The sequence below is a fragment of the Nonomuraea sp. NPDC050556 genome, assembly GCF_044457355.1.
Taxonomy (GTDB): Bacteria; Actinomycetota; Actinomycetes; order Streptosporangiales; family Streptosporangiaceae; genus Nonomuraea.
The window spans coordinates 3,493,119-3,720,245 of sequence record NZ_JBITGU010000001.1 but is presented as its reverse complement, the minus strand read 5'-3'; the positions used below and the strand labels follow the sequence as shown (position 1 = coordinate 3,720,245).

211 protein-coding genes, 1 pseudogene and 2 riboswitches (2 of these 214 running past the window's edge) are annotated in these 227,127 nt (G+C 70.4%); of the genes and pseudogenes, 136 read left to right on the top strand and 76 right to left on the bottom strand.

Annotation, left to right across the window (positions count from 1 at the left end; genetic code table 11):
- Positions 1–62, top strand: partial view of a lactonase family protein gene (locus ACIBG8_RS17615; RefSeq protein ID WP_397343778.1) — the end only. It extends 850 nt beyond the left edge of the window; the window shows 62 of its 912 coding nt (coding positions 851–912); its start codon lies beyond the left edge, outside the window; it ends in the stop codon at positions 60–62.
- Between the two features lie 54 nt (positions 63–116).
- On the top strand, positions 117–1,433 hold the full coding sequence (locus ACIBG8_RS17610; protein ID WP_397343777.1) for a N,N-dimethylformamidase beta subunit family domain-containing protein: 1,317 nt from the start codon (positions 117–119) through the stop codon (positions 1,431–1,433).
- On the opposite strand, the gene ACIBG8_RS17605 is transcribed toward ACIBG8_RS17610, so the two are convergent.
- Positions 1,430–2,164, bottom strand: a complete 735-nt coding sequence (locus tag ACIBG8_RS17605) for a Clp protease N-terminal domain-containing protein (protein WP_397343776.1) — start codon at positions 2,162–2,164, stop codon at positions 1,430–1,432. The two genes, ACIBG8_RS17610 and ACIBG8_RS17605, sit on opposite strands and share 4 nt — an antisense overlap.
- Positions 2,165–2,195: 31 nt before the next feature.
- Complete coding sequence (locus ACIBG8_RS17600) at positions 2,196–3,638, bottom strand: FGGY family carbohydrate kinase (RefSeq protein WP_397343775.1); 1,443 nt, start codon at positions 3,636–3,638, stop codon at positions 2,196–2,198.
- Between the two features lie 106 nt (positions 3,639–3,744).
- On the opposite strand from ACIBG8_RS17600, the gene ACIBG8_RS17595 reads away from it, so the two are divergent.
- A complete protein-coding gene (locus tag ACIBG8_RS17595; RefSeq protein WP_397343774.1) occupies positions 3,745–4,770 on the top strand; it encodes a 6-phosphofructokinase in 1,026 nt (341 codons plus the stop codon).
- Between the two features lie 136 nt (positions 4,771–4,906).
- Here ACIBG8_RS17595 and ACIBG8_RS17590 read toward each other — a convergent pair whose 3' ends face one another.
- Both ACIBG8_RS17590 and ACIBG8_RS17585 read right to left on the bottom strand, forming a co-directional pair.
- Positions 4,907–5,728 carry an MHYT domain-containing protein gene (locus ACIBG8_RS17590; protein WP_397343773.1) on the bottom strand — a complete coding sequence of 274 codons (822 nt, stop codon included), beginning with the start codon at positions 5,726–5,728 and terminating at the stop codon, positions 4,907–4,909.
- Between the two features lie 64 nt (positions 5,729–5,792).
- On the bottom strand, positions 5,793–6,605 hold the full coding sequence (locus tag ACIBG8_RS17585; protein ID WP_397343772.1) for an MHYT domain-containing protein: 813 nt from the start codon (positions 6,603–6,605) through the stop codon (positions 5,793–5,795).
- Between the two features lie 115 nt (positions 6,606–6,720).
- Here ACIBG8_RS17585 and macS point away from each other — a divergent pair, with 115 nt between their 5' ends.
- Genes macS through thiI form a run of 3 tightly spaced genes read left to right on the top strand, consistent with a single transcriptional unit; the run spans position 6,721 to position 9,710 of the window.
- A complete protein-coding gene (gene macS, locus ACIBG8_RS17580) occupies positions 6,721–7,815 on the top strand; it encodes a MacS family sensor histidine kinase (protein WP_397343771.1) in 1,095 nt (364 codons plus the stop codon).
- The gene (locus ACIBG8_RS17575; protein ID WP_397343770.1) at positions 7,812–8,468 is read left to right on the top strand and encodes a response regulator; all 657 of its coding nucleotides are present in this window, start codon (positions 7,812–7,814) and stop codon (positions 8,466–8,468) included. The genes macS and ACIBG8_RS17575 overlap by 4 nt, the downstream gene beginning before the upstream one ends.
- A gap of 45 nt (positions 8,469–8,513) precedes the next feature.
- Positions 8,514–9,710 carry a tRNA uracil 4-sulfurtransferase ThiI gene (gene thiI / locus ACIBG8_RS17570; RefSeq protein WP_397343769.1) on the top strand — a complete coding sequence of 399 codons (1,197 nt, stop codon included), beginning with the start codon at positions 8,514–8,516 and terminating at the stop codon, positions 9,708–9,710.
- On the opposite strand, the gene ACIBG8_RS17565 is transcribed toward thiI, so the two are convergent.
- Genes ACIBG8_RS17565 through ACIBG8_RS17555 form a run of 3 tightly spaced genes read right to left on the bottom strand, consistent with a single transcriptional unit; the run spans position 9,707 to position 11,643 of the window.
- Positions 9,707–10,285 carry a TetR/AcrR family transcriptional regulator gene (locus tag ACIBG8_RS17565; RefSeq protein WP_397343768.1) on the bottom strand — a complete coding sequence of 193 codons (579 nt, stop codon included), beginning with the start codon at positions 10,283–10,285 and terminating at the stop codon, positions 9,707–9,709. The genes thiI and ACIBG8_RS17565 overlap by 4 nt on opposite strands.
- A gap of 13 nt (positions 10,286–10,298) precedes the next feature.
- Positions 10,299–11,141 (bottom strand): SDR family NAD(P)-dependent oxidoreductase, encoded by an 843-nt coding sequence (locus tag ACIBG8_RS17560; protein ID WP_397343767.1) that lies wholly within the window; start codon positions 11,139–11,141, stop codon positions 10,299–10,301.
- A gap of 31 nt (positions 11,142–11,172) precedes the next feature.
- Complete coding sequence (locus ACIBG8_RS17555; protein WP_397343766.1) at positions 11,173–11,643, bottom strand: DUF1203 domain-containing protein; 471 nt, start codon at positions 11,641–11,643, stop codon at positions 11,173–11,175.
- A 152-nt stretch (positions 11,644–11,795) separates the two neighbouring features.
- On the opposite strand from ACIBG8_RS17555, the gene ACIBG8_RS17550 reads away from it, so the two are divergent.
- Positions 11,796–12,545 (top strand): lytic polysaccharide monooxygenase, encoded by a 750-nt coding sequence (locus ACIBG8_RS17550; protein WP_397343765.1) that lies wholly within the window; start codon positions 11,796–11,798, stop codon positions 12,543–12,545.
- Here the strand turns inward: ACIBG8_RS17550 and ACIBG8_RS17545 are convergent.
- The gene (locus ACIBG8_RS17545; protein WP_397343764.1) at positions 12,542–12,829 is read right to left on the bottom strand and encodes a YiaA/YiaB family inner membrane protein; all 288 of its coding nucleotides are present in this window, start codon (positions 12,827–12,829) and stop codon (positions 12,542–12,544) included. The two genes, ACIBG8_RS17550 and ACIBG8_RS17545, sit on opposite strands and share 4 nt — an antisense overlap.
- Positions 12,830–12,877: 48 nt before the next feature.
- A complete protein-coding gene (gene aroF / locus ACIBG8_RS17540) occupies positions 12,878–13,909 on the bottom strand; it encodes a 3-deoxy-7-phosphoheptulonate synthase (protein ID WP_397343763.1) in 1,032 nt (343 codons plus the stop codon).
- A 218-nt stretch (positions 13,910–14,127) separates the two neighbouring features.
- Between aroF and ACIBG8_RS17535 the strand changes: the two genes are divergently transcribed.
- The 5 genes from ACIBG8_RS17535 to ACIBG8_RS17515 all read left to right on the top strand — a co-directional run bounded on the left by ACIBG8_RS17535 (position 14,128) and on the right by ACIBG8_RS17515 (position 18,530).
- Entirely contained in the window at positions 14,128–14,760 is a 633-nt protein-coding gene (locus ACIBG8_RS17535; RefSeq protein ID WP_397343762.1) for a molybdopterin-dependent oxidoreductase, read from the top strand.
- Positions 14,761–14,804: 44 nt separating this feature from the next.
- The gene (locus ACIBG8_RS17530) at positions 14,805–15,941 is read left to right on the top strand and encodes a sensor histidine kinase (protein WP_397343761.1); all 1,137 of its coding nucleotides are present in this window, start codon (positions 14,805–14,807) and stop codon (positions 15,939–15,941) included.
- Between the two features lie 65 nt (positions 15,942–16,006).
- The gene (locus ACIBG8_RS17525) at positions 16,007–16,747 is read left to right on the top strand and encodes a LytR/AlgR family response regulator transcription factor (protein ID WP_397343760.1); all 741 of its coding nucleotides are present in this window, start codon (positions 16,007–16,009) and stop codon (positions 16,745–16,747) included.
- Positions 16,744–17,037, top strand: a complete 294-nt coding sequence (locus ACIBG8_RS17520; RefSeq protein WP_397343759.1) for a hypothetical protein — start codon at positions 16,744–16,746, stop codon at positions 17,035–17,037. Before ACIBG8_RS17525 ends, ACIBG8_RS17520 begins: the two co-directional genes overlap by 4 nt.
- Positions 17,034–18,530 carry a cation acetate symporter gene (locus ACIBG8_RS17515; RefSeq protein ID WP_397343758.1) on the top strand — a complete coding sequence of 499 codons (1,497 nt, stop codon included), beginning with the start codon at positions 17,034–17,036 and terminating at the stop codon, positions 18,528–18,530. Before ACIBG8_RS17520 ends, ACIBG8_RS17515 begins: the two co-directional genes overlap by 4 nt.
- Positions 18,531–19,149: 619 nt before the next feature.
- Here ACIBG8_RS17515 and ACIBG8_RS17510 read toward each other — a convergent pair.
- The 3 genes from ACIBG8_RS17510 to ACIBG8_RS17500 form a co-directional block, all read right to left on the bottom strand.
- Complete coding sequence (locus ACIBG8_RS17510) at positions 19,150–19,992, bottom strand: deoxyribonuclease IV (RefSeq protein ID WP_397343757.1); 843 nt, start codon at positions 19,990–19,992, stop codon at positions 19,150–19,152.
- A 13-nt stretch (positions 19,993–20,005) separates the two neighbouring features.
- The gene (locus ACIBG8_RS17505; protein ID WP_397343756.1) at positions 20,006–21,556 is read right to left on the bottom strand and encodes a beta-N-acetylhexosaminidase; all 1,551 of its coding nucleotides are present in this window, start codon (positions 21,554–21,556) and stop codon (positions 20,006–20,008) included.
- Between the two features lie 174 nt (positions 21,557–21,730).
- Positions 21,731–23,173: a catalase gene (locus tag ACIBG8_RS17500; protein WP_397343755.1), complete on the bottom strand. Its 1,443-nt coding sequence runs from the start codon at positions 23,171–23,173 to the stop codon at positions 21,731–21,733.
- Positions 23,174–23,332: 159 nt separating this feature from the next.
- Between ACIBG8_RS17500 and ACIBG8_RS17495 the strand changes: the two genes are divergently transcribed.
- The gene (locus ACIBG8_RS17495; protein ID WP_397343754.1) at positions 23,333–24,538 is read left to right on the top strand and encodes an FAD-dependent oxidoreductase; all 1,206 of its coding nucleotides are present in this window, start codon (positions 23,333–23,335) and stop codon (positions 24,536–24,538) included.
- Here the strand turns inward: ACIBG8_RS17495 and ACIBG8_RS17490 are convergent.
- On the bottom strand, positions 24,535–26,040 hold the full coding sequence (locus ACIBG8_RS17490) for a PucR family transcriptional regulator (RefSeq protein ID WP_397343753.1): 1,506 nt from the start codon (positions 26,038–26,040) through the stop codon (positions 24,535–24,537). The two genes, ACIBG8_RS17495 and ACIBG8_RS17490, sit on opposite strands and share 4 nt — an antisense overlap.
- 133 nt (positions 26,041–26,173) lie before the next feature.
- Here ACIBG8_RS17490 and uraD point away from each other — a divergent pair, with 133 nt between their 5' ends.
- From uraD to ACIBG8_RS17440, 10 genes are all read left to right on the top strand, one after another.
- Complete coding sequence (gene uraD, locus ACIBG8_RS17485) at positions 26,174–26,674, top strand: 2-oxo-4-hydroxy-4-carboxy-5-ureidoimidazoline decarboxylase (protein ID WP_397343752.1); 501 nt, start codon at positions 26,174–26,176, stop codon at positions 26,672–26,674.
- On the top strand, positions 26,671–26,964 hold the full coding sequence (uraH, locus tag ACIBG8_RS17480; protein ID WP_397343751.1) for a hydroxyisourate hydrolase: 294 nt from the start codon (positions 26,671–26,673) through the stop codon (positions 26,962–26,964). The genes uraD and uraH overlap by 4 nt, the downstream gene beginning before the upstream one ends.
- Positions 26,965–27,861, top strand: a complete 897-nt coding sequence (gene pucL / locus ACIBG8_RS17475; protein ID WP_397343750.1) for a factor-independent urate hydroxylase — start codon at positions 26,965–26,967, stop codon at positions 27,859–27,861.
- A 5-nt stretch (positions 27,862–27,866) separates the two neighbouring features.
- The gene (locus ACIBG8_RS17470) at positions 27,867–28,724 is read left to right on the top strand and encodes an FAD binding domain-containing protein (protein ID WP_397343749.1); all 858 of its coding nucleotides are present in this window, start codon (positions 27,867–27,869) and stop codon (positions 28,722–28,724) included.
- On the top strand, positions 28,721–29,191 hold the full coding sequence (locus ACIBG8_RS17465; protein WP_397343748.1) for a (2Fe-2S)-binding protein: 471 nt from the start codon (positions 28,721–28,723) through the stop codon (positions 29,189–29,191). Before ACIBG8_RS17470 ends, ACIBG8_RS17465 begins: the two co-directional genes overlap by 4 nt.
- Before the next feature lie 41 nt (positions 29,192–29,232).
- Positions 29,233–30,603 carry an 8-oxoguanine deaminase gene (locus ACIBG8_RS17460; protein WP_397343952.1) on the top strand — a complete coding sequence of 457 codons (1,371 nt, stop codon included), beginning with the start codon at positions 29,233–29,235 and terminating at the stop codon, positions 30,601–30,603.
- 71 nt (positions 30,604–30,674) lie between these two features.
- On the top strand, positions 30,675–32,972 hold the full coding sequence (locus tag ACIBG8_RS17455) for a xanthine dehydrogenase family protein molybdopterin-binding subunit (RefSeq protein ID WP_397343951.1): 2,298 nt from the start codon (positions 30,675–30,677) through the stop codon (positions 32,970–32,972).
- Positions 32,973–33,080: 108 nt separating this feature from the next.
- Positions 33,081–34,490 (top strand): NCS2 family permease, encoded by a 1,410-nt coding sequence (locus ACIBG8_RS17450; protein ID WP_397343747.1) that lies wholly within the window; start codon positions 33,081–33,083, stop codon positions 34,488–34,490.
- A 211-nt stretch (positions 34,491–34,701) separates the two neighbouring features.
- Entirely contained in the window at positions 34,702–35,778 is a 1,077-nt protein-coding gene (locus ACIBG8_RS17445) for an XdhC family protein (RefSeq protein WP_397343950.1), read from the top strand.
- Positions 35,779–35,788: 10 nt separating this feature from the next.
- Positions 35,789–36,214 (top strand): GNAT family N-acetyltransferase, encoded by a 426-nt coding sequence (locus ACIBG8_RS17440; protein WP_397343746.1) that lies wholly within the window; start codon positions 35,789–35,791, stop codon positions 36,212–36,214.
- 16 nt (positions 36,215–36,230) lie between these two features.
- On the opposite strand, the gene ACIBG8_RS17435 is transcribed toward ACIBG8_RS17440, so the two are convergent.
- Entirely contained in the window at positions 36,231–37,382 is a 1,152-nt protein-coding gene (locus tag ACIBG8_RS17435; protein WP_397343745.1) for a winged helix DNA-binding domain-containing protein, read from the bottom strand.
- A 181-nt stretch (positions 37,383–37,563) separates the two neighbouring features.
- On the opposite strand from ACIBG8_RS17435, the gene ACIBG8_RS17430 reads away from it, so the two are divergent.
- The 7 genes from ACIBG8_RS17430 (at position 37,564) to alc (ending at position 44,740) form a co-directional block, all read left to right on the top strand.
- Complete coding sequence (locus ACIBG8_RS17430; RefSeq protein WP_397343744.1) at positions 37,564–37,944, top strand: gamma-glutamylcyclotransferase; 381 nt, start codon at positions 37,564–37,566, stop codon at positions 37,942–37,944.
- On the top strand, positions 37,941–38,693 hold the full coding sequence (locus ACIBG8_RS17425; RefSeq protein ID WP_397343743.1) for a hydroxypyruvate isomerase family protein: 753 nt from the start codon (positions 37,941–37,943) through the stop codon (positions 38,691–38,693). Before ACIBG8_RS17430 ends, ACIBG8_RS17425 begins: the two co-directional genes overlap by 4 nt.
- Positions 38,669–39,520, top strand: coding sequence for an NAD(P)-dependent oxidoreductase (locus ACIBG8_RS17420; RefSeq protein WP_397343742.1), 852 nt, complete (start codon positions 38,669–38,671; stop codon positions 39,518–39,520). Before ACIBG8_RS17425 ends, ACIBG8_RS17420 begins: the two co-directional genes overlap by 25 nt.
- 2 nt (positions 39,521–39,522) lie before the next feature.
- Entirely contained in the window at positions 39,523–41,214 is a 1,692-nt protein-coding gene (gene gcl / locus ACIBG8_RS17415; RefSeq protein WP_397343949.1) for a glyoxylate carboligase, read from the top strand.
- A gap of 113 nt (positions 41,215–41,327) precedes the next feature.
- Positions 41,328–42,479: a glycerate kinase gene (locus ACIBG8_RS17410; protein ID WP_397343741.1), complete on the top strand. Its 1,152-nt coding sequence runs from the start codon at positions 41,328–41,330 to the stop codon at positions 42,477–42,479.
- A gap of 2 nt (positions 42,480–42,481) precedes the next feature.
- Positions 42,482–43,792, top strand: a complete 1,311-nt coding sequence (gene allB / locus ACIBG8_RS17405; RefSeq protein ID WP_397343740.1) for an allantoinase AllB — start codon at positions 42,482–42,484, stop codon at positions 43,790–43,792.
- Positions 43,793–44,740: an allantoicase gene (gene alc / locus ACIBG8_RS17400; RefSeq protein ID WP_397343739.1), complete on the top strand. Its 948-nt coding sequence runs from the start codon at positions 43,793–43,795 to the stop codon at positions 44,738–44,740.
- On the opposite strand, the gene ACIBG8_RS17395 is transcribed toward alc, so the two are convergent.
- From ACIBG8_RS17395 to thiO, 5 genes are all read right to left on the bottom strand, one after another.
- On the bottom strand, positions 44,705–45,103 hold the full coding sequence (locus ACIBG8_RS17395; RefSeq protein ID WP_397343738.1) for a DUF6461 domain-containing protein: 399 nt from the start codon (positions 45,101–45,103) through the stop codon (positions 44,705–44,707). The genes alc and ACIBG8_RS17395 overlap by 36 nt on opposite strands.
- An 89-nt stretch (positions 45,104–45,192) precedes the next feature.
- Entirely contained in the window at positions 45,193–47,082 is a 1,890-nt protein-coding gene (gene pknB / locus ACIBG8_RS17390; protein ID WP_397343737.1) for a Stk1 family PASTA domain-containing Ser/Thr kinase, read from the bottom strand.
- A gap of 80 nt (positions 47,083–47,162) precedes the next feature.
- A complete protein-coding gene (locus ACIBG8_RS17385) occupies positions 47,163–47,918 on the bottom strand; it encodes a thiazole synthase (protein ID WP_397343736.1) in 756 nt (251 codons plus the stop codon).
- A complete protein-coding gene (thiS, locus tag ACIBG8_RS17380; protein ID WP_397343735.1) occupies positions 47,911–48,111 on the bottom strand; it encodes a sulfur carrier protein ThiS in 201 nt (66 codons plus the stop codon). The genes ACIBG8_RS17385 and thiS overlap by 8 nt, the downstream gene beginning before the upstream one ends.
- Positions 48,108–49,196 carry a glycine oxidase ThiO gene (gene thiO, locus ACIBG8_RS17375; RefSeq protein ID WP_397343734.1) on the bottom strand — a complete coding sequence of 363 codons (1,089 nt, stop codon included), beginning with the start codon at positions 49,194–49,196 and terminating at the stop codon, positions 48,108–48,110. The genes thiS and thiO overlap by 4 nt, the downstream gene beginning before the upstream one ends.
- Positions 49,186–49,301, bottom strand: a riboswitch (TPP riboswitch). It overlaps the preceding gene by 11 nt.
- A 45-nt stretch (positions 49,302–49,346) precedes the next feature.
- Between thiO and ACIBG8_RS17370 the strand changes: the two genes are divergently transcribed.
- From ACIBG8_RS17370 to thiE, 3 genes are read left to right on the top strand one after another with little or no spacing between them, the layout of a single operon-like run.
- The gene (locus tag ACIBG8_RS17370) at positions 49,347–50,507 is read left to right on the top strand and encodes an NAD(P)/FAD-dependent oxidoreductase (RefSeq protein WP_397343733.1); all 1,161 of its coding nucleotides are present in this window, start codon (positions 49,347–49,349) and stop codon (positions 50,505–50,507) included.
- Positions 50,508–50,537: 30 nt separating this feature from the next.
- Positions 50,538–50,912 (top strand): Rv2175c family DNA-binding protein, encoded by a 375-nt coding sequence (locus ACIBG8_RS17365; RefSeq protein ID WP_397343732.1) that lies wholly within the window; start codon positions 50,538–50,540, stop codon positions 50,910–50,912.
- Positions 50,890–51,522 (top strand): thiamine phosphate synthase, encoded by a 633-nt coding sequence (thiE, locus tag ACIBG8_RS17360; RefSeq protein ID WP_397343731.1) that lies wholly within the window; start codon positions 50,890–50,892, stop codon positions 51,520–51,522. Before ACIBG8_RS17365 ends, thiE begins: the two co-directional genes overlap by 23 nt.
- A 299-nt stretch (positions 51,523–51,821) precedes the next feature.
- Here the strand turns inward: thiE and ACIBG8_RS17355 are convergent, their stop codons facing one another.
- Positions 51,822–52,880 carry a polyprenyl synthetase family protein gene (locus ACIBG8_RS17355; RefSeq protein ID WP_397343730.1) on the bottom strand — a complete coding sequence of 353 codons (1,059 nt, stop codon included), beginning with the start codon at positions 52,878–52,880 and terminating at the stop codon, positions 51,822–51,824.
- Between the two features lie 80 nt (positions 52,881–52,960).
- Between ACIBG8_RS17355 and metF the strand changes: the two genes are divergently transcribed.
- Entirely contained in the window at positions 52,961–53,890 is a 930-nt protein-coding gene (metF, locus tag ACIBG8_RS17350) for a methylenetetrahydrofolate reductase [NAD(P)H] (protein WP_397343729.1), read from the top strand.
- 349 nt (positions 53,891–54,239) lie between these two features.
- On the opposite strand, the gene ACIBG8_RS17345 is transcribed toward metF, so the two are convergent.
- On the bottom strand, positions 54,240–54,722 hold the full coding sequence (locus ACIBG8_RS17345; RefSeq protein WP_397343728.1) for a MarR family transcriptional regulator: 483 nt from the start codon (positions 54,720–54,722) through the stop codon (positions 54,240–54,242).
- Positions 54,723–54,781: 59 nt separating this feature from the next.
- Here ACIBG8_RS17345 and ACIBG8_RS17340 point away from each other — a divergent pair, with 59 nt between their 5' ends.
- Both ACIBG8_RS17340 and ACIBG8_RS17335 read left to right on the top strand, forming a co-directional pair.
- Positions 54,782–55,603 (top strand): NAD(P)H-binding protein, encoded by an 822-nt coding sequence (locus tag ACIBG8_RS17340; RefSeq protein ID WP_397343727.1) that lies wholly within the window; start codon positions 54,782–54,784, stop codon positions 55,601–55,603.
- Positions 55,600–56,265, top strand: a complete 666-nt coding sequence (locus ACIBG8_RS17335; protein WP_397343726.1) for an NAD(P)-dependent oxidoreductase — start codon at positions 55,600–55,602, stop codon at positions 56,263–56,265. The genes ACIBG8_RS17340 and ACIBG8_RS17335 overlap by 4 nt, the downstream gene beginning before the upstream one ends.
- Here the strand turns inward: ACIBG8_RS17335 and ACIBG8_RS17330 are convergent.
- The 4 genes from ACIBG8_RS17330 to ACIBG8_RS17315 are packed head-to-tail and all read right to left on the bottom strand — an operon-like array spanning position 56,262 to position 60,114.
- On the bottom strand, positions 56,262–57,059 hold the full coding sequence (locus ACIBG8_RS17330) for an ABC transporter permease (protein WP_397343725.1): 798 nt from the start codon (positions 57,057–57,059) through the stop codon (positions 56,262–56,264). The two genes, ACIBG8_RS17335 and ACIBG8_RS17330, sit on opposite strands and share 4 nt — an antisense overlap.
- Entirely contained in the window at positions 57,059–57,916 is an 858-nt protein-coding gene (locus ACIBG8_RS17325; RefSeq protein WP_397343724.1) for an ABC transporter permease, read from the bottom strand. Before ACIBG8_RS17325 ends, ACIBG8_RS17330 begins: the two co-directional genes overlap by 1 nt.
- Positions 57,895–59,082: an ABC transporter substrate-binding protein gene (locus ACIBG8_RS17320; protein ID WP_397343723.1), complete on the bottom strand. Its 1,188-nt coding sequence runs from the start codon at positions 59,080–59,082 to the stop codon at positions 57,895–57,897. Before ACIBG8_RS17320 ends, ACIBG8_RS17325 begins: the two co-directional genes overlap by 22 nt.
- Positions 59,083–59,094: 12 nt before the next feature.
- Positions 59,095–60,114: an ABC transporter ATP-binding protein gene (locus ACIBG8_RS17315; RefSeq protein ID WP_397343722.1), complete on the bottom strand. Its 1,020-nt coding sequence runs from the start codon at positions 60,112–60,114 to the stop codon at positions 59,095–59,097.
- Between the two features lie 30 nt (positions 60,115–60,144).
- Here ACIBG8_RS17315 and ACIBG8_RS17310 point away from each other — a divergent pair, with 30 nt between their 5' ends.
- Positions 60,145–60,861 carry a FadR/GntR family transcriptional regulator gene (locus ACIBG8_RS17310; protein ID WP_397343721.1) on the top strand — a complete coding sequence of 239 codons (717 nt, stop codon included), beginning with the start codon at positions 60,145–60,147 and terminating at the stop codon, positions 60,859–60,861.
- A complete protein-coding gene (locus ACIBG8_RS17305) occupies positions 60,858–61,550 on the top strand; it encodes a cache domain-containing protein (RefSeq protein ID WP_397343720.1) in 693 nt (230 codons plus the stop codon). Before ACIBG8_RS17310 ends, ACIBG8_RS17305 begins: the two co-directional genes overlap by 4 nt.
- Here the strand turns inward: ACIBG8_RS17305 and ACIBG8_RS17300 are convergent.
- On the bottom strand, positions 61,481–62,056 hold the full coding sequence (locus ACIBG8_RS17300) for a GNAT family N-acetyltransferase (protein WP_397343719.1): 576 nt from the start codon (positions 62,054–62,056) through the stop codon (positions 61,481–61,483). The two genes, ACIBG8_RS17305 and ACIBG8_RS17300, sit on opposite strands and share 70 nt — an antisense overlap.
- Before the next feature lie 10 nt (positions 62,057–62,066).
- Entirely contained in the window at positions 62,067–62,543 is a 477-nt protein-coding gene (locus tag ACIBG8_RS17295; RefSeq protein WP_397343718.1) for a YbaK/EbsC family protein, read from the bottom strand.
- An 89-nt stretch (positions 62,544–62,632) separates the two neighbouring features.
- Here ACIBG8_RS17295 and ACIBG8_RS17290 point away from each other — a divergent pair, with 89 nt between their 5' ends.
- Positions 62,633–63,433, top strand: coding sequence for a L,D-transpeptidase family protein (locus ACIBG8_RS17290; RefSeq protein WP_397343717.1), 801 nt, complete (start codon positions 62,633–62,635; stop codon positions 63,431–63,433).
- Here ACIBG8_RS17290 and ACIBG8_RS17285 read toward each other — a convergent pair.
- Genes ACIBG8_RS17285 through ACIBG8_RS17265 form a run of 5 tightly spaced genes read right to left on the bottom strand, consistent with a single transcriptional unit; the run spans position 63,423 to position 67,678 of the window.
- Positions 63,423–64,292, bottom strand: a complete 870-nt coding sequence (locus tag ACIBG8_RS17285) for an aldo/keto reductase (protein WP_397343716.1) — start codon at positions 64,290–64,292, stop codon at positions 63,423–63,425. The two genes, ACIBG8_RS17290 and ACIBG8_RS17285, sit on opposite strands and share 11 nt — an antisense overlap.
- Positions 64,289–64,519, bottom strand: coding sequence for a cupin domain-containing protein (locus ACIBG8_RS17280; protein ID WP_397343715.1), 231 nt, complete (start codon positions 64,517–64,519; stop codon positions 64,289–64,291). The genes ACIBG8_RS17285 and ACIBG8_RS17280 overlap by 4 nt, the downstream gene beginning before the upstream one ends.
- A gap of 3 nt (positions 64,520–64,522) precedes the next feature.
- Positions 64,523–65,389, bottom strand: coding sequence for a carbohydrate ABC transporter permease (locus ACIBG8_RS17275; RefSeq protein WP_397343714.1), 867 nt, complete (start codon positions 65,387–65,389; stop codon positions 64,523–64,525).
- Complete coding sequence (locus ACIBG8_RS17270; protein WP_397343713.1) at positions 65,376–66,260, bottom strand: carbohydrate ABC transporter permease; 885 nt, start codon at positions 66,258–66,260, stop codon at positions 65,376–65,378. Before ACIBG8_RS17270 ends, ACIBG8_RS17275 begins: the two co-directional genes overlap by 14 nt.
- A complete protein-coding gene (locus tag ACIBG8_RS17265) occupies positions 66,257–67,678 on the bottom strand; it encodes an ABC transporter substrate-binding protein (protein WP_397343712.1) in 1,422 nt (473 codons plus the stop codon). Before ACIBG8_RS17265 ends, ACIBG8_RS17270 begins: the two co-directional genes overlap by 4 nt.
- A 159-nt stretch (positions 67,679–67,837) precedes the next feature.
- On the opposite strand from ACIBG8_RS17265, the gene ACIBG8_RS17260 reads away from it, so the two are divergent.
- Both ACIBG8_RS17260 and ACIBG8_RS17255 read left to right on the top strand, forming a co-directional pair.
- Complete coding sequence (locus tag ACIBG8_RS17260; protein ID WP_397343711.1) at positions 67,838–69,541, top strand: glycoside hydrolase family 97 catalytic domain-containing protein; 1,704 nt, start codon at positions 67,838–67,840, stop codon at positions 69,539–69,541.
- Entirely contained in the window at positions 69,538–70,704 is a 1,167-nt protein-coding gene (locus tag ACIBG8_RS17255) for a hypothetical protein (protein ID WP_397343710.1), read from the top strand. Before ACIBG8_RS17260 ends, ACIBG8_RS17255 begins: the two co-directional genes overlap by 4 nt.
- Here the strand turns inward: ACIBG8_RS17255 and ACIBG8_RS17250 are convergent.
- The gene (locus ACIBG8_RS17250) at positions 70,701–71,858 is read right to left on the bottom strand and encodes an ROK family protein (RefSeq protein WP_397343709.1); all 1,158 of its coding nucleotides are present in this window, start codon (positions 71,856–71,858) and stop codon (positions 70,701–70,703) included. The two genes, ACIBG8_RS17255 and ACIBG8_RS17250, sit on opposite strands and share 4 nt — an antisense overlap.
- Before the next feature lie 72 nt (positions 71,859–71,930).
- Between ACIBG8_RS17250 and ACIBG8_RS17245 the strand changes: the two genes are divergently transcribed.
- Entirely contained in the window at positions 71,931–73,988 is a 2,058-nt protein-coding gene (locus tag ACIBG8_RS17245) for an alpha-galactosidase (protein ID WP_397343708.1), read from the top strand.
- Here the strand turns inward: ACIBG8_RS17245 and ACIBG8_RS17240 are convergent.
- Positions 73,954–74,550 (bottom strand): TetR/AcrR family transcriptional regulator, encoded by a 597-nt coding sequence (locus tag ACIBG8_RS17240; protein WP_397343707.1) that lies wholly within the window; start codon positions 74,548–74,550, stop codon positions 73,954–73,956. The two genes, ACIBG8_RS17245 and ACIBG8_RS17240, sit on opposite strands and share 35 nt — an antisense overlap.
- Before the next feature lie 56 nt (positions 74,551–74,606).
- Between ACIBG8_RS17240 and ACIBG8_RS17235 the strand changes: the two genes are divergently transcribed.
- The 3 genes from ACIBG8_RS17235 to ACIBG8_RS17225 all read left to right on the top strand — a co-directional run bounded on the left by ACIBG8_RS17235 (position 74,607) and on the right by ACIBG8_RS17225 (position 77,277).
- Positions 74,607–75,785, top strand: coding sequence for a cytochrome P450 (locus ACIBG8_RS17235; RefSeq protein ID WP_397343706.1), 1,179 nt, complete (start codon positions 74,607–74,609; stop codon positions 75,783–75,785).
- Complete coding sequence (locus ACIBG8_RS17230; protein ID WP_397343705.1) at positions 75,779–75,973, top strand: ferredoxin; 195 nt, start codon at positions 75,779–75,781, stop codon at positions 75,971–75,973. The genes ACIBG8_RS17235 and ACIBG8_RS17230 overlap by 7 nt, the downstream gene beginning before the upstream one ends.
- An 863-nt stretch (positions 75,974–76,836) precedes the next feature.
- Positions 76,837–77,277: an SAV_6107 family HEPN domain-containing protein gene (locus ACIBG8_RS17225; protein WP_397343704.1), complete on the top strand. Its 441-nt coding sequence runs from the start codon at positions 76,837–76,839 to the stop codon at positions 77,275–77,277.
- A gap of 154 nt (positions 77,278–77,431) precedes the next feature.
- Here the strand turns inward: ACIBG8_RS17225 and ACIBG8_RS17220 are convergent, their stop codons facing one another.
- From ACIBG8_RS17220 to ACIBG8_RS17170, 11 genes are all read right to left on the bottom strand, one after another.
- Positions 77,432–77,578, bottom strand: a complete 147-nt coding sequence (locus ACIBG8_RS17220; protein ID WP_397343703.1) for a hypothetical protein — start codon at positions 77,576–77,578, stop codon at positions 77,432–77,434.
- A 235-nt stretch (positions 77,579–77,813) separates the two neighbouring features.
- Positions 77,814–78,419 carry a histidine phosphatase family protein gene (locus ACIBG8_RS17215; protein ID WP_397343702.1) on the bottom strand — a complete coding sequence of 202 codons (606 nt, stop codon included), beginning with the start codon at positions 78,417–78,419 and terminating at the stop codon, positions 77,814–77,816.
- Positions 78,420–78,880: 461 nt separating this feature from the next.
- The gene (locus tag ACIBG8_RS17210) at positions 78,881–79,375 is read right to left on the bottom strand and encodes a transcriptional regulator (RefSeq protein ID WP_026214021.1); all 495 of its coding nucleotides are present in this window, start codon (positions 79,373–79,375) and stop codon (positions 78,881–78,883) included.
- A gap of 272 nt (positions 79,376–79,647) precedes the next feature.
- Positions 79,648–80,526, bottom strand: a complete 879-nt coding sequence (locus ACIBG8_RS17205) for a universal stress protein (RefSeq protein WP_397343701.1) — start codon at positions 80,524–80,526, stop codon at positions 79,648–79,650.
- Positions 80,523–81,935, bottom strand: a complete 1,413-nt coding sequence (locus tag ACIBG8_RS17200; protein WP_397343700.1) for an amino acid permease — start codon at positions 81,933–81,935, stop codon at positions 80,523–80,525. Before ACIBG8_RS17200 ends, ACIBG8_RS17205 begins: the two co-directional genes overlap by 4 nt.
- The gene (gene arcC / locus ACIBG8_RS17195) at positions 81,932–82,867 is read right to left on the bottom strand and encodes a carbamate kinase (protein WP_397343699.1); all 936 of its coding nucleotides are present in this window, start codon (positions 82,865–82,867) and stop codon (positions 81,932–81,934) included. Before arcC ends, ACIBG8_RS17200 begins: the two co-directional genes overlap by 4 nt.
- A 78-nt stretch (positions 82,868–82,945) precedes the next feature.
- Positions 82,946–83,950, bottom strand: coding sequence for an ornithine carbamoyltransferase (argF, locus tag ACIBG8_RS17190; protein ID WP_397343698.1), 1,005 nt, complete (start codon positions 83,948–83,950; stop codon positions 82,946–82,948).
- A gap of 2 nt (positions 83,951–83,952) precedes the next feature.
- The gene (locus ACIBG8_RS17185; protein ID WP_397343697.1) at positions 83,953–85,185 is read right to left on the bottom strand and encodes an arginine deiminase; all 1,233 of its coding nucleotides are present in this window, start codon (positions 85,183–85,185) and stop codon (positions 83,953–83,955) included.
- Positions 85,182–86,597, bottom strand: a complete 1,416-nt coding sequence (locus ACIBG8_RS17180; protein ID WP_397343696.1) for an amino acid permease — start codon at positions 86,595–86,597, stop codon at positions 85,182–85,184. Before ACIBG8_RS17180 ends, ACIBG8_RS17185 begins: the two co-directional genes overlap by 4 nt.
- A 57-nt stretch (positions 86,598–86,654) precedes the next feature.
- Positions 86,655–86,876, bottom strand: a complete 222-nt coding sequence (locus ACIBG8_RS17175) for a DUF3040 domain-containing protein (protein WP_397343695.1) — start codon at positions 86,874–86,876, stop codon at positions 86,655–86,657.
- 356 nt (positions 86,877–87,232) lie between these two features.
- Positions 87,233–88,141 carry a F0F1 ATP synthase subunit gamma gene (locus ACIBG8_RS17170; RefSeq protein ID WP_397343694.1) on the bottom strand — a complete coding sequence of 303 codons (909 nt, stop codon included), beginning with the start codon at positions 88,139–88,141 and terminating at the stop codon, positions 87,233–87,235.
- Between the two features lie 138 nt (positions 88,142–88,279).
- On the opposite strand from ACIBG8_RS17170, the gene pyrR reads away from it, so the two are divergent.
- The 25 genes from pyrR (at position 88,280) to ACIBG8_RS17045 (ending at position 119,281) form a co-directional block, all read left to right on the top strand.
- Positions 88,280–88,813 carry a bifunctional pyr operon transcriptional regulator/uracil phosphoribosyltransferase PyrR gene (gene pyrR / locus ACIBG8_RS17165; RefSeq protein ID WP_397343693.1) on the top strand — a complete coding sequence of 178 codons (534 nt, stop codon included), beginning with the start codon at positions 88,280–88,282 and terminating at the stop codon, positions 88,811–88,813.
- Positions 88,810–89,727 carry an aspartate carbamoyltransferase catalytic subunit gene (locus ACIBG8_RS17160; protein ID WP_397343692.1) on the top strand — a complete coding sequence of 306 codons (918 nt, stop codon included), beginning with the start codon at positions 88,810–88,812 and terminating at the stop codon, positions 89,725–89,727. The genes pyrR and ACIBG8_RS17160 overlap by 4 nt, the downstream gene beginning before the upstream one ends.
- Positions 89,724–91,004, top strand: coding sequence for a dihydroorotase (locus ACIBG8_RS17155; RefSeq protein WP_397343691.1), 1,281 nt, complete (start codon positions 89,724–89,726; stop codon positions 91,002–91,004). Before ACIBG8_RS17160 ends, ACIBG8_RS17155 begins: the two co-directional genes overlap by 4 nt.
- On the top strand, positions 91,001–92,101 hold the full coding sequence (carA, locus tag ACIBG8_RS17150) for a glutamine-hydrolyzing carbamoyl-phosphate synthase small subunit (protein ID WP_397343690.1): 1,101 nt from the start codon (positions 91,001–91,003) through the stop codon (positions 92,099–92,101). The genes ACIBG8_RS17155 and carA overlap by 4 nt, the downstream gene beginning before the upstream one ends.
- Positions 92,088–95,375 carry a carbamoyl-phosphate synthase large subunit gene (gene carB, locus ACIBG8_RS17145; RefSeq protein WP_397343689.1) on the top strand — a complete coding sequence of 1,096 codons (3,288 nt, stop codon included), beginning with the start codon at positions 92,088–92,090 and terminating at the stop codon, positions 95,373–95,375. Before carA ends, carB begins: the two co-directional genes overlap by 14 nt.
- Before the next feature lie 15 nt (positions 95,376–95,390).
- On the top strand, positions 95,391–96,263 hold the full coding sequence (locus ACIBG8_RS17140) for a dihydroorotate dehydrogenase electron transfer subunit (RefSeq protein ID WP_397343688.1): 873 nt from the start codon (positions 95,391–95,393) through the stop codon (positions 96,261–96,263).
- Between the two features lie 53 nt (positions 96,264–96,316).
- Complete coding sequence (locus tag ACIBG8_RS17135) at positions 96,317–97,282, top strand: dihydroorotate dehydrogenase (RefSeq protein ID WP_397343687.1); 966 nt, start codon at positions 96,317–96,319, stop codon at positions 97,280–97,282.
- Between the two features lie 19 nt (positions 97,283–97,301).
- Positions 97,302–97,997 (top strand): orotidine-5'-phosphate decarboxylase, encoded by a 696-nt coding sequence (gene pyrF / locus ACIBG8_RS17130; protein WP_397343686.1) that lies wholly within the window; start codon positions 97,302–97,304, stop codon positions 97,995–97,997.
- An 857-nt stretch (positions 97,998–98,854) separates the two neighbouring features.
- A complete protein-coding gene (gene mihF, locus ACIBG8_RS17125; protein WP_397343685.1) occupies positions 98,855–99,178 on the top strand; it encodes an integration host factor, actinobacterial type in 324 nt (107 codons plus the stop codon).
- Between the two features lie 59 nt (positions 99,179–99,237).
- Positions 99,238–99,858, top strand: a complete 621-nt coding sequence (gene gmk / locus ACIBG8_RS17120; protein ID WP_397343684.1) for a guanylate kinase — start codon at positions 99,238–99,240, stop codon at positions 99,856–99,858.
- Position 99,859: 1 nt separating this feature from the next.
- Positions 99,860–100,129 carry a DNA-directed RNA polymerase subunit omega gene (rpoZ, locus tag ACIBG8_RS17115; protein WP_397343683.1) on the top strand — a complete coding sequence of 90 codons (270 nt, stop codon included), beginning with the start codon at positions 99,860–99,862 and terminating at the stop codon, positions 100,127–100,129.
- Between the two features lie 7 nt (positions 100,130–100,136).
- Positions 100,137–101,330, top strand: coding sequence for a bifunctional phosphopantothenoylcysteine decarboxylase/phosphopantothenate--cysteine ligase CoaBC (gene coaBC / locus ACIBG8_RS17110; RefSeq protein WP_397343682.1), 1,194 nt, complete (start codon positions 100,137–100,139; stop codon positions 101,328–101,330).
- A 104-nt stretch (positions 101,331–101,434) separates the two neighbouring features.
- Positions 101,435–103,357, top strand: a complete 1,923-nt coding sequence (locus tag ACIBG8_RS17105) for a TPM domain-containing protein (protein ID WP_397343681.1) — start codon at positions 101,435–101,437, stop codon at positions 103,355–103,357.
- An 11-nt stretch (positions 103,358–103,368) separates the two neighbouring features.
- A complete protein-coding gene (locus ACIBG8_RS17100; protein WP_397343680.1) occupies positions 103,369–104,136 on the top strand; it encodes a PspA/IM30 family protein in 768 nt (255 codons plus the stop codon).
- 170 nt (positions 104,137–104,306) lie between these two features.
- On the top strand, positions 104,307–104,606 hold the full coding sequence (locus tag ACIBG8_RS17095) for a hypothetical protein (RefSeq protein WP_397343679.1): 300 nt from the start codon (positions 104,307–104,309) through the stop codon (positions 104,604–104,606).
- Between the two features lie 102 nt (positions 104,607–104,708).
- Entirely contained in the window at positions 104,709–105,896 is a 1,188-nt protein-coding gene (gene metK, locus ACIBG8_RS17090) for a methionine adenosyltransferase (protein ID WP_397343678.1), read from the top strand.
- A 520-nt stretch (positions 105,897–106,416) separates the two neighbouring features.
- Positions 106,417–108,573, top strand: a complete 2,157-nt coding sequence (locus tag ACIBG8_RS17085; RefSeq protein WP_397343677.1) for an ATP-binding protein — start codon at positions 106,417–106,419, stop codon at positions 108,571–108,573.
- 175 nt (positions 108,574–108,748) lie between these two features.
- Positions 108,749–109,996 carry a LuxR C-terminal-related transcriptional regulator gene (locus ACIBG8_RS17080; RefSeq protein WP_397343676.1) on the top strand — a complete coding sequence of 416 codons (1,248 nt, stop codon included), beginning with the start codon at positions 108,749–108,751 and terminating at the stop codon, positions 109,994–109,996.
- A gap of 102 nt (positions 109,997–110,098) precedes the next feature.
- Positions 110,099–111,175, top strand: coding sequence for an FAD-binding oxidoreductase (locus ACIBG8_RS17075; protein WP_397343675.1), 1,077 nt, complete (start codon positions 110,099–110,101; stop codon positions 111,173–111,175).
- On the top strand, positions 111,172–113,214 hold the full coding sequence (locus ACIBG8_RS17070) for a primosomal protein N' (RefSeq protein ID WP_397343674.1): 2,043 nt from the start codon (positions 111,172–111,174) through the stop codon (positions 113,212–113,214). The genes ACIBG8_RS17075 and ACIBG8_RS17070 overlap by 4 nt, the downstream gene beginning before the upstream one ends.
- Positions 113,215–113,263: 49 nt before the next feature.
- Positions 113,264–114,919: a hypothetical protein gene (locus ACIBG8_RS17065; protein WP_397343673.1), complete on the top strand. Its 1,656-nt coding sequence runs from the start codon at positions 113,264–113,266 to the stop codon at positions 114,917–114,919.
- A 37-nt stretch (positions 114,920–114,956) separates the two neighbouring features.
- Positions 114,957–116,279, top strand: a complete 1,323-nt coding sequence (locus ACIBG8_RS17060) for a hypothetical protein (protein WP_397343672.1) — start codon at positions 114,957–114,959, stop codon at positions 116,277–116,279.
- A gap of 25 nt (positions 116,280–116,304) precedes the next feature.
- A complete protein-coding gene (def, locus tag ACIBG8_RS17055) occupies positions 116,305–116,853 on the top strand; it encodes a peptide deformylase (RefSeq protein ID WP_397343948.1) in 549 nt (182 codons plus the stop codon).
- A gap of 2 nt (positions 116,854–116,855) precedes the next feature.
- On the top strand, positions 116,856–117,785 hold the full coding sequence (gene fmt / locus ACIBG8_RS17050; RefSeq protein ID WP_397343671.1) for a methionyl-tRNA formyltransferase: 930 nt from the start codon (positions 116,856–116,858) through the stop codon (positions 117,783–117,785).
- Positions 117,785–119,281 carry an RsmB/NOP family class I SAM-dependent RNA methyltransferase gene (locus tag ACIBG8_RS17045; RefSeq protein WP_397343670.1) on the top strand — a complete coding sequence of 499 codons (1,497 nt, stop codon included), beginning with the start codon at positions 117,785–117,787 and terminating at the stop codon, positions 119,279–119,281. The genes fmt and ACIBG8_RS17045 overlap by 1 nt, the downstream gene beginning before the upstream one ends.
- A gap of 31 nt (positions 119,282–119,312) precedes the next feature.
- On the opposite strand, the gene ACIBG8_RS17040 is transcribed toward ACIBG8_RS17045, so the two are convergent.
- Positions 119,313–120,659 (bottom strand): dienelactone hydrolase family protein, encoded by a 1,347-nt coding sequence (locus tag ACIBG8_RS17040; RefSeq protein WP_397343669.1) that lies wholly within the window; start codon positions 120,657–120,659, stop codon positions 119,313–119,315.
- Between the two features lie 71 nt (positions 120,660–120,730).
- On the opposite strand from ACIBG8_RS17040, the gene ACIBG8_RS17035 reads away from it, so the two are divergent.
- Complete coding sequence (locus ACIBG8_RS17035; protein WP_397343668.1) at positions 120,731–121,600, top strand: LysR family transcriptional regulator; 870 nt, start codon at positions 120,731–120,733, stop codon at positions 121,598–121,600.
- Positions 121,601–121,653: 53 nt separating this feature from the next.
- On the opposite strand, the gene ACIBG8_RS17030 is transcribed toward ACIBG8_RS17035, so the two are convergent.
- A complete protein-coding gene (locus tag ACIBG8_RS17030; RefSeq protein WP_397343667.1) occupies positions 121,654–122,370 on the bottom strand; it encodes a hypothetical protein in 717 nt (238 codons plus the stop codon).
- A gap of 157 nt (positions 122,371–122,527) precedes the next feature.
- Between ACIBG8_RS17030 and ACIBG8_RS17025 the strand changes: the two genes are divergently transcribed.
- Together ACIBG8_RS17025 and rpe are read left to right on the top strand one after the other, a co-directional pair.
- Positions 122,528–123,487, top strand: a complete 960-nt coding sequence (locus tag ACIBG8_RS17025) for a phosphatase PAP2 family protein (protein ID WP_397343666.1) — start codon at positions 122,528–122,530, stop codon at positions 123,485–123,487.
- A gap of 13 nt (positions 123,488–123,500) precedes the next feature.
- On the top strand, positions 123,501–124,157 hold the full coding sequence (gene rpe / locus ACIBG8_RS17020; RefSeq protein ID WP_397343665.1) for a ribulose-phosphate 3-epimerase: 657 nt from the start codon (positions 123,501–123,503) through the stop codon (positions 124,155–124,157).
- Here rpe and ACIBG8_RS17015 read toward each other — a convergent pair.
- The 5 genes from ACIBG8_RS17015 to ACIBG8_RS16995 are packed head-to-tail and all read right to left on the bottom strand — an operon-like array spanning position 124,146 to position 129,812.
- Positions 124,146–125,147 (bottom strand): ABC transporter ATP-binding protein, encoded by a 1,002-nt coding sequence (locus tag ACIBG8_RS17015; RefSeq protein ID WP_397343664.1) that lies wholly within the window; start codon positions 125,145–125,147, stop codon positions 124,146–124,148. The genes rpe and ACIBG8_RS17015 overlap by 12 nt on opposite strands.
- On the bottom strand, positions 125,147–126,127 hold the full coding sequence (locus ACIBG8_RS17010; RefSeq protein ID WP_397343663.1) for an ABC transporter ATP-binding protein: 981 nt from the start codon (positions 126,125–126,127) through the stop codon (positions 125,147–125,149). The genes ACIBG8_RS17015 and ACIBG8_RS17010 overlap by 1 nt, the downstream gene beginning before the upstream one ends.
- Positions 126,124–127,107 carry an ABC transporter permease gene (locus tag ACIBG8_RS17005; RefSeq protein ID WP_397343662.1) on the bottom strand — a complete coding sequence of 328 codons (984 nt, stop codon included), beginning with the start codon at positions 127,105–127,107 and terminating at the stop codon, positions 126,124–126,126. Before ACIBG8_RS17005 ends, ACIBG8_RS17010 begins: the two co-directional genes overlap by 4 nt.
- Before the next feature lie 3 nt (positions 127,108–127,110).
- A complete protein-coding gene (locus ACIBG8_RS17000) occupies positions 127,111–128,871 on the bottom strand; it encodes an ABC transporter substrate-binding protein (protein ID WP_397343661.1) in 1,761 nt (586 codons plus the stop codon).
- Positions 128,868–129,812 carry an ABC transporter permease gene (locus ACIBG8_RS16995; RefSeq protein ID WP_397343660.1) on the bottom strand — a complete coding sequence of 315 codons (945 nt, stop codon included), beginning with the start codon at positions 129,810–129,812 and terminating at the stop codon, positions 128,868–128,870. The genes ACIBG8_RS17000 and ACIBG8_RS16995 overlap by 4 nt, the downstream gene beginning before the upstream one ends.
- Before the next feature lie 282 nt (positions 129,813–130,094).
- On the opposite strand from ACIBG8_RS16995, the gene ACIBG8_RS16990 reads away from it, so the two are divergent.
- From ACIBG8_RS16990 to ACIBG8_RS16930, 13 genes are all read left to right on the top strand, one after another.
- Positions 130,095–130,856 carry an oxygenase MpaB family protein gene (locus tag ACIBG8_RS16990; RefSeq protein ID WP_397343659.1) on the top strand — a complete coding sequence of 254 codons (762 nt, stop codon included), beginning with the start codon at positions 130,095–130,097 and terminating at the stop codon, positions 130,854–130,856.
- 90 nt (positions 130,857–130,946) lie between these two features.
- Positions 130,947–131,077, top strand: a riboswitch (FMN riboswitch).
- Positions 131,078–131,184: 107 nt separating this feature from the next.
- Positions 131,185–132,336 carry a bifunctional diaminohydroxyphosphoribosylaminopyrimidine deaminase/5-amino-6-(5-phosphoribosylamino)uracil reductase RibD gene (gene ribD, locus ACIBG8_RS16985; RefSeq protein WP_397343658.1) on the top strand — a complete coding sequence of 384 codons (1,152 nt, stop codon included), beginning with the start codon at positions 131,185–131,187 and terminating at the stop codon, positions 132,334–132,336.
- A complete protein-coding gene (locus ACIBG8_RS16980; RefSeq protein ID WP_397343657.1) occupies positions 132,336–132,923 on the top strand; it encodes a riboflavin synthase in 588 nt (195 codons plus the stop codon). Before ribD ends, ACIBG8_RS16980 begins: the two co-directional genes overlap by 1 nt.
- Complete coding sequence (pnuC, locus tag ACIBG8_RS16975) at positions 132,920–133,570, top strand: nicotinamide riboside transporter PnuC (RefSeq protein WP_397343656.1); 651 nt, start codon at positions 132,920–132,922, stop codon at positions 133,568–133,570. Before ACIBG8_RS16980 ends, pnuC begins: the two co-directional genes overlap by 4 nt.
- Entirely contained in the window at positions 133,563–134,771 is a 1,209-nt protein-coding gene (locus ACIBG8_RS16970; protein ID WP_397343655.1) for a bifunctional 3,4-dihydroxy-2-butanone-4-phosphate synthase/GTP cyclohydrolase II, read from the top strand. Before pnuC ends, ACIBG8_RS16970 begins: the two co-directional genes overlap by 8 nt.
- Positions 134,768–135,232, top strand: coding sequence for a 6,7-dimethyl-8-ribityllumazine synthase (gene ribH, locus ACIBG8_RS16965; protein ID WP_397343654.1), 465 nt, complete (start codon positions 134,768–134,770; stop codon positions 135,230–135,232). Before ACIBG8_RS16970 ends, ribH begins: the two co-directional genes overlap by 4 nt.
- A 9-nt stretch (positions 135,233–135,241) precedes the next feature.
- On the top strand, positions 135,242–135,697 hold the full coding sequence (locus tag ACIBG8_RS16960) for a PH domain-containing protein (protein ID WP_397343653.1): 456 nt from the start codon (positions 135,242–135,244) through the stop codon (positions 135,695–135,697).
- Between the two features lie 128 nt (positions 135,698–135,825).
- The gene (locus ACIBG8_RS16955) at positions 135,826–137,952 is read left to right on the top strand and encodes a transglycosylase domain-containing protein (protein ID WP_397343652.1); all 2,127 of its coding nucleotides are present in this window, start codon (positions 135,826–135,828) and stop codon (positions 137,950–137,952) included.
- Positions 137,953–138,018: 66 nt separating this feature from the next.
- The gene (locus ACIBG8_RS16950; RefSeq protein ID WP_397343651.1) at positions 138,019–138,675 is read left to right on the top strand and encodes an NPCBM/NEW2 domain-containing protein; all 657 of its coding nucleotides are present in this window, start codon (positions 138,019–138,021) and stop codon (positions 138,673–138,675) included.
- Positions 138,676–138,731: 56 nt separating this feature from the next.
- On the top strand, positions 138,732–139,595 hold the full coding sequence (locus tag ACIBG8_RS16945) for an AAA family ATPase (RefSeq protein ID WP_397343947.1): 864 nt from the start codon (positions 138,732–138,734) through the stop codon (positions 139,593–139,595).
- Positions 139,592–140,662 (top strand): VWA domain-containing protein, encoded by a 1,071-nt coding sequence (locus ACIBG8_RS16940; protein WP_397343650.1) that lies wholly within the window; start codon positions 139,592–139,594, stop codon positions 140,660–140,662. Before ACIBG8_RS16945 ends, ACIBG8_RS16940 begins: the two co-directional genes overlap by 4 nt.
- Complete coding sequence (locus ACIBG8_RS16935) at positions 140,655–141,740, top strand: XdhC family protein (RefSeq protein WP_397343649.1); 1,086 nt, start codon at positions 140,655–140,657, stop codon at positions 141,738–141,740. The genes ACIBG8_RS16940 and ACIBG8_RS16935 overlap by 8 nt, the downstream gene beginning before the upstream one ends.
- Before the next feature lie 19 nt (positions 141,741–141,759).
- Positions 141,760–142,320: an NTP transferase domain-containing protein gene (locus tag ACIBG8_RS16930; protein WP_397343648.1), complete on the top strand. Its 561-nt coding sequence runs from the start codon at positions 141,760–141,762 to the stop codon at positions 142,318–142,320.
- Here ACIBG8_RS16930 and ACIBG8_RS16925 read toward each other — a convergent pair.
- Positions 142,306–143,193 (bottom strand): endonuclease/exonuclease/phosphatase family protein, encoded by an 888-nt coding sequence (locus ACIBG8_RS16925; RefSeq protein ID WP_397343647.1) that lies wholly within the window; start codon positions 143,191–143,193, stop codon positions 142,306–142,308. The two genes, ACIBG8_RS16930 and ACIBG8_RS16925, sit on opposite strands and share 15 nt — an antisense overlap.
- 86 nt (positions 143,194–143,279) lie before the next feature.
- Between ACIBG8_RS16925 and ACIBG8_RS16920 the strand changes: the two genes are divergently transcribed.
- From ACIBG8_RS16920 to ACIBG8_RS16905, 4 genes are all read left to right on the top strand, one after another.
- Entirely contained in the window at positions 143,280–144,320 is a 1,041-nt protein-coding gene (locus tag ACIBG8_RS16920) for an LLM class F420-dependent oxidoreductase (protein ID WP_397343646.1), read from the top strand.
- A 51-nt stretch (positions 144,321–144,371) separates the two neighbouring features.
- Complete coding sequence (locus tag ACIBG8_RS16915) at positions 144,372–144,473, top strand: putative leader peptide (RefSeq protein ID WP_397343645.1); 102 nt, start codon at positions 144,372–144,374, stop codon at positions 144,471–144,473.
- A gap of 66 nt (positions 144,474–144,539) precedes the next feature.
- Positions 144,540–145,823, top strand: coding sequence for a dicarboxylate/amino acid:cation symporter (locus ACIBG8_RS16910; protein WP_397343644.1), 1,284 nt, complete (start codon positions 144,540–144,542; stop codon positions 145,821–145,823).
- Positions 145,824–146,063: 240 nt separating this feature from the next.
- A complete protein-coding gene (locus ACIBG8_RS16905; RefSeq protein WP_397343643.1) occupies positions 146,064–146,294 on the top strand; it encodes a hypothetical protein in 231 nt (76 codons plus the stop codon).
- On the opposite strand, the gene ACIBG8_RS16900 is transcribed toward ACIBG8_RS16905, so the two are convergent.
- Entirely contained in the window at positions 146,275–146,670 is a 396-nt protein-coding gene (locus tag ACIBG8_RS16900; RefSeq protein ID WP_397343642.1) for a hypothetical protein, read from the bottom strand. The two genes, ACIBG8_RS16905 and ACIBG8_RS16900, sit on opposite strands and share 20 nt — an antisense overlap.
- Positions 146,671–146,784: 114 nt before the next feature.
- On the opposite strand from ACIBG8_RS16900, the pseudogene ACIBG8_RS16895 reads away from it, so the two are divergent.
- Positions 146,785–146,883 (top strand): annotated as a pseudogene (locus ACIBG8_RS16895) (LuxR C-terminal-related transcriptional regulator); the annotation flags it as partial.
- 1 nt (position 146,884) lies between these two features.
- Here the strand turns inward: ACIBG8_RS16895 and ACIBG8_RS16890 are convergent.
- A complete protein-coding gene (locus ACIBG8_RS16890) occupies positions 146,885–147,742 on the bottom strand; it encodes an NAD(+)/NADH kinase (RefSeq protein ID WP_397343641.1) in 858 nt (285 codons plus the stop codon).
- 333 nt (positions 147,743–148,075) lie between these two features.
- On the opposite strand from ACIBG8_RS16890, the gene ACIBG8_RS16885 reads away from it, so the two are divergent.
- Positions 148,076–149,476, top strand: a complete 1,401-nt coding sequence (locus tag ACIBG8_RS16885) for a protein kinase (protein ID WP_397343640.1) — start codon at positions 148,076–148,078, stop codon at positions 149,474–149,476.
- A 151-nt stretch (positions 149,477–149,627) separates the two neighbouring features.
- On the opposite strand, the gene ACIBG8_RS16880 is transcribed toward ACIBG8_RS16885, so the two are convergent.
- Positions 149,628–151,448, bottom strand: coding sequence for a glycoside hydrolase family 9 protein (locus ACIBG8_RS16880; RefSeq protein ID WP_397343639.1), 1,821 nt, complete (start codon positions 151,446–151,448; stop codon positions 149,628–149,630).
- An 83-nt stretch (positions 151,449–151,531) separates the two neighbouring features.
- Between ACIBG8_RS16880 and ACIBG8_RS16875 the strand changes: the two genes are divergently transcribed.
- From ACIBG8_RS16875 to ACIBG8_RS16860, 4 genes are read left to right on the top strand one after another with little or no spacing between them, the layout of a single operon-like run.
- On the top strand, positions 151,532–152,560 hold the full coding sequence (locus ACIBG8_RS16875; protein ID WP_397343638.1) for a M24 family metallopeptidase: 1,029 nt from the start codon (positions 151,532–151,534) through the stop codon (positions 152,558–152,560).
- A 24-nt stretch (positions 152,561–152,584) separates the two neighbouring features.
- Positions 152,585–153,145, top strand: a complete 561-nt coding sequence (gene efp / locus ACIBG8_RS16870) for an elongation factor P (protein ID WP_397343637.1) — start codon at positions 152,585–152,587, stop codon at positions 153,143–153,145.
- Positions 153,146–153,556 (top strand): transcription antitermination factor NusB, encoded by a 411-nt coding sequence (gene nusB, locus ACIBG8_RS16865; RefSeq protein WP_397343636.1) that lies wholly within the window; start codon positions 153,146–153,148, stop codon positions 153,554–153,556.
- Positions 153,557–153,577: 21 nt separating this feature from the next.
- Positions 153,578–153,904 (top strand): MmcQ/YjbR family DNA-binding protein, encoded by a 327-nt coding sequence (locus tag ACIBG8_RS16860; RefSeq protein WP_397343635.1) that lies wholly within the window; start codon positions 153,578–153,580, stop codon positions 153,902–153,904.
- 143 nt (positions 153,905–154,047) lie between these two features.
- Here the strand turns inward: ACIBG8_RS16860 and ACIBG8_RS16855 are convergent, their stop codons facing one another.
- On the bottom strand, positions 154,048–154,959 hold the full coding sequence (locus ACIBG8_RS16855; RefSeq protein ID WP_397343634.1) for a cation diffusion facilitator family transporter: 912 nt from the start codon (positions 154,957–154,959) through the stop codon (positions 154,048–154,050).
- A 220-nt stretch (positions 154,960–155,179) separates the two neighbouring features.
- On the opposite strand from ACIBG8_RS16855, the gene ACIBG8_RS16850 reads away from it, so the two are divergent.
- From ACIBG8_RS16850 to ACIBG8_RS16840, 3 genes are all read left to right on the top strand, one after another.
- Positions 155,180–155,932, top strand: a complete 753-nt coding sequence (locus tag ACIBG8_RS16850) for a methyltransferase domain-containing protein (RefSeq protein WP_397343633.1) — start codon at positions 155,180–155,182, stop codon at positions 155,930–155,932.
- A 228-nt stretch (positions 155,933–156,160) separates the two neighbouring features.
- Complete coding sequence (dinB, locus tag ACIBG8_RS16845) at positions 156,161–157,399, top strand: DNA polymerase IV (protein WP_397343632.1); 1,239 nt, start codon at positions 156,161–156,163, stop codon at positions 157,397–157,399.
- 196 nt (positions 157,400–157,595) lie between these two features.
- Positions 157,596–157,991: a DUF3040 domain-containing protein gene (locus ACIBG8_RS16840; protein ID WP_397343631.1), complete on the top strand. Its 396-nt coding sequence runs from the start codon at positions 157,596–157,598 to the stop codon at positions 157,989–157,991.
- Between the two features lie 48 nt (positions 157,992–158,039).
- On the opposite strand, the gene ACIBG8_RS16835 is transcribed toward ACIBG8_RS16840, so the two are convergent.
- The 3 genes from ACIBG8_RS16835 to ACIBG8_RS16825 are packed head-to-tail and all read right to left on the bottom strand — an operon-like array spanning position 158,040 to position 162,774.
- Positions 158,040–160,475: a transglutaminaseTgpA domain-containing protein gene (locus tag ACIBG8_RS16835; RefSeq protein WP_397343630.1), complete on the bottom strand. Its 2,436-nt coding sequence runs from the start codon at positions 160,473–160,475 to the stop codon at positions 158,040–158,042.
- On the bottom strand, positions 160,472–161,725 hold the full coding sequence (locus tag ACIBG8_RS16830) for a DUF58 domain-containing protein (RefSeq protein ID WP_397343629.1): 1,254 nt from the start codon (positions 161,723–161,725) through the stop codon (positions 160,472–160,474). Before ACIBG8_RS16830 ends, ACIBG8_RS16835 begins: the two co-directional genes overlap by 4 nt.
- Complete coding sequence (locus ACIBG8_RS16825; RefSeq protein ID WP_397343628.1) at positions 161,722–162,774, bottom strand: AAA family ATPase; 1,053 nt, start codon at positions 162,772–162,774, stop codon at positions 161,722–161,724. Before ACIBG8_RS16825 ends, ACIBG8_RS16830 begins: the two co-directional genes overlap by 4 nt.
- A gap of 386 nt (positions 162,775–163,160) precedes the next feature.
- Here ACIBG8_RS16825 and mraZ point away from each other — a divergent pair, with 386 nt between their 5' ends.
- From mraZ to ACIBG8_RS16730, 19 genes are all read left to right on the top strand, one after another.
- Positions 163,161–163,592, top strand: coding sequence for a division/cell wall cluster transcriptional repressor MraZ (mraZ, locus tag ACIBG8_RS16820; protein WP_397343627.1), 432 nt, complete (start codon positions 163,161–163,163; stop codon positions 163,590–163,592).
- Positions 163,593–163,850: 258 nt separating this feature from the next.
- Positions 163,851–164,783: a 16S rRNA (cytosine(1402)-N(4))-methyltransferase RsmH gene (gene rsmH / locus ACIBG8_RS16815; RefSeq protein ID WP_397343626.1), complete on the top strand. Its 933-nt coding sequence runs from the start codon at positions 163,851–163,853 to the stop codon at positions 164,781–164,783.
- The gene (locus tag ACIBG8_RS16810; RefSeq protein ID WP_397343625.1) at positions 164,767–165,303 is read left to right on the top strand and encodes a hypothetical protein; all 537 of its coding nucleotides are present in this window, start codon (positions 164,767–164,769) and stop codon (positions 165,301–165,303) included. The genes rsmH and ACIBG8_RS16810 overlap by 17 nt, the downstream gene beginning before the upstream one ends.
- A 287-nt stretch (positions 165,304–165,590) precedes the next feature.
- Complete coding sequence (locus tag ACIBG8_RS16805) at positions 165,591–166,064, top strand: hypothetical protein (RefSeq protein ID WP_397343624.1); 474 nt, start codon at positions 165,591–165,593, stop codon at positions 166,062–166,064.
- Positions 165,992–167,794, top strand: coding sequence for a peptidoglycan D,D-transpeptidase FtsI family protein (locus ACIBG8_RS16800; protein ID WP_397343623.1), 1,803 nt, complete (start codon positions 165,992–165,994; stop codon positions 167,792–167,794). The genes ACIBG8_RS16805 and ACIBG8_RS16800 overlap by 73 nt, the downstream gene beginning before the upstream one ends.
- 67 nt (positions 167,795–167,861) lie before the next feature.
- On the top strand, positions 167,862–169,382 hold the full coding sequence (locus ACIBG8_RS16795) for a UDP-N-acetylmuramoyl-L-alanyl-D-glutamate--2,6-diaminopimelate ligase (protein ID WP_397343946.1): 1,521 nt from the start codon (positions 167,862–167,864) through the stop codon (positions 169,380–169,382).
- Complete coding sequence (gene murF, locus ACIBG8_RS16790) at positions 169,379–170,770, top strand: UDP-N-acetylmuramoyl-tripeptide--D-alanyl-D-alanine ligase (protein WP_397343622.1); 1,392 nt, start codon at positions 169,379–169,381, stop codon at positions 170,768–170,770. The genes ACIBG8_RS16795 and murF overlap by 4 nt, the downstream gene beginning before the upstream one ends.
- Positions 170,767–171,822 carry a phospho-N-acetylmuramoyl-pentapeptide-transferase gene (gene mraY / locus ACIBG8_RS16785; protein WP_397343621.1) on the top strand — a complete coding sequence of 352 codons (1,056 nt, stop codon included), beginning with the start codon at positions 170,767–170,769 and terminating at the stop codon, positions 171,820–171,822. The genes murF and mraY overlap by 4 nt, the downstream gene beginning before the upstream one ends.
- A complete protein-coding gene (murD, locus tag ACIBG8_RS16780) occupies positions 171,807–173,192 on the top strand; it encodes a UDP-N-acetylmuramoyl-L-alanine--D-glutamate ligase (RefSeq protein WP_397343620.1) in 1,386 nt (461 codons plus the stop codon). Before mraY ends, murD begins: the two co-directional genes overlap by 16 nt.
- A gap of 301 nt (positions 173,193–173,493) precedes the next feature.
- The gene (ftsW, locus tag ACIBG8_RS16775) at positions 173,494–174,738 is read left to right on the top strand and encodes a putative lipid II flippase FtsW (RefSeq protein WP_397343945.1); all 1,245 of its coding nucleotides are present in this window, start codon (positions 173,494–173,496) and stop codon (positions 174,736–174,738) included.
- A gap of 12 nt (positions 174,739–174,750) precedes the next feature.
- Positions 174,751–175,833 (top strand): undecaprenyldiphospho-muramoylpentapeptide beta-N-acetylglucosaminyltransferase, encoded by a 1,083-nt coding sequence (murG, locus tag ACIBG8_RS16770; protein ID WP_397343619.1) that lies wholly within the window; start codon positions 174,751–174,753, stop codon positions 175,831–175,833.
- Entirely contained in the window at positions 175,833–177,233 is a 1,401-nt protein-coding gene (murC, locus tag ACIBG8_RS16765; RefSeq protein ID WP_397343944.1) for a UDP-N-acetylmuramate--L-alanine ligase, read from the top strand. The genes murG and murC overlap by 1 nt, the downstream gene beginning before the upstream one ends.
- Complete coding sequence (locus tag ACIBG8_RS16760) at positions 177,230–177,892, top strand: cell division protein FtsQ/DivIB (protein WP_397343618.1); 663 nt, start codon at positions 177,230–177,232, stop codon at positions 177,890–177,892. The genes murC and ACIBG8_RS16760 overlap by 4 nt, the downstream gene beginning before the upstream one ends.
- Before the next feature lie 202 nt (positions 177,893–178,094).
- Positions 178,095–179,453, top strand: coding sequence for a cell division protein FtsZ (gene ftsZ, locus ACIBG8_RS16755; protein WP_397343617.1), 1,359 nt, complete (start codon positions 178,095–178,097; stop codon positions 179,451–179,453).
- Between the two features lie 510 nt (positions 179,454–179,963).
- Positions 179,964–180,668, top strand: a complete 705-nt coding sequence (locus ACIBG8_RS16750; protein ID WP_397343616.1) for a YggS family pyridoxal phosphate-dependent enzyme — start codon at positions 179,964–179,966, stop codon at positions 180,666–180,668.
- A 141-nt stretch (positions 180,669–180,809) separates the two neighbouring features.
- Positions 180,810–181,310, top strand: a complete 501-nt coding sequence (locus ACIBG8_RS16745; protein ID WP_397343615.1) for a cell division protein SepF — start codon at positions 180,810–180,812, stop codon at positions 181,308–181,310.
- Between the two features lie 81 nt (positions 181,311–181,391).
- Entirely contained in the window at positions 181,392–181,685 is a 294-nt protein-coding gene (locus tag ACIBG8_RS16740) for a YggT family protein (protein ID WP_397343614.1), read from the top strand.
- Positions 181,686–181,796: 111 nt separating this feature from the next.
- Positions 181,797–182,669, top strand: a complete 873-nt coding sequence (locus ACIBG8_RS16735; RefSeq protein WP_397343613.1) for a DivIVA domain-containing protein — start codon at positions 181,797–181,799, stop codon at positions 182,667–182,669.
- Positions 182,670–182,710: 41 nt separating this feature from the next.
- Positions 182,711–184,285, top strand: coding sequence for a hypothetical protein (locus ACIBG8_RS16730; protein ID WP_397343612.1), 1,575 nt, complete (start codon positions 182,711–182,713; stop codon positions 184,283–184,285).
- On the opposite strand, the gene ACIBG8_RS16725 is transcribed toward ACIBG8_RS16730, so the two are convergent.
- Positions 184,278–184,679 carry an ester cyclase gene (locus tag ACIBG8_RS16725; protein WP_397343611.1) on the bottom strand — a complete coding sequence of 134 codons (402 nt, stop codon included), beginning with the start codon at positions 184,677–184,679 and terminating at the stop codon, positions 184,278–184,280. The two genes, ACIBG8_RS16730 and ACIBG8_RS16725, sit on opposite strands and share 8 nt — an antisense overlap.
- An 83-nt stretch (positions 184,680–184,762) precedes the next feature.
- Here ACIBG8_RS16725 and ACIBG8_RS16720 point away from each other — a divergent pair, with 83 nt between their 5' ends.
- Complete coding sequence (locus ACIBG8_RS16720; protein ID WP_397343610.1) at positions 184,763–185,293, top strand: TetR/AcrR family transcriptional regulator; 531 nt, start codon at positions 184,763–184,765, stop codon at positions 185,291–185,293.
- Between the two features lie 51 nt (positions 185,294–185,344).
- Here the strand turns inward: ACIBG8_RS16720 and ileS are convergent, their stop codons facing one another.
- On the bottom strand, positions 185,345–188,488 hold the full coding sequence (ileS, locus tag ACIBG8_RS16715; protein WP_397343609.1) for an isoleucine--tRNA ligase: 3,144 nt from the start codon (positions 188,486–188,488) through the stop codon (positions 185,345–185,347).
- A gap of 409 nt (positions 188,489–188,897) precedes the next feature.
- Between ileS and ACIBG8_RS16710 the strand changes: the two genes are divergently transcribed.
- From ACIBG8_RS16710 to ACIBG8_RS16700, 3 genes are read left to right on the top strand one after another with little or no spacing between them, the layout of a single operon-like run.
- Positions 188,898–189,299, top strand: coding sequence for a TraR/DksA family transcriptional regulator (locus ACIBG8_RS16710; protein WP_397343943.1), 402 nt, complete (start codon positions 188,898–188,900; stop codon positions 189,297–189,299).
- A complete protein-coding gene (gene lspA / locus ACIBG8_RS16705; protein ID WP_397343608.1) occupies positions 189,263–189,820 on the top strand; it encodes a signal peptidase II in 558 nt (185 codons plus the stop codon). The genes ACIBG8_RS16710 and lspA overlap by 37 nt, the downstream gene beginning before the upstream one ends.
- On the top strand, positions 189,817–190,746 hold the full coding sequence (locus ACIBG8_RS16700) for an RluA family pseudouridine synthase (protein WP_397343607.1): 930 nt from the start codon (positions 189,817–189,819) through the stop codon (positions 190,744–190,746). Before lspA ends, ACIBG8_RS16700 begins: the two co-directional genes overlap by 4 nt.
- On the opposite strand, the gene ACIBG8_RS16695 is transcribed toward ACIBG8_RS16700, so the two are convergent.
- From ACIBG8_RS16695 to ACIBG8_RS16670, 6 genes are read right to left on the bottom strand one after another with little or no spacing between them, the layout of a single operon-like run.
- Complete coding sequence (locus tag ACIBG8_RS16695; RefSeq protein ID WP_397343606.1) at positions 190,747–192,006, bottom strand: protein kinase; 1,260 nt, start codon at positions 192,004–192,006, stop codon at positions 190,747–190,749.
- Between the two features lie 10 nt (positions 192,007–192,016).
- Positions 192,017–192,331 carry an AzlD domain-containing protein gene (locus ACIBG8_RS16690; protein WP_397343605.1) on the bottom strand — a complete coding sequence of 105 codons (315 nt, stop codon included), beginning with the start codon at positions 192,329–192,331 and terminating at the stop codon, positions 192,017–192,019.
- Positions 192,328–192,984: an AzlC family ABC transporter permease gene (locus ACIBG8_RS16685; protein ID WP_397343604.1), complete on the bottom strand. Its 657-nt coding sequence runs from the start codon at positions 192,982–192,984 to the stop codon at positions 192,328–192,330. Before ACIBG8_RS16685 ends, ACIBG8_RS16690 begins: the two co-directional genes overlap by 4 nt.
- Positions 192,985–192,988: 4 nt before the next feature.
- Positions 192,989–193,837, bottom strand: coding sequence for an AraC family ligand binding domain-containing protein (locus ACIBG8_RS16680; RefSeq protein ID WP_397343603.1), 849 nt, complete (start codon positions 193,835–193,837; stop codon positions 192,989–192,991).
- Entirely contained in the window at positions 193,834–195,300 is a 1,467-nt protein-coding gene (locus ACIBG8_RS16675) for a protein kinase (RefSeq protein ID WP_397343602.1), read from the bottom strand. The genes ACIBG8_RS16680 and ACIBG8_RS16675 overlap by 4 nt, the downstream gene beginning before the upstream one ends.
- A gap of 10 nt (positions 195,301–195,310) precedes the next feature.
- Positions 195,311–197,038, bottom strand: a complete 1,728-nt coding sequence (locus ACIBG8_RS16670; protein ID WP_397343601.1) for a protein kinase — start codon at positions 197,036–197,038, stop codon at positions 195,311–195,313.
- Between the two features lie 249 nt (positions 197,039–197,287).
- Here ACIBG8_RS16670 and ACIBG8_RS16665 point away from each other — a divergent pair, with 249 nt between their 5' ends.
- Positions 197,288–198,106 (top strand): chorismate mutase, encoded by an 819-nt coding sequence (locus tag ACIBG8_RS16665; RefSeq protein ID WP_397343600.1) that lies wholly within the window; start codon positions 197,288–197,290, stop codon positions 198,104–198,106.
- Positions 198,107–198,114: 8 nt separating this feature from the next.
- On the opposite strand, the gene ACIBG8_RS16660 is transcribed toward ACIBG8_RS16665, so the two are convergent.
- Both ACIBG8_RS16660 and ACIBG8_RS16655 read right to left on the bottom strand, forming a co-directional pair.
- Positions 198,115–199,134: an SGNH/GDSL hydrolase family protein gene (locus tag ACIBG8_RS16660; protein ID WP_397343599.1), complete on the bottom strand. Its 1,020-nt coding sequence runs from the start codon at positions 199,132–199,134 to the stop codon at positions 198,115–198,117.
- Between the two features lie 38 nt (positions 199,135–199,172).
- Entirely contained in the window at positions 199,173–200,513 is a 1,341-nt protein-coding gene (locus ACIBG8_RS16655; protein ID WP_397343598.1) for an amino acid permease, read from the bottom strand.
- Between the two features lie 175 nt (positions 200,514–200,688).
- On the opposite strand from ACIBG8_RS16655, the gene dnaE reads away from it, so the two are divergent.
- The 3 genes from dnaE to ACIBG8_RS16640 all read left to right on the top strand — a co-directional run bounded on the left by dnaE (position 200,689) and on the right by ACIBG8_RS16640 (position 210,056).
- Positions 200,689–204,216, top strand: a complete 3,528-nt coding sequence (gene dnaE / locus ACIBG8_RS16650) for a DNA polymerase III subunit alpha (RefSeq protein WP_397343597.1) — start codon at positions 200,689–200,691, stop codon at positions 204,214–204,216.
- 1,040 nt (positions 204,217–205,256) lie between these two features.
- A complete protein-coding gene (locus ACIBG8_RS16645) occupies positions 205,257–206,021 on the top strand; it encodes an endonuclease/exonuclease/phosphatase family protein (RefSeq protein ID WP_397343596.1) in 765 nt (254 codons plus the stop codon).
- 633 nt (positions 206,022–206,654) lie between these two features.
- On the top strand, positions 206,655–210,056 hold the full coding sequence (locus ACIBG8_RS16640; protein ID WP_397343595.1) for a M28 family peptidase: 3,402 nt from the start codon (positions 206,655–206,657) through the stop codon (positions 210,054–210,056).
- On the opposite strand, the gene ACIBG8_RS16635 is transcribed toward ACIBG8_RS16640, so the two are convergent.
- From ACIBG8_RS16635 to murA, 3 genes are read right to left on the bottom strand one after another with little or no spacing between them, the layout of a single operon-like run.
- Positions 210,053–212,818, bottom strand: coding sequence for an ATP-binding protein (locus tag ACIBG8_RS16635; protein ID WP_397343594.1), 2,766 nt, complete (start codon positions 212,816–212,818; stop codon positions 210,053–210,055). The two genes, ACIBG8_RS16640 and ACIBG8_RS16635, sit on opposite strands and share 4 nt — an antisense overlap.
- 58 nt (positions 212,819–212,876) lie before the next feature.
- The gene (locus tag ACIBG8_RS16630; RefSeq protein ID WP_397343593.1) at positions 212,877–215,039 is read right to left on the bottom strand and encodes a transglycosylase domain-containing protein; all 2,163 of its coding nucleotides are present in this window, start codon (positions 215,037–215,039) and stop codon (positions 212,877–212,879) included.
- A gap of 52 nt (positions 215,040–215,091) precedes the next feature.
- On the bottom strand, positions 215,092–216,399 hold the full coding sequence (gene murA, locus ACIBG8_RS16625) for a UDP-N-acetylglucosamine 1-carboxyvinyltransferase (protein ID WP_397343592.1): 1,308 nt from the start codon (positions 216,397–216,399) through the stop codon (positions 215,092–215,094).
- A gap of 63 nt (positions 216,400–216,462) precedes the next feature.
- Here murA and ACIBG8_RS16620 point away from each other — a divergent pair, with 63 nt between their 5' ends.
- Positions 216,463–217,008 carry a hypothetical protein gene (locus ACIBG8_RS16620; RefSeq protein WP_397343591.1) on the top strand — a complete coding sequence of 182 codons (546 nt, stop codon included), beginning with the start codon at positions 216,463–216,465 and terminating at the stop codon, positions 217,006–217,008.
- Here ACIBG8_RS16620 and ACIBG8_RS16615 read toward each other — a convergent pair.
- The gene (locus ACIBG8_RS16615; RefSeq protein WP_397343590.1) at positions 216,968–218,344 is read right to left on the bottom strand and encodes an amidase; all 1,377 of its coding nucleotides are present in this window, start codon (positions 218,342–218,344) and stop codon (positions 216,968–216,970) included. The genes ACIBG8_RS16620 and ACIBG8_RS16615 overlap by 41 nt on opposite strands.
- Before the next feature lie 162 nt (positions 218,345–218,506).
- On the opposite strand from ACIBG8_RS16615, the gene ACIBG8_RS16610 reads away from it, so the two are divergent.
- Entirely contained in the window at positions 218,507–219,310 is an 804-nt protein-coding gene (locus ACIBG8_RS16610; RefSeq protein ID WP_397343589.1) for a hypothetical protein, read from the top strand.
- Here ACIBG8_RS16610 and ybaK read toward each other — a convergent pair.
- On the bottom strand, positions 219,307–219,804 hold the full coding sequence (gene ybaK, locus ACIBG8_RS16605) for a Cys-tRNA(Pro) deacylase (protein WP_397343588.1): 498 nt from the start codon (positions 219,802–219,804) through the stop codon (positions 219,307–219,309). The genes ACIBG8_RS16610 and ybaK overlap by 4 nt on opposite strands.
- Positions 219,805–220,065: 261 nt before the next feature.
- Here ybaK and fusA point away from each other — a divergent pair, with 261 nt between their 5' ends.
- On the top strand, positions 220,066–221,979 hold the full coding sequence (fusA, locus tag ACIBG8_RS16600; protein ID WP_397343587.1) for an elongation factor G: 1,914 nt from the start codon (positions 220,066–220,068) through the stop codon (positions 221,977–221,979).
- Here fusA and ACIBG8_RS16595 read toward each other — a convergent pair.
- A complete protein-coding gene (locus ACIBG8_RS16595; RefSeq protein ID WP_397343586.1) occupies positions 221,976–222,344 on the bottom strand; it encodes a nuclear transport factor 2 family protein in 369 nt (122 codons plus the stop codon). The two genes, fusA and ACIBG8_RS16595, sit on opposite strands and share 4 nt — an antisense overlap.
- A gap of 57 nt (positions 222,345–222,401) precedes the next feature.
- On the opposite strand from ACIBG8_RS16595, the gene ACIBG8_RS16590 reads away from it, so the two are divergent.
- From ACIBG8_RS16590 to ACIBG8_RS16560, 7 genes are all read left to right on the top strand, one after another.
- Positions 222,402–223,055 (top strand): TetR/AcrR family transcriptional regulator, encoded by a 654-nt coding sequence (locus tag ACIBG8_RS16590; protein ID WP_397343585.1) that lies wholly within the window; start codon positions 222,402–222,404, stop codon positions 223,053–223,055.
- A 9-nt stretch (positions 223,056–223,064) separates the two neighbouring features.
- Positions 223,065–224,369 (top strand): histidinol dehydrogenase, encoded by a 1,305-nt coding sequence (hisD, locus tag ACIBG8_RS16585; protein ID WP_397343584.1) that lies wholly within the window; start codon positions 223,065–223,067, stop codon positions 224,367–224,369.
- A gap of 120 nt (positions 224,370–224,489) precedes the next feature.
- A complete protein-coding gene (locus tag ACIBG8_RS16580; protein ID WP_397343583.1) occupies positions 224,490–225,560 on the top strand; it encodes a histidinol-phosphate transaminase in 1,071 nt (356 codons plus the stop codon).
- On the top strand, positions 225,557–226,150 hold the full coding sequence (hisB, locus tag ACIBG8_RS16575) for an imidazoleglycerol-phosphate dehydratase HisB (RefSeq protein ID WP_397343582.1): 594 nt from the start codon (positions 225,557–225,559) through the stop codon (positions 226,148–226,150). Before ACIBG8_RS16580 ends, hisB begins: the two co-directional genes overlap by 4 nt.
- 67 nt (positions 226,151–226,217) lie before the next feature.
- Positions 226,218–226,373 carry a hypothetical protein gene (locus tag ACIBG8_RS16570; protein ID WP_397343581.1) on the top strand — a complete coding sequence of 52 codons (156 nt, stop codon included), beginning with the start codon at positions 226,218–226,220 and terminating at the stop codon, positions 226,371–226,373.
- Entirely contained in the window at positions 226,367–226,999 is a 633-nt protein-coding gene (hisH, locus tag ACIBG8_RS16565) for an imidazole glycerol phosphate synthase subunit HisH (protein WP_397343580.1), read from the top strand. Before ACIBG8_RS16570 ends, hisH begins: the two co-directional genes overlap by 7 nt.
- Positions 226,996–227,127: the start of a hypothetical protein gene (locus tag ACIBG8_RS16560; RefSeq protein ID WP_397343579.1), read on the top strand. The gene runs 198 nt beyond the window's last position; 132 of the gene's 330 nt are visible here — the first part of the coding sequence; its start codon is at positions 226,996–226,998; the stop codon falls past the right edge of the window. The genes hisH and ACIBG8_RS16560 overlap by 4 nt, the downstream gene beginning before the upstream one ends.

The following is a 227,127-nucleotide window of genomic DNA, read 5'->3' as shown; positions in this document are numbered from 1 at the left end:
TCCCCGACGAGGTCGTCCAGGTGTTCCCCATGGAAAGCCCCGCCTGCGTGCTGATCGGCTAAACAACGGGCCAAGGACTTACGGCCGAGCGCGCGCGGCGGCCATGATGGGCCGCTGTGCGCAAGCTCCTCATCGTCCTGGCCCTGCTGGCCACCGGATGCGACGCCAGGACCGCGGCCCTGGTGATCGCCGCCGACCCGCCGGAGCCGGCGGCCACGCCCGCCGTCCACGAGGCGGACTGGAAGATCCGCAGGCCGGGCGGCATCGAGGGGTACGCCGACCAGGTGAGCGTGCTGCCCGGCGAGCCGTTCACGCTCAAGGTCTCCACCAGGGCGCCGAGCTTCACCGCCACCGCCTTCCGCATGGGCGGCGACGTCACGGAGGTCTGGACCTCGCCCCAGGTCAAGGGGCGCAAGCAGGCCCCGGCCAGGACCGTCAGGGGAATGGTCAGCGCCGCGCACTGGAAGCCGTCGCTGACCGTCGAGACGTCCGGCTGGCCCGAGGGCGCCTACCTGATCAGGCTCGACGCCTCCACCGGCGGCCAGCGCTACGTGCCGGTCACCCTGCGCTCCGCCTCGACCAGGGGGCGGGTGGTGATCGTGAACGCGGTCACCACCTGGCAGGCCTACAACAGGTGGGGCGGGCGCGACCTGTACGAGGGGCCTGGCGGGTTCGGCGGCCGGTCCAAGGCCGTCACCTTCGACCGGCCCTACGACACCTCGGGCGCGCGGCTCTTCCTCGACATGGAGCGCGACGCGATCGAGGTGGCCGAGCGCAGCGGTGTCCCGCTGGCCTACCTGACGAGCCTCGACCTGGCCCCCGGCAGCCTGGACGGCGCGACGGCCGTGGTATCGCTCGGCCACGACGAGTACTGGTCGGCGCGCATGCGCGAGACCGTGACGAAGGCCCGCGACGCGGGCACGAACCTGGCCTTCCTCGGCGCGAACGCCGTCTACTGGAAGATCGCCGTCGCCGGCCGTACCGTCGAGTGCGACAAGGAGCGGCGCTGCCCGCTCTGGCGCGACTCGCAGCCGGAGAGCGCGCTGGTCGGGCAGATGTACGACTGCTTCCCGGCCGAGGCGGCCTACGTCGTGACCCGCCCGCACCACTGGATCTTCAACGGCACGCGCGGCACCCGCTTCCCCGGGATGGCCGGGGTGGAGACCGACAAGGTGTCGCCGGGGTCGCCGAAGAACGTCGAGGTGCTGGCCGAGTCGCCGCTCGACTGCGGCGGCCGGCGTACGGTCGCCAACAGCACCTACTACACCGCGCCCAGCGGCGCCGGGGTGTTCTCCACCGGCACGATGCGGTGGGTGTGCGCGATGCGCGGCAGGAAGTGCGGACACGGCGTGACGGATGAGGCAGCCCGCTTCACCCGCCGCGCCACCACCAACCTGCTGACCGCGTTCGCCAAGGGGCCGATGAGCCGTTAACCCTGGTTCTTGTTGAGGAACCCGTCGAGCATGCGCTTGATCTCACCCTCGGCGTCCTTCTTGGTCACGCCCATCTCCTCCAGCACGATGGCGCCGGGAGCCTCGTTGCCGAGATGGAGGAGGCCGAGCAGGAGATGCTCGGTGCCGACGTAGTTGTGGCCCAGCCGCAGCGCGTGGCGCAGGGCCAGTTCCAGGGCCTTCTTGCTCTTCCCCGCGAACGGGATCCGCATCTGCGCAGGAGCGTCGCTCGCGGGGATGCACGCGGACACCCGTTCCCTGACGTCGTCCAGGGGGGCGCCGAGCGCGACCATGGTCCTGGCGGCGATGGCCTCAGGCTCGTGCAGCAGGCCGAGGATGAGGTGCTCTGGCTCGATGTGGCCGCTGGAGGTCGCGCGGGCCTCCTCCATGGCCGCCACCACCACGTGGCGAGCCCTGTCGGTGTAGCGGGTGTAGGTCTTCAGGTCGTCCTCGAGGGACGTGGGCCCGCTTTCCTTGGGCACGAAGCGCTTCTGGGCGGCCTGCTTGGTCACGCCCATGCTGCGGCCGATGTCGGTCCAGGACGCGCCGGAGTTCCTGGCCTTGTCCACGAAGTGGCCGATCAGGTGGTCGGCCACCTCGCCCAGGTGCTCGCCCAGGGTGACCGCGTCGGTGAGCTGGCCGAGGGGGTCGCCGTCGGGGTGGCGGCTCTTGATCGCGTGGATGAGGTCGTCGAGACGAACGGATTCTTCCATGCGTCAACCTTAGGTTGACGCACATGGGTCGTCAACCCTTGGTTGACGCTACGGCGGCGAGCCACCTCTCGTACAGTGCGTCGTCCCGCTCGCCGGGCTCGAACCGCCGGTCCAGGTGCCACGTCTTGCGCAGTTCCTCGCGCGACCCCCACACTCCGGCCCCCAGCCCGGCCAGGAACGCCGCCCCCAGCGCGGTCGTCTCCTGGATCACCGGCCGCTCGACCACCGTGCCGAGCTGGTCGGCCTGGAACTGCATCAGCAGGTCGTTCGCGCTGGCCCCGCCGTCGGCCTTGAGGAGAGAGATCGGCGGCGTCACCTCCACCACGTCCCGCACCTCGAACGCGATCGCCTCCAGCGTCGCCCGCACCAGGTGCGCCCTGGTGGTGCCGCGGGTGATGCCGGTGATCGCGCCGCGCGCGTCGGGGTCCCAGTGCGGCGCGCCCAGGCCGGTCAGCGCGGGGACGAAGACGACGCCGCCGCTGTCGGGCACCGTACGGGCCACGGCCTCGGACTCGGCCGCCGTCCCGATCAGCCCCAGCCCGTCGCGCAGCCACTGTACGGCGGCGCCGGTCACGAAGATCGCGCCCTCCAGCGCGTAGGTCAGCTCGCCGGACGGCGTCTGCCATGCCACGGTGGTCAGCAGCCCCGCGTCCGAGCGGACCGGCGTCGAGCCGGTGTTGGTGAGGATGAAGGAACCGGTGCCGTAGGTGCACTTGACGTCGCCCGGGTTGAAGCACGTCTGGCCGAACAGGGCGGCCTGCTGGTCCCCGGCCATCCCGCTGATCGGCAGCTCCAGCCCCAGGAACGCGCCGGGGTCCGTGGTGCCGATGAGCCCGTAGTTGGGGACGATCTCCGGCAGCGCCGCCATAGGCACGCCGAACAGCTCGCACAGCTCCTCCTCCCACGAGCCGGAGGCCAGGCCGTACAGCAGGGTGCGCGAGGCGTTGGACGGGTCGGTCACGTGCCGCGCGCCCGCCGTCATCCTGGCCACCAGGTAGGAGTCGACGGTGCCCACGGCCACCCGCCCGTCACGCACCCCCTCCCACACGTGCGGCTCGTGCTCGGCGAGCCAGGTGAGCTTGGTGGCGGTGAAGTAGGGGTCGAGCCGCAGCCCGGTCAGCTCGGAGACCCTCGGCTCGTGCTCGCGCAGCCGTGCGCAGATCTCCGTGGTGCGGCGGTCCTGCCAGACGATCGCGCGGCGCGGCGCGGCCAGCGTGCGGCGGTCCCACAACACCGCCGTCTCCCGCTGGTTGGTGAGGCCGACGCAGGCCGGAACGGTCGCCGACGACCGCAGGACGGCCGCGCAGGCGGCGAGCGTGGCCTGCCAGATCTCCTCCGGCGCGTGCTCCACCCGGCCGGGCGAGGGGAAGTGCTGGGCGAACTCCTCGTAAGCCCGCGCCTCGACCCTGCCCTCCTCTGACACGATGAGAGCGGTGACCCCGGTCGTCCCTGCGTCGATGGCCAAAACGCCCACGTGAAATCCTCCAGCCGCTACGCTCGCTTTGGTCTAGACCACTGCCCGGACCAACGGGCACAATGCTTCATAGTTTGGCCGTGAACCCCATCGGGAGGAACCCGCCATGCGTATCGGAGTGCTCACCGGAGGCGGCGATTGCCCCGGTCTCAATGCTGTGATCAGGGCCGTCGTCCGCAAGGGCGTGAGCGTTTACGGCCATGAGTTCGTCGGATTTCGGGACGGTTGGCGTGGGCCCCTGGAGGGCGACACGATGCCGCTGGACATCCAGGCCGTACGGGGGATCCTGCCACGCGGCGGAACCATCCTCGGCTCCTCGCGCACCAACCCCATCAAGATCGAGGGGGGTGTCGACAAGATCAAGGACAACCTCGCCTCGACCGGCGTCGACGCCCTGATCGCCATCGGCGGTGAAGACACCCTCGGCGTGGCCAAACAGCTCTACGACCGGGGGGTGAAGGTCGTCGGGGTGCCCAAGACGATCGACAACGACCTGTCGGGCACCGACTACACCTTCGGCTTCGACACCGCGGTCAACATCGCGATGGAGGCCATCGACCGCCTGCACACCACGGCGGAGTCCCACCACAGGGCCCTGATCTGCGAGGTGATGGGGCGCCACGCCGGGTGGATCGCGCTGCACGCCGGTCTCGCGGGCGGCGCGAACGTCATCCTCATCCCGGAGAAGCCGTTCGACATCGACCGGGTCTGCGAGTACGTCGAGTCGCGCTTCCGCACCCGCTACTCGCCGATCATCGTGGTCGCCGAGGGCGCGCACCCGATCGAGGGGCAGATGGCGCTCCAGGCGGGCGAGCTCGACGCCTTCGGCCACGTACGGCTGGGCGGCATCGGCGAGCTGCTGGCCAAGGAGATCGAGAAGCGCACCGGCAAGGAGGCCCGCACCACGGTGCTCGGCCATATCCAGCGCGGCGGCACGCCGACGGCCTTCGACCGGGTGCTGGCCACCAGGTTCGGGCTGCAGGCGATCGACGCGGTGCACGCGGGCGACTTCGGCACGATGGTGGCGCTGCAGGGCACCGACATCGTGCGCATCGGCCTCGACCAGGCGACGGCCGAGCTCAAGACGGTGCCTGCCGAGCGGTACGAGGAGGCCGAGGTCTTCTTCGGCTAACGGACTGTAAGTGAGCTGCAAGTGGCGGGCCGTACCTTCTTCATAGCGGGGTACCGCTACAAACCCCTCCAGGTACGGCTTGCGCCGCTCAGTCGGCGGCCCACCACAGGCGCAGGCCGTACCAACACATAGATGTTCAATCGGAGCGGGGCGCACCGAAGAGGTTGACCTCTGCGGCGCGCTCCGCCTTCTTGGCTTCCAGCCGCTCGCTGAACTCCCTGTCGATGCGCAGCTCCTTGGGCGACGGCGACAGGATGACGGTCAGCAGCAGCCCGACGGTCACCAGGCTGAGCGCCACGATCAGCGGCAGCAGGAAGTCGATCGCCTTGGAGCCGGGGACGGGCCCGGTGACCTCGCGCAGCCGCACCGACATCGCGAACATGCCCGTGTAGTGCATGCCGCTCACCGCCACGCCCATCATCAGGGCAGCCCCGGTGATCGCCACCGGATGGTTGACCCGCACGGTGAACCACAGCGCGACCGTCGCGGCCACCACGGCGATCAGCACCGAGATCGTGACGACCATGGGGTCGTAGTCGACGTGTCCCGACATGTTCATCGCGTACATGCCGAGGTAGTGCATCCCGGCCACGCCCAGCCCGGTCAGCGTGCCGCCGCCGAGCAGGTAGCCGGGCCTGGTGCCGCCGCGCGCCACCAGGAACAGCCCAGCGCCCACGACCACGACCGCGATCAGTGCGGAGGCCGTGGTGAGCAACGCGTCGTACCTGATGACGGTCCCGCGCACGGAGAAGCCCATCATCGCGATGAAGTGCATCGTCCAGATGCCCGTGCCGCCGATGGCGAGCGCCGCGCCGGCCAGCCAGAACCTGCCCTCCCTGCCGCCGATCAGCCTGGCTCTCGAGGTGAGCAGGAGGCCGAGCAGCGAGCCGGTGCTGGACATGACGTAGGCGAGGACAGGCGTGAGTAGCCCATAAGAAAAATGATCAATAGGCGACATGAGCCGTTTTCCCTTGAAAAAGAAGAGTCAAGGGAGTATGAGCGATATTTGTGTGATTACGCAACTACCTCGGATTTGACGGGAGATACGCCTGCTGTGCGGCGCGTCTGCGCAGCTCAAGCCGGGCAAGCAACTCCGCGTCCTCGTGCAGTTCCTCCTCGGAGGGAGAAAGGATCACCATCAGCAGCATGGTGAGCGTGATCAGGCTCACGACGGTCATCAGCGGCACGAGGAAGTCGAGCGCGTCGGCGCCGGGCACGAAGCCCGGCTCCGCGTGCAGCTTGACCCGCATGGCGTACATGCCGGTGTAGTGCATGCCGCAGACGGCCACCCCCATGATCAGCGCCGCGCCCACGATCGCGACCGGGTGCTTGACCCGGATGGTGAACCAGAGCGCCACCGTCGCCGCGACGACCGCGATGCCGACGGAGGTGGCCACGACCACCCGGTCGTAGCTCACGTGCGCCGACATGTTCATCGCGTACATGCCCAGGTAGTGCATGGACGCCACCCCCAGCCCGGTCAGCAGGCCGCCGCCGAGCAGCGCGAGCACCTTGCCGGGGACGTAGGACACCAGGAACAGCCCGGTGCCCACCACGAGGATCGCCACCACGGCCGAGGCGGCGGTGAGCGGGACGTCGTACCTGATCTGCGTCCCCTCCACGCCGAACCCCATCATGGCGATGAAGTGCATGACCCAGATGCCGGTGCCGCCGATCGAGACGGCAGCGCCGATCAACCACCTCGCCCGTGACGCTCCTCGCGTGGCCCTGGCCTGAGCCGTGAGCCGCAGGCCGAGCATCGCGCCCACGCAGGACATGACGTAGGCGAGCACGGGGGTGAGCGGACCATGGGTGAAATGATTGACAGCTGACATATGGCGAGATTCCTTGCTTTAGGGGTATGCCGGATTGTGGCATCGTGATCATCCGTTTCGCATGGATATCCCGACTATCTGTAAACTTTCTCTGTCGGAAACGTGAGAAAAACTCATGGAGATCGAAGGGCCGTTCTGGCGGGCGATCGCGGTGTTCCGCATCGCGTCCCTGGCGTACGCGGCCGTGCTGATGCTGCAGCACGAGGGATACGCCCACCCGGTGACCGGCTGGCTGGTCATCGGCGTGATGGCGCTGTGGACGGCGGCGGCGACCTTCGCCTACTCCATCCCGGCCCTGCGCGGCTGGCCGCTGCTGGTCATCGACATGCTCGTCACCGTCGGCTGCCTGCTGAGCACCCCGCTCGTGCAGGACGGCGCGCAGCACGTCGTCGGCACCATGCCGGTGCCCGCGACCTGGGTCGCCGCCCCCGTCCTGGCCTGGGCGGTGTACGGCGGGCGCCGCGTCGGCGCGGTGGCCGCGGCGATCGTCGCCGCCACCGACCTGTGGCTGCGCTGGCGGGTCGGCGCCGACGTCCTACTCAACGGCGCGGTGCTGCTGTTCCTGGCAGGGGTGGTGGTCGGGCACGTGGCGCGGCTCGCCAAGCAGGCGGAGGAGCGGGTCCAGCGGGCCGTGGAGATGGAGGCGGCGCAGCGCGAGCGCGAGCGGCTGGCCCGCGGCATCCACGACTCGGTGCTGCAGGTGCTCGCGCTGGTGCAGCGGCGCGGCCTGGAGATCGGCGGCGAGGCGGCCGAGCTGGGGCGGCTGGCCGGGCAGCAGGAGGCGGCGCTGCGCGAGCTGGTCGCCGTCCGCCCGCAGCCCAGCGGCTCCACCGACCTGCGCGCCCTCCTCATGAGGTACGGCACGGCCCAGGTCACGGTGTCCACGCCGGCCACGCCGCTCGTGCTGCCCACGGCGGTCGCCGAGGAGACGGCCGCCGCCGTACAGGCTGCCCTGGACAACGTCCGCGAGCACGTCGGCGAGGGGGCCCGCGCGTGGGTCTTCGCGGAAGAGGAGGAGGACGCTGTCATCGTCTCTGTCAGGGACGAGGGCGACGGGATTCCCGAGGGGCGGCTGGAGGCGGCCGAACACGATGGCAGGCTGGGGGTGGCGCAGTCGATCCGCGGCAGGATCGCCGACCTCGGGGGACGGGTGTCCATCCTGTCGACGCCGGGCGAGGGCACCGAGGTGGAGATCACGGTCCCGAGATGAAGGGTTCTGACATGGTGCGGGTCATGGTGGTGGACGACCATCCGATGTGGCGCGACGGCGTCGCGCGCGACCTGGCCGAGGCCGGGTACGACGTGGTGGCCGCGGTGGGGGAGGGCGCGCAGGCGCTGCGGGTGGCGAGCGCGGTCAAGCCGCAGGTCGTCGTGCTCGACCTGCAGCTGCCCGACATGTCGGGGGCGGAGGTGGCGCTCGGGCTGACCGCGCTGGAGGAGCCGCCGCGGGTCCTGGTGCTGTCGGCGAGCGCGGAGCAGGAGGACGTCCTCGAAGCCGTCAAGGCCGGCGCGTCCGGATATCTGGTGAAGTCGGCGAGCGGGGCGGAGTTCCTGGACGCGGTCCAGCGCACCGCGAACGGCGACGCCGTGTTCACCCCGGGCCTGGCCGGGCTGGTGCTGGGGGAGTACCGCAGGCTGGCGGCGCAGCCCGCGACCGGCGAGGGGCCGCGGCTCACCGACCGGGAGACCGAGGTGCTGCGCTTCGTCGCCAAGGGCCTGTCCTACAAGCAGATCGCCGACAAGCTCGTCCTGTCCCACAGGACCGTCCAGAACCACGTCCAGAACACGCTGAACAAGCTCCAGCTGCACAACCGGGTGGAGCTGGTGCGTTATGCGATCGAGCAAGGCCTGGACGAGGACTAAACTCGACAGGTCGCGTACTTTTCCCCTTCGCAGGAGGTTCCCACCATGACGACGTCTGCCCTGGGCGAGCCATGTGTGCTGCTCAAGCTGGGCGAGATCGTCCTCAAAGGTAAGAACCGCGAGGTCTTCGAGCGCAGGCTGATCGGCAACATCCGCAACGCGCTCAAGGAGCTCGACCTCCAGGTCGACGTGCGCCAGCGCCACGGCGTCGTGGCGATCTTCCTGCCCGAGGGCGCGACCGTCGAGCAGGCCGACACGGTCGCCCAGCGCGTCGCCGACGTGCCGGGCCTGGTCTGGATCCACCGCGCCTGGCGGGTGCCCAAGGACGTCGACTCCGTCGTCAAGGCGGGCATCGAGATCGTCCGCGACCGCGAGGAGGTCGCGCGCAAGGCCACGTTCGCGGTCCGCTCGCGCCGCCGCGACAAACGTTTCCCGCTGCGCTCCAACGAGCTCGACCGGCTCGTCGGCGGCGAGATCAACGACCTGTTCGGCCTGCCGGTCAGCCTCAAGAACCCCGAGCTGACCGTGCACATCGAGGTCGACCGCGACGAGGTGTTCGTCTTCACCGACGGCATCCCCGGCCAGGGCGGCCTGCCCGTCGGCACCAGCGGCAGGGCCCTGGTGCTGATGTCGGGCGGCATCGACTCGCCGGTCGCCGCCTACCGGATGATGAAGCGCGGACTGCACGTCGACTTCCTGCACTTCTCCGGCATCCCGTTCACCACGAGCGAGTCGATCTACAAGGCCTACGCGCTCGTGCGCAAGCTCGACCGCTTCCAGGGCAGGTCGCGGCTGTGGGTGGTGCCGTTCGGCAAGGCCCAGCAGTCGATCAGGTCCTCCGGCCAGGACCGGCTCGCGGTCATGGCGCAGCGCCGGCTCATGCTGAAGACGGCCGAGGAGGTCGCGCACCGCATCCGCGCCGAGGCGCTGGTCACCGGCGACGCGCTCGGCCAGGTCGCCTCGCAGACCCTGCAGAACATCACCGCGCAGGACAACGCGGTCGACATGCCGATCCTGCGCCCGCTGGTGGGCTGGGACAAGACCGAGATCATGGCGGAGGCGCGGCGCATCGGCACGCTGGAGATCTCCGAGCTGCCCGACGAGGACTGCTGCTCGCTGCTCGCCCCCAAGCGCGCCGAGACGCGGGCCAAGATCGAGGACCTCAAGCAGATCGAGAAGCGCCTCGACGCCGAGGAGCTCATCGTGCAGCTCGCCGACTCGATCCAGGAGTACAAGCTCTAGCCGGTGAGCGCCTCGCGGCCGAGGACGAGCGCCCTCGCCGCGGCCATGGCCATGGCCACGCCGTCCTTCGCGCCTTCGAGGCCGAGTACGGCGTAGCCGTGCGCGGCCGCCACGACCGCCGAGGCCAGGCGGGCGGCCCGCTCCTCGTCGCCGCACAGCTCCAGCGCGGGGGCCAGGAAGGCGGCGTGCAGCCTGAGCCCGGCCGCCTCGACGTCGGGGTAGCGGCTCTTGTCCAGCCCGGAGTCGAACAGCGCCTGGAAGAGCGGCCGCTCGTCGACGGTGAACCGCACGTACGCCCCGGACGCCGCGGCCAGCCTCTGGGCGGGGGTGCCCGACGACCCCGCCTCGGCCAGCCGTACCGCGAGCAGCTCCGCCGCCCGCACGGCCACCGCGGCCAGCAGCTCGTCGCGATCGGCGAAGTGCCGGTACGGCGCCGCCTGGGCCACCCCGAGCCGCCGGGAGGCCTCCGCCATCGAGAACCCGTGCACCCCCTGCTCGGCGAGCAGTTCCACGGCGACGTCGATGAGGGCGGCGCGCAGATCCCCGTGGTGGTAGCGCTCGCGTCTGGGTGGCATGGCACCACTGTATTTACTGCACGGGGAAGGGGATGAGCCTGCGCATCAGCGCGTCCCAGCCGCCGTCGCCGAGCAGGCGACGGGCACGCGGGGCCAAGCGCGCCTGGGCGCCCACCCGGTAGCGGGCGCGCGGACGCCGCGCGGTGACCGCACGGGCGATGACGTCCGCCACGTCCTCAGCGGTCAGCACCCCGCGTGCGCCCTCACGGTGCGCCCGCACGACCATGGCGGCGACGCTCGCCTTATAGGCGGCGTACGGATCGTCGCCGCCCTCGGGCAGCTCGTAGGTCTCGCCCGCCGCCATGAACCGGGTGCGCACCGCGCCGGGCTCGACGAGGATCACCCTGATCCCGAACGGCCGGACCTCGGGACGCAGCGCGTCGGTGAGCGACTCGACCGCGTACTTGGTCATCGCGTAGGGGCACCCCGTGGGCGGCGTGACCAGCCCGGCAGCCGAGCCGACGTTGACGATCGTGCCCTGCCGCCGGGCCCGCATGCCGGGCAGGACGAGCTGGCACAGCCGCACCAGGCCGAAGACGTTGGTCTCGAAGACCTTCCTGACCAGGTCGAGCGGCACCTCCTCGACCGGCCCGCCGCCGCCGCGCCCGGCGTTGTTGACCAGGATGCCGACGCTGCCGTGCTCGGCCTCGACCGCCTGGACGGCCCGCGCCATGGACGCCTCGTCGGTGACGTCCAGGGGGAGGAGGCGGCACCCGGCGGCCGCCAGCTCCGCGAGGTCGTCCGTACGGCGGGCGGTGGCCCAGGTGGGGAAGCCCGCCCGGGCCAGCGCCAGCGCCGTCGCCCTGCCGATGCCCGACGAACAGCCGGTGACCAGTGCCGCCTGCGTTCTGCTCATGAAAGCAATGTAATTGCCTATCACATTGCTTTCAAGCCCTGGCCACCTCGAAGTGGAAGCACCCGTACTCGACGGCCCGCACGTGCACCGCCCTGACCTCGGGGTCGGCGAACACCTCCTTGAGCGCCACCTCGGGGTCGGTGTCGGCCGGGAGGTAGTGGCCGCCGACGATCGTCCCGGCCTCGCCGTACATGCGCAGGATGCGGTGGGCCGTGGTCGGCCAGGCCTGCGAGGTCAGGCCGGAGCAGGTCGTCGCGTGCAGGAAGATCGGGCCCTGCTCGTCGTAGGCACCGGGGTCGATGCCCTGCGCGGCCGCCCAGCGGCGCAGCGGGGCGTAGGAGACCAGCGCGATCCGCTCGCCCGGCGCCGCCTTGGTCAGGCAGCACCGCAGCGGGCTGCCGCCCTCCGCGTCGGTGAACAGGTGCGGCGGGCGTCCCGCGTCGTCCTCTTCCAGCAGCTCTGCCACGACGGCCGGGTCGATCGCCCTGATGGTGAAGGTCATGCTGCCATCGTGGCCGCCGCGCGACGGATGGACTGGCGGCAATCGGACGCGTCATTTCCTTGACAAGCAGAGTAAGTCCGGCATAAGTCGCCATTTACCCTTAGGAAAGCTTCCTTTATATTTCAGGCAAACCCCCAGCCTAGGAGCTCTCCATGAGGAAAGCGTTCTTGACGGCGGTGGTGGCCTTAGCCACCCTGGCGGCGTCGATGCTGTTCGCCACCCCCGCCCTGGCCCACGGATACATCTCCAACCCGCCGAGCAGGCAGGCGAACTGCGCGGCGGGCAAGGTGTCCAACTGCGGGCCGATCATCTACGAGCCGCAGAGCGTCGAGGGCCCCAAGGGCCTGCGTAGCTGCAACGGCGGGCTGAGCCAGTTCGCCCAGCTCAACGACGAGAGCAAGCCGTGGCCGGCCGCGCAGGTCGGCACCACGGTGCAGTTCAACTGGGTGCTGACGGCGCGCCACGCCACCAGCACGTGGGAGTACTACATCGGCAACACCCGGGTGGCGGTCTTCAACGACGGGGGCAGGCAGCCGGGGGCGACGGTGTCCCACACGGTGAGCCTGGCCGGGTTCAGCGGGCGGCAGAAGGTGCTGGCCATCTGGAACATCGCGGACACGGCCAACGCCTTCTACAACTGTGTCGACCTGCAGATCGGCCCCGGCGGACCGAGCCCCACCCCCACCCCGACGCCCACGCCGACGCCGACGGTCACGCCCACCCAGACCCCGACGCCCACCCCGACCGTCACGCCGCCCAGCGGCACGTGGGCGGCCGGTACGGCATACGCGGTCGGAGCCGTCGTGACCTACGGCGGCGCCAGCTACAAGTGCCTCCAGGCGCACACCGCCCTGCAGGGCTGGGAGCCCCCGAACGTCCCGGCCCTCTGGCAGCGCCTCTAGGCGTCTGACCGGAACGGATCGTGCTCGGCCAGGAGCTTGTCCAGACGCGCCTGGTCGACGCGGGTGGTGACCGTACCGAGTTCCTGGCGGTCGCGGACCACCTTGGCGAGCATGAACGCCGAGGTGACCACGTACAGCACGGAGACCGCCAGGAACGCCCTGATCCATGCCGAGACCGGCAGGTAGGCGACGCCGATCGCGACGGCCGAGAGCGACAGGCCGAAGGAGAGGATGGACTGCACGTAGAACGCGGTGGTCTGGGTGGGCTGGATGGGCTTCGTCATACCGACGAGCGTGGCCCACCCGACCTCGCGAAACATGCGGCGAAATACTTAGTTACTCATGAGTACGGCGTCGCCCTTGCCGAGCAGCGCCGGGAACGTCTTCATGATCGCGGCCAGCTCCTCCAGGTCGCCGTCCACCAGCGCCTGCGGCCCGTCGCAGAGCGCCTGCTCCGGGTGCGGGTGCACGTCGATGATCACGCCGTCCGCGCCGACCGCGATGGCCGCCCTGGTCAGCGGAAGGACCAGGTCGCGCCGCCCGCCCGAGTGCGACGGGTCCACGATCACCGGCAGGTGCGACAGCCGCTGCGCCACCGGCACGGCCGACACGTCCAGGGTGTTCCTGGTGGCCGTCTCGAAGGTGCGGATGCCGCGCTCGCACAACACGATGTCGAGGTTGCCGCGCTGCGCGATGTACTCCGCGGCCATCAGCCATTCCTCGATCGTGCCGTTCATGCCGCGCTTGAGCATGACCGGCTTGCCCGCCGCCCCGACCGCCTGCAGCAGCGGGAAGTTCTGCGCGTTGCGCGTGCCGACCTGCAGCATGTCGGCGTAGGACGCGACCAGCTCCACGTCGTGCGCGTCGACGACCTCGGTGACGATCGGCAGCCCCGTCTGCTCGCGGACGTCGGCCAGGATGCGCAGGCCCGCCTCGCCCAGCCCCTGGAAGGCGTACGGCGACGTGCGCGGCTTGTAGGCGCCGCCGCGCAGCAGCGTCGCGCCAGCCGCCCGCGCCATCAGGGCCGCCTCCAGCGTCTGCTGCGGCGTCTCCACCGCGCACGGCCCCGCGATCAGCGTGACCGTGTCGGGGCCGATCGGCACCCCGCCCACCCGCACGGTGGACCGCTCCGGATGGTTCTCCCTGCTGACCAGCTTGTACGGCGTGGACACCCGCATCACGTCGGCCACCCCCCGCATGCCGCGGAGGTTGACCTGGCTGAGCTGCGTGACGTCCCCCACCAGGCCGACGATAGTGCGCTGCACTCCGCGGCTGACGAACGCCTCCACCCCAGCCCCCTGCACGATCGTGACGATCGCGTCGACGTCGTCCTGCGTGGCCTGCGGCCCCATGACAATCACCATCGAAACTCCTCTGAAAATGCAGAAGGCCCCGGGTCCTTTCGGACCCGGGGCCTTCTGTTCGCCTGGCTGCTAGCGCAACACCAGATGGCGAACGGTCCTCACGGGTCCGTCGCCATACCAAAAGATGAAAGCGGTGCGCATAGGCCGCAAGGATAGCGCATGCCGATCGCGGGCTGAAGCGGGTGCCGGGTCCAGGGTCCGCTGGGCCCGATGGCAGGATGGCCTTCGACCATGACACGGCGAGGGGAGTGATCGTGGAGCAGTCGCGCCTGCCCCCGGGGCAGTACATCCCGCGCGGCCGGCCCGTCATCCACTACGGCAGGGTGCCCTCGTTCAAGCCGGACACCTGGGACCTGTTCGTCTCCGGCGCCACGGCGTCCGGCGAGGAACACCGGTTCACCTGGGCCGAGGTCGAACGGATGCCGCGCACGACCGTGATCGCCGACTTCCACTGCGTGACCAAGTTCTCCCTCATGGGGAACGAGTGGAGCGGCGTGAGCCCGGCCGACCTCATGGCGCTCGCGCCCCCCGATCCGGGGGTGCGGCACGTGATGGTCTGGGCCGAGTACGGCTACAGCGCCAACCTCAGGATGAGCGACTTCAAGGCCCCGGGCACGCTGCTGGCCATGGAACTGGACGAGAAACCGCTCTCGCCCGACCGTGGGTTCCCGCTGCGCGTCGTGGTGCCGCACCTGTACGCGTGGAAGAGCGTGAAGTGGGTGCGCGGCATCGAGTACCTGCTGGAGGACCGCAGAGGCTTCTGGGAGGAGCGCGGCTACCACAACGTGGCCGACCCCTGGGGCGAACAACGCTATTCGTATCAGGAGGAGCCGGGCGAAGGGCCTCCATAGCGTTTCCGCGCGAACACGGTGCGTGGTTGGCTACGGTTGCGCGCATGTCGACCGGCGCTTGTGTGGTGCTGTCCGTCTTCACCTTCCTGCTCGGTCTCGTCCTGGCCAGGCGGCGTCCAGCGCTGCCCGAGGGCGACAGGAAGGACGAGGACACCTTCACCACCCTGCACATCGCCGCGATGGCCGCGCCCGCGCTCCGTTCCGGGCTGACCCGCGACTCGGCCCGGCGGGCCGTACGGCATCTGCGCGCCCTGCTGGGCACGGCGGCCGTGGCCATCACCTCCACGGAGGCGGCGCTGGCCTGGGACGGCGCGTGCACCGACGAGGTGATCACCCATGCCCGCACGGCGCTGACGACCGGGCGCGCCCACGTGTTCGCCGGGGAGCCGCACGGCGCCGTTGTGGTGCCGCTGACCGTCGAGGGGCGGGTCGTGGGCGCGCTGGCCGCCTACGACGCCGAGCTGAGCGCCGCTCTGGTGCGTACGGTCGCAGAAGTGGCCAAGTGGGTGTCCGGGCAGCTGGAGCTGGCCGAGCTCGACGCCTCGCGGCGGCGCGCCATGGAGGCCGAGCTGCGCGCCCTGCGCGCGCAGATCTCGCCGCACTTCGTCTACAACGCGCTCACCACGATCGCCTCGTTCGTGCGCACCGACCCGGAGCGGGCCAGGGAACTGCTGCTCGACTTCGCCGACTTCTCCCGCTACGCCCTGTCGAAGGCGCGCGACTTCACCACCCTGGCCGACGAGCTGACCTGCGTGGACCGCTACCTGCTGCTGGAGCGGGCGCGCTTCGGCGACCGGCTGCGCTTCAGCGTCCAGGTCTCGCCCGAGGTGCTGCCCGTGCCTGTGCCGTTCCTGTGCCTGCAGCCGCTGGTGGAGAACGCCATCAAGCACGGCATGGGCAAGCGCGACGGCGCCGGAGAGGTGCGGGTGGTGGTGCGCGACGCCGGGCCCGAGGCGCACATCAGCGTCGAGGACGACGGCTCGGGCATGGACCCCGAGCACGCCAGGCAGGTTCTGGACGACGACCCGCGGCGGCAGGGGAACGGGATCGGCCTGGCCAACGTGGACGTGCGGATGCGCCAGATCTACGGCGAGGAGTACGGCCTCGTGGTCGAAACCGCCATAGGAGCGGGTACGAAGGTCAAACTCCGCGTTCCGAAAGCGCGCCATAGCTCTTTGTAGTCAATTCTTTATGCTACGTTGGCGTGTCGCTTGTGACCTGCGCGTTCTTCCGGCAACGTGGCCTCATGCTACGTCTCCTGGCCGTCGACGACGAGGTGCCCGCTCTCGAGGAGCTGGCCTATCTCCTGCGGCAGGACTCCAGGGTCGAACAGGTCAGCACCGCCTCCAACGGCGTGTCTGCGCTTCAGGACATGGTCCAGATGATCGGCGCGGGAGAGCGGCTCGACGGCGTCTTCCTCGACATCAGGATGCCCGGCCTCGACGGGCTCGACCTGGCCAGGCTCGTCGGCGGCTTCCCCAGCCCGCCCAAGCTGGTCTTCGTGACCGCGCACGAGGACAGCGCGGTGACCGCCTTCGAGCTGGAGGCGGTCGACTACCTCCTCAAGCCGGTCAGGGCGGAACGGCTGGCCGAGGCGGTGCGGCGGCTCGAAGTGGCCTCGGCGCCGGTCGCCGACCAGGGGGTCGACGACGTCATTCCGGTCGAGCTGGGCGGGCGCACCAGGTTCGTGCCGCAGCAGGCCGTCTGGTACGCCGAGGCGAAGGGCGACTACGTGCGCCTGCACACCGTCGACGGCAGCTACCTGGTGCGCATGTCGCTCGCCGCGCTCGAGCGCCGCTGGGTGGGCGCCGGGTTCATCCGGGTGCACCGCAGCACGCTGGTGTCCGCCAGGCACGTCAGCGAGCTGCGCTTCGAGGGCGGCCGGGTGCTGCTGACCGTCGGGACGGAGACGCTGCCGGTCAGCCGCAGGCACACCAGGCAGGTGCGCGAGCAGCTCGTCCGCCAGTTCAGGGCGGCGATGCCATGAGCAGGCGGGTGACCGTGGAGCGCCGTCCCGTCGCGGTCGAGCGGGTGCCCGGCGGCTACGACCCCGCGCGCGACGTGCCGCCCGCCGAGGTGCGCGCGGCCGTCGCGGCGCAGTTGCGGCTCGCACTGGTCACCGTGGGCGTCGTGGGGTGCGTGCTGGTCGGGCTGCCCGTGCTGGTCGGCCTGCTCCCGGCGGGCGAGGAGTGGTTCGTGCTGTCCGTGGCGGTCCAGCCGCTCTGGGCCGCCCTGGCGTACTGGCATCTGAGACGAGCGGAGCGGCTGGAGAGATGACCGCTGCGGCGCTGGCCGGGATCGCGTTCGTGCTGATCCTCTCCGTCCTCGTCGGGACGGTGCGGCCGCGCCGCTACACCAGCGTCCAGGAGTTCTACGTCGCGGCCCGCGCCGTGCGCCCCTGGTGGAACGGCGCAGCCATCGGCTCGGAGTTCACCTCGGCCGCCGCGTGCCTCGGGCTCGCCGGGCTGATCGCCACCCACGGCGCCTCCATGCTCTGGTACCCGGTGGGGGCGGCGGCCGGGTTTGTGGTCATGCTGGCCCTCGTGGTCGCGCCGCTGCGCCGCTCTGGCACCTACACGCTGCCCGACTTCGCGCAGTGGCGGCTCGCCTCCTCGCTGCTGCGCCGCTTCACCACCTGCATCGTGCTGGCGATCGGCCTGGTCTACCTCGTCGCCCAGTTACACGCGGCAGGGCTGGTGCTGAAGCTGCTCACCGGGCTGCCGCCGTGGGCGGGGTGGCTGGCCGTCGCCGGCGCCACCGTGCTCGTGGCGGCGGTGGGCGGCATGGGCAGCGCCACCAGCGTGCAGGCCACGCAGTTCTGGCTCAAGCTCGTCGTGTTCACCGGCGTCGGGCTGGTGTTGTGGTTCGCGTGGGCGTACGGCGGGACGCCGGACGTCTCCGGGTTCGCGCGGCCGTACTCGGGTGAAAGCCTCGCGGGCGCGGGCGACCCGTCGCTGGCCGGGGTGCTGACCGTGCTGCTGGCGTGCGCGCTGGGCACGATGGGGCTGCCGCACGTGGTCGTCCGCGTCTACGCCAACCCCACGGGGGGCTCGGCCCGTCGGTCCATCGTGGCGACGCAGGTGCTGCTGGCCGGGTTCTTCCTCGTGCCGCCGCTGTACGGGATCCTCGGCCACGTCTACGTGCCCGACGGGCAGGTGGACGAGATCGTGCTGCTGCTGCCCGCGCGGATGCTTCCAGGGCCGCTGGGGGACCTGCTGACCGGGCTGCTGGCGGCCGGGGCGTTCGCCGCGTTCCTGGCGACGTCGTGCGGGGTGCTCGTGGCGGTGGCCGGTGCGGTCTCCTCGTGCGTGTCGCGGCCGGGCGTGGGGACCTTCAGGGCCAGCCTCGGGGTCGTGGTGGTGGCCGCGCTGGGGCTGACGTGGCTGAGCACGCCGGGCAGCTCGGTGCTGCTGGTCCTGGTGGGGTTCAGCCTGTCGGCCGCGACGTTCTGCCCGCTGCTGGTGCTGGGGCTGTGGTGGCGGCGGCTGACGGACGCGGGGGTGTTCGCCGGGTTCGTGGTGGGCGGCGGGCTCACGCTGGTGGCCGTCGTGGGTGAGGCGGCGGGCGTGAAGCTGGGGCTGGCGGGTCAGTACCCGGCGGCGTTCGTGGTGCCGCTGGCTTTCGCCGTGATGGTGGCGATTTCGCTGGTCACACCGGGTCGGGTGCCTTCGGGGGTGGACCGGATGATGGCTCGGATGCACCTTCCCGAGGACTCGGCGGGGCCTGGAATCGACCGCTCGTCGCCGCCGGTCGACCGCTCGCCGTCCTGACACTCTCCGTACAGCGATGACTACAGACCGTTCAACGAGCTGGTCGAGAACGGGGTTTCACGAGCAAGATCGCAACCGTAGTGTTTCCGCATCGGAGAGCCACACCGAGCGCATCGGGGGGGACGAGCCGCTTCGGCTCATATGGACCTGGTGCGTCGGATCCAATGGTGACCTGCCTGGTCACCACGGCTGTCGGGCCCTTTACCGGGGGGTAGGGCCCGCTGGCCGACGCGTGGAGGGATGCCCGCTGTGGCCGCGGGCTGGACCGTGATCCGGCCATACGGGGGCGGCCGGATCACGAGTGCGGGCATCCCTCTATGCGACTTCCTTTTCAGGCTTTGGGGGTACGGCGGGGCCAGGAGACACGCCACCCGCCGCACGTGGCTGAGGGCCTCCAGGGAGACGCTCACCGACCGCGCACGCTGGGCGCCGCAACGGCGCCACGTGAGCCAGCGGTCATGCAGGGACCTTCGCGCTGATGAGGGCATGAGCCCGCCGCACTTGACTGGAGGTCAAGGGGACGCTCATCGAGCGTGCGTGACTGGGGTCTATATGGGGACGCTCGCTGACCGTGTGTGGCAGTCGGGGGCCCGCCGTCGGGGTGACGGGCCCACTGGGTTCACGGGTTGTCGCGGAGCTTCTTCAGCAGGGCGATGTCCTCGGTCCACTTCTCCAGCTTGCCCGGGGTCTCGATGCAGATCGGGACGCCCGCCACCGCCGGGTGCCGCATCATCTCCCCGAACGGCTGCGCGCCGATGTGACCCGCGCCGATGTTCTCGTGCCGGTCCTTCTTGGCCCCGCACACGTCCTTCGAGTCGTTCGCGTGGATCAGCTTCAACCGCCCCGGCGCGATCGCGTGCAACGCGTCGAACGTCTCCGTCACCCCACCAGGCGCCGCCAGGTCGTGACCGGCCGCGAAGGCGTGGCAGGTGTCCAGGCAGACGCCCGCACGCGGATGCCAGTCCAGCGCCGCCAGGTAGGGCTCCAGGTCCTGCACCGTCGAGCACAACATCGCGCCCGTGCCCGCCATCGGCTCCAGCAGCAGGTCGGGCCCGCCGTCCGGGATCTCCTCCAGCAGCGGGATCAGGTGCTCGTGGAGCTGGCGCAACGCGTCCTCGTACGGCTGCGACACCGCGGACCCGGTGTGCACGACGACGCCCCTGGCCCCGCACGCGACCCCGCGCGCCAGCGTGTGCCGCGTGATCGCGATCGAGTTGGCCAGCGTCTCCGGGTTGGGCGAGCCGAAGTTGACCAGGTAGGGCGTGTGGATGTACGACACCACCCCGGACTCGGCCAGCTTGGCGTCCTCCTCCGGCTTGCCCGGGGTGAGCGCCCAGCCGCGCGGGTTGGTGACGAACACCTGGATCATTTCCGCGCCCATGTCGGCCATGGACTTCAGGCCGCCCGTCGCCAGGCCGCCGGTGACGGACGCGTGTCCGCCGATGAGAGAAGTAGGGGTCATGATGCCCCCCAGTTTAGTCCCAGGGAATCTGCGGGGAACGGTAGAAGTCGATGCCCTGCGCGCTCCACCGGTCGCCGTGCGCGGCCAGCCGTACCCTGTAGTCGCTCCATGAGCGGCCGTCGGCGCGCGACCAGCCGATCTCGGCGATGCCCGGCAGCCGCGGGTAGGCCATGAACTCCAGGTCGCGCATGGTCTTCAGGGTCTCGGTCCACAGGGGCGCCTCGACGCCGAGCACGCTGTCCTCGCCGACGCCCTTGACGATCGTGGCCGGGTCCCAGCTGTAGCCGTCGCGCACCTCGACGATGGCCGCCCAGTCCTGCCCGAGCGGGGTCTTCTTGGTGTACTTCATGTCGAGGTAGGCGTGGTTGGCCGGGGCCATGACGAGCTTGGCGCCGCGCTTGGCCGCCTCGACGGCGTGCTCGACGCCGTCGGGGTTCCAGTGCTCGGCCACCGAGTCCTTCGTGATCGCCGCCTGGCCGATCTCCTCCCAGCCCATCATGCGCTTGCCGTACTTGTGCACGATCTTCTGCACCCGGGCGACGAACGCCTGGTAGTCGGGCTTCTTGGTGCTGAGGGCCTCGTCGCCGCCGATGTTGATGTACGGGCCGGGCGTCATCGCGGCCAGCTCGCGGATCACGTCGTCGAGGAAGCGGTAGGTGATGTCCTCGCCGGTGCACAGCGAGCTGAAGCCGACGTCCGTGCCCGTGTACGGCTTGCGCGCCTTGCCGTCGCAGTTGAGCTTGGCGTAGGAGGCGAGCGCGGCGTTGGTGTGGCCGGGTGTGTCGATCTCCGGGATCACGGTGATGAAGCGGCGCTTGGCGTAGGCGACGATGTCGCGGTAGTCGGCCTGGGTGTAGAAGCCGCCGGGGTCGCCGTCGACGGCCGTCTTCCCGCCGGTCGCGGTGAGCAGGGGCCAGCTCTTGATCGCGATCCGCCAGCCCTGGTCGTCGGTCAGGTGCAGGTGGAAGGTGTTGATCTTGTAGGCGGCGGCCAGGTCGATGTACCGCTTGACCTCGGCCACGGTGAAGAAGTGGCGGGCCACGTCGAGCATCACGCCGCGGTAGGGGAACCTCGGCCGGTCCTCGATGCGCACCCCGGCGATCGGCCACGGTCCCTTCTGCGCGGTCGCGCTCTCGACCTTCGCGGGGAGCAGCTGCCGCAGCGTCTGCACCCCGCGGAACAGCCCCTCGGCCGTGTCGGCGACCAGCGACACGCCCTGGGCGGTGACCTCCAGCCGGTAGCCCTCGGGCCCGAGGTCCTGGCCGCCGGTCGCCTCCAGGACGATCGCGCCGTCCTCCTGGCCCTGCACGATCGGTACGGCGAAGCCGGTCGACCGGCGCAGCAGCTTCGCCAGCGCCGAGGCGGCCGTCGCTCCCGCCGAGGTGCGCTGGGCGATCCGCACGTCCTTCCCGAGGGTGAACGTCTCACCGTTGACGGTAACCGAGGCGGGCAGGGGGACGAGCCGGGGGCCGCGCTCCTTGGCCGCGCTGCCCGTGGTGGTCCCGCAGGCCACCACAAGGCCTGCGATCGAGGTGAGTATGGCGAGGCGACGGGCCAGCGGCATGGGGGGCTCCCGCAGTCGTTAGGAAGGTTTACTTACTTTGGGGCCCAGCCCTCCAGCCCGTCAACCCCCGCCGCCCCGGACCACTCCCCAGCACCATGCAACCCCCAACCTCTCACCACCCAAGAAGACCTCTCCGCCCAACCCACCCGCCATGTTTGTTGAGGGGGTTGAGGGCTATCGGTCGCGCAAAGCCTTTACGGCGGTTTCCACGCGGAAGCCGTAGTCGGGGTCGGCGGCCCTGAAGTGGGCCACCGAGCGCTCCACGATGGCGTCCTCGCGCACCTGCGCCAGGCTCCCCGCGATGTTGCCGACCAGCCGCGTGCGCTCCTCCTCCGACATCACCCGGTACAACGCGCCCGCCTGCGTGAAGTCGTCGTCCTGCGCGTGCACGGGGTTGCGATAAGCACCGGTCAGCCCCGACACCTCCACCCCCGCCGCGAGCGCCCGGCCGGTCTCGGCGGGCCCGTTGAAGCTGTTGGGCTCGTAGTTCTTCGACCCGTCCGCCTGGAAGCGCATCGCGCCGTCCCTGCCGTAGTTGCGCGCCTCGGTGGCGTGCGGGGCGTTGACCGGCAGGTGCGTGTGGTTGACGCCGAGCCGGTAGCGGTGCGCGTCGCCGTACGCGAAGAGCCGCCCCTGGAGCATCCTGTCCGGCGACGGCCCGATGCCGGGCACGAAGTTGTTCGGCGCGAACGCGGCCTGCTCGACCTCGGCGAAGACGTTGGAGGGGTTGCGGTTGAGCGTGAGCCTGCCGACGCGCACCAGCGGGTAGTCGGCGTGCGGCCACACCTTGGTCAGGTCGAACGGGTTGAACCGGTAGGACGCCGCCTCGGCGACCGGCATGAGCTGCACCGACAGCGTCCAGCTCGGGAACAGGCCGCGCTCGATCGAGGCGTGCAGGTCGCGCTGGTGCGAGTCCGCGTCACGGCCGTGCAGGTCGGCGGCCTCCTCGGAGGTGAGGCTGCGGACGCCCTGGTCGGTGGCGAAGTGGTACTTCACCCAGAACGCCTCGCCCTCGGCGTTGACCCACTGGTAGGTGTGCGAGCCGAACCCGTTCATGTGCCGGTAGGACGCCGGGATGCCGCGGTCGCCGAACAGCCAGGTGAACTGGTGCGTGGCCTCGGGGGAGTGGGAGAAGAAGTCCCAGACGTTCTCCGGCTCCTGGATGCCGGTGAAGGGGTCGCGCTTCTGCGAATGAATGAAGTCCGGAAATTTCAGTGGATCGCGCAGGAAGAACACCGGGGTGTTGTTGCCAACCAGGTCGTAGTTTCCCTGCTCGGTGTAGAACTTCACCGCGAACCCGCGCGGATCCCGTACGGCGTCGCCCGACCCCAGCCCACCGGCCACCGTCGAGAACCGCACGAACACCTCGGTCCTGCGCCCGGCCTCGCCCAGGAAGTGCGCCCTGGTGTACGGCGAGACGTCGTCGGTCACCTCGAACACGCCGAACGCGCCGGAGCCGCGCGCGTGCACCACCCGCTCGGGGATGCGCTCACGGTTGAACCTGGCCAGCTTCTCGAGCAGCTGCTGGTCCTGGATGAGCAGCGGCCCGCCGGGCCCCGCGCTGAGCGAGTTCTGGTTGTCGGCGACGGGCGCGCCGGATTCAGTCGTGAGAGTCATGGACGGCAGCGTAGGTTTCCCGCCTCCGCCCTGGTCAAGGCGCACGTGCGAAGTTCGTACTTTCCCACCAACGCGGGCGCGCATTCCCCGCGCGATCTGAAGGATTCGGCTGAAAACGAATCGTGGAAGCGTCACAGCCCGGCCACCCACCATGGTCACATGACCGACTTTGACGTGATCGTGGTCGGCGGGCGCGTGGCCGGGGCGGCGACCGCGCTGCTGCTGGCGCGGCGAGGACTGCGGGTCCTGCTGGCCGAGCGGGCGGCGCTCGACGCCGACACCATCTCCTCCCACCAGCTCCAGATCCCCGGAGTGGCGCTGCTGCAGCGCTGGGGCCTGCTCGACCGCCTGTACGGCACGCCGCCCGCAAGCACGCTGACCTTCGACGCCGCCGGGGTCGTGCTCAACGGCGTCCTGCCCCAGTACGACGGGATCGGCGCGATCTACAGCCCGCGCCGCACGCTCCTCGACCCCATGCTGGCCGGAGCGGCCAGCGAGGCCGGGGCCGAGGTACGCGAGCACTTCAGGGTCCAGGAGCTGCTGTGGAGCGACGGCCGCGTGGCCGGGGTGGCCGGGCGCGACCTGAACGGCAGGACCACCAGGGTGACCGCGCCGTTCGTGGTGGGCGCCGACGGCAAGCACTCGTTCGTCGCCCAGGCGGCGGGCGCGCCGGTGTACCGGGAGCGTCCCGCGCTGTCGTTCGCCGCCTACTCCTACTACGCGAACCTGCCGGTCTCGGGCGGCGAGCTCTACCAGCGGACCGGCGCGGCCGCCGCGGTCTTCCCGACCAACGGCGGGCTGACCATGGTCTACACCTCCAGGCCGGTGCGCGCGCTCGACGCCGCCTACCGGCGCGACCTGGAGGAGGGGTTCCTGCGCACCCTCGACGGGTTCGGCGAGCTGGGCGAGCGGGTCAGGGCTGCGGACCGGGCCGAGCGCGTCCGCACCACACCCGACCAGCCCAACCGCTTCCACCAGCCGTACGGCCCGGGCTGGGCGCTGGTGGGCGACGCGGGCGTGGTCATGGACTCGGTGACCGCGCAGGGCATGACGAACGCGCTGCGCGACGCCGCGCTGCTGTCGGAGGCGATCGGGCGGATGATGAACGGCGAGCGGCGCACGATGGCCGGATACCACCGGGCCCGCGACGCGGCGGTCACTCCGATGTACGACCTGACGGTCGCGCTGGCCAGGCACGACCCGGGTATGGGGGAACGCCTGACGAGCGTGCCTCCCGACCAGGTGAGCAACCTCCTGGGCGCGTTGACGGGAGTCGTCCCGCCGGCGGAGTTCTTCGGCCCGGGACGCATGGCCCGCCTGGTGGGCGGCTTCGCGGCCGCCTCCCTGGCGAAGGTCCTGGGCTAACCCAGGCGCAGCGCCAGGAAGAAGTCGACCCGGTCCTCCAGCCTGGACAGGTCCCTGCCGGTGAGGTCCTGGATGCGCTGGATCCGGTACCGCAACGTGTTGACGTGCACGTGCAGCAGCTCGGCGCACTTGGTCCAGGACCCGGAGCAGAGCAGGAACGCCTCCAGCGTGCGCACCAGGTCGGCCCGGTGCACCTGGTCGTAGGAGCGCAGCGGGTCGAGCAGCCGTACCCGGAACATGTGCCGCACGTCGTCCGGCACCGAGGCCAGCAGCAGCACGTGGGTGGCCAGCTCGTCGTGCCCCACCACCGCGTCCGGTTCCGAGCGGCCCTCGGCCATCCGGCGCGCGTAACGCGCCTCCTCCACCGCGCCGCGCAACCCCTCCACCGGGGCGACGCCGCTGACGCCCACGGTCATCCTGCTGCCGCCCAGCCCGGGGGCGAGCGCGTGCACGGCCGCCCTGATGCGCGTGGTCAGGTCGAGGTCCGTGGCGGGGATCAGCGCGATCGCCTCGTCCTCCACGACGCCGATGACCGGGGTGACCGTACAGCTCTGCAGGATGTCCTTGACCACGACCCGCAGCTCGCCGGGGCGGAGGCCGCCGTTGGCCATGGCGGCGACGGCGACGAACCCCTCGGCCGGGGACAGGCCGGTCACCTCCAGCCTGGGCAGGATGTCGCTCGGCTTGCCGTCGGTCAGCACCAGCCGGACCAGCTCCTGCGCGATGCGGCCCTCAGGCGAGAGCCGGTCGTCGAGCCGCATGCGCTCCAGCGCGGCCACGGCGGCCAGCTCGCCCGGCAGCGTACGCCGCTCGTCCGGCCAGTCCTCGTAGGAACCCTCAAAAGCCACGAACCAGTCGGCCACCCGCGAGGTGGTCTGCTCGTCCACGGGGAACAGCGAGAAGCCGCCGCGCGAGCACGGCAGCCGCTTGGCGGTCAGGAACAGCCTGGCCAGCATCGCGGCCTCGTCGTCGGGCAGCGGGTGCGACCCGGCGACCAGCCGCCCGGACGGCGTAACGACCCAGCAGCGCATGCCCAGGTCGCTGCCGAGCATCTTCAGCACCGGGTCGAGCCCGGCCCCGGAGACGAGCTGGCGGTGGCGGTCGAGCACGGCCTTGACGTCCGAGGCCCGCGCGCTCGACAGGCGGCGCACGATGTGCTCGGTGACCTCGGCGAACCCCAGCGCCTGCGGCACGTGGAACAGCGGCACCCGGTGCCTGCGGCACGCCTCCACCAGGTCGGGCGGCAGCTCGCCGCTGGAGGCCTCGCAGGCGCCGAGCCCGGACACCCCCGCGGCGGCCAGCGCGGCCACGAACGTCTCGCTGTCGTCAGGGCCGTTGCGCCAGATCAGCCCGGTCAGCACCAGCTCCCCGCCGCTGAGGTAACGCCCCGGGTCGAGCAGGTCCGTGGTCACGACCCAGCGGAGCGGGCGGTCGAGCTCGTCGTGGCCCACGACGGCCGACAAGCCGAGCTCAGGCATGTCGAGCAACGCGTTGAGTCGCATATTTCCGGAGGGTAGCTCAGAGGTGAACGTGGATTGGATTGGAGCATGACACGAAAAGACCTGGCCAACCCCTGGGGCACTTCGGAGTTCTTGCTGCTGGACCGGGCACGTCAGCGGTGTGTGTACTGCTGACATGTCGAATGTGGAAAGCCTGACGGCCTTCAACGCCCTGGAGGCCGGTGAGGCGGAGCGCGAGTTGCTCACCTGCTGTGCCTCCGGCGCGTTCGCCAGGTACGTGGCGGCGCTCAGGCCGTACAGGGACCTGGCGCAGCTGACGGCCGTGGCCGACGCCACCGTGCGCGACCTGGACTGGGAGGACGTCAGCGAGGCGCTGAAGGCCCACCTCAGGATCGGGGAGCGGGCCGGGGGAGCCGACCGCGAGGCCTCGTGGAGCAGGCAGGAGCAGTCCGGCGTGCAGGACCACCTGCGCGAGGCGCTCGCCGAGGGCAACCACGCCTACGAGGACCGCTTCGGCCACGTCTACCTGGTCTGCGCCACCGGCCTGAGCGGCGAGGAGATGCTCACCAGGCTCAGGGACCGGCTGGTCAACGACGAGGAGGCCGAGCGCGCGATCGTGCGGAACGAGCTGGCCAAGATCACCCGGCTGCGCATGGCGAAGCTGGTGGGCGCATGAGCTTCTCCACGCACGTGCTGAACGCGGTGACCGGCCGTCCCGCCGCCGGCGTGCCCGTACGGCTGGAGCACGAGGGCCGGGTCGTCGCGCAGGGGACCACGGACGGCGACGGACGGGTCAAGGGCTGGAACCCGGGAGCGGGAGTGCACCGGGTGGTGTTCGACACCAGCGCGCTGACCACGTTCTACCCCGAGGTCGTGATCACCTTCCTGATCGACGACCCGGACGGGCACTACCACGTGCCGCTCCTGCTCAGCCCGTTCGCGTACTCCACCTACCGAGGGAGCTAAATGTCGGTCATCTTGGGACCCAACAGGTACGGCAAAGCCGAGACCAGGGTCGTCCGCGTGGTCAGGGACGGCGGCGTCCACCACATCAAGGACATCAACGTCAGCTCAGCCCTGTCGGGCGACATGACGGATGTGCACCTGACCGGCAGCAACGCGACCGTCCTGCCCACGGACACGCAGAAGAACACCGCCTACGCCTTCGCCAGGAAGTACGGCATCGACCAGATCGAGGACTTCGCGCTCCTGCTGGCCAGGCACTACGTCGACTCCCAGCCGACCATCCACCACGCCCGGGTGGAGATCGAGGAGTACTCCTGGGACCGCATCCCGGTCTCCGACGGCCCCCACCTGGGCCTGCGCAAGCAGCAGCACTCGTTCGTGCGCAACGGCGCGGAGGTGCGCACCTGCGTGGTGCACCACGACCGCGACGGCCGCACGACCGTGGTGTCCGGGCTGAAGGACCTGGTGGTGCTGAACTCGACGGGCTCGGAGTTCCACGGCTTCATCGAGGACGAGTACACGACGCTCCAGCCGACCACCGACCGCATCCTGGCGACCGCGGTGTCGGCCCAGTGGCGGCACGCGGGCGACAAATCCTCCTTTGGACGTTCTTATGACGATGTACGGCAGTGCCTTCTGGAGGCGTTCGCCGAGACCCACAGCCTCTCCTTGCAGCAGACGCTGTACGCGATGGGGAAGCGGGTACTGAACACACGACGCGAGATCTGCGAGATCAGGTTCGCGATGCCGAACAAGCACCACTTCCTGGTGAACCTGGAACCGTTCGGTCTGGACAACGACAACGAGGTCTTCTACGCGGCGGACCGCCCCTACGGCTTGATCGAGGGCACCGTGCTGCGCGAGGACGCTCCTGACGCCGGCTTCGCCTGGGAGTAGTGGACATGGACTTCTTGCGCCCCACGACGTGGGACGAAGCGCTCGCCGCCAAGGCGGAACGGCCCGAGGCCGTACCCATCCAGGGCGGCACCGACGTGATGGTCGAGATCAACTTCGACGTGCACCGGCCCTCGGCGCTGCTCGACCTGAACCAGGTGGGCGAGCTGTTCACCTGGGAGCTGGTCGACGGCGTCTACCGGGTCGGGGCCGGCGTGCCGTACGTGCGGATCATCGCCGAGCTCGGCGACGTGCTGCCCGGCCTGGCCCAGGCGTCGCGCACGGTCGGCTCGCCGCAGATTCGCAACCGCGGCACGGTCGGCGGCAACCTGGGCGGCGCCTCGCCCGCCGGTGACGCGCACCCGCCGCTGCTGGCCGGTGACGCCGTCGTCGAGGTGGCGTCCGTCGACGGCACGCGGATGATCCCGGCACACGAGTTCTACCTCGGGGTCAAGCGGAGCGCGTTGCAGCCGGGCGAGCTCATCAGGGCCTTCCACATGAAGCCCGCCGACGGCCCGCAGTACTTCTCCAAGGTCGGCACCCGCAATGCCATGGTGATCGCGGTGTGCTCCTTCGCCGTCGCGCTGCACCCGTCCGAGCGCCGCGTGGGCACCGGGATCGGCTCGGCCGCCCCCACGCCGCGACGGGCGCTGGAGGCCGAGGACTTCCTCGCGCAGGAGCTCGACTGGGACTCCAGGCTCGACCCCGCGCTGCTCAAGCGGTTCGGCGAGCTCGCCTCGGCCGCCGCCTCGCCGATCGACGACGTGCGCGGCACCGCCGACTACCGCAGGCACGCCATCGCCGTGATGGCCCGCAGGACCCTGACCTGGGCCTGGAACGACTACCGAAGGGTTCGTGCAGCATGAGGGTGAACGTCACCGTCAACGGCCGCCCGGAGTCCGTCGACGACGTGTGGGAGGGCGAGAGCCTCCTTTACGTGTTGCGCGAGCGTATGGGCCTGCCCGGCTCCAAGAACGCCTGCGAGCAGGGCGAGTGCGGCTCGTGCACGGTCTATCTGGACGGCACGCCCGTGTGTTCGTGTCTCGTGGCCGCTGGCCAGGTCGAGGGGCGTGAGGTGCGCACCGTCGAGGGCCTGGCCGGCGGGGAGAAGCTCGACCCCGTGCAGGAGGCGTTCGTCGAGTGCGGCGCGGTGCAGTGCGGGTTCTGCACGCCTGGGCTGGTCGTGCAGGCCCACGCGCTGATCGAGTCCGTGCCCGACCCGTCGGACGCGGAGATCCGCGAGGCGCTCGCGGGCAACCTGTGCCGCTGCACCGGCTACGAGAAGATCCTCGACGCGGTACGGCTGGCCGCGTCCCGAAAGGCCGCATTGTGATCGAGCGAAGCGAGAGCACCATAAGCACAGCATCTGTGATCATCGAGAACGTCTACATCGCCCCGGTCGGTTCGCCCGAGATCGAGTCCGGATATATCCGTATCGAAGGGGACGGGATCGCGGACATCGGCCCGATGTCCCAAGCGCACACCGGTTCGGAAACCCGTATCGACGGCACCGGCATGCTGGCCACCCCCGGCCTGGTCAACACCCACCACCACCTCTACCAGTGGGCCTCCCAGGGTCTCGCCCAGGACGCCACCCTGTTCGAGTGGCTGGTCTCGCTCTACCAGGTGTGGGCCGCCATGGACGCGGAGGTCGTGCACGGCGCGGCCTCGGCGGGCCTCGGCTACCTGGCGCTGTCCGGCTGCACCCTGTCCAGCGACCACCACTACGTCTTCCCCAAGGGCCGCGGCGACCTGTTCGCCGCCGAGATCGAGGCGGCCCGCGACCTGGGCATCCGCTTCCACCCGGCGCGCGGCTCCATGGACCGCGGCCAGTCGCAGGGCGGCCTGCCGCCGGACGTCGTGGTCGAGGGGCTCGACGAGATCCTCGACGCCACGGCCGAGGCCATCGACACCTACCACGACCCGTCGTTCTCCTCGAAGCTGCGCGTGGCCGTCGCCCCCTGCTCGCCGTTCTCCGTCTCAGCCGAACTGATGACCCAGGCAGCCTCCCTGGCCAGGTCCAAGGGCGTGCGGCTGCACACCCACCTGGCCGAGACGCTGGACGAGGACGAGCACTGCGTCGAGCAGTTCGGCCTGCGTCCCACCGACTACATGGAGAAGCTCGGCTGGCTGGGCCCGGATGTGTGGTTCGCGCACACCGTGCACCTCAGCGACTCCGACATCGACAAGTTCGCCGCCACCGGCACCGGTTCCGCGCACTGCCCCTCCTCCAACGGACGGCTCGGCGCGGGCATCGCCCGGGTCTCGGAGATGCTCAGGCGCGGGGCCAACGTCGGCCTCGGCGTGGACGGCAACGCCTCCTCCGAGCTCACCCCCATGGCCGGGGAGATGCGCCAGGCCATGCTCTTCCAGCGGGCCCGCTACGGACCGACCGCGCTGACCGCGCGCCAGGCGCTGGAGATGGCCACGCTCGGCGGCGCGCGCAACCTCGGCCGCCAGAACGAGCTCGGCACCCTCGAAGTGGGCAAGCTCGCCGACATCGCCCTGTGGCGGGTCGACGGAGCCTTCACCTCGGCCGTCACCGACCCGGTCTGCGCGCTGGTCTTCGGCCCGCAGCTCCCGCTCGCCCGCCTGCTGGTCGGCGGCGACACGATCGTCGAGAACGACGAGCTGAAGACCGTCTCCCAGGACGCCGTCGGCCGCTCGGGGGCCGACGCGCACCGCCGCCTGATGCGCCTGGCCCAGGAACAGGGCTTCACCGCAGCGAAGGAGGTTCACCAGTGACCGAGCGAAGCGAGGGCACCCACAAGCACAGCACGACTGTCTTTGCCGCGCCAGCGGCGAAGACGACGCCTTTGAGGGCGCCGAGTGACATCGCGGCTCAGGGCACTGGGGGAGTGGGCGACAGCCCGCTCAGGCCCGACGGGACCCTGAAGGTGAAGGGGGAGTTCGCCTACTCCTCCGACCTGTGGGTCGAGGGCATGTTGTGGGGCGCGACCCTGCGCAGCCCGCACCCCAGGGCGCGCATCGTCTCCATCGACACCGCCCCCGCGCTCGCCCATCCGGGCGTGCACGCCGTACTCACCCACGAGGACGTGCCCGGGGTCAAGCACTACGGCCACGACCTCACCTGGGACCAGCCGGTCCTCGCCATCGGCGAGGTCCGCCACCAGGGCGAGCCCATCGCCCTGGTCGCCGCCGACCACCCGGAGATCGCCCGCCGCGCGCTGGACCTCATCGCGATCGAGTGGGAGATCCTCGAACCCCTCACCGACGCCCGGCGCGCCGCGTTCGACCCCACCTACCCGCAGGTGCAGCAGCGCCCCAACCCGGCCCGCCACCAGCCCGTACGGCTCGGCGACGTCGAGGCCGGCAAGGCGCTGGCCGAGGTCGTGGTCACCGGCACCTACGAGGTCGGCATCCAGGACCAGGCCTTCCTCGGCCCGGAGTCCGGCCTGGCCATCCCGGCCGAGGACGGCGGCCTCGACCTGTACGTCGCCACCCAGTGGATCCACAACGACCTCAAGCAGATCGGCCCCTGCCTCGGCCTCGAAGAGGACCGGATCCGCATGACCCTGTCCGGCGTCGGCGGCGCGTTCGGCGGCCGCGAGGACCTGTCGATGGAGATCCACGCCGGGATGCTCGCCCTGCACACCGGCAAGCCCATCAAGATGGTCTACAACCGGTACGAGTCGTTCTTCGGCCACGTGCACCGCCACCCGGCCGAGATGAGCTACGAGTACGGCGCCACCCGCGACGGCAAGATCGTCTACGCCGAGGTGGAGATCCTCCTGGACGGCGGCGCCTACACCTCGGCGACGTTGAACGTCGTCGGCAACGCCGCCTCGCTCGGCGTCGGCCCGTACGAGATCCCCAACGTCGCGATCGACGCGTACGGCGTCTACACCAACAACCCGCCGTGCGGCGCGATGCGCGGCTTCGGCGCGGTGCAGGCGTGCTTCGCCTACGAGTCGATGATGGACAAGCTCGGCGAGGCCTGCGGGATCGACCCGGTGACGATCCGCCAGATCAACGCGGCCAAGCAGGGCTCGGAACTGGCCACGGGGCAGATCCTGTGGGCGCCGAACCCGCTCAAGGAGATGCTGCAGCAGGCCCGCGAGCTGCCGATGCCGCCATCGCTTGATGTGTCCGACATCAGGAACCTGCCGGGTGGCGCATCCCAGACCACGCACGGCGAGGGCGTACGGCGGGGCGTCGGCTACGGCGTCGGCCTCAAGAACATCTGCTTCTCCGAGGGCTTCGACGACTACTCGACCGCCAAGGTCCGCCTGGAGGTCATCGGCGGAGCGGCCACGGTCCTCGTGCACTCCGCCGCCGCCGAGGTCGGCCAGGGGCTGGTGACCATCGAAGCCCAGATCGCTCGCACCGAGCTGGGAGTCGAGCGGGTCGTCATCCACCCGGCGGACAACGCGGTCGGGGAGGCGGGCTCGTCGTCGGCCTCGCGCCAGACGTACATGACCGGCGGCGCGATCAAGACGGCCTGCGAAGCCGTACGGGAGCGGGTCTTCTCGCTCGTGGCGTCGCACCTCGGACGGACATTGGACGATTTGTCGCTCGTCGGGGGGAAAGTCGTCTCGGAAAGCGAGGGCGTACTGCTCTCCATCGAGGACGCTCTCGGTGACGACGTCATCGAGGAGACCCGCGAGTACCACCACCACCCCACCACCGGGATGGACAAGGTCACCGGCAGGGGCGACTCGCACACCCAGTTCGGCCTCTGCGTGCACCGGGCGGTCGTCGACGTCGACGTCGAGCTCGGCCTGGTGAAGGTGGTCGAGCTCGCCGCCGTCCAGGACGTCGGTAGGATCATGAACCGGCTCGCGCTGGAGGGCCAGATCCACGGCGGCACCGCACAGGGGCTCGGCCTGGCGGTGATGGAGGAGATCGTGGTCAAGGACGGCAAGGTGCGCAATCCCTCGTTCACCGACTACCTCATCCCCACGATCCTCGACATGCCGCCCATGCGGCTGGAGATCCTCGAGCACGCCGATCCGCGCGCCCCATACGGGCTGCGTGGAGCCGGAGAGCCACCCACGCTCTCCTCCACCCCCGCCATCGTCGCGGCCATCCGCGACGCCACGGGTCTGGCACTGAACAGGGTGCCGGTACGGCCGGAACACATCACCGGCTGAGTTGACCAACAGGGGCAGCCCGCACCCCCCTCTTGCGCGGGACAGACTCCACAACTCGCCAGCGGCGCCACGCCGCAGGTCGACCATGCCCTGAGGAGGGCCCCGACCATGACCCAACTGCAGACCAAACCCCCCACCGGCGCGCTGGACCGGTTCTTCGACCTGACCGGCCGAGGCACCACGGTGGGCAGGGAGGTGCGCGGCGGCATCACCACCTTCGTGGCCGTCGCGTACGTCATCCTGCTCGTGCCGATCATCCTCGGCGGCGCCAAGGACGTCACGGGTGCGACGCTCAGCATCCCGCAGCTCACCACCGCCGTCGCGCTGTCGGCCGCCATCACCACGATCCTCATGGGGCTGGTGGGCAACGCGCCGTTCGCACTGGCCTCAGGGCTCGGCATCGCCCCCGTCGTCGCCTTCCAGGCGGCGCCGCACATGACGTGGGACCAGGCGATGGGCCTGGTCGTGCTGGAGGGCGTGGTGATCGTGATCTTCGCGCTCACCGGCATCCGCCAGCTCATCATGGACGCCATCCCCACCCCGCTGAAGCACGCCATCGGCGTCGGCATCGGCATGTTCATCGCGCTGATCGGCCTGGTGGACGCCGGGTTCGTCGGGAAGGGCGCGGGCACGCCCGTCACCCTGGGCGAGGGCGGGCACCTGGTCGGGTGGCCGATGGTGGTGTTCGGTTTCGGGTTGCTGCTGACGTTCGCGTTGTTCGTCCGCAAGGTGCCCGGGGCCATCCTGATCGGCATCGTGGCCTCCACGATCCTGGCGATCGTGGTCAACGCGCTCGTGTCGGGGATCAAGTGGCCGGGCGTGGTCACGCCGAAGATGCCCGACCAGCTCGTCGCGACGCCTGACTTCAGCTCGCTGCTGAACGTCGACCTGTTCGGCGGGTTCGGTACGGCCGGCGTCCTGACGGCCACGGTGGTGCTCTTCACGCTGGTGCTGTCGGGCTTCTTCGACGCCATGGGCACCATCCTGGGCGTGGGCGAGGAGGCTGACATGGCCGACTCCGAGGGTCGTATCAAGGGCGTCGGCAAGATCCTCACGATCGACGGCTTCGGCGCGATCATCGGCGGCGCCACGGGTGGGTCGGCGAACACCATCGTGGTCGAGTCGGCCGCCGGGGTTGGGGAGGGCGCTCGCACCGGCCTCGCCAGCCTGGTGACCGGCGTGCTGTTCGGTGGTGCCATGTTCCTGACCCCGCTCGCCGCCGTGGTTCCCGCCCAGGCGGCGGCACCGGCGCTCGTGCTGGTGGGGGCGTTGATGATGACGGTGGCCAGGAAGATCGAGTGGGACGACCTGGAGCTGGCGATCCCCGCCTTCCTGACGGTCGCCCTGATGCCTTTCACGTACTCGATCACCAACGGCGTGGGCGCGGGCATCATCGCGTACACGGTCATCAAGGCGGCGCGTGGGCGCTTCGACCAGATCCACTGGCTGCTGTGGGTGATCAGCGCCATCTTCGTGGCGTATTTCGGCATCGGCTTCATCGAAGGCCTGATCGCCTGACCGAGCGGTGCAGAGTGTAGGCCTCACGGGGAGCGGTCCTCCTGGGGACGCACCGCAAGCGGGTGCGCCCCTGCAGGGGCGCACTCCAAGCGCCGGGTGGGCGAGCGGTGCGGTGCCCGTCCCTTCGGGGCTGCTCTCCGAGCGCCGGGTCGGCGAGGAGTGGTACGGCGGAGTTCGGCGCAAGGTGGACGGCGGCAAGGAGGAGACGACAGTGCGGGAACTCGTGGAAGACCTGCGGGCATGGCTGGCCGACGGCACGCCGTTCGCGGTGGCGACAGTCATCGACGTCAGCGGCAGCGCCCCCAGGCAACCAGGCGCCGCCCTGGCCGTCTCCAAAGACGGCACCGCCATCGGCAGCATCTCCGGCGGCTGCGTCGAGGGCGCCGTCTACGAGCTCTGCCTCCAGGCCATCGAGGACGGCGAGCCGATCAGGCAACGGTTCGGCTACAGCGACGACGACGCCTTCGCCGTGGGTCTCACCTGCGGCGGCGTCATCGAGGTCCTCGTCTGGCCCTCGGGGGACCCCGCCCTGGAAGCACACCTGCGTGCCGTACACGAAAACGAGCCCGTCGCCCTCGTCAGAGCGACGACCGGAGACGGGGCGATCGCCGTCTGGCCCGATCGCCACGTGGGCAGCGTCCAAGGCGACCTCGACACCACCGCGATCGCCGAAGCCAGAGCCATGCTCGATGCAGGAACCACCGCCCTGCGCGACCTCTGCAGCGGTGACACCAGGGTCGAGGTGTTCGTCGAGACCCACACCCCACCCCCCAGGATGATCGTGTTCGGCGCGATCGACTTCGCCGCCGCCCTCACCAGGGCAGGCAAGTTCCTCGGCTACCACGTCACCGTCTGCGACGCACGCCCGGTCTTCGCCACCAAGCGCCGCTTCCCCGACGCCGACGACGTGGTCGTGGAATGGCCGCACCGCTACCTGGAGAGCACCCAGGTGGACGCACGCACGGTGATCGCGGTGCTCACCCACGACGCCAAGTTCGACGTCCCCCTCCTGGAGGTGGCGCTCCGCACCGAGGCCGCCTACGTGGGCGCGATGGGCTCCCGCCGTACCCACGACGACCGCATGCGCAGGCTGACCGAGGCAGGCCTCACCCCCGAGGAGCTGTCCAGGCTGCGTTCCCCGATCGGCCTCGACCTGGGCGCGCGTACGCCGGAGGAGACCGCCCTGTCCATCACCGCCGAGCTGGTGGCCCTGCGCAGGGGCGGCACCTGCCTTCCTCTGACCACCACCTCGGGCCCCATCCACACCCCGGTACGGCTGAGCGCCTAGGATCACCGGCGTGCTGATTTCCCCAGAAACCACCTTCGACCAGGACGAGATCTTCAAGCTGTACTCCTCGGTCGGCTGGCGCGACTGGGCGAACGACGTCCCCAAGGTCCTGCGCGCCCTGGCGAACTCGCACGTCGTCATCACCGCCCGCGACGAGTCAGGCGCCCTGCTCGGCCTGGCCAGGACGGTGTCCGACGACGAGCTGATCTGCTACGTCCAGGAACTGCTGGTCGACGTCGAACACCAGGGGAAGGGCGTCGGCGGGAAGCTCCTGGAGCACCTCAAGGAGCGCTACGCGCACTGCCGCCACTTCATCCTCACCACCGACCACGAGTCCACTCCGGAGGGAAGGCTGAACCACGCCTTCTACCGCAAGCACGGCATGATCGAACACCACGAGCAAGGCCTGTCGGCCTTCGGCCTGAAGTACGGCTAGAAAGGCTGAAGTACGGCTAGGCCGACAGCTCGCGCTCCAGCGGCGTGCGGAACCGCGGGGTGACCCGCACCCCGTCCAGCCACCCGGCCAGCCCGGCAACCTCGGACGCGATCGCCGCCGAGGCCTCCGCCCCCACGTCGACGAGCAGCCGCGTCACCACCTCCCCGCCGGGCCGCTGCGCCCACCCGCCGACCACCTCGCCGTTCCACCAGACCGTCGGCCCCACGTTCCCCGACCGGTCGAACAGCAGCGCGCGCAAGGAAGCGGGCAGGTACCAGTCGCGCCCCTGCCACCCCATCGGCGTCGGGTCGAGCGCGGGCAGCAGCGCCGCCCACGGCCGCGCCTCGGACGCGGGTTCCACGTCCGAGGGCAGCACGTAGCCGACGCCCTCCTCCAGCCGCACCCGCACGGCCGACACGGCGGCCAGCGCCTTGCGCACGTCGCCGAGCGTCCACCCGGTCCACCACTTGAGGTCCGCCTCGGTGCCTGGACCGAACGCGCCCAGCCACTGCCGCACGAGCTCCGCCTGCGCCGCCCGCACGTCCAGGTGCTCGACGCCGGGCGAGGCGGCCCACTGGTGCTGCCCGCTGATCCACGTGCCGCCTGGACGGCCGTGCCGGACGATCTGCCCCTGCATCCCCATGAGGTAGAGCACCCGGGAGCCGACGCTCTGCGTGGTCTCGTAGGCCGTGCCGGCGCCGTAGACGAACTGCTGGCGCAGCCTGGGCACCGCCTCGGCGAGCTGCGTCGCCGTCGCCATCTCCCGCTCGGCCAGCGCGGCGAGGAGGAGCAGCTCGGTCTCGGCGAGCCAGTCCTCGGTCATGCCCGTCTGCTTGAGCAGGTTCTTGCGTTCCTTGACGGCGATGGACAGCGCGCTCGAATGGTGCAGGACGGGCACCAGGGCGCGCGGCACCACGAAGACGGTGCGCCGCATGCCGGTCATCCGTACGAGCGTCCTGTCCTCGTACAACGCCCGCTCGACCGGCCCCGGTCCCGGCGCGGACAGGCGCGCGCCGGCCGACAGGAACACGGTCGCCGGATCGGTGCCGTGCAGCGCCACCACCGCGGCTGCAGCCTCCTGCGCCGTGTCCGCGCGCTTGGCCAGGGCGTGCCGTACACCCAGCCTGGAACGTCGTTCGCGGGTCGTGATCAGCCGTCCATCCGTCACAGGGCGAGCCTAGACGAACGCACAACAGGAGCGAGATCGACGGCGGGCAGCTTCGGAGTTCTTGCCGCTAGACCGGTGAACGACGCGTTGTGTGTACTGAATGTCACCAAAGCCACCAGGTACCGCGCTGCCGGCGACCGGCAGACCTACGGGCCCCCCGACGTTCTGGGAGAAGCCTGCGATGGCCCTGATGTTCCTCAATGGCGGCGCGATGCGCGGCGAACCGTTGCACCACCTGCTCGACGGGGCGCCGTTCGTCGCCGAGACCACGACCGCGCCGAAGTACCGCTTCTACTCCGTCGGCGACCAGTGCCCGGCGCTCCAGCCCGTCGCCCACGGCGGCGCCGAGATCGCCGGCGAGCTGTTCGACGTCGACATGGACGTCCTGCGCGACAAGGTGCTGCCGTCCGAGCCGCCCGAGCTGGAGCTCGGCGTGATCGAGCTGGCCGACGGCACCTCGTCGCTGGCGATGCTGCTGCGGCGGCCGAACACCTCGCACGTCCAGCTGCTCGACATCACCGAGGACGGCAGCTGGCGGAGATATCGAGAGAGGACCGCATGAGATTCGACGTCAACTGCTCGATCCTGTTCACGGATCTGCCCCTTCTGGAACGGCCGGCGGCCGCGAGGGCGGCCGGGTTCGACGGGGTGGAGTTCTGGTGGCCGTTCGCCGACGCCGTACCCGATGACGGAGAGGTCGACGCGTTCGTCTCCGCCGTCGAGGACGCCGGGGTGCAGCTCGTCGGGCTCAACTTCGTCGACGACATCCCCTCGGGGGGACGCGGCCTGTTCTCCCGCCCCGGCGACGCCGTACGGCTGCGCGACAACCTCGACGTCGCGGTCGGCATCGCGGAGCGGCTCGGCTGCAAGGCGCTGAACGCCCTCTACGGCAACAACGTCGACGGGGTCGAGCAGGACGCGATCGCCCTGGAGAACCTGGCGCTCGCCGCGCGAAAGGCGGCGGCGATCGGCGCGGTCGTGCTGGTCGAGGCGCTCAACAGCTACGAGTCGCCGTCGTACCCGCTGGTCTCCGTCAAGGCGGCCGTGGACGTGATCGAGGGCGTGGGCGAGCCCAACGTGCGGTTCCTGTGCGACCTGTACCACCTGGCGCGCATGGGCGAGGACCTGACGGCTGCGCTGCACCACCCGCTCACCGGGCACGTGCAGATCGCCGACAACCCGGGGCGCGGACGGCCCGGCAGCGGTGAGTTGCCCTTCAAGGAGCTGCTCGAGGGCTACGAGGGCTGGGTGGGCCTGGAGTACAAGGACCCGACGCCCGACTTCCAATGGATCAAGGAGTTTGCAGCGTGAAGATCGGATTTATCGGGCTTGGCATCATGGGCCGCCCCATGGCCGGACATCTGGTGAAAGCGGGCCACGACGTCACCGGCTACGACCTCGCGCCGGTCGACTTCGGCGGCGCCTTCGCCGCCAGCGTGGCGGAAGCCGTAAGGGACGCCGAGGTCGTCATCACGATGCTTCCCGCCGACCCCCAGGTCCTCGCCGTGTTCCCCGAAATTTCGGCACACGCGCCTGCGGACGCCCTGTACATCGACTTCTCCACGATCACCCCGCAGACCTCCCAGCAGGTCGCCTCGCAGTGGAAGCGGGCGCTCGACGCCCCCGTCTCCGGCGGCGAGAAGGGCGCGGTGGACGGCGTGCTGTCCATCATGGTCGGCGGCGCCGCAGAGGACTTCGAGGCGGCAACGCCGATCTTCGAGGCGGTCGGCAGGACCTTCAAGCTGGTCGGCGGCCCCGGAGCGGGACAGTACGTCAAGGCGGCCAACCAGCTCGTCGTCGGCGGCACCTACGCGCTGGTCGCCGAGGCCATCGTGATGATGGAGGCGGCGGGCGTGGACGCCAAGGCCGGGCTCGACGTGCTCGCCGGCGGCCTGGCCGCCAGCCGCATCCTCGAGATCAAGCGGGACTCGATGCTGGCCAGGGACTTCACCCCCGGCTTCCGCATCGACCTGCACCACAAGGACATGGGCATCATCCTCGACGCCGCACGCGGCGCCGAGGTGGCCATCCCCATGGGCGCGCTGACGGCGCAGCTCATCGCGTCGGCCAGGGCCCAGGGGTACGGCTCGCTGGACCACTCGGCGCTGCTCAAGGTGATCGAAGGGTTGTCGCGATGAAGATGCCAGCAATGAACGCCGTCGTCCACGTCCTGAAGGACGAGGGCGTCGATGTCGCCTTCGGCTGCCCGGGAGCGGCGATCCTGCCCCTCTACAAGTCGATGGAGGAGCTCGGCGGCATCGAGCACCTCATCGTCAGGCACGAGGAGGGCGCCACCCACATGGCCGACGGCTGGGCGCGCACCAACGGCCGCGTCGGCGTCGCCATCGGCACCAGCGGCCCGGCCGGGACCAACATGATCACCGGTCTCTACACCGCGCTCGCCGACTCGATCCCGATCATCTGCATCACCGGCCAGGCCGTCTCCACCAAGCTGCACCAGGAGGCGTTCCAGGCGGTCGACATCGTGGAGATCGCCAAGCCGGTCACCAAGTGGGCCGTGCAGATCAAGGAGGCGGCGCAGGCGCCGTGGATCTTCCGCGAGGCGTTCCGCGTCGCCCGCTCCGGCCGTCCGGGCCCGGTGCTGATCGACATCCCGGTCGACGTGGCCAAGCAGCTCATCGAGTACGACCCCGCGATCGACGCCGCTCTGCCGATCGCCGCGGTCGAGCCGCACCTGCCGCGCGTGGAGAAGGCGCTCGACCTGCTGCTGGCGGCCGAGCGGCCGCTGCTGCTGTCCGGCGGCGGCGTCATCATCGCCGAGGCCTCAGCCGAGCTGCGCGAGCTGGCCGAGCTGCTCCAGGTGCCGGTGCAGGTCACGCTCATGGGCAAGGGCTCCATCGACGAGGACCACCCGCTGTTCTCCGGCATGACGGGCATCCAGACGTCCCAGCGGTACGGCAACGCCTCGTTCCTGGAGTCGGACCTGGTGCTCGCCCTGGGCGCTCGGTTCGGCGACCGGCACACCGGCACGCTGGACGTCTACCGCGGCACGCGGCAGTTCATCCACGTGGACATCGAGCCGACGCAGCTCGGCAAGGTCTTCGAGCCCGACCTGGGCATCGTGTCCGACGTCAAGCTGTTCCTCCGCGCGATCCTCGACCTCGCCAAGCGGCGCGGCGTCAGCCGTACCCCCTCGTCATGGGTCGATCGGGTGCGGGAACTCAAGCGGACCCTCACGCGCCGCGAGGACTACGACGACATCCCGGTCAAGGCGCCCCGCGTCTACAAGGAGATCAACGAGTTCTTCGACGAGGACACCTACTTCGTCACCGCCATCGGGCTCTACCAGATCTGGGGCGGGCAGCACCAGAAGGCCGGGAAGCCGCGCCGCTACCAGGTGTGCGGTCAGGCCGGGCCGCTGGGCTGGGAGATCCCGGCCGCGATCGGCGTCAAGAAGGCCTCGCCGTCCTCGCAGGTCGTGGGGGTCGTCGGCGACTACGGCTTCCAGTACCTCGTGGAGGAGCTGGCCGTGGCGGCGCAGTACAACGTGCCGTTCGTGCTCATCATGCTCAACAACGAGTACCTCGGGCTCATCCGGCAGGCCTCGATCGGCTACGACGAGATGAACTACCAGGTCAACATCCACTACGACGAGTTCGGCACCGACAACGTCAAGATCATGGAGGCGTACGGCTGCGCCGGGCGCCGCGTGTTCGACCCGGCCGAGATCCACGACGCTCTGGAGTGGGCCTCCAAGGAGTCGGCGCGCATCTCCAGGCCCGTGCTCGTGGAGATCATGATCGAGCGGGAGGCCAACACCCCGCACGGCGTCTCCATCGACGCGGTCCGCGAGTTCGAGCCCGTCCCCTAGGGGTTCGGTGGGGTGGGATAAGGAACTGCTGTGATGATGAGGGACGCCGTCCTGCCCGCTCGCACCGGGCAGGACGGCGTGTCCGACCATTGTCCATCAGCTTGTGGGAGTTCGTGGTGAGTCAGCATGTCCTGGTTGCGCCGGACAAGTTCAAGGGTTCTCTGACCGCGGCCGAGGTTGCGGCCAGGGTGACGGCCGGGCTGGGGGTTCCGACGGTGGAGCTGCCCGTGGCCGACGGCGGTGACGGGACCGTGGACGCCGTCGTGGCCTGTGGCTTCGAGCGGGTCACTCTTGAGGTGACCGGGCCCACCGGGGTTCAGGTCGAGGCGTCCTACGCCCGTCAGGGTGACACCGCCGTCGTGGAACTCGCCGAGGCCTCCGGGCTGAGGCGGCTGCCCGGTGGGCTGGAGCCGCTCACCTCCACCAGCTTCGGCACCGGCGAGCTGATCGCCGACGCCGTGCGCAAGGGGGCCCGCAGGGTCGTGCTCGGTCTGGGCGGCAGCGCCTGCACCGACGGGGGAGCGGGCATGGCCCAGGCCCTCGGCGCGCGCTTCCTCGCCGAGGACGGATCCGAACTCCCCCCGGGCGGCGCGGCTCTCAAGGACCTGGCCCGCATCGACACCAGCGGGTTCCTCGACGTCGAAGGCGTGGAGTTCGTCGTCGCCAGCGACGTCGACAACCCCCTCCTCGGCCCGCACGGTGCCGCAGCGGTGTACGGCCCGCAGAAGGGAGCGACCCCCGACGACGTCCAGGTGCTCGAGAAGGCGCTGTCGCGGCTCGCCGCCGTGGCCAGCCGTACCCACGGGCTCATGGGCGCCGTCGAGCACGACGACCGCCCGCGCCCGATGGGCGTCGCGGGAGCGCCCGGCGCGGGCGCTGCCGGGGGAGTGGGCTTCGCCGCGCTCGCCTTCCTGCACGCCGACATCCAGCCCGGCATCGAGTACCTCCTCGACCTGCTCGGCTTCGGCGACCACGTCACCGGAGCGCGCCTCGTCATCACCGGCGAGGGCTCGCTGGACGAGCAGTCGCTGCGCGGCAAGGCCCCCGTCGGCGTCGCCCAGGCGGCGGCCAAGGCCGGTGTGCCGGTGATCGCCGTCTGCGGCAGGCGCACCCTGTCCGACGAGGAGCTCGGGGCGGCGGGCATCGAGGCCGCCTACGCGCTCACCGACCTCGAACCCGACCCAGCCGTCTGCATGGCGGAGGCAGGCCCGCTCCTGGAGCGCCTGGCCGCCCGCATCGCGGCAGAACGCCTCCAGGGAGAGTGACCATGTACGACCTCGTCGTCCGTTCGCGGCGCGCCGTCACCCCGGAGGGGGAGCAGGCGGCGGCGGTAGCCGTACAGGACGGGAAGATCGCGGCCCTGCACCCCTACGAGGCCTCCGTCGAGGCGGCGGAGACCGTGGACCTCGGCGAGGTCGCGCTGCTGCCCGGCCTGGTCGACACGCACGTGCACGTCAACGAGCCGGGACGGACCCACTGGGAGGGCTTCGCCTCGGCGACCCGCGCGGCAGCGGCCGGGGGCGTGACCACGATCGTGGACATGCCGCTCAACTCCCTCCCCCCGACGGTCGGCGTCGCCGCCCTCGACGCCAAGCTCGAAGCGGCCGCCGGGCAGTGCTTCGTCGACGTCGGCTTCTGGGGCGGCGCCATCCCCGGCAACGTCAAGGACCTGCGCCCCCTCCACGACCGCGGCGTGCTCGGCTTCAAGTGTTTCCTCTCGCCGTCCGGCGTCGAGGAGTTCCCTGAGCTCACCACCGCCGAGGTGCGCGAGGCGCTCAGGGAGATCGCCGCCTTCGACGGCCTCATGGTCGTCCACGCGGAGGACCCCGGCCTCCTCGACAACCCCAGCGGCCCGACCTATCCGGAATTCTTGGCATCTCGTCCTGGCGCCTCGGAACGCCGCGCCGTCGAGACCGTCATCGGGCTGGCCCGCGAGACCGGCGCACGGGTGCACATCCTGCACGTCTCCAGCGCCGACTGCCTCGAACCCCTCGAAGCCGCCAGGCGGGACGGCGTCCGCATCACCGCGGAGACCTGCCCGCACTACCTCACCCTCGCCGCCGAGCAGATCCCCGACGGGCAGACCGCCTTCAAGTGCTGCCCGCCCATCCGCGACGAGGCCAACCGCGACCGGCTCTGGGAGGGTCTGGCCGCCGGGGTGCTCGACTGCGTCGTCTCCGACCACTCGCCCTCGACCGCCGACCTCAAGGTGCCGTCGTTCGCCGAGGCGTGGGGCGGGATCGCCTCACTGCAGCTCGGACTGAGCGCCATCTGGACCGAGGCGTCGGCGCGCGGGCGCTCGCTGGCCGACGTGGTCCGCTGGATGTCCGCTGCACCCGCCGCATTGGCGGATATTTCCGGAAAGGGTGCGCTGAAGCCGGGCAATGACGCGGATCTGGTGGCCTTCGCCACCGACGCCGCCAACCCCGTCGACGCGGGGCGCCTGCACCACAAGAACCCCGTGACGCCCTACGACGGCCGCACCCTCAGGGGCGCGGTCACCACCACCTGGCTGCGGGGGCGCGAGATCGACGTGACGGCTCAGCCGTACGGACACTTCCTGTTTGGAGACCACTGAATGACCGCTTTCACCGCCCTGCCCGACCTCGCGCTGCGCACCCTCGGCGGCTCCGTGATCGCCGCCAACGACGAGTCCTTCGCCGAGCGCGAGGCGCTCATCCGGCCGGGCAGGCCCGCGTTCCAGGCGCACACGTTCGGCAACAAGGGGCAGGTCTACGACGGCTGGGAGACCAGGCGGCGGCGCGAACCCGGGCACGACTGGGCGATCGTGCGGCTGGGCCTGCCCGGCATCGTGCGGGGCATCGTGATCGACACGGCCTGGTTCAAGGGCAACTACCCGCCGCACGCCTCCGTCGAGGCCTGCGCGGTGGAGGGGTACCCGTCTTTGGCGGAGCTGGAGAGCGCCGAGTGGCACGAGCTGGTGCCCAGGAGCGACATCACGGGTGATGCCGAGCATTTCTTCGAGGTGTCCGACGAGCGCCGCTACACCCACGTGCGCCTGAACATGATCCCCGACGGCGGGATCGCCAGGCTCCGGGTGCACGGCGAGGTCGTCCCCGACCTCAAGCTGTACGAGGGGCTGTCGCTCGACCTGGCCGCCCTGGAGAACGGCGCCCTGGTGACCGCGTGCTCCAACGAGTTCTACTCCTCGCCCAACAACGCCATCTCACCAGGGCTGGCCCGCCACCAGGCGGAGGGCTGGGAGACCGCGCGCCGGCGCGACGACGGCAACGACTGGCTGGTGGTACGGCTGGCCGGGGCGGGCGTCATCCGGCTGGCCGAGATCGACACCACGAACCTCATCTTCAACGCCCCGGGCGCCGTCTCCCTGGAAGGATCGACGGACGGCGAGACCTGGTCGGGTCTGCTCCCCAGGACCCGCCTGCAACCCGACGCCAACCACCGCTTCCGCCTGGAGCAGTCCACGCCGGTGAGCTACGTCAGGGTGAACATCTACCCCGACGGCGGCCTAGCCAGAATCCGCCTCCACGGCCACCTGGCCTGACGGCCGGACGAAGTCGGCGGCCGACAGATACACCCCAGTGGCCCGCCCAGCCAGCTCCAGCGCCGCCGCGACGGGCTCCTCCACCCGCTCATCCCGGTCGAGACCCAGCTCCAGAACGGCGGCTTCGAGCGGATCCGGCTCGACGCCCTCGCGACAGGAGTAGGCGAACACGCTGAACGCACTTACCAACCGCCCGTCCACGGCGTAGGTGAAGTCGTCGTGCTTGACGTCGAAGAACACCGTCGCCATGGCGGTGCCGACGGACAGCGGGCCGTTGAAGGCTGGGGGCCACTCGGTCTCCAGCACCGACCCGCCACGTGCCGCGTAGACCGCGCACGGCGCGTTGCCCGCCCTGCGTAGCACCTCGTCGGGGGCGAGGCCGCTGAGGAAGGTCAGACACAGGTAGGTGCCTTCCTCAGCGTCACTGCGCTGCGCAGCGAGCCAGCTGTACGTCAGTGCCAGAGGACGACTTCCGAGCCTGCCGGGCGCTCCGAGTTGGCGGCGGGCCGTTGGAAGCGGACCATGCCCGAGTTGAGCAGCTTGCGGACCTTCACCTTGAACCCCGCCGCCTCCAGCTCCGCCTTGGCGTCCGAGACCGACTTGCCGACCTCGCCGGGCACGATGCGGTTGTCCGCCTGGTCGTTGGCCTGCGTGTCGTCGCCGCGGAACCAGTCGTCCCAGGGCATGCCGCACGACGACACCGTCAGCGCCGCCACCGCGCCCTTGTCGACCTCCGCCTTCGCGCGCGGGTTCTGCGCGATCACCGTGCACGGCTCCGCGTCGTCGGCCACCTCGTTGACCTGCACCTGGAAACCCTGCTCGCCCAGATAAGCGGCCGCCTCGTCCTTAGGCATCCCGCCGACGTCGGGCATCACCATCCCGGCGCTGACGAACAGCCCGACGCTGGAGCCCTCCTTGACCCGCTCGCCCACGTTCGGGTTGGTGCGGATCGCGTGGTCGCGCTCCACGTCAGGGCTGGCGATCCTGCTCACCTTGCCGACGCTCAGCCCCGCTTCGCCGATCGCGGCCCTGGCGTCCGCCTCGCTCAGGCCCTCGACCTTGGGTACGGTCACCCGCTTGGCCCCCAGCGACGGCACGATGGTGATCGTCCGCCCCTCCTCCACCTCCGACTTGCCGGCCGGATCGGTGGACAGCACGAGCCCCTTGGGCACCTTCTCGTCGTAGCGCCCCTCCGCCAGCCGTACGGTCAGCCCGTGCGAGATGGCGGACTCCTTGGCGATGGAGACGTCCTGCCCCACCAGCTCGGGAACGATCACGTACTTGGCCTGCGAGAAGAACCACCAGGTGAGCCCCACCGCGACGACCATCACGGCCGACAACGCCACCAGGAACCAGTGCGGGCGGAACTTCTTGAGCGAAGAGGGCGAAGGGGGCGACGGCGGCGCTGTGTGGAGGTCGGCGCGCGGCTGGATCAGCGTGTGGGTGGGCGCCACCGGCGCCTGCGACGGGTGCGAGACGGGCGGCACCGTCAGGCGCGGCAACATCCGGTGCGCGTCGACCGCGGCCACCAGCATCGCGCTGGCGTCCTGGAACCGGTCGAACGGGTCGCGCGCCGTGGCCTGCGCGACCAGCGTGTCGATCAGCGGCGGCACCTCGGGCACCACAGAAGACGGCGCGGGCACGGTGTCGTGCACGTGCCGGTAGGCCACCGACATCGGCGTCTCGCCGTCGTAGGGCTGCTGCCCGGTGACCAGTTCGAACAGCATGATGCCCGCCGCGTAGACGTCGCTGCGGACGTCCGCGCCGCCCGTTGTGACCTGCTCGGGCGACATGTAGCCGATCGTGCCGATCATCACGCCGGTACGCGTCTGGTTGGTCGCCTCGATCGCCCTGGCCAGGCCGAAGTCGACGACCTTGACCCGGCCGTCGTCGGTCAGCAGGACGTTCTCCGGCTTCATGTCGCGGTGGACCATGCCCGCCTGGTGGGCCGCGCCGAGCGCGGCCAGCACCGGGATCATGACCTCAAGCGCCTCGCGCGCGGGCAGCCTGCCGCGCTCGCGCAGCACGTCGCGCAGCGTCTTGCCGGGCACGTACTCCATCGACAGGTAGACGATGTCGTTGTCGGTGCCCTGGTCGAAGACGTGCACCACGTTGGGGTGCGACAGGCTCGCCACCGACTTGGCCTCGCCGATGAACCGGCGCACGAACGCCGGGTCCTCGGCCAGCGAGCGGTGCATCACCTTCAACGCGACCGTACGATCGAGCCGGATGTCGAGCGCCAGGTAGACGGTCGCCATGCCGCCCCGGGCGATCCGGGACTCGACGCGATAGCGCCCGTCGAGGAGCCGCCCGACGAGGGGGTCCGCAGTCGTCGTGTCCACGGCCCGAGTTTACGGGCGTTTTGCCACTGGCAGGGCCGGACTATCCGAAACCGATGCCGACCTGTTCCTGTTGGAACGCGTCAAGGGGTTGTGGGGGACGACGCCTCGGCGTAACGGCGGCGGGGGATGCGTCCAGCCGCCCGCGCCATGCGTCCGGCCTGGACCGCTGCGGCCATCGCCGCGGCCATCAGCGACGGCTGCTGCGCCCTGGTCACGGCAGTGGCGAGGAGTACGGCGTCGCAGCCGAGCTCCATCGCCAGCGCCGCGTCGCTCGCCGTGCCGATGCCCGCGTCGAGGATCACCGGCACCCCAGCCGCCTCGACGATGAGCTCGATGTTGTGCGGGTTGCGGATGCCGAGCCCCGAGCCGATCGGCGCGCCGAGCGGCATGACGGCCGCGCAGCCCGCCTGCTCCAGCCTGCGCGCCAGCGCCGGGTCGTCGCCGATGTAGGGCAGCACCACGAACCCGTCGGCCACCAGCCGCTCCGCCGCGTCGAACGTCTCGATCGGGTCGGGCAGCAGCGTGCGCTCGTCGTTGATGACCTCGAGCTTGACCCAGTTGGTGCCGAGCGCCTCCCTGGCCAGCTTCGCCGTGAGCACGGCCTCGCCCGCGGTGAAGCAGCCCGCCGTGTTCGGCAGCACCTTGATGCCACGATTTTTCAGCACATCGAGCACGGAACCGGGCGCCGACGGGTCGAGCCGCCGCATCGCCACGGTGGTCAGCTCGGTGCCAGAGGCGACCAGTGCCTGGTCGAGCACCTCCAGCGAGGGTGCGCCGCCGGTGCCCATGATGAGCCGCGAGGAGAACCGCTCGCCCGCGATGATCAGCTCATCCACCCTGCACCGCCGTGAGCACCTCGACGCGGTCGCTGTCGGCCAGCGCGGTGCTCTCCCACGTGCCGCGGGTCACCACCTCGTCGTTCACCGCGACGGCCACCCCGGTGGTGGCCGTCGTCAGCGCGCGTACGGCCTGCGCCACGGTCGTGCCGTCGGGCAGCTCGTGCGCCGCCCCGTTGATCATCACATTCATGCATATCTCCCCGGCGAGCAGAGCTCTGCCAGCTCGCCCTCTTCACCCGCGACCAGCGCGGCGGTCAGCGGGGCCAGCAGGACGCCGCCCCTGTGGTGTCCCGTGGCCAGCGTCAGGCCCTGCCAGGGGCCGATCAGCGGCACGTTGTCCGGCGTGCTCGGGCGCAGCCCGGCCACCACGTCGGCGAGCTCCAGCTCGGTGACGCCGGGCACCAGTTCCCTGGCGTCCCTGAGCAGCTCGTACACGCCTCCGGCCGTCACCCTGGTGTCGAAGCCCAGCTCCTCCTGGGTGGCGCCGACGACCAGCTCGCCGTCGCCGCGCGGCACGAGGTAGACGGACGCGCCGTGCACGGTGCCCCTGACGCAGCGGGTGAGCAGGGGGGTGGGGGAGTGGAGGCGCATGATCTGCCCCTTGACCGGGCGCACGGGGACGCCCGCCAGCTCGCCGCTCCACACCCCCGCCGCGAGGATCACCCGGTCCGCTTCGAGGACTTCCTGGTACGGCCCGGCCTCACGCGGCGCCAGCCGTACCCCCTTGACGGCCTCGCCCTCGCGCAGGAGCTCGGTCGCGCGCGCCCGGATCACGGGCACCCGCAGCTTTGACAGGGCGGCCAGGAGGGCTGTGGTGACGCGTCTGGGGTCCACCCAGGCGTCCTGGGGCGCCAGGAGGCCGCCGCGCACCGACGGGGCCAGCATGGGCTCCAGGCGGCGGCACTCGCGCCCGGTGAGCCGCTCGACCGGCAGGCCGAGCTTGTCCATGAAGGCGGCCAGCTCGTCCAGCGCCGCCAGATCATCGGTCCCGAACGCCACGTCGAGCGTCCCGTCGACCCGGTAGTCGAGCTCGACCCCCGACTCCGCGAGCAGTTCCGCCGCGAAGGACGGCCAGCGGCGCAGCGACGCGAGCCCCAGCCGGAGCAGAGGCTCCTCCGTGTATGTGACCTCGCTCACCGGAGCCAGCATCCCCGCGGCGGCGTGCGAGGCGCCAGAAGCCGGTGCGGGGTCGACCACGGTGACCGTACGGCCCGCACGGGCGAGCCGCCAGGCGATCGACAGCCCGACGACGCCACCGCCCACGACCAGGTCCATTTCCGCTCCCTTCGCCGGCATGATCCGGATCAGGTGTCTTGCGGTCGAAGGCCCGTGACAGCCTTCCTCTCAGCCCGGTCAGGCCGGACTCCCGCGCGTCTTACGCCCCCAGCCTACCGCTGCGGGAAAGCGCACTTTAGGGTCGTGGGCGTGAATCATGTCGTAGTGGTAGGCGCAGGGCTTGCAGGGGTACGGAGTGTCGAGGCGCTGAGGGGACGCGGGTTCCCCGGCAGGATCACGCTGGTGGGCGAGGAGCGCCACCGGCCCTACGACCGCCCGCCGCTGTCCAAGGCGGTGCTGCTCGGCAAGACCGACCAGTCCTACGTGGACGTCGACCTGGACGCGCTGGAGGTCGACTTCAGGCCTGGCGTCTCGGCCAAGGGCCTGCGCGAGGGCGTGCTGGAGACCACCGAGGGCGAGTTCACCTACGACGGCCTGGTCATCGCGACCGGCGCGGAACCCATCAAGCTGCCGGGCGACGGCATGCAGCACGTGCTGCGCACCATCGACGACGCGCTCACCCTGCGCGCCGTCTTCGTCCGCGGCGCCCGCGTGGCGATCATCGGCGCGGGCTGGATCGGCGCGGAGGTCGCCACGGCCGCCCTGCGCGCCGGATGCCACGTGACCGTCATCGAGGCGGGCTCCGCCCCGCTGGCGCACGCCATCGGCCCCGAGGTCGGCTCCCGCACCGCCGCCTTCTACGAGGGCATCGACCTGCGCCTGGACACCATGGTCGGCTCCGTCGACGAGGGCGGCGTGCAGCTGCTCGACGGCTCGTTCGTCGACGCGGACGTGGTCGTCACCGGCATCGGCGTCCGCCCCACCGTCGAATGGCTCGCCGGATCCGACATCGACCTGCACAACGGCGTCGTCACCGACGAGCACCTGCGCACCTCCCTGCCCGGCGTGCTCGCCGTCGGCGACTGCGCCGCGTGGTGGTCGCGCCGCTACCGGACCCGCCTGCGCGTCGAGCACTGGGACACCGCGCTCAGCGCCCCCGAGATCGCCGCAGCGACCCTGCTCGGCGAGGAGGGCGTCTACGACCCGGTGCCGTACTTCTGGTCGGAGCAGTTCGGGCACATGGTCCAGTACGCGGGACACCACGCGGGAGCCCGCATGATCAACCGCGGCGGGCCCGACGGCAAGTGGTCCGTGTGCTGGCTCACCGACGACGACCGGCTGGCCGCCGTCCTCACCGTCGACCGCCCGCGCGACCTCGTCCAGGGGCGCAGGATCGTCGAGGCGGGACAGCGCCTCGACCCCTCTCGCCTGGTCGATCCCGACGTTCCTCTACGAGACTGTGTTGTTTGAGCAAGCACGGCATGTGGTAGTTGTGGTTTCGTGACGCTTTCTGTTGCACAGATCGACCGGGAGACCGACCAGCTCGTTGACGAGTGGCTCACTCTCCCCGAAGTGGCCAAGCGCCTTGACCTGACGATCGGGCGGGCCAAGCAACTCCTCAAGGACCACAAGCTCATCGGCGTACGCCGTGGGCGCGGCGGACCAGAGGTCCCCGCGGTGTTCATTGAGGGAAAGGATGTGGTGAAAGGGCTGCCTGGCACCTTGACGGTGCTCCAGGACGCCGGATACGACGACGTGGAGGCCCTTCGGTGGCTCTTCACCCCTGACGACTCGCTGCCAGGATCGCCGGTTGACGCGATCAGAGCCGGTCGCCACACAGAGGTCAAGCGGCGTGCCCAAGCCCTCGGTTTCTGACGCCAGGCTCTACCTCTGCACCGACGGGCGACGGGAGCGCGGCGACCTCGCCGAGTTCCTCGACGCCGTGCTCGCCAACGGGGTGGACATCGTCCAGCTGCGCGAGAAGGGCCTGGAGGCGCGCGAGGAGCTCGCGCTGCTCGAGGTCTTCCGCGACGCCTGCGACAGGCACGGCAGGCTCCTGGCGGTGAACGACCGGGCCGACGTCGCCTTCGCGGCGCGGCCCGACGTGCTCCACCTGGGGCAGGACGATCTTCCTGTGACGGTCGCTCGGGAGATACTCGGCGACGACATCGTCATCGGACGGTCCACCCACTCGGCGGCGGAGGCGTCGGCTGCCTCCGTGGAGGAGGGGGTCGACTATTACTGCTGCGGTCCCATCTGGCCGACGCCCACCAAACCTGGACGGCACGCGCCAGGGCCCTCGTTGCTGCGGCACGCGGCGGGTCTCGGGTCGCGTCCTTGGTTCGGGATCGGGGGGATCTCGTTGGAGAACCTCGATGAGGTCATGTCTTGTGGCGTGACCAGGGTCGTGGTGGTGCGCGCGATCACGGACGCAGAGGACCCTGGGGCGGCGGCCCGCGAGTTCGCCAAACGCCTGACCCCCTGACCACCCACCCCCGAGGGCTCCTACCGCCCTCGGGGCTCTACCTTTTCTTACGGTCACCGCTTTCTAACGGTCCCTCACGCCCTGGGGCTCTTGCGCCTCGCGATCGTGGGCTTGTGTCCGTGCACCTTGCGCCGGGCTCCGCCGTACCCCTTCTCGCCGCGCCGGCGCTCGGGAAGGCGCGCCCGAGAGGACCGCTCTCCGCGCTTCGCCGCACCGGCTCTCGGGAAGGCGCGCCTAGGAGGACAGCTCCCCGTGAGGCGTGCGCTCGCCACCTCGCGCAGCCTGCCCGAAAACGGGGGTCAGGTTTTGCGGCTGGTGGCGGCGACGGCGAGGTCGCCCAGTGCGGTGCGGGCCTCCGCGGTGATGGGGGCGTTGTCCAGGTGGGTCAGCGACTCCGACAGATAGTCGGCGATCATGTCCTCGCACTCCTGCAACGCCCCCGTGTCCTCGATGATCCCGCGCAACGTCGCCACCCCCTGCTCGTCCAACGCCGGGTCGCCCAGCAACCGCCGGACGATCTCCGCGTCGTCGGCGGACGCCGCGGCAAGAGTGCGGGCGACCAGCATCGTGCGCTTGCCCTCACGCAGGTCGTCCCCAGCCGGTTTCCCGGTCTGCGCAGGGTCGCCGAAGACGCCCAGGATGTCGTCACGCAGCTGGAAGGCGATCCCCACCCGCCTGCCGTACTCCACGCACAGGTCGTCGATCCACTTCTCGCGCGACCGGGCGGCCAGGACGAGGCCCAGGCGCAACGGCTGCTCCACCGAGTACTTGCCGCTCTTGTACAGAGCCACCCGCAGCGCCGAGTCGAAGGTGTTCTCGCCGTGCGCCTGCTCCAGGAGATCCAGATACTGCCCGCACATCAGCTCGGTCCGCATGTGGTCGTGCACCGGCTGCGCCGCCGCCAGCGACGGGGAAGGCAGCCCGCTCGTGCGCCACATCTCGCCCGACCAGATGAGCAGCAGGTTGCCCAGCAGGATCGCCGCCCCCTCGCCGAACTGCTCGGCGGAGCCGTACCACCCGGACTTCTCGTGCAACGTCTGGAACCGCCGGTGCGCCGACGGCATGCCGCGCCGCAGGTCGCTCTTGTCCATCACGTCGTCGTGCACGAGCGCGCTCGCCTGCAGCAGCTCCAGCGACGCAGAAGCCGTGAAGATCGCCGGATCGTCCCCGCCGCCCCCAGCGCGCCACCCCCAGTAACAGAAGGCGGGACGCAGCCGCTTGCCGCCGGACAGCAGCTCGCCGGCCGCGGTGATGAGGGGCTCCACATCGGAGTCCACGACCTGCCGGTCGATGAACTCCCTGAGGGAACGATCCACCTCGGTGCGGAGATCGTCCATGCTCGCGGCGTCACTGGTCATGCTCCGAGACTAGTGGCCGTTCGGCCAGCCTTCGATCTCCCGATGCCCCTGTGAACGCTGGTACCGGTAGCCTTTACCGCATGGCTCTGGGTCGACCCTCCATGCTTCCCGATCGTGTTCCCACCGTGCGCGAGCTGCTCGCGTCCGGCGAACGGTCGTTCTCCTTCGAGTTCTTCCCACCGAAGACCGACGAGGGCGAGCGGCAGCTGTGGCGTGCGATCAGGGAGCTCGAGGCGCTGCGGCCGACGTTCGTGTCGGTGACGTACGGCGCCGGCGGCTCGACCCGCGACCGGACGGTCGACATCGTGGAGCGGCTGGCCCACGAGACGACGCTGACGCCTGTGGCGCATTTCACCGCGGTCAACCACTCGGTGCGCGAGCTGCGCCACCTGGTGGGGCGGTTCGCGGACGCGGGGGTGCGCAACATCCTGGCCGTGCGCGGCGACCCGCCCGGCGACCCGGGCGCGGAGTGGGTGCGGCATCCGGAGGGCGTGCTGTACGCCGAGGACCTCGTCAAGCTGATCCGGCAGGCCGGCGACTTCTGCGTGGGGGTGGCGGCGTTCCCGTACAAGCACCCGCGCTCGCCGTCCATCGAGTCCGACACGTCGTACTTTGTCCGCAAGTGCCGGGCGGGGGCCGACTACGCGATCACGCAGATGTTCTTCCAGGCGGACGACTACCTGCGGCTGCGCGACCGGGTGGCGGCCGAGGGGTGCGAGACGCCGATCATCCCGTGCATCATGCCGGTGACGCAGATGAGCACGATCGCGCGGTCGGAGCAGCTGTCGGGGGCGCCGTTCCCTGCGGAGGTGGCGGCGCGGTTCGAGGCGGTGGCCGACGATCCGGCGGCGGTGCGGGCGTTGGGGATCGAGCACGGGACGGAGCTCTGCCAGCGGCTGCTGGACGAGGGTGCGCCGGGGATCCACTTCATCACGTTCAACCGCTCGAGCGCGAGCGGGGAGGTCTTCCAGAACCTCCACCCGCTGACGTCTTCCGTGAAGGCCTCCTGAGCCACTCCTCTGACGGCCGCGCCCTCGTCGACGGGTGCGGGTCCCGCTGCGGCGCGCCTCCTTTGGAGGCAACACGGCTAAGGGTATTAGGGCTGCGTGGGCTTGGGGCATTAAGGGCTTTGGGGGTACGGCGGAGCCGAGGGACGCGCCACTCGCCGACCGTGGCTGGGGTCCGTGGACCCACGCCACTCCAGGCCCTCATGGTCGGCCGCCGCAACAGCGCCCACCAAGCCCCTCCCAGGTCAGCCCCCCATGAAGCCCTGAGAGATCCCAAAGGCCCCCGAGTCCCGAGGCCGTTGAGGGCCGCTGAGAACCCTGAGGCCCCAAACCCCCGAAGCATCGAAAGGGGTCAGTCGGTGGTGAGGGCGGCGGTGGCGGTGCGGCCCGCGGTGGTGGTGCGGGTGAGGAAGTCGGCGATGACCTTCAGCTCCTCCTCCGAGTACCCGTCGCACAACGCGTCCACCGCCCCCGTCATCCCCGCGTAAAGCTGGAAGATCTCCGCATTCCGCTCCCGCACGCTCCGCAGCACCACGGCCCGCCGGTCGGCGGGGTCGCGTGAGCGTTCCACCCACCCCCCCTTCTCCAACCGGTCCAGGATCCCCGTCAGCGTCGCCGGATGCAGCCCCGCGAGCTTGGCCAGCGCCCCAGGGCTGATCGGGTTGTGCCTGCCGATGAGGTCGAGGCATTCGAGGTCCACGTCCTTGAGCCCCGCCCGCGCGCTCACCTGCCGGTTGAGCAGGTTCAACTGCACCCCCAGCTCACGCAGAGACTCCCTGACGGCGATGCTGAGCCGCCGCTTCTCCCGGCCCGGCCCAGATACTACGGAATTCATATGATATGGTCCTCATATTGTACGACTTTCAGAGCACAAGGGTACATGGAAGGGCAACCATGATCTTGGTTACTGGAGCGACGGGCCTGGTCGGACGGCTGCTCATCGAAGAGCTCGAAGCGGGCGGGGCGCAGTTCCGCGCCGTCAGCCGCAACCCGAAGACGACGGAAGAGCAGGGCGATCCGTCGAACCCGGAAACGCTCGCCGTACACCTGGAGGGCGTCACCACCCTCTTCCTCCACGCCAGAGCCGTGGGCGAGGCAGCGGCCGAGCTGGTCGACCTGGCCAAGCGCAAGGGCGTGCGCCGCGTCGTGGCCCTGGCCGCGATCAACGTCGACGACGACACGTCGCTGCAGCCCTCCCGCATGAGAGGCGACAGGAACCGGGAGGCAGACCGGGCGGCTGCGGGCAGCGGGCTGGAGTGGGTGAGCCTGCGCCCCAGCGCCTATGCCAGCAACGCGCTCGGCTTCATGGGCGCCCAGATCCGCGCCGGAGACGTCGTGCGCGGGCCGTACGCCGACTTCGCCGAGACCCCCCTGCACGAGCGCGACCTGGCCCAGGTGGCCGCGCGCGCCCTGCTCGACGACGGCATCAGCGGCAGGCTGGAGCTCACCGGCCCGCAGGCGCTCACCCACACCGAGATGGTCGAGATCATCGGCGCGGCCATCGGCCGCCCGCTGCGCTACCAGGAGGTCCCGCCGGAGCAGGCGGCGCGCGGCATGGTGGCCAACGGCCTGCCCGAGCCGTTCGTCGAGGCGCTGATGCGCCGCTACACCGACGGGCTCGGCGCGTTCGTCACCGACGAGGTGCAGCGCGTCCTCGGCCGCCCGGCCACGCCGTTCGCGCAGTGGGCGGCGGAGAACGCGGAGGCTTTCAAGTGAGGATCGTCATCGTCGCGGCGACCGGCGGCATCGGAAGGCACCTGCTCGCCCAGGCCGTGGAGCAGGGGCACGAGGTGACCGCGGTCGTCAGGAACCCGGCCAACCTGCCGGCGGGCACGAGGGCGGTCGCGGCCGACCTCGAAGACGACGACCTGACGGCGCTGCACACCGCCTTCCAAGGAGCGGACGCCGTGCTCTCCGGACTCGGACCGCGCTCGCCGAAGCAGGCGGGCATCACCGAGCCGGGCACCAGGAAGATCGTCACCGCCATGGAGGCGGTCGGCGTGCGCAGGATCGTGGTGGTCAGCGCCGCCCCGGTCGGCACCGTCGCCACGCCGAGCCGCCCGCACCCGCCCAGGCACGATCCGGGCGACGGGTTCCTCATGCGCCACGTGATGGCGCCCATCGTCGGCCGGGTGCTCAAGGAGCACTACCTGGACCTGGCGCTAATGGAGGACGTCCTGCACCAGGGCGGCCTCGACTGGACGATCGTCCGCCCGCCGAGGCTCACCGACAAGCCCGTGACCGGCCACTACCGCACCGCCTACGGGCAGAACATCCGCGGCGGCCTCACCGTCTCCAGGGCGGACGTCGCCCACCTCATGCTCGACGTCCTCGGCAGGCCGGAGACGGTGAAACAGACGATCGGAGTGGCCACCTAATGCGTCGGCGCCTCGCCCGACAGCCGCTGGGCGAGGTAGATCGGCACCACGGAGGCCAGGATGAGCGCGGCGGCGACCACGTTCACCACCGGCGCCTGGTTGGGACGGAACAGGTTCTCGAAGATCCAGATCGGCAGCGTCCTGGTGCCGGCCCCCGCGGTGAACGTGGTGACGATGATCTCGTCGAACGACAGCGCGAAGGCCAGCAGCCCGCCCGCCAGCAGCGCCGACCGCATCATCGGGAACGTGACCAGGCGGAACGTGGTGAACGGGTCGGCGCCCAGGTCGGCCGAGGCCTCCTCGGCCGACGTCCCGAGCCGCCGCAGCCGGGCCAGGACGTTGTTGTGTACGGTCACCACGCAAAACGTCGCGTGCCCGACGATCACCGTGAACAGCCCGAGCGGCATCCCGAGCACGTCGTGGAAGGTGTTGCCGAGCGCGATCCCGGTCACGATGCCGGGCAGCGCGATCGGCAGCACGATGAGCAGCGAGACGGTGTCGCGCCCGAAGAACCGGTAACGCTGGACGGCGAAGGCCGCCATCGTCCCCAGCGCCAGCGCGATCGCCGTCGCGCCGAGCGCCGCCTGGACCGAGGTCCACAGCGCGTCGCGCACCCCCGACGACTCCCAGGCCGCCGTCCACCAGCGGAAGGTCAGTCCGGGCGGCGGCCAGGCGAACGTGCGGTCGGCGTTGACCGAGTTGAGCACCACGATGAAGAGCGGCAGGTAGATCACCACGAGGCCGAGGCCCAGCGCCGACAGCAGCAGCGTCCTGGCCGTTCTGGACAGATGCATCAGAGGTTCTCCAGCGCGCCCGTGCGGCGGACCGCGGCCAGGTAGACGAGCATGATCAGGGCGGGCACGGTCGCCACGGCCGCCGCGAACGGCAGGTTGTTGGCCGCGCCGATGTTGTCGTAGACCACGTTGCCGAGCAGCTGCGAGCTGCCGCCGACGATCTTCACCGCGATGTAGTCACCCAGCGACAGCGAGAACGTGAAGATCGACCCCGCCACGATCGACGGGAACGCCAGTGGCAGCACCACGGTCCTGAACGTCCGCCACCCCCGAGCCCCCAGGTCGCCCGCCGCCTCCAGCAGCGAGTTCGGCAGCCGCTCCAGCCCCGCGTAGAGGGGCAGGATCATGTACGGCAGCCACAGGTACGACAGCGTCAGGACCGTCGCCCCCACGCCGAACCCCCAGCCCAGCAGCCCGCCCGACGACAGCAGCACCCGCCACGCGTACGCCTTGACCAGGTAGGACGCCCACAGCGGGGTCAGCACCAGGATGACCAGCCACCGCTGGGCCCGCGGCGAGGCCAGCTTCGCCATCGCGAACGCCATCGGGAACGCCACCACCAGGTCGATCAGCGTCACCGCGACGGCCACGCCCAGCGAGCGCAGCGCGATCGTCCTGTAGACCTCGCCGGTCGCCAGGTCCTGGAAGTTCGCCCAGGTGAAGGTCCTGACGAGGTCGCCGGTGAAGGTGTCCGTCGACCAGAAGGAGGTGAGGAACAGCGCGGCGAGCGCCCCCAGGTAGGCCACGCCCAGCCAGGCCATCGGCGCCGACAGCAGCAGCGACAGCCGTACGCCCGCGTGCCTGTGCAGGAACGCGGCCAGGCGGCCGCGCGGGCCTATCCCTTGATCTCGGTCCATGCCCTGGTCCACTGCGAGTAGTCCGTGCACTTCACGTCCGTGCGGCCGTCCAGGCACTGGGCGATCGGCGTGGTCCAGAAGTGCACCTTGCTGAAGTAGTCCTCGTCGGTGGCGTGGAAGGTGTCGCAGAACGACTTGTCGGCCGTCATGTCGCAGGCCTTGGCGTTGGCCGGGGCCTCGCCGAACCACTCGGCGACGGCGGCGTTGGCCTTGGGGGAGATGATCCAGTCGAGCCACCGGTAGGCGCAGTTGGGGTTCTTGGCCTTGGCGGCCACCATCCAGGTGTCCGACCAGCCGGTGCCGCCCTCCTTCGGCAGCACGGCCTTGACCGGCGCCTTGTCGGCCTGGGCGAGGTTGACGATGACCTGCCAGGTGGTGCCCAGCACGCTGTCGCCGCTCTTGAAGGCCTGGATCTCCTTGGTGTAGTCGGACCAGTACTCGCCGATGACCGTGCGCTGCTGCTTGAGCAGGTCGACGGCGGCGGCGAACTGCTTGTCGTCCAGGGCGTAGGGGTTCTTGATCCCCAGGTCGGGCTTGGCCGTCATCAGGTAGAGCGCCGCGTCCGCGATGTAGATCGGCGAGTCGTAGGCGGTGACCTTCCCCTTGTACGGCGAGGCCGGGTCGAACACCACGCTCCACGAGTCCGGCTCGGTCTTCACCTGGTCGGTGCGCCACATGAGCAGGTTCGCCCCGCGCCCGTGCGGCACGCCGTAGTTGACGCCGCCGATCGTGTTCCACGGCTTGTCCTTGAGCCCGGCGAACACGTCGGCGTAGTTGGGCACGAGCGCGGTGTTGACCGGGGCGACGTCGCCCGAGGCGATGAGGCGCAGCGAGGCGTCGCCCGAGGCGGAGACGGCGTCGTACTCGCCGGTCTTCATCAGCGCGACCATCTCGTCGGAGGTGGCGGCGGTCTTGGTGTTGACCTTGCACCCGCTGGCCTGCTCGAACGGGTGCACCCAGTCGACGGCCTTGTCGTTGGAGCCGTCCTCGGCGTACCCGGCCCAGGCGACCAGGTTGACCTGCCCCTCTCCAGCGCCGAGAGACTTCAAAGCATCGATCTTGGGCGGGGTGAAACCTCCGGCCTTGGGAGAAACGGGAGTGGAGGAGGAGCCGCAGGCGGCGAGGGTGAAGCAGAGGGCCACGGCGAGGAGTCGGGGAGTGCGCATGGTTACTCCTGATCAGGCGAGAGCGAATTCGTGGCTTCGGTACCAGACGAGCCGGACCTTCTCGCCGCGCAGACGTGACACGTCCATGGACGAGACCTGCTGGTTCTGCTGGAGCGCGATGAGGCGCCCGCCCGCCTCCAGGTCGACGACGAACCGGGTGGCCGGCCCGGCGTAGACGACCTCGGCGACGGTGCCGACCGCGGAACGTTCCTCGTCGCCGACCGGGTCGTCGAGCGCGGCGACGCGCAGCTTCTCCGGGCGGACGCTGAACGTGCCCTCCCGGCCCAGGACGTCGAGCGCGACCTGGCCGGACATCAGGTTGGAGGTGCCGACGAACCCGGCGACGAACGGCGTGGCCGGGCGCTCGTAGACCTCGGCGGGCGTGCCGGTCTGCTCGATCCTGCCGCGGTCGAACACCGCGATCCGGTCGCTCATCGTCAGCGCCTCCTCCTGGTCGTGGGTGACGAACAGGAAGGTGATGCCGACCTCGCGCTGGATCGCCTTGAGCTCGACCTGCATCTCCTCGCGCAGCTTGAGGTCGAGCGCGCCGAGCGGCTCGTCGAGCAGCAGCACGCGCGGTTCGTTGACCAGCGCCCTGGCCAGCGCGACCCGCTGGCGCTGGCCGCCGCTGAGCTGGCCGGGCCGCCGCTTCTCGAACCCGCTGAGCCGTACGGTCTCCAGCATCTTGAGCGCCCGCTCGCGGCGGCCGGGGACCTTCTTGACGCGCAGGCCGTACTCGACGTTCTCCAGCACGTTCATGTGCGGGAACAGGGCGTAGTCCTGGAAGACGGTGTTGACGTCGCGCTGGAAGGGGGCGAGCCGGGTGACGTCGCGCCCGCCGAGCAGCACGTTGCCCGCCGTGGGGGACTCGAACCCGGCGATCATCCGCAGCACCGTCGTCTTGCCCGAGCCCGACGGGCCGAGCATCGCGAAGAACTCGCCGTCGGCGATGTCGAGGTCCACCCCGGCGACCGCCTCGACGTCGCCGAAGCTCTTGCGTAACCCGCGCAGCGACACAGCGTGGTCTGGCATGGCAAGAAACATATGAGGTTAAATGTTTACGTGTCCAGAGCGCGTTCCGCCGTCTTCGCGCCCGTCGACAGCACCGCCAGGGTGGAGGCGGTCTCGCGCAGGCTGGCCGACGCGATCGTCTTCGGGCTGCTCGCCGACGGCGAGCAGCTGCCGAGCGAGGCGGAGCTCGCCGCCAGGCTCGCGGTGTCCACGGTCACCTTGCGCGAGGCGCTGACGATCCTGCGCCGCCAGGGCCTGGTGGAGACGCGGCGCGGCAGGGGCGGGGGCAGCTTCGTCCGCGCGCCCGACGGGCTGACCGCCGTTCGCGACCGGCTCGAGGGCTACGCCGTGGACGAGCTGCGCGACCTCGGCGACCACTACGCCGCCATCGCGGGTACGGCTGCGCGGCTCGCGGCGCAACGGGCGCTGCCCTCCGACCTGGCGCCGCTGCGGCGCTCGCTGGAGGAGATGGCTGCCTGCGACCAGTCAGCGGCGCTCGGCCGCCTGGACGGCCGGTTTCATATCGAGGTCGCCGCCGCATCGCAGTCGGCGCGACTCACTCAGGAAGAGATCCGGTTACAGGCTGACATCGGACCGTTGCTCTGGCTTTCCGGCGGTGGGCAGAATGAAGTGCTTCTCGCGCAACACCGGTCGATCGTCGAGGCCGTGACCCGGGGCGACGCCGACCGGGCCAGGGACCTCGCCGAGCGGCACGTGCTCGACGCGATCGATCACCTCATCGAGCTCCGACTGCGGGGAGGGCCATGATCGAGCGGGTAGTCCACAGTGTGGAGCAGACGGCCGAGCAGGTGTTCGCCGTCTTACGCGAGGTGCGCGACGCGGCGGCGGAGTCCATCAGCGCGTCCCCCAAGAAGGCCGACCTGGTGGCGTTGCGACCGCTGCTGTGGGACCGGCTCGGCTGCCTGGGCGCGCTCATCGCCGGGATCGGGTTCATCGCCGCCCCCGGGCTGCTGGCCGACGCGCCCTGGTACCTGGAGTGGTGGCAGGAGAACCCCGGCGGCAGACCGGTCCAGCTCCTGCGCGACCTCGACCCGGCGAGCAGCGCCTTCTTCGACTACACCCACTGGGACTGGTACACCGGGCCGCGGTCCGGGGCGGAACGCACGGTCTGCGGGCCGTACGTCGACTATCTGTGCACCGACGAGTACAGCCTCACCCTCGCCGTCCCCGTCACCGTGGGCGGCGCCTTCGCCGGAGTGGCCGCCGCCGACGTGTTCGTGCGCCGCTTCGACGCGGCCGTCCTGCCCGCGCTGCGCACGATCCCCGAGCCCGCCTTCCTGGTCAACGCGGAGGGCCGCGTCGTCGCCTCCACCACGCCCCGCTGGCTGGCCGGGTCGGTCTACCGCGGCGCCGAGGGGTTCCCCACTCACGCCATCGGGGGGTTGCCGCTGACCCTGGTGATCGGCAGGGGGAGCGGGGTGCCCGCGATGGCGTAGGCCTCGTGCCCGCCGGGGAACACGAACGGCGCCATGAGGTCGGTGAACCCCATCGACGCGTAGAGGTGACGGGCCGCCGTCGGCCGGTCGTGCGTCGACAGGACCGCGGAACGTTCCCTTCGCCCCGCGCACAGGGCGGAGACGAGCGAACGGCCCAGGCCCTTGCCCTGGTAGGCGGGGTGCACGTGGATCTCGGCCAGCTCGAACGCGTCGCCCAGCCACGCGTCCGCCACCTGCCTGCCCGACTGGTCGTCCAGCGCCCGGTGGACCACGTCGTGCCACCACTGGCCCGGCGCGCCGTGGAAACCGTAGGCGAACCCCACGGTCGCCTCGCCGGACACCGCGAACAGGCACTGGAAGAGCGGGTAGGTGCCGTGGCTGCGCATGATGTGGCGCCGGCCCGCGATCTGCTCGACCGGCGGCCGCATGGCCGCGGTGTAGATGTCGATCACGGTGTCCAGGCGCTCCGCGAACGCCACAGGTCCCGCGCCGCGCAGCTCGATCACTCGTCGCACCCTACTCCACGTCGACCGCCGTGCCGCCGGTGATGCGCAGCAGCTCGTCGAAGGTGGTCGGGAACACCGTGTGCGCGTGCCCGCCGGCCGCCCACACCACGTCGTGCTTGCCCAGCCACGTGTCGACCAGCGTACGCACGGGCGCCGGGTGACCCACCGGAGCCACGCCGCCGATGGTCTGCCCGGTCGCCTCCTTGACGAACTCGGGGGAGGCCCGCCGCACCTTGGCGACGCCGGCCGTACGCGCGACGAGGTCGACGTCCACGCGGTGGGCGCCGCTGGTCAGCACCAGCAGGGGAGCGCCGTCGGCGTCGAAGATCAGGCTGTTGGCGATGGCGCCCACCTCGCACCCGAGCTGGGCCGCCGCGGTCACGGCCGTCGGCGCGGACTCGGGCAGGACCACGATCTCGCCGGTGGCGCCGAGCTCGCGCAGGGCCTCGGCGACGCGCTCGGAGCTGGGGTGCAACTTTTCCGCCATGCGCTCACTCTAAACAAGTTGACGCTTGTATTGCCCCGACTTGGTGGTGCGCTAGTGTCCTTTGATTCGATTGTTAATGGTATGAGGGGATGGGCATAGTGAGGCACTTCGGAGCGGCCGCTCTCCTGACCGCAGCCGTGGTCGCTCTATCCGGGTGCGGCGCGGTGGAGCGTTCCGCGGCACCTTCGCCGGTCGCGGTCACCGTCGCCGCCGCCGGTGCTTCCGTGACGGCACCGGCCACCATCACGGCTCCGACCAAGAAGCTCAAGCTGGGCGCCAAGGGCAAAGAGGTCAAGTGGCTGCAGGCGCGGCTGGCCGAGCTGGGATACAAGCCGGGCAAGGCCGACGGGCGCTACGGCGGCACGACGCTGATGGCGGTGTGGGCGTTCCAGAAGGTCAACGGTCTCAAGCCGTCCAGCACGGTCGCCGCCCGCACGTGGGCGGCGCTGGAGAACCCCAGGTCGCCCAAGATCCTCGTGCCGAACGGCAAGGCCACCAGGGTCGAGGTGAACCTCACCAAGCAGGTCATGGTGTTCTACGCCGACGGGGCGCCGAAGATCATCTCGCACATCTCTTCCGGCAGCGGCGTGCCGTACTGCGAGACGGCCACGTGGCAGGGCGAGACGAAGAAGTTCTGCGGCTCGGCCAGGACGCCCACGGGCAACTACAAGACCACCTGGCGGGCGAACGGCTGGCACAAGTCCTACCTGGGCCAGCTCTACAACCCGATCTTCTTCAACGGCGGCATCGCGCTGCACGGCGCGCTGTCCGTCCCGCTCTACCCGGCGTCGCACGGCTGCGTGCGCCTGCCGATGAACGTCGCCGAAGTGCTGCCCGGCCTGCTCGGCAAGGGCGTCCCGGTGCACGTGCGCGGCGCGTTCAAGCGCTGAGCTCGGCCCAGAGCTCCTCTGGGACCGGTTGCCAGAACGCCTCGACGTTGGTCTTGACCAGCGTCGGGGCGTGGGCGCCGATGAGCACCGACGAGACTCCTGGTTGACGCAGGGGGAAGCGCATCGCGGCCCCCGCCAAGGTCACCCCGTGCCGCGCGCACGCCCGCGCCATCCGCGCGACCTCGGGCGGGGCGTCGAGGGGCGGGTCGGCCAGCAGCCCTCGGTGGAACACGCTGCCCGCCACGACCCGGATCCCTCTCGACGCGCACAGCGGTACCAGTTCCTCCAGCGCCGTCCTGCGCAGCAGGGTGAGCTGGTTGGCGGCCAGCAGCACGTCGGGGTCGGTGTGGTTCACGAAGTCGACCAGCATGCGCGACTGGTTCATCCCCACCCCGATCGCCCCCACCACGCCCTGCGAGCGCAGCTCGGCCAGCGCGGGGAAGCCCTCCTCGACGGCCTGACGCCAGTGGTGGTCCGGGTCGTGCAGCAGCAGGATGTCCACCCGGTCCAGGCCCAGCCGCTCCAGCGACTCCTCCAGGCTGCGCAGGACGCCGTCGCGGCTGAAGTCCCACGCCGCGTGCCGGTCTCCCGGCACCTCGAACAGCCGCTCGCCGCCAGGGCCCGGCCGTACCAGCCTGCCAGCCTTGGTGGACAGCAGGTAGGAGCTCCTGGGCAGGCCGCGCAGCGCCCGGCCCAGGCGCCGCTCGGACAGGCCGAGGCCGTAGTAGGGCGCGGTGTCGAAGTAGCGGATGCCCGCCTCCCACGCAGCCGCGACCACCGCCTCGGCCTCCTCGTCGGAGATCGCCCGCAGGTAGTTGCCCAGCGGCCCGCCGCCGAGCCCCAGCTCCGGCAGGTTCACAGGTGCACCCAGGCGGTCACGACCCGCTCGACCGCCTCCAGGTGGTGGTCCTGGCCCGCCTCCACGACCAGGACGTCACCGGCGGCGAACGGCGAGGCCGTCCCGTCGACGTGCGCCACGCCGGAGCCGGACAGGATGAGGAAGACCTCGCGGCCCTCGTGGGTGTGCGGGCCGCCGTCGTGGCTGACCTCGCCGGGTTCCAGGGTGGACACGCCATGGGAGCTCACGGATCACCTTCCTGCCATGCCGGTGAGGGTGACGCCCCTGATGAAGGTCTTCTGCGCGAGGAAGAACAGGACCACGATGGGCGTCATCGAGACGAGGGCGACCGCCATCATCTGGTTGTACTGGTTCACGTACTGGTCGGTGAACATGGCCAGTCCCTGCGGCAGCACGAACTTCCCCGTCGTCCGCAGGTAGATCGACGGCTCCAGGTACTGGTTCCAGTTGCCGACGAAGGAGAACAGGCAGATCGCCGCCAGCGCCGGCTTCGACAGCGGCAGCATCACCTTCCACAGGATGCGCAGCTCTGAGGCGCCGTCGATGCGGGCGGCGTCGATGAGCTCCTGCGGGATGGTGGTGAAGAACTGCCGCAGCAGGAAGATGTAGAGCGCCACGCCGAAGAACTCGGGCACCACGAGCGGCAGGTAGGTGTCCACCCAGCCGAGCTTGGAGAACAGGATGAACTTCGGCACCAGCGTGATCTCGCGCGGGATCATCATGGTGGCCAGCAGCGCCGCGAACATCACCCCGGCCGCCCGCGTCCGCATCCTGGCGAAGGCGTAGGCGGGCAGCACGCACGAGACCAGGTTCCCCAGCATCGACAGCGCGGTGATCATGATCGTGTTCATGAGGAACGTGGTGAACGGCAGCGAACCCGACCAGCCGCGCTCGTAGTTCTCCCAGTGGAAGGAGTCGGGCAGCCACTGCGGCGGGAAGGCGAGGTTGGCCTCGTCCGACTTCAGCGACGTCGTCACCATCCACAGGAACGGCAGCAGGAACACCGCCGAGGCCACGCCCAGCAGCACGTACGCACCAGAGCGCCGGATGCGCCGGATCCGCTCGGCCTGCGCCGAGGTCAGCTCAGCGGAACTCATAGTGCACCCACCGCCTGGCAAGGGAGAACTGCGCGGCCGTGACCGCGATGATGATCGCGAACATCGCCCACGACAGCGCCGCCGCATAGCCCATGTCGAAGTACACGAACGCGTGCCGGTAGATGTACAGCCCCAGCACCATCGTGGCGTTGCCCGGCCCGCCCTCGGTCATCACGAGGATCAGCACGTAACCCTGCAGCGCGGCGATGAACCCGGTCACCACGTTGAAGAAGATGACCGGCGACATCATCGGCACCGTCACCGACCAGAACCTGCGCCACCACCCGGCCCCGTCGATCTCGGCCGCCTCGTACAACGATCGGGGGATGCCCTGCAGCCCGGCGAGGTAGATGACGATGGTGTTGCCCGCGCCCCACACGCTCATCAGGACCAGCGCCGGGATCGCCCACTCCTGCGAGGCCAGCCAGCCGGGCCCCTCGATGCCGGCCACCGCCAGCACCTTGTTGATCAGCCCGTAGTCCGGATGCAGGATGTTCAGCCACAGCAGCGCCGTGGCCAGCCCGGACACCACCGACGGCATGTACATCACGGTGCGGAACAGCCCCTGCAGGCGCAGCGGCTGGTTGAGCAGCAACGCCATCAGGAAGGTGAACGTGACGCCCAGCGCGACCGAGCCCAGCCCGTACTTCGCGGTGTTGGCGATCGCGCCCCAGAAGTCGGGGTCGGCGACCATCCGCTCGTAGTTGGCCAGCCCCACCCACCTGGGCGGCTTCAGCAGGTTCCACTCGGTGAAGCTGATGGCGACGGCGGCCAGGATCGGCCCTCCGGTGAAGAGCACGAACCCGGCCAGCCACGGCGAGACGAACAGGTGGAACCGCCTGGCCTCGCGCCGAGCCAGTGTGGCCGTCATCCGATCTTGTTCTCGGCCAGGAGCGGGCCGACCTTGGCGGCGATCTCCTTCAGGGCGCTTCCCGCGTCGGCCTTGCCGATCATCGCCCGCTCCCAGACCGGTTTGGCGGTGTCGACGATCTTCTTGGTGGCCGGGAGGCGCAGGACGCCGTCGCTGGTCGCGTAGTCGGCGAGGATCTCCTTGACCAGCTCGGCGGTCTCCTTCGGGATGCCGAGCGCCTCGGCGTTGGGCAGCCAGGCCGACTGCCTGGCCGGGGCGCTGATCCTGCGGAACTGGTAGCCGGAGGTGGACAGGAACTCGTACATGTAGATCCAGGCGGCGTCCTTCTGCTGCGAGGCGGCCGTCATCACCAGCGCGCTGCCGACCGCCGGGCTGAACCGGCCGGCCGGGCCCTTGGGCACGTGCGTGGCGCCCCACTTGAACGCCTTCTGCTTGGCCAGCTCCGTCATGATCCAGGCGCCGTTGATGTGCAGGGCGGCGTGGCCCGACTTCCACGGGTCGACCTTCTCCAGGAGTTGCAGCTCGGCCAGGCTCGGCGTCGCCCTGTCCTTGGTCAGCAGGTCGAGCCACAGGGACATGACCTTCTGGGCCTCCGGCCTGTCGATGAGGACCTGCGTCTCGTCGGCCGACAGGAACCGCCCGCCGTACGGCATGAGGAAGACGGTCGACAGGTCGGGGGCCGGGGTGGGGGTCGGCGAGAAGCCGAAGACCTTCTGCGCGCCCTCGCCGCCGGTCAGCTTCCTGGCGGACTCGACGAGCTTGTCGAAGGTCCAGCTCTCGTCCGGATATTTCAGGCCCGCCCGGTCGAAGAGGTCCTTGTTGTAGAAGAGCAGCTTGGGCGCCATGTCGGTGGGCAGGCCGTACAGCCTGCCGTCGCGCTGGAAGTAGGCCAGACCTGCCTTGGGCAGGTCGGACATGCCGAACTCGGGCGTCCTGGCGATGAAGTCGTCGAGCGGCTGCACGATGTCGTTGCTGATGAAGTTCTGCGTCCAGGAGTAGTGGTTGTACATCACGTCGGGCAGCGAGCCGCCCGCCGCCTGGGCCATGTACTTGGTGAGGAAGCCGTCGAAGGTCGAGGTCTCGCGCTTGATCTCGATGTTCGGGTGGCGCTTCCTGAAGAAGAAGTCGAACTGGGCGTTGCGCACCTCGGCGATCACGTCCGAGGTGGTGGCCACGGTGATGACGACCTTCCCCGCCGGGTCGGCTACACCGGTCTTCGGCCAGGTCAGCGAGTTGTTCAGCGCCTCGGCCTCGGCGTAGGGCCAGGTGTCGTTGCCCGGCCGGTTCGGGTCGAGGGTGGGGACGCCAGACTTCACCGGCGCCGCCGCCTGCTTGCGCTGCCTGGTGTCACCGGCGCACGAGCTGAGCAGGGGTACGGCTGCCGCGAGCGCCAGCATCTGGCGGCGGTTCAGGTCCATGGGGGTGGCCTTCGTCTTGGCTCAGAGATCCGATGGCTGGACGGTAGACCGGGTAATTAACTTCGTCAAGAATTGAATTGCAAGCGGTTGCACCTTAGGCTCGGGCCGGTTGTGATGGGGCAGACCTCCTATCTATCCCTTGGGGAAGGCGGCACACCGATGTTGTGGACGTTGGCGGCGCACGGGCTCGAGGCGGTCGTGGAGCTGTCGGGAGCGGGCGAGCTCACGCTGGAGGTGCCTGGTGTGGTGCGGCCGTCCAGGCTGGGGCTCGTGACGGCGCACGCCGATCTGACGGCCGGGCTGGCCTTCGAGGGGCTGAGCCGGGTGGAGATCGACGAGAGCTACACGACGGTGACGGGGAAGCGGCTCGCGCACCGCTACGTGGCCTCCGAGTGGACGTTGTCCTTCTCCCAAGGGATGGATCTACAGGTCAGGGTGGGTGGGCAGGGGGTGGCGTACCGGTATGTGGTCCGGTGGTCGGGGCCGGTCACCGTATGCCAGGAAATTTCGGAGTACGTGGTGGATCCCGCGGCTCGGGCCGTGCTGCTGCCGTACGAGAACGGGCGGTGCGACTACGAGGAGATCCACCGCCACACCACGGTCGGCGCGGCCGAGCCGATCCTCTACGGCTACCCGTCGCTCTTCCAGGTCGGCGACGCCTGGCTGCTGGTCACCGAGGCGAACCTGGACAGCGGCTACGCCGGGTCGCGGCTGCGCTTCGACGGGCGTGCCTTCGCGCTCGACCTGCCCGACCCCTACGTGACCTCGGCCAGCCCGCTGGTCACCCCGTGGCGCACGATGATCATCGGGGAGCTGGCCGACCTCGTCGGGAGCGACCTGGTCACCTCGCTGGCCGCGCCGTCCCGGGTGGCCTCCACGTCCTGGATCAAGCCGGGCGCCGCGGCCTGGTCGTGGTGGTCGGACGGGCCGTCCACGCGCGACCTGGAGGCGCAGAAGCGCTGGGTCGACTTCGCGGCGTCGATGGGCTGGCCGTACGTGCTGGCCGACGCGGGGTGGAACAAGGAGTGGATGCCCGAGCTCATCTCCTACGCGGCCTCCCGGGGGGTCGGGGTGTGGCTGTGGTCGCACTGGCAGCACGTCGACACCGAGCTGGAGCACCGCGAGAAGCTCGCCCTCTGGAAGGGGTGGGGCGCCGCCGGAGTGAAGATCGACTTCACCGAGTCCGACGGGCAGGACAGGATGCGCTGGTTCGACGCCGTCCTCGCCGCGACCGCGCGGCTGGAGCTCATGGTCGTCTTCCACGGCGGCACCATCCCGCGCGGCACCGAGCGCACCTGGCCGCACTTCATGACGGCCGAGGCGGTCAAGGGCGCGGAGTGGATCAAGCCGAGGCCGGGCAAGGAGCCGCTCTACCCGGCCACGCACTACCTCTCGCTCGCCTTCACCCGCAACATCCAGGGGCCGATGGACTTCACCCCGTGCACGTTCACCGCGGTCCGGACGATCTCGGCCGGGTTCGAGCTGGCCCTGGCGGTGATCTTCGAGTCGGGGGTGCAGCACTTCGCCGACTCCATCGAGGCGTACCGGTCGCGGCCGGAAGCCCTGGAACTGCTCGCCCGCGTGCCCACGGCGTGGGACGACACCGTGCTGCTCTCCGGCGACCCGGCCGACCACGTCCTCATCGCCAGGCGCTCCGGCGAGGAGTGGTTCGTCGGCGCCGGGGTCGCGGGGGAGGCGCGGACGGTGACTGTACCCCTCCACGAAGGGGAGTGGACCGCCCGGATCTACCGGGACGCGCCCGGCGACCGGCTCCTCGCCGAGACGGTGACGGCGGCAGGCAAGCTCGACATCCCCGTGGCAGCCAACGGCGGCTTCGCCGTACACCTGAGGAGAAACACATGATCAAATACCTGGCCGCCGTGGTCGGCCTGCTGATCACCCTCACGCCCTTACAAGGGTACGAGCGGTGGGACAAGCGCTGGGACCCCAGCCCGCGCCGCGACGGGCTCAGCGCGTTCGAGGGGCTGGAGGACGACAGGCGCGGCTCCGACCCCGAGCACTACCCGCACATCTTCACCGAGGGCGACGCCTGGAAGTTCACCATGTTCACCGCCGCCCGCGACGGCGCCGACCGGCAGCGCAACGAGGTGCGCGGCATGCGCGACAGCGCAGGGAAGGCGCTGGAGATACGCAAGGACGAGACCTGGCGGCTGTCCTGGAAGATGTACATCCCGGACACCCTCGACGCGACCAGCAACTTCACCCACATCTGGCAGGTGAAGACCTCGGACACCGGCACGCCCGTCATGCAGCTCACCCTGCCGATCAAGAACGGCGTGCCGTCCATCGAGGCCCGCTACTGGACGCTCGCCGACAACCAGGTGCACCCCTTCGCCGACACCCCGCTGGAGCCGATCCAGAACAGGTGGGTCACCACGACCGTGGAGTGGAAGTCGTCGGACGCCGGATACATGCGCTGGACGCTCCAGGACGGCTACCGCACCCTCGTGGACCAGCGCGTCGACAACATCGACCTCAACTGGAGCGAGGAGCAGTACAACCGCCCCAAGTGGGGCATCTACCGCAGCATCAAGAGCACCGGGCTGCAGGACACCTACCTGCTGATCAAGGACCTCAGGGCCTGGACGCAGGGCCCGGTCAACCCGCCCGTCCAGCTGCCCGCCCCGGCGCCCGGCGGCTACGAGGCCGAGCGCGTCGGCAACGTCTTCGAGGGCGCTGCGGAACCCGTCTACTGCAGGATCTGCTCGGGCGGCAGGAAGGTGCTGCTCATCGGCGGCAACACCTACGACTACACGGTCGTCAAGGGCGTGCTGTCCGAGACGACGGGGACGAGGCAGATGACCATCCACGCGGTGGTCGACGGCGCGCAGACGTTCCGGGTGAGCGTCAACGGCGAGAACTCCTTCGACGTCCCGATGACCGGCGTCAAGGACCAGGTGAGTACGGTCACCGTCCCCGTGAACCTGATCGCCGGGGTCAACCAGATCCGCTTCTTCAACCTGGCCGCCCGCTCGCCCGAGCTGGACAGGATCGTCATCTCCTAGAGGGTGAACAGCGCCTGGATGGAGACCGAGGCCGCGCCCCTGGCCCACTGCTCGAAGGGCCTGGGGCGCAGGATCAGGCGGCACTCCGCCGCCGCGCCGAACGCCTGGCCGTCGAAGGCGCTCCTGATCTGCTCCTCGAACAGCGGGTACGAGGCCAGCCCTGACTCGTCGCCGGTCACCACGATGCGCTCGGGGCCGACCAGGTTGGCCATGGCCGCCATGGCCAGCCCGATCGAGTGCCCGGCCGCCGCGAACACCTCGCGCACCCGCTCGTCGCCCGCGTGGGCCGCGGCCACCGCCGCCTCGAAGGTGAGCGCGGGGTCGCCGGTCGCCGCCCTGGCCGCCTCCAGCAGCGGCGCCGTGCCCGCGATGGCCTCCACGCAGCCCCGCCCGCCGCAGTGGCAGGCCGGGCCGTCGCCGTTGACCGGGATGTGGCCGATCTCGCCAGCCACGCCGTACGCGCCCGCGACCACCCGGTCGTTGACCACCAGGCCGCACCCGATGCCCACGCCCACCGTGACCAGGGCGAAGGAGGCGGCGCCTATGCCCTCGCCGAACCACTGCTCGGCCACGGTCAGCGCCTTGACGTCGTTCTCCACCGTCACCGCGAGCCCGGTGGCGCGTCCGGCGAGCGCGGCCAGATCGACCTGGCGCCAGCCGAGGAAGGGGGAGTAGCGCACCACGCCGCCCGCCCGGTCGACGTCGCCCGAGACGGCCAGGCCGAGGGAGCGGCACCGCTCGGCGTAGGCGGGATCGGTGGCGAGGAGCCTGGCGACGAGGCCGGCCAGCGCGGACACCACGCCGTCCGGGGTCAGGTCGGTGAGCGGCGCGTGCGCCGAGGCGAGGACCTGGGCGCGCAGGTCGGTGACGACGCCGATCAGCTCGTCCGAGGTGATCTTGATTCCGGCGAAGAACTCCCTGTCGGGCCTGATGACGAGCGGGCTGGCCGGACGGCCGGCGCCGGGTCCGGAACGTTCCGTCGCGGCGAGCTCCTCCAGGTAGCCCGCCTCGATGAAGGGCCGCGCCGCCTTGGTGACGGCGGCCGACGACAGGCCGGTGCGCCTGGCGACCTCCACGCGGGAGATCGGGCCCTGCGTCAGGACCATGGTGAAGACCGTGGCTGCCGACGGGCTGGTCAGGGGTTCTGGACGCATGAGAGGCATCCTAGCGGTAATTAACTTCGTCAAGAATTGAATTGAGGGCAAAACGCCCTTAGGCTCCCGGACATGCCTTCCGTGACCTTCGACGCGGCCAGCCGTACCTGGCTGCTGCGTACGCCTGCCTCCAGCTATGTCCTCGGCCTCGGACACGACGGTACCCCGGTCGGGCTCCACTGGGGACCGGTCCTGACCCTGGAGCAGGCGGCGGCGCTGCCGCGCGGGTTCGGCGGCGGGGCCAGCAGCTTCGACGGGCCAGAAGAAGCGGACGAGCTGGTGACGGAGGCGGGCGCCCGGTTCACCGCGCCGTCGTTGCAGCTCGTCTTTCCCGGCGAGGCGCGCGGGGTGGTGTGGGTCTACCGGGATCACGCGATCGACGACGGGCACCTCGTGGTGCGGTTCGCCGACGCGCACCAGCCCTTCGAGATCGACCTGCACTACCGGGTGCGCGGCGAGGTGATCGAGCGGTGGTCCGTGCTGCGCTCCGGCGTGCCGGTGACCGTGCTGCGGTGCGACTCCGCCTCGTGGAGCGTTCCCCGCCTGGAGGACTACCGGCTCAGCCACGTCGTGGGCGGGTGGGCGTCCGAGAACGGGCTGCGCCGTACCGAGCTGACGGTCGGGGAGACGGTGCTGACCAGCAGGCGCGGGCTGAGCAGCCACCACGCCAACCCCTGGGTCATGGTCGACGGCGGCGAGGCCACCGAGCGCCACGGCGAGGTGTGGAGCACCGCGCTGGCCTGGAGCGGGAGCTGGCGCATCACCCTGACCCGCACCCCGTCCGGGCGCGCCACGTGGACCGGCGGATTCGGCCACGAGGGCCTCGTTCGCACGCTCGAACCCGGCCAGGAGTGGACGACGCCCGTCTTCGCCGGGCACTACAGCGCTGAGGGGTACGGCGGAGCCAGCAGGGGATGGCACGCGTTCGTGGCCGATCACGTCCTCCCGGAGCCGGACGAGCTGCGTCCCGTGGTCTACAACGCCTGGGAGGCGGTCGGCTTCGAGGTCGGCGAGGACAACCAGCGGCGGCTGGCCAAGCTCGCCGCCGACGTGGGAGCCGAGCTGTTCGTCATGGACGACGCCTGGTTCGGCGGGCGCACCAGCGACCGGGCCGGGCTCGGCGACTGGTGGCCCAACCCGGAGCGCTTCCCGGACGGGCTCGCTCCCCTGATCGACGAGGTGCACCGGCTCGGCATGCGGTTCGGGCTGTGGGTCGAGCCCGAGATGGTCAACCCCGACAGCGACCTCTACCGCGAGCACCCCGACTGGGTGCTGCACCAGCCGGGGCGGCCGCGCACCGAGCTGCGCAACCAGCTCGTGCTCAACTTCGCCCTGCCCGAGGTGGCCGACTGGGCGCACGGGTGGCTGGACAAGCTGGTCACCGAGCACGAGATCGACTTCCTCAAGTGGGATTTCAACCGCGCCCTCACCGAGGCGGGGCCGGGCGACGAGGTGTGGATCGAGCACGTGCGGGCGGTCTACGCGCTGATCGACCGGCTCCGCGCCGACCACGCCGGGCTGCGCATTGAGGCGTGCGCGGGCGGCGGCGGCCGTACCGACCTGGGGATGCTGGCGCGCACCGACCAGGTGTGGGCGTCGGACAACACCGACGCGCACGACAGGATCGGGATCCAGCGGGGGTTCAGCCAGATCTACCCGGCGCGGGTGATGGCTTCCTGGGTCAGCGACAGCCCCAACCCGACCACCGGGCGGCGGGTGCCGCTGCGTTTCCGCTTCCACGTCTCGATGGCCGGAGCCCTGGGGATCGGCGGCAACCTCCTGGAGTGGTCATCCGAGGATTTGTCAGAGGCTGCCGCTCTGGTCCGGATTTATAAGGACATCAGGCCGGTTGTCCACCTTGGCCGTCAGGACAGGCTGGCTTACGGCGTGCAGTACACCTCGGCGGACCGCGTCGTCGTGCTCGCCTGGCAAGGTCCTTCCGCGTACGGCACGCCGCTCGCGCCGCTGCGCCTGACCGGGCTCGACCCCCAGGAGCGCTACGAGGACGAGGACACCGGCGCGATCCACCACGGCGCCCTGCTCATGTCCCACGGGCTGACCCTCGCGCTCGGCGGCGGCGACTACACCAGCGTGCTCATCCGGCTGCGACCAACCCGTTCCGGACGGTGAGCGCCGCTCGCCGGACGGCGTCCCAGACCTCGTCCGGCGAGTCGCCCCGCATCATCGAGGCCATCACGGTGAGCTTGGTCGCGCCCATCATCGCCCCGACCGCGGCCGTGGCGTCGACCAGGTCGACGCCGTAGGCCTCGTGCAGTGCCCTGGCCACGCGCAGCTGGCTGTCGAACAGCAGCTGCAACGCCCTGGCCTGGAGGGCGGGCTCGCGCATGATGAGGCGCAGCCGCAGCGGGCCCAGCTCCCTGGACGGCTGCTCCTCGTCGTCCGCCCAGCGCTGGCTCTCCATGATCATGCGCATCAGCAGGTCGGGGATCCCCTCGCCGGGCAGCCGCTCCGCCACCAGACGGGTGGTCTGCTCGATGATGGCGCGGGAGCCGTAGAAGACCACGTCCTCCTTGCCGGTGAAGTAGCTGAAGAACGTCCGCGTCGAGACGTCGGCCGCCTCGGCGATCTCGGCGAGCGTCGTCCGCTCGAACCCCTGCTCGTCGAACAGGCGCAGCGCGGCCTCGATCAGCGCGCGTCTGGTGCGCAGCTTCTTGCGCTCGCGGATGCCCATGGCCGAATTTTATTGCATCCATTGAAAATTTGCATCAGGTGATGTGTTCTGGGGATATGACTCTTCCCAGGGAACGTCAGCGCCCGTTCGACCCGCCAGACGAGCTCAAGACGCTTCCGGCCCTCGGCCGGATGACCTACCCGGACGGTCACAACGGCTGGCTCGTCACCGGCTACGCGGCCGCCCGCGCCATCCTCGCGCACCCGGGGTTCAGCAACCTGCCGCAGCACGAGCACCAGCCCATCGCGCAGCGCGGGAAGCTGGTCAAGGCGCTGGGCGAGCGGGACATCCCGCGGCCCAAGGGCATGTTCCTGCGCATGGACGCGCCCGACCACACCCGCTTCCGGCGGCTGCTCACCGGGCAGTTCACCGTACGCAGGATGAAGGACCTCGAACCGCGCATCGCCGAGATCGTGTCCTCGTGCCTGGACGCTCTCGCTGCTTCCAAGCCCGCCGACCTGGTTTCCGCTTTTGCGCTTCCCGTGCCGTCGCTGGTGATCTGCGAGCTGCTCGGCGTGCCGTACGAGGACAGGGGCAGGTTCCAGGCGGACGCGCGCGTGCTGCTGAACCTGGAGTCCGAGCCAGAGGCGCTGGTCACGGCGTTCGGGGCGATGTTCGGTTATTTCGCCGAGCTGGTCGCGCGCAAGAGGGCGGATCCTGGCGACGACCTGCTCAGCGGGCTCGTGCTGGGCGGGGAGCTCGAGGACGAGGAGCTGGTGGGGGTCGCGGCGCTGCTGCTCATCGCCGGGCACGAGACGACGGCCAACATGCTCGGCCTCGGCACGTTCGCGCTGCTCACCAACCCGGCGCAGCTCGCGCTCATGCGCGACGACCCCTCCGTGGTGGACAACGCGGTCGAGGAGCTGCTGCGGTACCTCACGATCATCCACCTCGGGCCGGTGCGGACCGCGCTGGAGGACGTCATGATCGACGGGATCACCATCTCGGCGGGGGAGTCCGTGACGTTCTCCCTGCCCGCCGCCAACCGGGATCCCTCGCGGTTCTCCGCGCCTGACGAGCTGGACTTCACGCGGTCCGCTTCTGGGCATTTGACCTTCGGGCACGGGATCCATCAATGCCTCGGTCAGCAGCTCGCTAGGATCGAGATGCGGATCGGGTATCCCGCGCTTTTGCGGCGATTCCCCGGGCTGCGGCTGGCCGTACCGGCGTCAGAGGTGCCGATGCGGTCGGAGATGACCATCTACGGGGTGCACAGATTGCCGGTGACATGGTGAAGATCAAAGCAGACACGACGGTGTGTATCGGGGCGGGGATGTGCGCGCTCACGGTGCCTGAGGTCTTCGACCAGAGCGAGGAGGAGGGGACGGTCGTGGTGCTGGTCAACCCGGTACCCGAGGACCGCGAGGCCGCCGTCCGCCGCGCCGTCCAGCTCTGCCCCTCAGGCGCGATCAGCGTCCTCTAACCCTCTACGGCGGCCTCCGCGGTTTGCCTGCGTCCTGCTCGCGGCTTCGCGGGCTCTTATGGTCGTCCAGCTTGCGGCTTCGTGGCCTTTCGCGGCTTTGACGACCCCTTCCTGTGGGCCGCCCCTTGAGGGTGCTCTTCTTTGGTTGGCGCCGCCCGTGGCTCCCCGCCCGGACGGCGCCAACCTCCTCCCCACCGGCCACACCGCCGGAGGCTTTCTGCGCGTACGGCTCCGCCAGGGCAACGCCTCGGCGCCGTGCCCCGCACCCACCCGCGCGACCTCTGCGCGCCACCCCTCGCGCAACGCCACCCCCAGCGCCCGCCAGCGCGACGCCACCCCGCGCGCCTACCAGCGTGACGCCCCCGCGCAACACCACTCCCCACGCACCCGCCAGCGTGACGCCCTCGCGCAACAGCGCCTCAAGGACCACCCGAACACTAGGGCGGCCCGATATATCCCTGCTTTAAATCCCCTATCCCTCTTCCCGGGTGGGGGCTCAACCGATTCGTATCTGGGGTTGTGGGCAGGAATGAGCAGTCATGATCGAACCTGTGTTCGCGAACCGGTTGACAGCCAAGGGTGATCGAAATTATGTTCGATGCAGTGACGTGAGGCTCGCGGCTCGCGTCGAAGGACCTGGTCGTGCACGGTTCGCTTCCCCAAGCGAGGTGCACGGCCAGGTTCACGGGCAGGGGGTGCGTCCTCGTCGTCGGCGGAGACGAGTTGGGCGCACCCTGGCCGGACGGGGAGAGGGGAAGCTCCTCGTCCGGCCGCCCGGCAGAAATGTCGGTGGGGTCTGCAAGTGTTGACCTCACCGGCTGGAACGCCGGGAGCCGCCATAAACCCCAAGGAGGCTGGCACAGATGACCAAAAGGCTCAGCGAGGGGCCCCGGTTGTCGCCCGCAGTCCGGGCGCACCTGACGGATTCACGTTCCTGCCTGGCGGAGGCGACGACCGCGCGCACCCCGGCATCCCGATATGTCGCCGCACACCTGGCCGCACTCAGGGCGGCAGCGGCGATCCTGGCCGCCCGCCCCCGCCCGATGGAGGGCCGGCGACGGAGACTGCGCAGCGCCTGGGACCTGCTGCCCGAAGCAGAGCCCCAGCTCGCCCAGTGGGCCCCCTACTTCGCGGAAAGCGCAGCCAAGCGCGCAGCGGCGGAGGCAGGGATGGTCCGCGGCGTCACCATGTCCGACGCCGACGAACTCCTGGCCGAAGCCGAAACCTTCGTCTCAGCGGTGGAAACCCTCCTGGGCGTCCCCGCCCAACCTTTGTTGCCCCTGGACGTCCCTCTAGCCGGCTGACCGCCCCACCCACCCCAGCGGCGGCCAGCCACCCCACCCCAGACCCAATCACCCAAACCCCAGACCCACCCACCCCCGGCCCGCCCACCCCGGGCACTCCGAACCGGGACGCGCTCACCCCCGGCGCGCTCACCCACGGCCGGGACCCGCGCATTCACGGCGCGCCCACTCTCAGCCCAGACGCGCCCACCCCCGGCACGTCCACCCCCGGCACGCCCACCCCCAGCGCGGACACGCCCACCCCCAGCGCGGACACGCCCACCACTGGCGCGCCCACCTCGGGCATCCTCGGCCTGGACATGCCTGCGCATAGTGCGCCCGCTCCGAGCGCGCGCGCCAGCGGTGCGCCCGCTCCCGCCGCCCCTGCCTGGGATGCGCCTGCTACCGGAACGCCATCCCGTGACGTGCCCGCTCACGGCACCCCGCCTATTGGCCCCGCCCGTTCAACCCCGAAGGCTCCGCGCCGAGCGCACCCGTCGGCGTGCGACTGGCCGCCTCATCCCTAGCGAACCCAACCTCAACAGGCCTCCGTCTCCTCAAGGGGTGGTCTCGGGTGGGTGGCCGGTCCAGTGGAGTTCGGTGGGGAGGTGGGTCATGTCGTTGAGGCACAGCACAGAGGCTGGCTTGCCTGGTGTGTAGCGGATGACGGTCAGGGCGGCGTTCGCTGCATTGATGGTCAGCCATCGCCACGGTGGGGCGCCCATGGCGTCTCGGACGAGCCATCCGATCAGGAATGCGTGTGTGACGATCAGTTCGCGGACGGGGGTGTTGCCGTCGGCTGGGCCGGTGAAGCGGGTGAGGGCTTGGCGGGCCAGCTCTGGGCCTGTCCTTTGCTCCTCCTCTGTCCATTGGGCCAGGAATGCCATCAGGGAGTCGGCTGAGTCTTCCGGGAGCTCGTCGGCGCTTGGCATGTAAGGGAGGTAGTCGCCCGCCTCCGCTGACTCGACCAGGGGCCCGAGCGTGGTGAGGCGAGCGGTCTGGACGGCGCGCGTCACGGGGGAGTGGTGGACTGCGGACAGCGAGACGTCTCTGAGGCGCTTGCCGAGCAGGGTTGCCTGGAGCTTTCCCGCTTCGGTCAGTCCGCTCTCGTCGGGAAGGGCTTCACCGTGGCGGGCCAGGTAGAGAAAGCGCGTGGCAGTCATCGGACGATTCTGCCCCACACATGACGTCTTCCCGCGGGCACGGCAGACCCTTCTGTGGGTACGGCAGGCCGTGGGACGCGCTGCCCGCCGTACAGGGCTGGGGTCTGTCCAGGAAGACGGTCCTCGGGCGTCCGTGGTCCCGCCGATACGACCGGCAGTCTGCCGCGTGCACGGGAGGACACCCGCAGGAAGGCCCTAGATGGGCCGTGGGGACAGAACGGTGAGGGGGTGACAAAAGGGTGCGGAAAGCGCTTCAGCGGCCTGTAGCGGCCCGTACGGGCTGTCCTGGCGCAAGAAAGAGCCTGACACGTGAGCCTGACACGCGAGCTTGGTGCAAGGGCCTGACGGCAATGGGTCTGATGGCAACGGGGCCGGGAAACGCAGCAGGGCGCGGCCCCGAGGGGCGCGCCCTGTGTGGTGCGAGAGCTGTGGGAGACCGGCGACGACCGGTCAAAAGCGGACTAGAAGGACTCCACCGCGCGGCGGGCCTCGGCGTCGAGGACCCCCCAGCTGATGAGTTCCTCCGTCAGCTCACTGGGCGACTTGTCGTAAATGACGGCCAGGGACCGAAGGTCCTCCTGCCGGATCGACAGCACCTTCCCGTTGTAGTCCCCACGCTGCGACTGGATCGTCGCCGCATACCTGGCCAGCGCCCCTGCCTTCTCCTTGGGCAGCGTGGCCAGCCGCTCCAGGTCGATCACAAGCTTCGGTGTGGGCCCCAGAGGCGACGGCGCGGCTCCACCCGGCAGCAGCTCGGAGACGGGCACCCCGTAGAAATCGGCAAGCTCGGCAAGCTTCTGCACCGTGACAGCGCGGTCGCCACGCTCGTAGGAACCAACGACCACGGCCTTCCACCGTCCGCGCGACTTCTCCTCGACCCCGTGCAGGGACAGGCCCTGCTGGGTGCGGATGGCGCGGAGTCTTGCACCCAGCGACTTTGCGTACTCAGACGGCATCGTGTGGCCCCCCGGCTCGTGTATGTACTGCTATCAGTAGATTGTGCTCCCTTGCGGCATATGCCCGAGCCACCGGGGGGTCAGGTGCCCGGGTAGGCACCTTCGGTAGCCATGGCACTGGTTTACCCCAGAACGCCGCGAGGTGTGGTTACGCACAGTGACGGTAAAGGGCCGGGGGTCGAAGGTCAAGCTGATTGGAAAAAAGATGCCGAATCCGATCCGGGATGATGCGCGTCAATCGCCCCTCTTGTCCCTCTGATAACGCTACTTCGTCACTGTTTGCCGAGAGCGGGCTGCCGGGTGAGGATCATGACCGGGCACGTGGCGGCCTTGAGGATCTTGATCGAGGTGTCCCCGAGGAAGACCCGGCGCAGCGGCCCGGAATCACTCGACGCACAGATGATCAGCTCGCCCGGCAACCAGGACGTCGACGACATCGCGTCGGCCACCGTGCGCCCCTCGAGCACCTCCACGTCCACCTGGATCTTCCGCCGCTGCCCGCGCGCCGCCGCCTTCAGGTCGTCGGCCGCCGAGGAGCGCAACTGCTCCTGCATCTCCATCTCGATCTTGGCCCGGCCGCCGCCCACCACGAGCGTCACCAGCCGCAGCGGCACGTCCAGGGACGCGGCCACGCGCGCCGCCTCCTTGACCGCCACGTCGCACCCCGGCCCGCGCCGGTAGGCGACGGTCAGCCGCTCGAACTCGGCGGGACGCGCCTCCGCATACCCCCGAGGGGCAAGCATCACCGGCACGGACGAGGAGTGCAGCAACTGGTCCGCCGTGCTGCCCAGCGAGATGCGCCCCTTGGCGCCGTGCGGCGCCGAGCCGATCACGACGACGTCGGCGTCCTGCTTGCGTGCCAGCTCCACCAGCCCGCGCCCGCTGCCCTTGTGGGAGAGCACGACATACGAGGCGTCGTCCCCCGCGAGCCGGCGGGCCTGCGCCAGCGCCGCCTCCGCCTGCTCGGTGAGGTAGGCGCGCCACGCGCTCTCGTCGGCCTTGCCGGGTCCCGGCGTGCTCCAGGCGGGCGGCAGCACGTTGGCCACCGACAGCGCGGCGCCCGACTGCCTGGCCACCATGACGGCGAGCGTCAGCCCGTCCAGGCCGCGCGGCTCGGGAATGAACCCGGTGAGCACTTTCTCGATCTTCATCGTGCCAACCTCGAATGGCGGAAGCCGTACAGGAAGTAGGCCACCAGGCCCACGGCCATCCAGAGAAGGAAGGCCACCCACGTCACCCCGGCCAGACCGGCCATCACCACGACGCAGAAGATCACGCCCAGGATCGGCGTGGCAGGGAACAGCGGCGCGCGGAAGCTGCGCGGAAGGTCGGGGCGGGTACGGCGGAGCACCAGCACCCCGACGTTCACGATCGCGAAGGCGAACAGGGTGCCGATGCTGGTCGCCTCGGCGAGCTGCCCCAGCGGGATGAGCCCGGCCAGCACCGCGACGAACACCGCCACGATGAGCGTGTTGGCCACCGGCACCTGCCTGCGCGGGTTGACCTTCTGGAACACCCGCGGCAGCAGCCCGTCGCGGGACATCGCGAACAGGATGCGCGTCTGGCCGTAGAGCACGGTCAGGACCACGCTGGCGATCGCGACGACAGCGCCGAAGGAGATGATCAGCCCGGGCCAGGTCGCGCCGAGCGCCTGGTCGGCGATGAGCGCCAACGAAGCCTCGGTGCCCGACTCGCTGAACTGCTGCCACGGCATCGCCCCGACCGCGGCCAGCGCCACGAGCACGTAGATGATCGTCACGATGATCAGCGAGAAGATGATGGCCAGCGGCAGGTCGCGCTTGGGGTTCTTGGCCTCCTCGCCTGCCGTGGAGGCGGCGTCGAAGCCGATGTAGGAGAAGAACACCTGCGAGGCGGCCGCCGTGATGCCCGCGATGCCCATAGGGGCGAAAGGTGCGAGATTTCCGGACTGGAACGCCGTGAACGCCACGATGATGAAGAACGCCAGGATCACGATCTTGATCATCACGAAGATCGTGTTCGCCGTCGCGCTCTCCGAGGCCCCGCGCAGCAGCAGCCACGTGCACAGCACCACGATGAGGATCGCGGTCAGGTTGACCACGCCGCCGTTCTCGCCGGGCGAGTTGGTGATCGCCGCTGGCAGCTCCCAGCCGAAGGCGCCCTTGAAGAACGTGTTGAGGTACTGCCCCCACCCGACCGCGACCGCGGCCACCGACACCGCGTACTCCAGCATCAGGCACCACCCGCAGATCCAGGCGATGAGCTCGCCCAGGGTGGCGTAGGCGTAGGAGTAGGACGAGCCGGACACCGGGATGGTCCCGGCCAGCTCGGCGTAGGACAGGGCGGAGAACAGCGCCGTGACCGCGGCCAGGACGAACCCGATGACGACGGCGGGACCCGCCTTGGGTACGGCCTGCCCCAGGATCACGAAGATGCCGGTGCCGAGCGTGGCGCCGATGCTGAACAGCGTGAGCTGCCACAGCGACATCGTCCTGCGCAGCTCACCGCCCTCGCCCTGCCCGCCCTCCGCGACGATCTGGTCGGTGGGCTTGGTCCTGAAGAGCTGCTGGACCAAGGTCATAGGGTGCTCGCCAGCGGCCAGGTGGCGTTGGGCGTGATGATGGTGCCCGCTTTGCCCGCCAGGATCTGCAGCGCCTGGTCCAGCTTGCCGATCGCGGCCATGTCACCGGTGGTTTCCACGAATCTGCACACAGCTTCCACTTTCGGTCCCATCGAGCCGGCTGGGAAGTCGATGGAGCGCAGTTCGTGCGGTGTGGTGTGGCCGATCTCGGTGGCCTGCGGCGTACCGAAGTCCTTCATCACCCGCGGCACGTCGGTCAGGATCAGGAACGCGTCGCACTCCAGCGCCTCTGCCAGCATCGAGCCGGTGAGGTCCTTGTCGATGACCGCCTCGACGCCGGACAGGCGGCCCTGCGCGTCGCGGATGACCGGCACGCCGCCGCCGCCCGCCGCGACGACGGTGACGCCCTCGCGCACGAGCTTGCGAATGAGCCTGGTCTCCACCACGCGCTGGGGCGTCGGCGACGGGACGACCCGGCGCCAGTACTGCCCGTCCTGCTTGACGGTCCAGCCGTTCTCCTCGGCCAGCTTCTCCGCCTCCGCCTGGTCGTAGACCTGGCCGACGAACTTCGTCGGGTTCTCGAAGGCGGGGTCGACGGCCGAGACCAGCGTCTGGGTGACCATCGACAGGACCTGGCGGCCGGGCAGCGCGTTCTGCAGCGCCTGCAGCATCCAGTAGCCGATCATGCCCTGCGTCTCGGCGCCGAGCGTGTCGAACGGGTACGGCCTGGTCAGGTTCGGGTCCGAGGCGCTCTCCAGCGCCAGGACCCCGACCTGCGGGCCGTTGCCGTGGGTGATGATGAGCTCGTGCTCCTCGGCGACCATGGCGAGGGTCTTGACCGCCGTGTTCACGTTGGCGATCTGCACGTCGGCGTCAGGTTTGTCGCCTCGTTGCAGCAACGCGTTGCCCCCGAGGGCGACCAGGACCCTCATCTCAGGACCCCAGGGTGGCGTCGCAGTGAACACGCGCCTTGATCGTGTTCGCCCGAAGGGCGACTCTTACGGACATGATCATGACCCCAGGGTGGCGACCATGATCGCCTTGATGGTGTGGAGCCTGTTCTCGGCCTCGTCGAAGACGATCGAGCGGGGTGACTCGAAGACCGACTCGGTCACTTCGAGCGCGTCGAAGCCGGTCTTCTCGTACAGGTCCTCGCCGACCTTCGTCTCCCTGTTGTGGAAGGCGGGCAGGCAGTGCATGAACTTGACCTGGGGGTTCCCCGTCGCCTTGATCAGCTTGTCGTTGACCTGGTACGGCATGAGCAGCTTGATCCGCTCGTCCCACACCTCCTTCGGCTCGCCCATCGACACCCACACGTCGGTGTAGACGTAGTCGACGCCCTTGACGCCCTTGGCCACGTCGTCGGTGATGGTGATCGTGGCGCCGGTCTGCTTGGCCAGGTCCTTGGCGGGCTTGACGACCATCTTGGCGTCGGGCTGCAGCTTCTTCGGCGCGACCAGCCGCACGTCCATGCCGAACATCGCGCCGGTGACCAGCAGCGAGTGCCCCATGTTGTTGCGCGCGTCGCCCAGGTAGGCGAAGGAGATCTCGTGCAGCGGCTTGTCGCTGTGCTCCTGCATGGTGAGCATGTCGGCGAGCATCTGCGTCGGGTGCCACTCGTCGGTCAGCCCGTTCCAGACCGGGACGCCCGAGTAGGCGGCCAGCTCCTCGACGTACTCCTGCTTGCTGCCCCGGTACTCGATGCCGTCGAACATGCGGCCCAGCACGCGCGCGGTGTCCTTCACCGACTCCTTGTGGCCCATCTGCGAGCCGGTCGGGTCGAGGTAGGTGACGTGCGCGCCCTGGTCGTGCGCGGCGACCTCGAAGGCGCAGCGGGTGCGCGTCGAGGTCTTCTCGAAGATCAGCGCGATGTTCTTGCCCTTGAGCCGCTGCTGCTCGATCCCGGCGTACTTGGCCGCCTTCAGGTCGGCCGAGAGCTGCAGCAGGAAGCCGAACTCCTCGGGCGTGAAGTCGAGCTCCTTGAGGAAGCTGCGGTTGCGCAGGTTGAAAGCCATGGTCAGATCCCGTCCCTCTCGAGCGGGCAGCTCATGCACCGCGGTCCGCCGCGCCCTCTGCCGAGTTCGCTGCCCCTGATCGTGATGACCTCGATGCCCTGCGAGCGCAGGAAGTTGTTGGTCGTGGTGTTGCGCTCGTAGGCGACGACGACGCCGGGCTCGATGGCCAGCACGTTGCACCCGTCGTCCCACTGCTCCCGCTCGGCGGCGTAGACGTCCTGCGTCGCGGTGAGGATCTTGATGTCGTCCAGGTCGAGGGCGCGGGCGATGGCCTTGTGCATGTCCTCGGCCGGGTGGTCGGTGACCTTGACCTCTTTGTCGTTGTCGCCCGGCTCTATCGTGTACGAGGGCAGCATGCCGAGCCCCGCGTACTTCGTGAACACGCCCACGTCGACGTTCGTCATGACGGTGTCCAGGTGCATGAACGCGCGCGCCTTCGGCATGTTGAGCGCGACGATCTTCTTCGCCGCCCCCGCCTTGAACAGGTTCTGCGCCAGCATCTCGACGGCCTGCGGCTGCGTGCGCTCGCTCATGCCGATGAGTACGGCTCCGCGCCCGATGACCAGGACGTCGCCGCCCTCCATCGTGGCGGGGGCGACAGCCGTACCCGGCATCCAGACGTTGAAGCCGGTGCCGAACTCGGGCGCGAAGACCGGGTGGAACCGGTAGATCGCCTCCAGGTTGACCGTCTCGGCCTGGCGGGCCTTCTTCTTCATCGCGTTGATCGACACCCCGTTGTAGATCCAGCACGAGGTGTCGCGGGTGAAGAGGTGGTTGGGCAGCGGCGGCAGGATGAAGTCGGTCGGCTCCAGCACGTGGAAGGCCACGCTCTTGGGGTCGGCGCCGCGCTCCATGAGCTCGCCCTTGGTGATGCCCCCGGTCAGGAACTGCTGCAGCTCGGAGGAGGGCAGCGAGTCGAGCGTGTTGCGGATGGCGTCGGTGGCCAGCGGGCCCACCCAGCGCTCGTCCACCACCGCGTCCAGGATGTGCTTGCGCGCCTCGGGAATGTCGAGGGTCTCGCGCAGCAGGTCGGCCAGCATGTAGACGGTGATCCCGCGGTCGCGCAGGACCTGCTGCCACTCCTCGTGCTCCTCCAGCGCGCGCTGCACCCACAGCACGTCGTCGAAGAGGAACTCGTCCTTGTTGGACGGCGTGAGCCGCTTGAGGGCGAGTTCCGGCTTGTGGAGCATCACCTGGTGGAGCCGGCCCACCTCGGAATCGACATGAAAGGTCATTTGTTCTGTATCCCCCGTGAGAGCTCGCGCGGTCCGTATTCACCGCGCTTTGCCTTGAGCCAGATGTAGACGGGCACCCCGATGAGCATGAAGAGCATGGCCAGCAGCACCGCCTGGCCGCCCGAGCCGTACACGATCCAGAAGGCGAACAGCATCGCCAGCAGGGCGATGACGACGTCCTTGGCGAGGTTGGCCTTGTTGACCTGCCGCTCGCCCGTGTACAGCCAGAACAGCTGGGCTGCCGCCGAGAAGAAGTACGGGATGGCCGTGGTGAAGGAGGCCAGCAGCACGACCGAGGTGAAGGCGTCCTCCTGGAAGTAGGCGAACACCGCCATCAGCGAGGTCAGGATCGTGCCGATGAGGATGCCGTTGACCGGCGCGCCCCGGCGCGACTCCTTCGCGAACAGGGTCGGGAACATCCCGTCCTTGGCCGCGGCCAGCGGCATCTCGGCGACCAGCATGGTCCAGCCGTTCAGCGCGCCGATGCCGGAGACGATGGCGCAGGCGGCCATGATCCCGCCGCCCCACGTGCCGCCGAACATCGTGTTGATCGCGTCGGCGAACGGCGCCGTCGAGCTCACCAGCCGGTCGTGCGGGACGGTGCCCATGACCGCGACGGTGCTCAGGAGATACAGCACCGCGCAGGCCAGGACGCCGATGAGGCTGGCCCTGCCGATGTTGCGCTTGGGATCCTTGACCTTCTCCGCCGCGATGGTGACGCTCTCCACGCCGGAGTAGATGAACAGCGTGATCGCGCCGGCCGCGCTGATGGCGGCCATCGTGGCGCCGAACCCCGCGCCCTCGGCGAGGAACGGGCCGAAGTTGCCGCCCCTGATGAAGAACAGGCCGACGACGCCGACGAAGAGCAGCGGCGCGAACTTGAGGATCGTGGTGATCGTCTGGAACAGCGCCATGTTCTTGGCACCGAGCATGTTGATCAGCGCCGGGATCCAGAGTCCGACCAGCGCGATGACGATCTTGCCGAGGGTGCTGTCCCAGGGCACGAAGTAGTTGACGTAGGCGACCCACGCGACGGCGATGCTCGCGTTGCCGATCCAGGCGGTGAGCCAGAACGACCACGCCGACCAGAAACCGATGAACTCGCCGAAGGCCTCGCGGGCATAGGCGTACGGCCCGCCGCCGGCGGGAACGCGCGCGCCGAGCTTGCCGAACACGAGCGCCATCGCGATGGCGCCGACCGTGCAGAGCACCATCGCGACGAGGCTGACCGTTCCGTAGGCGGCCAGCGAGGCGGGCATGACGAAGATGCCCGTCCCGACGATGTTGCCGACGACCAGCGCGACCGCGGCGCCCAGGCCCAGGGTGCGGCCGGGGCCGTCGCGCAGGCCGACCATCTCTTCTTCAGCTGTGACCAGACCGCCGTCCGGCGGCGGTGGCTGAGGCTCCCCCATGACACAACCCCCCGATTATGACGAAGGGTGATTTGCCCGTCACGTGGGGTGAGCAAACTAGTGCGGGGCGCCCGTGAGGATGAGGGTCAGGGCGAAGACGGCCATGCAGACGGCCATGGCGGCGACCGGCCAGGCGTCCCAGCGGGAGGTGATGCGCTCGGCGGTGACCATCGCGGAGCCGCCGTGCTCGGACAGGCTGCGCACCAGTGCCGGATCGTCGGCGGTGAGATGAGCGGCGATCGCGTCGAGCGTGCGGCGGTCCTGAGCCGACAGGGCCATGGTGATACCTCCCCCAAGAATGCTTGAAGGAAGTTTTATAGCCTTTTGTCCGTTTCGCGCAACCCAACCAACCCCAAGACCTCAACCCCAAGACCTCAACCCCGAAAGGCGCCAGCGCTCTCGGGGCCCCGCGCGCCCAAGGGGCACCTAGAGGTCCTTTACTCGACGTCAGAGGGGCGACGGCGGGGCGTGGAGGTCGGTGGGGGAGGTCCACGGGAGGGGCCGACGGGGACGTCGGGCCGGAAGGACGGGTGGGGGCGGGATGGACGGGGGAAGGGTGGCGGGGGCTGGAAGGACGGGTGGGAAGGGCGGGCTCTCTCACCCACCCGTCCATCCTTCTCGCGGTGGGGGATGGGTCAGCCGTGTTTGAGGGCTTCGGCGCCGCCGACGATTTCGGTGATCTCGGTGGTGATCTCCGCCTGCCGGGCCTCGTTGGCCTCCCGGGTCAGCTTGTCGATGATCTCGTGCGCGTTCTCCGTAGCCGACATCATCGCCGTCCGCCGCGCCGCCCACTCGGAGGCCGCCGACGACAGCATCATGTACCAGATCCGCGACCGCACGTACTTCTGCAACATCTCGTCCAGCACAGCCTCAGGCGACGGGTCGAACTCGTACGGCGCCTTGGGGAGCGCGGACGACGCCACGGAGCCGGTCTCCGTGACCTCCTCCACCTCCAACGGCAGGATCCGCCGCACGCTCGTCCGCTGCGTCAGCATCGACACGAACTCCGTCGACACCACGTGCACCTCACCCACCCCGCCCTCCCGTGTGGGCATGTCGAAAGCGTCGATCAGCGTCTGCCCGATCTCGGCCGCCGTCGCGTAGTCGGGCTGCCCCGACATCCCGACCCACTCGCCCGCCATCTCCCGGTCCCTGAACCGGTGCCACTCGACGCCCTTGCGCCCCAGCACGTAGACGACCGGCTCCTTGCCCTGCTGGCGCATCAGCTCGGTCAGCGCCTGCCCCTGGCGGATCACGTTGTGGTTGTAGCCCCCGCAGAACCCCCGGTCGCTGGTCAGCAGCAGGATCGCCACCCGCGACGCGTCAGGCACCTCGTTGAGCAACGCGTGGTTCATCTTCATGTGGTGGCTGACGAGCGCCGAGACCGCCTTCGAGATCTCCCTGGCGTACGGCTCCGCCTCCATCGCCCTGTCGCGCGCCTTGCCCACCCGGGAGGAGGCGATCAGCTCCTGTGCCCGCGTGATCTTCGCGGTCGACTTGACGGACTTGATCCGCTGGCGGATCTGACGAAGCTGCGCACCCACTGCGTCCCCCCGAACACGTAACGTGATCGCCAGCGTACCCCCTCCGCGTCTTACCAGGTGGGTGCTGGTACTGTGTGTCCCGACCGACACCCTTTTAAGACCCGTCCCGTGAGGCGGGAAAGGTGGTGAGCCTTAACCATGTCCGAATCAAGGGCCGTTCTCGAAGGCCCCGACATCCACCGGGCGCTGACCCGGATAGCGCACGAGATCCTCGAGCGCACCAAGGGAGCGGAAGGCGTCGTCCTTCTGGGCATCCCCACCCGCGGCGCCACGCTGGCCGCGCGCATCGGTGAGCGACTGGAGAAGGTCGAGGACGTCAAGGTCCCGATCGGCTCGCTCGACATCACCATGTACCGCGACGACCTCCGCTCCAAGCCGGCCCGCGCCCTGGGCCACACCGAGCTTCCCGCCGACGGCATCGACGACAAGGTCATCGTGCTCGTCGACGACGTGCTCTTCTCCGGCCGCACCATCCGCGCCGCGCTCGACGCGCTCAACGACCTCGGGCGCCCGCGTGCCGTACAGCTCGCCGTCCTGGTCGACAGGGGGCATCGCGAGCTGCCGATCAGGGCCGACTACGTCGGCAAGAACCTGCCTACGGCCAAGAGCGAGAAGGTGAAGGTCTACCTCGAGGAGACCGACGGGCGCGACGCAGTGGAGCTGATCAAGTGAACCGCCATCTCATTTCCGCGGGCGACCTGTCCAAGGACGACGCCCTGCTCATCCTCGACACGGCGGAGGAGCTGGCGAGGGTCTCGGAACGTTCCATCAAGAAGCTGCCGACGCTGCGCGGCCGCACGGTGGTCAACCTGTTCTTCGAGGACTCCACCCGCACCCGCATCTCCTTCGAGGCGGCGGCCAAGCGGCTGTCGGCCGACGTCATCAACTTCTCTGCCAAGGGCTCGTCGGTCTCCAAGGGCGAGTCGCTCAAGGACACCGCGCTGACCCTGGAGGCCATGGGCGCCGACGCGGTCGTCATGCGGCACGGCGCCTCCGGTGCTCCGTACCGGCTGGCCAACTGGGTCAAGGGCAGCGTCGTCAACGCGGGCGACGGCACGCACGAGCACCCCACGCAGGCGCTGCTCGACGCCTTCTCCATGCGCCGCCGCCTGGGCAACCTCGAGGGGCGCAAGGTCACCATCGTCGGCGACGTGCTGCACAGCCGCGTCGCCCGCTCCAACGTGCTGCTCCTGGCCACGCTCGGCGCCGACGTGACGCTGGTCGCGCCGCCGACGCTGCTACCGGTCTCGGTCGACACCTGGCCGTGCTCGGTCTCGTACGACCTGGACTCGATGCTCCCCAAGTCCGACGTCGTCATGATGTTGCGTGTGCAGAAGGAGCGGATGAACGCCGCGTACTTCCCGAGCGAGCGCGAGTACTCGCGCCGCTACGGCCTCGACAGGGAGCGGTTCTCCCGCATGCCCGACGAGGCCATCGTCATGCACCCGGGCCCGATGAACAGGGGCATGGAGATCGCCGCCGAGGTGGCAGACTCCCCGCGCTCGACGATCGTCGAGCAGGTCACCAACGGCGTGACCATCCGCATGGCCGTCCTGTACCTGCTCCTCGGGGGAGAAACCGCATGATCATCAAGAACGTACGGATCCTCGGTGGCGAGCCGCAGGACATCCGCATCGAAGACGGCGTCATCACCGAGATCGGTCAGCTCGGCGGAGAGGGCATCGACGGTCAGGGGCTCATCGCGCTGCCCGGCCTCGTCGACCTCCACACCCACCTGCGCGAGCCGGGCCGCGAGGACGCCGAGACCGTCCAGACCGGCACCCAGTCCGCGGCCCGCGGCGGCTACACCGCCGTGCACGCCATGGCCAACACCATGCCCGTCGCCGACACCGCCGGCGTCGTCGAGCAGGTCTGGCGCCTGGGCCGCGAGTTCGGCCACTGCGACGTGCAGCCGGTCGGCGCGGTCACCGTCGGCCTGGAGGGCAAGCAGCTCGCCGAGCTGGGCGCCATGGCCGACTCGGCCGCCCAGGTGCGCGTCTTCTCCGACGACGGCCGCTGCGTGGACGACGCGGTGCTCATGCGCCGCGCCCTGGAGTACGTCAAGGCGTTCGACGGCGTCGTCGCCCAGCACGCCCAGGAGCCCCGCCTGACCGGCGGCGCCCAGATGAACGAGGGCGTCATCTCCGGCAGGCTCGGCCTGGCCGGCTGGCCCGCCGTCGCGGAAGAGGCGATCATCGCCCGCGACTGCCTGCTGGCCGCGCACGTCGGCTCCCGCCTGCACGTCTGCCACGTCTCGACGGCAGGCTCGGTGGAGATCATCCGCTGGGCCAAGTCGAAAGGCTGGAACGTCACCGCCGAGGTCACCCCGCACCACCTGCTGCTGACCGACGACCTGGTCGAGACCTCGCCCAACGGCTCCTACAACCCGATCTACAAGGTCAACCCGCCGCTGCGCACCGCCGCGGACGTCGAGGCGCTCAGAGGAGCCCTCGCCGACGGCACGATCGACGTCGTCGCCACCGACCACGCCCCGCACCCGGTCGAGGACAAGGAGACCGAGTGGGCGGCGGCCGCCATGGGCATGGTCGGCCTGGAGACCGCGCTGAGCGTGGTCCAGGAGGCCATGGTCGACACCGGCCTGCTCGACTGGGCCGGCGTGGCCGAGCGCATGTCGATCACCCCGGCCCGCATCGGCCGCCTGACCGGGCACGGCCAGGCGATCGAGGTCGGCGCCCCCGCCAACATCACCCTGTACGACCCGTCCGTGCGCACCGAGGTGGATCCCTCCGCGTTCGCGTCGAAGAGCCGCAACACGCCCTACGAGGGCATGACGCTGCCCGGCCGCGTAGTCGCCACGTTCCTGCGCGGCAAGCCGACTGTTCTCGAAGGGAAGCTTGCGTGAATTCAGCGGTGCTTGTGCTGGAGGACGGTCGCGTCTTCCACGGAACCCCCTACGGCGCCGAAGGCGAGACCTTCGGTGAGATGGTCTTCAACACCGGCATGACCGGCTACCAGGAGACCCTCACCGACCCCTCCTACCACCGCCAGATCGTCGCGATGACCGCGCCGCACATCGGCAACACCGGCGTCAACGACGAGGACCCCGAGTCCTCGAAGGTCTGGGTCGCGGGCTACGTCGTGCGCGAGCCGTCCCGCGTCGTCTCCAACTGGCGCGCCAACCGCTCGCTCGACTCCTACCTCAAGGAGCAGGGCGTCGTCGGCATCGCCATCCAGGGCACCCGCGCGCTGACCCGCCACCTGCGCGAGCGCGGCGCCATGCGCGCCGGGATCTTCACCTCTCCGGCCGAGCCCGTCGAGGCCCTGGTCGAGCGGGTACGGCTCGCGCCGGTCATGGAGGGCGCCGACCTGGCGGCCGAGGTGGCCACCACCGAGCCCTACGTCGTGGAGGCGATCGGCGGGAAGAAGTTCACCGTCGTCGCCGTGGACCTGGGCATCAAGGGCATGACGCCGCACCGCATGGCCGAGCGCGGCTGCGAGGTGCACGTGCTGCCCGCCACGGCCACGTTCGACGACATCATGGCCGTCAGGCCCGACGGCGTCTTCTTCTCCAACGGCCCCGGCGACCCGGCGACCGCCGACGTCACCGCGCTGCAGAAGGTGCTGGAGGCCAGGGTGCCGTTCTTCGGCATCTGCTTCGGCAACCAGCTCTTCGGCCGCGCGCTCGGCCTGACCACCTACAAGCTGCGTTACGGCCACCGGGGCGTCAACCAGCCGGTCAAGGACGTGCGGACCGGCAAGGTCGAGATCTCGGCGCACAACCACGGCTTCGCGGTCGAGGCGCCGCCCACGTTCGACACTCCGTACGGGCCGGGCGAGGTCACCCACGTCAACCTCAACGACGACTGCGTCGAAGGGCTCAGGCTCACCGACGGGCGCGCCTTCAGCGTGCAGTACCACCCGGAGGCCGCGGCAGGCCCCCACGACGCCGCTTATCTCTTTGACGAGTTCTGCGAGGTTATGACCCGTGCCCAAGCGTGAGGACATCCAGTCGATCATGGTGATCGGCTCCGGGCCGATCGTGATCGGGCAGGCGTGCGAGTTCGACTACTCGGGCACCCAGGCCTGCCGCGTGCTGCGCGCCGAGGGCTTCCGGGTGATCCTGGTCAACTCCAACCCGGCCACGATCATGACCGACCCCGAGTTCGCCGACGCCACCTACGTCGAGCCGATCACCCCCGAGTTCGTCGAGAAGATCATCGCCAAGGAGCGCCCCGACGCGCTCCTGCCGACCCTGGGCGGCCAGACCGCGCTCAACACGGCGGTCGCGCTGCACGAGGCGGGCGTGCTCGAGAAGTACAAGGTCGAGCTCATCGGCGCCGACTTCGACGCGATCCAGGCGGGGGAGAACCGCGAGCTGTTCAAGGAGATCGTCGCCAAGGTCGCCCGCGAGCGCGGCCTGAACGCGGAATCAGCGCAGAGCGTCGTCTGCCACACCATGGACGAGTGCCTCAAGGCGGCTGACCAGCTCGGCTACCCGCTGGTGGTCAGGCCCTCCTTCACGATGGGCGGCGTCGGCTCCGGCTTCGCCTACAACGAGGACGACCTGCACCGCATCGCCGGGCAGGGTCTCGACGCGAGCCCGACCACCGAGGTGCTCCTCGAGGAGTCCATCATCGGGTGGAAGGAGTACGAGCTCGAGGTCATGCGCGACAAGCACGACAACGTGGTCATCGTGTGCTCCATCGAGAACATCGACCCGATGGGCGTGCACACCGGCGACTCGGTCACCGTCGCGCCCGCGCTGACGCTGACCGACCGCGAGTACCAGAACATGCGTGACGTCGCGATCGCGGTCATCCGCGAGGTCGGCGTGGACACCGGCGGCTGCAACATCCAGTTCGCCGTCGACCCGCGCACCGGGCGCATGGTCGTCATCGAGATGAACCCCCGCGTGTCCCGCTCCAGCGCCCTGGCGTCCAAGGCGACCGGGTTCCCGATCGCGAAGATCGCCGCCAAGCTGGCCATCGGCTACACGCTGGACGAGATCCCGAACGACATCACCCAGGAGACCCCGGCCTCCTTCGAGCCGTCGCTCGACTACATCGTGGTCAAGGTGCCGCGCTTCGCGTTCGAGAAGTTCCGCGGCGCCGACCAGACGCTCACCACCCACATGAAGTCGGTGGGCGAGGCGATGGCCATCGGCCGGTCCTTCGGCGAGGCGCTGCAGAAGGCGCTGCGGTCGCTGGAGAAGAAGAACTCCTCGTTCACCTGGGCGGGGGAGGTCTCCGGCAAGGCGGAGCTGCTGGACGCCTGCCGTACCCCCCACGACGGGCGGCTGCGCACGATGCAGCAGGCCATCAGGGCGGGGGCGAGCGCCGAGGAGCTGTTCGAGGCGACCAACGTCGACCCCTGGTTCATCGACCAGCTCTTCCTCCTGCACGAGGAGGCCACGGCGCTGGGCGAGGCGGGCGAGCTCACCCGCGAGGTGCTGGAGCGGGCCAAGCGGCACGGCTTCTCCGACGCGCAGATCGGCGAGATCCGCGGCCTGGACGAGTCGCGCGTGCGCGACCTGCGCCACGCCCTGGGCCTGCGCCCGGTCTACAACACCGTGGACACCTGCGCCGCCGAGTTCTCCGCCAAGACGCCCTACCTCTACTCGACCTACGACGAGGAGAGCGAGGTCCCGTACGGTGACCGTCCCAAGGTGCTGATCCTGGGCAGCGGGCCGAACCGGATCGGGCAGGGCATCGAGTTCGACTACGCCTGCGTGCACGCCTCCTTCGAGCTGTCGCGCGCCGGATACGAGACCGTCATGGTCAACTGCAACCCCGAGACGGTCTCGACCGACTACGACACCTCCGACCGGCTCTACTTCGAGCCGCTCACCCTGGAGGACGTCCTGGAGGTCGTGCACGCCGAGCAGCAGACCGGCCCGGTCGCGGGCGTCATCGTGCAGCTCGGCGGCCAGACGCCGCTGGGTCTCGCGCAGGCGCTCAAGGACGCCGGGGTGCCGGTCGTCGGCACCTCGCCCGAGTCGATCCACCTGGCGGAGGAGCGCGGCGCGTTCGGCCGCGTGCTGGCCGAGGCCGGGCTGCCCGCGCCCAAGCACGGCACCGCGCTGACCGTCGCCGAGGCGCTCGCCATCGCCGAGGAGATCGGCTACCCGGTCCTGGTCCGCCCCTCGTACGTGCTGGGCGGGGCCGGGATGGCCATCGTCTACGACGACGAGACGCTCAGCACCTACATGGCCGCCCAGGAGGGCGGGCATCCCGTGCTGGTCGACAAGTTCCTCGACGAGGCCATCGAGATCGACGTCGACGCGCTCTTCGACGGCGAGGAGCTCTACCTCGGCGGCGTCATGGAGCACATCGAGGAGGCCGGGATCCACTCGGGCGACTCGGCGTGCGCGCTGCCGCCGATCACCCTGGGCGGGGCCGACATCAAGCGCATCCGCGCGGCCACCGAGGCCATCGCCAGGGGAGTGGGGGTGCGCGGGCTGCTCAACGTGCAGTACGCCATGTCCGCAGGCGTGCTCTACGTGCTCGAGGCGAACCCGCGTGCCAGCCGTACGGTGCCGTTCGTGTCCAAGGCCACCGCTGTGCCGCTCGCGAAGGCCTGCGCCCGCGTCATGATGGGCGCCACCGTCGCGGAGCTGCGCGCCGAGGGCATGCTGCCCGCGACGGGCGACGGCGGCACGCTGCCGCTGGACGCCTCGATCGCGGTCAAGGAGGCGGTGCTGCCGTTCAACCGCTTCCGCGGCGTCGACACCGTCCTCGGCCCTGAGATGCGCTCGACCGGTGAGGTCATGGGCATCGACGAGTTCTTCGGCATCGCCTACGCCAAGTCGCAGGCGGCGGCGTACGGCGAGCTGCCCACCAAGGGCCGCGCCTTCGTCTCGGTCGCCAACCGCGACAAGCGCGCCATGATCTTCCCGGTCAGGGCGCTGGCCGATCTCGGGTTCGAGATTCTGGCTACGGAGGGCACCGCCGAGGTGCTGCGCCGTAACGGAGTCCATGCCAAGATCGTGCGCAAGCAGAGCGACGGGACGGGACCCTCCGGGGAGCCCACCATCGTCCAGTGCATCCTGGACGGAGAGGTGGATCTGATCGTGAACACGCCGTTCGGCAGCCCGGGGCAGTCCGGGCCGCGCCTGGACGGCTACGACATCCGCACCGCCGCCGTGCTGCGCGGGATCCCGTGCATCACGACGGTCCAGGGACTCGCCGCCGCAGCCGCGGGCATCCAGGCGATCGTCCGTGGCGATGTCGGCGTACGGTCCCTCCAGGAGCACGCACGGGCGCTGCGGGGGTAGCTCCCACGGGAGGTGATGACGACGGCCGGGACTCCGGTGCAGGTGACAGGCACGGTGCTGACGACGCGCCGGGTCGACGCCTACCATGCGCTGACGGTGGTGGCGCCAGGCATCGCCGAACGCCACCGCCCCGGCCACTTCGTCTCGGTGGCCGTGGGCGGCGCGAGCACGTCGATGGTGACGCGGCGCGCCTTCTCCATCCACGACGTCAAGCCCGACTACGGCGGCACCGTGGAGATCGTCTTCACGGTGAGCGGCCCAGGGACGGCCTGGCTGGCTGAGCGGCGCGCGCGCGACACGCTCGACCTGGTCGGACCGCTCGGGCGCCCGTTCCCGCTCCCGCGCGACCCGGCCACCTGCGTGCTGGTGGGGGCGGAGTACGGCTCAGCCGTGCTCTTCCCCGTCGCCGACGCGCTCATGGAGCGGGGCTGCCGCGTCGACTTCGTGCTCGGCGCGGCTTCGGCCGACCGGGTGTTCGGAGCGATGCGGGCCCGCCGTACCGGCCAGACCACCACGCTGACCACGCTCGACGGGTCGCTCGGCGTGCGCGGGACCGTGGGCGACGCGCTGCCGTCGGTGATCACCGACACGCACGCCGACGTCGTCTACGCCTGCGGGCCCATGGACGCGCTGCGCTCGGTCACCGCGGTGGCGATGGAGTTCGACATCCCCGTCCAGGTGGCCGTCGAGGAGTCGATGGCCTGCGGCATCGGGGTCTGCATGACCTGCGTGCTGCCGGTGATCGGCGACGACGGCGTCACCAGGATGCTGCGCGCCTGCACGGACGGGCCGGTCTTCAGGGGGGAACGGGTGCGGTTCGAGGATGTGGGAACGATCCCGTTCGACGCTCTCGGCGCGCCGGGCGGTGGTGCGCGACATGTCAGTTGATTTGCCGATTCAGCACGTGGCGCTGTGCCTCCTGCACCTCTACAGGAGTGACTATGGCGGTTGACATGCGGACCTTCCTGGCGCACGTGGAGCTCGGCAACCCCGTCATGACGGCGGCCGGGTGCGCAGGGTCGGGGCGCGAGCTGTCGCAGTTCTTCGACCTGCACCGGCTCGGCGCCCTCGTCACCCAGTCGATCACCATGGCGCCGCGCGCCGGACGGCCCACCCCGCGCATGGCGGAGACGCCCTCGGGCATGCTCAACGCCGTCGGGCTGCAGGGGCCGGGCATCGACGCCTTTCTGGAGCGCGAACTGCCCTGGCTGGCCCAGCGCGGCATCAGGACCGTCGTGTCGGTCGGCGGCGGCACCGTGGCCGAATACTCGGCGCTGGCGCGCAGGCTCACCGACGCGCCAGGGGTGGGCGCCGTCGAGGTCAACCTCAACTGCCCCAACATCGAGGACCGCGGCCGCGTCTTCGCCCGCGACCCCGGTTCCTCGGCCGAGGTGGTCGCGTCCGTCCGGTCGGTCATGCGTTACGACGTGCCGGTGATCGCCAAGCTCTCGCCCGACGTGGGCGACATCGTCGCGGTGGCCCGCGCCTGCGTCGACGCGGGCGCCGACGTGCTCTCGATGATCAACAATCCGCTGGGGATGGCGATCGACACCGCCACCCTGCGCCCGTCGCTCGCCGCCGTGACCGGCGGGCTGTCGGGGCCCGCCGTGCTGCCGGTCGCGGTGCGGTGCGTCTGGCAGGTGCACGCGGCGCTGCCCGGCGTGCCCATCGTGGGCGTCGGCGGGGTGATGAGCGGGCGCGACGCCTTCCAGCTGATCCTGGCGGGGGCGTGCGCCGTGGGGGTGGGCACCGCGCTGTTCCACGACCCCTACGCCTGCCTGCGCATCGAGCGGGAGCTGGAGGAGCTGCTGCAGGCGCGCGGCTTCCACCGACTGGCCGACGCGATCGGGCTGGCACACCGGCCGCCGGGCAGCGCCCCGCGGCATCTCGAGGAAAGTTCCCTGTGACCTGTTTGGAGTACGCATCTTGAGGCCCGCACCCATCGCCGTCGCCCTCGACGCGCCCGATCTGGAGACGGCGGCCCGCTGGGCCTCGCTCGTCACCCCGCACGTGAGCACCGTCAAGGTCGGGCTGGAGCTGTACCTGCGCTACGGACCCGACGTGATCGCCTCGGTGCGCGGGGCCAGCGGGGTCAAGGTGTTCCTCGACCTGAAGCTGCACGACATCCCGAACACCGTCGCGGGGGCCACAAGGGCCGTAGCGAGGCTGCGGCCGGCGATCCTGACCGTGCACGCGGCCGGGGGGCCCGCGATGATCCAGGCGGCCGTACAGGCCGCTCCGCAGGCCCAGATCGCGGCGGTGACCGTGCTCACGTCGCTGTCCGAGGCGGATCTGGGGCGGATCGGGCTGTCTGGGCCTGCTTCTGATGCTGTGCGGCGGTTGGCGCTGATGTCGGTGTCGGCGGGGGCTACGGCGCTGGTGTGCTCGCCGCACGAGGTGGCGCTGGTGCGGTCGGAGGTGGGGCCGGACATCAGCCTGATCACACCGGGGGTACGGCCGGCGGGGGCGGACACGCAGGACCAGGCGCGGGTGGCTACGCCGGAGCAGGCGTTGGCTGACGGGGCGGACCTGCTGGTGATCGGCCGCCCGATCACGGGCTCCCCGGACCCGGGCGCAGCCGCCGCCGCCATCGCCTCCGCCCTCCGCCGCATCCCCACCTAACGGCCAACCCCCTCCAACGCCAACCCCCTCTCCCGGGGCGCCCCCTCTCCCAGGGCGCCCCCCTCACACGCCAACCCCCTCACAAGGCGCACCCCTCCCAAGGCGCCTCTCTCAGGGCGCCTCCTCACGCGCCAACCCCCCTCCAAGGCGCCCTCAGGCAGGGCACCCCCCTCACACGCCGCCCCCTCTCCCAGGGCGCTCTCTCCCCGGGTGCCCCCTCTCGCCGCGCGGCCTCCCACCGCGCCGCCTCTCCGGCCCGCGTCTGCTTCTGCGCGGAAGGGCCGCGGGAAGGGACGGCGGAAGGACCTTCTGGGTTCTCGGGTCGTGTGGTCCTTCCACCGTGCGGTCGCCGGGGCCCTTTTGGGGGTCCTGAGGGGCCGCCGGGAGGGGCGTACGCCGACGGTTGGCGGTCCCGTGAGGCGACCGCGGTCGCCTCGCCCTGACGCCCCTCTCCGCCGCGCTCTCGTCGGCGGGCCCTTCTGCGCCGGGCTTCCCGGTCCCACGGCCCTCTCCTGAGGCCCTCCCCGCGCGGACATCCGCGGGCTTTTCCGGCGCCGGGATCGCCTCTCCGGCAGGCGCATCCGGGGGGTTCCGGTCGGGTGAGATTTGGGGTTTGGGTCATCAAGATCGAGAAGGGAATGTGATCATGGTCGCATTCGCGCCGACCTCGGTGACGACTCGCGAGAAGTGGGAAGTGAGGGCTTTTTGATCAGCCCACCGTAGTTTTCCAGCCACACAGAGTGATGAAGTGGATTTTGTGATGAGAGAAACGGCTCTTGACGTTGCCTAGGAGCCGTTGACCAGCTAGTTTCCCTTCCCGTCCGAGTACATCGACAGGAAATTCGAGGTGACCCGGCGTGGCTCTTCCTCCCCTGACCCCTGAGCAGCGCGCCGCAGCCCTAGAGAAGGCTGCAAAGGCCCGTAAAGAGCGTGCCGAGGTCAAGAACCGGCTCAAGCACGGCGCGGTTTCTCTGGCTGAGGTGCTTAAGGATGGGCAGACCGACGACGTCATCGGCAAGATGAAGGTGTCGGCGCTCCTCGAGTCGCTTCCCGGCGTGGGCAAGGTCCGCGCCAAGCAGCTCATGGAGCGGCTTGCTATCGCCGAGTCCCGCCGCGTGCGCGGGCTCGGTGCGAACCAGAGGGCTGCCCTCGAGCGCGAGTTCGGTGGCTCCGAGAGCTAATCTCGGTTCCACAGAAAAAACGCTGGTTCAACGGGGGTAGTGAAGTGACCGACAGTTCCATGACATTCGGAGCCAAAGGTGACTTCCCTCCTCCCGGCAGACGGCTGACGGTCCTCTCCGGGCCGTCGGGCGTCGGAAAGTCCACGGTCGTCGCCGAGATCCGGCGGGCACACCCTGAGGTGTGGCTGTCGGTCTCGGTGACCACCAGGAAGCCCCGCCCCGGCGAGAAGCACGGGGTCGAGTACTTCTTCGCCGACGACGCGGAGTTCGACCGGCTCATCGCGTCGGGGGAGCTGCTGGAGTGGGCGGAGTTCGCGGGCAACCGCTACGGCACCCCCAGGGCCGCCGTGCTGGACAAGCTCGCCCACGGCGTACCGACTCTGCTGGAGATCGACCTGCAGGGCGCCCGCCAGGTGCGTGAGAGCATGCCGGAGGCGCTGCTGGTCTTCCTGGCCCCGCCGTCCTGGGAAGAGCTGGAGAAGCGGCTCAGAGGCCGCGGCACCGAGCCTGAGGACGTCATCGCCCGCCGCCTCGACGCGGGGCGCGTGGAATGCGCGGCCGAGGGTGAGTTCGACACCACGCTGGTGAACACGAACGTCCAGGATGTGTGCCATCGGCTGATAGCCTTGATGACTGACCTCCAAGAGGTCGGAGAGACATCCAGCAACCGAGAGGTCTGACGTGCCAGGCATTGCTCAGCCGACCGAGGGCATCACCAACCCCTCGATCGATTCGCTGCTCGACATCGTCGACAGCAAGTACTCCCTGGTGATCATGGGTGCCAAGCGCGCCCGCCAGATCAACGCCTACTACTCCCAGCTCGGCGAGGGCCTGTTGGAGTACGTCGGCCCCCTGGTCGAGACGCACGCCCAGGAGAAGCCGCTGTCCATCGCGCTGCGCGAGGTGGCCGAGGGCCTGCTCAACGCCGAGCCCATCGAGGGCGCGGTCTAACCCTTCGATGAAGGTCGTTCTCGGCGTCAGCGCGGGCATCGCCGCCTACAAGGCCTGCGAGCTCCTGCGCCTGTTCACCGAGTCCGGGCACGACGTGCGCGTCGTGCCGACCCGCGAGTCGCTGCACTTCGTCGGTGAGGCCACCTGGGCGGCCCTGTCGGGCAATCCGGTGACCACCGACGTGTGGCAGAGCGTGCACGAGGTGCCGCACGTCCGCATCGGCAAGGGCGCCGACCTCGTGATCGTCGCGCCCGCCACGGCGGACGTGCTGGCCAAGGCCGCGCACGGCCTGGCGGGCGACCTGCTCACCAACACGCTGCTCACCGCGCGGTGCCCGGTGGTGTTCGCCCCCGCCATGCACACCGAGATGTGGGAGCACCCGGCGACCAGGGCCAACGTCGCCACGCTGCGCGAGCACGGCGCGATCGTGATCGACCCAGCCGTCGGCAGGCTCACCGGCGCCGACACCGGTCCAGGCCGCCTTCCCGACCCGTCGGAGATCTTCGAGGTCTGCCTGAGAGTGGCCGCAGGACGGCCGCGCGACCTGGCAGGGCGCTCGGTGGTGATCTCCGCTGGGGGCACCCGCGAGGCGCTCGACCCCGTCAGGTTCCTGGGCAACCGCTCGTCGGGGCTGCAGGGTTACGCCCTTGCCCGTACGGCTGTCGCGCGCGGGGCCGAGGTCACGCTGGTCGCGGCCAACGTGTCGCTGCCCGATCCGGCGGGAGCCCGGGTGATCCGGGTGGAGTCGGCGCTGGAGATGCGCGAAGCCGTACTCAAGGAGAGCGCGCAGGCCGACGCGGTCGTCATGGCCGCGGCCGTGGCCGACTTCCGGCCCGCGACCCGCTACGACTCCAAGATCAAGAAGACCTCGGACGAGCCCGAGCCTCTCCATCTGGTGAAAAATCCGGACATCCTGGCGGAGCTCGGCGAGCGCCGCCGCGAGGCCGGGCCGTACCCGCTCGTGATCGCCGGGTTCGCGGCCGAGACCGACGACGTGCTCGCCAACGGCCGCGCCAAGCTCGAACGCAAGGGCTGCGACCTCCTCGTCGTCAACCAGGTCGGCGAGCACCTGGCGTTCGGCACCCCGGACAACGCCGCCACGATCCTCGTCAGGGGCGGCGATCCTGTCGACGTGCCGCGCGGTCCCAAGGAGGACGTCGCCGACGCCATATGGGACCAGGTAGCCGCTCACCTGCACTGATGTGTACGCCTGCCGCCAAACGGGGATGAGTCGCCGTGGGGGTTTTCAGCCTTTTTGACTGACGGGGGCGGTCGGGCTTGCGGCACATCGTGGGAATTTTCGGCATGGTCGGTGCTTTGCTGTGCCTGTCCGCGCCCGCCGCCTTCGCCGAGAAACCGGGGAAGGTCACCGAAACGGTCACCGACCGCCAAGGCGTGCTGGGCGACAGGACCGCCGCCGTGGAGAGCTCGATCGGCAAGCTCTACGACGACACCGGCCTGCGCCTCTACGTCGTCTACGTCAAGAACTTCAGCGGCATGAACGCCACCACCTGGGCCGACGACACGGCCGAGCAGAGCGGCCTGGGCCGCGACGACCTCCTGATGGCCGTCGCGACGGCGGAGCGCCGCTACGCCGTCTCCGCAGACACCAACGCGCCCCTCACCGACGCCCAGCTCAAGCAGGTCGCCCAGAACGCGATCGTCCCTGCCCTGCGCCAGGGCGACTGGGCGGCCGCGGCGATCGGGGCGGCCGACGGGTACGGCAGGCAGATGGCCGCGACCTCGGCAGGCGGCCAGACGGGCGGCCAGACCGGCGAGAAGGGATCCGGCGCCGCGCCGCTCATCGTCGGCGGCGTCCTGGTGGCCGGCGGCGTCGGCGGCTACCTGTACTACCGGCGCCGCAAGTCCACCCGGACCGCGGCGACCTTCAAGGACCTGGAGACCAGGGCAGGGCAGGCGCTCGTGCACACCGACGACGCCGTCAAGACCTCGGAGCAGGAGATCGGGTTCGCCGCCGCCCAGTTCGGCGACGACGCCACCCAGCGCTTCTCCGAGGCGCTGGAGTACGCCAAGGGCGAGCTCAACGCCGCCTTCCACCTGCGCCAGCAGCTCGACGACGAGATCCCCGAGGACGACGCCACCAGGAAGGCGTGGCTGGAGGAGATCGTCCAGCGCTGCGCCGCGGCCAACGCCAGGCTCGACGCCGAGTCCGAGGGGTTCGACCGGCTGCGCGACCTGGAGGGCCAGGCGCCGCAGGTCCTGGCCGAGGTCGAGCGCGCCCAGGCCGAGCTCGCCCCCAAGGTGGACCAGGTACGGCAGGCCCTGGCCGAGACCGCCCAGCGTTACGCCCCCACCGCGATCACCCCGGTCGAGGGCAACCCGGACGAGGCGGCCAGCAGGCTGGAGTTCGCCGCGCAGAGCCTCGGCGAGGCGCGCGCGGCCATCCAGTCAGGCGACAACGGCAAGGCCGTCGTGCCCGTGCTGGCCGCGCAGTCGGCCGTCGACCAGGCCAAGCAGCTCCTGGAAGCGGTCACTCGGCGCGCCGACGACCTCGACAGGGCCGCAGCGGGGCTGAAGCCCGCGCTGGAGGCGGTCGCCGCCAACCTCGCCGCGGCCAAGGCGGTCGCGGCCGACGACCGGTTCACCGCCGACCTGTCCGCCCAGATCGCCTTCGCCGAGAGCGCGGCCACCCAGGTCGCCACCGACGTCGTGTCCGGCCCCGTCGACCCGATCGCGCTGCTGCGCCGGGTCGAGGAGGCGCAGAACACCCTCGACCAGGGCCTGTCCGGCGTGCGCGACAAGAAGGCGCGCGAGGAGCAGGCGGCCTCGATGCTCAGCCAGGCGCAGCTCGCCGCGCGCAGCGAGATCTCCGCCACTAAGGACTTCATCACCACCAACAGGGGCGCGGTCGGCAGCACGGCGCGAACCAGGCTGGCCGAGGCGGAGCGGCTGCTCACCCAGGCCACCAAGCAGGCGACGACCGACCCGGTGGGGGCGCTCGCCGCCGCCCAGCGCGCCGACCAGCTCGCCCAGGAGGCGGGCAGCCAGGCACGCGGCGAGGTGTCGGCGTTCGGCGCGAGGCGCGGGACCGGCGGGTCAGGCGGAGGCGCGGCCATGGGCGCGGTCCTCGGCGGCATCCTCATCGAGAGCATGATGAGCGGATCGCGGCAGCCGTCCAGGCAGCGCACGCGTCGAGCCGACCCCGCTCCAGGAAGCTTCGGTGGCGCACGCACCCGCGGGCGCCGGGGGACCGGAGGGTCGTTCTAGGGGGAGCACGCATGACCAAGCAGTCCATCTTCGGCCGGGTAGCGCAGCTGGCCAGAGCCAACATCAACGCGCTGCTCGACTCGGCGGAAGATCCGCAGAAGATGCTGGACCAGATGGTCCGCGACTACACGGAGAACATCGCCGAGGCCGAGCAGGCCGTCGCGCAGACCATCGGCAGCCTGCGCCTGGTCGAGGCCGACCACGACGAGGACGTCAAGGCCGCCCAGGAGTGGGGCAGGAAGGCGCTGGCCGCCAGCCAGAAGGCCGACCAGCTGCGCCAGGGCGGGCAGGCCGCGGAGGCGAACAAGTTCGACGAGCTCGCCAAGCTCGCCCTGAGCCGCCAGATGGCCTCGGAGAAGGAGGCGACCGACGCCGAGCCGGGCATCGTCACCCAGCGCGAGGTCGTCGAGAAGCTCAAGAGCGGCCTCACCCAGATGAAGTCGAAGCTGGTCGAGCTCAAGGGCAAGCGCGACTCGCTGGTCGCCCGCGCCAAGACCGCCCAGGCGCAGTCGCAGGTGCAGGACGCGCTCAAGAGCATCGACATCCTCGACCCGACCAGCGAGGTCAGCAGGTTCGAAGACAAGATCCGGCGCGAGGAGGCCAAGGTCATCGGCGCCCAGGAGCTGGCCGCCTCGTCGCTGGACGTGCAGTTCGAGAGCCTGGAGAACCTCGGCGAGCAGACCGAGATCGAGGCGCGCCTGGCCGCGCTGAAGGCCGGAGCGCCGTCGGCGATGCCCGGTCTGCGCCCGGTGCAGGAGATCGAGCAGTCCGCGAGCTGACCTGACGCCGTCGCCTGCCGTACCCGATCGCGTGGGTACGGCAGGCGGGCTGTTGCGGCGCCCCTTATGCCTGCAGATACTGATGGGTAAGGGGGAAGCGCATGCCGGTGAGTTCCGTTGTCAGAGATCGGTGCAGGACGCTACTGGGGGAGAACGAGGGGATACGCTACGTGTTCCCCGCGCTGTCCGTCGGGCCGCCTGGAATGGCCAACTTCCTCATCGTGGTGACCGACACCGCGGTGAACGTGCTGGCCACCAGGATGCTCAGGAGCGACCGGCCCGTCTCCGTCTACGCCACCTTCCCCCGCGAGACCAGGCTCGGGCCGATCCTGCACGCGCCTGGACCGATCATCGAGCTCGGCTCGATGTCGTTCGAGTTCGATGAGGAGTACGCGGCGGTCGTCTCCGCCGCGGACGCCGAGGTTTTCGCCCCCGAGACCCTGCCCCCCGACCCCCTTCCCGACCTGTGAGGCGGATTCATTTCGTCATGCCAGCCCCCCTGGGGCTACACTTCGGCGAAGCCCAACGCGGGCGCACATCCGTCAGCAGCCGCTGCATGAGGAGCCACTGAGTTGTCACGTCGCCTGTTCACCTCCGAGTCGGTCACCGAAGGCCACCCGGACAAGATCGCCGACCAGATCAGTGACGCGATTCTCGACGCCATGCTCAAGGACGACCCCAAGTCCAGGGTCGCCGTCGAGACGCTGATCACTACCGGCCAGGTCCACGTCGCGGGCGAGGTGACGACCGAGACCTACGTCGACATCGCCGGCGTCGTCCGCGAGAAGATTCTGGAAATCGGCTACGACGCCTCCCACAAGGGCTTCGACGGCGCCTCCTGTGGCGTGTCGGTGTCCATCGGCGCGCAGTCGCCCGACATCGCCCAGGGTGTCGACACCGCCATCGAGCAGCGCGAAGAGGGCGCGGGCGACGAGCTCGACCGCCAGGGCGCGGGCGACCAGGGCCTCATGTTCGGCTACGCGTGCCGCGAGACGCCCGAGCTGATGCCGCTGCCGATCCAGCTCGCCCACCGCCTGGCCAAGCGCCTGTCCGAGGTGCGCAAGAACGGCACCGTGCCCTACCTGCGCCCCGACGGCAAGACCCAGGTCACGGTCGAGTACGACGGCGACACCCCGGTGCGCCTCGACACGGTCGTCGTCTCCACGCAGCACGCTGCGGAGATCGACCTCAAGGAGATGCTGACGCCCGACATCAAGGAGCATGTGGTCGACCACGTGCTCGCCGGGCTGGAGATCGACACGACCGACTACCGCCTGCTGGTCAACCCGACCGGGCGCTTCGAGATCGGCGGCCCGATGGGCGACGCGGGTCTCACCGGTCGCAAGATCATCGTGGACACCTACGGCGGCATGGCCCGTCACGGTGGCGGCGCGTTCTCCGGCAAGGACCCGTCCAAGGTGGACCGCTCCGCGGCCTACGCGATGCGGTGGGTGGCCAAGAACATCGTCGCGGCCGGGCTGGCCGACCGGGCCGAGGTCCAGGTCGCCTACGCCATCGGCAAGGCGCACCCGGTGGGCGTGTTCATCGAGACGTTCGGCACCGAGAAGGTGTCGGTGGAGAAGATCCAGGCGGCCGTGCTCCAGGTGTTCGACCTGCGGCCCGCTGCGATCATCCGCGACCTCGACCTGAAGCGCCCGATCTACTCGGAGACGGCTGCTTACGGTCACTTCGGCCGCGAGGGCTTCTCGTGGGAGTCGACCGACCGCGCCGACTCGCTGCGCCAGGCCGCCGGTCTCTGACGCTTTTCCCGTACGGCTCCCGCCCGAACGTCTGGGCGGGAGCCGTCGGCATTTCCGGGACCGCCCGTGTCTCTCGCAGGCCACACACCCCACGCCTCCAGTGGCAGGGGGCTCCGTCTTTCCCGCATAGGGCGCCTCACGCCCCCGCGCCCTCACCCCCCGCGGTCCCGCGCCCTCACCCCCCGCGGTCCCGCGCCCTCGCGGCCCCGCGGCCCCGCGCCCACGCACCCCCGCCGCCCTGCCCCGCGTCCGGGTGCTGCCTGCACTCGCCGCCACTCCACGGGCAGGGGGCCGCACCCCTCGCCAGCGCCCCCAGGCCCGGAGCTGCTTTCTGGGGGCTCTTTCTGAGGGACGTCAGGGGATGCGCGCGGGTCGCACCCGCAGGGGCGTTGACGTGTGGAAAGGACGTATGCCCGCGGGGTTTGAGTGGGTGTGGGGGGAATGTGTGTCCTGCCCCAGGAACAGCAAGATCATATAGCGTGTCCCCCAGCGAACGTTCAGCGACGTGGGGGAGGCGCCGATGCCGTGGCACGCCGAGCCGACCAGCTTCGTCGGCCGCCGCCATGAGGTCGCCGAGGTCCGCCGCATGCTGCAACGCGGCAGGCTGGTCACCGTCACCGGCGTCGCCGGAGTGGGCAAGACCAGGGTCGCCGTAAGAGCCGCCCAGCTCACCAGGCGAGCCTTCGCCGACGGCGTCGTCTTCGCCGAGCTGTCCGCGATCACCGGCACGGAAGCCCTGGAACAGACGCTCGTCCACCTCCTGGAGCTCGCCCAGCCGTCCCGCGAACCCCCGCTGGAGCTGCTCAAAGCCCACCTGGCGAGCAAGCGGACCCTCCTGGTCCTGGACACCTGCGAGCACCTCACCGACGAGTGCTCCGCCCTCATCCAGGCGCTCCTTCCCGCGGCCCCGGGCCTGCAGGCGCTGGTCACCAGCAGGAACGCCCTGCGCGCTCCCGGCGAGCACACCATGGTCGTCCGCCCGATGGCGGTGCCGTCAGAAGGCCTGCGGCGGGCCGATCTGGAGCGCACCGAGTCCGTGGCGCTGTTCCTCGACCGCGCCCGCCCCGGCTTCTCGCTCACCGACCGCAACGCCGAGGCCGTCGCCGAGCTGTGCCGCCGGATGCAGGGCATCCCGCTGGCCATCGAGCTCGCGGCGGCGCGGGTGCGTGCCGTACCGGACGAACCGCTGTCGCGGTTGCCCGCGGACACGGCCATGGCGGCGGCGGTCGCCTGGAGCCACGAGCTGTGCACGCCGGAGGAGCGCCTGCTGTGGGAGCGGCTGACCGTCTTCTCCGGCACGTTCGACCTGGCGGGCGCCGAACGGGTCTGTGCGGGCGGTGAGCTGCCCGCGCACCGGGTCTTCCCGGCGCTCGCCGGGCTGGTCGACAAGTCGATCATCATCAGGGAGCGCGACCCCGGCCACACCGTCTACCGCATGCTGGACGCCATACGGGAGTTCAAGGGCCCGGCGGAGGGCCTGCGCGAGCGGCACCGCGACCACTACCACGCGCTGGCCCTGCGCCTGGGCGCCGACCACGCCTACCCCAAGCGGGCGGAGGAGTGGCGCAGGCTGCGCGCCGACTGGCCCAACGTGAAAGCCGCCCTGGAGCACCCAGGGCACATCGTGAAAAGTCTGGAACTGGGGGTGCGGCTCTGGTTCCTCTGGGTGTTCGCGGGAATGCCCCGCCAGGGCAGGGCCCACCTGGAGCGGCTGCTCGCCACCGGCGAGGGCGGCCCGCCCCTCAGGCAGGCGGCATACCTGCTGCTCACCCACATCTGCGTCGGCCAGGGCGACCTCAAGGCGGCCAGGGCCGCCCTCGAGTCCGCCGGGGAGGGCGCGAACGTGTCCGGCATGCGCGGCATGCTGCTGTACGCAGAAGGCGACCTGGACGCCGCCGAGCACGAACTGACGGCCTGCACGCGAGCCCTGGCAGATTACGGCGGAGCCGCCCTGCTCAACGCCATGACCGTCCTCGGCTTCACGCACGTCGCCCAGGGCAGGACCGCCGAGGCCGTCGAGCTCCTCACCCGCGCCCGCGCCCGGTGCGGGGACGAGGGCGAGGACGCGATCGCCGCCTGGGCGGAGGTCGGCCTGGCCCTGGCCCTGCGCATCGGCGGCGACCCCGGCCAGGCCAGGCTGCTCGCCAGGTCGGCGCTGCGCGAGATCGCCCCGCTGCACGCCAACTTCGCCATCGCGTTCTGCGTCGAGCTGCTCGGCTGGCTGGCCGCGGACCGTGGCAGGTACGCCCAGGCCGCCAGGCTCATGGCGGCCTCGCACCACCGGTGGTCGGCCGAGGTGGGCCCGCTGTTCGGCTCGGAGGGTTTCGCCGAGGAGCGCGGCAGGGTGGACGCGCGGGTGCGCAGGGCGCTCGGGCCGCGCTACGACCGGGCGGTCGCCGCCGGGCTGGCCATGTCGGCGGCGGACGCGATCGCCTACGCCCTGGCCGACGGCGCCGGCTCGCGCAAGGAGGCGGCGGTCACCGTACTCGAACCGCTCACCCGCAGGGAGAGCGAGGTGGCCGAGCTGGTCGCGGACGGCCTGACCAACCGGGCCATCTCCCAGCGGCTCGTGGTCGCGCGCAGGACGGTCGACACCCACGTCGAGAACATCCTGGCGAAACTGGGCTTCTCCGGGCGAAGCCAGATCGCGGCGTGGGTGAGCCGGTATCGCCAATAGGTACTTTCCCCGATGTCGCCGAGAGTGAGAACGCGAATACTCATCGTGTCCGCAACCCGAGGGCGCGGGGGCGTTTCGCGACGTGCGCGAATCACGAGGCCCGCGGCGCGGACGGTCCGGCGGGCGGCTACGGGCGTTCCGACTCGCCGGGCCAACCATGGGAGGGGGACGCCGCGTGGACCGGAGTAGGGGGAACCTGCCCGTCGAGTTCAGCAGTTTCGTCGGCCGCGACGGGGAGGTGGCCGAGGGACTGCGGGGCATCGGCGCGGCCAGGCTGCTCACCGTCACCGGTCCAGGCGGGGTCGGTAAGACCCGGGTGGCCACCCGCGTGGCCACCCGGGCCAGGCGCGCCTTCCCCGGCGGCGTCTGGTACGCCGAGCTGTCCTCGGTCACCGGCGCGGACGCGCTGATCGACCACGTGGCCGCCGCCTGCGGCCACCCGGAGCGCAGGACGCCCGAGGGCCTGGCCACCGCGCTGGGCCAGGACCGGGCGCTTCTCGTGCTCGACACCTGCGAGCACCTGCTGGGCCCGGTCGCCGCGCTGGTGGCCACGGTGCTGAGGTGGACGCCCAAGGTCAAGGTGCTGGCCACCAGCAGGCAGCCGCTCGGGCTCGACGGCGAGCGGGTGCTCGACGTCCGGGTCATGTCGCCCGCCGAGTCGCTGGCGCTGTTCGCCGACCGCGCCCTGGCCGCCGACCCGGCCTTCGACCTCACCCCGTCCGTACGGCAGGCGGCCGAGGACGTCTGCCGCTCCCTCGACGGCCTGCCGCTGGCCATCGAGCTCGCCGCGGGCTGCCTGCGCACGCTCTCGCCCGAAGACCTGAGCGCCCGCCTGGAGCGGAACTGCCCGGCCCTGGCCGAAGGCAACACGAACGCCCTGGCCCGCCACCGCGACCTGCGCGCGCTGGTCGAGTGGAGCCACGCCCTGTGCGGCGCCGAGCAGCGCTCGCTCTGGGCGGCGCTGTCGGTGGTGCGCGGCCCGATGGACCTGGCCGTCGCGGAGGCGATCGGGACCGAGGCCGGGCTGCCGGGCGTCAGGGTGGCCAGGGTGCTGGCCGACCTGGTCAACGCCTCGATCGTGGTGCGGGAGCCCGGCGGCTACCGGCTGCTGCGCCCCTTCCGCGACCTGGGGCTGGAACTGCTGGACGAGCGCGACAGGGTCAGGCTCGGCGCCCGCTACGGCTCGCGCGGGGCCGAGGCGCCACCAGGCCGCCCGAGGCGGAGCGGCGGGCCCGCGCTGAGCGCCCGGGAGCTGGAGGTCGCCCTGCTGGTCACCGAGGGGCTGACGAACCAGGAGATCGCCGGGCGGCTGGTCATCTCCAAGCGCACGGTCGACGCGCATGTCCGCAACATCCTGGCCAAGAGCCATCTGTCCTCCCGGACGCATCTCGCCGCCTGGGTGAGCTCTTCGGGGTACCGATAGGCATTTCTACCGATGCAGTCCACCAAGATCTATTCGATGGTGGTTTCAGCGCGGGGCGGCAATTAAGGAAGTTCCTCCCGTTTTCTGCGGTGGAGGACTGGTATGCCGATCGACGCCGAGCTGGTCAGGAAGAGCTTCGCGCTCGTCGAACCTTATGTGGAAGGGGCCACCGCCTACTTCTACGGCCTGCTGTTCGCCGAGAACCCACAGCTCAGGGAGCTGTTCCCGCTGGTCATGGACGTGCAGCGGGACCGGCTGTTCCTCGGCTTGGCCCACGTCGCCGCTCACCCCGAGCCGTCGGCCCTGCTGGAGCAGCTCGGCCGCGACCACCGCAAGTACGGCGTGCAGCCCGAGCACTACACCGCCGTCGGCCGGGCGCTGCTGGCCACCGTGCGCAGGTTCGCCGCCACCAGCTGGGACGACGCCATCGAGGCGGCCTGGGTCGCCGCCTACACGCGGGCGGCCAACACGATGATCGAGGCGGCGGCGCGCGACGAGGCGCCCGCCTGGTGGCCGGCCGAGGTCGTCGCCCACGAGCTGCGCGCCGCCGACATCGCCGTCATCAGGCTCCGGCCGGCCGGGCGCGTGCCGTACACGGCAGGCCAGTATCTGAGCGTGGGCACCCCGCGCCGGCCGCGGGTGTGGCGCAGCTTCTCCCCGGCCAACGCGCCGCGCGCGGACGGCACCGTCGACCTGCACGTGCGCGCCATCCCCGGCGGGCTGGTGTCCACCGCGCTCGTCCGGCACACCAAACCCGGCGACGAGCTCACGCTCGGCCCGGCCGTCGGCGCGATGACGCCGCCGGACTCCGACCGCGACCTGATCTGCGTCGCGGGCGGCACCGGGCTGGCCCCGCTCAAGGCGATCGTCGAGCACATCGTGGACTCGGGCCGGCGTCCCGCCGTCCACCTCGTCGCGGGGGCGCGCACCACGGAACGCCTCTACGACCTGCCCGACCTGCTCGCGCTCTCCTCCCGCTACCCGAGGCTGCGGCTGGTGCAGCTCGTCGCCGACCGGATCACGCCGGACGCGCTGCCCCGGTGGGACGGGCAGGAGGTCTACGTCTGCGGCCCGGCGGCGATGGTGGAGCAGACCGTGCGCGGGCTGCTGGACGCCGGCGTGCCGCCGGAGCGCATCCATCACGACCAGCCACGGAGGTCTGATACATCTAGTCGGTGACCGACGACGCCCTCCTCCCGCTGGAAGCCGTCCAGAGCAAGGCAGGCGCTGCCAAGGGCGCGCCCGTGCCCGCTCCGGAGCTGCCCGTGGCCAGGGTCGCCGTCGACAACCCGCTGCCGCACCTCGACCGGCCCTTCGACTACCTGGTCCCGGCCGCCATGCACGACACGGCCGCGCCCGGCGTCCGGGTGCGGGTGCGCTTCGCGGGCAAGCTCGTCGACGGGTTCCTGCTGGAGCGCGCCGACGCCAGCGACCACGCGGGCAAGCTCGCCGTGCTCGAACGGGTCATCTCGCCGGAGCCCGTGCTCACCCCCGAGATCGCCGGGCTGGCCAGGGCGGTGGCCGACCGCTACGCGGGCACGCTGGCCGACGTCCTGCGGCTGGCCGTACCCCCTCGGCACGCCAGGGCGGAGGGCGAGGAGCCCAAAACGGTCACCGGCGAGGAGCCGTCGGGGGAGAGCGGCGCGTGGGACGACTACCCGATGGGCGCGTCGTTCCTCGACGCCCTGGAGAACGGCAGAGCCCCGCGCGCGGTCTGGAACGCGCTGCCCGGCGCGCGCGGCTGGGCCGTACCCGTCGCCGAGGCCGTGCGCGCGACGCTGAAGGGCGACAGGGGAGCGGTCGTCGTCGTCCCCGACGGCAAGGACGTCGCGTCGGCCGACCGCGCGCTCACCGAGCTGCTCGGCCCCGGCTCCCACGTCGCGCTCACCGCCGACCTCGGCCCCGCGGAGCGCTACCGCCGCTGGCTCAAGGCGCTGAGAGGCCAGGTGCAGGCCGTGGTCGGCACCCGGGCGGCGATGTTCGCCCCCGTGCGCGACCTGGGCCTGGTGGCCCTCTGGGACGACGGGGACGACCTCCACGCCGAGCGTCTGGCCCCCTACCCGCACGCCCGCGAGGTGCTCGCGCTGCGCGCGCACCGCACCGGCGCGGCGATGCTCATCGGCGGCTACGCCCGCACGGCCGAGGCGACGCAGCTCGTCGCGACCGGCTGGGCCAGGCCGATCGTGGCCGCCCGCGAGAGCGTCAGGGCCGCAGCACCCCGCGTACGGCCGGCAGGAGAGGACGCCGAGCTGGCCAAGGACCAGGCCGCCAGGCAGGCGCGGCTGCCCAGCATCGCGTGGAAGGCGCTCAAGGACGGCCTCGACAGCGGCCCCGTGCTCATCCAGGTGCCCAGGCGCGGCTACGTGCCGACCCTGGCCTGCCAGAACTGCCGCGCCCCCGCCCGCTGCCAGCAGCCGCCCACCAAGCACGGCGGCACCATCGAGGAAGGCCTGTGCCACGGGCCGCTGGCGCTCAGAGGCGGCCACGCGGCGCCCTACTGCCGGTGGTGCGGCCGCGTCTCGGCCGCCTGGCGCTGCCCGTCGTGCGGCGGCGGCCGGGTGCGCGCCATGGTCGTCGGCGCCCGGCGCACGGCAGAGGAACTGGGCAGGGCGTTCCCGTCCGTCCAGGTCAAGACGTCGGGGCGGGACGGCGTGCTGGCCACCGTCGGGCCAGGCAAGGCGCTGGTCGTGGCCACGCCCGGCGCCGAGCCCGTGCCGGAGGGCGGCTACACGGCCGTCGTCCTGCTGGACGGCTGGGCCATGCTCGGCAGGGCCGACCTGCGCGCCTCGGAGGAGACGGTTCGCCGCTGGATGAACGCGGCAGCGCTGCTCCGTCCCGGCGGGGAGCTCGTGGTGCTCGGCGACGCGGCGCTGCCTGCCGTACAGACGCTGCTGCGATGGGATCCGATCACCCACGCGGAGAGGGAACTCGCCGAGCGGACCGAGCTGGGATTCCCCCCAGCAGTGCGCATGGCCACGCTCACCGGGGCCGCGCACGCGGTCAGGCAGATGCTCGAGGAGGTGCACCTGCCCGACGACGCGCAGGTGCTCGGGCCCGTCCCGATCGACGACTCGGGACAGGAACGTGCCATGATCCGCGTGCCCAGGGCGAGCGGCAACACCCTGGCCACAGCGCTCAAAGGGGCCAGTGGGGTGCGTGCGGCCAGAAAGACGCCCGATGTCGTGAGGGTCAGTGTCGACCCACTCGACCTGATTTAGTCCTTTTCCCCGATTCGCGGGGTGGAACGTAACCCGTTAGCGTCTCCCTGTGTCGATCGAATGGGTGAACTCAGCCATCGACGATCTGCGTGCCTGGGGACGTGCGCGGGGAGCCGAGGTGGACGCGGACGAGATCCGGCTGCTCTGCGACTATGCCAGCGACTATCTCAACGTCGGCGAGCTCGCCGACTTCACCCCGGCGACCTTCGAAGAGCTGCTCCTGTCCATTTACCCGCGCAAGGTCATCGCGCCGCCGGAGACCGCCCAGGAGAGCATCGACGCCGCGCTCACGCTGGTCGACTACCTCGAGTCCGGAGGGCTCGTCGCCGCGCCCGTGCTCGCCGACATGCGCGCCACCCTGGCCGCCATCGCGCCGCAGCTCCCGGCCGCGCTCGCCGACCAAGCCAACTTCGGCATGACCAAGAGCCTGTTCAGCGCCATCGGTCCGGAGGCGCTGGAGCAGTCCATCACGATCCCGTCCGGCGAGGTGCCCGACCTCGGGACCCCGCCCTGCGAGTGCCCCGGCTGCTCGCCCCTGCCCGCCGTACGGCTCGCGCCGACCGCGGCGCTGGCCGCCGCGGTCAGGCGGGCGCCGATCCTGCACGACCTGCACACGCTGGTCGCCTGGCTGGTCGAGAGCGGCGCCACCCCGACGGTCAAGCGCAGGCTGCGGGCCAAGGACGCGGCCAGATCGCCCGTCCCCGAGCCCGTCCTCCTGTGGGACCTGGCGCTCTACACCGGCGTCGTCGAGGCGGACGGCGCGGCCATGACCGTCGACGACGGCTTCGGACCGCTCGCGGACCGCGACGACGAGGACCTGCTCGACCTGTGGTCGGGCACCGTCGAGTTCCTCGTGGAGCGCGACACCCACGGCGCCGTCACCGGCTCGGCCGAGCTGGACGGCGAGCTGTACGACCTGTTCGACATGCTCTACCGGCTGCAGGTGCCGGTGCCCGTCGCGGTCATCGGCGAATACCTGGCCGAGATCGTCGAGGAGGGCGAGGTCGACGTGGCCGGCGTCCTCGACCGGCTGGCCCACTGCGGCATGGTCACCCTCGACGGCGAGCAGGCCGGGCTCACCCCGCCCGCCCTGTGGGGCTTGCGCGAGCTCTACGCCGAGCTGGGCATGGACGCGCCGATCGCGGGCGACCTGGCCGACGCCGACGCGATGGGCCTCATCGAGGGGCTGCTCGAAGGCATACCGACCGAGCTGGCGGAAGAGGACATCGAGCGCTGGCTGGCCAGGCGCAACCCGGCCAAGGCTGCGGGCGACCTGCTGTCGGCCGCCTCGGGCGCGCCGGCCGTGGCGCGGGGCATCGCGGTCACGATCGTGGACCGGCTCGACGCCGCGGCCGAGCCCGCCGTACGCGCCTGCCTGGACGACTCCGAGCTGCGGCCGCACGCCATCCACTGGCTGGCGGCCAGAGGCCTCGCCGCGCCGCCGCTGACCCAGGAGGAGCTGCTGTGGGTCAGCGTCGACATGCTCGCGCTGGCTCTGCCGTCAGCTGAAGAGGACCCCGAGGTGTTCGCCGAGAACATGGCCGCCTCCGGGCCGCCCGCACACATGATCGAAGAGATGTGGCGCGTCGACCACCCCGACGTGGTCGACGTTCTCGAGCTGCTCGGCCGCTCCCTTCCCGACGGTACGGTCGCCAAGGCGGCGCGGAAGGCGGCCTTCAAAGCCCGGTCCAGAGCCATCGGTTGAGTACATCCCTGTGACTGGTGTGCAGTAAGTTTCCTGGGTGGCAAACAACGTCTTCGACCTCAGCGAGCTGCGCAAGCTGATCGACGAGCCTGCGGCGCCCGCCGAGCACGAACCCCCAGAAGGCCTGATTTTTCCGGCGGTTCCGCTCGCTTCCGACGCCGAGCTGGCGCGGCTGGTGCCGCTCGTGCCACTGGTCGCCGACGCCATCCGTCTCACCACGTGGACGGGTGAGCGCCCGGTCACCGAACAGGGGCTGCTCTCCGCTGGAGAGGCGGAGGCGGCCGCCGCCGAGCTGGGCGTCAACGCCGCCCGGCTCCGGCTGGCCTGGATCGTCGCCGTCAACTCCGGGCTGGTGCAGATCATGCGCGGCCGGGCCTCGCGCGGGCCGCTGTCGCTGCAGCTGTCGGTCGAGGCCACGCTGGAGTTCTGGGACGGCGTCGTCATGGACGTGTTGGACCGTACCGACGAGGGCCTGACCGGCTCCGAGGTGATCGACGAGCACCTCACCGAGACGCTGGCCACCATCTACTCCGTGCGCACCGGCGTCGACACCACGGGCCTGGCCAAGGGCATCCTGCAGTCGCACGAGGTGGCCTGCGAGCCCAGCATGGCCGAGGTGCGCGAGCTGGCCGCCGCGCTGCCCGCGCAGCTCTACGACGCCCTCGACCTGCTGGCCTACTGCGGGCTGACCGACCAGAGCGCCTCGGGCCGCACCAGGCTCACCCCGCTCGGCCTGTGGGCCGTGCGCCGCGACCTGCTCCGCGAGGGCCACGACGCCCCCACGGCGGCCGAGGTCGAGGTGTTCGCCGACCTCGGCGCCGCCGAGCTGGTCGCCGCCATGGTCAAGGGCAGGGCCACGCCCAGCGTCGTCGCCTACTGGCTGGAACGTCACACCCCCGCCGAGGCGGCGGCCGACCTGATCGCGGTGGCCGCGAGCGGCAACGCGGGCCAGCGCGGCGCCGTCGGCACGATCCTGGAGGAGCTCGGCCCCGAGGCCGAGGCGCCCGTGCGCGCCGCGCTCGGAGAGCCGCTCATGTGGCGCTACGCCGCCTCCTGGCTGCACATCCGCGACCTGGCCGCGCCCGCGCTGAGCCCAGGCGACCACACCTGGATCGCCATCGACTCGCTCGCCGCGCTGCTCTACGTCGCCGACGCGCCCGAGATCATGGGCGAGTTCGACGCCCTCGAACCGGGCGAGGACCTCGTCCGCCTGGTCGGTGAGATGGCCACCTTCGAGCACCCCGACACCATCGCCGTGCTCGACATGCTCGGCGCCCACCACGACGACGAGACCGTCGCGAAGGCGGCGCGCAAAGCCGCGATGAAGGCGCGCTCGCTGGAGGCCACTAAACTGGTCTGATCCATCGATGACAGGAGTAGGACCCTTGGCGATCCAGTCGATCAGGCTGTTCGGAGACCCGGTGCTGCGCACCCCGGCGGCGCCTGTCGTCGACTTCGACAAGGAGCTGCGCAAGCTGGTCAAGGACCTGACCGACACCATGATGGACGCGCCGGGCGCCGGCCTCGCCGCCCCGCAGATCGGCGTCGGGCTGCGCGTGTTCACCTACTACGTCGACGACCAGCTCGGCCACGTCATCAACCCCTCGCTCGACCTGTCGGACGACCAGGACGAGGAGGGCGAGGAGGGCTGCCTGTCCTTCCCCGGCCTGACCTACCCGACGCCGCGCGCCATCCGCGCCGTGGCCAAGGGGTTCGACATGCACGGCGAGCCCATCGTGCTCGAGGGCACCGACCTGATGGCGCGGTGCTTCCAGCACGAGACCGACCACCTCGACGGCATCCTGTTCATCGACCGCATGGACGCCAAGCAGCGCAAGCTGGCCATGAAGGCGATCCGCGAGGCGGAGTGGAGCGGCCTGGCCGCCCCCGTGGTCAAGGTCTCCCCGCACGCCACCGGCGGAAGGGCGCTCTGACCATGCGGCTGGCGTTCGCGGGCACCCCATCGACGGCCCTGCCGTCCTTGCGCGCCCTCATCGACTCCTCCAGGCACGACGTCGTCGCGGTCGTCACCCGGCCTGACGCCCCGTCCGGCCGCGGCAAGCAGCTGCACCCCTCGCCGGTGGCGCAGCTCGCCGAGGAGCACGGCATCGAGGTGCTCCGCCCGGTCAAGGCGGGAGACCCCGCCTTCCTGGAACGGCTGCGCGCGCTGGAGATCGACTGCTGCCCGGTCGTCGCCTACGGCAACCTGCTGCCGCAGTCCGCGCTCGACGTGCCCCGCCTCGGCTGGGTCAACCTGCACTTCTCGCTGCTGCCCGCCTGGCGCGGGGCCGCGCCCGTGCAGCACGCGATCCTGCACGGCGACACCATCACCGGGGCCGCGACGTTCCAGATCGTCAAGGAGCTCGACGCGGGCCCGGTCTTCGGGGTGACGACCGAGGAGATCGCGGTCGGCGACACCAGCGGCACCCTCCTGGAGCGGCTGTCGATCTCAGGGGCCGGGCTGCTGGCCGCGACGCTCGACGGCATCGAGGACGGCACGCTGGAGGCGCGGCCGCAGCCGTCCGACGGGGTGAGCTTCGCCCCCAAGATCACTGTTGACGACGCCCGGGTGCCGTGGACGTCGCCCGCCATGCACGTGGACCGGCTCATCCGCGCGTGCACCCCCAACCCGGGGGCGTGGAGCTCATTCCGCGACCAGCGGGTCAAGATCGGTCCGGTACGGCCGGCGCCGTCGGCTCCGGCGCTGGCGCCGGGGGCGATCTCGGCGACCAAGAACACCGTGCTGGTGGGGACGGCGACGGGGGCCGTGGAGCTGGGCGAGGTGCAGCCGCAGGGCAAGCGGCTGATGAGCGCGGGGGAGTGGGCGCGCGGCGTCCGGCTCACCGACGAGGACCGGCTCGCCTGATGGCCGCACGGGGGAACACCTCAGGCCGCCCCACCGGAGGCTCGTCTTCTGGCGGTGGCCGCTCCTCTCAGGGGCGCGGCGGCTCTTCAGGCGGTCGGCCTTTCAAGGGGCGGCGGCCGCCGAAGCCGGTGCGGGACGAAGCGCGTAACGCCGCCTACGACCTGCTGCGCGCCGTCGACGAGCGCGACGCCTACGCCAACCTGCTCATGCCCAGGCTCCTGCGCGAGCGCGGGCTCAAGGGGCGGGACGCGGCGCTGGCCACCGAGCTGGCGTACGGCACGCTGCGCGGGCTCGGCACCTACGACGCGATCATCGCCATGTGCGGCGACCGCGACCCCGACCCGCCGGTCGCCGACGCGCTGCGCCTCGGCGCCCACCAGTTGCTGAAGATGCGCGTCCCGCCGCACGCCGCCGTCGGCACGACCGTCGACCTGGTACGGCTGCGCATCGGCGTCGGCGCGTCCAAGTTCGTCAACGCCGTGCTCAGGAAGATCTCGGCCAGGTCGCTCGACGAGTGGATCCCCATCGTCGCCCCCGACCGCGACGCCGACCTCACCGGCTACCTGTCCGTGGCGCACAGCCACCCGCGCTGGATCGTCAGCGCGCTGCGCGACGCGCTGGGCGCGGCAGGCGACGCGGACGCCATCGAGGACCTCCTGGAGGCCGACAACGCCCGGCCGCTGGTGACGCTGGTGGCCAGGCCGGGGCGCAGCGACGTCGAGGAGCTGGAGGAGGCGGGCGCGGAGTCCGCACGCTACTCGCCCTACGCCGCCTACCTGCCCGAGGGTGACCCCGGCCAGATCCTGGCCGTGGCGGAGACGCGCGCCGCCGTCCAGGACGAGGCCTCGCAGCTCGTGGCCCTCGCGCTCACCCGCGTGCAGGTGGACGACGCCGGGCGCGACGAGCGGTGGCTGGACATGTGCGCCGGTCCCGGCGGTAAGGCCGGGCTCCTGGACGCCATCGCCACCCACGGCGACCTCTCCTCGCCCGACGGTTTTCCCGGTGGGGCGCACCTGCTGGCCGCCGACGTGCAGTACCACCGGGCGCGGCTCGTGTGGCAGACCACCAGGCAGGCGGCGGTCGTCACGGCGGACGGCACCGAGCCCGCGTGGCGCGGCGGGGTGTTCGACCGGGTGATGCTCGACGCGCCGTGCACCGGGCTGGGGGCGTTGCGCAGGCGGCCCGAGGCGCGGTGGCGGCGCGAGTCGGCGAGCGTGGCTGAGCTGGGCGGGTTGCAGCGCCGGTTGCTGGAGACGGCGCTGGACGCGGTGCGGGTCGGCGGGGTCGTCGCGTACGTGACGTGCTCGCCCCACCTGCTGGAGACCCAGGTCGTGGTGTCCGACGTCACCAAGCGGCGGGACGGCGTCGAGCTGCTCGACGCCCGTGAGTACCTGCCCGAGGTGGCGGGGCTCGGGCCAGGCCCGTACGCGCAGTTCTGGCCGCACAGGCACGGAACCGACGCGATGTTCCTGGCCCTGATCAGAAAGATCTCCTGAGAGGCTCACCCCGGGGTCGCCCGGGGTGAGGTCAGCGGGTGAGGGCGCCGAGGGCCTCTTCGATGGTCTTCCACGCCTCCTCCGCCGCGGGGACGTCCGTCGAGAGGAAGGCGTGGGCGGCGCCCGGGTAGACGATCATCTCGTGGTCGACGCCGTCGGCCTCCAGGCGGGCGGCGATCCGCTGCCGCTGCTCCGCCGTGATGACGTGGTCGTCGGAGCCGACGAGGTAGAGCAGGCGGCCCCTGATGCCGCCGGTCAGCTCCAGCGTCGGTGACGGGCGGCTCACCGGGATGTCGGTGCCGGTGAGCCATCCCGCGTACAGCACGACGGTCACCGCGAGGTCCACCTGCGTCGCCGCGTAGTAGGCCAGGTGCCCGCCCATGCTCAGCCCCAGCATCCCGACCGGCCGCGCCGTACCCAGGTAGTCCATCGCCGCGCGGACGTCGGCGAGGACGCCTTCGCGGGTCAGGGTGTTCATCAGCGCGAACCCGCGCTCCCGCCCCGCGTCGTCGGCCGCCAGCTCGACGCCCGGCTCGGCCCGGTGGTAGAACTCCGGCGCGATCGCCACATAGCCCAGCGCCGCGATCCGGTCGGCCGCCTCGCGGATGTCGGCGGTCACCCCGAAGAGCTGGTGCGCCACGATCACCCCCGGGTATGAGCCGGGCACGCGGGGCCGGGCCACGTAGGCGCGCATGCCGCCCAGATCCACCCAGGACGATGCTTCCGCGGCCTTGGACAGGGTGGATACGACCGCTTCCGCGACGCCGCGCGCGGAGGCCGGGTTCTGGCCGGTGACCAGGCGGCCGTCGGTCACCACCTGCGCGCCGAAGTCGGGGCCCGGCACGTGCGTGGCGCCCTCGGCCACCAGGCGGTCGGCCAGCAGGAACGGCACCTCGGCGGTCAGCCCGACGGCCTCCTCCTCGGCGTTGGTGAAGGCGGACACCCGCTTGCCCGCCACCAGCGGCGTACCGTCAGACAGGGTGACGCCCGCCAGCGCGGACGGCCCGTGGCAGACGGCCGCCACCACACCGCCGCCCTCGTAGACCTCCCGCGTCAACCGGGCAAGGTGTGGATTGTCGGGGAAGTCCCACATGGTGCCGTGCCCACCGGCGAAGAAGATCGCGTCGTACGCCGAGGCGTCCACGTCGGCCACCGAAGGCGTGGCGCCGAGAGCGTCGAGGAAACGGCGCTGCGCCGCGTCGGAAGGATCCTCGCCGTCGCGGGGCGGCACCCCGCCCGCGACGGAAGCGACGTCCACCTGGTGTCCGGCAGCGGTGAAGATCTCCCACGGGTGCGCGGCCTCGGACACGTAGAAGCCGGTCCTGCGCCCGGTGGACCCCAGCGTGGCATGACTGGTCAGAACCATCAGAATGTTCATGGCCCCGAGAATGCCGCACACAACCCATAAGCCGCCAATAGCGCTAAGCCCTAGGTATCATCAGTATTCTGATGAGTCTCTCCTATGACCTGCTCAGGACGTTCCTCACCGTCTACCGGGCCCGCTCGGTGACCCGCGCCGCCGAGCTGCTCCAGCTCTCCCAGCCGGCTGTCACCGCCCAGATCAAGTCCCTGGAGCAGGCCGTGCGCAGGCCGCTGTTCGAGCGGGTGGCGCGCGGCATGTCCCCGACCCCGGCGGCCGACGAGCTTGCCGGGCGCGTCGCCGTACCGCTGGACGCTCTGGACGAGCTCGTGACCGGCGACCTCGGCGAGCCGGCCGAGGTGTTCGGGCGCGCGGTCCACCTGGGCGGACCGGCCGAGCTGGTGTGCGCGCGGGTGCTGCCGTCGCTGGCCCCGATGGTGGCCGACGGGCTGCGGCTGCGGGTGACGCTCGGGCTGCCGGAGGAGCTGCTGTCCGCGCTCGGCGACGGCAGCCTCGACCTGGTCATCTCCAGCGTACGGCCACGCCGGACGGGCCTTCGGGTGGAGCCGCTGTGCGACGAGGAGTTCGTGCTCGTGGCCGCGCCGGGATGGTCGGTCTCCCAGCTGGAGCGTGCTCCGCTGGTCGCTTATGCGGAGAACCTGCCGATCCTGCGCCGCTACTGGCGCACCGTCTTCGACACCCGCCTCACCCGCAGCCCGGCCCTGGTGGTGCCGGACCTGCGCGGGGTGCTGGCCGCGGTCATGGCGGGGGCGGGGGTGACGGTGCTGCCGCGTTACCTGTGCGCGGCCGAGCTGGCCGACGGGAGGCTGGTGGCGCTGCTGGAGCCGGAGCTGCCGCCGATCAACACGCTGTTTCTGGCGTCGCGGGCGGGCACGCAGCACCCGGCGGCGCGAGCCGTACACGGGCACCTGCTGCTGCAGGGGCACGCCTGGTCATGAGAAGGGGCCGCCCCCATGAAGGGGACGGCCCTGACCGAGAGCGGCTGACAGAACTACAGGACGGCGCAGCCGACGCGGACCGGGACGCGGGCGGAGAAGCGGCCCGACTGGGTGTCGTAGGCGTACGCGTAGGCGTTGGCCGGCTTGCCCGGCGCCGAGCAGTCGAACTTGCCGGTCTTGTAGCCGAAGCTGCCACCCGCGTACCCGCTGTGCGACTTGGCGTCGACGTTGCCGTACCAGTACAGGGAGTCGTTGTGGCTCCACCGGATCGCCAGCTTGACCTGGCCGTAGTTGTAGTAGCTGCCGTTGATCTTGAGGCGCGGGATGCTGTCCGTGGACGTCGTGGTGGCGGTGCCGTCGCCGTTGTCGGTCGGGCCGACCACGTACTTCGTGATCCACAGCTTGGCCAGGACCTTGCGCGCCGGGCCGTCGCGGTTGTCGCGGTAGGCCTGGTCGCGCTCCTTGCCCAGCACGCAGACGTCGTCGCCGTTGAAGGCCTCGCGCCACACGTAGGGAACCACGCAGGTGTGCGGGCCGTAGGCGCCGCTGGTCCAGCGGCCGTACTTCGCCGCGTTGTCGGCGGCGACCTGGCTGCGCACGCCTGGCTCGACGCAGACGAGGTCGGAGGCGCGGGCCTCGCGCCACACGTAACCCTGACGGCAGGTCTCCGGGCCGGGGTCAGTGGTGGTGGCCGAGGCGGACGTGGCGGAGAACGCGGTGGTCAGGCTGGCGATGGTCAGGACGGCCAGACCGAGGGCGGTTCGCTTCATGGGGTGCTCCTGGGGGTGTGTCCCGGTCCGGCCGGGGCTTGTGCCTCAGTTATGACCCGCCCCGCCTGCACCGGTCTTGACGCCCGCTACAGCTAGTGATCTTAAAGTCACGAAAGAGAATGCAATTCTGTTACCAAGCAAGCGCTAGTCTGACGGCGTGACCCCCCTGGACGACCTGCACAGGGCCGAGCTCGGGCCCATCGCCGCGCTGCAGGCGCTGCCCGACTGGCTGCGTCCCGTCATGGAGGTCGTGTCGCTCTTCGGCACCGACACGTTCTTCCTGTTCCTGCTGCCCGTCCTCTACTGGTGCGTCAATCCGAGGCTGGGCCTGCGGCTCGGCGTGGTGGTGCTGGCGGCGGCGTGGACCAACGCCGTGTTCAAGCTCCTGCTGCACCAGCCGCGCCCCTACTGGATCGACACGCGGATCAGGGCGCTGAGCGTCGAGGGATCCTTCGGGCTGCCGTCAGGGCACGCGCAGATCGCCGCCGCCACCTGGGGCGCGCTGGCCGCCATGGTCGCCAGGCCGTGGGCGTGGTGGACGGCGGGCGTGACGATGGTGCTCATCGCCCTCTCCCGCGTCTACCTGGGCGTGCACTTCATCTCCGACGTGGTGGCCGGGCTGGCGCTCGGCCTCGCCGTACTCGTCGTGGTCGTGAAGGGTGAGCGGCCCGCGACGGCCTGGTGGGTACGGCAGGGCCTGGCGGTGCAGATCGGGACAGCCGGGCTCGTCTCCGGCGTGATGCTCGGGCTGGCGGCGTTCGTCAGGCCGGGCGGGGCACTGCCGGTCGCGTGGGGCGACGTCGACCCGCTCAACCTGGAGACGCTGGTGGCGATGTCCGGGTCGGTGCTCGGCATGCTCGCCGGGGCCAGCGTGATGTGGCGGCTCGGCTGGTTCGACGCGGGCGGCCCGCTGGGCAGGCGGGTGGCGCGGTGGGCGCTCGGCTCCGCCGTGGTGGGGCTGCTCTGGTACGGCCTGCGCGAGCTGCTGCCGCCCGACGACGTGCTGCGGTATCTCCGTTATGCGGTGTTGTCGCTGTGGGTCCAGCTCGGCGCGCCCCTGACGTTCATCCGGCTGGGACTCATGTCCCGCGCCAAGCAGCCGGAGCCCGCCCCCTAGACTCGTCTCCATCATGGCCGTACAGATCTCACCCAGCATCCTCTCCGCCGACTTCGCCAGGCTCGCCGACGAGGCAGCGCGCGTGCCCAACGCCGACTGGCTGCACGTCGACGTGATGGACAACCACTTCGTGCCCAACCTCACGCTCGGCCTGCCGGTCGTCGAGGCGCTGCTCAAGGCGACCGCCACGCCGATCGACTGCCACCTGATGATCGAGGACCCCGACCGGTGGGCGCCCGCGTACGCCGAGGCGGGTGCGGGCAGCGTCACCATCCACGCCGAGGCGGCCAAGGCGCCGGTGCGCACGCTGCGCCAGTTGCGCTCGCTCGGCGCGCGAGCCGGGCTCGCGCTCAACCCGGCCACGGCGGTGGAACCGTACGAGGACATCCTCGGCGAGGTCGACATGCTGCTGCTCATGACCGTCGAGCCGGGCTTCGGCGGGCAGCGCTTCCTCGACGTGGTCCTGCCCAAGATCCGCCGCACGCGCGCCCTCATCGAACGGCACGGCGGCCAGATCTGGCTGCAGGTCGACGGCGGCGTCGCCCCGGACACCATCGAGCGGTGCGCCGAGGCGGGAGCCGACGTGTTCGTGGCGGGCAGCGCGGTCTACGGAGCGGCCGACCCGTCGGTCGCCATCGACCGGCTGCGCGCCCTCGCCTCATCGGCGTAGCGCGGGATCCAGCACCACGTCGGCGCCTCGGGTGCCGGGGTCCTCGGGGAAGTGGCAGGCCGTGAGGTGACCGTCCGGGTTGTCCGGCAGCTGCACCAGCGCGGGCTCCTCGGTCGCGCACCTGTCCTGGGCCTTCCAGCAGCGGGTGCGGAACCGGCAGCCGCTCGGCGGGTTGATGGGTGACGGGACGTCGCCGGCGAGCCTGATGCGCTCGCGCGGCGGCCCGTCCAGGTCCGCGTCCGGCACGGCGGACAGCAGGGCGTGCGTGTAGGGGTGGCGCGGCCTGCCGTACAACGAGTAGCGGTCGGCCACCTCGACGATCTTGCCGAGGTACATCACCGCCACCCGCTGGGAGAAGTGGCGCACGACCGCCAGGTCGTGCGCGATGAACAGGAACGCGATCCCCATCTCCCGCTGCAGCCCCTGCAGCAGGTTGACGACCTGCGCCTGGATCGAGACGTCGAGCGCGGACACCGGCTCGTCGGCGACGATCAGCGCCGGTTGCAGCGCGAGCGCCCTGGCGATGCCGACGCGCTGGCGCTGGCCGCCGGAGAACTCGTGCGGGAACCTGTTGTAGTGCTCGGGGTTCAGCCCGACGATCTCCAGGAGCTCCTTGACCCGGTGCTCCAGGCCGCCCGGGGGTTTGAGGCCGTTGACCTCCATCGGGCCCCTGATGATGGTGCCGACGGTGTGGCGCGGGTTGAGGCTGGCGTACGGATCCTGGAAGATCATCTGGATCTCGGTCCTGATCGGCCGCAGCTGCCTGCGCGTCCAGTGCCCGATGTCCTGGCCGCGGTAGAGGATGTGGCCCGCCGTCGGCTCCTGGAGCCTGGCGACCAGGCGGCCCGTCGTCGACTTGCCGCAGCCGGACTCGCCGACCAGGCCGACCGACTCGCCCTGGCCGATGGACAGGTCGATGCCGTCGACGGCGCGCACCCGCAGCCCGCCGCGCATCGGGTAGTGCTTGGCCAGCCCGACGAGTTCGAGCATCAGTCCCCCCTTCTGAGATGGCAGGCACCTGCGTGCCCGGTGGCCGGGTAGAGCTCGGGGCGCTCGTCGCGGCACAGGTCGCCCCGCACCTCGCCGGTGAAGTCGCACCTGGGGTGGAACGGGCACCCGGACGGCAGCGCCCGCTGGCCGGGCGGCGCGCCCCTGATCGGCAGCAGCGGCTGCTCCACGTCGGAGTCGAGGCGCGGCACCGACGACAGCAGCCCCCAGGTGTACGGATGGATCGGCGCCTTCAGCACCTCGCGCAACCCGCCGCGCTCCACGGCCCGCCCGCCGTACATCACCATGACCTCGTCGGCGACGCCGGCGATCACCCCGAGGTCGTGCGTGATCATGATGATCGCGCTGCCCGTCTCGCGGCGCAGATCCGCGAGCAGGTCGAGGATCTGCGCCTGCACGGTCACGTCGAGCGCGGTCGTCGGCTCGTCGGCGATCACCAGCTCCGGGTCGCAAACGAGCGCCATCGCGATCATCACCCGCTGGCGCATGCCGCCGGAGAACTCGTGCGGGTAGGCGTCCACCCGGGTCGCGGGGTTGGGGATGCCCACCCTGGCCAGCATCTCCACCGCCCGCTTCCGCGCCCGCGCCTTGGAGGCGCCGGTGTGCTTGGTGTACACCTCGGCGATCTGCCTGCCCACGGTGTGGAAGGGCGACAGGGAGCTCAGCGAGTCCTGGAAGATCATCGCGACCTTGCCGCCCCTGATCGCCTCCAGGCGCCGCTCGCCCGCCGCGAGCAGGTCCTCCCCGTCGAGCAGGATCTCGCCCGAGATCTCGGTCTTCCTGGGGTCGTGCAGCCCCAGGATCGACAGGTTCGCCACCGACTTGCCCGAGCCTGACTCGCCCACGATGCCGAGCGTGGTGCCCTTCTCCACGTCGAAGGACAGGCCGTTGACCGCCCGCACCTCGCCGTCCTCCGTACGGAAGGCGACGTGCAGGTCGCGCACCGACAGGAATGCCGTCACGACGCCAGCCTCACCCTCGGGTCGATGACCGCGTACATCGCGTCCACCAGGACGTTCATCAGCACGATCGCCGAGGCCGAGATGACCGTGACGCCGAGCAGCATCGGCAGGTCGGTGTTCACGAACGCCTGCACCACGAGCTGGCCCAGGCCGTGGAAGCCGAACGTGGTCTCGGTGACGATCGCGCCGCCCAGCAGCACCCCCAGGTCGATGCCGAACTGGGTGACCACCGGGATCATGGCGCCGCGCCAGGCGAACCTGAAGAACGCGGCCCGGCGCGACAGGCCCTTGGCGCGAGCCGTACGGACGTAGTCCTCGTTGAGCTGTTCGAGCAGCATCGACCTGGTCAGCCTCGTGTAGTTGGCGTAGAAGATCACCGACAGGGACAGCCACGGGATGATCAGGCCGACGAACCACTTGCCCGGATCGGCGGTCAGATCGGTGTAGCTGGGGCGCGGCAGCACGCCCAGGGTGTCGGCCAGGACGAACACCAGCAGCGGGCCCACCAGGAAGATCTGCATCGACCCGCCGATGTTGGACGTCGAGGTGGCCACCGCGTCCAGCCAGCCGCCGCGCCTGGCGGCGGCCACCATGCCGGCCCCGATGCCGACCGTGAGCATGACCGCCGCCGCGCCCGCTGTGAGCGACACCGTGACCGGCATGCGGTCGGCGATCGTCTCCCAGATGAACTCGTTCTTGGCGAAGGAGTAGCCGAAGCACGGGACCGGGCACCGGCCGACGCCCGGGATGTCCCGGCCGGCCACGATCGCCTTCAGCCACTCCAGGAACTGCAGCCAGACCGGCTGGTCCATGCCCATCTCGTGACGCAGGATGGCGAGGTTCTCCGGCAGGCACAGCCTGCCGCAGAACGCCCGCGCCGGATCCCTGGGCAACGCGTAGAACAGGGCGAAGACGCTCGCGGACACGACCAGGACGATCGCGGCTGCGCTGATGATCCGGCGGATGAGGAATCGGATCACGATCTACTCGGTGATGTAGACGGTCTTGAGGTTGGTGGCGCCCCACAGGGTGTCGAGCTCGCCCCAGACCTTGGAACCGTGCAGGTCGAGGTAGGTGCGGAAGAACGTCGGGATGATCGCCACGTCCTTGATCGCCATCTCGTCGATCTTGGACCAGGCGGCGCCACGCTCGATCGGGTCGGTGAGCTTGTTCGCCGCGTCGATCGCCGCGTTCACCTCGGGGTTGTTGTAGAGGGAGTAGTTGGTCGAGCCGTCCTGCAGGTGGCGGCCGTCGAACAGCGGCGGGATCACCGTCGAGGCGTCGGGCCAGTCGGAGGCCCAGCCGGTCGGGTGCACGTCGATCTTCTTGTCGATCTTGCTGATCGTGTCACCCCACAGGTTGGCGTCGATCTCCTTGCCGACGTACCTGAACCCGGCCTTGGTCAGCGCCTCCTGCACCAGCAGCGCGGTCTTCTGCGCCAGCGGGCGGTTGGGGTATGCGTAGATGACCGTCGGGTCCTTCTCGCCCGACTCGGCGAGCAGCTTCTTGGCCGCCTCGACGTCGCCGTCAGGCTGGTCGAGCTGGCCGTACACGTCGAACTTGCGGTAGCCGACGACGGTCGGGTTCATGGTCGTGGAGGCCATGTAGCCGTAGCCCATGTCGCCGCCGGACAGCTTGTGGATCGCGGCCAGCGGCCACGCCTTCTGGATGGCCTGGCGCACCTTGAGGTTGGTGATCCGCTTGGTGTTGATCGCGACGTACTGGGTGAACGGCGCGAGCCCGGAGATCGTGCGCTTGGACAGCGCGGCGTCGGCCAGCACCTCGGGCTGCCGCTCAGGGCCGATGCCGTAGATGTTGATCGCGTACTTGTCGTCACCGCCGTCGGCCATGAACCGGTCGGTGGCCTGCTGGATGGTCACCCCGAACTCGAACTTCCACTTGTCGGGATAGGCGTTGCGGATCGGGTCGGTCGCCGGGTCCCAGTTCGGGTTGCGCTCCAGTTCCATCGACTTGTCGGCGATGTGGCTGACCACCCGGTACGGGCCGGAGGAGAAGGGCTTCTTGTCGTACTCCTTCTCCTTCGACCGGTCCTCGGTCTGCGCCTTCGGCACGATCTCGTAGCCGGTCATGCCGAGCGCCATGTTGAAGTCGGGATGCGGCTCGGTCAGGGTGAACTCGATCGTCTTGTCGTCCGTCGCCTTGATGGCGTCCAGGTGCTTGCCGCCGTACGGTCCCGGATAGGCCTTGCGGTAGTCGCCCTTGACCAGCCACTGCTGGATGTAGACCGGCCCCTGGGTGATGATCGGGTCGAAGAGCCGCTCGAAGGACCACTTGACGTCGGCGGCGGTGAGCGGCGTGCCGTCCTCCCACTTGACGCCGTCCTTCAGGGTGAAGGTCCAGGTCCTGCCGCCGTCCTTGGTCGTTCCCGTGTCGGTGGCCAGGTCGCCGACGATGAGCGCGTCGCCGCTGCGGAGCTGCTTGTAGCCGATCAGGCCGCGGTTGAGCAGCTCGCTGGTCTGCGACTGGTCGACGAAGTACGTCTGCGCCGGGTCGAGGTGCGCCACGTCGCTGCTGAACAGGGCGTGGATCGTGCCGCCCTTCTTGCCGCCGGGGATCTCGATCGCCGGGCCCACCGAGTCGGCCGCCGTGCCGACCGTGATGGCGCCGATCTTGGAGTCCGCCGGTTTCTCGGGGAGCACGGGCGCCTTGGCCTGCGTGGCGCCCTTGGCGCAACCGGCGAGTAAGAGGGTTGTTGCCGCCAGCGTCGCGACGGTCCTGTTCATGATGCCCTTCCTGTGGAGGTTCCCTTGGGGTCGAGCGCGTCTCTGACCGCGTCGCCCATGAGGTTGAAGGTGACGACGAAGATCACCATGGCCAGTCCAGGCCAGGCGAGGTACGGAAAGTCCAGGTGGTAGTACTGGACGCCCTCCTGGAACATGCGGCCCCAGTCGGGCACGTCAGGGCCCATGCCGACGCCCAGGAAGCCGAGCCCGGCCTCGGCGCCGACCAGGGCCGGCAGCAGCGCCGTGGACAGCACGACGATCGGCGACCACAGGTTCGGCATGATCTCCTTGAAGATGATCCGAGCCGGTGACGCGCCGCTCACCTTGGCCGCCTCGACGAACTCCCGCTCGCGCAGCGAGAGCACCTGCGAGCGCAGGATGCGCGCCGAGCCCGCCCAGCCCAGCACGACCAGGACGATGCAGAGCGTGGTGAAACGCAGCGCGTTCGGCGTCTGCTCGTCCGGGTCGACGAGCATCACGTCGATCACCGGGACCAGCGCGATGAGGGCGAGCTGGTTGGGGAACGACAGCAGCACGTCGATCGCCCGGCCGATCCAGTAGTCCGTCCTGCCGCCGAGATAGCCCGCCGTGATGCCCATCGTGATGCCGATGAGCATCACGCCGAGGGTGGCGATCGCGGCGATGGTGAGCGAGGTCCTGATGCCGAAGACGAGCTGCATGAACACGTCCCTGCCGAGACCTGGTTCGATGCCGAGCCAGAATTCGGCGCTCATTCCGCCGGTGGGCGCGGGTGGATATCCGCTGGCGTCGAGCAGTTTGTATCCGTAGCGGTCGGCGGCGTTCTTTCCATAAAGCAGGGAAATGAGCGGGGCGGCCAATGCGGTGAGCAGGAAAACCGCCACGATCGCCGCGCTGACCACGCCTGTTCTGTTTCTCAAGAACCGGCGTCTGGCGATCTGTCCTGGTGAGCGGCTGGTCATGGCGCCACTGTGGCAGCCGTCCGCCTTTTGTGGCAATCAGCGGGAAATATCGTTGTGAAAGTTGGATCGCATTGTTTCGCCGCATGCGTTGACCTCTTCCGGCCTATTGCGGCATTCTTTTGGCGTGGCAGTCGTGCTATTTCACGGATCCGTGACACGGCCATGACGGGACCAGGGAATGGTGCTCCCGTCGTGACGCCCGTGTGACGGCGCGCGGAGGTGGGTAAGCCATCACTTATGGACCACGGTCTGTTCGGGCCACGATCGGTGACGTGGCGGGTGATGGGTGAGCCCATCCTGCTGGTGGGCGGATTCCGCGCCCTGCTGATGCAGGGGCTGCATCCGAGGGCGATGCGCGGGGTGTTGCAGAACTCCGCGCTCATGGATCCGGGGGAGTCGTGGTCGCGCTTCATGCGCACGACCGAGTTCGTCCGGGTCAGGACGTACGGCACGCGGGCCGAGGTCGAGCGGGCTGGGCGGCGGGTCCGCAAGATCCACTCCACGCTGTCCGCGGTCGACCCGGACACGGGCGTGCGCTTTGCGCTGGACGACCCGGCGGCGTTGCGGTGGGTGCACGTGGGGGAGGTGGATTCCTATCTGTCGGTGGCGCGGCGCGCGGGTGTCCGGCTGTCCGACGCGGAGGCGGACACCTTCGTGCTGGAGTGGCGCCGCGCGGCCGAGGTGGTGGGCCTGGCGCCGGACTCCGTGCCTGGAAGCGTGGGTGAACTGCGCGACTACATCGCCGGTGAGCGCGCCGGTCTCCGCTTCGTTCCTGAGGCCTCGCACCCGCTCCTGATGTCCTTCACCGCCCCGCTGCCCCTGCGCCTGACCCCGCTGCGCCCGGTCCTGCCCGCCCTGACGATGCTCGCCTTCGCGACGCTGCCCCGGTGGGCCCGCCGCCTGTACGGCCTGCCAGCCACCCCCGTGGGCGACCTGTGGGCCACGGCGACGTTGCGCACGTTGCACACCGGCCTGGGGCTCGTCCCCGCCGACGTCCGCTACGCCCCCGACGCCCGCCGCGCCCGCAAGCTCATGGCCGCCTAGAACCGCTTGACCAAACGAGCGCTTGGTTGTGAAGATGGGGGTGGTCGCGCCTGCCTGGAGTGGCATGGCAGACTGGTACGAGAACAGAGCTAGCGTGCTCCGGGGTCGGTGAAAGTCCGAACCGGCGGTGACAGTCCGCGACCCGGCCGATGCCATCGGCCGGTTGACTCGGTGAAATTCCGGGACCGACGGTTAAAGTCCGGATGGGAGGAAGCGCGCGGGTGTCCGGTGTACCCACCGGGCGCCTCTGTGGTGCACGTTCGTGCACCCCTGTCATCCCCGGAGCCCGCCACAGCTGCAAAGCTACTGGCGAGTAGGAGGCCCGGGGGTGCGAGAACCCACATCCCTCGCGGACGCCGCGCACATGGCGCGCGCCGTCGAGCTGGCCGCACTCGGGCGCGGCACCACCAGCCCCAACCCTGTCGTCGGGTGTGTCGTCCTCGACGCCTCGGGAGAGGTGGCCGGGGAGGGGTTCCATGCCTTTGCCGGTGGGCCGCACGCGGAGGTCGTCGCGCTGGCCGCGGCAGGGGAGCGGGCTCGGGGTGGCACCGCTTACGTCACGCTCGAGCCCTGCGCGCACACCGGGCGGACGGGGCCGTGTGCTGAGGCGCTTCTGGTCGCCGGGGTCACGCGGGTGGTCGTCGCGGTGGCCGATCCGAACCCTCAGGCTTCTGGTGGGGCGCAGCGGTTGCGCGCGCGTGGGGTCGAGGTGGAGGTCGGGCTGCTCGCCGACGAGGCTGAGCGGGTCAACGAGGAGTGGCTGACCTTCGTACGGCTGGGCAGGCCGTTCGTCACGTGGAAGTTCGCCGCGACCCTCGACGGGCGGTCGGCTGCGGCTGATGGGACGAGTCAGTGGATCACCTCGCCTGAGGCGCGCGCGGACGTGCACCGGTTGCGGGCGCAGGCGGACGCGATCGTCGCGGGCATCGGCACCGTCCTCGCCGACGACCCCCACCTCACCGCCCGCCCCGCCGAGAGTGGGGGCGGCCTCGCAGGCCACGCCGTCCGCAGGCCGCCGTTGAGGGTGGTGGTCGACTCCGACGGCCGCACGCCCTTGACGGCGCGCGTCCTTGACGCCGCCGCCCCGACGCTCCTCGCCCTCGCCGACGACGCCGACTCACCGCTTGAGGACGGGCGGGCTGAGGGCCTGCCCGCGCTGGCGGGGGTTGAGGTGGTACGGCTGGCGCGCATGCAGGGCGGCCTTGACCTCCATGGGTTGCTCAAGCATCTCGCCTCCCGCCACGTCGTCAGCGTGTTCCTCGAAGGCGGCCCGACGCTGGCCGGGGCGTTCGTCAGGGAAGGGCTGGTCGACAGGGTTGTCGGCTACCTGGCCCCCGCGTTCCTCGGCGAGGGCGGTGCGGCGCTCGGCCCAGCCGGTGCGAGCACCATCGCCGACACCCATCGCCTGGAATTTCAGGAAATATCCCCCATCGGACCGGACCTGCGTGTGACAGCCCGGCCGGTACCCAAGGAGAAGTGATGTTCACCGGAATCGTGGAAGAGCTGGGCGAAATAGTCGCCCTCGACCTCCTGCAGGACTCCGCCAGGCTCGCCGTACGCGGCAAGACCGTCACCGAGGACGCCAAGCACGGCGACTCGATCGCCGTCAACGGCGTCTGCCTGACCGTCGTCGACGTCGAGGGCGACGTGTTCACCGTCGACGTGATGCGCGAGACCCTCGACCGCACCTCCCTCGGTGCCACGACCCCGGGAAGCCAGGTCAACCTGGAGCGGGCCGTACGCGCCGACCAGCGCCTCGGCGGCCACATCGTGCAGGGCCACGTGGACGGCACGGGCGTCCTGCTCAGCCGCGAGCCCGGCGAGCGCTGGGACGACATCCGGGTGAAGCTCCCCAAGGAGCTGAATCGTTACGTCGCGGAGAAGGGTTCCATCGCGATCGACGGAATCAGCCTGACGGTCACCACGGTTGACGACGACAGCTTCGGCGTCAGCCTCATCCCCACCACGCTCCAGCTCACCACTATGGGCCGGCGCCAGGTCGGCGACGTGCTGAACCTCGAAGTCGACGTGATCGCGAAGTATGTCGAGAAGCTGGTGGCACGATGAACTGGGCAAAAGCCGGATTTGAGATCTTCGGGCTGCACGTGTTGTGGACCGACCTGGTGGGCAGCCTCGCGGCGCTCATCCCGGTCGTCCTGGCGATGCGCAAGTCCATCTGGAACTGGCCGATCCAGTTCGTGGCCGCCGTCCTGCTCGCCCTGGCGTACGCCACGATTCCGGCGACCGGCAGCGTACTGAAGAACCTGATGATGGCGGCGCTGGCCGTCTACGGCTTCTGGAAGTGGAAGCGCGGCATCCAGGAGGACGGCGAGATCGTCATCCGCCAGGGGACCGGCCGCGAGCGGCTCGGCATGGTGCTCACGCTCGTGCTGGGCACCGCGCTCTTCTGGGTGATCTTCTACCTGACCGGCTGGTCGTGGGGCCAGTACGCGCCGGTGCCCGATCGCTACTTCCTGATCGCGGCCGACGCCTACATCTTCGTCGGCGGCGTGGTGGCCACCTGGGCCATGAGCAGGGCGCTGGTGGAGTTCTGGCTGATCTGGATCCTGGTCGACCTGGTCGGCGTGCCGGTGGCGTTCCGCGGCGGCATCTACTTCAACGGTTCCATCTACGCCGTCTTCTTCGTCATGGCGCTGTACGGCTTCGTCAACTGGCTGAAGCAGTCGAGGAGTCCGGAGGCCGTCCATGCTTGATCCCGTCGAGCGGGCGATCGAGGACATCCGCGACGGCAAGCCCGTCGTGGTCGTCGACGACGAGAACAGGGAGAACGAGGGCGACATCATCTTCGCCGCGGCCAAGGCCACGCCGGAGCTGCTCGCCTTCACCATCCGCTACACCAGCGGCGTCATCTGCGTGCCCATGGTCGGCGACGAGCTCGACCGGCTCGGCCTGCCGCTCATGGTCCACCAGAACCGCGAACGGCTGCGCACGGCGTACACGATCAGCGTCGACGCCCGCGACGGCGTCTCGACCGGCATCTCGGCTGCCGACCGCAGCAGAACGATCCGCGCGCTGGTCGACTCGGCGACCGAGCCCAACGAGCTGGTACGGCCGGGCCACATCTTCCCGCTGCGCTACCACGAGGGCGGCGTGCTGGCCCGGCGCGGCCACACCGAGGCGGCCGTCGACCTGGCCAGGCTCGCCGGGCTGGCCCCCGCCGGCGTGCTCGCCGAGATCGTCAACGACGACGGCACCATGGCCAGGCTGCCCGAGCTGCGGGTCTTCGCCGACACCCACGACCTGGCGCTGATCTCCATCGAGCAGCTCGTCGACTACCGCAGGCGGACCGAGAGCATGGTCACCAGGGTCGCCGAGACCAGGCTGCCCAACGCCCACGGCATGTGGCGCGCGTACGGCTACGCCAGCGCCCTGGACGGCGGCGAGCACATCGCGCTCGTCCTGGGCGACCTGGGCGACGGCGAGAACGTCCTGGTCAGGGCGCACTCGGAGTGCCTGACCGGCGACGTGTTCGGCTCGCTGCGCTGCGACTGCGGCGTGCAGCTCGAACACGCCATGGCCGCGATCGCCGAGGACGGCCGCGGCGTGGTCGTCTACCTGCGCGGCCACGAGGGGCGCGGCATCGGCCTGCTGGCCAAGCTCAAGGCCTACAGCCTGCAGGACAACGGCAGCGACACCGTCGACGCCAACGTCGAGCTGGGGCTGCCGATCGACGCGCGGGAGTTCTCCAACGCCGGGCAGATGCTGGCCGACCTCGGGGTGAAGTCGGTGCGGCTGCTCACCAACAACCCGGCCAAGCTGCGCGGCATGGACGGGTACGGGATCAAGGTGCTCGGGCGGGAGCCGATGCCCGTGTCGGTCAACCCGTACAACGAGCGGTATCTGGCGGCCAAGCACGAGAAGCTCGGCCACTTCACGGAGGGGGAGGACGGATGAGCGGTGAAGGACGCCCGGCCGCCGCGGCGGTCGTGGCCGACGGGCTGAGCGTGGGGATCGTGGCGGCCAGCTGGCACGCCAAGATCACCGACCAGCTCGTGGCGCGAGCCGTACAGGCGGCTGAGGACAGCGGCGCGACGGCCACGGTCGTGCGCGTCGCCGGGTCGCTGGAGATCCCCGTCGTGGCGCAGGCGCTGGCCCGCCGCTGCGACGCGGTGGTAGCGCTCGGCGCGGTCATCAAGGGGGAGACCGCGCACTTCGACTACGTCTGCGACTCGGTGACGTCGGGGCTGACCCGGGTGTCGCTCGACGAGGAGACGCCCGTCGGGAACGGCGTGCTCACCTGCGACACCATGGACCAAGCGCTGGACCGGTCGGGGCTGCCGGGGAGCAAGGAGGACAAGGGGTACGAGTCCACCGTGGCCGCCCTGGAGACCGCTCTGCTGCTGCGCACCCTGTAGATTTCCGACGTGTCCCAACCCCTTCCTCCGCCCCTGCCCGTCACCTGGCGACCGCGCAGGGGCAGGATCGTCCCCTACGTCTTCGCCGCCGTCATCCTGCTCGGCGCCGTCCTCATGGCGATCTTCATCGCCGACCCGTTCAAGCTGCCCGACCGGCTGGCGATCGTCGGGTTCGGCCTCGCGGTGGCCGCGGTGCTGCACATGCTCGCGCGGGTGCGGGTCGAGGCGGACGAGCAGGGGCTCACGGTCGTGAACGTGCTCCGCACGCACCGCTACACGTGGCCGGAGGTCCTCGACGTCACGCTGATCGCCGGTGAGCCCTGGCCCAAGATCGACTACTCGGACGGCATGACGATCGGCGCCATGGGCATCCAGGGTTCGGAGAAGGCGCTCGCACGCAAGGCCACGGCCGAACTCGCCGCCCTCATCAGAACGCGCGGCGAAGCAGCCAACCACCAGGACTGATATCGGTACGGATATCGGCGCGAGGCCCATACCAGTCTTGGACATGCCACCGCGTCCTGTGCTGTCATAGCCGACCAGTAATGGAAAAACGGGGGTATTTCCGCGTGGGTAGTCGTTTGTCGGGTGTCGTGCGTCTGGGCGGAGCCGCTGTCGCGGCCGGGGTGGTGGCGGGGGCGGTCGGGCTCACCGTGGTCGGGAGCGGCACCATGACCGTCGTCTCGGCGACGGAGGCGCTCAACCTGCGCGAGGTCGCGCTGGCCGAGCCGCCGCTGGCGCAGACGTCGGTCGTCTACGACGCCCAGGGCAACAAGATCGCCCAGTTCTACGCGCAGGACCGCAAGCTCGTCGCGCTCGACCAGATCGCGCCGATCATGCGGACCGCGATCGTCGCCATCGAGGACGACAGGTTCTACCAGCACGGCGCGATCGACCTGGAGGGCACGGCGCGCGCCCTGGCCAAGAACCTCGCCTCCGGCGGCGTCAGCCAGGGCGGGTCGAGCATCACCCAGCAATACGTCAAGCAGGTGCTGCTCAACTCCGCCGCCTCCGAGAAGGAGAAGAACAAGGCGATCGAGTCCAGCTACGCGCGCAAGCTCAACGAGCTGCGTTACGCCATGGGTGTCGAGCAGAAATACACCAAGGACGAGATCCTCGCGAAATACCTGAACATCGCGTACTTCGGCGCCGGAGCCAACGGCATCGAGTCGGCCGCCCGCCGCTTCTTCGGCGTCCCGGCGGCCAAGCTCACCCTGGCGCAGGCGGCCACGCTGGCGGGAGCCGTACAGGACCCGAACACCACCGACCCCAGCCGCGGCAAGAAGGCGAAGAAGCTGCTGCTGGAGCGGCGCAACGTGGTGCTCGGCCGGATGGCCCAGCTCGGCCGGATCACGCCCGCCGAGGCGGCGAAGGCCAAGGCCGCCAAGCTCGGCTACAAGGGCATCAGGCAGCCCAACGGCTGCCGGGACAGCCGTTACCCGTACTTCTGCGAATACGTCCGCTACGAACTGCTGACCAACCCGGTGTACGGCAAGACCCAGCGGATCAGGAACCAGCGCTTCAGCCAGGGCGGCCTCAAGATCTACACGACGCTCGACCCCGCGATGCAGGAGGCGGCGGAGAAGGCGATCAAGAGCCGCGTCTTCGCCTCGGACAACGCCCTCGCCTCAGAGGCGCTGGTCCAGCCGGGCACCGGGCAGATCAAGGCGATGGCGGCCAGCCGTACCTTCGGCTTCACCGCCAAGCGCAACCAGATCTCCTACAACCCGGTCGCCGACAAGAAGCACGGCGGCCTCGTCGGGTTCCAGGCGGGATCGACGTTCAAGACCTTCACCCTCGTCACCGCGCTCAAGCAGGGCATGAAGATCGGCGACGGCATCAGCGCGGGCGCCGGATACACCGCGCCCGGCTACTCCTCGTTCAAGAACTGCAAGGGCGGCAACGCGGGCGACCCCTCGCACACCGTCACCAACGACGAGGGCAGCCCCGGGTTCAAGACGCTGCAGACCGGCACCTGGGGCTCGGTGAACACCTTCTTCATGGAGCTGGAGCAGCGCGTCGGGCTGTGCGCGACGGTCGAGACCGCCAAGTCGCTGGGCATCGCCAGGGCAGACGGCAACCCGCTCATCGAGAACGAGACGTTCACTCTCGGCACCAACGAGATGGACCCGGTCACCGTGGCCAACGCCTATGCGGCCATCGCGGCGCGCGGCAAGTACTGCGCGCCGCTGGCGATCACCAGGACCGTCTCCAGCAGCGGCCAGGTGAACAAGTACGAGTCGCCGTGCAAGCAGGTCATGGATCCCGAGGTCGCCGACGCGACGGCCGACGTGCTGTCCGGGGTGTTCACCAAGGGCACGATGCGCGGGGTCGGCGGCATCGGACGGCCCGCGGCGGGCAAGACCGGCACGACGGACGGCTACGCCACCGCGTGGTTCGCCGGGTTCACCCCCGACCTGGCCGGAGCGGTCAGCATCGGAGACCCGCGCGGGACGCAGCGGTACAAGCTGACCGGGGTGACCATCGGCGGGCGCGGCTACGGGATCGTCGCCGGGGCCTCGCTGCCGGGGCCGATCTGGAAGGACACCATGCTGGCCGCGCTGAAGGACGTGCCAGCGAGCGAGTTCACGCCGGTCGACACGAGCAGGTTCGGCGGGTGCGGCCAGGAGTGCGCGCCGGTGCGCGACGAACCCCAGGACGTCACCGACGATCCGGACATGGGCGACGACGAGGATCCTTTCGACTTCGGCGACCAATAGCTCGCGTTACGTAATCGATACTGGTCAGGGGTGCACCAACACCCCTCAGGCGGCGTCCAACGGGGCGTGGAAGAAGCGAAGACCAAGCGGACGAAGGACGTCTGGGTCACCGGCGTGTTCTCGGTGCTGACCACGATCATCCTGACGGTGGGGTCGATCTACGTGGCGTCCTCCGCCGCGCCGCAGGCGATCGTCAACGTGGCGCCCCCGCAACTGGGCAGCGCCTACCGGGCGGAATCACCCGCCCCAACCTCGTTCGTCACGACCACCGTCACGGTCACCGCGTCGGGGCCGCATGAGCCGCCGACCTCGGCGGCGGCTGGAGCCGTCTATCTGAGCCAGCACAACGACTGGGTCACCCAGAACGAGGCGTCCTGGGTGACCGGCCGGGCGAACATCGGGCAGCGCCCCTTCGATGACAGCGTCGTGGTGACGGCCACCAAGACCGAGGCATGGCTCGACTACACGCCGGAGACCCCGTTCAGCAAGCTGACCGCCCAGATCGGGGTGAACGCCAAGTCGCCCGCCGACACGGTGGTCGTCTTCCGGGTGTACTCCAACGGCACCCTGGTCACGGGTCCTGTCGAGGTCGGCTACGGGCAGGTCCGCGAGCTGTCCGCGCCGATCACCGGAGGCTCCAAGATCCGCATCTCGGCGACCAGGATCAAGGGTGACGTGAACACCGACGCCGCCGTCTTCGGAAGTGCGCAATTGCTGCCCTGATGAAAGGGCGGTGTGGGACGTAGCCTGAAACCGTGCTCAGGCGGACAATCAGGGTGATGGACATCGAGTCGCCCGCCAAACTGATCGAGCTTCTGGACCGGCATGCCTACCTGGCCGACGAAGGCCTGGCCACGGCCGCCTTCCTGGCGCTCAGGATGGGCCGGCCGCTGTTCCTCGAAGGCGAGGCGGGCGTCGGGAAGACCGAGCTCGCCAAGACCCTGGCCGCGATGCTCAAGGCCCCCCTCATCCGCCTGCAGTGCTACGAGGGCCTCGACGCCGCCCAGGCCCTCTACGACTGGGACTTCGCCCGCCAGCTCCTCCACCTCAAGGCCGCCGAGGCCGCCGGGGTCACCGACGTGGCCAGGCTCGAAGGCGAGATCTACGACCGGCGCTTCCTCATCGCCCGCCCGCTGCTGCGGGCGATCGAGACCCAGCCCAGCGTGCTGCTGGTGGACGAGGTCGACCGGGCCGACGACGAGTTCGAGGCGTTCCTGCTGGAGGTGCTGTCCGACTTCACCATCTCCATCCCCGAGCTCGGCACGATCAGGGCGAAGACGCCGCCGGTCGTGGTGGTCACCTCCAACCGCACCCGCGAGGTGCACGACGCGCTCAAGCGTCGCTGCCTCTACCACTGGCTCGAACACCCCGGCTTCGACCGCGAGGTGGCGATCCTGCTGCGCCGCCTGCCCGGCTGCACGGAGACGCTGGCGCTCCAGGTCGCCAGGGCGGCGGAACGGCTGCGCGCGGCCGACCTGGTCAAGCCGCCTGGCGTGGCCGAGACGCTCGACTGGACGCAGGCGCTCCTCACGCTCGGCGCGTCGGAGCTCGACCCCGACCGCGCCGCCGCCACGCTCGGCGCGGCGCTGAAATATCGCGAGGACGTGCAGAAGGTCCTGCTGGACGGGCTCCTGCGCCCATGACCGTCGCCGCGACCATGACCGCGTTCGCCAGGACGCTGCGTGCCGCGGGCGTCGCCGCCGACCACCTGAGGACGCAGGGGTTCCTGGAGGCGCTCGACCACCTCGACGTCGCCGACCCGGCGGAGGTCTACTGGGCGGGACGGCTGACGCTGTGCGCGACGCCCGACGACCTGCCCAGGTACGACCGGTGTTTCGAGGCGTTCTTCAGCGGCAGGAGGGCACGCGCGAGCCGTACGGCGAGCGTGACGGTCACCAGGCACGTGGCCGCGCTCGACGAGGGGGAGCAGGGCGAGGGCGGCGACGACACCACGACCGCCACGGCCAGCCGTACCGAGATCCTGCGCAACCGCGACGTCGCCGCCCTGACCGCAGCCGAGCGCGAGGAGGTGCACCGGTTGCTCGCGTTGCTGCGGGGCAGGAGGGCGCAGCGCCGGTCGCGGCGGTTCGTCAAGGCCCATCGCGGCCCGCTCGACCAGCGGCGCACGATCAGGGAGGCGCTGCGCAAGGGCGACGTCGCGCTGCTGCGGCACCGCAGGCACGCCACCAGGCCGCGCGCGGTGGTGATGATCGTCGACGTCAGCGGCTCGATGGCCCCCTACGCGGAGACGCTGCTGCGCTTCGCGCACGCCCTGGTCAGGAGCGAGCCGCGGGCCACCAGGGTCTTCTCCGTGGGCACCAGGCTGACGGCCGTGACGGCCGAGCTGCGCCACCGCGACGCCGGCACGGCGATGGCCGGGGCGTCCAGGGCGATCCCGGACTGGAGCGGCGGCACCAGGCTGGGGGAGGAACTCCGAGACTTCCTGAAGAACCATGATGCCCGGGGAGCGATCGTGGTGATCGCGTCCGACGGGTGGGAACGCGGCGACCCCACGCTCCTCGGCGAGCAGATGGCCAGGCTCGCCCGCCAGGCGCACCGGGTGATCTGGGTCAACCCGCACAAGGGCCACGACGGGTACCAGCCGCTCACCGGGGGGATGCGGGCCGCTCTGCCGTACATCGACGACCTGGTGGCAGGACACAGCCTGGCCGCCTACGAGGAACTCGGCGAAAGGCTCGCCCATGCGTGAGGTGCTCCCTGAGATCATGTTGTGGTGGCGCTCCGGGCTGCGCTTCGGCCTGGCGACCGTGGTCAGCACGTTCAGCAGCGCGCCCAGGCCGCCCGGCGCGGTCATGGCGGTGCGCGGCGACGAGGTGGTCGGCAGCGTGTCCGGCGGCTGCGTCGAGGGGGCGGTGTTCGAGCTGGCCACGGAGATCGAGCAGCCCGTCCTGCAGCGTTACGGCGTCAGCGACGACGACGCCTTCGCCGTCGGGCTCACCTGCGGCGGCATCATCGACATCCTCGTCGAACCGGTCTCCATCGAGACCTATCCCGAGCTGGGGGAGATCGCCGCGTCCGTGCGCAACCACGAACCGGTCGCGGTGGCGACGATCATCTCGGGCCCCGGGCGGATCGGCGCCCGCCGGGTCGTCTGGCCGGACCGTTCGTCCGGCTCGCTCGGCACGGAACGGCTGGACGAGGCGATCGACGACGACGCGCGCGGCATGCTCGCCCAGGGGCTGACCGAGGTCAGGCACTACGGCGAGCACGGCGAGCGGCGCCTGGACGACCTCTCCGTCTTCGTGCACTCCTTCGCCCCGCCGCCCAGGATGCTGGTCTTCGGCGCGATCGACTTCGCCGCAGCCGTGGCGCGCATCGGCAAGTTCCTCGGCTACCACGTGACCGTCTGCGACGCCCGGCCCGTCTTCGCGACCGCCAAGCGGTTCCCGCAGGCCGACGAGGTGGTGGTCAAGTGGCCGCACGACTACCTGGCCGCGACCACGACCGACGAGCGCACGGTCATCTGCGTCCTGACCCACGACCCGAAGTTCGACGTGCCGCTGCTGGAGGTGGCGCTGCGCGCCCCCGCGCGGTACGTGGGCGCGATGGGCTCCCGCCGCACCCACGAGGACCGGCTGGAACGGCTGCGCGAGGCAGGGCTCACCGAGGAGGAGCTGTCGCGGCTGCGCTCGCCGGTCGGCCTCGACCTCGGCGCCCGCACCCCTGAGGAGACGGCGGTGTCCATCGCGGCGGAGCTCATCCAGCTCCGCTGGGGCGGCTCAGGACGTCCGCTCACGGACACCGGCGGGCGGATTCACGGTGAGTGAAACGGGGCAGGAGGCGATCATGAAGGGTTCGAGGGTGGCCGGTCTGCTGCTCGCCGCCGGGCAGGGCGCGCGGCTGGGCACGCCGAAGGCGCTGGTCGAGTACGAGGGTGAGCGGCTCGTCGACCGCGGGGTGCGGCTGCTGGAGGAGGGCGGCTGCCATCCGGTGGTGGTCGTGCTCGGCGCCGCGACCGTGCAGGTACGCGGGGCGATAGCCGTACAGAACCCGCTCTGGCACACCGGGATGGGCTCCTCCCTGCGCGTGGGGCTCGGCGCGGTGCCGGAGGAGGCGGACGCGGTGGTGATCGCGCTGGTGGACCAGCCGTTCGTGACGCCGCTCGCGGTCCAGACCCTGATCGGGAGCGGGGCGCGGGTGGCCGTCGCCACCTACGGCGGCAGGCGCAGGAACCCGGTGCTGATCGGGCGCGAGCACTTCGCCGCCGTCGCCGAGATGGCCGTGGGCGACGTCGGCGCCCGGCCGTTCCTCAAGGCGTACGCGGACGTGGTCACCGAGGTCGAGTGCCCGGGCGACCCCCGCGACATCGACACCCCCGAGGATCTGGCCTATCTACAGGCGAAGTGACGCCAGCGCGGCGCGGTGGTCGCTGCCGGTGGCCGGGGCGACGCTCGCGCTGGTGGCGGTCATGCCCTTGTAGAGGATGTGGTCGGGCCTGGTGATCGGGAAGGTCGACGGCCACGTGAAGCCGAACCCGTCGCCCGCCTCGACCTGCGCGTTGAGCAGGGGCGGCGTCAGGCCGGACAGCCCGCGGTCGGTGGTGGCCGTGTTGAGGTCGCCCAGCAGCAGGATGCGCTTGCTGGAGTCGCCCTCGATCAGCCGGCTGGCGTGCTCCAGGCTCTTGTCCCGCGAGGCCGTGTGGCCGGGACGCGCAGAGCCCAGGTGCATCACGTAGACGGTCACCTTGCCCTTGGGCGTGTCGACGGTCGCGCGCAGCGCCCTCGGCCAGCCCAGGCCGACGTCGAGCGGCTCGGTGTCGCTGATCGGGTAGCGGCTCCACAGGCCGACCGTACTGACCGGGTAGTGGTACTTGAACATCTTGTTGAGCTGCTTGGCCGCCGGGCCGCCGGGGGTGAGCTCCTGGGCGGCGAGCAGGTCGAGGTCCTGCGCGACGACGCGCATCGCCTCGCCGGACGCGTCGTTGGTCACGCCGACGTTGACCGTGGCCACCTTCAGGTCGCTCGGCCCGCCGGGCGGGCTGGCCAGCATCGTCGAGCCGAACATCACCCCCCACACCACGGCGGGCACCGTCGCCGCGACGGCCGCGATCGGGGAACGTGCCAACAGCGCGCCGAGCAGCAGCACCGGCACCAGCAGCCCCACCCAGGGCAGCACGCTCTCCATCACGGGCGTCAGCCCGCCCAGTGCGGGGATCAGCCGGTGACCGGCAAGACCCAGCGCGACGACGGCGGACACGACGATCACAACCCGTTTCAGCACGCGAACCAGGCTAGGCGGTCGCCCGGCCCGGCGCGAACACGCTAGTCTGTTGCCAGAACAACATTCGGTTTGGCTGAGGGAGCGGCATGCGCATCGGAATGGCACTCAACTATTCGGGTGGCTTCAAGGAGACGGTCGCCGAGCTGGCCGACTACGAGAAGGCCGGGCTCGACATCGTCTTCGTCGCCGAGGCCTACAGTTTCGACGCCGTCAGCCAGATGGGTTACATCGCCGCGCGCACCGAGCGCCTGGAGATCGCCTCGGGCATCCTGCCGATCTACTCGCGCACGCCGACGCTGCTCGCCATGACCGCCGCTGGCATGGACTTCGTCTCCGACGGGCGTTTCACGCTGGGCCTGGGCACCTCGGGCCCGCAGGTGATCGAGGGCTTCCACGGCGTGCCGTACACCGCGCCCATCGGGCGGACCCGCGAGGTCATCGAGATCTGCCGCAAGGTCTGGCAGCGCGAGCGCCTGGAATATGCGGGCAAGCACTACACCCTGCCCCTGCCCGCCGGCCAGGGCACCGGCCTGGGCAAGCCGCTCAAGCTCATCAACCACCCGGTACGGCCGCGCATCCCGATCGTGGTGGCCGCCATCGGGCCGAAGAACGTGGCGCTGACCGCGGAGCTGGCCGAGGGCTGGGAGCCGATCTTCTACGTCCCCGAGAAGGCGGCCGATGTCTGGGGATCCGCGCTGGCCGAGGGCAAGGCTCTCCGTGACCCTTCGCTCGGTTCGTTGGACGTGATCGCGCAGGCGTCGCTGGCCATCGGCGACGACGTCTCCGGGCTGCTGGAGTTCGGCCGTCCGATGCTGGCCCTCTACATCGGCGGCATGGGCGCCAAGGGCAAGAACTTCTACAACGACCTGGCCAGGCGCTACGGCTACGAGAAGGAGGCCGAGCAGATCCAGGAGCTCTACCTCGACGGCAAGAAGGACGAGGCGGCCGCGCTGGTGCCGCAGGAGCTGCTGGAGAAGATGTCGCTCATCGGGCCGGAGGGCTTCGTGCGCGACCGGCTGCAGGCCATGAAGGAGTCGGGCGTGACCACGCTCAACGTCACCCCGTTCGGCAAGGACCACGCCGAGCGCGTGCGGCTGATCGAGCAGATCAAGGAGATGGCCTCCTAGCCACTGTGATGTAACCCACACTCCAAGTCGGGAATTAGCCCGACTTGGGGTGTGTTGTTGAGGCTCGTGAGGTTCTCCGTAGTGATCGTGTGGCTCGTCGAGCGACTCCACATCGATCTGTGCCGCTCCACCGGCGCCACGCTCTGTCGCTGATCGCGCTGCTCCCAGCGCTCGATCGCCAGTAGCCCCCCTTTACCTCACCTCCGGAGCTTCCTCCCCGTGAAGAGATTTTCCTTTTCCCTGCAACTTCTGGCTGGCCTCGTCGTAGGCATCGCCCTCGGATTCGCCGCCCGCGTCTGGGATCTGGCCTGGCTGGCCGACACCCTGACCGAGGTCGGCAAGATCTTCGTCCAGCTGCTGAAGCTGGCCGTCCCGCCGCTGGTCTTCACCGCCGTGGTGGTCAGCGTCGCCAACCTGCGCAACGTCAACGGCGCCGCCAGGCTCGCCTCCAAGACCCTGTTCTGGTTCTTGGCGACCGCGCTGGTCTCGGTGGCCTTCGCCATCGCGCTCGGCCTGATCATCAACCCGGGACAGGGCGTCACCCTCGACACCGGCGCGGCCAAGGCCGTCGACCTCGAGGGCGCCGGCACCTGGGTCGACTTCCTGACCGGCATCATCCCGACCAACATCGTGACGGCGTTCACCGAGCTCAACGTCCTCCAGATCGTCTTCCTGGGAGTCGTCCTCGGCGCGGCGGCCATCGCGCTGGGGGACAAGGCCGAGCCGTTCCTGAACTTCAGCCGTTCCGTGCTCGACCTGGTGCAGAAGGCGCTGTGGTGGGTCATCCGCCTGGCCCCCATCGGTACGGCGGGCCTCATCGGCAAGTCCGTGGCCAACTACGGCTGGGACCTGCTGGCCCCGCTCGCCAAGCTCAGCGCCGGCGTCTACATCGGCTGCTTCATCGTCCTGCTGGCGATCTACCCGACGCTGCTCGCGGTCGTCGGCAAGGTGAACCCGATCCAGTTCTTCCGCAACTCGTGGCCGGCGATCGAGCTGGCGTTCGTCTCCCGCTCGTCGGTCGGCACGCTGCCGCTGACGCAGAAGGTCACCATCGAGCGCAACGGCGTCGACCGCGACTACGCCGCCTTCGCCGTGCCGTTCGGCGCGACCACCAAGATGGACGGCTGCGCCTCGGTCTACCCGGCGCTGGCGGCGATCTTCGTGGCGCAGGTCTACAACATCCCGCTGAGCGTGGGTGACTACCTGCTGATCGCGTTCGTCTCGGTCGTCGGTTCCGCCGCCACGGCGGGGCTGACCGGCGCGATCGTCATGCTCACGCTGACGCTCAGCACCCTGGGCCTGCCCCTGGAGGGCGTCGGCCTGCTCCTGGCCATCGACCCGATCCTGGACATGATCCGCACCGCCACCAACGTGACCGGCCAGATCGTCGTCCCGGTGCTGGTGGCCCGCTCCGAGGGGCGGCTGGACGAGGCGGTCTTCAACGCCCCGCCCGCCCCTCTCACCGACGCCCCTCGGGGTGCCGCGGAACCCGCCCTCGCCTAGTAGGCAGCTAGGGGCGGGGAGCATCCACTGCTCCCCGCCCTTCGCTTTTGTCCGAGAACCGGGCCGGTCGAGGCGGCCGGACCGGTTCCTCCCCCCACGGGATTGGGTGAGGGCTTTTCTTCGGGGTTACGACGCTAATCCCGTATGTTCCGGATGGCCAGAACGCGAGCTTTGACACGTCCTTCACGATCCCTGTCGACTCGCGAGACTTGTGGTGACGGGTGGACGTACTGTCAGGTGATGGACGGACAGGAAAGGTTGTTCATCTTCTCCACCCTGGAGTGCGTGCGCGCCGCGGCGGAGACCGTCGACGAGCAGGTCGCGCTCCTCCTCGACGACGATGCGCAACCCACCATCGAGCAGGCGCTCCAAGCGCTGCGCGCGCTGGAGGCCGAGACGGCGCAGGCCACCAACGACCTCATGCACCGCATGCTGGAACAGGCCCGGCGCACTACCCCTGGGTGCAGTTGAGCTCCTCGGGGCAGGGCACCGGCCCTGCGGCGCCGGACACCTTGACGAGCGTGCCCGGCGGGACGGCGATCGTGTAGTCGGCAGCGCAGTCCTCGGCGCAGTCGAAGGAGAGGGCCATCCGGTCGCCGTCCCAGGCTTCCTGGTGGTGCTTCCACCCCGTCCACCTGGTCTTCCAGACCAGCTTGACCGTGCCCTCCTCGCCCGCCTCGAGCTTCACGCGGACGGATCCCTCGGCGTCGACCGACAGCTCGCGCCCGGCGAAGTCGTGGGAGTTGCTGCCTGAGGCGGTCTCGGCGGTGGCGCTGTTCGCCCGGTCGCAGCCGGTCAGCGCCAGGAGGGTGATCGCGGCGGCTCCTGCCCAGAGCATCATTCGCATGCCGTCCACGCTAGGCAGCGGGGTGGGGTGGATCGATGGGGCTGCCAGCCCCCTTCAAGGTAGGGCTACCCCCACCCAGAACCGCGACGGGTCCCCACCACCCGGGCCCGCGGGCACGCCACGGTCAGGACGTACGTGGCGCGCATCCTCACCAAGCTGGGGCTGCGCGACCGGGTGCAGGCCGTGGTGTACGCCTACGAGCTGGCGCGGTGACCTACTCGACCTGGGCGCTGCCGTCGACGCGGAGCTTGCGTCGGGCGCGCTCGTAGAACGTGGTGCCCAGCCGTACCACCTTGGCAGCCGAGGGGACGGCGCAGACCGTGATCCGGTCGCCGGGGCACAGGTGGCCGAGCACGGCGCCGTCGACCTCCACGGCGAGGCGGCCGCTGGTGGGCAGGACCTCCAGCACCACCTCCTCGTCCGCCGGCAGCACCAGGGCGCGGTTGAAGGCCGAGTGGGCGGCGGCGGGGACCACCAGGATGGCCTCGACCCTGGGGGAGACCAGGGGGCCGCCTGCGGAGAAGGCGTAGGCGGTCGAGCCGGTTGAGGTCGCCACGATCACCGCGTCTGCGGCGTAGCTGACGAACGGGTGGCCGGCCGGGGTGATCCGTACGGCGGCCATGCCCTCGCCGGGGATGCGGGCCAGCGCGATGTCGTTGAACGCGATGACCTCGTCGGAGTCGTCGCCGAGCCTGGTCTTGACGGCCATGCGGGGCTCGACGGTGTACTGGTGTTTGTCGATGGCCGAGAGCGTGTCCGGCAGTTCCGACACGTCGATCTCGGCCAGGAAGCCGAGCCTGCCCAGGTTCACCCCGAGGACGGGTGTGGGGCGGCCGGCGATGAGGCGCATGGTGCGCAGCATCGTGCCGTCACCGCCGAGGCTGACCAGGAGGTCTGCGCGTTTGACGAGGGATTCCGGGTCCACGGGGACGGCGGTGCAGTCGATGCGGCCGACCTCCTCGGGCAGGCCGAGGACGGTCACGCCGCGCGCCATGGCCCAGGCGACGATGGTGTCGATCGCCTCCTTGGAGTCCCGCTGCGGGTGCAAAACCAGCCCAACCGTCCCGACCATCCCCATTCTCCTACTCTATGGGTGCTCGCTGCGGTGGGGGTTTCGTGGGTACGGCGGAGCCGTGGGATCGCCACCCGCCGTCGTGGGCGGACGGTCGTGGGTTCATGGCACTCGGCCGCAGGACTTCTCGCCGTCACATCGGTGTGTCGAGCGCCCTGGGTGGTGGGCGCTCTCCTGAGGGCGATGGGCAGCGCACGTCAGGGGCGGGCCGTCACCCCCCCGCCCTCCCTCGTGGGTGGGGAAAACGGGGCGGGGGTGGTTTGGGGGGCTTAGGGTGGGTCCGAAATTGACCAATGGCACTTTGGCGGGGAAATGTCGGATGAGACGCCATCCTTGATCGTCGAGCGGTACAGGCTCGACGAGCTCATCGAGCGCGGGCCCGTGAGCGAGGTGTGGCGCGGGCACGACCTGCAGGCCGACTGGCCCATCGCGGTGAAGATCCTCACCGCCGAAGCGGACGACGACGTCAGGCAGCGGTTCGGGGTGCTGGCGCGGGCCGTGGCGGGGGTGGTGCATCCGAGCGTGGTCACCGTCTTCGACGTCGGCGAGCACGACGGCCGGCCGTACCTGGTGACCGAGCTCCTCAACGGCCCCACGCTCGCGGAGGAGATCGCGGGGCGGGGCCCGATGGAGGTGCCCGCCGCGTGCGAGCTCGTCGGCAAGCTCGCCGCCGGTCTCGACGCAGCGCACCGCGCAGGGGTCGTGCACGGGCATCTCAAGCCGCAGGACCTGCGCCGCGCCGGTGGTGGCGCGCTCAAGATCGTCGGGTTCGGCCCGTCGGCGGGGGTGGCAGCGCCCACGCCGTACACCGCGCCCGAGCAGCTGGACGGCGGGGAAGCCGGTCCCGCGGCCGACCTGTATGCCCTGGGATGCGTCTGTTACGAGCTGCTGTGCGGCCGGCCGCCGTTCGAGGAGCCGGACCTCGCCGACAAGCACCTCCACCGGCCGCCGACCTGGCCGAGCCAGCACAACAGCGACATTCCCGACGAGCTCGAACGGCTCGTGCTGTCGATGCTGGCCAAGGATCCGGCCGCGCGGCCCGCGTCGGCCATGCATGTACGGCAGGCGCTGGCGGCGGTCACCAGCCCGCCGGACACCCGGCCTCAGCCTTCCGTGCCCGCGGCCATGCACACGCAGCCCGCGGCGGTTTCGCCCGAGCAGCCACGGGTGGGGGACACCGCGGTGTTCGACGGGCTGGTGGAGGAGGCGCGGCCCGCCGGGTCGTCGCGGCGGGTGGTGATCCAGGCGGTGGCCGCGGTGGCGGTGATCGTGGTGGTGACGGTGGTGTTGATCATGTTGTCGAACCGGGGGGACAAGACGGCGACCCCGCCGCCCGCCACGCTGACGCCGGAGACCTCCGCGCCGGTGGCGTCACCTACGCCTACCCCTAGTCCGACGCCGACGCAGCCGGATGTGCAGACGCCGACGCCGACCGAGCGGGTGGACCTCGGCAACGAGCCGCCTGGTGGGTGGAGGCATTGGCTGGAGGTGTTCGACTCATCGGTGCTGTCGCAGGAGAAGCTGGGCGGGATCGATCCTGAGGTGGCGGCGAAGGCGCACGAGCGGATCAGGGAGGCGGGTCGTAGCCTGCAGGACGGTGACGAGCGGGGGGCTCGGCGGGAGATCTCCAAGGTGATGCGGGACTTGGAGAAGGCCAGGAGCAAGAACAGGATGAACGGGGAGGGGCCGTTGATCGACTTCCTGGACGGCAAGCCGGGCGCGTATGCCCGCTAGGCGCGAACCCCTTGAGGACCTCAACCACCAAAGACCTTCCCAGCCCCCGTACGCCCTCTGCCCCTCGTAAGGCTGCGGCCCTCACGGGCTGAGGTCCTTTCAGAGGCAGGGGAGGGCGGCGGAGGCTGGGCGGAGGTGCGGCGCGAGTGGGTTAGTCCTTGGCCATCAGGGTGAGGGCGTAGAGGGCGATGGCGGCGAAGTCGTCGGCTGGTTCCGAGGCCTGCCACGAGCGGACGTCGTCCACGAAGCGGCTCCCGTGGCCGGTGAACTGTTCGAAGCGGTCCACGCCGTCCGCCGGGCACTTGGCCATCTCGTCGAAATGATCTCCAAGGCCTTCGTCGAACAGGGATGCCGCGTTGGGGCCGTTCACCACGGCGCCGGTCGCCGGGCGGCCGGTCAGGTTGGAGATCTGGTAGTGCGGGCAGGTGATCGCCCCGGATCCCACCCCGGCCACGAACGACACGCCCCACGCGTTGGCGCCGAACGCCCAGTTGCGCTGTGCCGTACCGAAAGCGTCGTAGGTGCGGTCACCTGTCACGGAGCGGTACAGGCGCGACGTGGCCGCCAGTCCGAAGGTCCTGGGCACCGAGTCGAACTCCGCGTACAGGGCCCCGGCGCGGAACGGGTCCCGGGCCGCGCGCTTGGCGCCGATCTCCAGCTGCGCCTTGAGGTCGCCGATCAGGTCCTTCTCGGACACCGCCAGCCCGGCGTCCCCCGAGATCCGCATCGCCTTGACCAGGTCCGCGTGCGCCAGCGCGCTCACGTCGTACAGGTTGAGCGTGTCCCCGGCCTCGTTGGCCAGGTACTCACCAGCCCAGTAGGCCCCCTGACGCAACCACTCGGACGCCCGGTTGTCGCCCAGCTTGAGCGCCGCCAGAGCGAGCTGCGCCCCGCCCAGCTCCATGTCGTCCCGCCACACGTCCTCCGGGTAGAACGCGTGCGGCAGCGACGTGACCAGCTGCCCGACGTTCTCGGTCTTGGCCAGCGCGTAGATCGCCGCCGCCTTGTCCAGCAGCTCCTGCGCCCGCGCCCGCGACGGCTCCACCTGCGCGGCCACCGCGAAGGCCGCAGCCGTACGGCCCGCCAGGTTGGGACTGATCGGCTCACCCGGGGCAGCCGCCCTGAAGACCGGGCGGTTGCGGATGAACTGGTGCCCCTTGGCCTTGTCGGAGTCGTCGGCCTCGGGCAGCCGCCACACGTCGTGGTCGCCGAAGAACGTCTCCTCCTTGTTCCCCGCGCCGATCCCGACCTGGATGTAGAGGGTCCTGGTGTCCCCGTCCCACATCTTCTCCAGGTATTTCAGCCCGTGCGCCGCCTCGCTGCGCAGACGCGGATCCACGATCGGCCCCGCGTCCCGCCGCGCCGCCCAGAGCAGCGTGTCGACGTAGGCCAGGATGTGGGTGAACTTGAGGTAGTCGCCCGCGTCGAAGAAGCCGCCCTCCACGTCGACCGGGCCGCCGATCCTCGTCAGCTCGCCCTTGATCTGGTCGGTGTCCTTGCCGGCGAAGACCGGCCAGTCGTAGACGAACGCCCGCCTGTCGTTCAGGTGGCTCGGCGCGCGCGTGGCGGCCGCGCCGTCCCGCTGGGCGCCGAAGAACGTCGTGACCTTCCCCGCGGGCAGCGCGAACAGCAGCGCGGGCGCGACCTTGAACTCGGGCGAGGTGAGGCCGCCCGCCTTGATCCGGTAGCTGCCCGGCGTGCGCAGCTTGGTCAGGTCCAGGTCGTACACGTGGCCGTAGGCGGCGTTCCAGGCGCCCAGGTCGCGGCCCGCCGTACCCTTGAGCACCGCGCGCCCGCGGTGGTCGACCACGGTGAAGTCGGCGGGCGCGCCCGCGGTCATCAGGTAGGCGTGCTTGGCCTCGGCCGGGGTGAAGCCCACCTGGTCGACGCGGATGAAGCCGGAAGCGGCCACGGCTGGACTCCCCAAGGTCAGTACGGACAACGCGACGGCGACGGCAGCGACCCTCAACACGGGGACCCCTCATGAAAGTTAGGAAAACTTCCTAACTTCTACCCGCCCGAGCTCCCCGAGGTCAAGACGCGTACATTGACGAAATGACCGTCAATCACGCCCGGCGCAGAGCCGCGCTGGCCGCCCTCCTGGACGGTGTCGAGGCCGTCCTCGTCACCTGGCCCGTCAACGTGCGCTACCTCACCGGACTGGACAGCTCCAACGCCGCCGTCCTGGTCCGAGCCGATGGTACGGCGAAGCTGGCGACGGACTCCCGCTACATCGAGCGCGCCAGGGGCCTGGACATCGAGGTGGTCGAGGCGCGCGACGTCGCCAAGGAGCTGGCCGTCCCGGGCGTGGGCATCGAGGCGGCGCACATGACCGTCGCCGTCTTCCAGCGCCTGGACCGCCCGGTGCCCATGGAGCCCCTGGTGGAGAAGGTGCGCACGGTCAAGGACGACCACGAGCTCGAACTGATCCGCACGGCCTGCGCGATCTCCGACCAAGCTTTTGGTGATATTTCCGGAAATATTCGGCCAGGGCTCACCGAACGCGACGTCGCCCGCATCCTCGAAGCCCGCATGATCGAGCTCGGCGCCGACAAGCCCGCCTTCGAGTCCATCGTCGCCTCGGGCGAGAACGGCGCCGTCCCGCACCACACCCCCGGCGAGCGCCAGCTGCGCAGGGGCGACCTGGTCACCCTCGACTTCGGCGCCCTCTACCAGGGCTACCACGCCGACATGACCCGCACCGTCAGCCTCGGCGAACCGGCCGACTGGCAGCGCGACCTCTACAACCTCGTCGCCGACGCCCAGAAGGCGGGCAGGCACGCCCTGACGCCCGGCGCGGTGACCGGCGACGTGGACCGCGCGGCGCGCTCCATCATCGAGGCGGCGGGCCACGGAGACGACTTCAGGCACGGCCTCGGCCACGGCGTCGGGCTCGAGATCCATGAGGACCCGTTCCTGGGCCCGTCCAGGACCGGTAGACTAGAGGATCGAGTTCCGATCACCGTCGAGCCGGGGGTCTACCTGCCCGGCAGGGGCGGGGTGCGCATCGAGGACACCCTCGTGACACGCGTGGACGGACCGGAACTCCTCACGAAGACGACCAAGGAGCTGCTCGTCCTGTAGAGCGGCCACATCCGGGAGAAATGCGTGGCGACGACCAACGACCTCAAGAACGGCATCGTGCTGAAGCTCGACGGCGGTGAGCTCTGGAGCGTTGTGGAGTTCCAGCACGTCAAGCCGGGCAAGGGCGGTGCGTTCGTGCGCACCAAGCTCAAGAACGTGCTCTCCGGCAAGGTCGTCGACAAGACGTTCAACGCCGGCGTGAAGGTCGACGTGGCCAACGTCGACAAGCGCGAGATGCAGTACTCCTACAAGGACGGCGACGACTTCGTCTTCATGGACACCGAGACCTACGACATGGTCAACGTCTCCGCCAAGACCGTCGGCGACGCCGCCAACTACATGCTCGAGAACACGATGGCCACCATCGCGTTCAACGAGGGCGCCGCGCTCTACGTCGACCTGCCCGCCGCCGTCGAGCTGCTCATCTCCGAGACCGAGCCCGGCCTGCAGGGCGACCGCTCCACCGGCGGCACCAAGCCGGCCACGCTCGAGACCGGCGCCGAGATCAAGGTGCCGCTGTTCATCACCACCGGCGAAAAGGTCAAGGTCGACACCCGCAGCGGCGAATACCTCGGCCGGGCCTGAGTGTCAGCCCGTGGCAAGGCGCGCAGGCGCGCGCTCGACATCCTCTTCGAGTCAGAGGCGCGCGAAGAGGACCCGCTGAAGATCCTCGCCGAGCGCGTGGAGCGGCAGGACCCGCCGGTCAACGAGTACACCTCGGCGATCGTCGAGGGCGTGGCCAGGCACCACGTCCGCATCGACGAGCTGATTACCACCTACGCCGAGGGCTGGACGCTGGAGCGCATGCCGGCCGTCGACCGTAACCTGCTGCGCGGCGGCACCTACGAGCTGCTGTGGATGCCCGACGTCCCCGAGGGCGTGGTCATCAGCGAGTGGGTGCACCTGGCGGCCGAGCTGTCGACCGACGAGTCGCCGCAGTTCATCAACGGGCTGCTGGCCCGGTTCAAGCAGCTCAAGCCGAGCCTGTCGCTCTGAGCAAGGGGGGCGGTCCGCCACATGGTCACTCTCGACGATGTACGGCGGGCCGCCCTCGCGCTGCCCGAGACCTCGGAGAAGCTCATGTACGGCACGCCCGCCTTCTACGTGCGGGCGAAGTGGTTCGCGCGGATGCGCGAGGAGGGCGACGTCCTCGTGGTGCCCGTCGCGTCCGAGGAGCACAAGCACGAGCTGGTCGCGGCCGAGCCGGGGATCTTCTTCACCCTGCCGCACTACGACGGCTACGCGTCGGTGCTGGTGCGGCTTCAGGAGATCGGCGCGGACGAGCTGGGGGAGCTGCTGACGGACGCCTGGCGGCTGCGGGCGCCCAAGAGGCTGCAGGCGTGAAAGCGCCCGGTCTCCACCACAGAGAACCGGGCGCCTTCTGATTCTTTGAGTGCCGACGGGTTGGCTGCTCACAATGTCCCGCGAGCAGCGACAGCCGCCGCTTTCTTACCTGCGAAAACGTGCATCCGGCCGGGTCTATTCCCTCACGCGTGCCCGGCGCCCTCGTGCGCGCTGTGCCCGACCGGTTCGAGCTGGATCGTGGAGTGCTCCACGTCGAAGTCGCCGACCAGGCACTCCTGCAGCGCGTCGAGCAGCGGGCCGGAGTCGCGCAGCCGTACCTCCTCCACCACCACGTGGACGGACACCACGGGCAGGCCGCTCGTCAGCGTCCAGGCGTGCAGGTCGTGCACGTCGACGACGCCCTTCTGCTCCAGCATGTGCCTGCGCACCTCGCTCAGGTCCATGCCCTTCGGCGTCGCCTCCAGCAGGACGTCGATCGCCTCGCGCAGCAGGCTCCAGGCGCGGGGGAGGATCATCACGGCGACCACCACCGAGGCGATGGGGTCGATGATGCCCCAGCCGGTGAACGTGATCCCGAGGGCGGCGACCACGACGGCTACGGAGCCGAGCATGTCGCCCATCACCTCCAGGTAGGCGCCTCGCACGTTGAGCGACTCCTTCTGGCCCTTGGCCAGCATGAGCATGGAGACGGCGTTGACCGCCAGACCGATGAGGGCGACCACGAGGACGGTGCTCGACGCCACCTCTGGCGGGTCGAAGAAACGCTCCCAGGCCTGGGAGAAGACCCAGATGGCGATGCCGAAGAGGAGGACGGCGTTGGCGACCGCGGCGAGGATCTCCAGGCGGTAGTAGCCGAAGGTGCGGGTCTGGGAGGCGGGCTTGGCGGCGAAGTGCGAGGCGATGAGCGCCATGGCGACGCCGGTGACGTCGGTGGCCGAGTGGAGGGCGTCGGAGATCAGCGCGAGGCTGTTGGCGAGGATGCCGCCGATGATCTGGCCCACGAAGACGACGGACGTGACGCAGACGACGAACACCATCCGGCCGCGAAACCGCGCGGTGGCGCTCCCTTGCCCATGCCCGTGTCCCCCACTCACGTGATCCAGTATGCCGGGCGTTCTCTCGCGACCGTCACAGAGCGTGCCCGCAACGTGACCGTCTTCCGGGCAAGGACTTCCGGGGGGCCTCGCACAGGGGTCGTGAGCGCGCTTGGTGGGACCTCCGGGAGTTGTGGGTGGGGACATCGGTGGGAAGGTGAGACGGGGGCGGGGTACGGCGTAGGCTGGGGCGATCCGTGAGCAAGAGGAGGGGCCGACGTTGCGTGCTGAAGGCGTCACGAGGGCCACGGCGGTCCGCACCGCCGTCGTCTGGGATGCGCTGCGGGCCGTCCTGGCAGAGAGGTCGGCCGCCACCGGCCGCGACAGGCTCGACATCGTCGACGCCGGCGGTGGCACGGGCGGCTTCGCCGTACCGCTGGCCGAGCTCGGCCACGCTGTCACCGTCGTCGACCCCAGCCCCGACTCGCTGGCCGCGCTGGAGCGCCGGGCCAAGGAGTCCGGCGTGGGGGTCAGGGCGCTGCAGGGCGACGCGGCCGATCTGGGCGAGCTGCTCGACAGGGGCAGCGCCGATCTGGTGTTGTGCCACAGCGTCCTGGAATACGTGGAAGACCCGATCAGCGCGCTCGTCGCCGTGTCCGGGGTGTTGCGCACCGGTGGCGTGGTGAGCGTCCTGGCGGCCAACCCGGTGGCTGGGGCCATCCATCGTGCGCTGGCCGGGCAGTTCGACGAGGCCAGGACCGCGCTGACGGACCCCGACGGACGGTGGGGCGACCGCGACCCCACCCCGCGGCGGTTCTCGGCTGAGACGCTGGCTCAGCTCCTCGGGGCGACCGGTTTCGGCGTGGGGGACGTGCTGGGGGTGCGGATCTTCGCGGACCTGGTGCCCAGCCGCCTGGTGGACGGCGAGCCCGGGGCGGCGGCGGCGCTCATCGCGCTGGAGCAGGCGGCGGCCGACCACCCCGTCCTGCGCGACATCGCCACCCAACTCCACGCCCTCGGCCACAAGAACTGACATGAACCGCGCCCCCGCGCTCAAGCCACCGAACGGCCGGTCCATCGGGCGAGCTGGCGCGTGGGTCCGCGACATCCCGTCCGCCGCGTCGGCGGGAAGGTGTGCGGTGGTGCCCGGCGGCTGTCAACGGCGCTCAGCTGGGCGGCCCTGGGGAATGGAAAATGTGGTTGGGGGAAAGCGTGGCTAGGGAACATGTCGTAGAACGCCTGTTCGGATAGAATCGAGAGCGTGTCTCGCAAGCAGATCACGGGTCTCGGCCCCGCCCGCCAGAGCGGGGCCGATGACGGCGGCTGCCCGATCCTGCACGTCGACATGGACGCCTTCTTCGCCAGCGTCGAGCTCATCGAACGCCCGGAGCTCAGAGGCCGCCCGATGATCGTCGGCTCCCCGTCCGGCCGCGGCGTCGTCCTCAGCGCCACCTACGAGGCCAGAGCGTACGGCGTGCATTCGGCGATGCCGATGAGCAGAGCCCGCAGGATGTGCCCCCAAGCGGTGATCATCCCGCCCAGCCACGGCAAATACTCCGAGATCTCCAAAGGCGTCATGGAGATCTTCCACGCGATCACCCCGCTGGTCGAGCCGATCGCCTCGGACGAGGCCTTCCTCGACGTCGGCGGCGCCCGGCGCAGGCTCGGCCCCCCGGCGGCCATCGCGGCCATGATCAGGGCACAGGTCTGGGAAAGGTTCGCCATCACCTGCTCCGTCGGCGTCGCGAGCAGCAAATTCGTCGCCAAGCTCGCCTCCAAGCAGTGCAAACCCGACGGCATGCTGGTGGTCCCCGAGGGCCAGGTGGTCGATTTCCTCCACCCGCTGCCCGTCTCCGCCCTGTGGGGCGTCGGCGAGCGTACGGAACAGTCACTAGTACGGCTGGGCATCAAGACCGTGGGCGATCTGGCCAGAGTGCCGCCCGCCACGCTCCAGCGCGAGCTGGGCGCCGGAGGGGCCCATCTGGCGGCCCTCGCCTGGGGCAGGGACGAGCGCCCCGTCACCGCCCACGTCCCGGACAAGAGCATCGGCAACGAGGAGACCTTCGCTGCCGACATCGACGATCCCCAGGTCATCAGGCGTGAACTGCTGCGCCTGTCGGAGAAGGTCGCCGCCCGCATGCGCAAGGCCGGCTACGTGGGCAGGACGGTCAGCGTGAAGCTGCGCCGCGCCGACTTCTCCACGATCACCCGCTCGCGCACCCTGCGCGAGCCGACCGACGTCGCCCAGGAGATCTACACCACAGCCTGCGAACTTTTCGAGGCCGCCGGGCTCGAACGGGTGCGCCTGCGCCTGGTCGGGGTCCGCGCGGAGAACCTGCGCCCGGCCGAGTCGGCCACCCGCCAGCTCGGGCTGGGGGAGCGGGAGACCGGATGGAGGGAGGCTGAACAGGCGATGGACAAGGCGATTCGGAGATTCGGACCCGATGCGGTGGTCCCGGCTTCACTGGTGCGGGGACGACTTGATGAAATGGAGGCATGACGCCCGATGTCGCGCTTAAGGCCCCAGATGACTCAGAATGGATCTATGACGTCATCTCCGGTTCGGTCTACGTTGGGCGTTTGCTTTCGTCTACGTCTACAGCCTCGTATTCTGGGGATAACCGACCGCGAGGTTCGGACACCCCGTGTCGTCCGTTGCCGTCTTCCCCGTCCTGGGGCCGTCCTTGGGAGGCGCCGTGCCGCTCTCTGAGCACGAGCAGCGCTTGCTCGACCAGATCGAGCAGGCCCTCTACGCCGAGGACCCGAAGTGGGCCAACACCGTAAGGATCAGTGATCCGCGCAGCCACTACAAGCGACGTCTGATCAAGGCCTCCATCGGCTTTGTTCTCGGCATCGTCCTGTTGATGGTGGGCGTTGTGATCAACCAGATCCCGCTGGGTGTCGGCGGTTTCGTGGTCATGCTCGCCGCGTGTTTGTGGGGCTTGTCGAGCTGGAAACGCATGAATGGATTCGGAGACTCCGGCTCCGCCGCCGGTGCTGCTGTGCCGGGCAAGGTGGCACGCCAGAAGAGCCGGGGCACATTCATGGAGCGCATGGAAGAGCGCTGGCGCCGTCGCCACGACGAGCGCTGACAGACCTGGTGGCCGCTTCCCCTGAACGAGGGGAAGCGGCCCACACGGTCACGAGCTCTTCTGTGCTGCCCTGCTGAACCTGAACCTGATGTTCTCCAGGCGGTCGAACCCGTCGAGCAGGCCCTCGCCCATGTGCCTGATGCGCAGCAGGGTCGACGGGGGCAGCAGCAGCGCCCTGATCCGCCTGCTGCGGGTGACGGCCGAGGCCAGTGCCCGCCGTACGCGCCGCAGGTCCTTCTTCAACGAGCCGATCTCGCCGGGCTCCCTGGCGAACAGGGTCCGCTCCACGGCCGAGGCGATCGCCGCGATGGACGCGGCGGACTCGGCGTCGAACTCGTACTGCTCGGTGAGCCGCCGCGACAGGGCTCGCGGCGTCTCGCTGCTCTGGCGCGCCATGCCGTAGTCGCACAGCACGTCGTCCAGCTCGGCCCAGGCTGCCGCCACCGGCGGGCTCGCGCCCAGGGTGGCGCGGACCTCGCCCGCGGGCGCGCCAGCCACCTTCCACCCGAGCACGCGCACGCGCCTGCTCCTGGTGAACAGCCGGATGACCGCGGGGACGAGCAGGAGCAGCAGCAGTCCTGCCGCGCCGAGCCCGATCTTGGCGATCAGCGGCATCGACTCGTCGACCGGCAGGCGGTCCACGCCGAGCAGCCGCCCTTCCCGGTCTTCGAGCTGGCGCGCGTTGGGCCGCAGGCCGTCCGGGCCGTTGATCGGGTTGCCCGCCGAGTCGGTGGTGGCGCCCGGCGTCGGCTCGGCCGCGTTGCCGGTCTCCTTCGGCTGCGGCAGCGAGTACGGGGGGACCCGCGCGCTGCCCTGGCCGATGCTGCCGGCCGGGGTGGGTTCGAACGCCAGCCACCCCACGCCCTCGAAGTAGAGCTCGGGCCAGGCGTGGGAGTCGTTGGTGCCGACCACCCACCTGTTGTCCACCCGGTTGCCGCCGGTGTAGCCGATGCTCACCCTGGACGGGATGCCCACCACCCTGGCCAGGACGGCGAAGGCGGCGGAGAACTGCTCGCAGTAGCCGACCCTGCTGCTCAGCAGGAAGTCCTTCAGCGCCGAGGTGCCGTGGCCCCTGGTCTGCAGCGAGTACTTGAACTGGCCCTTCCTGGTGAAGAACTCCTGCAGCTTCACCGCGGCCTCGTACTGCGTCTTGGCGCCCGAGGTCTGGTCGAAGGCCAGCTGCTTGATCTCGTCCGGGATGCCGGGAGGCAGCTTGGTGTAGCGCGGGTCGATGGTCGGCCTGCCCTGGGAGGGCAGGTTCTCCAGCAGCGCGGGCGTCGCGTTCGGCTCGGTCGTGGCGACCTTGTACTCCAGCCCGGCAGCCTCCTCCTTGGTGGAGAAGATCATCAGCGTGCCGACGTCGGCCCGCCAGTCGCCGTCCGCCTCGACCTGCCTGGGAGCGTACGGCAGAGGCAGGAAGTTCAGCCGCGCGATCTCATCGCTGATCTTGATGGTGGTGGTGGAGTTGGTGACCCCGACCGTCCTGGAGAGCCCGGCGGGCCAGGGCAGCGGCCCGTTCTCCACCTTGTTCTCCGGGCTGCCCGTCGGCGGCGTCATGTCGAACTTCTCGCCGTCGAACAGGTCGAGGGAGTAGATGCGCAGGTATCGCGGTTTGTCGTCGCTGGCGGTGTAGGTCAGGACGGTCCGCTTCTCCGGCAGGTCCAGCTGCCCCTTCAGGTTGGCGATCGGGTTGGGGATGCTGATCGAGTTGCCCTTGCCCCCCTTGCCGTTGCCGCCCACGCCGAAGGTGAAGAACGACACGGGCTCCATCGGCGGCAGCAGCGCGGGCAGCAGGACGGCCATGCCGATCGCGGCGAAGCCGATGCGCTTGCCCGACAGGCGCAGCCCCCTGGTGTCCGCGTTGTCGCGGATGGTCTGCGTGGTGGCCGCTCTGGTCCTGCGGACGAGGACGGCCCTGCCCCAGTGCCCGACCCGTTCCCTGCCGTCGGCGATGAGCAGGTTGGTGAAGCCGAGCGCCGCCAGGATGAACGCGGGCCAGCTGATCGGATCCGCCATGATCGTGGCGGGTACGGTGGCCAGCGCCAGCATCGGCAGCCCGGCCAGCGCGGCCCTGCGCATGCGCGCCGCGAACAGGTCGATGAGGATCGCGATGAGTCCCACGCCAGCCGCCGTGAGCAGCGTGATGCCCCGGTTGGCCGGCACCGGCGCGGCGAAGCGCTGGATGTCCGCCCAGCCGGTGGCCAGCAGCTTGGCCAGGTAGACGACCGAGTCCTTGGTCGGGACCACGACCGCCCACGCCTTGTGCCCGGCGAAGGTCGCGTTCAGCAGCAGGAGGACGGCGGCCACACCGGCCACCGGCGCCGCCCACATGGGCAGCGACAGCCGTCCGCTCAGCCAGCTGGCGGCGAACACCGCGAGCACCACGCCCAGCGACGCCCACAGCCAGGCCCCGCCCTCGAACAGCGGGTAGAGCATGATCGTCACCGACATCGTGGCGACGCCTGCCGCGACGGAGAGCCTCATGCGGCGCCTCCGACCGTGAACCGGCCCTTGCTGGCCGCGTCCTGCCAGACCGAGGCGATCGAGGTGCCCGCGGGCAGCTTGACGATGCGCCAGCCGTACCCGGCAAGGACCGCCTGGACGGCCTGGTAGTTGTCGGCAGAGCCGTACTCGCGCACGTCCCAGGAGTCCACGTCGAGCAGGACGGCCACTCCCGTGACGCCGCCGTGCCTGAGCTTGGCCAGTTCCCTGGCGTCCTCCGGGCTCATCGAGCCGAGCACCGCCACGATCAGCCCGTCGCCGCCGCCCTGGCGCAGGGCGGTGATGCCCATCTCCAGCGAGCGGGCGGGGCTGGTCTTGACCACGGCGAGCGTGTCGAGCAGCGAGTAGCTGGTCGCGTTGTCGGTGAGGTGCTCGGCGCCCTGGTCGGTGACCAGGCGCAGGCCGAGGCCCTCATGGGCGAGATGCACGCCGATCGAGGCGGCGGCGGAGACGGCCACCTCGAAGGAGGAGCGCGGCCCCTCGCCGCGATGGGCGTAGCGTCGGGTGTCGAGCAGGAGCGCGCCGCGGCTCTGCCACTGCTGCTCCTCGCGGCGCACCATCAGCTCGCCGTGGCGGGCCGTGGAGCGCCAGTGCACCCGGCGCAGGTCGTCGCCCTGCCGGTACTCGCGCGGCGCCACGTCGTCGTCGCCCGCCGCCGCCACGCTTCTGGTACGGCTGTCGCCGCCCCCCGTCCACTCGCCGGACAGCCGCACGTGCGGCAGCGCCACCACCTGGGGCGTCACCACGAGCGTGTCGCTGATGGTGAACGAGCGGGTCAGCTCCACCAGCCCGAACGGGTCGGCGATGCGCACCGACAGCGGGCCGATGACGAACCGGCCGCGCAGGTCCGAGCGCACCCGGTAGTCGATCTCCCGGACGCCCTTCGGCTCCACCCGGTCCAGCACGAACCTGGGACGCACGCCGAGCGCGTAAGGAACGGTGTCCTCGATGAGCAGCAGCCCGGTCGGCAGCCGGGTGACGTTCTCCAGGCGCAGCGTCACGGTCGCCTCACCGCCCGCCTCGGCCCTGGGCGGGTCGAGCCGCCTGGCGCAGGCCAGCCGGTAGCGCGTGCGCGCGACCACCAGGGCGGCGATCAGCGGCAGGGCGGCCACGAGCACGCCGATTCTGAACAGGTCGTTCTCGCCGAGCAGCACCGCCATGAGCAGCGCGGCCAGCCCCGAGGCCAGGAAGGACCTGCCGCGGGAGGTCAGCGCCCGCAGCCCCGACCTCATGACGACCGGGTCTCCGGCACGGGCACGCGCCTGACCAGCTCGGTCACGACCTGCTCCGGCAGGCGGCGCTGGCCCTGGGCCTCGACGCTGGGCAGCAGGCGGTGGGCGAGCACGGGGACGGCCAGCTCCTGCAGGTCGTCGGGGAGGACGTAGTCGCGACCGGCCAGCGCCGCGTGCGCCCTGGCCGCCCTGACCAGCTGCAGCGTGGACCGCGGCGAGGCGCCCAGGCGCAGGTCGGGGGAGTGGCGGGTGGCGGCGACCAGGTCGATGGCGTACTTCTTGACCGGCTGGGACACGTACACCCCGCGCACGGCCTCGATCAGCGCCTTCACCTCCGCCTGGGTGGCGACGGGCTCCAGCTTGTCCAGCGGCGGGGTGCCGCCGTGCACGTCGAGCATCTCCAGCTCGGCGGCGGGCTCGGGGTAGCCCATCGCCACGCGCGCGGTGAAGCGGTCGCGCTGCGCCTCGGGAAGGGGGTAGGTGCCCTCCATCTCGATGGGGTTCTGGGTGGCGATCACCATGAACGGGGCGTCCAACTGGTAGGTCACACCGTCGACGGTGACCTGGTGCTCCTCCATGCATTCGAGCAACGCCGACTGGGTCTTCGGCGAGGCCCGGTTGATCTCGTCACCGACCACGATGTTCGCGAAGACGGGTCCGGGCTTGAACTCGAACTCGCGCGTCTGCTGGTTGTAGGCGCTCACCCCGGTGATGTCGCTCGGCAGAAGGTCGGGGGTGAACTGCACGCGGCGCACCGGACAGTCGATGGATCGCGCCAACGCCTTGGCCAGCATCGTCTTGCCGACTCCTGGCACGTCCTCGATAAGGAGGTGGCCCTCGGCGAGCAGCACGGTGAGCGTCAGACGTACGGCGTCGCTCTTTCCCTCGATCACCGATTCGATCGCCTGCCGAATCCGGTGCGCGGTGGAGACCAGCTCGTCGAGCTGGGGAGGGACGTCATGGGTTACTGCCACCAGGCCTCCATGAGAAGTGCGAAGGCTGTCCCGCTTGAGGATGCCATTGCGGGAGCCATGCCATTCCTTTTCCATTGTGTGTACCGACCCTACGACGCTGCGGGTTCTTGAGCGACTTTTGTCGATATTCGGCGAACAGTGACAGTGTTGGGGTGAGTCGTCCTGTTCTCGTCGCATAGGGGTACGAATCCCGTGACACAGGCGCTCCACTTTCCTCCACGGGGCGGCAGAACCCCCTATTTCTGGGGGCTTTTCAACTCTCGACACGCCCATGAGGGTTGGTGGCGCCCCTCGCGCCCTCCACTCCGCTCCACCGCTCTGACCTGCGCAAACGCGGGACAAACGATCGATGAAGACGGTTGGAATCAGTTGACGGTGGGGAGAAGTGGAGTATGGTGGTGCGCAGTGGAGGGCAGGTGCACCAGCGCTGAGCGCTTCATGAGGCACGGGAGGTGGGGCCGATGTTCCTCGGCACCCATCAGCCGCGTCTTGACGACAAGGGACGGCTGTTCCTGCCGGCTAAGTACCGTGAGGAGCTGGCGGAGGGTCTTGTGATCACCAAAGGCCAGGAGCGATGCCTCTACGTGTTTCCCGTAGGGGAGTTCCAGCGCATAACCGAGGCTCTCAGCACCGCCCCGGTCACCGCCAAGGCGGTGCGCGACTACAGCCGTGTCTTCTTCGCCAGCGCATCGGACGAGACTCCGGACAAGCAGGGTCGCATCACGATTCCGCAGGCCCTTCGGCAATACGCCGGGCTGGAACGTGACTGCGTGGTCATCGGGGCCAACACCCGGCTGGAGATCTGGGACGCACAGGCCTGGGACACCTATCTGGCCGACCAGGAGCAGGCGTTCGCCGATCTGTCGGAGGAGGTGCTGCCAGGGGTTCTGTAGCCACGGTCGACGGGTCTGGCGACCCGTCACGCAGCCGGTGATGTCGTTCGGCGAGGTCTCCACCCGCAACCACTCACCAGCCAGCTGATGCACCTTCCCCGGTGTCAGATGGCGGGTGTCCACGAAGAGGGTGCGGATGGGGACCTGGCCGGACGGCACCGGGTGGGGGCCCAGACAAGGGACAATTCACCGGCAGACATTCCGCGAGATGAGAGGGGGGATTCAGGCATGCACGCAGAAGCGGGTCACGTTCCCGTGATGCTCGACCGTGTCCTCGAGCTCCTCGCGCCCGCGCTGGACGGGCCCGCGCCCGTGGTCGTCGACGCCAACCTTGGCCTCGGCGGTCACTCTGAGGCGCTGCTGGCCGCGCATCCGGCGCTCCACCTGATCGGGATCGACCGCGACCCGTTCGCGATCGACTTCTCCACGCGCAGGCTCGCCCCGTACGCCGACCGTGTCACGCTGGTCCACGCGGCCTCCGACGACATGACCGACGTGCTCGCGCGGGCCGGGCGGCCGACGGTCGACGGCGTGCTGTTCGACCTGGGCGTTTCCTCGCCGCAGCTCGACGACGGCGAGCGGGGTTTCGCCTATTCCTACGACGCGCCTCTCGACATGCGCATGGATACGGATCAAGAGCTCACAGCGGAGCAGGTGGTCAATACCTACTCGACTGGGGATCTAATCCGCATCCTTCGTGATTACGGAGAGGAACGGTTCGCGCCGCGTGTCGCGCGCCTAATTGCCCAGGAAAGGGCCAAGGAGGCCATAACGTCGACTAAGCGGCTTGCTGACATCGTGCGTGATGCGATTCCAGCCGCTACTCGGCGTACCGGGGGCAACCCCGCCAAGAGGACTTTCCAAGCGCTGCGCATCGAGGTCAACGCGGAGCTGGCCGCCCTGGAAGGGGCGCTGCCCGCGGCGCTCGACGCGCTCGCGCTCGGTGGGCGAGTCGTCGTGCTCTCCTACCACTCCCTGGAGGACCGGCTGACCAAGCAGGCCCTCACGGCGAGAACCAGGGACACCAGCCCGCCTGGGCTGCCCGTTCCACTGGCGGCGCATCAGCCGCGGTTCCGCCTTTTGACGAGGGGGGCCGAGCTCCCCAGCGAAGAAGAGGTGGCGCGCAATCCGCGCGCGGCCTCGGCCCGATGCAGGGCGGCAGAGAGGATCCGTGTTGACGACGAGGACTGAGCAGGAGATCAGGCGGGGTGCACCCGCCAGGGGCGCCGCGCCGACGACCGCGCCCACAGCCGGTCGGCGCGCGCCCAGCGTGCCGCCCCAGGCGAGCGGTTCCACGCGCACGGCCGCACCTGGGCGCCCCGCGCCCGCCGCGCGCCCGGCTCCTGCCGCCCGCACCCGCCCTTCCGCCGGTACGGCGGCGCGTCCCGCTGCCGCGCGTCCCGTGGGGCGTGGTCCCGGTGGGCGCAAGCAGCGCGCGCCGTTCGTGCTGCTCGTCGTCGGGCTGCTCTGCGGTGGCCTGGTGAGCCTGCTCCTGCTCAACACCGTGCTGGCGCAGGGCTCGATCCAGGAGACGACGCTGCGCGGCGAGATCGACCGCGCCAAGATGGCGACGGCCGAGGCCGAGCGGGCGAAGCTGCTGGGCGGCCAGCCGGACGCGGTCGCCGACGCGGCGGAGAAGCAGGGCATGCACCTGGACAACACGCTCACCCCGCTGCGCGGGACGGTCGAGAAGGCTGTCCCGGTCCGTTGATCGCTGACAAGAACCAGGTGGGCACGGGCCGGTGAGGGATTCGAGCGGCCGGGGCCAGGGCCCCGGCCGCGGCACTGGCGGCGCCGGCTCTCAGGGAGGGCCAGGCGCCGCTCGTCGTCCGCCGCAGGGACAGGGCGGCGGCCCAGGGCGCACCCGTCCTGCCCGCCCGGAGGGCCGCCAGGACCCGGACCCCTTCGACATGCCCTGGCTCCACGACGCCCCCGACGACCCCGACCCCACGGTCGACGCGCCGCGCCCAGGAAAGCCCCTGGGAGACACCCCACCGCGTGGCCGGACCTCGTCGGACCCGCGTGGACGCGGGCGAGCCGACGACCGGGCTGACACGGAGGAACGCGGCGACGAGCGTGGGCACCCGGCCGCAGGGTCGCGTCCCCGTGCGGGCGCTGACGAGGGCGGACGCCCCGCCTCGAACGCGCGACCTCGCGCGGGCGGCGACCCTCGGGGTCGTGCGGGTGCGGAGGATCGTGGCCGCGCGGGAGCCGAGGATCGTGGCCGCGCGGGCACGGATGGGCGTGCCACCTCTGGCCCACGTGCGCGTGCGGGCGCAGACCCTGGCCCGCGTGCGCGGGCGGGTGCTGACCCGCGTGCGCGGGCGGGCGCTGACCCGCGGGCTCGGACGGGGTCCGAGCAGCGGAGCCGTACCGAAGGGGTGCCGCGCCCCCGTGGCGTGCGCACTGACAGCGCGCCGCCGTTCAGGGGACCGAGACGCCCGCCGCCGCGTCCGCCCAGGCCGCCGCTGATCCTCAGGCTCGGCAACCCGCGCAGGCGCATCAACCTGGGCCTCATCGGCATGACCTTCATCCTGTCGATCTTCGCGGGCCGCCTCGTCCAGATGCAGGGCCTCGACTCCAAGGTCTACGAGGCTGCAGCCGCTGACCAGCGCGTCCGCACCGAGGACATCCCCGCGGAACGCGGCGAGATCACCGACGTCAACGGCCACCCGCTGGCCGCCACCGTCGAGGCGCGAGAGATCGCCATCGACCCGTCGAAGGTCCCGCCGGAGAAGCGGGCCAAGGTCGCGGCCACCCTCGCCCAGATGCTGGGCAAGCCGGAGGCCGAGATCAACGCCAAGCTCGCCAAGACCACCACCCGCTACCAGCTCGTCGCCAGGGACGTCGACCCGCTCGTCGCCGACGCCCTCCTGAAGAAGGAGCTCCCGGCGGTCACGACGAAGAAGCAGTACAGGCGGATCTACCCGGCAGGCGACCTGGCGGGCAGCCTCATCGGCTTCGTCGGCGACGACGGCACCGGCCTCGGCGGCATGGAGCAGACCCAGAACAAGCACCTGGCCGGCCAGGACGGCGAGCAGCGCGTCGAGATCGGCCGCGACGGCCAGCGCATCCCGATGACCCGCAGCCAGCGCACCGCGCCCGTCGAGGGCCGCGACGTCCGGCTGACCATCGACCGCGACATCCAGTGGGCGGCCCAGCGCGCCGTGGCCGAGCAGGTGAAGGCCACCGGCGCGCAGAGCGGCACGGTCATCGTCATGGACGTCAAGACCGGCCAGCTCCTCGCCATGGCCAACGCGCCCGAGCTCGACCTCAACAACTGGCGCAAGGCCCCGCAGAGCCTCTACATCAACAGGGCGGCTGCCGACGTCTTCGAGCCGGGCAGCACCAACAAGGTCATCACCGCCGCCGCGGCGCTGGAGGCGGGCGTGGCGCGGCCAGAGACCGTGTTCCGCGTGCCGTACAGCATCAGGTGCGCCGACCGGGTGCTGAAGGACGCGCACCAGCACCCCACGGAGAACATGACGTTCCTGGAGGCGGTGGCCAAGTCGAGCAACGTCGCCACGATCATGGCGGCGCGCAAGGTCGGCGACCAGAAGCTGTTCGACATGATGAAGGCGTTCGGCTTCGGCGCCAAGCCCGGCGGGGGAGTGCCGGGCGAGGAGGCCGGGCTGCTGCCCGACTACAAGAGCTGGTCGGGCAGCCAGCGCTGCACGGTCGCCTACGGGCAGGGCGTGTCGGTGACCGCGCTGCAGATGGCCAGCGTCTACCAGACGATCGCCAACGGCGGCGTCAGGATCGAGCCGCAGATCATCGCCGGGACGACAGATGGAAACGGCAGGTTCGTCCCCTCTCCTGCCGGTAAGCAGACCAGAGTGGTCAGCGACAGGACGGCCAGGGAGATCACCACGATGCTGGAGGGCGCCGTGAGCGTCGAGGGCACCGGAAATCTCGCCGCCATTCCGGGATACCGGGTGGCGGGCAAGACGGGCACGGCCAACCGCTACGACCAGCAGCTCGGCCGCTACAACGGATACACCGCCTCGTTCGTCGGGTTCGCTCCCGCCGACGCGCCGCGCCTGGTGGTGCTCTCCGTGCTGCAGAATCCCACCAAGGGCCATTTCGGCGGTCAGATCGCGGCCCCCGTCTTCAAGGACGTCATGACGTTCGCCATCAAGAGTAAGAAAATCCCTCCTACAGGCTCGACCGTGCCTCCGGTGCGGATCCGCGCCGGAGAGTGACCAGGAAAGGTACGCTCTCGCCGTGCGTCCCCCGTCGTCTGTTCCGATTGTCGCCGAGTCCGCGACGATGCGGCCCAAGTCCAGCCCGCCGCGTCCGCTGACCGGGCTGGCAACCATGCTCGACGCCCCTTCGGGCACGTCGAGATCACCTCATGCCGCGCTGACGGGGGTCACCATCGACTCCCGCCAGGTGCAACGCGGCGACCTTTATGTGGCGCTGCCGGGCAGTTCCTGTCACGGGGCCGACTTCGCCGCCCAGGCGATGGGCAACGGCGCCGTGGCCGTCCTGACCGATCCGGCCGGCCGCGCCGCGGCGGCGGCGACCGGCCTGCCGGTCCTGGTGGTGCCGGAGCCGCGCGCGCTGCTCGGGCAGATCGCCTCCTGGGTGTACGGCCAGCCGGCCCACGACATCTGCGTGCTCGGCGTCACCGGCACGAGCGGCAAGTCCACCACGACGTTCCTGCTGGAGGCGGGGCTGCGCGCCGCGGGTCACCGTACGGGACTGGTCGGCGGGGTGGAGATCCGCGCGGGAGAGCTGCGCTTCGAGCCCAAGCTGACCACCCCGGAGGCGTCCGACCTGCAGGGCCTGTTCGCGCTGATGCGCGAGCAGGGCGTCACGGCCGCGCCCATGGAGGTCTCCAGCCACGCGCTGGCGCTCAACAGGATCGACGGCATCTTCTACGACGTCGCCCTGTTCACCAACCTGTCGCAGGACCACCTCGACTTCCACAAGGACTTCGACGACTACTTCGCCACCAAGGCCAGGCTGTTCCAGCCCGAGCTGAGCCGCGCCGGCGTCACCAACTACGACGACCGCTACGGGCGCGAGCTGCTGACGCTGGCCAAGGTGCCGATGACGACCTTCTCGGCGACCGGCGACACCGAGGCCGACTGGCGCGCCGTCGACGTGCGGCTGGGCGCGGACGGCAGCACGTTCCGCGTGGTCGGCCCCGGCGGCGTCGAGGCCGACGCGCAGCTCGCGCTGCCCGGCCCGTTCAACGTCGCCAACGCGCTCGGCGCGATCGTGACCCTGGTCGAGGCCGGGGTGGCGCTGCAGGCCGCGGTGCACGGCGTCGGCACGCTGAAGGGCGTGCCCGGCCGCATGGAGCGGGTGACGTCAGCGGCGGAGGAGTTCCAGGCCGTCGTCGACTACTCGCACAAGCCAGGCGCCGTCGAGTCCGTGCTCACGTCCCTGCGTACGGTCACCACCGGCGTCCTGACGATCGTCCTGGGCTGCGGCGGCGACCGCGACAGCGGCAAGCGCCCCCTCATGGGCGAGGCGGCGGCCAGACTGGCAGATGTGGCGATTTTCACCAGCGACAACCCGCGCTCCGAGGACCCGCTGGCCATTCTTGCCGCCATGATGGACGGGGCGCTCCAGGTGCCCAGGGGCGAGCGGGCGCATGTGATCATTGAGCCCGACCGCGCGGCGGCGATCGACCTGGCGATCGCCAGGGCGGGCCGCGGAGACGTGGTGGTCGTCGCCGGCAAGGGCCACGAGCAGGGCCAGTACGTCTCAGGTGAGGTCATCCCCTTCGACGACCGTGAGGTGGTCGCCGAAGCGATCCATAGGAAGGTTCATCCATGATCCCGTTGCCGCTGGCCAGGATCGCCGAGATCACGTCGGGAGCGCTGTCCGGCTCCGCCGACCCCCGCGCCGTGGTGCGCGGACCGGTCGTGATCGACTCGCGGGCCGTCGAACCGGGATCCCTGTTCGTCGCGATCAAGGGCGCGCGCGCCGACGGCCACGACTTCGCGGCGCAGGCCGTCAAGGCGGGCGCCGTGGCCGTGCTGGGCACCAGGCCCACCGAGGCGCCCACGGTGATCGTCCCGGACGTGCTCGGCGCGCTGGCCGACCTGGCCACGGCCGTCGCGGGCACGCTCACCGGCACGACCGTGATCGGCGTGACCGGCTCCGCGGGCAAGACGACCACCAAGGACCTGCTGGCCGGGCTGACCGGCCGGGTAGGGCCCACGGTCGCGCCCGTCGGGTCGCAGAACAACGAGATCGGCCACCCGCTGACCGTGCTCAAGGCCGACGCGGACACCCGGTTCCTGGTGCTGGAGTTCGGCGCGCGCGACGCGGGGCACATCGCCGACCTCACCCGCATCGCCAGGCCGTCCATCGGGATGGTCCTCAACGTCGGCACCGCGCACCTGGGCGTGTTCGGCGGCAAGGAGGCCATCGCCAAGGCCAAGGGCGAGCTGGTCGAGAGCCTGCCGTCCGACGGCGTGGCGATTCTCAATGCCGACGACCCCCTGGTCAGCGAGATGGCCACGCGCACCTCCGCCAGGGTCACCTTCTTCGGCAGGTCGCCGGCCGCGCACGTGCGCGCCGAGGACGTGCGGCTGGACGAGCGCGGGCGGGCGGCCTTCACGCTGCGCACCCCGTCCGGCTCCGCCCCCGTCTCCCTCCTGCTGTACGGCGAGCACGCCGTCTCCAACGCGCTCGCCGCCGCGGCCGCGGCCTACGAGCTAGGCCTGCCGGTCGCCACGATCGCCGCCGAGCTGTCGGCTGCCGAGCCGCGCAGCCGCTGGCGCATGGAGGTCGCCGACCGCCCCGACGGCGTCACGGTGATCAACGACGCCTACAACGCCAACCCCGACTCGATGCGCGCGGCCTTCGCCTCGCTCGCCGTGCTCGGCCAGGGCAGGCGCCGCTTCGCGGTGATCGCCGCGCTGCGCGAGCTCGGCGAGGAGAGCGCGGCGCTCAACCACGACCTGGGCCGTCTGGCCGGGAGCGCGGGGCTCGACGGGCTGGTCGTCGCCGGGCCGGACGCCGAGCCGGTGCTCTCTGGAGCCATGGAGGCGGGGCCGCCGGGCGCGCGCATCGTGCACGTCGCGGACGCCGAGGCGGCGGCTGCGGAGCTGGCGGGCTGGCTGCGCCCCGGTGACACCGTACTCGTGAAGGGTCCCAGGGCGATGGAGCTGCAGCGGGCCGCCGAGCTGCTGCTGGCCGGGGGTGCCAGGCAGTGACCAACATCATCATCGCCGGAGCCGTGGGTCTGGTCCTGTCCATGCTCGGCACCCCCCTGGCCATCCGGCTGTTCAGCCGGCTGGGCGTCGGCCAGGAGGTACGCGAGGACGGCGTGCAGGCGCACCTCGGCAAGCGCGGCACCCCCACCATGGGCGGCACCGTGTTCGTGCTGGCGGCGCTGCTGGCCTACGCGGCCTCGCACCTGGCCATGCTGGAGGCGCCCACCTACTCCGGCGGGCTCGTGCTCTTCCTCATGACCGGGCTCGGCGCCGTCGGCTTCCTCGACGACTTCATCAAGATCTACAAGCGGCGCAGCCTGGGCCTGCGCAGCGGCGCCAAGGCGCTGGGCCAGCTCGTCGTGGGCGCGATCTTCGCCGTCCTGGTGACGCGCTCGCCCAACGTCTACGGGATCACCCCGGCCGAGACGCGGCTGTCGTTCCTGCGTGACTTCGGCCCGTCGATCGGCATCGTCGGGTTCACCATCTGGGTCCTCGTCATGATCGTCGGGTTCTCCAACGCCGTGAACCTCACCGACGGCCTCGACGGCCTGGCCTCCGGCGCGACCGGCGTGGTGCTCGGCGCCTACGTGCTCATCGGCAACTGGCAGCTGCGCAACAACTGCATCGACCAGCTCGGGCCGAGCTGCTACTGGGTGCGCGACCCGCTCGACCTGGCGGTGGTCGCCGCGGCCGTGCTGGGCGCGCTGATCGGGTTCCTGTGGTGGAACGCGCCCCCAGCCAAGATCTTCATGGGTGACACCGGGTCGCTGGCGCTGGGCGGCGTCCTGGCCGGGCTGGCCATCGCCACCCGCACCCAGCTGCTGCTCATCATCCTGGCCGGGCTCTGCGTGATCATCACGATGTCGGTGATCATCCAGGTCGGCTTCTTCAAGATGACCGGCAAACGGGTGTTCCGCATGGCGCCGCTGCAGCACCACTTCGAGCTGAAAGGCTGGGCGGAGACCACGATCGTGGTCCGCTTCTGGCTGATCGCCGGGTTGTGCGCCGCCGCCGGGCTCGGCCTGTTCTACGTCGAATGGATGCCCAAGTGACCTTGGTCTGCGTGGCCGGGCTCGGTGTCTCCGGTACGGCTGCCGCCCGCGCGCTGGCCGCGCGCGGCCAGCGGGTCGTGGTGGTCGAGAGTTTCGCCGGTGAACGACAGCTCGTCGCGGCCGCCGCGCTGGAGGAGCTCGGGGTCGAGGTGCGCTTCGGGCCCATGGAGCTGCCCGGCGGGGTGACCCGGCTGGTCACCACCGGATGGGCGCCCCACCACCCGCTCATCGCCGCGGCGCTCGCCGCAGGGGTGGAGGTCGTGGGGGAGGTGGAGCTGGCCTGGCAGCTGGGTGCGGGGGACGTCCCGTGGCTGGCGCTGACCGGCACCAACGGCAAGACGACCGTGGTGCGGATGCTCACCGCGATGCTCCTGGCCGCCGGGCGCAAGGCGCTGGCGGTGGGGAACGTGGGCGTGCCGGTGGTGGAGGCGGTCGGCGGGCCGTACGACGTGCTGGCGGTGGAGCTGTCGAGCTTCCAGCTGCACTGGTCGTCGTCGCTGGCGCCGCACGCGGCGGCGATACTCAACGTCGCGCCGGACCACCTCGACTGGCACGGCTCGCTCGACGCCTACGCCGCGGCCAAGGCCAAGATCTTCGAGCGCGCGGGGACCGTGGTCTACAACGCGGACGACCCGATCGCGACCCGGCTGGCCGCGCCGTACGCCGGTGCCAAGGGGTTCACCCTGCGGGTGCCCAGGGTCGGCGAGCTCGGGGTCGTCGAGGACCTGCTGGTCGACCGGGCCTTCGTGGACGACCCCGTGCACGGGGTGGAGGAGCTGGCGACGCTGGAGGACGTGCGGCCGTTCGCGCCGCACAACGTCGCCAACGCGCTGGCGGCTGCGGCCCTGGCGCGCTCGCTCGGGGTGCCCGCCTCGGCGGTTCGCCAGGGTTTGCGGGACTTCGTCCCCGACCCGCACCGGCTGGCGTTCGTGGACCGGGTGGACGACGTCGACTACGTGGACGACTCCAAGGCCACCAACCCGCACGCGGCGGCGGCCGCGCTGTCCTCCTACCCGTCGATCGTGTGGGTGGCGGGCGGGCAGCTCAAGGGCGCGTCCGTGGACGACCTCGTACGGCAGGCGGCCCCAAGGCTGCGCGGCGCCGTGCTCATCGGGGTGGATCGTGGGGTGATCGCCGAAGCGCTGGCGCGACACGCGCCGAATGTCCCCGTGGTGGACATCGCTTCGCAAGACACTGGGGTGATGGACGCTGTCGTCAGCGAGGCCCGCGGGCTCGCCACCCCCGGAGACACCGTGCTGCTCGCCCCGGCGGGGGCGTCGCTGGACATGTTCGCGAACTACCCGGCGCGGGGGGAGGCCTTCGCGCTCGCCGTACGGACCATGAAGGACCGTCGGGGGACCCCCTCGTGAACACCCCGCCTCACGGCCAGAGAGACGGCAGAACCCCCACCCCCTTCGGAGCCACCCCCCTAGGGATGGTGCCCCCTCATGGGGGGATCCTCTGTGAGGAGGCGCCCCCGGCAGGGGCGGCGACGGGCCGGGGGGTGACGGCCCTTCTCGGGGTCCGACCCACTCTTGGGGTGTCGGTCCCTTCAGAGGTGACCGCTGCACGCGGGGTCTCTCCCCGTGGGGTTCGCTGGTCTGAGGGTGGTTCGTGGTGAGCGCCACCACGCAGGAGCGCAGGCCCGCGCAGGAGAGCCCCACCGGCTGGATGCGCGAGCAGATGACGGCGCTCAGGGAGCTGCTCGACAAGCCCCTCACCACCTACTACCTGATCATCGGCTGCAGCGCCCTCCTGCTGGCCCTGGGGCTGATGATGGTGCTCAGCGCCTCCAGCATCGAGGCGCTGCAGAAGACCGGCTCGCCGTTCTCCTGGTTCATCAAGCAGTCCCTGTCCGCCGCCGTCGGCGTCCCGCTGATGTGGCTGTGCTCCAGGCTGCCCGCCAAGTTCTTCCGCTGGGCCGGTTACCCGCTCATGGCGGTCTCCATCCTGGCGCTGGTCATGGTGCTGTTCATCGGCGCCGAGGAGCTCGGCGCGCAGCGGTGGATCTACATCGGCAGCTTCACCGTCCAGCCCTCCGAGCCAGCCAAGCTCGCCCTCGCCCTCTGGGGCGCCGACCTGCTGGCCCGCAGGGCGCGGATGGGGCGTATCGAGTGGCGGCAACTGCTGCTGCCGCTCATGCCCGGCCTCGCCGTACTCGCCGTCCTCGTCATGATCGGCCGCGACCTCGGCACCACGATCGTGCTGTTCATGGTCTTCCTGGCCCTGCTGTGGGTGGTGGGGGCGCCGGTGAAGCTGTTCGGCGGCATCCTGGCCCTGGCCGCGCTGGCGGCGATCATCATGATCAGGGTGGAACCGTACCGGCTGCAGCGCATGACCTGCTTCCTCGACCCCTGGGCCGCCGCGCAGGACTGCGGCTACCAGGCCGTGCAGGGGCAGATCGCGATGGGCTCCGGCGGGTGGTTCGGCATCGGGCTCGGCGCCAGCAGGCAGAAGTGGAACTGGCTGCCGCACGGCGAGAGCGACTTCATCTTCTCCATCCTGGGCGAGGAACTCGGCCTGATGGGCACGCTGGCCGTGGTCGTCCTGTTCGGCCTGCTCGGCTACGCCGGGCTGCGGGTCGCGATGCGCGTCAACGACGCCTTCATCAGGCTCGCCTCCGCCGCCATCGTGGCCTGGATCGCCGGTCAGGCCATCGTCAACATGGGCGCCGTCATCGGCGTTCTGCCCATCACCGGCATTCCGCTCCCGCTCGTCTCCTACGGCGGATCCGCCCTGCTGCCGACCCTCGCCGCCCTCGGGATGCTGCTGTCGTTCGCCAAACGCGAGCCTGGCGCGCGCGAGGCTCTGGCCGCTCGTGGCCCCGGACCGGCCGTCAGGGCTCTAAGCTGGCTGGGCCTGGGGGGTATGGCCCGCACGCGAGGCGCGGGCCGGGGGAGCAGAGACAAACGCTGAGAAAGGACCGAGATGAGGGTGGTCCTCGCCGGTGGCGGCACGGCCGGCCACATCGAGCCGGCGCTCGCCCTTGCCGACACGCTGCGGAGGCTTGATCCCAGCGTGGCCATCACCTGCCTCGGCACCGAGCGCGGCCTGGAGACCAGGCTGATCCCCGCCAGGGGCTACGAGCTGGAGCTGGTTCCCGCCGTGCCGCTGCCCAGGGCGATCACCCCCGCGCTGCTGACCATGCCGGGACGGCTGGCCGGGGCGATCAACGCGGCCGCCGCCGTGCTCGACCGGGCGAAGGCCGACATCCTGGTCGGCTTCGGCGGCTACGTCGCCACCCCCGCCTATCTCGCGGCCAGGCGGCGCGGTATCCCGATCGTCGTGCACGAGGCCAATCCGCGCCCCGGCCTGGCCAACAGGCTCGGCGCCCGGCTCACCGAGCACGTCTTCAGCGGGCACCCGGACTCCACGCTGGCCAAGGCCGAGTACATCGGCACCCCGCTGCGCCGCGACATCGTCGCCCTCGACAGGTTCTCCATGGGCGACAAGGCGCGCTCCTGGTTCGGCCTGCAGGCCGACCGGCCGACGCTGCTGGTGTTCGGCGGCTCGCAGGGCGCCCGCTCGCTCAACCAGGCGGCGCTGGCCGCCGCCCCCGCGCTGCGCGCGGCGGGGGTCCAGGTCCTGCACATCATCGGGCCGAAGAACACCGTCGAGCACGAACCTCCGCCGGGCGACCCGCAATACGTCCTGCTGACCTACATCGACCGCATGGACCTCGCCTACGCGGCCGCCGACCTGGCCCTGTGCCGCAGCGGCGCGCTGACCTGCGCGGAGCTGACCGCCGTCGGGCTGCCCGCCGCCTACATCCCGCTGCCGCACGGCAACGGCGAGCAGCGGCTCAACGCCACGCGGATCGCCGAGGGCGGCGGCGGTCTCATGATCGACGATTCCGAACTGTCACCTGATTGGATCATCCAGAACGTGCTGCCCATCCTGCGCGACCCCGAGCGGGTCGCCGCCATGTCCGAGGCCGCCTTGTCGCTGGGGCGCAAGGACGCCGACGTGGTGCTCGCCAGAAAAGTCCTGCAGATCGCCGGGGGGCGATGATGAGTCTCGTCAAACTTGTGGAGCCGGTCGCGGCCGAGGATCTCGGCCGGGTGCACTTCATCGGCATCGGCGGCGCCGGCATGTCGGGCATCGCCCGCATCCTGGCCAAGCGCGGCGTCAGGGTGTCCGGCAGCGACGCGCGCGGCTCCGACCTGGTGACCGAGCTGCGTGAGCTCGGCGTCACCGTCCACGTCGGGCACGCCGCCTCGCACATCAGGGACGTCGACACCGTGGTGGTCTCCACCGCGATCCGCGACTCCAACCCCGAGCTCGGCGAGGCGCTGCGCCAGGGGCTGCGGGTCATCCCGCGGGCGGCGGCGCTGGCCTCCGTCATGGCCGGCCGTACGGCGGTGGCCATCGCGGGCACCCACGGCAAGACGACCACGACCTCGATGCTGACGGTGGCGCTGCAGAAGTGCGGAGCCGACCCGTCCTACTGCGTCGGCGGCCAGCTCGTCACCACGGGCCTCGGCGCCGACGAGGGGTCCGGCGGGGTGTTCGTGGCAGAGGCGGACGAGAGCGACGGCTCGTTCCTCATGCTGGCGCCCGACATCGCGGTGGTCACCAACGTCGAGGCCGACCACCTCGACAACTACGGCGACCCGCGCGCGGTGCACGACAGCTTCGCCAGGTTCGTCGAGCGGATCGGCTCGCTGCTGATCGTCTGCCTGGACGACCCGGGCTCCGCCGAGCTGATCCAGCTCGGCAGGGCCAGGGGGCTCAGGGTGAAGTCCTACGGGCTGACCGAGGGCGCCGACTACCGCGTGACCGACGTCAGTCCCGACGGTTTCGGCCTGACCTACACGGTCGAGGGCCGTGGAGACGTACGGCTGGCCGTTCCCGGGGCGCACAACGCCCTCAACGCCACGGCCGTCATCGCCGTGGCCGACGAGCTGGGCCTGCCCTTCGAGGAGATCAGGGACGGTCTGGGGGCCTTCACGGGGGCCAAGCGCCGCTTCGAGGCCAAGGGCGAGGCGTCCGGCGTCGCGGTGTTCGACAGCTACGCCCACCACCCGACCGAGCTGGCGGCCGACCTGCGCGCCGCGCGCGACGTCGTGGCCTCCTACTCGGGCACCGGCCGGGTCATCGCGGTCTTCCAGCCGCACCTCTACTCGCGCACCAGGTTCTTCGCCGAGGAGTTCGGCGCCGCGCTCGGCCTGGCCGACGAGGCGATCGTGCTCGACGTCTACGGCGCGCGCGAGGACCCTGAGCCCGGCGTGTCCGGCGCGCTGGTGGCCCAGCGGGTGCCGCACGACAACGTCACCTACGTTCCGGACAAGGCGGCGGTCCCGGCCACCGTGGCGGGGCTGGCCAGGACCGGCGACATCGTGCTGACCATGGGCGCGGGCGACGTGACCGAGCTCGGGCCCAAGATCGTGGCGGAGCTCTCGGCCCGGTGAAGGCGCGCAAGGCGTTCATCGTGCTGCTCACGGCGGGGGTGGTCGGCACGGCCGCCTGGCTGGTCTTCTTCTCTCCCGTGCTGGGCGTGCGGTCGGTCGAGGTCGTGGGAAATCTCACAGTCGAGACCGGCAGCATCCAGAGCCAGGCCGGAGTGCCCTCGTTGCAGCCTCTCGCAACAGTGGACCTAGCGGACGTCGAGACCCGAATCCTCGCGCTGCGCAAGATCGCCACGGCCAAGGTCGTCCGCGCCTGGCCGAGCACCCTGCGCATCGAGGTGGTCGAGCGCGAGGCCGTCGCCGTCGTCCCCGTGGACGGCAAGGCGGCGCTCGTGGACAGGACGGGAGTGGTGACCGAGATCAAGGACGTCGCCCCGCCGCGCCTGCCCGTGCTGCGCCTGGACCGGCCTGGACCAGGCGATCCCGCGACCATCGCGGCGATCAAGGTGGTGGGGGAGCTGCCGCCCGACCTCGCGCGCAGGGTCGAGGAGGTGCGCGCCACCTCGGCCGAGGGAATCTCGCTGAAGCTCACCGACGGCAGGACCGTCGTGTGGGGCGGGGCCGACCGAGGTGCGGACAAGGCGCGCATCCTGGCTGACCTGCTCAGGCGCAAGGCTCAGGTCTACGACGTGAGCTCGCCGGACGTGGTGACGTTGAAGTAAAGGGGCGGACGCGAATAGGACAGGCCGCGACACGCCGGACGCGCTTGCGGCGCGGTTAGTTGACCCGCCCGGAGCGCAACTCCTACTGTCCGTATCAATCTCAGGTTGACATAAATCTGAATCTCAACTTGAGGTTGAGAGTTTAGCGCGGAGAAGATTCCGCACCGAAATACCAAGTAAACGAGCGGAAAGGCCCCTCGTCGTGGCAGCACCGCAGAACTACCTCGCGGTCATCAAGGTTGTCGGCATCGGCGGCGGCGGAGTGAACGCCGTCAACCGGATGATCGAGGAGGGACTCAAGGGCGTCGAGTTCATCGCGATAAACACCGACGCCCAGGCGCTGCTGATGAGTGACGCCGACGTCAAATTGGACGTGGGTCGTGAACTCACGCGCGGCCTCGGGGCCGGCGCCAACCCCGATGTCGGCCGCAAGGCGGCAGAAGATCATCGTGAGGAGATCGAAGAGGTACTCAAGGGTGCCGACATGGTCTTCGTCACCGCCGGTGAAGGCGGTGGAACGGGCACGGGCGGTGCCCCGGTCGTGGCCAACATCGCACGGTCTCTGGGTGCGCTCACGATAGGCGTAGTGACCAGACCGTTCAGCTTCGAAGGCCGTCGCAGGGCCATGCAGGCAGAAGCCGGGATAGAGACGCTGCGCGACGAGGTCGACACCCTCATCGTGATCCCCAACGACCGGCTGCTGTCGATCTCCGACCGGCAGGTCAGCGTCCTGGACGCCTTCAAGGCGGCCGACCAGGTGCTGCTGTCCGGTGTGCAGGGCATCACCGACCTCATCACCACGCCCGGCCTGATCAACCTGGACTTCGCCGACGTCAAGTCGGTCATGTCCGGCGCGGGGTCGGCGTTGATGGGAATAGGGCATGCGCGCGGTGACGACCGCTCGGTGGCCGCCGCCGAGATGGCGGTGTCCAGCCCGCTGCTGGAAGCCTCGATCGACGGCGCGCACGGCGTGCTCCTGTCGATCGCGGGCGGATCCGACCTGGGTCTGTTCGAGATCAACGAGGCAGCCCAGCTCGTGTCGATGGCCGCGGCCCCCGACGCCAACATCATCTTCGGCACGGTCATCGACGACGCCCTCGGCGACGAGGTGCGCGTGACGGTCATCGCGGCGGGCTTCGACGAGCCGGCGCCGGTGGAGAAGCAGCAGGCGCCCCGCCCGCAGACGCGCCCCGCCACGACCGCGCCGGCCGCGCCGCCCGTCTCCGCGCCCGTGCGCCCCGCGCCTCAGGCGGCGCCGAGCGTCAAGGCCGAGCCGCCGATGTCGCGTCCCGAGCCGCCGATCCACCGGCCGGAGCCGGTGCGTCCGGTGGAGAGCGCTCCCGCGCCCGCCCCTGCCCCGGCGCCCGCGCCCGTGGCTGCGCCGGTGCCCGAGCCGGTCGCCGAGGAGCCGCAGGCGCCGGTGGCGATCCCCAGGCCCACGCCGGAGCCCGCCAACGCGCCCACGCCGATCACCTCCCGCATGTCGGAGCCCGCCAAGCGTCGGCCGGTGGTCTTCGAGGAGCAGGAGGAGGAGCTCGACGTACCCGACTTCCTGAAGTAGGCGAAGCCGGTGGGGCATCGCCCCAGCAACCCGCACGGACCCCTCTCCGTGCGGGCTTTCTGCTGTCCGGGGCCCGATCACACGAGGTTGAGCTCCTTCGGGCCCGCAACTCGACGACCCCAAGCACGGGAAGAGCACGGCCACAGGGGACCTGCCAGGGTCCTTCCAGGGCTTGTGATTGTTGGGGGTGCGGGGCTCTTGCGTGGTGTCTTGAGGGTACGGCGGAGCCGGGTTGGGCGGCTGCTCGCCGACGTCGCGGCCGTCTGTCCGGTCGACGCCACTCGGGCGCTCAGGCTGGGGAGCGTGACGACGCATGGGATGCCCCTAAGTGGTCCCGGAGGCTCGCGGGGGGTTTTCCGTGCTCGGGGTGGTTGGTGGGGATGTTGCGGCGGGATGCGACGCGCCCGAATGGCGTGATGGACGGAGGCCCGCCCACGTCGGCGGGTGGCGCTTGGCACGGCCTGCCGTACAGACAAGGTCTTGACCGTTCGGGTCGGCGGAGTTGGGAGGATGGGGGGTGTGACGAGGGAAGAAGAGATCGCGCACGGCCTGGCCGACGTCGAGCGGCGGATCGGTGAGGCGTGCGCGGCGGCGGGCCGGGAGCGCGGCGAGGTGACGCTGGTCGCGATCACCAAGACCTACCCGGCCTCCGACGTGCGCATCCTGGCGGGCCTCGGCGTGCGGGACGTCGGCGAGAACCGCGACCAGGAGGCCGCGGGCAAGGCGGCGGAATGTGCGGACCTGGGGCTGACCTGGCACTTCGTCGGGCAGCTGCAGACCAACAAGGTGCGCTCCGTGGTGGCCTATGCCGATCTGGTGCACTCCGTCGACCGTCCCCGCCTCGTGCAGGCGCTCAGCCGCGGAGCCGTCGCCGCGGGGCGCGAGGTCGGGTGCCTGGTCCAGGTCGCCTTGGACGACGATCCCTCGCGCGGCGGGGCGCGCCCCGCCGACGTTCCCGCGCTCGCCGACGAGATCGCCGCCGCCGAGGCGCTGAGGCTCGACGGCGTCATGGCGGTGGCGCCGCTCGGCGAGGATCCGGCAAAGGCGTTCTCCCGATTGCGTGATCTCTCTCACGCCCTCCAGGCCCGCTACCCTGCTGCGACGGTGATTTCAGCGGGAATGAGCGGAGATCTGGCGGAGGCGGTGGCGCACGGCGCGACACACGTGCGTGTCGGTACGGCGTTGCTCGGTCGCCGCAGGCCCTTCGTCAGGTAATGTCCCCCCAAGTGGGCCTTCAGGCCCGCCCATCCAGTAGAGGTCGATCAGCGGTCAGCTCCAAGGGGGGTACGGCTACCGCCCTCGGAAACCGGCCACGGATCCGAGCGAGTTGACCATGAGCAGGAGGACGACGTAGCGATGGCCGGCGCGATGCGCAAGATGGCGGTCTACCTCGGTCTCGTGGAGGACGACCGCTACGAGAGATACGAGACGTATCAGGACGACTACGTCTACGACGACGAACCGTCACGAAGCTCCGAGGAGCGCCCCGTAACGGTCCAGGACCGCGAAGAAGAGACTGACCCTGGCGTCCCGGCGCCCAGGCCCTCCACGACCGTCCTGGAGCGCCGCACGACCGATCTGGCGCGCATCACGACGCTCCATCCGCGCACCTACAACGAGGCGCGGACCATCGGCGAGCACTTCCGCGACGGCACTCCGGTCATCATGAATCTGACCGAAATGGTCGACAGTGACGCAAAGCGTCTGGTCGATTTCGCAGCAGGTCTGGTCTTTGGCCTACATGGCAGCATTGAACGTGTTACCAACAAGGTGTTCCTGTTGTCCCCTGCCAATGTCGAGGTGACCGCCGAGGACAAGGCCCGAATCGCGGAACGCGGATTCTTCAACCAGAGTTAGAGTCTCTGGTATGTCTATCGACCCAACCCAGGTCTCGCCGAGGCCGGGAGGGCACATCGGAAGTGGAGGCGCGGCCAGGCCGTGGGGATCGTCAGTCAGATCTTGCTCATCATCCTCTATCTCTATCTGGTGCTGCTCATCGGCAGGATGATCTTCGAGACGGTTCAGGCGTTCGCCCGACAGTGGCGGCCTTCCGGGTTCGTTCTGGTGCTGGCGGAAGCCACATACACCGCAACTGACCCACCTCTCAAGTTCCTCCGCCGTTTCATTCCTCCCCTCCGGTTGGGTACGGTGGCCTTTGACCTAAGCTTCACTGTGCTCTTCATCGTGGTCCTGATCCTGATCCAACTGGTCGGGCTCCTGGGCCCCCGATGACCCAAGCGGCACTGCGTTGCCCCCAGGTCGTGATCCAACTCGTGTCCGCGCTGAAGTGATTCGGGTTCCGTCCCTCCGGACAGACTCCAAGCGCGCCAAGGAGACCAAAAGATGCCGCTGACGCCCGCTGATGTGCGGAACAAGCAGTTCAGTACCACCCGGCTACGGCCGGGCTACGACGAGGAAGAGGTGGATGCCTTCCTCGACGAAGTCGAGGCTGAGCTTGACCGCCTGATCCAAGAGAACGAGGAGCTTCGCGCCAAGCTGGCCGAGTGCCTGCGTGGCAAGGTGCCCGGGGGCATGTCCATGCCCATGGCGTCTGCCCCGGTGCAGGAGCAGCCGAAGCCCGAGATGATGGCGCCCCCGCCGCAGCCGGAGCCCATGCGGGCCCCCGAGCCGCAGCAGGTCCCCGTGGCCATGAGCATGCCTCCCGCTGAGGACAACATGGACACCGCGGCCCGCGTTCTGGCGCTGGCCCAGCAGACCGCCGACCAGGCGATCGCCGACGCCCGCCGCGAGGCGGACGAGACGGTCACCCGCGCCCGCCGCGAGGCGGACGACATCCTGACCAAGGCTCGCCGCCAGGCCGAGCAGGTCATCGGTGACGCCCGTGCCCGCGCCGAGACGCTGGAGCGCGACGCGCAGGAGCGGCACCGTCAGGCGATGGGCTCCCTCGTCCAGACGCGTGACGAGCTCGAGCGCAAGGTCGAGGAGCTGCGTTCCTTCGAGCGCGAGTACCGCAGCCGCCTCAAGCTCTACCTGGAGAACCAGCTCGCCGAGCTGAACGTCTCCGCGGAGGGCAGCGGAGGGTTCCCGGTCATCGCCGGCGGTCCCGTGGCCACCGGTGCTCCTGCCATGCAGCACGCGGTTCCCCAGGGTGGTCAGCAGCCTCTGCCCGGCGGCCAGAACCCGTTCGGCGGCGACGCCCCGCAGCACCAGGGCGCCTTCCCCGGCGGCGACGGCCCGCACAACGACCGCCGCTAAAGTAGCGGGTCAACTGGACCCGTCACTCGAGAGAGCCCCCTGTGATCCTTATCAGTGCTGGTTTGGTGCTCGCGGCCGTCGTTCTGCTGATCGCGGGCTTCGTTCTGGCAGCGCCGCATCTGATCATGTGGTCCATCGTCGTCAGCGTGCTGTCGGCGATGTTCCTGGTGATCGGCGCGTTCCTGCGGCGTCACGAGCTGTTCCCCAGCGGTGGGGCGGCCGTGGAGAAGGGAACCGTCCCCCCGGCGGCGCCCATGCCTCCTGCGGCACCCGTGCCGCAGCAGCAGCATCCCCAGCCGGTCGCGCGGCCCCGCGCGATCCAGCAGCCGGTACCAGCGGGGGCGCCGCCACGGCGTCCTGCGTCGGGCGGGATCTCGCCGGACGCGCTCGTGCTGGTGATTCCCGGGCGCAAGCGGTATCACGTCCCGGGATGCAGGCAACTGGTCGGACGGGATCACGAGGAGCTCACCTACGAGGAGGCGCGCGAGGAGGGCTTCACGCCCTGCACGACGTGCCTGCCTGACGCCGCGCTCGGTGGGAGGCAGCTGCCGCCTGTCGCCGACCCCGAGCCAGCGGCCCGCCCTACGCCCGCACCTGCGCGGCCGACACCCCCCGTCGGCGCCGAGAGCAGGGCGGAGGCGCCAGAGGTGACGCGCGAGCTGCGCTCACCCGTGGCCGCGCCGAAGCCGGACCACCCGGCCTCCACCCCCAGCACGACCCCTCCCACGGACCCGGCCCTGCCGTCCGCGGACACGACCCCTCCTTCCGGCACGCCCCTGCCTGCCACGGGCACAACCCCTGCTTCTGGTACGGCGCTGCCTGCCGCAGGCACGACACCGTCTTCCGGTGGCCGGGCTCCGGCTTCCTCATCCGGTACGGCTGCGCCTGCTGTGTCGAGCTCTGCCGCCGAGTCCGGCCCTGCCGTACCGGCGCGCCCGACGGAGGCCCCCAGCGGCGGGTGGTTCGCCCGCCAGCCAGCCGCGCCCAGCGGGTCGGATGAGCCCCGCCAGGTGGATGAGCCTCGTCCGGTGGAGGAGACGCAGGACAGCGCGGAGACCAAGCCCGCGTCGGCCCAGCGCATCCCGCCGTACATGAAGTCGTCCCCTCCCGCGGCGAAGCCCGCCCCGGCACCGGAGGAGACCCCGGCCGCCCCGGAGAAGCCCAGCCCCACCGACACGGGGGCGTCGGCCGCCGCGGAGAAGCCCGCAGCCGACCAGCCCTCCGCTGAGCAGCGGCCCGCGGCTCCCGAAAGGCCCGCCGTCTCGGAGAGCCCCACGGCCGTCGAGAAGCCCACCGCTCCGGAAAAGCCTGCTGCTGAGCGGGCGGAGGAGCCTGCCCCTGTGGGGAAGCCCGCCGCCAAGGTGGAGCCCGTGGCTGAAGAGCCTGAGGCCGTCGTGAGCGAGAGCGACGACGAGGAGCCGGACGACGACCAGCAGGACACCGCGCCGGGCACCGTGAAGGTGATCGTGGGGACTCGGCGCTACCACAGCACCGCCTGCCCCCTCATCAGAGGCGCGGGCGACTCGGGCGTGGAGACCATGTCCCTGGCCGCCGCCGAGGCCGCCGGGCTGACGAGTTGCTCGGTCTGCCAGAACGACCGCCAGACCGTCAGCTGACCGTCCCGAGCTGGGCCTCGATGGCGGCGGTGTCGCGCAGGGCCCAGTGCTCGACGATCCGTCCGTCCCGCACCCTGATCATGTCCATGCTCGTCACGTCATACCGCCGCCCAGAAGCAGTGTGCGTGCCCCGGCTGCGGTAGCGGTTGACGGATATGTCGTCGGAAGCGATGTTCTGTTCCACGGTCACCTCGACGTCGTGGAAGTCCTGAGGGCCCTCCAGCAGCGCCAGCCACTTGTCACGCCACGCCGCACGCCCATGGTGGTCGCCCTGGGTGCCGCCCCGGTGGTCGATGACGTCCTGGTCGACGAGGGCGAGCGCCTCGTCCATGTCGCCCGCCAACACTCGCGGGTAGAGGTCGACGATCCTGCGGTGTACCTGAGCGGGTGTCACAGCGCACTCCTAAGTGGGGGACTCCCCGTTTAAGGGATGCGACTAGGCTAAGCGGGGATATCCCCGGTTGGCAAGGGAGCGGAATGCGAGCCGACGCTCGGCGCAACTACGACGCGGTGCTGGCGGCAGCCAAGGAGCTGTTCGCCCAGCGCGGCGTCGACGTGCCCCTCGACGAGGTGGCCAAGCGGGCCGGAGTCGGCAACGCCACCATGTACCGACATTTCCCGACCAGGCGGGACATGATGGTCGCCGTCTACCAAGAGGAAGTCGTCGAGCTCTGCGACAGGGGGCGGGAGCTTCTCGGGGATCCGTCGCCCGTGGATGCCTTGTTCGTGTGGCTGGGGGAGTTCGTCGCCCACGTGGCCACCAAGCGGTGCCTGGCGATGGCGGCCGTGGACGACGCGCAGCGCTCCCCGCTGGCGGCGCGGTGGCACGAGTCGATGATCGACACGGCCTCCCAGCTGATGGCGCGCGCGGAAGGCGGTTTGCGCCCAGGGCTCGACGTCGCCGACCTGCTCGCGCTCGCCAAGGGCATCGCGCTGAGCGACACCCCTGAGGCCCGGATCCCCGTCCTGCTGGACCTGGCACGCAGCGGCGCGGTCAGGACCTCCTAGTCGTACGGCGAGCGCCAAGAGCAGGCGCTCGCCGTACGACCAGAAGAAGGGTCAGGCCTTGCTGAGCTGGAAGGTCAGCCCCAGGTCGGCGTCCACGACGGCGGGCAGGCCCTCGGCGGACCCCTCGGTGAGCGAGGAGGCGAGCACCTCGTCACTCACCAGCTGACCGTCGGCGCGCAGCGCCGCGGCGAGCTCCTCCGACGACGACGACCACCACAGCGTGATCCGGTCGGTGATCGACAGCCCGGACGTCTTGCGCGCGTCCTGCACCAGCCTGATGACCTCCCTGATGAGACCGGCCCTGCGCAGCTCGTCGGTCATCGCCAGGTCGAGCGCCACCGTCTCGCCCGTCCCGGTGTCCACGGCCCCGGTCTCCACCGCCCAGCCCGACTTGGGCTGCTCGGTGACGATGACGTCGTCGGCGCCGAGCGACACCGTGCCCAGTTCCCCTACGTCGACCGTGACCGTGCCGCCGCCCCGCAGCGTGCGGGCCAGCGAGGCGGGCTCGGCCGCAGACACCGCGGCGGCGACCAGCTTCGTCTGCGAGCCGAACCGCTTGCCCAGCGCCCGGAAGTTGGGCTTGACCGTGTAGGAGACCAGCTCGGCGTCGAACCCCGACATGTCCTCCAGCGCCTGCACATTGAGCTCGTCGGCGATGAGGTCGCGCAGCTCGGCGGGCAGCGTCGCCCAACCCGGAGCGCCGACCAGGGCGCGGCCGAGCGGCTGACGGGTCTTGACGCCGGAGGCGGCGCGGGCCGAGCGGCCCAGCTCCACCAGGCGCCGGACCAGCGCCATCTGCTCGGACAGCTCGGGGTCCAGCGACGAGGAGGAGACGGCGGGCCAGGTGGACAGGTGCACGGAGGCTGGCGCGTCGACGCCGCGCAGCACGTCCCACAGGTAGTCGGTGACGAACGGCGCGACCGGCGACATCAGCCGCGTGACCGTCTCCAGGCACTCGTAGAGCGTCGCGAACGCCTCGCGCGAACCCTGCCAGAAGCGGCGGCGGGAGCGGCGGACGTACCAGTTGGACAGGTCGTCCAGGAACTCCGCCAGCCGCCGCCCGGCCCGTGCCGCGTCGAAGTCGTCCAGGGCCGCGGTGACCTCGGCCACCGTGCGGTGCAGCTCGGCCAGCGCCCACCGGTCGAGCAGCGGCCGTTCGGCGGCCGGAGGGGCCTCCAGCGCCATCGAGGGCGACCACGACTCGGCGTTGGCGTAGAGGGTGAAGAAGGAGGCCGTGTTCCAGTAGGTCAGCAGGACCTTGCGGACGATCTCCTCGAGGGTGTTGTGCCCCACCCGCCTGGCCGCCCACGGCGAGCCGTGGCAGGCCATGAACCAGCGCAGCGCGTCGGCCCCGTGCTCGTCCATCAGCCCGATGGGCTCCAGCACGTTGCCCAGGTGCTTGCTCATCTTGCGGCCGTCCTCGGCCAGGATGAGCCCGAGGCAGAGCACGTTCTCGTAGGACGACTGGTCGAACACCAGCGTGCCGACCGCCATCAGCGAGTAGAACCAGCCGCGCGTCTGGTCGGTCGCCTCGCAGATGAACTGCGCCGGGTAGGCCCCCTCCGGCTTGCCGCGCGCGCCCCACTGGGCGAACGGCATCGAGCCGGAGTCGTACCAGGCGTCGATGACGTCGGGAACCCGCTGGGCGAGCGACCCACACGAAGGGCAAGGGAAGGTCACGTCATCCACAAACGGACGATGCGGGTCAAGCGTGGACAAATCCTGACCTGCGTATGACCCGAGCTCTTCCAGCGACCCCACGCACGTGATGTGCGACTCGTCGGCCGTGCACACCCACAGCGGCAGCGGCGTGCCCCAGTAGCGCGAGCGCGACAGCGACCAGTCGACGTTGTTGCGCAACCACTCGCCGAAGCGCCCCCACTTGATCGTGTCGGGGTACCAGCTGGTCTTGGCGTTCTCCTCCAGCATGCGGTCCTTGACCGCCGTGGTGCGGATGTACCAGGCGGGGAGCGCGTAGTAGAGCAGCGGCGTGTGGCAGCGCCAGCAGTGCGGGTAGCTGTGGTCGAAGTGGCCGCCGCGGAACAGCAGCCCGCGCCCGCGCAGGTCCTCGGTCAGCTCCTCGTCGGCGTCCTTGAAGAACTGCCCGCCGACCATGGGCACGTCGTCGAGGAAACGCCCGTCGGGGCCGATCGGGTTGACGATCGGCATGCCGTACTTCTTGCAGACGGTCATGTCCTCGGCGCCGAACGCCGGGGCCTGGTGCACCAGGCCGGTGCCGTCCTCGATGGTCACGTAGTCGCCCAGGACGACGTAGTGCGCGCCGGGGATGTCGACCAGGTCGAACGGGCGCGAGTAGGTGGTGCGCTCGAGCTCCGTGCCGGTGAAGCGGGCCACCTCGACCGCGCCCTCGCCGAGCACCGACAGCAGCGGCTCGGCGACGACCAGGACCTCGCCGCCGGGCGTGCGCGCCGCGACGTAGGTGACGTCGGGGTGTACGGCTACCGCCGTGTTGGACACCAGCGTCCACGGCGTGGTCGTCCAGATGAGCAGGGAGGCCTGAAGCTCGGCCAGCGGGCCGGACGTCACGGGCATGCGCACGTAGACCGACGGGCTGGTGACGGTCTCGTAGCCGCCCGGCTGGCCCAGCTCGTGGTCGGACAGCCCGGTGCCGCAGCGCGGGCAGTAGGGCGTGATGCGGAAGTCGCGGAACAGCAGCCCCTTGTCGAAGATGACCTTCAGCGACCACCAGACGGACTGGACGTAGTCGGGGTCCATCGTGCGGTAGGCCTGGTCGGTGTCGACCCAGTAGCCCATCCGCTCGGTCATCTCTTCGAACTTGTCCACGTTGCGCAGCACGGACTCGCGGCACCTGGCGTTGAACTCGGCGATGCCGTACGCCTCGATGTCCTTCTTGCCGGTCAGGCCGAGTTCCTTCTCCACGCCGACCTCGACGGGCAGGCCGTGGCAGTCCCATCCGGCCTTACGCTCGACGCTGAAGCCCTGCATGGTCTTGTAGCGCGGGAACAGGTCCTTGAAGACGCGCGCCTCGACGTGGTGCACGCCGGGCAGGCCGTTGGCCGTGGGCGGGCCCTCGTAGAACACCCAGGGGGCGCCGGAGGCGGTCTGCTCGATCGAACGCTCGAAGATCTTGCCGTCCCGCCATCGGTCAAGGACCTCGCGCTCGAGCGCGGGCAGGTCGACCTGCGCGGGGAGAGAGCGGAAATAGTGGGACATCGCTGGCGGGACCTCCACGTCGGCTGGGCATCGGCGTGAAGGGACGAAGCCGCAGGCTCCGCGGTACCACCCTCCTTGGCCCCGCAGGGCCCACTTCATTCACGATGCTGCCGGTTCTAGTGAGCTCGAAAGCCGTTCTTCCGGCGGCTCCGGGGTGATGCCCCTGTGATCTCCATCACAGGGCCCCATCAAAGCCTTGCACGCTCACACCATAACGCAGAGTGGAGCGAAAGACTTCCGGGAATCGCCCCGCGGCAACGCCAGGCAAAGAAGTGGGAATGGAAGCGCCTGGGGAGGAGTTGTTGAGGCGCGGCGGGATAGTACGGGAGAGGTAAACCGTCCGGCGGGTCGTTTGCCGATCTGTTATCGGCAGCCTAAGCTGCCCGCACCATTCACGGCCTTGATCAGCATGGAGGCAGCCATGGCGGCAGTCACGCAGACCGCTACACCGTCGATGTGGTCGGAAGAGGAGCTGGCCGAGGTCCGCGACTCGCTCGCGAAGGAGATCGCCGAGCTCAACGCGGACATCCTCCGCCACGAGTCGGAGATCGCTTCCGGCGATGTCACGCAGGGCGCCGGCGACGACCAGGCGGACGCGGGAGCCAAGACCTATGAGCGCGAACGCGAGATCGCCCTTACCCTGAATGCGCGCGATCTGGTCGCGCAGAACGAACGTGCGATCGCCAGGATCGACGCAGGGACCTATGGAGTGTGCGAATCGTGCCACAAGCCGATCGGCAAGGAGCGTCTTCAGGCGTTCCCGAGGGCGACGCTGTGCGTGACCTGCAAGCAGCGGGAGGAGCGCCGCTAAACCGCACCCGCGTGCTGCTGGTCCTCGGCGGCCTGGCCTTCCTCGTCTACGTCTGCGACCTGGTCAGCAAGACCATCGTGTTGCGCACGCTGGAGGGCCGGGCCGTGCCCCTGGAGGTCATCCCGGGGGTGCTGCAGTTCCGGGTGATCTTCAACTCGGGCGCGGCGTTCAGCATCGGCACCGGCGCGACGATCATCTTCACGTTCATCGCCGCCGGCGTGGTCATCGCGATCATCCGTACGGCCAGCAAGCTCCGCAGCCTGCCCTGGGCGGTCACCCTGGGCCTGCTGCTCGGCGGCGCGCTGGGCAACCTCACCGACCGCCTGCTCCGCTTCCCGTCGGGGTTCGGCAGGTCGGTGCAGTTCCAGGGGCACGTGGTCGACTTCATCGAGGTCTTCCCTGCCACCCACTTCCCGGTGTTCAACATCGCCGACTCGGCGATCGTGTGCGGCGGCATCCTGGCGGTCTTCCTGGCCTGGCGCGGTTACCAGATCGACGGCACCAGGGAGCTGAAGAAGTGACTGAAGTACGTAGCCTTCCCGTGCCGGACGGGCTGGAGGGCGAGCGGCTGGACGCGGCGCTGTCCAGGCTGTTCGGCTTCTCGCGTACCCGCGCTGCCGAGCTCGTCGCCTCGGGCGACGTGCTGGTCGACGGCAAGGAAGCGGCGAAGTCCGACCGCGTGCACGGCGGCGCCTGGCTGGAGGTGACGCTCCCGCCACCGGTCACCACGCCGATGCCGGTCGCCGAGCCGGTGCCCGGCATGACGATCGTCTACGAGGACGACGACATCGTCGTGGTCAACAAGCCCATCGGCGTCGCTGCCCACCCGACCGTCGGCTGGACGGGACCGACCGTCATCGGCGGCCTGCTCGGCACCGGCCACACGGTCGCCACCAGCGGCGCGGCGGAACGCCAGGGCATCGTGCACCGCCTCGACGCCAACACGACCGGCGCGATGGTCGTGGCCAAGAGCGAGCACGCCTACTCCCACCTCAAGCGCGCCTTCAAGGAGCGCACGGTGGACAAGCGTTACAACGCGCTTGTCCAGGGGCACCCCGACCCGTTCAGGGGCACCGTGGACGCGCCGATCGACCGGCACCCGGCGGGCGACGGCCGGTGGGCCGTGGTCGCGGGCGGCAAGGACTCGGTGACCCACTACGACACCATCGAGGCGTTCAGGGCGGCGTCGCTGCTCGACATCAAGCTGGAGACCGGCCGTACGCACCAGATCAGGGTGCACATGTCGGCCCTGCGCCACCCGTGCGTGGGCGACCTGCAGTACGGCGCGGACCCCAAGCTGGCGGCCAGGCTCGGGCTCACCAGGCAGTGGCTGCACGCGGTGTCGCTGGGCTTCGAGCACCCCTCGACCGGCGAGTGGATCTCCTTCAGCACCGACTACCCCGAGGACCTGCAGCACGCGCTCGACGTGGTGCGCGCCGAGTCCTGATCACTTGCGCTTGGCCTTCTTGTCCTTCTTGCCTTTGTCCGGCTCGACCTGACCCGCCTCGTCGTCGTCCGCCGTGGCGGTGGCGGTCTGGCGCTTCTTGGTGGGCGTTGGCGTGGCCGACGGGCTGTGGCTCCGCGTAGGGGTGGGCGACGGCTGGCTGGTGCGTTGCGGCGTGGTCGTGATCGTGCTGGGCTGCGGCTGGGTGGAGCTGTGCCGTACGGCGGGCTGGTTGTCGCCCGTCGCGGTGCTCTGCACGGACGGGACGACGGCGGGCGTCTGCGGCTGGTGTGACGACCGGCCGGTCAGCCACGCGGCGCCGCCCGCGAGCAGGGCCACGGCGACCGGAGCCGCGACCAGCAGCGCCCGCCGCCCACCCCGCCTGGGACCGGGTGGAGGGCCGGAGGGCGGGCGTGGGATGGGGGAGGTCGGCGCCGGAGCGGGGTGGGGCCCCGTGGGCTCCGGCGCCGAGTCTGTGACGATCGCGCGCAGCCTGGCCTGCGCCTCGGCGGGCGACATGCGCGCCGCTGGATCCTTGGCCAGCAGCCCGTGAACGACGGGGGCGAGCTGCCCCGCCCTGGCCATCGGCGCCGGATCCGCGTGGAGGATCGCGTGAAGGGTGGCCAGCGGGTTGTCGCGGTGGAACGGCACGTGCCCCTCCAGCGCGAAGTACAGCGTGACCCCCAGGGACCACAGGTCGGTGGCGGGCTCGGCTGGACGGCCCGCTGCCCGCTCCGGCGCGATGTAGGAAGGCGTGCCCACCAGCACGCCCGTCCCGGTGGCCATGGTGTCGTCGTCGGTGGTGGCGATGCCGAAGTCGGTCAGCACGACCCTGCCGTCGTCGGCCATCAGCACGTTGTCCGGCTTGACGTCGCGGTGCAGCACTCCGGCAGCGTGCGCGGCGCCCAGCGCCTCCAGCACCCGCAGCCCGATCTCCGCCACCCTGAGCTGCGGCAGCGGCCCGCTCTCGCGCACCATCGCGCCGAGCGTCGTGGACGGCACGAGCTGCATGACGATCCACGGGTGGCCGTGCTCCTCCACCACGTCGTACACGGCGGCCACGGCGGGGTGCGCGACCCGGCCCGCCGCCCGCGCCTCGCGGAAGGTGCGTGCGGAGAAGGTCGAGCGCTCCTGGTCGGGGGGTGGAAGGACCTCCTTGACCGCCACGTCGCGCCCGAGAACCTCGTCGTGTGCCTGCCAGACCGTGCCCATCCCGCCTCGGCCTATGGTGCAGAGCAGCCGATATCGCCCACCTACCAACATGTGGGGCGAGCTACCCCAATATCAGGCGGGCAAGCGCGGTCACCACGGCGGCGGCCGCCAGAACGACCAGGAAAGGCGCCCTGAGCAGCAGCGCGATCACCGCCGCACCGAGTCCGGCGGTACGGGGGAGGTCGAAGGTCAGCTCGCCGTTCGCGCTGAACATCTGCACCGCCACCAGCGCCGCCAGCAGCGCGACCGGCACGAGCTCGGCGAAGCGGCGCACCAGCGGCTGGTCGAGCACCTTGCGCGGCATCGCCAGCCCGGCCAGCTTCAGCGCGTAGCAGCCCAGGCAGACCAGGGCGATCGCCCACCACAACGTCGTCATCGCGACCTCACCATCATCACCAGGACGGCCACGGCGGCCAGCAGGACGGGCACGCCCGGCGGCAGGAACGGCGTGGCCAGCAGCGCGATCGACGCCCCGCCCGCCGCCAGCCACCTGAGCTCGGGGCTGTCCTTCAGCCGCGGCCACAGGATGGCCAGGAACGTCGCGGGGCCGACCGCGTCCAGGCCGAGCATGGCCGGGTCGCCCAGCTTGGAGGTGCCCAGCGCGCCCAGGAGCGTGGTGAGGTTCCACATCACGTACACGGCGGCGAAGGTGGTCACGAAACCGGCGCGCGAGGAGCGGGTGTCCGGCTGGGCCAGCGCGACGGCCGTGCTCTCGTCGATCACGCCGTGCGCGGCCACCAGCCTGCGCGCCCCCGTCACCTGCAGCAGGTCGGCCAGGCGCAGGCCGTAGAGGGTGTTGCGTGTGCCGAGCAGCAGCGCGCCCACCGCGGCCGTCAGGTCGCCGCCGCCGCCCACGAGGGCGAACTGGGAGGCCCCGGTGAAGGCCAGCAGGCTGAGCACGCACGCCTGCGTCACGCTGAGCCCCGCGGTGATCGCCGCGGCCCCGAAGGCGAGCCCGGAAAGGCCCACCGCTATGCCAACGCCGAGCCCGTCGCGGATCGCGGCGGACCGGCGCAGAGTCTGTTCCATGAGGTCAGAGGGTATGTGACCCGATTTCGGGCGTCTTGTACGTTCCTGCGGTGCGCTGGTAGGCGGCGGGCGGGACGCCGACGATGCGCTTGAAATGCCGGTTCAGGTGCGCCTGGTCGGTGAACCCCACCTCGGCGGCCACCTGGGCGGGCCGTACCCCGGCCTCGAGCAGCCGCCGGGCGTGCCGTACGCGCAGCTGGGTGAGGTAGGCGTGCGGCGGCAGGCCGGTCGCGGCCTTGAACGCCCGCAGCAGCGGAAAGGGCCTGGCCTGTACGGCTCGCGCCAGATCGTCCAGCGACGGCGGGTCGATCAGGCTCTCGTGCAGCACCTCCACGGCCCTGCGCACGGCCAGGTCGCCGGAGGCGGGCAGCTCGACGGCGGGCCTGGGGATCGCGTGGCGGCGCAGCAGGCGCGCGAAAGCCGTACGGATCAGCGTGGAGGCGGCCAGGTCGTTGCCGTGTTCCGTGGCCGCGTGCGCCGAGGTCAGAAGCCTGGCCAGGTCGGGGTCGGTGAGCACCTGGCTGGGGAAGTGGGGAGTGCCCGGCGGCAGGCGCAGCTCGGCGGCCAGCGACGACAGCGTGTCGATCGACGGGTACAGCATCCGGTAGGCCCAGCCGCCCGGCTCGCCCGCCTGGCCGGTGTGCTCGTGCTCGGGGTTGACCGCCACCACCTGGCCCGCGGCTGCCCTGTTGAGCGTGCCGCGGTAGTCGAACTCCTCCACGCCCTCCAGGATCACGCCGATGGCGTAACCCTCGTGCACGTGCCTGGTGAAGCGGTGGGTGACGTAGCGGGCCTTGAGCAGGTCGACCTCGGGCACCGCCGGGTGCCGCCAGAATCGCGCCTGCTCCCTCACAGCGGCCTGAAGGTCTTGGCGAACGTGGTGAAGTAGCGGCGCGCCGCGTTCCAGCGGTCGGCGCGCGTCTCCCAGTAGAGCGCGAACGGCCTGCCTGACCTGGTGGTGAAGCCCCTGTTGACGACGTGGATGAGCTCGCCGGCGCGCACCCGGGTGAACTCCCAGTCGGCCGCCGGGACGCCCAGGTAGGTCAGCGGGGTGATGCCCAGGCGGGTGTAGCCGGTGAACTCGCCCTTGCGCTGGATCTCCGCCTCCAGGTTGCGCCACGCCTGCGCCGGGTCGTCGACCGGGTTCTCGGGCACCGTCCACTCCACCACGAGCGAGCCCGGCCCGTCGGGGGTGGTGTAGGTGACGCTGTCGCGGGTGGGGTGCTTCTGCGCGGTCCAGCCGTCGGGGACGGCGATGGAGAAGTCGCCGTCGCTGTTCTTGAGCGTGCGCCAGCCCTTGGGCAGGGAGCTGGCCGTCTTGGTCACGGTCGGGGTGGGCGACGAGGCCGTCGGCGTCGGTTGCGTCACCGTTCCCCCGCCCGGCGCGTTGACCAGGAAGAACGCGCCGCCGCTCACCGCGGCCACCACACCTGCCGCCGCTGCCGGGATGACCCACCTGCGGCGCTTCCTGGGCGCGGGGATGTCCTGGGTGTGCTCCACCGTGGCCGTCCTGCCCACGGACACCGCCTGGAGCTGCGCCGCCGCCTCGTCGGCGCTCAGCCGCTCGGCCGGGTCGTGGCGCAGCAGCCCGGAGATCACCGGGCCGAGAGGACCCGCGAGCCGCGGCGGCTCCGGCCGGTCGCGCAGCACCGCGGCGACCGTGGCCGCCCACGAGTCGCGCTTGAACGGCGCCTTGCCCTCCACCGCCGCGTACAGCGTGGCGCCCAGCGACCACAGGTCGGACTCCGGCTGCGCGGGCAGCCCGTTGAGCCGCTCGGGCGGCATGTAGGCGGGCGTGCCGACCAGCCCGCCGGTCGCGGTCAGGCCCACCTCGGCCTCCATGGAGGCGATGCCGAAGTCGGTCAGCACCACCCGGCCGTCGTCGGCCAGCAGGACGTTCTCCGGCTTGACGTCCCGGTGCAGTACGCCGGTGGCGTGCGCGGCCCGCAGCGCGCCCAGCAGGCTCGCGCCGATCCTGGCCACCTGCTCGACCGGCAGCGCGCCGTGCTCGCGGATCACCTCGGCCAGCGAGCGCGACCTGACCAGCTGCATGACGATCCAGGGCCGGCCGTCCTCCTCGATGACGTCGTGGATGACGACCACCGACGGGTGGTCCAGGCGGCCCGCCGCCCTGGCCTCGCGGATGGTGCGGCGGTTCAGCTCGGCGCGCTTGTCCTCACCGATGCCGGTGTAGCGCACTTCCTTGATGGCCACCGTACGGTCGAGCAACTCGTCGTAGGCGCGCCAGACCACGCCCATGCCGCCCTCGCCGAGCGGTTCCATGAGCCTGTATCTGTTGCTGACCTGCCGTTCCACGCAGCGCAGCCTACTTGGCCGGTTTGAATGAAGCGGCAAACGTGTCGAAGAAGTGCAAGTCCTTCTTCCATCTGCTCGCCAGGTTGTGCCAGTACAGCGCGTAGCCGCGGCCGTTGTCGGTGATGAAGCCGCGGTTGCGCACCCGGGTCTTGCCGGTGTTGGTGTTCCAGGTGAACTCCCAGTCGGCTGCCGCCTTCATGTAGTCCACCTCCTTGATGTGGATGAGCTTGTAGCCGCCGAAGTTGTTCTTGGCCGACGGCTCCTGCTGCCGCCAGTCCTTCAGGGGGTCGTCGCCTGGGTCCTCGGCCTCCTCGATCATGAGGAAGGCGTTGGAGCCCGCGCCGGGCCCGCGGAAGAAGACCTGGTTGCTGTTGCGCTTGAACTCCTCCCAGCCCTTCGGTAAGGCGACGGAGAAGCCCTTCTTCTTGTCCTTGTGCATCTTCCAGCCCTTGGGGAGGGCGTCCTTGGCGGGCGGTTCCTCCGTGGGGGTCTGGCTCGGCTGCACGGTCGGGGTGGCGGACGGCTCGGCAGAGGACGTGGTGGCGGCGGCCTGCTGCTTCCTCGGCTTCGTCTCAGGCGCGGAGTTCAGGCCCAGGTATCCGGCGACGCCGCCGACGATCGCGACGGCGGCGACCACGGCGGCGATCGGCCTGAACCGCTTCGCCAGCGGGCCGCGGCCCTCGATGGTCGGCTCCGACGGTTCGAGCTCCAGCCGGGCACCCGTCTCGGGGGGCTCGGCCTTGGGAAGCTGCTCCGTCGCCTTGGGAGGGGTCCTGTAGGGCGCTTTGTACGGCGGGGCCGTCTTCTTGGGCGGCGCTGCGGGGACGACGGGGATCCCGGGGTCCGTCGGGGTGTCGTCCTCGTCCGCCACCGTCTCAGTGTGTGACTGGGCGATGGCGTTGCGCAACATCCTGGTCGCCTCGGCGTACGACAGGCGGTGCACGGGCTCCTTGGCCAGCAGCCCGTCGATCACCGGCCCCAGCACGCCCGCGTGCTGCGCGGGCGCCGGGTCGTCGTTGAGCACCGCGTGCATGGTCGCCATCGCCATGCCCTTGTCGTGCGGCGACCTGCCCTCGACCGCGGTGTACAGCGTCGCGCCCAGCGCCCACAGGTCGGACTCGCGCCGCGCGGGCAGGCCCTTCAGCCGCTCGGGCGCGATGAACGCCGGCGTGCCGGCCAGCCCGGTCATCGTGAGCTGCGTCTCGGTCTCGAGGGTGGCGATGCCGAAGTCGGTCAGCACCACGCGGCCGTCGTCGGCCAGCAGCACGTTCTCCGGCTTGACGTCGCGGTGCAGCACGCCCGCCTCGTGCGCGCTGTGCAGGGCGTCGAGCATCGCCAGGCCGATCTCGGCGACCCTGCCGGGGTCGAGGCGGCCGTCCTCCTTGATGACCTGGCCGAGGGAGCGCGACGGGACGAGCTGCATGACGATCCAGGGCTGGTCGTCCTCCTCGATCACGTCGTGCACGACGATCACGTTGGGATGCTCGAACCTGGCGGCGGCTCTGGCCTCGCGCATGGTGCGCCTGTTCAGCAGCTGGACCTCTTCGCCCAGCATCGCGGAGTAACGCACCTCCTTGACCGCGACGACCCGGTCGAGGAGCTCGTCATGGGCGCGCCAGACGATGCCCATGCCACCTCTGCCAATGGGCTCTTGCAGGTGGTACCGGCCGGCGATGCGGCGACCAGGGTCCTGTCTCAACGGCCACAAACCCCCTTCTAAGCCAAGAAATACTCCCATAGCGAGGGATCATCGGCGACTTGCGCGAAGGACAGTCCGGTATGTGAGAACAGCCGTCCAGTCCGTGACGTGGCGGTGTACTGTCGCTGACATGTTCTGTCGCTACGTGTTTATCGAGCCGGCTCCGGGAGGGCCGGTCGTCAGCTAGCGACCACCTGGAGTCGGCACAGGCAGAGACGCCATCGTCTCTGCCTTTTTGTATGCGCCGGCTCCTGTCTGTGCGGGCCGGCCCGATCTGAGGGAGCCGGGATGTCATCGACCTTGGAACACACCCTGCCCGCCATCGGACGCGGCGGCCCCGCCGTGGTCGTCGGGGGAGCTGGGGCGGACGTGCGGTGGGTGAGCCTGCGCGGACCTGGGGCTCCCGTTGAGCTGTCCTGCGGGGCCGCGTTCGTCGAGCCGTCCTCCGCCGACGACCTTCCGGCGATCGCCGAGCGGGCGGCCGGGGTCGTGGTGGGGGACTGGTGGGTGCGGGACCGCGCGCTGGTGCGGGCCGTGGGCGGGCTGGGGCTGCCGGTGATCGTACGGCGGGCGCCGGGGGCGGGGGTGGAGCAGTGGCTGGAGATCGCTGCCCTGGTGGAGGCCGAGGGGAGCCCGCAGGTGATCCTCTGCACGTCGGGCGATCTGGACCTGCCGGTGGGGGAGCGGCCGGTCCTGGCCGACATTTCCGGAAATATCCGCCTAGCGGCAGCGGCGGTGGCCGCCGGTGCCGACGGGGTGCTCCTCGCACCTTCGGACGACGCCACGGCGGCCCGTGAGGCGGTCGCCCTGGTCGGGGCGCTGCTGCGGCCGGAGTCGCCGAGCACGCTGGGCGAGTGCCGCGCGGCCATCGACCGGGTGGACGCGGCGCTGGCCACCCTCCTGGAGCGCAGGGCCGCCCTGGCCGGGGTGGTGCAGACGCTCAAGCCCGTGGGCGGCTTCGCCGGACGCGACCCGGAGCGCGAACGCAGCCTCGTCGCCACGATGGCCCGCCGCGCCCCCACTCTGGGCGAGACGCGCCTGGCCCCGATCATGAACGCCGTGATCGAGGCGGGCCTGCACCTGGCCGAGGAACGCCGGCGGAGCTGACCGGCAGGTCAGCTGGGGCGGGGGAGGGCGAGGTTGTGCATCGGGCGGCCGGGGCCGGTCGCGATCTGCCGCGTGATGAGCTCGCCGAACCGCTTGTAGCCGTCGCCCGTCGGGTGGTAGCTGTCCGGGCGGACCGTGAGCCCGCCGATGTCGACGTCCAGCCCGTTGATGTACGGCTGCGCCCGCCCCACCTCGTGCCCGTCGAAGGCGTCGTAGGCGTCCACGTACTCCACGCTCCCCGGCCCCTCGAACGCCGCGATCGCCCGGTCGAACTCGGCGGCCACCGCCTTCACCGTGTCGTTCAGCCGCCTGGTCATCCCGTTCAGCCACCGCTGGTCGTCGATGCCCATGTTGTCGACGCTCGCGTCAGGTTCGGCCGGGAAAGGCCGTGGATAGCCCAGGAGGATCACCCGGGCCTCGGGTGCCCTGGTCCTGATCGCGGTGAGGACCTGCCTGATGCTCGTCCGCAGCCGCCCGATGCGCTCGCCGACCACCGCCTCCTGGTCGGTGCACGCCGTCGACCAGGGCAGCTTGGCGATGCACTCCTTGAGCACGTTGGAGAAGCCCGCGTCGTTGCCGCCGATGCTGAGGGTGACCAGGCTGGCCTTGCCGTTCACGCGGCTGATCTGCGGCGGCTGCCCGAACTGCCCGTTGAGCAGCTGCCTCGTCGTGGCGCCACTGCAGGCCCAGAACGCCGATCCGCCCGCGAACGGGCGCGAGGCGGCCACCTGGGCGAAATAGGAGCCCTTGGAGCGGTGGCACCGGTCACCGCCGTCCTGCGCCGGGACCCAGACGCCCTCGCCCGAGGAGTAGGAGTCGCCCAGCGCCACGTAGGCGCCGCTCACGGCGACCTCCTGGGGGTTGAGCGGGCGGGGCCGTACCGGTAACCGCCCCGCCGGGGGCGTCACGTCGCAGCCGATGGCCCACGCCGTACAGGCCAGCTTGTCGTAGACCCCGAGCGGGACCCCGGCCATCGCCACCCCCGCGCCCAGCAGGACGGCCAGCCCTGCCTCCACGATCCGCCGCATCCCACCCCCCGTTTTCGCCCCACAAGGAGCATAAACGGCTATAGGCGGCGGCTGCTGACCACTTTCCAGCCGAGCGCGATGGCGACCACGAGCACCGGGATGCAGAAGAAGGCGATGCGCTGGTCCTCGTCGGCGAACGGCATCAGCAGCACGACCAGCGCCAGGAAGCCGAGGGTCAGCCAGTTGGCGTACGGCGTGCCGGGCATCGGGAACGCCGAGTCCTGCCTGGTACGGCGCAGCCGCAACTGGCAGTAGACCAGCGTCGCCCACGTCGTGATCACGCCGAGCGAGGCCACGCCCGTGGCGATGTTGAAGGCGCGCGCGGGCACGAAGTAGAACAGCGCCACCCCGGCCACGAACACCGCGGCCGTCATCAGGATGCCGCCGAACGGCACGTGCCTGGAGTTGAGCGACCCCGTGAAGCCGGGGGCCTCCCGCTTGAGCGCCATCGAGCGCAGGATGCGGCCGGTGGAGTAGAGCCCCGAGTTGCACGACGACAGCGCCGCGGTGATCACGATGAGGTTCATGGCGTCGGCCGCCCACGGCACGCCCAGGCTGCTGAAGACGGTCACGAACGGCGAGGTGCCCGCGTTGTAGGCGGTCCAGGGCAGCACCATCGCCAGCAGCAGCACCGAGCCCACGTAGAAGATCGCGATGCGCCAGACGACGCCGTTGATGGCCTTCGGCATGATCTCGCGCGGGTTCTTCGTCTCGCCCGCCGTGATGCCGACCAGCTCGATCGAGGCGTAGGCGAACACCACCGACTGCAGGCTCATCAGCACCACGGGGAAGCCGTTGGGGAAGAAGCCGCCGTGCGCGGTCAGGTTGGCCGGTCCGGCGCCCTGCACGGCGAAGATCACCATGATCAGCCCGGTGACGAGGAACGCCACGATGGCCAGCACCTTCAGCAGCGCGAACCAGAACTCCAGCTCGCCGAAGAGCTTCACCGACGCCAGGTTGACCGCCAGCACGAACGCCAGCGAGATCAGCGCCGTGAGCCACTCGGGGAAACCGGGCGCCCAGTAGGAGACGTAGGTGGCGATCGCCGTCAGTTCGGCTATGCCGGTGAAGGCCCAGTTGATCCAGTACATCCAGCCGCTGGCGAACGCCGCCCAGGGGCCGACGAACTCGCCCGCGTACTCCACGAACGAGCCGCTCGTCGGGCGGTAGAGCACGAGCTCGCCCAGCGCGCGCATCACGAAGAAGGCGGCGAGCCCGGCCACGGCGTACGACAGGACGAGCGCGGGACCGGTGGCCGCGAGCCGTCCTCCGGCCCCCAGGAACAGCCCGACGCCGATGGCGCCGCCGATCGCGATCATCTGGACCTGGCGGTTGCCCAGCGCGTGCGAATAGCCCTCGTCGGTCCGTGACTGCTTCATTACGCAGACGATATCCGCGCAGGTCGGCGTGGGTGCGGTGACACGCCATGGTGTAGCCTCGCCCGGCGCGTCCCGTACACGTCGTCAGCGATGCTCGTGGCTGCGCCGGACTGTCGGTACGGCCCACTAGGCTCAAGCCTGCACATCAAAGTCTCGATCGAGGAGGCGCCGCTCCATGTCGTCCAGTGACTCGTTTGTACACCTGCACGTGCATACCGAGTACTCCATGCTGGACGGGGCAGCCCGCCTCAAGCAGATGTTCAAACAGGTCGGCGAGCTGGGCATGCCCGCCATCGCCATCACCGACCACGGCAACATGCACGGCGCCTACGACTTCTACAAGCAGGCGACCGGCGCCGGGGTCAAGCCGATCATCGGCATCGAGGCCTACGTCGCGCCGGAGATGCGGCAGAACAAGAAGCCGGTCCTGTGGGGCGAGCCGCACCAGAAGAAGGACGACGTCTCGGCGGGTGGTTTCTACACCCACACGACGATCTGGGCGCGCAACAAGGTCGGCCTGCACAACCTGATGAAGCTCAGCTCCCGCGCCTACACCGAGGGCTTCCACCGCAAGTGGGCCCGGATGGACGCGGAGATCCTCGCCGAGCATTCTGCGGGCCTGATGGCCACCACCGGCTGCCCGTCCGGCGAGGTGCAGACCAGGCTGCGGCTGGGGCAGTACGACGCGGCCGTCGCGGCCGCCGCCCGCTACCAGGAGATCTTCGGCAAGGAGAACTACTACCTGGAGATCATGGACCATGGGCTCGACATCGAGCGCCGGGTCCGTGACGGGCTGACCCGCATCAGCAAAGAGCTGGACATTCCGCCGGTCGTCACCAACGACTCGCACTACACCTACGAGTCTGACGCCGTCTCCCATGACGCCCTGCTGTGCATCCAGACCGGCAAGCAGCTCTCCGACCCCGACCGCTTCAGGTTCGACGGGTCCGGCTACTACATCAAGAACGCCGACGAGATGCGCGCGGTCGACTCCTCCGACCTGTGGGCGGAGGGCTGCCGCAACACGCTGCTGATCGCGGAGAAGGTCGACACGACCGGGTTCTTCGAGTTCAAGAACCTCATGCCGACCTACCCCATCCCGGACGGCATGACGGAGGAGGAGTTCTTCCGCGCCACGGTGTGGGAGGGCATGAACAAGCGCTTCCCCGAGGGCATCGACGAGGTCCACAGCAAGCAGGCCGAGTACGAGATGGGCGTCATCCTCCAGATGGGGTTCCCGTCCTACTTCCTCGTGGTCGCCGACTTCATCATGTGGGCCAAGGCCAACGGCATCGCCGTCGGCCCCGGCCGAGGCTCGGCCGCCGGTTCGCTGGTCGCCTACGCGATGGGCATCACCGACCTCGACCCGCTCCCGCACGGCCTGATCTTCGAGCGCTTCCTCAACCCGGAGCGCGTGTCCATGCCCGACGTCGACATCGACTTCGACGACCGCAGGCGGGCGGACGTCATCCGCTACGTGACCGAGAAGTGGGGCGCCGACAAGGTCGCCATGATCGCCACCTTCGGCACCATCAAGGCGAAGGCCGCCATCAAGGACGCGGGCCGCGTCCTGGGCTACCCCTACGCGCTGGGCGACAAGGTCTCCAAGGCCTTCCCCCCGGCCGTGATGGGCAAGGACATCCCGCTCGCCGGCATCTTCGACAAGGACCATCCCCGGTACGGCGAAGCCGGTGAGCTGCGCAAGCTCTACGAGGAAGACGTCGACGTCAAGGCGACGATGGACCTCGGCAAGGGCCTGGAGGGCCTGATCAGGCAGACCGGCGTGCACGCCGCCGGCGTGATCATGTCGTCCGAGGTGATCACCGACTACATCCCGATCATGCGCCGCGACTCGGACGGCGCGATCATCACGCAGTTCGACTACCCGACCTGCGAGACGCTCGGCCTGCTGAAAATGGACTTCCTGGGCCTGCGCAACCTGACGATCATGTCGGACTGCCTTGAGATGATCAAGGAGAGCAGCGGCGAAGAGATCGACCTGCTGAAGCTGCCGCTCGACGACCGCAAGACCTACGAGCTGCTGAGCCGCGGCGACACCCTGGGCGTGTTCCAGCTGGACGGCGGCGGCATGCGCTCGCTGCTGCGGCTGATGCGCCCCGACAACTTCGAGGACATTTCCGCCGCCCTCGCGCTCTACCGCCCCGGCCCGATGGGCGCCAACTCGCACACCAACTACGCGCTGCGCAAGAACAAGCAGCAGGAGATCACCCCGATCCACGCCGAGCTGGAAGAGCCGCTCAGGGAGATCCTCGACACGACCTACGGCCTGATCGTCTATCAGGAGCAGGTCATGGCGATCGCGCAGAAGGTGGCCGGGTTCTCGCTCGGCTCCGCCGACCTGCTGCGCCGGGCGATGGGCAAGAAGAAGAAGTCGGAGCTGGACAAGCAGTACGAGTTCTACGAGAAGGGCATGCAGGAGAAGGGGTTCGGCCCCGAGCCCATCAAGGCGTTGTGGGACATCCTGCTGCCCTTCTCCGACTACGCGTTCAACAAGGCGCACACCGCCGCCTACGGCCTCATCGCTTACTGGACCGGCTACCTCAAGGCCAACTACCCGGCCGCCTACATGGCCGCGTTGCTGTCGTCGGTCAAGGACGACAAAGACAAGTCCGCGCTCTACCTCAACGAGTGCCGCCGGATGGGCATCAAGGTCTTCCCGCCGGACGTCAATGACTCCGACTTCGACTTCACGCCGCGCGGGACCGACATCCGCTTCGGCCTGTCCGCCGTGCGCAACGTGGGCGGCAACGTCGTCGACGGCATCATCGCGGCGCGCAAGGAGAAGGGCCGCTTCTCCGACTTCAAGGACTTCCTGCGCAAGGTGCCCGCGATCGTCTGCAACAAGCGCGTCATCGAATCGCTGGTCAAGGCGGGCTCCTTCGACTCGCTCGGGCACGTGCGCAAGGGCCTGGTCATGGTCCACGAGCAGGCCGTCGACGCGATCATCGACATCAAGAAGAACGAGGCCATCGGGCAGGACTCGCTGTTCGGCGCAGAGGACGGCGGCGAGGACCAGACGTTCGACGTGCAGATCCCGGTGGGGGAGTGGGACAAGACCACCCTGCTGACCTTCGAACGGGAGATGCTGGGTCTCTATGTGTCCGACCACCCGCTGCTGGGGGTGGAGCACATCCTGGCGTCGGGGGCGGACTGCTCGATCGCGGCGCTGCAGGACGAGTCGCGGGCCGACGGCCACGTGGTGACGGTGGGCGGCATCCTTTCGGGGGTGCAGCGCAAGGTCACCAAGAAGGGCGACACGTGGGTGCTGACGCAGTTGGAGGACCTTGAGGGCGCGATCGAGGTCATGATCTTCCCGTCGTCGTACCAGCTGTGCTCGACGATCCTGGCCGAGGACGCGATCGTCTTCGTCAAGGGGCGCATCGACAAGCGCGAGGACGTCGCCAAGATCATCGCGATGGAGGTGACGGCGCCGGACCTGTCGGTGGAGGCGGGCGGCCCGTTGCTGGTCTCCCTGCCTCTGAACCGCTGCACCCCGCCGGTGGTGGGTCGCCTGAAGGAGATCCTCAACACCCACCCGGGGACATCGGAGGTGCACTTGCAGGTACACAACGGGCCCAAGACGACGGTGATGCGGGTGGACGACCGGCTGCGCGTGACGCAGTCACCGGCGCTGATGGGCGACCTCAAGCAACTCCTGGGCCCCGCCTGCCTCGGCGGCTAACCGAACACCTACCCTGCGGTACTTGAAGGGCTAGATCACCCCGGCCGTCCTGCCGCGCGCCATGGGCCTCGCCCGGGGGCGCTTCGCGCGATGGGGCTCGGGCTGGCCTTCTTTGGGGGGCCGAGCCCCCCAAACCCCAGCCGGGGGCCTTCCGGCCCCCGGACCCCCGAGGTGTCGGGCCGCTGGACTTGGTCTGAGTTGGGCGCCTCCCTGGAGTGAGGGTGATCGCGGTTTCAGCGGGGTGAGTCCCTTGGCGAGTTGGTGTCGCTGCCTGTTGAATCGCGGGCTCGATGAAGGGTTCGTCGGCCTTTGCTGCCCATGAGATGCCCCTCCTTCGGCGCCTGCACTGCGTAGGTCTCGCCTTGCGGCTTCGCGCGTTTGGGGCGCGGGCTGGTTTCTTTGGGGCCGAGCCCCCAAGACCCCCAGCCAGGGCCTTCCGGGCCCCGACCCCGAGGCGCTGGGCCGCTGGTCTTGGTCGGAGATTCTGCGCCCCCTTCGAGCGAGGGCTGGTCGCGATTGCAGCGGCTGGAGCTCCACGCCCACGTGGCTCGACGACCTGGGGGTCGTTGCCCTGAGGCGCAGCGATCTGACCTTTCGGGGTGTGGCGTGGCTCTTGCTCGCCCATCAAGATGCTTCCTCTTGAGGAGCGTTGCTCACTCTCGACGTGGCGCTCTCTTCAAGGGCTTGGCTGATCGCCTGCGACGCCGCGTCCTTCCACGAACGACGTCGCTTGTCCCGGGGGTGTTGCCCGCTGCTCTTCATTGAAGGGCGGTCCGCTCACTGGTCACGATCTCCGTGTTGGTGGGGTCGGCGTTTCGTCCGTCGGGGACTGTTGGCGGGGCCTCTCCTGAGGCTGCGGGCCGAGGGCGTGTTCGTCCATTGGCACGTCGGTGGCACGGAGGCCGGTGCCTGGGTTGCCGAGCGATTCACAATGGCCCGCCGTTCGCTGGGCGTTGGCGGGTGCCTGTGGTGATCGTCTGGTGGCTGACGGGGTGGGGGTTGGTCGGTAGGGTCGGGGGTTTGGGGCTTATGGGTGGTTGGTGGCGAAGGAGGGGGTGGGTGTGGTGCGGGTGGCTACGCTGAATGTCTGGGGGCAGCACGGGCCGTGGGGTGAGCGGTTGCGGTTGATTCGGGAGGAGCTTGCCGTACTCCAGCCTGATGTCATCGGGCTCCAGGAAGTGGTTAGGCGGGATGGGGCATGTCAGGCGGCTGGGATCGCTGACGGGCTTGGGTATGAGGTGGCCTATGCGCCTGCTGTTGATTTTGGTGGGCGGGTGTTGGGGAACGCGTTGCTGAGTCGGTGGCCTGTTGTTCGGCAGGACGTGCTGGCGTTGCCTGTGGATGGGGTGGAGCCTCGGGCTTTGTTGCGGGCCCTGGTGGATACGCCTGCTGGGACGTTGCCGGTCTTTGTCACTCACCTTGACTGGGAGTTGGACAGGAGTGCGGCCAGGGTGGAGCAGGTGCGGTTCATCGTTTCGGCGATGGGTGGCTGGGGTGGGGATCTGCCTGCTGTGTTGCTGGGGGATTTCAATGCTGAGCCGGGGTCGGCGGAGATTCGGTTCCTGTGTGGTTCTGGGCTGGTTGATGCCTGGGAGGCTGCGGGGGACGGGTCTTTGGGGATGACGTTTGATGTGAGCAACGACTATGCGCGGTTGGCTGACGAGCCTTCTCGGCGGCTTGACTATGTCTTCACTGGTGCGGCTGTGGGTGAGGTGCGGGTGGTGTTCAACCGGTCTGTGGAGGTTGACGGGGTTGCGGTCTGGCCGTCTGATCACTTTGGGGTTATGGCGGAGCTTGTCGGCTGACCTGCGGGTGTTTGCCGTGTGAGGGGTTCCGTGGGGGAGAGGCTTGCTGGTCGGGTGAGGGGCTCGCGCGAGGAGTGGGGGCCGCGGGGGATGCGTACCCCGCGAGGAGTGGATGCGCCCGAGGGGTGAGGGCGTGCCTCAAGAGGCCCGTGTGAGGGGAGCGCCCGCGACGGGTGAAGGCCTCCAAGCGGAGAGGCCGTGTGGGCCGGAGGCGCGAAGTGACGGGCCGCGTGAGGTGGAGGCCTGAGGTGGCGGGTCGCGTGAGGTGGAGGCCCGAGGTGGTGGGGACGCGACGGATAGCGGGCCGCGTGGGGTGGAGGCCCGGGGTGGGGGCTGCGACGAAGGAAGGCTCCAGATAGGGGCCCCGCGGGGTGGCGGGCTGCGGGCGGTGGAGGTCGCGAGGGGGAAGGGGGTCGGTGTTCCCTGCGGTAGCTTCCCCGAGGCGGGAAATGGGTGGGTGGGGTGGATTCGGTACGTATACCGATATCGATACGGATGTCTTGGCTCCCAGTGAGGCCTAGTGTCAAGGCCGCCAGCTGAGCACCTCCTGGTAAGCCAATCACACCCCCCTGTTCCCGTGCCGTACACCCACAGGTGTGTCGGCACGGGAGCGTGCATGAAAGGAGCTGGCGAGTGAGACGTGGATCTCTCCTCGCGGCTGTCGCAGGTCTGGCCACTACCGCGGCCCTGGCGATCTCCCCGATTCCCGCATCCGCGGCGCCCCCCGGCGCCGGGAAGCCGACCCCCAGCCTGACAGCGGGCGACCCCGCCTCGCTGGCCGCGACGGCCGCTGACCGAGCGGTCTCCAGCGGGCTGGACGACTTACGAAAAGGACAGGACGAGACCTACTGGCGCCGGGCCGTGACCCCCGGCGCCAGTGGCATGTTCTATGTCAGCTACGACAGGACCTACAAGGGCCTGCCCATGGTCGGCGGCGACGCGGTCGTCGTGACCGACTCGCAGGGCAACGTCCGCGACACGACGGCTGCCTCGGGCGCGGTTCCCGACAGCCTGGACGTCACCCCGCGCGTCACGGCCGAGCGGGCCATCAGGACGTCCAAGAAGCAACTGTCCAAGGTCGACACCACCGTGGCCCCGCGCCTGGTGGTCCTGGCTTGGGGTTCCTCGCCCAAGCTAACCTGGGAGACCGTGGTTCAGGGCTCGGTGAAGGGCAAGCCGAGCAAGCAGCACGTCTTCGTCGACGCGACGACCGGTGCGGTCGCCGACTCCTACGACGAGGTCAAGCTGGGCACGGGCAACGGGTACTACTACCCGAACTCGACGATCACCACCAGCCAGTCGGGCACCACCTACCGGATGGTCGACACGACCAGGCCCGGCATCCAGTGCGGTGGCCAGAACGGCTCGCCGTACACGGGACCGGACGACGTCTGGGGCAACAACGGCGGCACCAACCTGGAGACCGCCTGCGTGGACGCGCTGTACAGCGTCCAGCGCGAGTGGGACATGTTGCGTGACTGGCTCAACCGCAACGGCATCGACGGCTCCGGCCGTGGATTCCCGGCCAAGGTGGGCCTCGCCGACGTCAACGCCTACTGGGACGGCAGCTCGACCAGCTTCGGCCACTCCCAGGACAACCAGCGCCAGGCCACCCCGATCGACGTCGTCGGCCACGAGTTCGGCCACGCCATCTTCCAGACCACCCCTGGTGGCGCGGGTTCCGGCAACGAGAACGGCGGCATCAACGAGGGCACCGGCGACATCTTCGGCGCTCTCACCGAGGCCTACGCGAACAACCCCAACGACCCGCCGGACTACGAGGTGGGCGAGGAAGTGAACCTGGTGGGCCAGGGGCCGATCAGGTACATGTACGACCCCAGCCGCGTCGGCGACCCCAACTGCTGGTCCTCCTCGATCCCCAACACCGAGGTCCACGCCGCGGCAGGCCCGCTGAACCACTGGTTCTACCTGCTGGCAGAGGGCAACGCCCCCGGTGGCGGCAAGCCCAACAGCCCGATCTGCTCCGGCGGCCCTTCCTCTGTCACCGGAATCAGCATCCAGAAGGCCGGCAAGATCTACATGGGCGCGCTGGGACGTAAGACGTCCTCCTGGCGCTACAACAACATCCGCAGCGCCAGCCTCGCGGCGGCCGTCGAGCTCTTCGGCGCCAACAGCGCCGAGTGCGCGGCGACCAAGGCGGCGTGGAACGCGGTGAGCGTGCCGGTGCAGTCCGGCGAGCCCACCTGCACGGCGCCCAGCCAGGACTTCTCCATCGCCACCAACCCCACGTCGGGGACCGTACAGCCTGGGCAGTCCGTCCAGACGACGGTCAGCACCACGACGACGTCGGGTAACGCGCAGACGGTCAACCTGACCGCCTCCGGCCTGCCCAGCGGCGTCACGGCCAGCTTCAGCCCGGCCAGCGTGACGTCGGGCAACAGCTCGACCCTGACCCTCACCGCGAGCGCCACAGCGAGCGGCAGCGGGAACATCACGGTGACCGGCACAGGTCAGACGGCCACGCACACGGCCAACTACAACCTGACCGTCGGCGGCGGCCAGAACAACGACCCGCCGGACATCAACGTCGCCAACGTCAAGGCGCACCTGGCCCAGTTCCAGACCATCGCCAACAACAACGGCGGCACCCGCCGCTCGACCGGCGCCGGCTACACCCAGTCGGTCACCTACGTCGAGCAGAAGCTGCAGGCGGCCGGTTACACCACGACCCGCGTGGCCTGTGGCTCCACCTGCACCTCCGGTGCGGGGCCGAACCTGATCGCGGACTGGCCCGGCGGTGACGCCAACCAGGTGATCATGGGCGGCGCCCACCTCGACAGCGTGTCGGCAGGACCTGGCATCAACGACAACGGCTCGGGCTCCGCCTCGCTGCTGGAAGTCGCGCTGCAGCTGGCCGTCAAGAACCCGTCGATGGCCAAGCACGTCAGGTTCGGCTGGTGGAGCGACGAGGAGCAGGGGCTCAACGGCTCCGAGGGCTACGTCGCCTCGCTCAACACCACCGAGCGCGGCAAGATCAAGGCCTACCTCAACTACGACATGGTCGGCTCGCCCAACGGCGGCTACTTCATCAACAACATCACCACCGCCCCGGCGGCTCCGCTGAAGGCGTTCTACGACGCGCTGAACCTGCAGCCGGAGGAGAACACCGAGGGAGCCAACCGTTCCGACGACGCCTCCTTCCGCAACGCCGGCATCCCGACCTCGGGTGTGGCCGCCGGAGCGAGCGCCGTGAAGACGGCGGCGCAGGCCAGCAAGTGGGGCGGCACGTCGGGCCGCGCGTACGACTCGTGCTACCACCAGTCGTGCGACACCACCACCAACATCAACGACACGGTCCTGGACCGGGCGTCGGACGCCTCGGCGTACGCCGTCTGGAAGCTCGCGGTAGGCACCTCCACGCCGACCCGTGACTTCTCGATCGCGGTCAACCCGTCCTCCGGGACGGTCCAGACCCCCAACTCGATCACCACGCAGGTCGTCACCCAGACGACGGCGGGCGCGGCCCAGACGGTCAACCTGACCGCCTCCGGCCTGCCCAGTGGTGCGACCGCCACCTTCAACCCGGCCAGCGTGACGTCGGGCAACAACTCGACGCTGACCATCGCCACCACCAGCACCACGGCGACGGGCACCTTCCAGGTGACCATCAACGGCGCAGGTGAGACCGCCAACCACAGCACGGTCTTCACCCTCACCGTCCAGGGCACCCAGACGGGCCGGACCTTCCGCAACGACACCGACTACCAGATCCTGGACTACGAGTACATCGAGTCCCCGATCACCTCGACAGCGACCGGCCCAGCCGTCTCCCCGGTGAAGGTCAGCGCGACGAGCAACCACACCTGCATCGAGGACCTCGACATCTGGCTCCAGGGACCCAACGGCTCCTGGTACCACCTGAGGTCGCCCGGTGGCACGTCCTGCTCGGCCTTCGGCACGCGGAACTGGTCCGTGCCGGTGAGCCAGCAGGCGGCCGGTACGTGGACGCTCTACATCGAGGACTACTACGCACAGGACCAGGGTGTTCTGGACACGTGGAGCATCACGGTCTAGTCCGTCCGCACCTGGGTGCGTGAGCGCACTCCGAGTTTGCGCAGGACGGTCGCGACATGCGTCTCGACCGTCCTGCGTGACAGGAACAGCACTTCGGCAATCTCCTTGTTCGTTCTTCCGAGCGCGACGAGCCGGGCGACCTCCAGCTCGCGCGCGGACAGCACGCCCTCGCCCCGGCGGCGCAACGCCGGGGTCGAGACCCCGCACTCCCGCAAAGCGTGACGGCAGCGCGCGGCGTCGTGGGTGGCGCCCAGCGCCTCGAACCGTTCCGCCGCGTCGGCGAGAGCCTCCGCGGCAGCCGTACGGTCACCCGCGGACAGCCGCGCCTTACCCTCCGCCTCGCCGGCCCTGGCGCAGAAGTAGGGCTGCGGCATCGCGGAGTAGGCGGCGCGGGCCATGGCGAACCGGTTCGCCGCCTCGACCCCCGAGGCCAGCGTCCCGCGAGCCATCTCCAGCGCGGCAGAGGCGGAGGGGGCGAGCCTGCCCCTGATGCCCGCGCCGTACTCCGCCACCAGACCCACCGCCTCGGCGGCCCGCCCGATCTCGAGGAGCGCCGTGACCGCACCGGGCACGACCTGGTCACCCCAGGACCACACGCCCTTGGCGCGCAGCATGGCCACGGCCTGCCTGGACTCCCTGACCGCCTCCGGCAGGGCGCCGCGGGCCAGGTGCAGCTCGATCTGCCCGCCCCAGGCGGCCATCACCAGCGGCAGGTACCTGGCGTCCGGCTCGTCGAGCCCGGCCAGGCGCAGCTCCTCCTCGGCGGTGGCCCAGTCGCCGGTGGCCAGCGCCATGCGGCCGAGCACGAGATGAGCCTCGATCGCCGCCAGCGGCGCCTCGCCGGTCGCCTCGACCAGCGCGACGGCGCGCCCGCTGAGCCCGGCCCAGCGCCCGACCAGCCAGTCGAGGCGCAGCGCCACGCCCTGGGCCAGGTAGGCGGGGAAGAACGCGCCGGTCTCCTCGGCCAGCGCGCGCCCCTGCGTGCCGTACCGCTCGGCGTGCACGTAGAGGCCGAGCGTGGTGGCCAGGTCGTAGAGGTTGCAGTAGGCGCGGGCCACCTGGCGGCGCACGGCGGCCGACGGGTCCGTGGCGGGCAAGGCGTCGGCCAGCGCGAAGGTGTCCGGCGAGCCGACGGCCATGGCGAAGGCGACCCGGTTGGCCTGGACGGCGGTGGCCAGCTCCGGGTCCTCCGCGTCCGCGACCAGCAGTTCCGCCCTGGCCATCCACTCCTCCTGCACGGACACCGGCTCCGCGCCCCAGCCGGGCATGGCCAGGCTGGCCAGCCCCCTGGCGGCCAGCGCGGGCTGGTCCTCCAGCTCGTCCACGGCGGCGAGTACGGCGGGCCGCCCGGCCGCCACGTCGCCCACCTGGCCGAACAGCATCAACCCCAGCGACAGCCTGGCCTCCCCTCGCAGGTCGCGGGCGAGCGCGTCGTCGGACAGCAGGTGGCGCAGCAGCCTGATGACCCTTGGGTAGGACAGCCCGGCCAGCGCCAGCCTGCTCATCATCAGCACGAGCCGCCCCCGTTCGGAGGCGGGCAGCTCCTGGTCGGCGACCATGTCCTCCAGCACCTGGACGGCCAGCGGCGTGTCGCCGAGCGCCGCGGCGCGTTTCGCGGCGGCCGTGCCGTACCGCACCCAGGCAGCGGTGTCGCCGGAGCGGCGCGCGTGGAAGGTGAGCTGCACCAGCGGCGGCGGGTCGGCCGACGCCAGCACGGCGACGGCGCGCTCGTGCGCCTGGCGGCGGTCGGGGCCGGGGATGGCCGCGTAGACGGCCTCCTGCGCCAGCGCGTGGCGGAAGCCGTACCTGCCGTCGGGATACTCGTGCAGCACGCCGTGGCGCAGCGCCTCGACCAGGCCGCCCGACCCGCCGGCGACCGCGACGAGCTGCGGCTCGCCCACCGGCAGCCGCAGCACTGCTGCGGCGCGCACGGTGGCCAGCGCGGCGGGGGTCAGCCTGGACAGCTGCTCCGCCATCGCCTCGCGCAGCAGGAGCGGCACGCCCGCCCGTTCCAGCGCGTCGGGCTGGCGGTCGTCGCCGAGTGACCTGACCAGCTCCTCCACCAGGAACGGTATGCCGGACGTGCGCTCGTGCAGCCGGGCGGGCAGCGCGGCGGGCAGCCCGGTGCGGCCCAGGAGCGAGGAGGCGAGCAGGCCGACGCCGGCGATGTCCAGCGGCGCCAGCGAGATGATCAGGCTGGTGCCGCCGAGCGGCAGGCTCGTCGCCCGCAGGTCCTGCCTGCGGTAGGTCATGACGACCGCCAGGCCGTCCGGCGGTCGTCTGGTCAGGAATCTCAGGAGGTCCTGGGTGCCGTCGTCGGCCCAGTGCAGGTCCTCGATCACGAGTACGGCGGGGCCGGCCGCCTCCAGCAACGCGTGTACGGCGCGAAAGAGCCGATGTCGGTCCATTCCCGGATCGGTCAGGGGTTCAGGTGCGGGTGGAAGCGCTCCGGCGAGTTCGGGCAGGTGTCCGCGCAGCGCCCCGGTGACCGGGTTGAGCGAGGCTGCGGACGGCAACCTGCCGCCCAGGTCGCGCAGCGCCTCGATCACCGGCCCGTAGGGGAACGGCTCGCGTAACTGGTGGCAGTTGCCGAGCAGCAGCGCCCGGCCGTCCTGACACACCCTCTTGACAGCGGCACCGACCAGGCTGGTCTTGCCGATCCCCGCTTCGCCTTCCACAAGCACAACGGACGGGGGACGCTTCATCGCGTCCGTGAGGACTCCAAGCTCGGAGTCCCGTCCCACTAATCGGGCATCCCTCATGTCCGGAAGTTATCCACCTCCTGACACACCCGGTCAATCCCGACACAGGAATTCCGTGTCAGTGACGGCGGTGGCGATGCTTGATCCGGAAGCCGAACCGGTGGTTCTTGGCCTGCTCGGCACGCTTCTCCGCGGCCATCGCCTCGGCCAGACCCGGGGTATAACCGCCGCCGAAACGTGACATGTCCGGCGAAGCGAACGCGGTCTCCGGCGTACGGCGGAGCGCGGACTCCATCGACGAGACCCAGATCGGCCCCGGCAGCGAAGCCCCCTGCACGGAGCCGAAGTACTCGTGCCCGATCCGCACCCCGGTCAGCGGGTAGCGGTAGGAGCCGCGGATGTCGCCGACGCTCACCGCCGCCGCCAGGTCGGGCGTGTACCCGGCGAACCACGCCGAGGTGTAGCCGTTGTTGGTGCCGGTCTTGCCCGCCGCCTGCCTGCCGATGCTCTGCCCGTGCATGGTGCCCTTGCTGAACACCCCGCGCAGGATGTAGTTGACCGCGTCGGCGACATGCCGGTCCAGCACCTGCTCGCAGGCGGGCGGCACGGCGGTGTGCAGCCCGGCCTGGTCGGCGATCTCCACGATCGCCATCGGACGGCAGTAGCGCCCGCGCGCGCCGAAGGCGGCGAACGACCCGGCCACGGTCACCGGGTCCATCTCGTTGACGCCGAGGGTGAACGTCGGCACCTCGCGCAGCGCCGAGCCGTCGGCGCGGGTGATGCCGAGCTCCTTGGCCGTCTCCACCACGTTGCAGAGGCCGACCTTGCGCTCCAGCATCATGTAGAAGATGTTCACCGACTTCCAGGTGCCGGTGGACAGGCTGTGCGGGCCGCCCTTGCCCTCGCCGCTGGCGTTGAAGATCTTGGCGGTCGGCGCGTTGACCGCGTTGCCCCGGCAGTCGCGGTAGCCCGCTGCGGGCACCAGCATCCCGGGCGTCTTGAAGCCCTGGTTGAACCGCCATCCCTGCTTGAGCGCGGTGGCCAGGGTGAACACCTTGAACGTCGAGCCCGCCTGGAACCCCATGCCGCCGCCGTGCGTGACGTCGGCGGGCAGGTTGAAGGTGGTGTTGGGGCCGTTGTTCTTGTTGCCGGGGTTGGTGCCGAACCGCTTGCTGGCCGCCATCGCCCTGATCCGCCCGGTGCCCGGCTCGACCATGGCCTCGGCGGCGACCTCGGTGTCCTCGGCGCGCACGTGACTGGCGATGGCCCGCTCCGCCGACTTCTGCGCGAGCGGGTCGAGGGTGGTCCTGATCGTCAGGCCGCCCCTGGCCATCCTGCGCCGGCGCTCGGCCTCGGTGTCGCCGAAGGCCGGGTTGGTGAGCAGCTCCCGCTGCACGTAGAGGCAGAAGTACGGATAACGGCTCTGGCCGCACCCGCCCGGCTCCGCGTGCAGCCTGATCGCCAGCTTGGCGCGCTTGGCCTTCTCCGCCTGCACCTTGGGGATCGCGCCGAGCTGGGCCATGCGGTCGAGCACGGTGTTGCGGCGCTGCTTGAGCCTGCTCTGCTGCTTGCGCCCGATGGACGGGTCGGTGGAGTAGGGGGCGCGCACCGCGCCGGCCAGCGTGGCCGCCTGGGTGAGGGTGAGCCGGGCCGCGCTCGTGGAGAAGAACCGCTGGGCGGCCGCTTCGATGCCGTAGGCGCCCGCGCCGAAGTAGGCGATGTTGAGGTAGCGCTCCAGGATCTCGTCCTTGCGGTACTTCTCCTCCAACGCTAGGGCGTACCGCAGCTCGGTGATCTTGCGGCCGACGTTGGGCGCCCTGGCCTTGTCCCGCTCGGCCTGCGTCTCGGCGTTCTCCACCAGGATGTTCTTCACGAGCTGCTGGGTGAGCGACGAACCGCCCTGCCTGATCCCGCCCGCCTGCGTGTTGGTCATCACGGCGCGTAGCGTGCCCTTGATGTCCAGCCCGGCGTGCTCGTAGAAGCGGGAGTCCTCGATCGCCACGATCGCCTTGCGCATCACCGGGGCCACCTGGTCCAGCGGCACCGTGGTGCGGTTGGCCTCGTAGAACGTGGCGAACTGCTGGCCGTTCTTGTCGAGCAACCGGGTGAGCTGCGGCAGCGGCTCCTCGCGCGGGGCGGGCGGCAGGTCGACGAACGTGGCGGCCACGCCCCTGGCGGTCAGCCCCGCCGCGCCCACGCCGGGCGCGGCCAGCGCGGCCGCCAGCAGCCCGGTGATCGCCCCTGCCAGTCCCAGCCCGCCGATGGCTTTCGCAACACTCACGAAAGATGATCTGCGACCGGAAGATCGCTACCAAACGCCCGGTTCTGGTTCTTTACCGTTGCCTGCGGATGTTAAGACCGAGTGAGGCGAACTGTTCGAAAGGCCGGTGATAGCCGCGCTCGATGTGGTGCACACCACGCAACGTGGACACCCCGTCGGCGACCGCGGCGGCCAGCACGGCGGAGAACCCGGCCCGGATGTCGGGCAGCGTCACGTCGGCGCCCTTGAGCTGAGAGACCCCGCGCACCACGGCCGAGTGCTTGGCGTTGGTGTCGTGGTAGCGGCAGGCGGGCCCGCCCAGGCACTGGTCGAACACCTCGATCTCGCACCCCATCTTCTGCAGCGCCGGCACGTACACCAGGCGGTTCTCGAAGACGGTCTCGTGCAGGACCGACATGCCCTGGCTCTGGGTGAACAGCACCATGAGCGGCGTCTGCCAGTCCGTCATGAACCCGGGGTGGGTGTCGGTCTGGACGGCGGCGCTGCGCATGCCCTCGGGCGGCTGGGTGGCGCACAGGTAGTCGTCGTTGATCTCGAACTGGGCGCCCATCCTGGCCAGCGTGGTGATCGCGGTGACCAGGCGGTCCTGATGGCAGCCGTGCACCCGCACCTGGCCGCCGGTGATCAGCCCGGCCGCCAGGTAGGAGAACGCCTCGATCCGGTCGCCGGCGAGCCACGTGGAGGCGCCGCGCAGGCTCTCCACGCCCTCGATGACGATGCGGCGGTCCGGCGACAGCTCGATGAGGGCGCCCATGCGCTGCAGGAACAGGGCCAGCTCGACGACCTCCGGCTCCATGGCCGCGTTCTTGAGCACCGTCTTGCCCTCGGCGAGCACCGCGGACATGAGGATCGTCTCGGTGGCGCCCACGCTCGGGTAGGGGAGCTCGATGCGGGTGCCGTTGAGCCGCTTGGCCTTGGCGTAGACGCCGCCCTCCTGGATCTCCACCTCGGCGCCCATCTGGCGCAGCGCCTCGACGTGGAAGTCGATGGGCCTGCGGCCGATGGGGTCGCCGCCGACGAGCGGCACGAACGCCTCGCCCGCCAGGTGCAGCAGGGGGCCGAGCATGAGGATGGGGATGCGGTTGAGCCCGGTGAACGCGTCAGGCACCCGTGGCCTGATCTCGGTGCCGGGCGCGATGTGGATCTCGGAGCCGGCTATCTCGACGTGGATGCCGAGCGCTTCGAGCATCGCCGCCGTGATGCCCACCTCGCCCACCTCTGGGGCGTTGTGGATCGTGCTCTCGCCGGTGCCGAGCATGGCCGCGACCATGTGCTTGGAGACACCGTTCTTGGACCCGCGTACCTCGACATCCCCTCGGAGCGGACCCGAGGGATCGATCAGCCACACCTCTTCGTTCACGGCTGAAGCCTAACGGGGAGATAGCATCGAGCAGGTTCGGACACACTTGTGAGGGGGAGTCGCGTGGCGAGGCAAGTGCGGGCTTTTGCGGTGACCTTCCTCGTGCTCGCCGCGCTCGGCGTGGCCGCCGGCCTCCTGTGGTCCTATCTCGCGCCGCGCGCGCCGTACATGGTCACCCCGCAGGGCACCACGCTGGCCGACCTCACCACGCAGGCACTCATCGGCGCGGACGGCTGGTTCGCCGCGATCACCGGCGGGATCGGCGTGGTGTGCGGGGTCGTGGGCTGGCTGGTGTCGCGGCGCGGCACCCAGCTCGCGGTGCTGGCCGGGCTCGCGGCGGGCGGCGTGGCGGCGGCGCTGCTCACGCTGTGGGTCGGCTCCGCCTTCACGCTCGGCGCCGTCACCGTCGAGGCGTCGGCCGTGCCCGGGGCGAAGATCGTCCCGGGGTCGCTCAGGCTGACCGCGTCCGGGGTGCTGGTCGCGTGGGCGTTCATGGCGACCGCGCTGTTCGGCGTGCTGGAGGCCGTCGCCGGATACCGCGAGTCGCCGCTGCGGCAGCCGTATGGCGTCAGGCCGGAAGAGTGGGACGGCGGGAGCCGTACCCTGTAGCGGTCTCGAAGGCCCGCGCCACCCGCAGGACCTGCGCGTCGGCGAACGGCCTGCCGACGATCTGCACCCCGACCGGCAGCCCCTCGGGCGTGAATCCGGCGGGGACCGAGGCGGCCGGGGCGTGCAGGACGCTGATCCAGTAGGCGCTGCGCATCCACGCCAGGTAGTCGGGCAGCTTCTCGCCGTTGATCTCGCTGACGTAGGGGTCCTCGACGGGGAACGGCGGGACCTGGCTGACCGGGGCGATCAGCACGTCGTAGGTGTCGAAGAAGGCGGCCGTGCGCTGGTAGAGGCCGCTGCGCAGCCGCTCGGCCCGGCCGAGGTCGGCGGCGGTGACCTTGCGTCCCTGCTCGACGTTCCATGCGGTGTTGGGGCCGAGGCCGTCGAGGTCGCCGAAGTTGAGCGCGAAGTACCAGGCGCGGTAGACGCGGAAGGCGTCGTCGGCGTCGGAGAGGTCGAGGTCGACCTGCTCGACGTGGGCGCCGAGCCCCTCGAACACGCCGGTCGCCGTCGCGGTGACCGCCGCCGTGCGGGGATCCACCGGGAGGCCGCCGAGATCGGGGGAGTAGGCAACCTTCAGGTTTTTCACCGATTTTTCGGGATCCGGGGTGAAGGTCTCCCTGATGGCGTACGGCGAGCGTGGGTCGAAACCGGCGATCACTGACATCATCAGCTCCACGTCCTCGACCGTCCTGGCCATGGGGCCGAGGACGGCCAGGGTGTTCCACGCCGTGCTCTCGTCGACGTCGGGGACGCGGCCGGGGGTGGGGCGGAGGCCGACGACGTTGCAGAAGGAGGCGGGGTTCCTGAGCGACCCGCCCATGTCGGACCCGTCGGCGAGGGGGACCATCCCGGCGGCGAGCGCGGCGGCGGCGCCACCGCTGCTCCCGCCCGCCGATTTGGTCAGATCGTAGGGGTTGCGCGTAGCCCCGAACACCTCGTTGACGGTGTGCGACCCGGTGCCGAACTCAGGCGTGTTGGTCTTCCCGACGGAGATCGCCCCAGCCTGCCGGAGCCGCTCAACAATAAGATCATCTTTTTCAGGGATATGTGACGAAAAAAGCGGCGACCCATAGGTAGTCCGGATATTCGCGGTATCCACGAGATCCTTGTGCGCCACCGGCACCCCGTGCAACGGTCCCTGCGGCTCCTGCGCATCCGCCCGTCTGGCCTGCTCCATCGCCTTTTCGGCGGCGAGCGTCACGATGGCGTTGACCTGCGGGTTGACCTGCTCGATGCGGTCGAGATGGGCCTGGAGCAGCTCGACGGCGCTCACCTGGCGGGTACGGACGAGGCGGGCCATCTCGGTGGCGCTGAGGTAGTGCAGTTCCGTCACATTCCCGATCCTCTCCCATCCCCTCGCGCGGGGCGACGGCAAGGGTTGCCCATTGATCGTCATTCGCCAGTCATGGGGCGACTACCTTCTGTAAAGTCTCCACTACTGCGAGAAAGGAGACTGGTCATGCCTCCTGGCCATAAGCATGAAATGCCCCTCGAAATGATCATGCAACGTCCTGCTTTCGCCCTGGAGCTCCTGGGCCTCGGCCTCCGTGCTTCCCCGGACGCTTACACCGACGCGCGTTGCGAGTCGGTGGAGCTCAACGAGCGCAGGCCCGTCGAGTACGCGGCCGACTCGGTCATCTCCGTCCGCGGACCTGACGGCGGGCGGCGCTTCGTGATCGTCGAGATGCAGAACACGTACAAGGAGGAGAAGTTCTGGGCATGGGCCGCCTACGTGGGCGGCCTCATGGGGCGATACAGGTGCCCGGTCATGCTGGTGGTGATCTGCCTGGATCAGGCGGACGCCGACAAGTACCGGCGGCGGTTCCTCCCGGACGACTCGTGCATCGTGCTGGCGATCGTGGTCGTCGGACCGAGCGAACTGCCTCTGCTACGCGACCGCGAGGACGTCCTCGCTTCACCCGAACTGGCCACGCTCGCGGCCGTCGCACATGCGGACCTCGAAACGGCCGCTGCGGTCGCGGACATTGTCGTCACTCTCGGCGACGAAAGGTCGTCGATTTACTACAGTTATCTGTGCATGCATCTCCCAGAGTCGATGCGCGCGCGTCTGGAGGCACTAATGGCGAAGTCCGTGTACGAGTACAGCGACCGCTTCACCCAGATCTTCGAGAATCGGGGGAGGGGCGCGAGTCTGGTCGCGGTCATGGGAGCGCGCGGAATGGAGCTCGACGACGTTCATCGAGCCCAGGTCGAGGCGTGCACTGACTGCGATCAACTGCAGCAGTGGATCGTCCGTGCGGCCACCGCCACCTCGGTGGAGGAGATCTTCGGCGACTAGCCGTCCTTGGCGATCCTGGCGGTGGTGGCTCGGGTTGCCTCGATGAGGTTCTTGGGCGCGGTCTCGATCTGGAGGCCGCGCCTTCCTGCTGAGAAGTAGATCGTCTCGAAGTCCAGCGCGGACTCGTCGACCACCGTGGGGAGCTGTTTGCGCTGGCCCAGGGGGCTGATGCCGCCCACCACGTAGCCGGTCACGCGCTCCACCTTCACCGCCTCGGCCATCGCGGCGCGCTTGCTGTTCAGGGCGGCGGCAAATGCCTTCAGGTCCAGTTTGCCGGATACCGGGACGACCGCTACTGCCAGGCCGCTGTCCACCTCGGCCACGAGGGTTTTGAAGATCTGGCCGTACGGCAGGCCCAGCGCGTCCGCCGCCTCCTCGCCGTAGGCCTGGGCGTTCGCGTCGTGGTCATAAGGGTGCAGGGTGAACTCCGCGCCCGCCTTGGTCAGCGCCACCGTGGCGGGGGTGCCCTGCCCGCCCTTCTTCGCCTTGCTCACACCGTCGATGGTATTACAGATCTACTTTGTAAAGGCACCAGCCGAAAATCGGTGTGATCCGTACGGAAAGATCAATACACTCGCCGGGTAACCAGGCGAGTGAAAGGGGACGGGCATGCGTGAGCGCACCGCTGCTGCCGTCCCCACGTCCGGGCACGAGGTGATCCTTGTGTCTTCCGTCGCGCGGTGTCTGCTGCGCGGCCTGCACCGCTGAAAAATCGCGCTGTCCTGCCATAAATCGTGCTGAAAGGGCACATGGCGATGCGCATTCGCAATATTGGCATTCTCGCCCACGTCGACGCCGGCAAGACGACCGTCACCGAGCGGATCCTCTACCTCACCGGCGCCACCCACAAGCGTGGCGAGGTGCACGACGGGACGACCGTGACCGACTTCGACCCCCAGGAGCGCGAGCGCGGCATCACCATCTTCGCCGCCGCCGTCAGCTGCGACTGGGCGGACCACCGGGTCAACCTGATCGACACCCCGGGCCACGTCGACTTCGCCGACGAGGTCGAGCGTTCCCTGAGGGTGCTCGACGGCGCGATCGCGGTGTTCGACGCCGTCGCGGGCGTCGAGCCGCAGAGCGAGTCGGTGTGGCGCCAGGCCGACAGGTACGGCGTGCCGAAGATCGCCTTCGTCAACAAGCTCGACCGCGCGGGCGCCGACCTCGACGCCGCGGCCGCGTCGATCCGTGACCGGCTGGACGTCGTCCCGCTGGTGGTCCAGCTGCCCATCGGTCGCGAGGACGGGTTCACCGGCGTGGTCGACCTCCTGCGGATGCGCGCCCTGACGTGGGGCGACGCTCTGGAGGAGGGGCCGGTTCCCGCTGAACTGGCCGACGAGGCGCTGAAGCGGCGCAGGCTGCTGGAGGAGGCGGTGGCCGAGCTGCATCCGGCCGTCCTGGAGGAGCTGGGGGCCGTCTCCGACGCGACGCTCGCGTCGGCGCTGCGCGACCTGACCCTGCAGGGGGCGGCCGTGGTGGTGCTGTGCGGCTCCGCCTACCGCAACCGCGGGATCGAGCCGCTGCTCGACGCCGTCGTCGCCTACCTGCCCGCGCCGCGGGACGCCGTGGCGGAGCCGTTCGCCGCCCTGGTGTTCAAGGTGGCCGGGCGGCTGACCTTCGTGCGCGTCTACGCGGGCACGCTCGGCAAGGGCGACACGGTGCTGGACGCGGCGGCCGGCCGTACGGAACGCGTGGGCAGGATCCTGCGCGTGCAGGCCGACCGGCACACCGAGGTACGGCGGGCCGTGGCGGGCGACATCGTGGCGCTGGCCGGGTCGAAGGCGCGCACCGGGGCCACCCTGTGCGCGCCGGAGAAACCCGTCCTGCTGGAGCCGCCGGTCGTGGCCGATCCCGTGGTGTCCGTCGCGGTCGAGGCCAGGTCGGGCACGGAGGCGGGACGGCTGGCGTCGGCGCTGGCGCGGCTGGTCGAGGAGGACCCGTCGCTGGCGGTCAGGAACGACGCGGAGACCGGGCAGACGCTGCTGTCCGGAATGGGCGAGCTGCACCTGGAGGTGGCGGTGGAGAAGATCCGCCGGGCGCACGGGCTGGCGGTCGGCGTCGGGCGTCCGCAGGTCTCCTTCCGCGAGACCGTCGTGCGCGGGGCGCCGGGGCTGCTGTACCGGCACGTCAAGCAGGACGGCGGCGCCGGGCAGTACGCCCACGTGGTGCTGGACGTGGAGCCGCACCCTGAGGGGTTCGCGTTCCGGTCGGCGGTGACCGGCGGGCGGGTGCCGCGCGAGTACGTGCGCGCGGTCGAGGCCGGGTGCCGTGACGCGCTGTCCAGCGGCCCGCTGGGCGGTCACCCGGTGACCGGCCTGCTGGTGACGCTCACCGACGGGGCGACGCATCCGAAGGACTCCTCGGAGCTCGCCTTCCGTACGGCGGGGCGGCTCGCGCTGCGCGAGGCGCTGGGGCGGTGCGTGATGGCGGTGCTGGAGCCGGTGGTCGAGGTGACGGTGACCGTACCGGACTCGATGGTCGGCGGGGTGCTGGGCGATCTGGCCGCGCGGCGCGGGCAGGTGTCGGGGTCGGTGGCGCGTGGCGGGGCGCTGGTGGTGACCGCCGTGGTGCCGCTGGCCGAGGTGTTCGGTTATGCGACTTCCCTGCGCAGCCGTACGCAGGGAAGAGGCACGTTCACCACCCGCCCGGCCGGTTATGTCTTGATTTAGCGGGGCGGGGCCTGGAGGGGGCCGATGTGCACGTTGGCGAGCTGCCATCGGTCCCCTTCGCGGACGGCGACGAGGGTGACGCGGAAGCGGCCCGAGTTGTCGTTGCCCGCCCAGGTGGTCTGCTGGTGCATGACGCCGATCACGACGGCCGCGTCGCCGTACTCGCGCGGCTGGGGGTTCTCGATGGTCACGACGCTGTTGACCAGGCCGTTGTCGAACCTGACGAGCCACTGGTCGCGGTCGAGGACGAAACCGAACGGGCCCACGCCGTGGAAGTCGGAGGCCAGGAGGGTGTCCAGGTGCTTGGCGTCGTTGGCCTGCTCGGCGGCGGCCCAGTGCTGGATGAGTTCCATGACGTCGGACATGTGCTCGCTCCTTTGCTAGGGTTACCCTAATCTTAGGGTAACCCTAGCGAGGTGGAAATGGGACTCCGGGAGCTCAAGAAGCGGCAGACGCGGCAGCTGATCATGGAGACGGCGTGGCGGCTGTTCGCGGATCGCGGCTTCGACCAGGTGACGGTCATCGAGATCGCGCGCGAGGCGCAGGTCTCCGAGGCCACCGTCTTCAACCACTTCCCGGCGAAGGAGGACCTGTTCTTCCTTCCGCTGGAAGCCTTCGGCGCGCGGCTGCTCGAGGCGGTCGGGTCGCGGGAGGGGTCGGTGGCGGCGGCCTTCCGGCGTTTCCTGGAGTCGAGCGGGGGACTGCTGGATCAGGCGGCGGCAGGAGATGCCGTGGCGCTGGAACGGCTGCGCACGATCAACCGGGTGATCTCCGCCAGCCCTGCTCTGCAGGCCAGGGAGCAGCAGGTGCTGGGGCGGGCCACGGAGGCGCTGGCCGAGGTGCTCGGGGGAGAGGTGGAGGCGTGGGTGGCGGCGCACGCGTTGATGGGCGTCCACCGCACGATGCTGGATTTCGTGCGGCGCGGGATCCTGGCGGGTGAGGAGCCGGAACGCCTCGCCTCCGGCGTCCGCACCCTGACCGAGACCGCCTTCGCCCTCCTGGAACGAGGGCTGGCCGGCTACGCGCCTGGTGTCCGGATCGTGGACAGAACGGGATTCAGGGGCCGGACTCCGTAGACTGGGCGGGTGATTTCCCGTATCGACCTGCGCGGTTCTCTTCCCGAGGACCTTCGCGACGTGCTGCCCCGTGCCGAACTCGACGTCGAGGCCGCCCTGGAGAAGGTGCGGCCCATCTGCGAGGACGTGCGCCATCGTGGGGCGGCAGCCGTACGGGAGCTGACCGCCAGGTTCGACGGTGTCGAGATCGCCTCCACCCGCGTCCCCGCCGGCGAGATCACGCAGGCGCTGGAGACGCTCGATCCTCGCGTCAGGCTGGCGCTGGAGGAGTCGATCAGGCGGGCCAGGCTGGTGCACCGGGATCAGCGGCGCACCGACACCACGACCCAGGTCGTTCCCGGCGGTACGGTCACCGAGCGCTGGGTGCCGGTCGACCGGGTCGGGCTCTACGTGCCCGGCGGCAGGGCGGTCTATCCGTCGTCGGTGGTCATGAACGTGGTCCCCGCCCAGGAGGCGGGGGTCGAGAGCCTGGCGGTCACGAGCCCGCCGCAGGAGGGCGGGCTGCCGCACCCCACGATCCTGGCCGCCTGCGCGCTGCTGGGCGTCGACGAGGTGTACGCCGTGGGCGGTGCGCAGGCGGTGGCGATGTTCGCCTACGGCACCGAGGAGTGCCGTCCGGTCACCATGGTCACCGGGCCGGGCAACATCTGGGTCGCCGCCGCCAAGCGCCTGCTCAAGGGCGTCATCGGCATCGACTCCGAGGCCGGTCCGACCGAGATCGCGGTCCTGGCCGACGACAGCGCCGACCCGGTGCACGTGGCGTCGGACCTGATCAGCCAGGCCGAGCACGACGTGATCGCGGCGGCGGTGCTGGTCACCGACAGCGTGGAGCTGGCCGAGGCGGTGGAGAAGGAGCTGCCTGGCCAGGTGGCCGCCACCAAGCACTCCGAGCGCATCGCGGAGGCGCTGTCCGGCAGGCAGTCGGGCATCGTGCTGGTCAACGACCTCGCCGACGGCATCAGGGTCGTGGACGCCTACGCGGCAGAGCACCTGGAGATCCACACCCGCCAGGCGGCGGAGGTGGCCGGAAGGATCAGGAACGCGGGGGCGATCTTCGTCGGCGCCTACGCGCCCGTCTCCCTCGGCGACTACCTCGCCGGGTCCAACCACGTGCTGCCCACCGGCGGCTGCGCCTGCCACTCCAGCGGACTGTCGGTGCAGTCGTTCCTGCGCGGCATCCACGTGATCGACTACACCCGCGAGGCCCTGGCCGAGGCGGCCGAGCACGTGACCGTGCTGGCCGACGCCGAAGACCTGCCCGCGCACGGCGCCGCGATCCGCGCCCGTTTCGACTGGAAGGTACCGGGCGCGTGAACCTGGACGACCTGCCGATCCGCGACGGCCTCATGTTCGACTGGAAGGTGCCCGGCGCGTGAACCTGCACCACCTGCCGATCCGCGACGGCCTCATGTTCGACTGGAAGGTACCGGGCGCGTGAACCTGGACGACCTGCCCATCCGCGACGACCTGAAGGGGCGCAAGCCGTACGGCGCGCCCCAGATCGACGTCCCGGTGCGGCTCAACACCAACGAGAACCCCTACCCGCCGTCCAAGGCGCTGGTCGACGACCTGGCCGAGGAGGTACGGCGGAGCGCGGCCGAGCTCAACCGCTACCCGGACCGGGACGCCACCGAGCTGCGCGCCCGGCTCGCCGACTACCTCGGTCACGACCTCACCCCCGACCGGCTCTGGGCGGCCAACGGCTCCAACGAGGTCCTGCAGCAGATCCTCCAGGCCTTCGGCGGCCCCGGCAGGACGGCCATCGGCTTCGAGCCGTCCTACGCCATGCACCCGATGATCAGCACCGGCACCGCCACCGAGTGGATCGGCGGCGTGCGCGAGGCCGACTTCTCGCTCGACCCGGACAAGGCGGTCGCGGCCGTAGAGGAGCACCGGCCCGCGATCGTGTTCCTGACCTCGCCGAACAACCCGACGGGCACGGCGCTGCCGCTGGAGACGATCGAGGCGGTCGCGAACGCCACCGACGGCATGGTCGTGGTGGACGAGGCCTACGCCGAGTTCGCCCGCACCGGCACGCCGTCCGCGCTGACGCTGCTGCCGAGCCACCCCAGGCTGATCGTGACGCGGACGATGTCGAAGGCGTTCGCGATGGCGGGCACCAGGCTCGGCTACCTCGCCGCCCACCCGGCCGTGGTCGAGGCGCTGCTGCTGGTGCGGCTGCCGTACCACCTGTCGACCCTCACCCAGACGGCGGCGCTGGTCGCGCTCAGGCACCGGCGCGAGCTGCTCGGCACCGTGGACGCGCTCCGCCAGGAGCGCGACGCGACGGTGGAGTGGCTGCGCGGCAAGGGGCTGGAGGTGGCCGACTCCGACGCCAACTTCGTGCTTTTCGGACGATTCCCCGACCGCCGGGCGGTGTGGGAGAAGCTCCTGGCGAACGGCGTGCTGATCCGTGAGGTGGGACCGCCAGAATGGCTGCGGGTGTCGATCGGCACCGGCGAGGAGATGGCGGCCTTCCGCGCCGCGATGGAGGAAGTTCTGTGAGCAGGATCGGCCGCGTCGAGCGGGCTACGAAGGAGACCTCGGTCCTGGTCGAGGTGAACCTCGACGGCACCGGGCAGGTCGACGTCGCCACCGGCGTCGGGTTCTACGACCACATGCTGGCCCAGCTGGGCAAGCACGGCCTGTTCGACCTGACCGTGAAGACCGAGGGCGACCTGCACATCGACTCCCACCACACGATCGAGGACACGGCGCTGGCGCTGGGCGCGGCCTTCCGCCAGGCGCTGGGCGACAAGTCCGGCATCAGGCGGTTCGGTAGCGCGTCGTGCCCGCTGGACGAGTCGCTCGCCCAGGTGACCGTCGACCTGTCGGGGCGGCCCTACCTCGTGCACTCCGAGCCCGAGGGCATGGCGCCGATGATCGGCCCCGAGTACGACACGACGATGACCAGGCACATCCTGGAGTCGTTCGTCGCCCAGGCGGCCATCTGCCTGCACGTGCACGTCCCCTACGGGCGCAACGCGCATCACATCGTGGAGTCGCAGTTCAAGGCGCTGGCCAGGGCGCTGCGCGAGGCGTCCGAGCTCGACCCCCGCGCCACCGGCGTCCCGAGCACCAAGGGGGTCCTGTGAACGAGCGAAGCGAGAGAACCATAAGCACGGTGTACATGTCGGTCATGTGGGCTCCGAAGGAGACCACATGACCGACAACACGATCGCGATCGCGCTGGCGTGTGTCGGGCTGTTCCTGGTCGGCGGCGTCATCTCTATGATCAAGCAGGGCTTGAAGATCGGCGCCGTCATCTGCGGCATCGGCGCGGCGCTGGCGATCACGGGGGCGGTGCTCTGGTGGTGAAGAAGATCGTCGTCCTCGACTACGGCTCGGGCAACCTGCGCTCCGCCGAGCGCGCCCTGGCCAGGGTCGGCGCTGACGTGACCGTGACGGCCGACTACGACACGGCCATGGACGCCGACGGCCTGGTCGTGCCGGGCGTGGGCGCGTTCGAGGCGTGCATGAGCGGGCTCAAGGGCGTGCGCGGCGAGCGCATCGTCGGGCGCAGGCTGTCGGCAGGCCGCCCGGTGCTGGGCATCTGCGTGGGCATGCAGATCCTCTTCGATCGCGGCGTCGAGCACGGCACGGAGACCGAGGGCTGCGGCGAGTGGCCCGGCACGGTCGAGCGCCTCGACGCGCCGGTGCTGCCGCACATGGGCTGGAACACCGTGAAGGCGCCCGCGGGAAGCGTGCTGTTCGACGGGCTCGACGCGGAGACGCGCTTCTACTTCGTGCACTCCTACGGCGTGCGCGAGTGGGAGCTCCAGCCGGGGGAGGGCTTCGCGCAGCCGCTGGTCACCTGGGCCGAGCACGGCGTGCCGTTCGTGGCCGCCGCGGAGAACGGCGCGCTCATGGGCACCCAGTTCCACCCGGAGAAGTCAGGGGACGCCGGGGCTGCCTTGCTGAAGAACTGGCTAGGGACGGTGTGAGCAAGGAGCGGGCCCGCCGCCGCGCCGAGCGCGAGGCGGAGCGGGCGCGTGCCGTCCAGAAGCACCACGACAGGCAGGCACGCAGGGCGCGCCGCCGGGCGCTGCTGAAGCGGCTCACCCCGCGCCCG

Excerpts from the sequence above, each read along its gene's own strand:
- ACIBG8_RS17605 (WP_397343776.1), bottom strand. The coding sequence starts at position 2,164 with ATGGAAGAATCCGTTCGTCTCGACGACCTCATCCACGCGATCAAGAGC.
- ACIBG8_RS17595 (WP_397343774.1), top strand. The coding sequence starts at position 3,745 with ATGCGTATCGGAGTGCTCACCGGAGGCGGCGATTGCCCCGGTCTCAAT.
- ACIBG8_RS17590 (WP_397343773.1), bottom strand. The coding sequence starts at position 5,728 with ATGTCGCCTATTGATCATTTTTCTTATGGGCTACTCACGCCTGTCCTC.
- ACIBG8_RS17585 (WP_397343772.1), bottom strand. The coding sequence starts at position 6,605 with ATGTCAGCTGTCAATCATTTCACCCATGGTCCGCTCACCCCCGTGCTC.
- macS (WP_397343771.1), top strand. The coding sequence starts at position 6,721 with ATGGAGATCGAAGGGCCGTTCTGGCGGGCGATCGCGGTGTTCCGCATC.
- ACIBG8_RS17575 (WP_397343770.1), top strand. The coding sequence starts at position 7,812 with ATGAAGGGTTCTGACATGGTGCGGGTCATGGTGGTGGACGACCATCCG.
- thiI (WP_397343769.1), top strand. The coding sequence starts at position 8,514 with ATGACGACGTCTGCCCTGGGCGAGCCATGTGTGCTGCTCAAGCTGGGC.
- ACIBG8_RS17565 (WP_397343768.1), bottom strand. The coding sequence starts at position 10,285 with ATGCCACCCAGACGCGAGCGCTACCACCACGGGGATCTGCGCGCCGCC.
- ACIBG8_RS17560 (WP_397343767.1), bottom strand. The coding sequence starts at position 11,141 with ATGAGCAGAACGCAGGCGGCACTGGTCACCGGCTGTTCGTCGGGCATC.
- ACIBG8_RS17555 (WP_397343766.1), bottom strand. The coding sequence starts at position 11,643 with ATGACCTTCACCATCAGGGCGATCGACCCGGCCGTCGTGGCAGAGCTG.
- ACIBG8_RS17550 (WP_397343765.1), top strand. The coding sequence starts at position 11,796 with ATGAGGAAAGCGTTCTTGACGGCGGTGGTGGCCTTAGCCACCCTGGCG.
- ACIBG8_RS17545 (WP_397343764.1), bottom strand. The coding sequence starts at position 12,829 with ATGACGAAGCCCATCCAGCCCACCCAGACCACCGCGTTCTACGTGCAG.
- aroF (WP_397343763.1), bottom strand. The coding sequence starts at position 13,909 with ATGGTGATTGTCATGGGGCCGCAGGCCACGCAGGACGACGTCGACGCG.
- ACIBG8_RS17535 (WP_397343762.1), top strand. The coding sequence starts at position 14,128 with ATGGCCTTCGACCATGACACGGCGAGGGGAGTGATCGTGGAGCAGTCG.
- ACIBG8_RS17530 (WP_397343761.1), top strand. The coding sequence starts at position 14,805 with ATGTCGACCGGCGCTTGTGTGGTGCTGTCCGTCTTCACCTTCCTGCTC.
- ACIBG8_RS17525 (WP_397343760.1), top strand. The coding sequence starts at position 16,007 with ATGCTACGTCTCCTGGCCGTCGACGACGAGGTGCCCGCTCTCGAGGAG.
- ACIBG8_RS17520 (WP_397343759.1), top strand. The coding sequence starts at position 16,744 with ATGAGCAGGCGGGTGACCGTGGAGCGCCGTCCCGTCGCGGTCGAGCGG.
- ACIBG8_RS17515 (WP_397343758.1), top strand. The coding sequence starts at position 17,034 with ATGACCGCTGCGGCGCTGGCCGGGATCGCGTTCGTGCTGATCCTCTCC.
- ACIBG8_RS17510 (WP_397343757.1), bottom strand. The coding sequence starts at position 19,992 with ATGACCCCTACTTCTCTCATCGGCGGACACGCGTCCGTCACCGGCGGC.
- ACIBG8_RS17505 (WP_397343756.1), bottom strand. The coding sequence starts at position 21,556 with ATGCCGCTGGCCCGTCGCCTCGCCATACTCACCTCGATCGCAGGCCTT.
- ACIBG8_RS17500 (WP_397343755.1), bottom strand. The coding sequence starts at position 23,173 with ATGACTCTCACGACTGAATCCGGCGCGCCCGTCGCCGACAACCAGAAC.
- ACIBG8_RS17495 (WP_397343754.1), top strand. The coding sequence starts at position 23,333 with ATGACCGACTTTGACGTGATCGTGGTCGGCGGGCGCGTGGCCGGGGCG.
- ACIBG8_RS17490 (WP_397343753.1), bottom strand. The coding sequence starts at position 26,040 with ATGCGACTCAACGCGTTGCTCGACATGCCTGAGCTCGGCTTGTCGGCC.
- uraD (WP_397343752.1), top strand. The coding sequence starts at position 26,174 with ATGTCGAATGTGGAAAGCCTGACGGCCTTCAACGCCCTGGAGGCCGGT.
- uraH (WP_397343751.1), top strand. The coding sequence starts at position 26,671 with ATGAGCTTCTCCACGCACGTGCTGAACGCGGTGACCGGCCGTCCCGCC.
- pucL (WP_397343750.1), top strand. The coding sequence starts at position 26,965 with ATGTCGGTCATCTTGGGACCCAACAGGTACGGCAAAGCCGAGACCAGG.
- ACIBG8_RS17470 (WP_397343749.1), top strand. The coding sequence starts at position 27,867 with ATGGACTTCTTGCGCCCCACGACGTGGGACGAAGCGCTCGCCGCCAAG.
- ACIBG8_RS17465 (WP_397343748.1), top strand. The coding sequence starts at position 28,721 with ATGAGGGTGAACGTCACCGTCAACGGCCGCCCGGAGTCCGTCGACGAC.
- ACIBG8_RS17450 (WP_397343747.1), top strand. The coding sequence starts at position 33,081 with ATGACCCAACTGCAGACCAAACCCCCCACCGGCGCGCTGGACCGGTTC.
- ACIBG8_RS17430 (WP_397343744.1), top strand. The coding sequence starts at position 37,564 with ATGGCCCTGATGTTCCTCAATGGCGGCGCGATGCGCGGCGAACCGTTG.
- ACIBG8_RS17425 (WP_397343743.1), top strand. The coding sequence starts at position 37,941 with ATGAGATTCGACGTCAACTGCTCGATCCTGTTCACGGATCTGCCCCTT.
- ACIBG8_RS17420 (WP_397343742.1), top strand. The coding sequence starts at position 38,669 with ATGGATCAAGGAGTTTGCAGCGTGAAGATCGGATTTATCGGGCTTGGC.
- gcl (WP_397343949.1), top strand. The coding sequence starts at position 39,523 with ATGCCAGCAATGAACGCCGTCGTCCACGTCCTGAAGGACGAGGGCGTC.
- allB (WP_397343740.1), top strand. The coding sequence starts at position 42,482 with ATGTACGACCTCGTCGTCCGTTCGCGGCGCGCCGTCACCCCGGAGGGG.
- alc (WP_397343739.1), top strand. The coding sequence starts at position 43,793 with ATGACCGCTTTCACCGCCCTGCCCGACCTCGCGCTGCGCACCCTCGGC.
- thiS (WP_397343735.1), bottom strand. The coding sequence starts at position 48,111 with ATGAATGTGATGATCAACGGGGCGGCGCACGAGCTGCCCGACGGCACG.
- thiO (WP_397343734.1), bottom strand. The coding sequence starts at position 49,196 with ATGGACCTGGTCGTGGGCGGTGGCGTCGTCGGGCTGTCGATCGCCTGG.
- ACIBG8_RS17355 (WP_397343730.1), bottom strand. The coding sequence starts at position 52,880 with ATGACCAGTGACGCCGCGAGCATGGACGATCTCCGCACCGAGGTGGAT.
- metF (WP_397343729.1), top strand. The coding sequence starts at position 52,961 with ATGGCTCTGGGTCGACCCTCCATGCTTCCCGATCGTGTTCCCACCGTG.
- ACIBG8_RS17345 (WP_397343728.1), bottom strand. The coding sequence starts at position 54,722 with ATGAATTCCGTAGTATCTGGGCCGGGCCGGGAGAAGCGGCGGCTCAGC.
- ACIBG8_RS17340 (WP_397343727.1), top strand. The coding sequence starts at position 54,782 with ATGATCTTGGTTACTGGAGCGACGGGCCTGGTCGGACGGCTGCTCATC.
- ACIBG8_RS17330 (WP_397343725.1), bottom strand. The coding sequence starts at position 57,059 with ATGCATCTGTCCAGAACGGCCAGGACGCTGCTGCTGTCGGCGCTGGGC.
- ACIBG8_RS17325 (WP_397343724.1), bottom strand. The coding sequence starts at position 57,916 with ATGGACCGAGATCAAGGGATAGGCCCGCGCGGCCGCCTGGCCGCGTTC.
- ACIBG8_RS17320 (WP_397343723.1), bottom strand. The coding sequence starts at position 59,082 with ATGCGCACTCCCCGACTCCTCGCCGTGGCCCTCTGCTTCACCCTCGCC.
- ACIBG8_RS17315 (WP_397343722.1), bottom strand. The coding sequence starts at position 60,114 with ATGCCAGACCACGCTGTGTCGCTGCGCGGGTTACGCAAGAGCTTCGGC.
- ACIBG8_RS17305 (WP_397343720.1), top strand. The coding sequence starts at position 60,858 with ATGATCGAGCGGGTAGTCCACAGTGTGGAGCAGACGGCCGAGCAGGTG.
- ACIBG8_RS17295 (WP_397343718.1), bottom strand. The coding sequence starts at position 62,543 with ATGGCGGAAAAGTTGCACCCCAGCTCCGAGCGCGTCGCCGAGGCCCTG.
- ACIBG8_RS17290 (WP_397343717.1), top strand. The coding sequence starts at position 62,633 with ATGGGCATAGTGAGGCACTTCGGAGCGGCCGCTCTCCTGACCGCAGCC.
- ACIBG8_RS17275 (WP_397343714.1), bottom strand. The coding sequence starts at position 65,389 with ATGAGTTCCGCTGAGCTGACCTCGGCGCAGGCCGAGCGGATCCGGCGC.
- ACIBG8_RS17270 (WP_397343713.1), bottom strand. The coding sequence starts at position 66,260 with ATGACGGCCACACTGGCTCGGCGCGAGGCCAGGCGGTTCCACCTGTTC.
- ACIBG8_RS17265 (WP_397343712.1), bottom strand. The coding sequence starts at position 67,678 with ATGGACCTGAACCGCCGCCAGATGCTGGCGCTCGCGGCAGCCGTACCC.
- ACIBG8_RS17260 (WP_397343711.1), top strand. The coding sequence starts at position 67,838 with ATGTTGTGGACGTTGGCGGCGCACGGGCTCGAGGCGGTCGTGGAGCTG.
- ACIBG8_RS17255 (WP_397343710.1), top strand. The coding sequence starts at position 69,538 with ATGATCAAATACCTGGCCGCCGTGGTCGGCCTGCTGATCACCCTCACG.
- ACIBG8_RS17250 (WP_397343709.1), bottom strand. The coding sequence starts at position 71,858 with ATGCGTCCAGAACCCCTGACCAGCCCGTCGGCAGCCACGGTCTTCACC.
- ACIBG8_RS17245 (WP_397343708.1), top strand. The coding sequence starts at position 71,931 with ATGCCTTCCGTGACCTTCGACGCGGCCAGCCGTACCTGGCTGCTGCGT.
- ACIBG8_RS17240 (WP_397343707.1), bottom strand. The coding sequence starts at position 74,550 with ATGGGCATCCGCGAGCGCAAGAAGCTGCGCACCAGACGCGCGCTGATC.
- ACIBG8_RS17235 (WP_397343706.1), top strand. The coding sequence starts at position 74,607 with ATGACTCTTCCCAGGGAACGTCAGCGCCCGTTCGACCCGCCAGACGAG.
- ACIBG8_RS17230 (WP_397343705.1), top strand. The coding sequence starts at position 75,779 with ATGGTGAAGATCAAAGCAGACACGACGGTGTGTATCGGGGCGGGGATG.
- ACIBG8_RS17225 (WP_397343704.1), top strand. The coding sequence starts at position 76,837 with ATGACCAAAAGGCTCAGCGAGGGGCCCCGGTTGTCGCCCGCAGTCCGG.
- ACIBG8_RS17220 (WP_397343703.1), bottom strand. The coding sequence starts at position 77,578 with ATGTCCAGGCCGAGGATGCCCGAGGTGGGCGCGCCAGTGGTGGGCGTG.
- ACIBG8_RS17215 (WP_397343702.1), bottom strand. The coding sequence starts at position 78,419 with ATGACTGCCACGCGCTTTCTCTACCTGGCCCGCCACGGTGAAGCCCTT.
- ACIBG8_RS17210 (WP_026214021.1), bottom strand. The coding sequence starts at position 79,375 with ATGCCGTCTGAGTACGCAAAGTCGCTGGGTGCAAGACTCCGCGCCATC.
- ACIBG8_RS17205 (WP_397343701.1), bottom strand. The coding sequence starts at position 80,526 with ATGAAGATCGAGAAAGTGCTCACCGGGTTCATTCCCGAGCCGCGCGGC.
- ACIBG8_RS17200 (WP_397343700.1), bottom strand. The coding sequence starts at position 81,935 with ATGACCTTGGTCCAGCAGCTCTTCAGGACCAAGCCCACCGACCAGATC.
- arcC (WP_397343699.1), bottom strand. The coding sequence starts at position 82,867 with ATGAGGGTCCTGGTCGCCCTCGGGGGCAACGCGTTGCTGCAACGAGGC.
- argF (WP_397343698.1), bottom strand. The coding sequence starts at position 83,950 with ATGGCTTTCAACCTGCGCAACCGCAGCTTCCTCAAGGAGCTCGACTTC.
- ACIBG8_RS17185 (WP_397343697.1), bottom strand. The coding sequence starts at position 85,185 with ATGACCTTTCATGTCGATTCCGAGGTGGGCCGGCTCCACCAGGTGATG.
- ACIBG8_RS17180 (WP_397343696.1), bottom strand. The coding sequence starts at position 86,597 with ATGGGGGAGCCTCAGCCACCGCCGCCGGACGGCGGTCTGGTCACAGCT.
- ACIBG8_RS17175 (WP_397343695.1), bottom strand. The coding sequence starts at position 86,876 with ATGGCCCTGTCGGCTCAGGACCGCCGCACGCTCGACGCGATCGCCGCT.
- pyrR (WP_397343693.1), top strand. The coding sequence starts at position 88,280 with ATGTCCGAATCAAGGGCCGTTCTCGAAGGCCCCGACATCCACCGGGCG.
- ACIBG8_RS17155 (WP_397343691.1), top strand. The coding sequence starts at position 89,724 with ATGATCATCAAGAACGTACGGATCCTCGGTGGCGAGCCGCAGGACATC.
- ACIBG8_RS17140 (WP_397343688.1), top strand. The coding sequence starts at position 95,391 with ATGACGACGGCCGGGACTCCGGTGCAGGTGACAGGCACGGTGCTGACG.
- ACIBG8_RS17135 (WP_397343687.1), top strand. The coding sequence starts at position 96,317 with ATGGCGGTTGACATGCGGACCTTCCTGGCGCACGTGGAGCTCGGCAAC.
- gmk (WP_397343684.1), top strand. The coding sequence starts at position 99,238 with ATGACATTCGGAGCCAAAGGTGACTTCCCTCCTCCCGGCAGACGGCTG.
- coaBC (WP_397343682.1), top strand. The coding sequence starts at position 100,137 with ATGAAGGTCGTTCTCGGCGTCAGCGCGGGCATCGCCGCCTACAAGGCC.
- ACIBG8_RS17105 (WP_397343681.1), top strand. The coding sequence starts at position 101,435 with ATGGTCGGTGCTTTGCTGTGCCTGTCCGCGCCCGCCGCCTTCGCCGAG.
- ACIBG8_RS17100 (WP_397343680.1), top strand. The coding sequence starts at position 103,369 with ATGACCAAGCAGTCCATCTTCGGCCGGGTAGCGCAGCTGGCCAGAGCC.
- ACIBG8_RS17085 (WP_397343677.1), top strand. The coding sequence starts at position 106,417 with ATGCCGTGGCACGCCGAGCCGACCAGCTTCGTCGGCCGCCGCCATGAG.
- ACIBG8_RS17075 (WP_397343675.1), top strand. The coding sequence starts at position 110,099 with ATGCCGATCGACGCCGAGCTGGTCAGGAAGAGCTTCGCGCTCGTCGAA.
- fmt (WP_397343671.1), top strand. The coding sequence starts at position 116,856 with ATGCGGCTGGCGTTCGCGGGCACCCCATCGACGGCCCTGCCGTCCTTG.
- ACIBG8_RS17045 (WP_397343670.1), top strand. The coding sequence starts at position 117,785 with ATGGCCGCACGGGGGAACACCTCAGGCCGCCCCACCGGAGGCTCGTCT.
- ACIBG8_RS17040 (WP_397343669.1), bottom strand. The coding sequence starts at position 120,659 with ATGAACATTCTGATGGTTCTGACCAGTCATGCCACGCTGGGGTCCACC.
- ACIBG8_RS17035 (WP_397343668.1), top strand. The coding sequence starts at position 120,731 with ATGAGTCTCTCCTATGACCTGCTCAGGACGTTCCTCACCGTCTACCGG.
- ACIBG8_RS17030 (WP_397343667.1), bottom strand. The coding sequence starts at position 122,370 with ATGAAGCGAACCGCCCTCGGTCTGGCCGTCCTGACCATCGCCAGCCTG.
- rpe (WP_397343665.1), top strand. The coding sequence starts at position 123,501 with ATGGCCGTACAGATCTCACCCAGCATCCTCTCCGCCGACTTCGCCAGG.
- ACIBG8_RS17015 (WP_397343664.1), bottom strand. The coding sequence starts at position 125,147 with ATGCTCGAACTCGTCGGGCTGGCCAAGCACTACCCGATGCGCGGCGGG.
- ACIBG8_RS17000 (WP_397343661.1), bottom strand. The coding sequence starts at position 128,871 with ATGAACAGGACCGTCGCGACGCTGGCGGCAACAACCCTCTTACTCGCC.
- ACIBG8_RS16995 (WP_397343660.1), bottom strand. The coding sequence starts at position 129,812 with ATGACCAGCCGCTCACCAGGACAGATCGCCAGACGCCGGTTCTTGAGA.
- ACIBG8_RS16990 (WP_397343659.1), top strand. The coding sequence starts at position 130,095 with ATGGGTGAGCCCATCCTGCTGGTGGGCGGATTCCGCGCCCTGCTGATG.
- ACIBG8_RS16980 (WP_397343657.1), top strand. The coding sequence starts at position 132,336 with ATGTTCACCGGAATCGTGGAAGAGCTGGGCGAAATAGTCGCCCTCGAC.
- pnuC (WP_397343656.1), top strand. The coding sequence starts at position 132,920 with ATGAACTGGGCAAAAGCCGGATTTGAGATCTTCGGGCTGCACGTGTTG.
- ACIBG8_RS16970 (WP_397343655.1), top strand. The coding sequence starts at position 133,563 with ATGCTTGATCCCGTCGAGCGGGCGATCGAGGACATCCGCGACGGCAAG.
- ribH (WP_397343654.1), top strand. The coding sequence starts at position 134,768 with ATGAGCGGTGAAGGACGCCCGGCCGCCGCGGCGGTCGTGGCCGACGGG.
- ACIBG8_RS16945 (WP_397343947.1), top strand. The coding sequence starts at position 138,732 with ATGGACATCGAGTCGCCCGCCAAACTGATCGAGCTTCTGGACCGGCAT.
- ACIBG8_RS16940 (WP_397343650.1), top strand. The coding sequence starts at position 139,592 with ATGACCGTCGCCGCGACCATGACCGCGTTCGCCAGGACGCTGCGTGCC.
- ACIBG8_RS16935 (WP_397343649.1), top strand. The coding sequence starts at position 140,655 with ATGCGTGAGGTGCTCCCTGAGATCATGTTGTGGTGGCGCTCCGGGCTG.
- ACIBG8_RS16930 (WP_397343648.1), top strand. The coding sequence starts at position 141,760 with ATGAAGGGTTCGAGGGTGGCCGGTCTGCTGCTCGCCGCCGGGCAGGGC.
- ACIBG8_RS16920 (WP_397343646.1), top strand. The coding sequence starts at position 143,280 with ATGCGCATCGGAATGGCACTCAACTATTCGGGTGGCTTCAAGGAGACG.
- ACIBG8_RS16905 (WP_397343643.1), top strand. The coding sequence starts at position 146,064 with ATGGACGGACAGGAAAGGTTGTTCATCTTCTCCACCCTGGAGTGCGTG.
- ACIBG8_RS16900 (WP_397343642.1), bottom strand. The coding sequence starts at position 146,670 with ATGCGAATGATGCTCTGGGCAGGAGCCGCCGCGATCACCCTCCTGGCG.
- ACIBG8_RS16890 (WP_397343641.1), bottom strand. The coding sequence starts at position 147,742 with ATGGTCGGGACGGTTGGGCTGGTTTTGCACCCGCAGCGGGACTCCAAG.
- ACIBG8_RS16875 (WP_397343638.1), top strand. The coding sequence starts at position 151,532 with ATGACCGTCAATCACGCCCGGCGCAGAGCCGCGCTGGCCGCCCTCCTG.
- ACIBG8_RS16860 (WP_397343635.1), top strand. The coding sequence starts at position 153,578 with ATGGTCACTCTCGACGATGTACGGCGGGCCGCCCTCGCGCTGCCCGAG.
- ACIBG8_RS16835 (WP_397343630.1), bottom strand. The coding sequence starts at position 160,475 with ATGAGGCTCTCCGTCGCGGCAGGCGTCGCCACGATGTCGGTGACGATC.
- ACIBG8_RS16830 (WP_397343629.1), bottom strand. The coding sequence starts at position 161,725 with ATGAGGTCGGGGCTGCGGGCGCTGACCTCCCGCGGCAGGTCCTTCCTG.
- ACIBG8_RS16825 (WP_397343628.1), bottom strand. The coding sequence starts at position 162,774 with ATGGAAAAGGAATGGCATGGCTCCCGCAATGGCATCCTCAAGCGGGAC.
- mraZ (WP_397343627.1), top strand. The coding sequence starts at position 163,161 with ATGTTCCTCGGCACCCATCAGCCGCGTCTTGACGACAAGGGACGGCTG.
- rsmH (WP_397343626.1), top strand. The coding sequence starts at position 163,851 with ATGCTCGACCGTGTCCTCGAGCTCCTCGCGCCCGCGCTGGACGGGCCC.
- ACIBG8_RS16795 (WP_397343946.1), top strand. The coding sequence starts at position 167,862 with ATGCGGCCCAAGTCCAGCCCGCCGCGTCCGCTGACCGGGCTGGCAACC.
- murF (WP_397343622.1), top strand. The coding sequence starts at position 169,379 with ATGATCCCGTTGCCGCTGGCCAGGATCGCCGAGATCACGTCGGGAGCG.
- murD (WP_397343620.1), top strand. The coding sequence starts at position 171,807 with ATGGATGCCCAAGTGACCTTGGTCTGCGTGGCCGGGCTCGGTGTCTCC.
- ftsW (WP_397343945.1), top strand. The coding sequence starts at position 173,494 with ATGCGCGAGCAGATGACGGCGCTCAGGGAGCTGCTCGACAAGCCCCTC.
- murG (WP_397343619.1), top strand. The coding sequence starts at position 174,751 with ATGAGGGTGGTCCTCGCCGGTGGCGGCACGGCCGGCCACATCGAGCCG.
- murC (WP_397343944.1), top strand. The coding sequence starts at position 175,833 with ATGAGTCTCGTCAAACTTGTGGAGCCGGTCGCGGCCGAGGATCTCGGC.
- ACIBG8_RS16750 (WP_397343616.1), top strand. The coding sequence starts at position 179,964 with ATGGGGGGTGTGACGAGGGAAGAAGAGATCGCGCACGGCCTGGCCGAC.
- ACIBG8_RS16745 (WP_397343615.1), top strand. The coding sequence starts at position 180,810 with ATGGCCGGCGCGATGCGCAAGATGGCGGTCTACCTCGGTCTCGTGGAG.
- ACIBG8_RS16735 (WP_397343613.1), top strand. The coding sequence starts at position 181,797 with ATGCCGCTGACGCCCGCTGATGTGCGGAACAAGCAGTTCAGTACCACC.
- ACIBG8_RS16720 (WP_397343610.1), top strand. The coding sequence starts at position 184,763 with ATGCGAGCCGACGCTCGGCGCAACTACGACGCGGTGCTGGCGGCAGCC.
- ileS (WP_397343609.1), bottom strand. The coding sequence starts at position 188,488 with ATGTCCCACTATTTCCGCTCTCTCCCCGCGCAGGTCGACCTGCCCGCG.
- ACIBG8_RS16710 (WP_397343943.1), top strand. The coding sequence starts at position 188,898 with ATGGAGGCAGCCATGGCGGCAGTCACGCAGACCGCTACACCGTCGATG.
- ACIBG8_RS16695 (WP_397343606.1), bottom strand. The coding sequence starts at position 192,006 with ATGTTGGTAGGTGGGCGATATCGGCTGCTCTGCACCATAGGCCGAGGC.
- ACIBG8_RS16690 (WP_397343605.1), bottom strand. The coding sequence starts at position 192,331 with ATGACGACGTTGTGGTGGGCGATCGCCCTGGTCTGCCTGGGCTGCTAC.
- ACIBG8_RS16685 (WP_397343604.1), bottom strand. The coding sequence starts at position 192,984 with ATGGAACAGACTCTGCGCCGGTCCGCCGCGATCCGCGACGGGCTCGGC.
- ACIBG8_RS16670 (WP_397343601.1), bottom strand. The coding sequence starts at position 197,038 with ATGGGAGTATTTCTTGGCTTAGAAGGGGGTTTGTGGCCGTTGAGACAG.
- ACIBG8_RS16665 (WP_397343600.1), top strand. The coding sequence starts at position 197,288 with ATGTCATCGACCTTGGAACACACCCTGCCCGCCATCGGACGCGGCGGC.
- ACIBG8_RS16660 (WP_397343599.1), bottom strand. The coding sequence starts at position 199,134 with ATGCGGCGGATCGTGGAGGCAGGGCTGGCCGTCCTGCTGGGCGCGGGG.
- ACIBG8_RS16655 (WP_397343598.1), bottom strand. The coding sequence starts at position 200,513 with ATGAAGCAGTCACGGACCGACGAGGGCTATTCGCACGCGCTGGGCAAC.
- dnaE (WP_397343597.1), top strand. The coding sequence starts at position 200,689 with ATGTCGTCCAGTGACTCGTTTGTACACCTGCACGTGCATACCGAGTAC.
- ACIBG8_RS16635 (WP_397343594.1), bottom strand. The coding sequence starts at position 212,818 with ATGAGGGATGCCCGATTAGTGGGACGGGACTCCGAGCTTGGAGTCCTC.
- ACIBG8_RS16610 (WP_397343589.1), top strand. The coding sequence starts at position 218,507 with ATGATCATGCAACGTCCTGCTTTCGCCCTGGAGCTCCTGGGCCTCGGC.
- fusA (WP_397343587.1), top strand. The coding sequence starts at position 220,066 with ATGCGCATTCGCAATATTGGCATTCTCGCCCACGTCGACGCCGGCAAG.
- ACIBG8_RS16595 (WP_397343586.1), bottom strand. The coding sequence starts at position 222,344 with ATGTCCGACGTCATGGAACTCATCCAGCACTGGGCCGCCGCCGAGCAG.
- ACIBG8_RS16590 (WP_397343585.1), top strand. The coding sequence starts at position 222,402 with ATGGGACTCCGGGAGCTCAAGAAGCGGCAGACGCGGCAGCTGATCATG.
- ACIBG8_RS16570 (WP_397343581.1), top strand. The coding sequence starts at position 226,218 with ATGACCGACAACACGATCGCGATCGCGCTGGCGTGTGTCGGGCTGTTC.